Genomic DNA, 230,686 nt, shown 5'->3' on the forward strand with positions numbered 1-230,686 from the left:
GCGGCGGCGTCGTTCAGGTACGGGAAGCGGAGCGCGTCGACGATGAACCCGGCGCGGTCGCGGCAGCGGACGGCGGTGAGGCCGAGGCGGCGGAGGGCGTCCGCTGCCCGGTCTGCGACGTCGGGTGCGGTGGCGACGGTGACGGCGATCTCGGCGAGCGTCCCCGCGGGGTCGGGCAGGCTGAGCCCGACGACGTCGGCGGGACGGCCGACCGCCATCGCCTGCCCGATCACCGAGTCGCCGGTCGAGGTGACGGCGAGCGGTGTGCCCGGCTTCGCGGCCCGCGCGGCGGCGGACAGCAGCGCGCGGCCCGCCTCGGCGTCCTCGGCGGCCTCCACGATCAGCTCGCAGCTCGCGAGGTCGGCGGCCGAGTCGCGGACGGCGGCGCCCGCGCGGTCGCACAGCGCGGCGACCGCGTCCGCGAGCGGGCCGACGCCGACGACGCCGACGACCGGCGCGGGGCCGGCCGGCGCGGCGGGCTCGTCGGCCGCGGAGCCGTCGTGCGGGTAGAAGCCGCGGCCGGTCTTGCGGCCGAGCAGCCCGGCCGTGACCAGCTCGCGGAGCAGCGGGGACGCGGCGTGCCGCCGCTCCCGCGTCTCGGCGTGGATCGCGTCCAGCACGCCCTGGCAGGTGTCGAGGCCGATGAGGTCCATGAGGGTGAACGGGCCCATCGGCAGCCCGGCCCCGGCCGTCATCGCGGCGTCGATGTCGTCGCGGGTCGCGTGCCCGGACTCCAGCATGGCCACGGCCTGGTTCAGGTAGCCGAACAGCAGCCGGTTCGCGACGAACCCGGCGCGGTCGCCGACCGTCACGGGCGTCTTGCCGAGCGCCCGGACGAGCCCGGCGACGCGGGCGACGGCGTCCGGCTCGGTGAGGACCGTCCGGATGACCTCGACCAGCTTCATCACCGGCGCCGGGTTGAAGAAGTGCACCCCGACGATCCTGGTGGGGCGGCCGGTGCTCACCGCGATGTCGGTGACCGACAGCGACGAGGTGTTGGTGGCGAGGACGGCGTCGTCCCGGCACACCCGGTCCAGTTCGGCGAACACCCGGCGCTTCAGGTCGAGCCGCTCCGGGACGGCCTCGATCACGAGGTCGCAGTCGCCCAGCTCGGCGAAGTCGACGGAGAGGGCGGTCCGGCCGAGGATCTCGCGCCGCGCCTCCTCGGTGAGCCGGCCGCGCTTGACCGCGCGTCCGGTGGAGACCTCCAGGTGGCCGCGGCCGCGGTCCAGCGCGTCCTGGTTCACCTCCACGCCGACGACGGCGAGCCCGCCGCGGGCCAGCACCTCCGCGATGCCCGCGCCCATCGTCCCCAGCCCGACTACCCCGACACTGCTGAACGAACTCTCGGTCATGGAGGGCAGTCTCGCAGAGCGGCGGCGCCTCCTCGATCCCGGGTAGGACGGGAGGGTGCGCCTCGGAATCTTCCTCCTCGCCGCCCGTTTCCCCGGCCAGGACGACGCCGCCGCCCTGACCCGCACCGTCGAGGCCGCCGTCGCCGCCGAGCGCGCCGGGTTCGACGACGTCTGGCTGGCCGAGCACCATTTCATGTCGTACGGGGTGGTGCCGTCGGCGACCGTCCTCGCCGGGCACCTGCTCGGCGTCACCGCGCGGGTCGGGGTCGGGACGGCGGTCAGCGTCCTGTCCAGCCAGCATCCGGTGGCGGTGGCCGAGCAGGCGGCGATGCTGTCGCTGCTGTCCGGCGGACGGTTCCACCTGGGCGTCGGACGCGGCGGCCCGTGGCGGGAGCTGGAGGTGTTCGGCACCGGCCTGCCCCGCTACGAGCACGGTTTCGCCGAGTCGCTCGACCTGCTGCTGGCGTGGCTGCGGTCGGACCGGCTCGGCTGGTCCGGCGAGGAGTTCCGGTTCCGGGAGGTGCCGGTCGTGCCGCGCGTGGCCGTTCCGCCGCCGGTGACGGTCGCGTGCACGTCGCCCGCGACGGAGCGGCTGGCGGCCGAGCGCGGGCTGCCGATGCTGCTCGGCATGCACGTCGGGCCGGACGAGAAGGCCGCCGCCGTCGCCCGGCACGCCGCCGTCGCCCGGCTCGGGTTGCCGGACGTCCCGCACGTCTCCGCGCACGTCGCCCAGGTCGCCGACACCCGCGAGCAGGCGGTGAGCACGCTGATGGCGGAGATGCCGCGCTGGCTCGGCCCCGGCCTGGACGGGTACGTCGCCGTCGACGACCGCCCGCGCCCGCCCCGCGACCCCGTCGGCTACACGCGCCGCATGTGCGACCTGCATCCGGTGGGCTCGCCGGACGACTGCGTCGAGTCGCTCGTCACGGCCGCCGAGCGCACCGGCGTCCGGCGGCTGATCCTGCTGGTCGAGGGCGCCGGGTCGCGCGGCGCGACGCTGGAGAACATCGCCCGGCTCGGCGCGGACGTCCTGCCGAAGGTGCGGGCCGCGTTCACATGAGAAGGGCGCGCACATGAAAAGGGCGCGGCGCGCCTAGGCACGCCGCGTCCTCCGGGCGACGGCGGGTCAGCAGTCGCGCAGTTCGGGTGACTGGTTGAGGATCTGCTCGCGGGCGGTGACGAACGTCCGGTAGGTGGCGGAGTCGCCGTCCGGGAAGACGGCGACGCGGTGGCAGTTCTGGAAGGCCAGGCGCACGCCGAACCAGCGCTCCAGGGCGCCGCGCATCGCGTCGCTGGCGAGGACCCGCAGCAGCTGGCCGCGGGCCTGCTCGTCCGGGGGCGGGGTGTGGTTGTCGGCGAACTCGCCGCCGTCCACGTGCAGCCGGGCCACCAGGCCGCTGATCATGTCCCAGGCGTAGGGGAGGGACGTCCGCACGCACTCGACGAACGCCGCGTCGTCGACCTCCCCCTGCTTCGCCGCCTCCAGGAGTTCCGGGGTCACGTCAAGAGACATTGCGGGAGTCCTTTCGCTGACGCTGGATGCCCTCGACGCTAACCACGGCCCCCGGAGAATGCCAGACTTGACAAAGGTTTTCATTCCGCTACGTCTGCCGCTTCTGGCCCCGCCGCCGGCAGCGCCCGTTCTTCGGTCCCCGGCCGCCCCCGTGCGGACCGGGGGCGGCTCAGCGGGCGGTCGCGGCGTCCCGGCCGGCCGCGCGGCGGCGGCGCGGCGGCCGGACGGTCCGCTCGGCGAGCTCCGCCCAGTACTCGCGGGCCCGCCGCGCCACCCGCGCGTCGTGCGCGGCCCGCGCCTCGGCCCGCAGGTCGCGGGCCCGCTCGCGGCTGATCGATCGCATGATGTCGTGGTGGTACACGGTTCCTCCCAGATCCCCCGCCGGGCCAAACCGCATGGCCCGACATCCAAGAGACTCGTCCTAAGGCCCCCTCCCCCACATCGGCATCACGCCCTATATCGGGCACCCGGACGTCTTAGCCGGTCGGCCGCACTAGGGTTGGTCGGCGTGCGTCTCGTTATCGCCCGCTGCAGCGTCGACTACGCCGGCAAACTCACCGCCCACCTCCCGATGGCCCCCCGGCTGATCCTGATCAAGTCGGACGGGAGCGTCAGCGTCCATGCCGACGACCGCGCCTACAAGCCGCTGAACTGGATGAACCCGCCCTGCTCGCTGCGCGAGGAGCCCTTCGAGGAGGACGGCGCCGTCGCCCGCTGGACGGTCACCCACGGCAAGTCCGGCGAACGGCTCATCCTGACGATCCAGGAGGTCCTGCACGACACCAGCCACGAGCTGGGCATCGACCCTGGCCTGCGCAAGGACGGTGTCGAGGCGCACCTCCAGGAGCTGCTGGCCGAGCACATCACCACCCTCGGCGACGGCTGGACGATGATCCGCCGCGAGTTCCCCACCGCGATCGGCCCGGTCGACATCCTGTGCCGGGACGCCGCCAGCGCCACCGTCGCCATCGAGATCAAGCGGCGCGGCGAGATCGACGGCGTCGAGCAGCTCACCCGCTACCTGGAGCTGCTGAACCGCGACCCGCACCTCGCGCCCGTCCGCGGGGTCTTCGCGGCGCAGGAGATCAGGCCGCAGGCGCGCGTCCTCGCCGCCGACCGGGGCATCGACTGCGTCACCCTCGACTACGACGCGCTGCGCGGCATCGAGCACGAGGGCACGCTCTTCTGACACCTGTGGCGGGGTTCCGGGCGGCGTCGTCCTGGGCCAGGATTCCTCCATGACCTTCCAAGCCAGCGGCAGTTTCGAGATCGACGCGTGGGACGCCGAGAAGCCCTTCGACGAGCGGGGCGGCGCCAGGCTGACCCGGGTCCACGTCGGCAAGACGTTCCACGGCGACCTCGTGGGGACGAGCAGCAGCGAACTGATCACCGTGGAGTCCGCCGCCGGGCCCGTCGCGTACGTGGGGATCGAGCACGTCGAGGGCATCCTGCACGGCCGGGAGGGGACGTTCGTCCTGCAGCACAGCGCGGGCAGCGAGGACGGCACGCCGGACACCCAGTGGCTGCGCTGGCTGATCGTCCCGACGTCCGGCGGCGGGGAGCTCGCGGGCATCCGCGGCGTCGGCCAGATCACCGTCGCCGACGACGGCGAACATACGTGGACTTTGGAGTACACCCTGGACTAGGCACGACACGTCGGACGTCGGACGAGGCGACGGCCGGTAACGTAGCGGCATGCCCCCCGCCACCACCGACGCGACACGCGAGCGGATCATCGACGCGGCCGAGGACTGCTTCGGCCGCCGCGGCGTGACCAAGACCACGGTGGAGGACATCGCCGCCGCCGCGAAGCTGTCCCGCGCGACCGTGTACCGCAGCGTCGCCGGCGGCCGCGACGAGCTGATCCTCGCCGTGGTGATGCGCGACCTGCGCCGGTTCCTCGACCGGCTCGCCGAGCGGCTGCGCCGGGAGCGGGCGGTGCCGGAGGCGATCGTGGAGGGCACGCTGGACGCCGTCCGGTACGTCCGGGAGGTGCCGGCGGTCGCGCACTTCCTCGTCCCGGAGGCGGCGGGGCACACGCAGGCGGCGGTGTCGGGGGCGTCCGAGCACGTGCTCGCGCTCTGCTGCGACTACGTGCGGCCGCACTTCGAGCGGGCGCAGCGGCAGCGGACGCTGCGTCCCGACATCGACGTGGAGGGGACGGTCGAGTTCCTCTTCCGCGTCATCACCTCGCTGATCGTCATGGACCGGGGCCGCGACGACGACGGGCTGCGCCGCTTCCTGCGCACCTATGTCGTTCCTGTCATCGCGGCGCCATGACTCCGGCGAGACGGTAGCTTCCGAATGGCGGCGAGGATCAGGCGGGACGGGGCTCCCGCGCGGCGGCGTGGCGAGAGGGGCCGGAGACGATGACGGGTACTGCGCGCGGGACGCGCGGCGGCGCGGCGGTACGGCCGAGCCCGGTGTTCCTCGTGATCGTGGCGGCGACGGTCCTGTTCGGGCTGATGGCGTGGCGGTACGGGAACGATCCGTCGCGGCCGGCACGGATAGCGCTGTTCGGGTTCGTCCTCGCGGCGTGGATGCTGTCGCTGTGCCTGCACGAGTTCGGGCACGCGTACATCGCCTACCGGTCGGGCGACCGCGGCGTGGTCGCGAAGGGCTACCTGACGCTGAACCCGCTGAAGTACTCCGACGCCGTGCTGAGCTTCCTCATCCCGGTCGTGTTCATCCTGCTCGGCGGGATCGGCCTGCCGGGCGGCGCGGTCTGGATCGACCGGCACGTCATCCCCGGCCGGATCCGGCACAGCCTGATCTCGGCGGCGGGCCCGCTGTCGAACGTGCTGTTCGCGATCGTCCTCGCGGCGCTGTACAAGAACTTCGCCGCCAACCAGGACGGCCAGGAGCACGGGATCTTCTGGCTGGGCGTGGCGTTCCTGGCGTTCCTCCAGATCACGGCCGCGGTGCTGAACCTGCTCCCGATCCCCGGGCTGGACGGCTTCGGGATCGTCGAGCCGTACCTGCCGCGCCGCTGGGCCGACCAGGCCGCGTCCATCGGCGGCTACGCGTTCCTCATCCTGATCGCGCTGCTCTGGCTCGGACCGGTCAACGAGGCGTTCTTCGGCTTCGTCTACCACATCACCGAGGCGCTGGGCCTCAACCGGACTCCGATCCAGGCCGGGCACTGGCTGTTCGAGTGGTGGAGCGACCGACCGGCATAGGGTGGTTTACTAGCCAGTACCGACGCTGCAAGCAGTCACTTACGCCAGGCTCCTCCCGGGAGGTCCCGCATGTCCGTGACCACGGAGAACACCGAGACGTTCGGGTCGCTGAACCCGGCCACCGGCGAGGTCGTCGCCGAGCACCCCGTCCACGACGCGGCCGCCGTCGCGGCGGCGGTCGAGCGGGCCCGGGAGGCCGCCGAATGGTGGCGCGCCCTCGGCTGGAAGGAGCGCAGGCTCCGGCTGCTGAACATCAAGGGCTCGCTGACCCGCAACCTGAGCCGGACGGCGGAGCTCATCCACCAGGAGACGGGCAAGCCGCTGCAGGACGCGCAGCTTGAGGCGATCATGGCGATCACCCACCTCGACTGGGCCGCCCGCAACGCGCGGAAGGTCCTCGGACCGCGCAACGTCTACCCGGGCATCATGGCGATCAACCAGAAGTGCGTGCTGGAGTACCAGCCGGTCGGCGTCGTCGGCGTGATCGGCCCGTGGAACTACCCGCTCTTCACGCCGATGGGGTCGATCGCCTACGCGCTCGCCGCCGGGAACGCCGTCGTGTTCAAGCCCTCGGAGTTCACCCCCGGCGTCGGCGTGTACCTCGCGGAACTGGTCGCGGCGGTCGTGCCGGAGCATCCCGTCCTGCAGACGGTCACCGGGTTCGGCGAGACCGGCTCGGCGCTGGCCTCCTCCCCGGGTCTCGGCAAGCTCGCGTTCACCGGCTCGGCCCGCACCGCGAAGCGCGTGATGGCCGCGTGCGCGGAGAACCTCACCCCGATCGTCGCCGAGTGCGGCGGCAAGGACGCCTGCATCGTCGACTCCGACGCCGACCTCGACGCCGCCGCCGACGCCGCGCTCTGGGGCGCCATGTCGAACGCGGGCCAGACGTGCATCGGCGTCGAGCGCATCTACGTCGTGGACGACGCCTACGACAGGTTCCTCGGCAAGCTCACCGAGAAGGCGGCCGGGCTGCGTCCCGGCTTCGACCGCGAGGCCGCCTACGGCCCGATCACGATGCCCGGCCAGCTCGACGTCATCGAACGCCACATCAAGGACGCCCTCGCCAAGGGCGGCAAGGCCGTCGTCGGCGGCGCGGAGTCGGTGCGCAAGCCGTACGTGGAGCCGGTCGTCCTGACCAACGTGCCGGACGACTCGGCCGCCGTGTGCGAGGAGACGTTCGGCCCGACGATCACCGTCCACCGCGTCAAGGACCTGGACGAGGCCGTCGAGAAGGCCAACCGGGTCAGCTACGGCCTCGCCGGGACGATCTTCTCCGGCGACCGGTCCCGCGCCATGGACGTCGCCCGCCGGATGCGCTCCGGCATGACGTCGATCAACGCGTTCGCCGCGTTCGCGCAGGTCGCCGCGCTGCCGTTCGGCGGGGTCGGCGAGTCGGGCTTCGGCCGCATCCACGGCGCGGACGGGCTGCGCGAGTTCACCCGGCCGAAGGCGATCACCCGGCAGCGGTTCGCGTCCATGAACCTCACCTCGTTCAGCCGGAGCGAGAAGGAGATGGCCCGCGTGCTCGGCCTGATCAGCATGGTCCACGGCCGCCGCTACAAGCGCTGACCGGCGAGGACACCTCGTCGAAGGACGCCGCCGTGAACCGCCCGGACCCCGCGCCGTGACCTCCGGGACGCCCGTGCGCAGCCGTCTCCAGGCGGCGCTCGGCACGCCGCCCGAGCCGCCGCCCGGCGTCCGGCCGCTCGCCGAAGGCGACCTCCCCGCGCTCGCCGCCCTGATGTGGGACGCCTACCGGGGCACCCCCGACGAGCCCGACGTCGGCAGCCTCACGGGCGCGGTGCGCGAGGTGCGACTCACCATGGACGGCGAGTACGGCACGTTCCTGCCCGCCGCGTCCTTCGTCGCCGAGGACGGCGGGCGTCCCGTCGCGGGCGCCCTCGTCACCCTCTACCGCGACGTGCCGCTCCTGGCGTTCCTTTTCGTCGCCCCTTCCCACGCCGGGAACGGCCTCGGGCGGGCGCTGGTCCAGGCCGTCATGCACGCCCTGGCCGGGCAGGGCCACGACACCCTCACCCTCGCGGTGACCCGCCGGAACCGCCGCGCCCGCCGCCTCTACGACCGCCTCGGCTTCGTCGAGGTCCCCTGAGCCCGCGCAGAGCGGGCGCCTAAGCGCGGTAGGCCCTCTCTAAGGCGGCTTTAGACGCCTAGATAAGGCGTCGTCCCGATGTGGGGGGTGGGGCCTTAGGAAGAACCTTGTACATGTCGGGCCACGAGGGGCCCGGCGGGAACAAGGAGAAGCAGATGATCCGCCCGGAGTTCAGCAACGTCATCATCAAGGACCGCGTACAGGTGCTGCGGAAGGAGGCGAGGCAGGCGCGCCGCGTCCGCATCGCGAAGGCGCTGAAGCGGTGACCCCGCCGCCCTGTACCGACCAGCAGGCGCCCCCGTCCGAAGGACGGGGGCGTCACTCGTTTTCAGGGCTTTCCGGTTCAGGTCTTTCCGGCGTTGGCGGGCTTCAGCGGGGTGCGGCCGCGGATCAGGTCGGCGGCGCGCTCGGCGATCGCGATCGTCGGGGCGTTGGTGTTGCCGCGCGGGACGGACGGCATGACCGACGCGTCCACCACCCGCAGCCCCTCGACGCCGCGGACGCGCAGCTCCGGGTCGCAGACGGCGTCGTCCCCGCCCATCGCGCAGGTGCTCGTCGGGTGGAACAGCGTGGCGCACTCGCGGCGGACGAATGCGACCAGCGCCTCGTCGTCGTCGACCTGCTCCCCCGGCGCCCACTCGCCGCCGGTCAGCGAGGCCAGCGGGCCGGTCGCGGCGATCTCCCTGGCCTGCCGGACCCCGGCGACGAGGACGTCCAGGTCGGCCTTGTCCGAAAGGTAGGCCGGGTCGATCAGCGGCTTGGCGTACGGGCTGGCCGAACGCAGGGTGAGCGCGCCCCGGCTGGCGACCGCGACCGCCGTGACCAGGACCGACAGCAGCCGTTCCGACGACTCCGTGAGCCCCTGGTCGACGAACGGGGTCGGCAGCACGTGGTACTGGAGGTCGGGCGCGGGGAGGCCCTCGACCGTCCGGACGAACCCGCCCGCCTCGGCGACGTTGGACGCGTAAGGCCCCCGTCCCAGCGCCTGGTACAGCGCGAACGTGCGCGCGTTGGCCAGCTCCCAGAGCGCCTTGGTGCGGGGCGTGGCGAACATGACGTTCACGAACGGGTGGTCCTGGAGCCGCTCCCCGACCGGTGAGTCGACGACGACGTCGATGCCGAGCGAGCGCAGGTGGTCGGCGGGGCCGACGCCGGAGAGCATGAGGAGCTGCGGGCTGTTCACCGCCCCGCCGGAGAGGATCACCTCGGCGCCCGCGCGGGCCGACATCGTCTCGCCGCGCGCCTCGTACCGGACGCCGACCGCGCGGCCGTCCTCGATCACGACGCGGGTGGCGAGCGCGTCGGTGACGACGGTGAGGTTCGGCCGGTGCTCGATCGGGTGCAGGTACCCGGCGGCGGTCGACCAGCGCCGCCCCCGCCGGTGGGTGACCTGGTAGAAGCCGACGCCGTCCTGCTCGGCGCCGTTGAAGTCGGAGTTCGCGGCGAGGCCGTACGCCTTCGCCGACTGCACCCACGCGCGGGTCAGCGGGTGCCGGTAGCGCAGGTCCTCGACGCGGAGCGGGCCGCCGACGCCGTGGTAGGGGATGTCGCCGCGCTGCTGGTCCTCGGCGCGGCGGAAGTAGGGCAGCAGGTCCTCGTAACCCCAGCCCGCGCAGCCGTGCGAGTCGCGCCAGGTGTCGTAGTCGTACCGGGCGCCCCGGATGTAGATCATCGCGTTGGTGGACGAGCTGCCGCCGAGCGTCCGCCCGCGCGGCCAGTACACGCTGCGCCCGGCCGCGTGCTCCTGCGGGACGGTCGCGTAGTCCCAGTCGTACGGGCCCTTGATCAACGCGGCCACCGCCGCCGGGATGTGGATCTCCGGGGCGTCGTCGGGCGGGCCCGCCTCCAGCAGGAGGACCTTCGCGGACGGGTCCTCGGTCAGCCGGGCGGCGAGGACGCAGCCCGCGCTGCCCGCTCCGACGATGATGTAGTCGTACACGGCGCCCTCCGGGAGTATTTCCGGAAACCCTACCGAACGGGCTTCAGCGCCCGGCGCTAGTGTGATCGCCATGGCGAAGAACAGGGACAACCCCGTCGTGCTCTCGCAGATCTACACCCGGACCGGCGACGACGGCACCACCGCGCTCGGCGACGCGTCCCGGACCCGCAAGACCGATCCGCGGCTCGCCGCCTACGCCGACGTCGAGGAGGCCAACGCCGCGATCGGCGCGGCGATCGCCCTCGGCGCGCTCCCGGCGGACGTGGCGGCGCTGCTGTCGCGCGTCCAGAACGACCTCTTCGACGTGGGCGCCGACCTGTGCGCGCCCGTCGTGCCCGACCCGCAGTACCCGCCGCTGCGGGTGGAGCCGTCCTACGTCGAGCGGCTGGAGGCGGCGTGCGACGAGCACAACGAGTCGCTGCCGACGCTGCGCAGCTTCATCCTGCCCGGCGGGACGCCCGGCGGCGCGCTGCTGCACGTCGCCCGGACGGTCTGCCGCCGCGCCGAACGCACCGCCTGGGCGGCGATCGAGGCGCACGGCGCCGCCGCCGCGGACGACCCGGACGCGCCCGCCGGCGGCGTGAACCCGCTCACCGCCCGCTACCTCAACCGCCTGTCCGACCTGCTGTTCATCCTGTGCCGGGTCGCGAACGCCGAGCACGGCGACGTCCTGTGGAAGCCCGGCGGCGAGCGCTGACGCCGCGCCGCCCGGCCGGGGGTGGGGTTAGCCCTACCCCCGGATGACCGGTTCGCCTCCTGGTGACGGCATCCCCATGCGGTGCAGGCTGGTTCCCTGAGGGCGCACTGCTACAACGGGGAGTGACCACGTGAGGACCCTGACGTTCACCGCCGTGCTGACGGCGGCCGCGGCGACGCTGGTCGGCTGCGGCAACCTCAGCTACGGCGCGCACCAGGAGGACCGCACCTACAGCGCGCCCGCCGGCGTCACCGCCCTGAAGATCCGCTCGGGCGGCAGCCGGGTGGAGATCACCGGATCCGACTCACCGGGCATCAAGGTGCGCGAGCGGCTGACCTGGTCGAACGACAAGAACAAGCCCGAGCCCCGCCATGTGGCGGAGGGCGGGACGCTGGCGCTGACGTCCAAGTGCGCGAAGGTCGTCGTCGGGCTCAGCGGCACCGGCTGCGGCGTCTCCTACCGCATCGAGGTGCCGCGCGGCACCCCGGTCGAGGTCGACAACGACGACGGCAGGATCGTCGCGTCCGGCCTCGGCGGGACGGTGAAGCTGCACACCGACAACGGCGCGCTCAAGGTGACCGACCTGCGCGCGACGTCGGTGACGCTCAGCTCCGACGACGGCTCCATCGAGGTGTCCGGCCACGCCGGGACCGCCCACCTGCAGAGCGACAACGGCCGCATCACCGCCACCGGCCTCACCGCCGACCGGCTGACCGCGCGGACCAGCGACGGGCACATCAGCGTCGCCGGGCGGGTGCCCGTCGCCGACCTCCGCACCTCCAACGGCGGCATCGACGCGCGCGGGCTGACCACCGACCGGATCTCCGCCAAGACCAGCGACGGGCCGATCGACCTGCGGTTCGCCGCCGCTCCCACGGAGGTCCGCGCGACCAGCGGGAACGGGCCGGTGCACGTCCGCGTGCCGCGCGGCGACGGCTACGCGATCACGCTGACCAGCGGCAACGGGCCCGAGCGGATCGACCCGGCCGTCCACCAGGACTCGCGGTCAACGCGCACGATCCAGCTCCGCAGCGGCGACGGCCCGTTGACCGTCTCGCCCGCCTAGCGGACCAGGTACGGGCCGCGCCGGTCGAGGCCGGACGACGGGGTCCGGGCGGCCCCCAGCCGGGCGCCGCCGTTGACGGCGACGGTCGTGCGGGCCAGGTGCTGGGTGACGTGCGCGACGCCGTCCAGGCTCGTGTCGAGCAGCTTGAGGTCGACGTTCCGCAGCCGGTCGCAGCGGGAGTGGTAGCACGGGTCGTACACCTTGCCCGCCCGGCCGCCGAACGCCTTCGCCTCGGCCGCCGTCTTCACCCCGTCCGCACCGGTCTCGATGCCGCCGGACGGGATGCCGTGCTCGACGAACGGGCCGTAGTCGGACCGTCCGTTGAACTCGCTCTCGGCGGTCGGCAGGCGCCGCGCGGCGAAGTACCGCCGGAACATCCGCTCGATCGCGCCCGACCCGGCGGGCGCGCGGGTGCCGGCGCGCGTCGAGCCGTCCCCGTCGTACACGCCGCGCACCCCGTTGGGCGAGCCGAGCATGTCGAAGTTCAGGTTCAGCGCGATGGCGCGGCGGCGGGACGCCGGCAGCGACGTCACGTAGTGGGCCGAGCCGCGCAGGCCCTCCTCCTCGGCGCCCCAGAACGCGAACCTGACCCGGTTCCGCAGCCCGCCGTCGCCCAGCTTCTCGATCTTCGCGGCGACGGCGAGGAGCGCCGCTGCGCCGGTGCCGTTGTCGTTGATCCCCGGCCCGTCCGGGACGCTGTCGAGGTGCGCGCCGAGCAGCACCACGTTGTCCGCGCGCCCCTGCTCGGTGTCGGCGATCACGTTGGCGGTCGTCCGCCTGCCCTGGACGGTGTCGGTCCGCACGCGCAGCCTCAGCCCGCCGCCGCGCGCCGCCCGCGCCAGCGCGGCGCCGACCGCGTGGCTCGGGCCGACGACCGGGATCGCGCCCGGACGGTTCACCGTTCCCCGCACGGGCCCCCGCTCGCCCGGCTTGTTGAACACCACGACGGCGGACGCGCCCGCCGCCCGCGCCCGGTCGGCCTTCGTCTCGAACGTGCACGTCCCCCGCTGGACCAGCGCGATCGAACCCCTGCGGAAGTTTCTGAAGTCGTCCTTCTCGCAGCCGCTCGTCCCCTCCCCGCGCGCCGGAAGGTCGACGGCCGTCACGGGGGCGGTCACGTCCCCGGCCCCCGAGTACGCGAGCGTCACGAAGTCGTCGCCCAGCCGGTAGGACGCCCTGGACGGCGCCGTCCGCGCCAGCACCGCGTCCGACCGCTCCGCCCAGTACGGGTAGGAGAACTTCTGGATCGTCGGCGTCAGGCCCGCCTTGCGGAGCCGTCCGGCCACGTAGTTCACCGACACGTCGTAGCCGGGCGTCCCGGCCGCGCGGTTCCCGCCGTTGTAGTCGGCGATCTCCTGGAACGCCCGCAGATGTGCCTCGGCGTCCCGCACCGTGACCAGCGCCGCGAGGTCGGGACGCCCCGGCGCGGCCCCGGACGCGGGCGACGCCGCCGGGACGAGGGCGGCGGGCAGAACGGCGGCGGGCAACGCCACGGCGGCGCCGGTGAGCAGCTTGCGCACGTGCACTCCTGCGATCGGAGACGGAGCTGGGCAGCAGCGAGCCTGCTGGTCAGGACCCGTCTCCTCCAGCGTCGGCGCCGCGTCCACGCCGTTTCGATACCGCCGCCTTACCGCTTCCTAGCCATCCCGCGGGGCCGGGAAGGGACCCGCGTCACTCCGGCGGGTGCAGCTCCACCGGCAGGCCGGGCGGCGCCGCCTCCAGCCACGCGAGGAACCCGGTCAGCGCCGCCGCGCCCATCGCCAGCTCCACCACGAGGTCGCCGTTCCGGACCTCGATCACGCTGACGTCCGGCGGCAGGCCCGCCGCCTCCTCCGGGTCCGGGTCGCGCCGGTTGGACACGACGAGGCCCCGGCGGTGGATCACCTGCCGGGGCCTGGTCCGGAATCCGAACACGCGGTGCCAATGCAGCACGTCGCCCTTGTAGCGACCGATGCCGAGCCGCCACACTCCGGGGGCTCCGCCCTCCAGGGACAGCTCCCGCAGGGAGCACTCCACGGCGCCGCCGCCGCGGGTGAACAGCCGGCGGCGCACCGCCATCGACACGAACAGCAGCGCGGCCAGCAGGACGACCGCGGCGAGCACCCCGCCCGCGTCGAGTGCCAGGTGTTCGCCCAAATCCCCCGCCGTCCGTCGTGCCGCCGCGCCGGGCGCCTAAGCCTCGATGCCCGCGGCGCGCAGCCGCGCCCGGGCCCGGCGCTCGCGCGTCGCGTCCTCGTCCTCGGCGGCGAGCGCGTTCTCCAGCGCCTGCCGCGCCTCCGGGACGTCGACCTCGTCGCCCAGCTCGGCCTGCTCGGCCAGCACCGACACCTCGTCGGCGGCGACGGAGAAGAACCCGCTGCCGACCATCGCCGAGATCGGCTCGCCGCCGTCGGCGGGCTCGATCTTCACCACGCTGCCGTCGAGGAGGATGCCCAGCACCGGGGCGTGCCCCGGCAGGATGCCCATCGAGCCCTCGACGGTCTGGGCGACCACCATCCTGGCCTCGCCGGTCCAGATCTCGCGCTCCGGCGACACCAGGCCGACCTTAAGGTTTGCCACGTCTGCTTCCTCCCACGGCCTCCCACGACCCGGCCGGGGCCGCCGCGCGGGCGGCCCCGGTCCGAGCGGACTACTTCTCCAGCTCCCGGGCCTTCTTCTCGACGTCCTCGATGCCGCCGCACATGAAGAACGCCTGCTCGGGCAGGTGGTCGTACTTGCCCTCCGCGATGGCCTTGAACGACGCGACGGTCTCGTCCTTCGGGACCGTCTCGCCGGGCTGGCCGGTGAACTGCTCGGCCACGTACATCGGGTGCGACAGGAAACGCTCGATGCGCCGCGCCCGCTGGACGGTGACCTTGTCCTCCTCGGAGAGCTCGTCGATGCCGAGGATGGCGATGATGTCCTGCAGCTCCTTGTACTTCTGCAGGATCCGGATCACTTCCTGGGCGACCTCGTAGTGCTCGTTGCCGAGGATCTGCGGGTCCATGATCCGGGACGTGGAGTCGAGCGGGTCCACCGCGGGGTAGATGCCCTTCTCCGTGATCGCGCGGGACAGCGTGGTCGTCGCGTCCAGGTGCGCGAACGTGGTGTGCGGCGCCGGGTCGGTGATGTCGTCGGCGGGCACGTAGATCGCCTGCATCGAGGTGATCGAGTGGCCGCGCGTCGAGGTGATCCGCTCCTGGAGCACGCCCATCTCGTCCGCCAGCGTCGGCTGGTAGCCCACCGCGGACGGCATGCGGCCGAGCAGCGTCGACACCTCCGAGCCCGCCTGGGTGAACCGGAAGATGTTGTCGATGAACAGCAGCACGTCCTGGTTCTGGACGTCGCGGAAGTACTCCGCCATCGTCAGCGCGGACAGCGCCACCCGGAGCCGGGTGCCCGGCGGCTCGTCCATCTGGCCGAACACGAGCGCGGTGTCCTTCAGGACGTTCGCGTCCGCCATCTCGACCCAGAGGTCGTTGCCCTCGCGGGTGCGCTCGCCGACGCCGGCGAACACCGAGGTGCCGCCGAAGTTGCGGGCGACACGGCGGATCATCTCCTGGATGAGGACCGTCTTGCCCACGCCCGCGCCGCCGAACAGGCCGATCTTGCCGCCCTTCACGTACGGGCACAGCAGGTCGATGACCTTGATGCCGGTCTCCAGCATCTCCGTCTTCGACTCGAGCTGGTCGAACGCGGGGGCCTTGCGGTGGATCCCCCAGCGCTCGTTGACCTCAAGGGACGCCGTCGGGACGTCCAGCGCCTCGCCGAGGGCGTTCCACACGTGGCCCTTGGTGACGTCGCCGACCGGCACCGCGATGGACTCGCCGGTGTCGACCACCGGGCCGCCGCGGACCACGCCGTCGGTCGGCTTCATCGAGATGGCCCGGATCATGTTGTCGCCCAGGTGCTGGGCGACCTCCAGGGTCAGGGTCTGCGTCTCGCCGCCGAGGGTCGCCTCGACCTTGAGTGCGTTGTAGATCTCCGGAATGGCGTCCGCGGGGAACTCCACGTCGACGACCGGGCCGATGACCCGGGCGACGCGCCCGGTCGCGGTCGCCGTCTCTACCTGAGCAGTCATTCTCACTCCCCGCCAGACTCGGCGAGCGCGTCAGCGCCACCGACGATCTCGCTGATTTCCTGGGTGATCGCGGCCTGCCGCACCTGGTTCATCTGGCGCGTGTAGACCCCGACCAGTTCGTTGGCGTTGTCCGTAGCCGACTTCATCGCCCGCCGCACCGAGGCGTGGAACGACGCCGCCGACTGGAGCAGCATGTGGAAGATGCGGCTCTCGACGTAGTTGGGCAGCAGGAGGTCGAGCGCCGCCGCGGCGGACGGCTCGAACTCGTACGCGGGCGGCACCCGGTCGGCGGACGACTCCCCGATCTCCAGCGGGAGCAGCCTTCTGACCTGGACCTCCTGCGTCAGCATCGACACGAACTGGGTGTAGACCACGTGGATCTCGCCGACACCGCCGTCCGCGTCCGTCTTGAGGAAGTCCTCGGTGAGGCGCCGCCCGATCCGCTCGGCGCTCGGGAAGTCCGGGCGGTCGGTGAACCCGTGCCACGTCTCCGCGACCTCGCGGCCGCGGAACCGGTACCACGTGATGCCCTTGTTGCCGATGACGTACGGGACGGGCTCGCGGCCCTCCTCCCGCAGCCGCGCGATCAGCGCCTCCGCCTCGCGGATCACGTTGGCGTTGTAGGCGCCGCAGAACCCGCGATCGCTCGTGATGATCAGGACCGCGCTGCGGTTGTCGGCCGGCTGCTCTTGGAGCAGCGGGTGGTCGATCCCGACATGATGGCTCACCAGCGCGGACAGGGCCTGCGTGATCCGGTCGGCGTACGGCTTGGACGCCGCCACCGCCTGCTGGGCCTTGACGATCCGCGAGGTGGCGATCATCTCCTGGGCACGAGTGATCTTGGCGGTCGACTTGACCGACTTGATCTTCTGCCGGAGCTGGCGAATCTGGGCCATCGCCGTCAGTCCTTCTTGACCCTGGTGATGGTCTCCTGCTCGACGTCCTCGTCCGCGATCGGCTCGACCGGCTCCTCGGCCAGCAGCTCGCCCTCGCTGGTCTGGAAGCCCTTCTTGAACTCCGTGATGGCGTTCTTCAGGGCCTGGAGGCCGTCGTCGGAGAGCTTGCCGGTCTCGCGGATGGAGGCCAGCAGGCCGCTCTCCTCCCGCTCGATGTAGTCGAGGAACTCGCGCTCGAAGCGGCGGACGTCGGCGACCGGGACGTCGTCCAGCTCGCCGGACGTGCCCGACCACACGGACACGACCTCCTGCTCGACCGGGAACGGGCTGCCCTGCGGCTGCTTCAGCAGCTCCACGAGGCGGGCGCCGCGGTCGAGCTGCGCGCGGGACGCGGCGTCCAGGTCGGACGCGAACGCGGCGAACGCCTCCAGGTCGCGGAACTGCGACAGCGCGAGCCGCAGCGTGCCGGCGACCTGCTTCATCGCCTTGATCTGCGCGTCGCCGCCGACCCGGGAGACCGAGATGCCGACGTTGATCGCCGGCCGGACGCCCTGGTTGAACAGGTCCGTCTCCAGGAAGCACTGCCCGTCGGTGATGGAGATGACGTTCGTCGGGATGTACGCCGACACGTCGTTGCCCTTGGTCTCGATGATCGGCAGGCCCGTCATCGAGCCCGCGCCCATCTCGTCGGACAGCTTCGCGCAGCGCTCAAGCAGCCGGGAGTGCAGGTAGAACACGTCGCCCGGGTACGCCTCGCGCCCCGGCGGGCGGCGCAGCAGCAGCGACACCGCGCGGTAGGCCTCGGCCTGCTTCGACAGGTCGTCGAAGATGATCAGGACGTGCTTGCCCTGGTACATCCAGTGCTGCCCGATCGCCGACCCGGTGTAGGGGGCGATGTACTTGAAGCCCGCCGGCTCGGACGCGGGCGCCGCCACGATCGTGGTGTACTCCAGCGCGCCCGCCTCTTCGAGGGAGCGGCGGACGTTGGCGATCGTGGAGCCCTTCTGGCCGATCGCGACGTAGATGCAGCGGACCTGCTTCGTCTCGTCGCCGGACTCCCAGTTCTCCTTCTGGTTGATGATGGTGTCCACGCAGACGGTCGTCTTGCCCGTCTGCCGGTCACCGATGATCAACTGGCGCTGGCCGCGGCCGATCGGCGTCATCGCGTCGATGGCCTTGATGCCGGTCTGCAGCGGCTCGCTCACCGACTGCCGCTGCACGACCGTGGGGGCCTGCAGTTCGAGCGCGCGGCGCTCGGTCGTCTCGATCGGGCCCTTGCCGTCCAGCGGGTTGCCCAGCGCGTCGACGACGCGGCCGAGGAAGCCGTCCCCCACGGGGACGGACAGCACCTCGCCGGTCCGGCGGACCTTCTGGCCCTCCTCGATCTTGCTGAAGTCGCCGAGGACAACGGCGCCGATCTCGCGCACGTCCAGGTTCAGAGCCAGGCCACGGGTACCGTCCTCGAACTCAAGGAGTTCGTTCGCCATCGCGGAGGGCAGGCCCTCGACGTGGGCGATACCGTCGCCGGAATCGACGACGGTGCCGACCTCTTCGCGCGCGGCGGCCTCGGGCTCGTACGACTGGACGAAGCGCTCCAGCGCGTTCCGGATCTCGTCCGGACGGATCGTCAGCTCCGCCATGATTCCTCTCTTGCTCCCTAGAGTCAGCTCTACCGGTCTTAACCGGGGCCGAGCCGCCGGCGGACGTCGTCCAGCCGTCCGGCGATGGTGCCGTCGATGATCTCGTCCCCGATCTCGATCGACAGGCCGCCGATCACCGTGGGGTCGATCTCGATGTTCAGGTGTACTTCGTGGCCGTAGGCGGCGGCGAGCACCGCGGCGAGCCGCGTGCGCTGCGCCTCCGGCAGCTCGGCGGGCGTCCGCACGAGCGCGACCAGCCGCTGCCTGCGCTGGGCGACGAGCTTGCCGTACTCGGCGAGCCCCGCCTCCAGGCTACGTCCTCGCGGACGCAGCGCCAGCTCGGTGACCAGCGTCAGCGTCGCCTCGGTGACCTTCCCGTCGAGCAGCGCGTTGACCAGGCCGAGCTTGCGCTCGTCGGGCAGGGACCGCCCGGCGAGCGCGCCGCGCAGCTCCGGCTCGCCCTCGACGACGCGGGAGAACCGGAACAGCTCGTCCTCCAGGTCGTCGATGCGCCCGTCGGCCTCGGCGCGGGCGGCCTCGGCGGTGACCGCGAGGGCCTCCACCGCGTCCGACAGCTCCGAGGGGGACGACCAGCGCAGCCGGACGACGTCGGCGACCAGCCCGAGAGCGGCCGGCGACACCTTGCCCTCCAGCAGGATCTGGACGAGCTGCGCCTTGTCGGCCCCGTCCCGCGCCGGGTCGGAGACCGCCCGCCGCAGGCCGTGCTCGCGGTCGATCAGGTGCAGCACCGCGAACAGGTCGCCGCCGAGTCGGGCCAGGTCGGCGGAGGGGATGACGGCCTCCAGCCGCTCCATGGCCTCGGCCAGCGACGCCCTGCTCACCGCTCCCGTGATGGTCATGATGTGATCTGCTCCTGCGTGCGGGCGCGCTCTTCCAGCTCCTCAAGGAACCGGTCGACGACCCGGCTCTGCCGCGCGCTGTCCGCAAGGGACTCGCCCACGACGCGTCCGGCCAGCTCGACCGACAGGGCGCCGATCTCGGCGCGCAGCGACTGCAGCGCCTGCTGCCGCTCCGCCTCGATCTGCGCCTTGGCGTTCTCGACGATCCGGCGCGCCTCGACCTGGGCCTGCTCCTTGGCCTGGGCGATGATCTGGGCGCCCTGCTCCTCGGCCTTGCGCCGCTCGTTCGACGCCTCGACCGCGGCCGCCTTCTGCTGGGCCTTGTACTGGTCAAGAACCTGCTGGGCTTCCTTCTGCGCCTGCTCGGCGCGTTCGAGGCCGCCTTCGATGGCCTGCGTGCGCTCCTCCAGCGTCTGCTGCAGCCGCGGGACGAGGATCCTGCCGACCACGATCAGGACGACGAGGAACGAGAAGATGCCGACGACGAGCTCGAACGGGTGCGGAAGCAGAGGGTTGTTGTTCTCCGCCGCAAGGACGGAAGCTGCTTCGATCATGCCTACAGCCCTCCTCGGGTGGGAAGCGTGATCAGACGCTCTTGAAGATGAACGGCGCGACCAGGCCGATCAGGGCGAGCGCCTCGGTGAGGACGAAGCCCAGCATCATGTTGGTGCGGATCACGCCGGTCAGCTCGGGCTGGCGGGCGATGGCGTTCACGCCCTGGCCGAAGATGATGCCGATGCCGATGCCCGGGCCGATGGCCGCGAGGCCGTAGCCGATCGCGGTGACGTTGCCTTCGACGGCGGCGAGGACGGCTCCCGTCATGGGTTCTTCCTTTTCTGTCGGCCGGCGGAGTGTCCGCCGGTCTGGCTTACGAGGTTGTCGGACGGGCCAGGCGCCGAGGGGGCGCCGCACGACCCTGGGGCTCAGTGCTCCGCGTGCAGCCCGCTCTGGATGTACATGGCGGCGAGCATCGCGAACAGGAACGCCTGCAGGAACTGGATCAGCAGCTCGAACGCGGTCAGCAGGATGGTGACGACCACGCCGACGAGGCCGAGGCCGAACCCGGCGGCCGTGGGCTTCTCGAACAGGAAGTAGAAGCCGACGAGGCTGAAGAACGCCAGGATCATGTGCCCGGCGAACATGTTGGCGAAGAGCCGGACGGCGTGGGTGAAGGGGGCGATGATGAAGGTCGAGAGGTACTCGATCGGCACCAGCAGGAAGTAGACCGGGAGCGGCAGGCCCTTGGGGATCATGTTCGTGAAGTACTTCACCGGGCCCTGGTGCTTGAAGCCCAGGTACACCTTGACGCAGTACACGAAGATCGCCAGCACGGCCGGGAACGCGATGTGCGACGCGATCGGGAACTGGATGATCGGGACGACCGAGAAGATGTTCCAGATCCAGATCATGAAGAACAGCGTCATCAGCAGCGGCATCCACTGCTCGGTGTTCTTGCCGAGGAACGGCCGGGCGATCTGGTCGCGGACGAACATGTAGCCGACCTCGCCGACGTTCTGCATGCCGCGCGGCACGAGCTTCGGCTTGGCGAAGGCCATCCAGAACACGACGCACACGACGAGCGCGCCGAAGACCGCGAAGAAGACGGGCTTGGTTAGCCAGGCGGGGCCGCCGGGGAAGAGGGGCGGGAAGTCGAACAGCTCCGTCCCGGGGGCCTCGAACTTATCCCCTCCGGAGGCGAGGACCGTCAGCGCGTTCACGCGGCGTTCCCTTCATCAATGTTGTGATGTGACACAAAGGCTTCCTCGGCGGCGGCGCCGCTCAGGAGGAGTGGCGACCGTACTTCAGGTAGACCAGGTAGATGGCGAGCCCGGCGCCGATGACCACCCCGACCATGATCAGCCAGGTCTGGTCCGTCAACTCGGCCAGCAGCCACCCCAGACCGCCCCAGATGATGATCCCGGAGAGCAGGTAGCTGGGCACGGACCAGGCGGCGTCGGCGAATTCCCGTTGGCCGTCCTCCGGCCGACGTTTCTGCTCGCTCATCGCGCTCCGGACGATAGCAGGCCATGCCTGCGGTGGTCATATTGGAGTAGTCCCCGAAGGGGCGCCGCACCGTCCGTGGCGGGGTCATCACGGACTCCGGTCCAGGACGTTGCGCGGCTCGGCGGCGTCGTCGTCCCGCGACTCACCGGCCTGGTGCTCGCGGGCGTCGGACTCGGTCGCTTGGGGGGCGTCGGCCCGGGGCTCGTCGATGTAGGGCCTGCGCTGCAGCGCGACCCGGAACTCGGCGGCGATCCACAGCATCGCGAGCGCGATGACCGTCCAGCCGAAGACCGTGGTGTTCCAGATGGTCACCTCGGCCACCACGGTGACCAGCACCATCATGACGAGGATCTTCACGACGTAGCTCGCGAGCGCGGCCATCATCATGGTCTGCGCGGAGATCTTGCCGGCCCAGGAGACCGCCAGCGCGCTGACCGAGAAGAAGGCGATCACCACGACGGTGGCCAGTGCCGCCGCGAGGGCGCCCTTGGCGCCGGCGGCCAGCAGGCCGATCAGGACGGCGCCCACCCCGACGACCGAGGTCGGGATCGCGGCGCCGCGGAGCATCCGGGCGTCGGAGGTATGCATGAGGGCTCCGGCTGGTCACGTTCAGTGGTCGTCTCTTGTTCGTGAAAGGTATCACAAGCGTCCGGAATGTCCACAATTACCCTGAAGGTAATGCGCCGCGCGGGCTCCCACGCGCTACTCCGGGTCACACCCGTCCCCCCGGACCCTAGCCCAGCCCGCGGGTCCAGCCCATCGTTACCGAGGAGGACGACCCGAACCCCTACCGCGACGAAGCGCGGTCAAACCTACGACTTTCGGGACGAAACAGGACGCCGGTCAGACCCGCGTCGCGGGGCGCCCGATCAGACGCGCCGGATCAGACGCGCCGGATCAGACGCGCATCGCGGGACGCTGGGCGGGCTGCTCCCCGTCCGGCGGCGGGACGGCCCTGCGGCGCGGCCTGCCGAACATCAGCAGGAGCCCGACGACCGCGACGCCCACCGTGATGCCGAGGACCTTCCAGGCGGCGTCGATCAGCGCGAACCCGATCAGCCCGGACGCGAGCAGGCCCACCCAGACGTACATGATCAGCACGGCGCGGCGGGTGGAGTGGCCGAGTTCCAGCAGGCGGTGGTGCAGGTGCTGCTTGTCCGGCGCGAACGGCGAGCGGCCCTGGTTCGTGCGGCGCCACACGGCGAGCAGCATGTCGATGAACGGGATCGCGGCCACCGCCGGGACCAGCAGCATCGGGACGAAGAACGGGAACAGCCCGTTGGTGAGGACCGTCGGGTCGAACTGCCCGGTCAGCATGATCGTGGACGCGCTGAGCAGCAGCCCGATCAGCATCGAGCCGGTGTCGCCCATGAAGATCTTGGCCGGGCTGAAGTTGTGCGGCAGGAAGCCCGCGCACATCCCGAACAGCACGGCGGCGATGAGCGTGGCGGCCGACAGCGTGGTCAGCCCGTTCACCCGCGACAGCAGGTAGGCGTAGGAGAACAGGCCGAGCGCCGCGATCCCGACGACGCCCGCGGCGAGGCCGTCCAGCCCGTCGATGAAGTTGACGGCGTTGATCGTCGCGACCACGACGAGGACGGTCAGCGGCACCCCGTAGGCGGGCGGCAGCGTGAGCGACTCCCCGGTCGGCAGCGGCAGCGCGTAGACCTGGATGCCCTGCATGATGAAGATCCCGGCGGCGGCGACCTGCCCGGCGAACTTCGTGAGGGCGTCCACCTCCCAGCGGTCGTCGGCGATGCCGATCAGCACGATCAGCCCGCCGGACAGCAGGAACGCCCTGGTCACGTTGATGTCGCCGTCCGCGAGGACCTTGCGCATCTCCGGCAGCCCGGTCGCCACCACGAGCGCGGCCACCATCCCGCCGAACATCGCGAGGCCGCCGAGCCGGGGCGTCGGGATGACGTGGACGTCGCGCTCGCGCGGCACGGCCTGCGCCCCGAACCACACCGCGAACCTGCGCACCGAGGGGGTCAGCAGGTAGGAGACGAGCGCGGCGACGAGGATGGCGAGCAGGTATTCCCGCACTCTCCCGCGCCTCCCCTCCGGCCGATCGCCGTCGTGTCCCCGCTGTCGTGTCTTCGCCGTCGTCGTGTCTTCGCCGTCCGGTTCCGATGCCCCGTACACGCGGACCGTCACCTGCGCGGCCCCGTCACCTATGAAGACGGCCCGCCGGAACGATCTGTTCACGTCGCGACCGACCAACTGTAGTCCTCATCCGCGGACGTTCGCCCCGACTCACACCATCCTGGGCCGGTCCGCGCACAGGATCCCGGCGCCCACGATCATGAGCGCGAGCCCGGCGAGGCACCGGTCGCCGAGCGAGAACGCCCACGCCCCGTGCGCCGCGACGTCGTCGCCCGCGTCCGCGGCGACCAGCAGCAGTCCGGCGGCGGCGAGCCCGGCCCCGGCCGCCCGGCGGGGCGCCGGACGGCGCGCCAGCAGCGGCACGAGCGCGACCGACAGCGCGAGCAGCGCGGTGCCCGGCCAGCCGCCCGTCCAGTGCGGCGGGACGTACTTCGGCGGCTGGACGGCGACCGCGTGCTTGGGCAGCCGGACCTTGATCGTCATCCCCTCGTGCGGGGCGAGCGCGCCCTGCAGGAAGTCCACCGCGTAGGGGCCGTCGCGGTCGCGCAGGCAGCGGGTCGTCGCGCCGGGGGCGCCCGCCCGGCAGGTCGCCCGGCGCAGCGGCACCGGCGCCTCCACCCGGACGGCGGCGTTCGCGATCGGGACGCTCCAGCCGGTGCCGATCGCGTCCCAGACCAGCTCGTCGTGGTCGGCGCGCGGGGTGAAGGCCCGGGCCACGGCGTACTCGATCACGTACGCCTGGCGGCCGCGCACCTCCCGGCGCCGGTCGCCGACGCTGATCTGCACGTCGTTCAGGAACCGCGTCGTGCGGACCCTGGACGGCGCGCCCGTGGACGACCCGGCCCGCACGTCCCGCACGTCGTAGACCCGGTCGCCGTGCCGGAACCGGACGCGCCGGACGATCCCGTGCTCCCCGCTGCGGTCGAAGTCGTAGGTGATCGTCTCCCGGACGTACAGCACCCCGTCCCCGCCCAGCGTGAGGACGACGTCGTAAGTGGGGATCATCTCACCCGGCGCCGGCCCCGCCACGGCGGACGCGGGCAGCGCGAGGACGAGTGTCGTCAGCAGGAGCACGCCCGCGGAGATCACGGGCCCCCGGACACGGCCACGCACGTCAGGCATGGTGGCATCGTTGCGGTCCGCGCGTCCGCGTAACGCCGCCGATACTGCCCGCGAGGCCAGGGGACCGGATCCGCCGGGACGCCCGCGGAGGACGTCCCGGACCCTTGGACGCCCGCGGCCGCCTCCAGGTTCGCAAGATCGAGGATTTCGACCTTCCCTGGTCACAGCCTAAAAATACGATAAAGATGATCTTGTCGGCCCTGCTAGGTTATCCGTCGCTAACCAAGACTGATCATGGAGGATCTATGCGGCGTATCGCAGCCGTGGCGCTGACCGCCGGCACTCTGATGGCGGGCATGGCCGCCGTCGGGACCCCCGCGGAGGCGGCCACCAGCTGGGCCCCGTACAACTCGTACTCGAACATCAGCGCGTGGGGCACCTACTCCCGCAGCGGCGGCAGCACCTACGTGAAGGGCTACCTGCGCGACTCCGCGAAGAACGGCTGGACCGCCTGCGTGCGGTTCCTGTTCACCGAGGGCAGCAAGCAGTACTGGTCGCGCCACAAGATCATCGCGACCACGTCCAGCGGCAGCACGTACAACTTCGACGGCAAGGGCACCGTGGCCATCAGCGCCAAGTCCAGCTACAGCAGCCACCTCTGGGTGCAGGAGTGCGGCCGTAACAAGAAGACCGGCAAGTACCTCTACGGCAAGGGCAAGAAGCTCTTCTGAGCCCTCGCGTGAGTGACCACGCGTAACCGACTTACGCGAGGCCCCGCCCGGCCCGGCGGGGCCTTCACCATTTCCGCGCCCGGGCCATTCTCACTCGGCTCGGCACCGGGCTCGGCCGGCCGTTCAGCGGCCCCTCCGGGAGTCGTCCGGCCAGCTCACGGACCCGGCTGCTCGGTTCCTCGCGAATACCGGGAAGCGCGGCGTTCAAGCGTCACCCAAGCCCGCTGAAAGGTCTTAGGGTCGTTCCGTGCGGACGGACGAAAACCCCCGGCAATGGCCACGTATTGCCGACTGGGGCGTCCCGTTCCTCGTCGCGGGCTCCCAAATTCCGCTCACCTGGCTCTTCACCGACGGCAGCGGCGATCCCCTCGGGACGGGCCGCTGGACGGCGGTGGCGATCGCCGTCGTCCTCGGGGCCGGGACGCTGGCGTGGCGGCGCGTCGCGCCCGTGCCGACCCTCGCGGCCGCGATCGCGCTGACCGCGATCGGCCTCGTCGCGTCCGGCGACGCGAACACCGCCATCGGCGGGCCCGCGGACGGGGTCGCCCTGTACTCGCTGGCGGTCCTGCGCGGGCCGCGCCCCGCCGTCCTGGGCTGCGCCGCCGCCTGGGCCGTCGCCTCCCTGGCGTACCTGCCGACCGCCGCCGGGCCCGGCGACGCGCTGTCCGGCGCGCTGCTGGACGCGGCCCTCTACCTCGGGATCACCGCGTTCGGCCAGCTCCGGCGGCAGCGCGCGGCGCGGCGGCGGGAGCTGTCGGACCGGCTGGCCGACGTCGACCGGGAGGCCCGCGCGGCGGCGGACGCCGAGCGCGAGCGCCTCGCCCGGGAGGTCCACGACGTCGCGGGCCACCATCTGAGCGCCGTCGTCGTGCACACCGGGGCGGCCGTCCGGCTCGGCGACCCCGCGCTGGTCCGCGAGGCGCTCGCCCTCGCCGCCGAGACCGGCCGCGAGGTCCTGGGGTCGCTGAGCGCGCTCGCCGACCTGGCGGGACCGCGGGCGGACGGCGGCGGGCTGCGGGAACTGCTGCCCGGCCTCTGCCACGGCCTGGCCAGGATGGGCGTCCCGGTGTCCCTGACGCTGGAGGGACGCGCCCGCAGGCTGCCCGCCGAGGTGACGGCGGTCGCGTACCGGATCGTCCAGGAGTCGCTCACCAACGCGACGCGGCACGCGTTCGGCGCCGAGGTGCGGGTGACCGTCCGCTACGTCCCGGGGGAGGTCCTGGTGAGCGTCGAGAACGAGCGTCCCGGCGGCGGGACCGCCCGGGCCCGGGGCGATCAGCAGGGAGGCGGGCGGGGCGTGCGCGGCATGCGCGGCCGGGCGGCCGAACTGGGCGGCGCGCTCACCGCCGGACCGACCGCCCCGGGCGGCTGGGCGGTCGAGGCCCGCCTTCCGACGACGGCCGGCTCCCGGATCGGCTGGGGCTGGCCGGAGGTCCTGGACGCCGTGACGGTCGCCCTCTGCGCGGCGTCCCCGCTCCTGGCGTTCGTCCCGCCGGAACCGCTGGTCGAGGGCCCGTCCGCAGCGGAAACGGCGCTGGCCGCGGCCGTGCTCGTGCTCGGCGCGGTCCCGCTGTGGTGGCGGCGGCGCCGCCCGCGGGCCGCGCTGGCGGCGGTCGTCTCGGCGCACGCCGCCTTCGCCGCCGCGTGCGCGCTGCGGTCGCCGGACGCGCTGAACGCGCTGGGCCTCGCCTCCCCCGCCCTGCTCGTCGCCGTCTACTCGGTCGCGTGCTACCACCCGGACGGCCGGCGGACATGGCCGGCGGCGCTCGCCGCGCCGCTCCCCTGGGGCATCGGCCTCGGTCTCGCGCTGGCCGCCGACCGGACGGCCGCGACGGGCGCCGAGATCCCGGTCGCGTTCACGTTCGGGCTGGTGATCGCCGTCGTGTGCGCGGCGCCCGCGACGTTCGCGGTCTGGGCCTGGGGCCTCGCCGTCGCGGCGCGGAGCCGGCGCTGGGGGGACGCGATCATCGATACCGTCACCACGCGGACGGGCACGGCCGTGCACACCGAGCGGATCCGGGTCGCGGCCGGGCTGAACGGCACCGTCCTCGACCGGACCGCGCGGCTCGTGACGACGGCCGAGACGGGTCTGACCAGCGCGGACGACGACGCGGCAGCCGCCCTCCGCGAGGTGGCCGGGCAGGCGCGGGCCGCCCTGACCGAGATGCGAGGGCTCCTGGACGCGATGGAGCGCGATATGGAGCGCGATGGAGAAGGCGCCGTGACCGGAGGGAGGACGCCATGAGCATCCGGGTGCTGGTGGTGGACGATCAGGCCATCGTCCGCGCGGGGTTCACCGCGATCATCGGCGGCGAACCGGACATGGAGGTCGTCGGCCAGGCCGCGGACGGCGCGGAGGCCCTGCGCGCCGTGCCCGAATGCAGGCCCGACGTCGTGCTGATGGACATCCGGATGCCCGGCGTGGACGGCCTCGCCGCGTCGCGGGAGCTGGCCGCCGCGAAGTCCCCGGCGCGGGTGCTGGTGCTCACCACCTTCCACCGCGACGAGTACGTGTTCGGTGCGCTGCGCGCGGGCGCGTCCGGCTTCCTGCTCAAGGACTGCGAGCCCCAGGAGCTGGTGGACGCCGTCCGCACCGTTGCGGGCGGCGAGGCGCTGCTCGCCCCCGCCGTGACCCGCCGCCTCATCGACGCCTTCGCCACCGGCGCGATCAACCCGCCGCCCGGCGAGGACGGCCGCCTGGAGCCGCTCACCCAACGGGAACGCGACGTCCTCCTGCGGATCGCGACGGGCCTCAGCAACACGGAGATCGGCGCCGCGCTGGGCATCGGCACCGCCACGGTCAAGACCCACGTCAACTCGCTGCTCGGCAAGCTCGGCCTGCGCGACCGGGTGCAGGCCACGATCTTCGCCTACGACACGGGGCTCGTCCGTCCCGGTGAGGCCCCTCCACCCCAGGGTTGAGGCGCACGCAGACCGGGCGATCGAGCGAGGTGGGTCCCGCTGGAGGAAGCGTCCGTGCGCGGGCCGCGATTGGCTTCTCCAAAGATCTCTTTTGGAGGCAGGACGATGGACGCGAAGACGCGCGAGCCCGTTTCCGAGGCCGCATGCGCGGTGGTTCTCATCGCCGCCATGGCGGCCGCGCTCCTCGATGAATTCATCGACGGCGCTCCGTCGCGGTACCTGAGCTATGCCCTGCTGGCCGCCGCCACGCCCGCGGCCGTCGCCGTCCTGTTCTCCTCGATCAGGCGCGGCGCGCACTCCTGGAGCTGGGTCGTCGTGGCCACGGCGACCGTGGCGGCGACCCTCGCCGACATGCTCCTCGATCGCTGGCCGTGATCGTGCCCCGGCGGCGGCCGGCGACCGGCGGCGGCCGGCGCCGGCCGGGTCAGGAGTCCGCGGTCCGCGCCGATCCGGACGGGGGCTCAGCGGAGCTGTCAGGGGCCGCGGAAGGGTCGGTCTTGGTGAGGGAGGGCTTGGCGGCCGCGGCTCCGGACGGGGCGTCTGCGGGCCCGGTGGAGGCGTCCGCGGGGCCGTCGTCCTCGTCGTGGTCGTCGTCCTCGTCGGTCAGCAGCACGCCGACCACGGAGCGGATCTTGTCGGCCGGGACGGCGCCCGCACGCAGCAGGCGCGGCACGGAGCCGGTCAGGTCGACGATCGTCGACGGCTCGGTGTTGCCCGAGACGCCGCCGTCCAGGTAGACCGACACCGCGTCGCCGAGCATCTTCTCGGCCTCGGCGGCGTCGCGGGCCGCCGGGCGCCCGCTCAGGTTCGCGCTGCTGACCGCGAGCGGCCCGGTCTCCTTGAGCAGCTCGACCGCGAGCTCGTGCATCGGCATGCGCAGCGCGACGGTGCCCTTGGTCTCGCCGAGGTCCCACACGAGGTTCGGGTTGGAGCGGCACACCAGCGTCAGCGCGCCCGGCCAGAACTCGTCGATGAGGTCCTGCCCGTAGGTGCCGAGATCCTCCACGAGGGCGGTCGCGGCGCGCACCGAGCCGACCAGGACCGGCGGGGGCATCTCACGCCCGCGTCCCTTCGCCTCCAGCAGTTTCTCCACCGCGGGCGCGACGAACGCGTCCACCCCGACCCCGTACACGGTGTCGGTCGGCAGGACGATCAGCTCACCGCGCCGGACGGCGGAGAATGCCTCGGCGATCCCGCGGGTGCGCTCCATCGGATCGGAGCAGTCATAACGTCGGCTCACGGTCGCCCGTCTTCCCATCTCGCGGCGCTCGTCCGTTTCTGGCACCGACCAGAATAGCCCCGCTCCGGCGGACCCACCCCATCGCGCAGGTCCGGCCCGGGAACGCTAGTCGGCCACCGTTCGGGCGGTGACGAACCTGTCACGGTTGGTGAGGTCGCGTCGGTTGCGGACGTCGCGCCAGCCGCGCTCCTCCCCGAACACCCAGTAGACCGCGTTGCCCTGCAGGTCGCTGTGCTCGACCGCGACGTGCCCGCCCGGCCGCAGCAGCCGCCGCGCGGTGCGCTCGACGACGCGGATCGCGTCCAGGCCGTCGTCGCCGCCGCCCCACAGCGCGTCCGCCGGATCGTGGTCGCGGACGTCGCGCGGCACGTACTCCCACTCGCTCATCGGGATGTACGGCGGGTTGGAGACGACCAGGTCGACCGTTCCGTCCAGCTCGGGGAGGGCGGTGGCGAAGTCGTCCAGGTGCAGCCGGACGCGGCCGCGCTCGTCCAGCTCCTCGACGTTGCGGGTCGCGTGGACGAACGCCGTCGGGTCCTTCTCCACCGCGTGCACGCGCGCGCGGGGGGCCTCCAACGCGATCGACAGCGCGATGGCCGCCGACCCGGTGCCGAGATCGACGACCAGGGGGTCGCGGACGTCCATGTCGCGCAGCGTCTCCAGGGCCCAGCCGACCATCACCTCGGTCTCCGGACGCGGCACGAACACTCCCGGCCCGACCTTCAGCTCCAGGTAGCGGAAGAACGCGCGCCCGGTGATGTGCTGGAGCGGCTCCCCCGCCTCGCGCCGCGCCACGAACTCCCAGAACCGGGCGTCGAACGCGCCGTCCGGGACGCAGTGCAACTCCGAGCGCTTCACCCCGTGCACGGCCGCCGCCAGCTCCTCGGCGTCGGCGCGCGGCGAGGCGGCGCCCGCGTCCGCGAGCCGCGCGGTCGCCCTGGCGATCTCGTCGAGCAACAGTTTCATGGTCCCGCCCGCACTCACGAGCCCTGTGCTTCGGCCAGGCGGCGTTCCATCTCGGCGTCGACGAGCGCCTGCGTGACGTTGTGGAGGTCGCCGTCCAGCACCTGGTCGAGGTTGTACGCCTTGTAGCCGACCCGGTGGTCGGAGATCCGGTTCTCCGGATAGTTGTAGGTGCGCACCCGCTCGGACCGGTCGACCGTCCGGACCTGGCTCTTGCGCTCGGCCGCCGCGGCCGCGTCGGCCTCCTCCTGCGCCATCGCCAGCAGCCGGGACCGCAGGATGCGCAGCGCCTGGTCCTTGTTCTGGAGCTGGCTCTTCTCGTTCTGGCAGGACACGACGACACCCGTCGGCAGGTGCGTGATCCGCACCGCGGAGTCGGTGGTGTTGACGCTCTGCCCGCCGGGACCGGACGACCGATACACGTCGATGCGCAGGTCGTGCGGGTCGATCTGGACGTCGACGTCCTCGGCCTCGGGCGTCACCAGGACGCCGACCGCGCTGGTGTGGATGCGTCCCTGCGACTCGGTGGCCGGGACGCGCTGCACCCGGTGCACGCCGCCCTCGAACTTGAGCCGCGTCCAGACGCCCTCCTCCTGGGAGCCCTTCGCCTTCACGGCGACGGTGACGTCCTTGTAGCCGCCGAGGTCGGACGGGTGCGAGTCGAGCACCTCCGTCTTCCAGCCGACGCGCTCCGCGTACCGCAGGTACATGCGCAGGAGGTCGCCCGCGAACAGCGCCGACTCCTCGCCGCCCTCGCCGGCCTTCACCTCGAGGATGACGTCCTTGGCGTCGTTCGGGTCGCGCGGGACGAGGAGGCGGCGCAGCCGCTCCTCGAGGTCGCCCTTGTGCCGTTCGAGGTCGGTCGCCTCGGCGGCGAACGCCTCGTCCTCGGCGGCGAGCTCGCGGGCGGCGGCGAGGTCGTCCTCGGTGGCGGCCAGCTCCCGGTGCGTCTCGACGATCGGGCGCAGCTCCGCGTAGCGCTTGCCGAGCTTGCGCGCGAGGTTCTGGTCGGCATGGACGGACGGATCGGCGAGCCGTTCCTCGATGCCCGCGTACTCACTGATCAGTTCGTCGAGATTCACGATGTGTCCTGGCCCGTTCCGGCCCGGGGGCGCGGCCTCCGGACGCCGACTTCGCGAGGCCCGGGGAGCCGAATCGTCCCCGGGCCGTCACTGGTCGCTATGAATGCGGCTGCCGCCTTACTTCTTCGCGCCCTTCTTGCCGAAGCGCTGCTCGAAGCGCGCGACCCGGCCGCCGGTGTCGAGGATCTTCTGCTTGCCCGTGTAGAACGGGTGGCAGTTCGAGCACACGTCGGCGTGGATGACGCCGTTCTCGGCGGTGCTGCGGGTCTCGAAGGTGTTGCCGCACGTACACGTCACGGTCGTGACGACGTAGTTCGGGTGGATGTCGGGCTTCATGGTTCTCCTCGCTCCTGGCGGTCGCCGGACGCCCCCGCCCGCATGGCTGGGCCATGGTGAAGGTGGGATGGCGCGAACCGGTACCGCAGCGGTTGCAGTCCAAGTGTGCCAGATACGAGAACGTGCCGACGTCACGGGGCATTCCCGATCTTGGACGTCCGCCCGGCGCGCCGCTCGGGGCGGTCGGGCGGCGGCGCTCAGGCCCCTGTGCTCAGGCCCCCGTGCCAGGGCCTCGCGTCAGGCGCCCGCGCGGCCCAGGTAGGCGAGGACGGCCATCACGCGCCGGTGCCCGCCCTGCGCGGGCTGGAGGTCGAGCTTCATGAAGATGTTCGAGATGTGCTTCTCCACCGCGCCCTCGGTGACGACGAGGTCCCCCGCGATCGCGCCGTTCGAGCGTCCCTGCGCCATCAGCGCGAGCACCTCCCGCTCGCGCGGGGTCAGGGCGTCCAGCGGGTCCCCGGTGCGGCGGCGGCCGAGCAGCTGGCCGATCACCTCGGGGTCGATGACCGTCCCGCCGGAGGCGATCCGGCGGACCGCGTCGATGAACTCGGCGACGTCCGACACCCGCTCCTTCAGCAGGTAGCCGACGCCCTCCGCGCCGCCGCCGATCAGGTCCGTCGCGTACCGCTCCTCCACGTACTGGGACAGGACGAGGATCGGCGTCCCCGGCCGCCGCTCCCGCACGTTCAGCGCCGCGCGCAGCCCCTCGTCGGTGAACGACGGCGGCATCCGGACGTCCACGATGGCGAGGTCGGGCTTGTGCTCCTCCACGATGCCGAGCAGCCCCGGGCCGTCCCCGACCGTCGCGACCGTCTCGATCCCGGCGTCGCCGAGCAGCCGGACGAGCCCTTCCCGCAGCAGCACCGAATCCTCGGCGATCACAACGCGCATCCGCCCATTATCGGGGTTGGCACGGTCCGCCCGCCGCCGTTCCCCGGCGCGCGAAGGCGCCCCCGGCCGGAGAGCTCGGGGGCGCCGGTCAACCGGGCGGGGGTGCTACCAGGTGCAGGGCAGGTCGGCGCGGATGATCGTCGGACCGCCGGGCGGGCTGTCCACGATCAGCATCCCGTCGATCGTGGCGGCCCGGTCGGCGAGCCCGGCGAGCCCGCCGCCGGCCCGCGCGGTCGCCCCGCCGACGCCGTTGTCGATCACCTCGACGACCACCCACCGGTCCTCGCGGGCGACCCGGACGGTCGCGCGGGTCGCGCGGGCGTACTTCGCGATGTTCGCCAGTGACTCCGCGACGATGAAGTAGGCGATGCTCTCGACCGCCGCCGGGGGACGCTCCGGCAGGTCGACGTCCACCTCCACGGGGACGGGCGCGCGGCCCGCGAGGCCGGACAGCGCCGGGTCGAGCCCCCGGTCGGTGAGGATCGCCGGGTAGATCCCGCGGGCCAGGTCGCGCAGCTCGGTGATCGCCTCCTTGGTGCCGAGGTGGGCCTGCTCGATCAGCGCGCGGGCGCCCTCGGGGTCGTCCTCCAGCTTGGCGCGGGCGCGGCCGATGTCCATCGCGACGGCCAGCAGCCGCTGCTGCGCGCCGTCGTGCAGGTCGCGCTCGATGCGGCGGCGCTCGAACTCGGCCGCGTCCACCCCGCGGGCGCGGCTGGCCCGCAGGTGCTCGGTGCGCTTGCGCAGTTCGAGGTTCTCCTGCTGGGACGGGCTCTGCCCGAGCATGAGCCGCGCGAACGCCGAGTGGGTGACCGCCATGACCCGCGTCGTGTACATCGCGAAGACCAGGAGGACGAGCCCGATCAGCGAGATCGGCAGCGCCTCCAGCGGGTTGCCCGCCCAGTACGAGACGGGGCCGACGCTGACCTCGGCGCCGCCGTCCGCCGCCACGATCACCGGCAGGAACAGCAGCGCGAACGTCGCGGCCCACACCACGACCGACGTCACGAACTCGACCAGGGTGATGGGGAACAGCACGGCGAGGTAGGCGAGGTCCTTCCAGGTGGCGGGGTCGCTCGCCATGCTCTTCAGCTTCGCCAGCGGGTTGCGTCCCGGCGGCAGCGGCCGGTACGGGTCCGCGATCCGGACGCCGAACGCCAGCCGGACGAGCCGCCGCTCCAGCATCGCGCCGAACCGCCACGCGATCATCATCAGCGCGAGCATCGGCAGCCCCACCCAGATGATCAGCAGGATGGTCGACAGCGCCAGCCCGACGACCAGCGCGATGAACCAGCCGAGCCCGAACGCCAGGCTGACGGCGAGGTAGATCGCCGAACGCCAGGTCACCGACGACCGCGCCATGGCGAGCGGCGTCCAGGGGAGGTCCGCGACGTTCGCGGCCACGTCACCCCCCGCCTGCATCACCGTGGCCCACCGGGCCGCCGCCCACCGCGCGGCCACGCCGCCGGACGCGGCCCCGCCCGGGTCTCTGCTCACGTCGCCCACGTCGTCCCTCCATGCCCGTTCCAACCTACGGTCCAAGCGTGCCCGGACGGACGTGGGGCGACCATGATGTCCGCCGCCCATTCGGGGGTGGGGCTAACCCCACCATGCCCCAGACGAGCCACGACGCGGAACGTCCCGCGGACGCGGAACGCCCCCGCCCGGACGGGTCCGGACGGGGGCGCCTGCGCGCGTCGCTCAGCGATCGTCGGACACCGTCGTCTTCTGCACCTGGAGCAGGAACTCGGCGTTCGACTTCGTCTCCTTCATCTTCTCGATGAGGAGCTCAAGCGCCTGCTGCATGTCCAGCGCGTGCAGGACGCGGCGGAGCTGCCAGACGATGCGCAGCTCCTCCGGCGCCATGAGGATCTCCTCCTTGCGGGTGCTGGACGCGTCGACGTCCACCGCCGGGAAGATCCGCTTGTCGGCGAGGCCCCGGTTGAGCTTCAGCTCCATGTTGCCGGTGCCCTTGAACTCCTCGAAGATGACCTCGTCCATCCGGGACCCGGTCTCCACCAGCGCGGTCGCGAGGATCGTCAGCGACCCGCCGTTCTCGATGTTGCGCGCCGCGCCGAAGAACCGCTTCGGCGGGTACAGCGCGGTCGAGTCGACGCCGCCGGACAGGATGCGCCCGGACGCCGGCGCCGCCAGGTTGTAGGCGCGGCCGAGCCGGGTGATCGAGTCGAGCAGCACGACGACGTCGTGGCCCAGCTCGACCAGCCGCTTGGCACGTTCGATCGCCAGTTCCGCGACGGTGGTGTGGTCCTCGGCGGGACGGTCGAAGGTCGAGTGGATGACCTCGCCCTTCACCGTCCGCTGCATGTCGGTGACCTCTTCGGGACGCTCGTCCACGAGGACGACCATCAGGTGGCACTCCGGGTTGTTCTTGGTGATCGCGTTGGCGATCGCCTGGAGCACCATCGTCTTGCCGGCCTTCGGCGGCGACACGATCAGGCCGCGCTGCCCCTTGCCGATCGGCGACACGAGGTCGATGATCCGCGTGGTGAGGATGCCGGGGTCGGTCTCCAGCCGCAGCCGCTCCTGCGGGTACAGCGGGGTCAGCTTGGAGAAGTCGACGCGGCCCTTGGCCTGGTCGGGCTCCATCCCGTTGACGGTGTCGAGCCGGACGAGCGCGTTGAACTTCTCGCGCCGCTCGCCCTCGCGCGGCTGGCGCACCGCGCCGGTGATGACGTCGCCCTTGCGCAGGCCGTTCTTGCGGACCTGGGCCAGCGACACGTACACGTCGTTGGCGCCCGCCAGGTAGCCCGTCGTCCGGACGAACGCGTAGTTGTCGAGGATGTCGAGGATGCCCGCGACGGGGATGAGGACGTCGTCCTCGGTGAGCACCGGCTCCTCGTAGCGCTCGCGGCCGCGGCCGCGGTTGCGCTCGCGGAACCGGCGCCCGCGCCGGCCCCGGCCGCCGCCGTCGTCGTCGTCGTGCTGGCCGCCGCCGCCCTGGCTCTGCCCGCGCTGCCGTCCGCCGCCGCCCTGCTCGCTCCGGTCGCCCCGCTCGCTCCGGTCACCGCGCTCTCCACGGTCACCGCGGTCGCCCCGCTCTCCCCGGTCGCCGCGCTCGCTCCGGTCGCGGCCCTCGCCGCGCTCCCGGCCGCCGCGCTGGCGCTGGCGCCCGCCGCCGTCGCGTCCCTCGCGGCCGCCGTCGCGGCCCTCGCGCCCGTCACGCCCGCCCTGGGACTCGCCGTCCTCGGCGTTCTGCTCCCGGCCCTGGTCCCGGTCGCGGCCCTGGTCGCGGTTCTGGCGGTCCCGCTGCCGTCCGCCGCCCTGCCGCTCGCCCCGCTCGGCGCGGTCGCTCTTCTCGGTCCGCTCGGTCTCGGGCTGGCCCGTCTGCTCCACCGTGGGCTGCGCGTTGTTCTGCGCGTTGTTCTGCGCGTTGTTCTGCGCGGCGGCCGGCGCCTCGTCGGCGACCGGCGCGACCTCGGTGAGGGTCGCCTGGTCGTCGGACACCTCGCGCTTGGCGGCGGCCGCGCGGGCGCGCCGGGGCCGCTCGGTCTTCGCCGCGGCAGCGTCTCCCTGCTCGCCCCCCGCCGAGCCCTGCCCCTGGCCGCCCTGCTTCTCCTGGATGGCGGCGATGAGCTGGCTCTTGCGCATCCCGGTCACGCCGGTGATGCCGAGGCTGGACGCGAGCGCCTTGAGCTCGGGCAGCACCATGGCCGACAGGCCGGTGCCGGACCGGCGGCGCCGGGGGGTGGCGGGCTCGGCGTCGGCGGCCGGAACGGCGTCGACGGCTCCCGTGCTCGATGCGTCCGTAAGGAGTTCGCTGGATTCGCTCACTAAGGGTCCTTCCCAGGGAGCGGGCGTTGGCCGGTGTTCGGCCAGCCGACCCGGTAGTGCGGCCCGGCGGGGGCGCCGGGACGGGCTCCGCTGATCACGGTGGGGCCGGGATCTGCGATTTCTGGGCACAGCCAGATGGTGGACGGGACGGTTCGCTCGTGCGTGTTCCCGGTACCGCCACGTCCGAAGTTTCGCTGGGATGCCGGACAACGGGATGTCACGGTGTCGGGAAGCCAAGTACGCGGGACCGAGACGGCCGGAGGGCCGAACAGGCGACGCGCGGCTGACGAGCACGCTGCCCCGAACGGGGCATCTGGTGCGGCATTAAGCCTAACATCACCAGGGCGCACTGCTATTCCCCAGAGGTCGATGTCTTCGCATTTTACTTAGCGGGAACGTGCCGGGAACGAGCACCGGTCACGGCGACGCCGGGCCCCCGGCCCGAGACGCTTCGTCACGGTCGCGGCTCCGATTCTCCGGACCTGACGTGAGCGCCGCGGGTCGCGACGTCCAACGGGTGTTCGTGCCACCCATTACCCACTTCGCCGACCATCGAATCAAGTTGTCCCGCGCTTGTGAAGGCCAGGACAGTAGGTCCTGCCCCGGAGATCACCGCCGGTACGCCCGCCGCGCGGAGCCGCCGGACGAGCGCGGCCGACTCCGGCATCGCGGGCGCGCGGTAGTCCTGGTGGAGCCGGTCCTCGGTCGCGTCGAGCAGGACGCCCGCGTCGAGGCCGCCGGTGAGCGCCGCGATCAGCAGCGCGGCGCGGCCCGCGTTGGCCGCGGCGTCGCCGTGCGGGACGGTCTCCGGCAGCAGCCCGCGCGCCCGCTCCGTCGCCAGCCGCTGCTCGGGGACGTACGCCACGACCCGCCTGACCTGCGATTCCAGCCGGACGAGCCGGGGCCCGCGCGGGGTCGTCCAGGCGACGGTGAGGCCGCCGGCGAGGCACGGCGCGACGTTGTCGGGGTGCCCCTCGATCTCGGTGGCGAGGCGCAGCGCGGCGTCGTCGTCGAGCCGTCCGCCCGCCGGGTGCAGCGCGCGGGCCGCGGTGATCCCGGCGACGATCGCGGCGGACGAGGACCCGAGGCCGCGGCTGTGCGGGATCCGGTTCCGGCACCGCAGGCGCAGCCCGGACGGCCGGGGCGGACCGGATCCGGCCAGGTCGTCCAGCACGTCGAAGGTGTCCCGCAGCACCCGGACGATCAGGTGCCGGTCGCCGCGTCCGGCGACCTCGGCGCCCTCGCCGTCCACCTCGATGGTCAGCTCGCCGTCGCCGGTCAGCTCGACCTCGACCTCGTCCCACAGGGTCAGCGCGAGGCCGAGCGAGTCGAAGCCGGGGCCGAGGTTGGCGCTGGTCGCGGGCGTCCGGACCAGCACCGGCCCGTCCGCCCAGCCGGTGCGCGTCGCGCCCACCTCAGGTGAGGCCGAGCTCGGACGCGGCGGAGTGCGCGTCCACCTTGATCACGGTCGGGGCGGGCGCGCCGGAGATCGCCCAGTCGGGGTCCTTGAGGCCGTTGCCCGTCACCGTGCAGACGACCCGCGCGCCGGGCGCGACGACGCCCTGCTCGCTCGCCTGGAGCAGCCCCGCGACGCTCGCCGCGGACGCCGGCTCGACGAACACGCCCTCCTCGCGCGCGAGCAGCCGGTACGCGGCGAGGATCTGCCGGTCGGTGACCGAGTCGATCGCGCCGCCGGACTCGTCCCGCGCGGCGATGGCGAGGCCCCAGGACGCCGGGTTGCCGATCCTGATCGCGGTGGCGATGGTCTGCGGGTTGAGGACGGGCTCGCCCTTCACGAACGGCGCCGCGCCGCTCGCCTGGAAACCCAGCATGCGCGGGGCCTTCGTCGAGGTCGCGTCGGCGGCGTACTCCTTGTAGCCCATCCAGTACGCGGAGATGTTTCCGGCGTTTCCAACGGGCAGGCAGTGGACGTCGGGGGCGTCGCCGAGCGCGTCCACGATCTCGAACGCGGCCGTCTTCTGGCCCTGCAGCCGGTACTTGTTGACCGAGTTGACGAGCGCCACCGGATAGTCGACCGACAGCTTGCGGGCCAGTTCGAGGCAGTCGTCGAAGTTGCCGTCCACCTGGAGCAGCCGCGCGCCGTGCACCAGCGCCTGCGCCAGCTTGCCCATCGCGATCTTGCCGTTCGGGACGAGCACCGCGCAGGTCATCCCGGCCCGGACCGCGTACGCGGCGGCGGACGCCGAGGTGTTCCCGGTGGACGCGCAGATGACGGCCTTCGCGCCGTCCTCGGCCGCCTTGCTGATCGCCATCGTCATGCCCCGGTCCTTGAAGGACCCGGTCGGGTTGGCGCCCTCGACCTTGAGGTACACGTCGCAGCCGGTCAACTGGGACAGCCGTCCGGCGGGCACCAGCGGCGTGCCGCCCTCAAGCAGCGTGACGACGGGCGTCGCGCCCGTCACCGGAAGCCGGTCGCGGTACTCCTCGATAAGGCCCCGCCACGCGCGGACGTTCGCGTTCACGTCGGTCTCCCTATGACCTGCGATGTTGCCCCGAAGTCTATCGACTGCGGCGGCTCATACATCGCCCTCGACCCGCATGACGCTCGCCACCTCGCGGACGATCTCCAGCCCGCGCAGGCCCTCGACCGTCGCGGACAGGGCCGCGTCCGGCGCGCGGTGCGTCACGACGACGAGCTGCGCCTCCTCGCCCATCCCGACCTGCCGGACGGCCTGGATCGACACGTCGTGCCTGGCGAACTCCTCGGCGACCGTGGCGAGGACACCGGCCTCGTCGGCCACGTCGAGCTGAATGTAATAGCGCGTGACCGTCTCACCCATAGGAAGGACGGGAAGCTTCGCATACGTCACTTCGACCGGGCCGGGCGTACCGCCCGCGACGTTCCGGGCCACCGCGACGAGGTCGCCGAGAACGGCCGACGCGGTGGGCGCGCCGCCCGCGCCCGCGCCATAGAACATCAGCGAACCGGCCGACTCCGCTTCGACGAATACCGCGTTGTAAGCCTCGCGGACACTCGCCAATGGGTGCGACCGAGGAATCATCGCCGGATACACGCGAACGGAGACACCGCGTCCATTGCGCCCGTCCTCTGACGGGACGCGCTCGCAAATGGCGAGGAGTTTGACGACGCAGTCCATTCCCTGGGCCCCGGCCACATCGGCGGCACTCACCTCGGTGATGCCCTCCCGGTGGACGTCCGCCGCCGTGACCGGAGTGTGGAAGGCGAGCTGCGCCAGGATCGCCGCCTTGGCCGCGGCGTCGAAACCCTCCACGTCGGCCGTCGGGTCGGCCTCCGCGTAGCCGAGCGCCTGCGCCTCCTCCAGCGCCTCGTTGAAACCGGCGCCGTTGGTGTCCATCTGGTCGAGGATGTAGTTCGTGGTGCCGTTCACGATGCCGAGCACCCGGTTCACGTGGTCGCCCACCAGGGACTCGCGCAACGGGCGCAACAGCGGGATCGCGCCCGCCACGGACGCCTCGTAGTACAGGTCGGCGCCGTACTCGCGGGCGGCGGCGAACAGCGTCGCGCCGTCCTCCGCGAGCAGGGCCTTGTTCGCCGTGATGACCGACTTGCCGGACTTCATCGCCTCCAGCATCAGCGTCCTGGCCGGCTCGATGCCGCCGATCACCTCGATGACGATGTCGACGTCGTCCCTGGTCACGAGGGCCTGCGCGTCCGTCGTCAGCAGCGCCCGGTCGACGCCCTCGCGGACCCGCTCCGGCCGCCGCACGGCGATGCCCGCGAGTTCGAGCGGCGTCCCGACGCGCGCGGCGAGGTCCGCGGCCTGCTCGTTCAGCAGCCGGACGACCTCCGTGCCGACCACGCCGCATCCGAGCAGCGCCACGCGCAGTCCGGGTTTCACGCTTCGACCTCCGCATCCAGGTCCGTCTCTACCCCCGCGTCGAGGCGCAGCAGGTCGGCCGCGCTCTCCCGGCGGACGATCACGCGCGACCCGCCGTCCCGCACCGCCACCACGGCGGGCTTCGGGACATGGTTGTAGTTGCTCGCCATCGACCGACAGTACGCACCGGTCGCCGCGACCGCCACCAGGTCCCCCGCCGCAAGATCTGCGGGGAACCACAGGTCTCGCACGACGATGTCGCCGCTTTCGCAGTGCTTCCCGACAAGCCTACTGAGCATGGGCGATGCGTCCGACGACCGGCTCGCCAGCGCGCCGGTGTACTCGGCGCCGTAGAGGGCGGTGCGCAGGTTGTCGCTCATGCCGCCGTCCACCGAGACGTAGGTGCGCAGGCCCTCGACGTCCTTCACCGTCCCGACCTCGTAGATCGTGACGCCGCCCGGGCCGATGATCGCGCGGCCCGGCTCGACGGTCAGCCGCGGCATGGCGAGCTCGTAGGCCCGGCACTCGCGGGCCACGATGTCGCGGAGGCCGTCCGCGATCGACTTCGGGTCGTGCGGCTCCTCCCCCGGCACATACGCGATGCCGTAGCCGCCGCCGAGGTCCAGCTCGGGAAGCTCGACGCCGTGCTCGTCGCGGATGGCCACGAGCAGCTCGGCCAGCCGGTGCGCGGCGACCTCGAACCCGTCCACGTCGAAGATCTGCGACCCGATGTGGCTGTGCAGCCCCACCAGTTCGAGCTGCTTCAGCTCCAGGACGCGCCTGACCGCCTCCAGCGCCGCCCCGGAACTGCGCGAGAACCCGAACTTCTGGTCGTCGTGGGCGGTCGCGATGAACTCATGGGTGTGCGCCTCCACTCCCGTGGTGACGCGAACCATCACCTTGGGGCGGACACCCTTCTCCTTGGCGAGATAACCCACTCGGGCGATCTCCTCGAAGGAGTCGAGCACGATCCGTCCGACCCCGACGTCCAGGGCCTTCTCGATCTCCCAGGGAGCCTTGTTGCTCCCGTGCAGCGTCACGCGCTCGGCAGGAAAGCCCGCCGCCAGCGCGATGGCCAGCTCACCGCCGCTGCACACGTCCAGGCCGAGGCCCTCTTCGTCCAGCCAGCGCGCGACCGTAGTACAGAGGAACGCCTTGCCCGCGTAGTGGACGTCCCCGTCATGGAACGCAGCCGCGTACTCCCTCGCCCTACTGCGCACGTCCTCCTCGTCGTAGACGTACAGGGGCGTCCCGTACTTCTTCGCGAGGTCCCGGACGTCGACGCCGCCCACGGTCAGGACACCGCCGTCCCGCTTGGCGCTCCGCGGCCAGATCGCCGGGTCCAGCGCGTTCAGATCGTCCGCCGGACCGGCCGGGTGGTCCTCGGGGAGGACATCGGCGTGCCGCGGTCCGGCAGGGTGTACTCGACTCATATCCGCTCTCTAGGGGTCTCACCGATCATGTTCAGCCCGTTGCCGAGGACGACCCGGACGGCCTCCGCCAGCGCGACCCGCCCCGCGCGCGCGGTCCCGGGCCCTATGGCGGGACATCGTTCGTGCACGTCGTGGTACGCCCCGGCCAACCTCTCCAGACAGAACATCAGCGGCCGGGCGTCCCGTTCCCGCTCCGCCTGCCTGGCCCTACCTGGGACGTCCGCGAGCACCCCCACGAGCTCAAGCTCCTCCGGCCGCGCCTCGTCCAGGGGCCCCCGGTCGATTTGGAGTTCCTCGGCCCAGCGGCCCACCCAGGAGGCCCGCGCATAGGCGTACCGCACCGAGAAACCGGGGTTCTGGAACGTCCGCGGCCATTCGTCCCACTGCTGTTCCGGTACCTTGGCGACGCCGTACTCGGGATCGCCGAGAATGGCGTCCACCACGCTCTGGACCGAGACGACGACCCGGACGAAACCCGGCCCGCTGACCGTCCCCCCGACCCGCTCGGCGACCACCCGCGGATCGATCCCCAGCCGCAACGCCACCGGACTCTCGAAGACCCCGTTCCCCCGGCTGAAAACGAGGGCCTCATCAGGCACGACGACGTCGATCTCCCCCTGCGCCACGGCGTCCCGCACCGCGCGCACCAGGGCATCGCTCACGTCGGCTGGAGTCACCCTGGCGAGACTATCCGACCACTATCCGGACACCGCGGCGAGCTTCCGCACCGTCTGGATCAAGTGGTTCGGGTCGAACGGCTTGGTCACGTAGGCGTCCACACCGATCTCACGCCCCCTGCGCACATCGTGCTCCTGCGCCCTGGCTGTGATCATCACGACCCTGATGTGCGCCGTCCCCGGATCCTCCCGGAGCCGCACCGCCGTCACCCACCCGTCGAGCCGCGGCATCATCACGTCCAGCGTGATCACGTCCGGCCCGACCTCGGCCACTTTGTCCAGGCAGTCCTGACCGTCCACCGCGGTCGCCACCTCGAACCCCTCGAGCTGCAGGTTCACGGCGATGAGCTGGCGGATCACCTCGTCGTCATCGACGACCAGAACACGTCCCAGTGGCTCCGTCACGGCCACGAAGTTAGCCCAATCCGCCCCCGGGACGCACGACGAACGCCCACGTACCCGCCACCCCGCCAACCCTGGTAACCTTCAACAGCGCTCGCAAGGGCCCCCTTAGCTCAGGGGATAGAGCAACGGCCTCCGGAGCCGTGTGCGCAGGTTCGAATCCTGCAGGGGGCGCATTCCCGGAACAGCGAAAACCCCGGTTGACCTGGTGCTTCACTGGTCGCCGGGGTTTGTTGCGTATGCAACCATGTGCCAGCGGGAGCCGGTGTTTGCAGCGGTTCCCGGAATATACGCGGAACGGCGTCGAGGGCATCTGCGCAGGTCACCTCCAAGAAATGAGCCCCGGCGCGGAACCGGGGCTCTGGTCCTAGCGGCGTAGCGCCGCATCCATCCGTTGGAACCACAACCCGTCTTCGCCGTCGAGGCAGTGAGCGTAGATCCGTTGCAGTACCTCCACGCTGTGCCCCGCCCACTCTGCGACCTGGGTGGCCGGGACGCCCGAGTTGAGCCGCCACGAGACGCCAGCGTGACGGAAGTCGTAGGGCTTGCGGGCTAGTGGGGTCTTGGCCTGGGTGGCGGTCAGCGCCTTGCCGCGCGCCACCTCTAGGACGCGCCACAGCGTCGAGGGTTGGTAGACGCCGCCCTTGTAGGTGCGGAACAACCTGCCGTCCGGCGCGGTGCCGTGCTCGTCCAGGTGGGCGCGGAGCAGCTCCACGAGTTCGGGCGGGATGGGGACGGGGCGAACGGTGTCGACCGGGCGCCCTTTCAGACCGCGCGTTTCGTGGACGTCACCGTTGTCCGTCCATTGCTTGCCAGCCGCGGACTTCACTTCGGCGACCTCCAGCAGGCCCCAGCCGGATGCGGGCAGCGTGCAGTCGTCTTTGCGGAGGTTGACCGCCTCGGAAGGGCGAAGCATGCCGTAGTACATGCAGCCGAACACGGCGACGAGGCGCGGGCCCTGCGTCTTGCCGACCTTGCCGACAGCCTCCAGGAGCGCGGCGACTTGCTTGGGGTTGGGCACCCGCCGCCGGTCGACCGTGTGAACGACTTCCGGAGGCTTCCAGTCCCGCTCATCGGTGCCATCGAGAGGGTTTGCCGAAAGCTGTTTCTCGCGGACGGCGTATTTCAGCGCGCCGTAGAATCCGCGTCGCCTACGCCGGTAGTACTCCGGTTTGGACGGCTTGCCGTTGAGGTTGGTTGCGCAGGCGTCCAGCGCTTTTCTGATCAGTCTGGATTCCTCCAGCGCCGACACCGGAGCGGACGCCTTTTCCAGCCAGCGCAGCGCCGCCGCGATCTCTTCCGGCTTGTCGGAGTCGCGCCGAGGAGGGTTGAACGCCCAGTTGCGAAGCGCCCGCCGGAGCACGGCCGGGTCAGGCATGCCGCGCGTGTTCTTCACCAGGACGGGAGTCACCGCCATGAGGCCCTCAGCGAGCGAGACGCGCCCCTTGGCTGCGAGCTTCGGCCACTTCTCGTCCATGTAAGCGCAGGCCAGGGCGTACCACGTGACTGCCGAAACTTCGCGCGCCATGGAGTCGGGTAGCCCGGAGTCGACGTTGAACGGCTCCCGCTCGGCTGCTGCGACGAGCCGTGAACGGAACCGCTCGGCCCGCGCCTTCCCCGCGAACGTCTCCGACTTCTCACGACCGGCGACCGTCCAGCGCACCGTGTACGAGCGCACCACACGCTTGCCGTTCTTGGTCGAGTAGTTCGGCCGGGTCTCCCAGAATCGGACTTTGTTGGATTTCATGCCGCGTCCTCACTGAGAGCTTCGAGCCATTCATGGAAGTCGTTCCGGCGGATTCTCAACTCACCGTTCGGGAGCTTTATGCAGGACGGGGCGATCCCCAGTTCACGCCACCGGTAGAACGTCCTCCGCGACACTCCCCCGAGCGCGGCAAGGACTTGAGGAACCGTCATCAAGTCGAGAGCCGCGGACTTGTCCGCACTACTCACGCTGCCTCCCGAGTTGCCGAAAGTTCCGAAGTCGGGTTCTGGGTCGCCGCGTCGAGCTGGCGGCGCCGTTGGATGCGTTCGTTGATGAGGAGCAGGAGCCGTTGATCGGTGGGTTTCACGTCGGGGTCGCCGGGTCCGGCGCGTTCCCAGATGTGCACGGCTTTCGGGTCGGCGGGGTTGCCGACGGGTATTCCGGCCTCAGCCAGCCGCGCGAGGACCCATGCCTTGCGGTCGGCTTTGTGGTCGGCGAGGGTCTTGCCGGACCATTTGCGGGAGACCAGGACGCGGCGTCCGCCGTAGCCGAGGTGTTCGCGTCGGTGGGCTTTGCCTTTGCAGAATCCCGGAGCCATGCCCTTGCGGGGGTTCTTGGGTTGGACGCCGTAGCGCAGCCAGTTCGCGCACGTGGGCGAGCAGGGCTCATAGCGCAGGGCTTCGGCCATCCGGTCGGCATGCTCCCGCTGCGCGTCGGTGTCGGGTGCGTGGCATTCGGCGACGCCTTTGACCAGGTACTTGGTGAGGTAGCCGATCAGCTTGCGTGATTGCGGGGAGTCGGTCAGGACGCCTTGCGCGTCGATCTGCCGTCCGAACCGCGCCACGTGCAATGGCTCGGCGTCCTCGTCCGCGCCGAGGGCATCCAGCGCTTCATCCCAGGTGGGCAGGACTTCACCGGTGGCCGGGTCGAGGTAGCCGCCCTCAGGCCCGGCCGCGTCGTCCCAGACCGGCAGCCGATCCCCGGAGAACACGACACGGTCGGTCGAGGGCCACCACACTTGGTGGTAGGTCGCCGCTACCACCTGCCGGAGTTCGGCGCGGGAGATCGTTCCCCGGATGGCCATATGCAGGTGGGGAGCCAATCGGCGTTGGGGTTCGACGGTGGCGAAGTATTGGACGTCGTAGCCGACGAACCGGCGTAGGTTCTGGACGAAACGGTCCACCAGTTTGGAGAAGTGCAGGGCGTCCCGCGCCGCTCGCGCGTAGTCGTAGGTTGCCGGGTCGACCGGGGTTCCGTCCGAGCGCACCCGCCCGTAGGAATCCAGGGTCAGGGTGAGGAACAGCGAGGGCCGGAACGTGTGACCGTCACGGCCGCGGAACACCTTGCCGACCGTGCGGGAGTCGACCGGACGGCGCGGAAGGTCCGGCGCGTCCTGCCTGCGTCGGGTCGACCGGGTCCGCCGGCCCCTGCCCTCATCACCGGTTTTGAGCCCGCCGCGCACGCCCGTGCGTTCGATCTCGTGGTCAAGGTCGCGTACAACGGCATCCCAGAATTCGGGCCCTTCCCCGTCCGCCGTACCGACTTCGCCAGCACGGTCGCGAGCCGCCGCCGCGTGCGCCCGCAACTCCATCCACGCGCGTTGTTCGGCGTCCGGGTCGGCGCGGGTGATGACCGGTTCTTCGGTGAGGTGCCAGCCCTGGGCGCACTGCACGGCGCGGAGTTTGCGCTTGCGCTCAGCGCACGACGGGCACACCGAGGCGAGGGTGTGTCCGCAGGGGACGTAGACGATCTCGCCGGTTCCGGTGGTCAGGTCGACCCGGCGCATGGGCACGGGGCGGATGCACACGCCGTGCTCCACCGCGACCGCCTCCAGCACCCCACGCGCCAGCGGAGGCAGCGTCTTGACCACCGGGCCGGGTTCGGGACCGTCCGGGGCGGACTCGTTGGAGGTGGCGTCCGACGCTGGTTCGTCGAGGGTGGGTTGCCTCACGCGGCCCCCTCGGCGTCGACGTCGGGCAGGGCGAGCGCGACCATGGCGCGAATGTCCTCGTCGCCGACGTAGGCGGCGCGGACCCGGACCGGGTCCGGGGAGGTCTCCAGCCGGACGAACCCGACCCCCGCACCGATTTCGGGGAGCGAGGAGATCTGATCGGCCAGCGCGCCCCGGTCCCGCGCCCCATCGCCCAGGACCATGTCGACCTGTTCGTCTTCGTCCAGGCGCAGGGCGATCCGGTCGGGGAACAGGTTGCGCAGGTTGTTGACCTCTTTGCGCGCGTCCTGCTGCGCACCGATCACGCAATACCCCACCGACCGGCCTTGCGAGGTCAGCACGGCCAGGGCTGATTCGGCCCGCTTACGGAGATCACGCTCAGGGCAGTAGGCGGTCAGGAACGCCAGCTCATCCACCACGACCACCCGGAACGGGAACTCATGCGAGGGCGTGAAGCTCCGGGTGAGTCCGGCGAACCGTTCGGCCCGTGCGTTCATGTCCGCCGCCGCGTCCTCCAGCAACGCCACCATCCCGCCGCGCGGGTCATCGCTGTACCGGCCGTACCGCTCGAACAGCGCCCGCCCAACGCTGAGTTCCATCCGTTTGGGGTCGACCGCCCACACCTCCACCAGCCCGCCGAGCATCAGCGGCAGCACCGCGCGGATGGTCGACCAGATGACCGAGCCCTTCCCCGCCCCGGTCGCGCCCGCGATGAGCACGTGGGTTCCCAGCAGCCGTAGCCGCCACGGCGAACCGTCTTCCTGCCGTCCAATGGGCAGCGCGGATAGGTCGACGTCGGACGGGTCAAGGATGGGGAGGGCGGGAATCGGTTCGGCGAGGGCGTCACGGCGGACGAACTCCAGCCAGATCCGGCCCGGACGGTCCCCGTCGCGCACCCGCACCAACGACGCCCCGAACCCATGCGCCAGGTTCGCCGAGACCCGCTCCCATGCGTCGGGGGCCTGCCCCTTGAGCATCCGGACGAGAACCCGGTCCGAGGTTGGACCGCACCGGACGCGCACGAGAGAGGGCAGGTATTCGCGCCCCTTGTGGACCTTGGTGAGCCCGGCCGTGACCAGGACGGGTTGCCAGTCCCGCCGGTACACCAGGATGAGCCGCCACCGGGCACGAGCCGGACGAGCGACCCAGCGGACGAAGGACGGACGGTCCGCCACCGCCCACACGGCCAGGCCCACGGCGACGAGGGCCAGGAGCAGGGCGGGGACGGTCCAGCCGAACCGGTAGCCGAGCCAGGCCAGTCCGGCCAGGACGGAGACGGGGACGGTGTTGTGGACGAGGAACACGATTGTCCGCAGGAGGGTGCGGACGAGGTTGACGATGAGCACGAGCCCTTCGGGCATGTGCCACACCGGCGGCGCCCACTTCGGGGCTGCGAACGGGTCACGCTGGGCTTCGACCGCGACGTTTTCACCGGGGCCGAGCTTGCGGAACTCCCATGCCATGATTGGTGTACCTCTTCTTTGCGCTGTTCACAGGGAGAGATCGGGGCGGCCGGAGGTACCAGCTCCAGCCGCCCCACCTTTCTCGGGTCAGGCCGCGTCCTTGGCGGCCGTGTCCTTGCCCGTCGTACGGCCTTGCGGTTTGAGGTTGGCGGGGCGCATCGCCGCCGCCTTGAGCGAGTAGGCCAGCCGGTTGTTCTGGCTGTTGACGTACGGCGTCACCGACAGCCCGTCGAACTCCACCGGCACGAACGGAAACCCGGCCGGGGCTTCGGGCATGATCGGCTGGACGGGCGCGGTCAGCTTGACCTTGAACGTGCCCTTGGACTCCGGGTCGGCGTCCAGCACCTCGACCGCCCAGACCAGTTCGCCGGACTCCTTGTCGCGGGCCTGGACGAAGTTCTCGCGGGTCGACCGGTCGAAGTCGCGGACCGGTTCGACGCCGCCCTTGATGAACGCCCCGAACGGGAACACGTCCCCGAACGCGACCTTGAACGGACCCTGTACTGCCATCGTGAATCGCCTCCAAACGTTCACCCGACCGCTTGTCCGGACGAGTGCGTGTGTAGAGAGTACCTTGCCCACTCGACCGAACAACCAGGGCGGAGAGTGACGTGCGTCACACCGCGAGCCCCGCCCCCTAGTCCGGGACGCTGTACACGTCCTCCAGTTCATGCAACGACCCCGGCATGACCACCTCGGCCGCGAACCGCACCACGTCCGAGGCGTCATGCATCCCCGCCACCATCACCAGCACCGGCGCGGACTTCTTGATCTGCAACAACCGCGCCTCATCTCCAACCGGAAGACGCGCGGTCAGCCGCTCGGAGATGTGGTCCACCCGCAGGTCCTTGACCGTTCGCAGGTGATCCCGCAAGCCCACCGGCAACGGCCCCGGCTGATCCAGGTCGGTCCCGTAGACCAGTTCCGGCGGGAACCAGCACGTCACCAGGTCCGAGGCGATCTCGTCGCGGACCGTCAACGCCCGCCGCGCCAACACCCGCGACCCGCCATCCAGCCCCAGCAGCCCGGCAACCTCGGCCGGGGCGTCGACCTGGCCGACATCCACCACCGTCACGCCCGGCTGTGTCTCGGGCCGGTCCAGCAAGGCCAGGCCGCGCCGACTGGCCCGTACTCCGGCCGGGCCGGGGCGTCCTTTGACGAAGGAGCCGCGTCCGTGTTCACGGGTGATCCATCCGTCCTGCTGGAGCATCTGCAGCGCCCGCACCACCGTGGTACGCCCCACCGCGAACTCGCGGACGAGCTGTGACTCCGAAGGCAGCAGCGAGCCGGGCGGGTAGTCGCCGTTCTCGATCCGGCGCCGCAACTCCAGCACCACCCGCACATACTTCGGAGGCTCAAACTCCAAGCTCGACATGACGACCACCTGACTACTGCGACGCTTGACCGGATAAGCGCATCTCACGGCACTGTAGCGCCCCCATGCGCCAACGTCACGGCAACCACCACGCGACACCGACGACCGCAACCGGCCCACCGCCCGCCGGGCCAGGGGGTTCAAGGCTGCGGGATGAAACTCACCACTGCCCGGCCGCGACCGGGAAGCCCTCCGCGATCAGCGCCGTCCGGACCTCACCGACGCGCCGCGGACCGATGCCCCGCACCTCGGCCAACTCCCCCGACAGCAGCAGCGCCACCACTTCCCCCACCATGGCCGCTTCCCCCAGCTCACGCCGCAACGGGGCAAGGACCCGCTCTGACACCCCCATGCAGGCGATCGGGCAGGCGGGCGTCACCCGCTCATGCTCATGCAACGGCTCACCCACGAGGCCCACGCCGTACAGGCCCGCCGCACGACCCGCTTCGGCCAGCAGTCGCACCAGGTCACCGATCGTCCGCACGCCCAGACACGACACCGGGCACTCAAGCCCGATCTCCACAAACCCCGCCCCGTGCTCCCCGTGCTCGCCCGAGCCCGCGCCGCTGCCGGCCTTTCCGCTGTGTGCGTCGTTCATCCTGGTCACCGGCCCCGCGCGTTCATGATGACCTCACGCAACGAGCGCGGATCGGACGCCTCCACCAGCCACACGACACGATGACCCGGAACCACCGCCCACCACGCTCGCGTGAAACGCCCATACCAGGCCACCACCCCGGAGAACTCACGCTCGATCTGCTCGGCCACCGGCCGCCGCGCCATCTCCTCCACCGAAGGCGTCCACGACACCCCCATCACCCACCCACACCCGACGAGCTGGCGAACGGCACAGCGACCACCCGCGCGATCCGGTCCGCCGCCGACTCCGGGTCAGACACCGGACACAACGGCTCCAAGTCCGGCGGACACTCCCGCGTCAGCCCCGGCCACACCCACCACCACCACAACACGCCCTCACGGTGACGGCACACCACCTCCTGCCCCAGCGCGGGTGCCATCACCTGGCCCGGCGAGTCGGCGTCGGGTTTCCCGGCGGGGTTGCGAGCCCGCACCGCGCCATGTCCCCACACCTCGGCCACCAGCCCCCGCGCCTCCAACGCGCCGACCAGCGCCAACGCCGAAGACCGCCATGCACGGTCCAGCACCCGCGGCTTCACTGACTCACGCACCGTTGACCACTCCCGACATTGAAGAGAAGAAGAGCGGGACCGGCGGGGCAACGACCTCCGCAGGGCCGCCACAGCCCCTGGGGCACGGTCAGCCGACGCAAGCCGACCGCACAGCCCCAGCCGCGCAACACCCACCGGTCCCGCAGCCTGTTACGCCGCCCGCACCGCACCCACCGGCGAGCAGGACCGGCACGGCACCCGCCGCACCTGCGACCCGCCACCACCCGGCATCCCCACCAGCACCGCCCGGCGAAGATGGGCGAACTTCCAGCCACGGCCCGCACACGACCGGCACTCCGCGGCACCCGTTGCTCGCTGCTGCTGCGTCATGCCGACCACCATCGGCGAAACCCCCGCCGACCTCCCATCCACCGGCGATATCCAGCCACGGGATATACGCTCAGCAATGGCCAGCCACATCGGAGGGAGCCCCTGATGCCGGGACGGGCCACAGACCCGATCACCATCCCCGCATCCCTGTGGGAACACCCACAGATGACCGACGCCCTGACCTCCCGCGACATCCGCACCGTCTTCCACCTCGTGCAGCGATACGCCGGAGCCAGCCAAACCCGCATCGGCATCGCCTGCGGCATGTCACAGGGCAAGGTCAGCGAAACCATGAAAAAGGGCGGCGCCCAAGTCACCACCCTGGACGTCTTCGAACGCATCGCCGACGGCCTCCACATGCCCGACACCGCCCGCATGACCCTCGGCCTAGCGCCCCGTTCGCCCAAGAGCGCACCCACGGTCAAGGCCCTAAGGACGCAGCCCACCGACGCAACGGAGTCAGCCGAAGCGCCGGATATCTCCCGATTCACGCGATGGCTGACCGCGAGCGACACAACCGAAGAGACCATTGAGGGGCTAGCCCGGTCGACCTCGTCCCTCGCCAGCTCCCATACGCAGGTGCCCGCGAAGAGGTTGCTCTCGCAGGTGTTCCGCCTTCACCGCCGCGCACAGCGCCTATTGGTAGGCAGCCGCCCCCGGCCCCGCCACTCCCGCGAACTGCTGCGGATCGACGCCGATCTACTAGCCCACGCAGCCGTGATACTCGGCGACATCAACCTGGACGATCAAGCCGAGCAGTACGCAACCGCCGCACTCACGCTCGCCCAGGAAGCTGGAACCGACGAGTCGTACGCCTGGTACGCCCAAGCCAAAACGGCGCGCTGGCAAGACCACCTCATCGAAGCCGCGGACTTCTCCCGACAAGGCTTCGAAGCAAGTTCCCCCTCCCCGATGAAGACGCAACTCGCCTGGTACGAGGCGAACGCCGCCGCCCTCCTCGGAGACAAGGCCAGAGCACGCGAGGCAGTCACTCGTGCCGAGCAGTCCGCCGAGGCCACTCACGCCGACGCGACCGATCTATCAGTCTGGTCATTCCCGATCGAACGCCGAGCCCTCCTCGGACTGTCAGTGGCAACACGAACAGGCAATCCCGATGAAGGACTACGAGCCGCCAAGATGGCCGACAACGCATGGGCCGCAGGCGCCCCGGTCGCCCCAGCACTCTGGGCCCAGATCCGCGTCGGCACTGGAGTAGCACACCTCCTAAAGGGCGACCTCGAAGGAACCGCAGAACAACTATCCGAAATGCTGACACTTGATCCGGGGATGCGCCTGGCTACCGTCACCCGCTACCTCATGGACCTAGACCGTCGCCTCAGCAAGCCCCGGTTCCGAGGCAGCCCCCTAGCCCTCCAGCTCAGGCAACAGATCCACGACTTCAACGCCGCCGCCCTGACAGACGACCCCGACCTGGAGGGTTCATGAGTCGTCCTCTGCCCACACAAATGATCAACCGTTGGCAGAACCGCCATGAGCCCGGCCCCGACCAGGGCACGATCTACTGGCACATCCTCCTAGGCGACAAACCGGAAGCACGAGACCTCGCCGAGACCGTTCAAAAGCGACTTTCCAACTTCCCTGGCCTCCACCTGACTCCACCCCGATGGCTCCATGTCACCACTCTCATGGTCGGTTCCACAGACGAGATCACCGGTAAGCAGCGACAGGAGATGCTCGACACCGCATCCGGCTTGCTCGCCGAACTCCCTCCCATCGAGGTGACGCTCAGCCGCATCCTTTATCACCCCGAGGCAATCTCCCTCGCGGTCCATCCCACAGACCGCCTTAACAAGATCCGCAAGGCCGTCCAGACGACGACGGTCAAAGTGACCGGCCGCGAAGGCCACACCGAAGGTCCCAGCTACTGGATCCCGCACATGACGCTCGCCTACAGCGAAGCAGAGCAACCCGCCGAACCACTTATTAGCGCCCTAGGCCGAGAGCTACCCACCCGCGAAATCACCGTCGACGCCGTGAGCCTGGTTCTCCAACGCGGCCCCGAACGCATCTGGGACTGGCACCCGCTAGGACGCATTCCCCTCTTCGGACAACACCGAGCCCCACAGGACACATAGCACTACGACCGAGGCTACCGTAACCGATATCCGAAGAACAAACTGAACCACTACAACGCAGCGGTGTGACCTCTAGCATCTACGAAATATACAACGACGCGGCCGAATCAAGTCGAGCCGCTCCCGATCCAAGAAGTAGCGCCTCCACGCCCCGTTATCGCGCCACCTCAACAAACACGCCTAACGCCAGAAATCCACTTGATTCGGTGGCGTATCATCCATCTTCCAAGTCACGTTCTAGTTGATCGAGAACTTGATCAGACTTCAAGGCATTCCTGCGAGCGAGATTGTAGAGCAGTTCCATTGATACATATAGACGCTTTACTGCATTATCCTCGTCACTCAGAATGGCAGCATCGATCTCCTCTCGCGCCCGAGCACTCCTTCGATCCGGAGGCATATAAAAGCGCTCGATGGAAACACCTTCATCGTCCATGATCTCGAAATAAAACGGGGGGCGTCCATCGCCGTCAACCGAACCAATTATGACAGACGCACTGGACGTTGAATAGCCAAATCCGTCCCGCCCTCTCCGGCCAGCACTGCGCGGAACTATCACATTCCACTCAACACTTCCAGCCTTTGTACGCTTCAACAGTCTTTCAATTATACGAACTATCTGTGAATTACCCCACGGCTCTTCCATAGTCATCTCAGTCATTCTCCAATATGAATCCCGTGAACTGCAGCCAGCATGCCCAACTCATTAGTGACTTCTGCTATAGATTCTCGCGCGGACTTAGTTATCGCCGGAAGGCTATCTTCGGAGTCTTCTATCAGAAGGGCTTTCGCTTGTGCTGCGGTAGCCACCGAAGTTTGCAGAGCAGTCAGAAAGACTTCGTCATCTCCCGACGCATTGCCCTCAACCTGACTCAGCGTGGTTAGAAAACCGCGAACCTGTCCCGCTTGCCAGCGCCAGTTCGTCAACCAAGAAATCACCAGCTCACGAGAGTCCTCTCTAATAGCTTTCTCCAACTCCTCTTCCACTCGCTGCAATTGGGGAATCAAAATCAGTAGGCTACTTCTCCCTATTCCTGATTGCGCCGATCTCGCCGCATTCTTTGCAGCAATAGCGGCCGACTTAGTCTTATGAAGCTGCCAAAACGTTATCGCAAATCCAGCTACCCCAATTGGAACGGCAGAATAATCAGCTATTAAACCTACGTAATCATTTAGAGGCAAGGCGGCGTGCCTTAATGCTAAACAGAGTTCTTAATTACCCCATCATCTCACTTTTACGTCGCATCTCCATATTCTGTGCTGGTGCCCATAGTACTAGAACACGATGGCACTGGTGGAAGCCGAAGTACTATCTTGCCGAATTGGGCTGTTTGGGATCAAGGGGCGGCGGCGCTCAGGCCGCTGCGCGGCCCGGCGCCTGGCCGCCCGGAGCGTGCGGCGTGGGCGCCGGTCACCGGACGGCCGCGCCGGGCCGCGCATCGCGCCACCACCGCCGGCCCGGCCCCTGACCGGCCGCCACGGGGTACGCGCCGCCGCCCAAGATGTTCGCCGAGCTGCGCATCAGGCTTCGCCGGTTCAGGGACGTTGCAAGCTGAGCTGGAAATGCACGGGGCTCCCCCCGACCCCGATCTGTCGAGGATGGGCGACGGCCAGAACCTGTCAAGGGCGCTTCGCGTCACTTCGTGATGGCCTACGGCCACCCTTGACAGAACCCGGCCGCCGCTAAGTGCAGGTCTCCTCGGGGCCGGGGGGAGGAAGGTAGGGGAAGAACAGCGGCTACGCCGCACGCCCAAGCTCGCCGCGAAGACCCACACCGCGTGGCAGCGATGCATAGGCGAAGCAGTGTCCTAGAGGCCCGCAGCGGTCAGAACCGACTGATCAGGTCCCGGAACCCGTTAATGGCCAAGGCCCAGAGAATGATCTCTGTGAGAGCTCTCTCGCGCAGAACCTGGCTGATTTCGGCGCACCGATCGACTACCTCGCGGAATCTGGACGGTGGGGCAGACATGACGATCATACCTTTCATGATCGCCTCATCGGGGTTGGTGGTTATCCGCTGGTCGCTCATCAGCGGAAGGCACCCTTCCGAGTCGATCAATCAGGTCAACGCGAACCATCCCACTTCGAGTGGTCCATACTCCTGTGTCCTGCCACCATTCAGCCACCTTGATAGTAGTCGACGACGTGCCCGTTGCATGCCCGTTCGAGCAGGCGATCACGGGCAAACGGTCTTCAACGAGGTTCGAGGCGCGCAGGGGAGGCCGGTGGCGTGGCTGGTGATCGTTGGTATGGGGAAGTGACAGCACCGGCGCGCCAGAACCGTGATCCGGAACATGCGCGGAACGGTGGTGTGAGCGATGACAACGGAGGAGCATCCACCTGCAGGTCAGCAGGGTTGTTCCTAGTCAGCTGGCAAGCGCCCTCCGGAGCCGTGTGCGCAGGTTCGAATCCTGCAGGGGGCGCCCCACCATCACCAGCGGAAACACCCGCTGACCTGCCCGAGGAAGGCCCGGCCCTTCCGGACGGCGAGGGCGGCCAAGTGCCACCGGATGCCGCCGATGGCGACCATCTGGGTACCCAGCGGGTACCAGAAAATCCACCCAAACCCGGCACCGAGCCTTCCCCCGACCCGGCGCGCCCTCCCGAACCACCCTCCGATGAGGACGCATCCGCCGAAGCGGCGACTCCTGCGGCGGACGTCGAGCCGTCCGACCCCGCGTGCGCCTGGTGGGAGTGGACGGATTGAACGCCGCACGGGTGGAGAACGGTCGCCGGTGAGCGGGGGGCGACTGCTCGCCCGGCACGGACTCGCCGTCCGACCGCTGACGCCCTCACCGGAGCCTGGGGAAGGTTGCGGACGACTGGGCGAGTTGAGACGGAGGCCGAGGGTAAGACGGTCAAGATCGTCAAGCTGGGCCACGAGTTGGACGTGATCGCCACCGTGACCGTCGCTCTGCGCCACGACGACCGGGTGACCGCATAGCGTCCCTCGTCCCTGTTGACCACGACCGCACCTTTCGCCTCGGCTCCGCGTTCAGTTCCTGACGTCGCGCTGACCTGGGATCTTTACGGAAGGCCCTTCCCGTAGGCCTAGAGGGTCGATGCCGCGGAGCATCAGATGCGGAAGGAGTCCTGGTGACCGTCGATAAACTTGGCCCGGCTCTGCCCGGCGAGCCCCCCGAGCCGCCGCGCCCGCCCGACAGCGGCACGGTGCTGCTCCTGGTCCAGGGGATCATCGCGGCGATCATCGCCGCCTACATCGAGACCGGGTCGATGGCGATGGCGGTGCTTGCGGGCGGGGCGGCCTTGTTGTTCGCGGCGTGGTTCGTCCGCCGGACGTACTCGAGCGGCGCCCCATGGCTTTGGAGCCTTTGGGCGTCGCGCTCAAGAAAGTTCGGATTCCTCTTCACATCCGGTGCCGCTCGCGGACCTGGGCAGGAGAGGGGCCAAGACCTTGATGCAACGGAGGATCGCCGGTGGTGCAGGCGGGCAGGGACGCGGACGAGGCCGCGTCCCACCTCGGGAGACGCCGCCCTCCACGTTCACCGAGTTCCACCGCGCCTCCTACCGTCCGATGCTCAAGGCCGCGATTTCTCCGTCGCTTGAGACGTTGTGGCGCGGCCATGCTGACGCTTGACTTGGGAGATGGACGCGTCGTTGATCGGCCGGGAGTTCGACTTGGCGCGGTGTGCCGATTTTCTGGCCGAAGTGTCGAGCGTGGGCGGGGCGCTGGTTGTGCTCGGGGATCCGGGGGTCGGGAAGACCGCGCTGTTGACGCAGGCTGCCCGAAGCGCGAAGGACGCGGGGATGAGTGTGCTGCGGGCGGCGGGGACGCAGTACCGGGCTGAAGCCGGTTACGGTGCGCTGCGGCGGTTGCTGGCTTCGACGCCGTTGACCGGGGCCGCGCACAGTCCGGCGCTGGCTGCCGCTCTCAGCGCCACCGGCGTTTCCACGGCCGCCCCGGTGGTCAATGCAAGCCGGGATGGTGGTCGGGGGCACGAGTCGGTCGCTGACGCGGTGGTCTCCTTGATGGTCGGCCTTGGGGACCGTCGGGCCGCGCTGTTGGTCGTGGACGACGCACAGTGGCTGGACGCGGCCAGCGCGGACGTCTTGGCCGAGGTGGCCCGGCGGCTGCCCGGTACGGGGGCGGGCATGCTCGTGGCGGCGGGCGCCGGGGAGGAGAGCTTCTTCAACTACAACGGGCTGCCGCTCCATGAGGTCGGTCCGCTCAGCGAGACGGCGTCAGAGGCGCTTCTCATCGAGAGGTTCCCTGCGCTGGCGCCGCAGGTTCGGCGTCGTCTGATGGCTGATGCCGAAGGCAACCCGCTGGCCCTGCTGGAACTGCCGACCGCGCTCACCGACTCCCAGCGGACCGCTTCCCAGGTCATGCCGCGGCACCTGCCGCTGACCCAACGTCTGCTGGCGGCGTTCGCCTCCCGGATCCGGCATCTGCCCGCGGTGACGCGGTACCTGCTGCTCGTCGCGGCGCTGGAGGGCGGCGGCAACCTGCGGGTGGTCCTCCAGGCGGCGGCCGACCGGGGCGACCTGAGGCACTGGGCGCCGGCCGAACGTGGAGGTCTGGTCCGGATCGACGAATCCACCGGGCGCTTGGAGTTCCGGCATCCGCTGATGCGCTCGGCGGTGGTGGAGTTGTCGACCAGCGAGCAGCGCCGCGGCGCGCACCGGGCGCTGGCCGAAGCGTCGGTTGGGATACCCGACCAGCGCGTGCGGCATCTGGCCCAAGCCGCCGTCGACCCGGACGAAGAGGTAGCGACCCTTCTGGAGGAGGCCGCCGGGCGCAGCGCCGCCCGCGGGGACGGGCCCGGCGCCGTGGCGGGCCTGGTGCGGGCCGCCGACCTCAGCCCCCGGGCGGCAGCGCGGGCCCGGCGATTGGCGAAGGCCGCGTTCCTGGGAGCCACCCTGACCGGGAACCTTCGCGACGTGCCGCAGTTGCTCGACACCGCACGTCAGGTCTCCCCCGACGCCGACTCGCTGCCCGCCGCCGTCGCCACCGCGGTCCACCTGCTCAACGGCTACGGCGACATCGACACCGCGCATCGCGTGCTCACCGCCGCGATCGGCGCGCAACCCCGGCCTTACGACCCCGGTGACACCACGCTGCTGGAAGCGCTGGCCACGCTGGTCATGGTGTGTTTCTACGGCGGCCGGGCCGAGTTGTGGGAGGCATTCGACGACGCCCTGGCGCAGTTCACCTCCGTCCCGGAGATCTTGAAGGTGACCCGTTCCACCTTCGGTGACCCCGCCCGTGCCCGACCTGCCGACTGGGCCCGTCTGGACGCCGCCGTCGACGCGGCTCTGAACACCGCCAACCCGCTCCAGGTGGTGCGGGTGGGCATCGCCGCCTCCTATGTGGATCGCCTGAGCCCACTGGAAGAGCCACTGCGGCGCATCGGTTACGGCCAACGCGCCGGGGACAACGTCCTGCCCGCCATCCAGGCCCTGGTTCTGCTGTGCCATCAGGCGTGGTGGGCGGGACGGTGGGACGAGCTGCCGGTCCTGGCCGACGACGCGCTGACGCTGGCCGAGGTCCACCACTACTCGCTGCGCACCTGGCCCGCCAAGTACCTGCTGGCCAGCGTGCACGCCGCGCGCGGCGACGCCACGGCCGCCCGGAGGCTCTGTGATCAGATGGAGCAGTGGGCCGGGTCGCGGCGCGCCCACACCGTGCGGCTGTACGCCGCCCATGTCCGCGCACTGGTCGCCCTGGGTGAGGGAGACTTCGAGACGGCCTACCGGCACGTGACGACGATCGCCCCGGCGGGCTCCTTCCCGCCGTTCGTCCGCAACGCTCTGTGGATCTTCTTGGACACGGTGGAGGCCGCACTGCGCTCGGGCCGACGCGATGAAGCCCTCCAGCACATCGCCGCCGCCCGAGACGCGGGTCTCGACCATGCTTCGGCGCGACTGGCGTTCCTGTTGCGCGGTGCCGACGCCCTGCTCGCCGGCGGCGCCCAGGACGCCGAACCGCTGTTCGAGGCCGCCCTGTCGACCGAGGGGTCCGAGCGCTGGCCCTTCGACCGCGCTCGCCTTCACCTCTGCTACGGCGAACGGTTGCGACGCGGCCGGACTCCCGCCAGAGCCAAGGCCCGGGGGCACCTGGAGCGCGCCGCGGAGATCTTCACCCAACTCGGCGCCGTGCCCTGGGCCGACCGAGCCGCAAAGGAGCTGCGCGCCTGCGGCGGCCCGGCACGACGTTCGAACACGACATCCGGGCCCACCGCGCTGACCCCTCAGCAATGGGAGATCGCCAGCCTGGCCGCAGCGGGACTGACCAACAAGCAGATCGCGGAGAAACTCTTCCTGTCCCCGCGCACCGTCTCCACCCACCTCTACCAGGTCTTCCCCAAACTCGGCATCACCTCGCGGGCGGCACTCCGCGACGCCCTGGACTCCCTTGGCCGACTCTGAGAGTTCCCAGCACGACCGGTGACCAGCCGGGCGAGGCTGGTCCGCGCTGGTCCGCGTGCTGCAATTCCCCCACCGGTCAGCGCTCGTCCCCGGGTTCTGGGTTTTCGTGGAGGGGTGGGTCGGTGAGGGCGTCGCGGAGGGCGGCTCGGGAGGTGATGCCGAGTTTGGGGAATGCCTGGTACAGGTGGGTGGAGACCGTCCGGGGTGACAGGAACAGGCGGGCGGCGATCTCTTTGTTGGTGTGGCCTGCCGCGGCGAGCCGGGCGATCTGGAGCTGTTGCGGAGTGAGGGAGGCCAGGCCGGTCGTGCTGGTGGTGTGGCTGATGCCGGTGGCGCGTAGTTCGTGGTCGGCGCGGGCGGCCCAGGGGGTGGCGCCGAGGCGGTGGAAGGTGTCGGCGGCGGCGGTCAGGTGGCGGCGGGCGTCGGAGGTGTTCCTGGCGCGGCGCAGGTGGGAGCCGTAGGTGAGTTGGATGCGGGCCAGGTCGAAGGGCCAGCGGTCGTTGCCGGGCTCTTTGATCGCGGCCTCCAGGTCGGTGGGGTCGGTGTCGAGGCCGGTGAGTGTGGATCCGGCGAGCAGGACCAGTCGCAGGCGCGGGGAGAGCCGTCCCAGGTCGAGGTCGCGGGCGGCCTTGATGTGGGCGGCGGCCAGGTCCCGGCGGCCGGTGTGGGTGGCTGCTTCGATGAGGTCGTGCAGCACCCACAGGGCGTGGGGGGCGTAGGGGGCCAGGGTGCCGGGCGGGTTGATGGCGGCGGCGTGGTGGAAGGCGGTGTCGTAGTCGGCCTGGCTCAGGGCGGCGAGGCCGCGGATGTGGTGGGCGTAGGTGGCGAGGATCCCGACGCGGCGGGGCATCGCCCACGCCTCCATGTCCTGGGCGATGCCGGTCGCTGCGGGGGTGTCGCCGCGGGCGGCGGCCAGCAGCCCCATGGTGAGGCGGCCCGGCCAGGTCAGCAGGTCGTAGCCGTGGGTGGCGCACAGCCGAAGGCCCTCCTCGGCCAGGTCGCGGGCCTCGTCCCAGCGGCCGGTGTGGAAGGCGTCCTGGGCCAGCAGGAACAGCGCCTCGATGGCCGAGGTGACCGCGCCGCCCTCGCGGCCGTGCTGGACGGCGCGTTGGAGAGGTTCGCGGCATCCGGAGAGCCGGTCGAGGTAGGCGACGGCGATGCCGGTGCGGATGATGCGGGCGGGGCTGTTGTGGTGGCCCAGGTTCGCGACGGAGTCCTCGGCGCGGGCGAGCATGCCGGGGGTGAGGCGGGCCGGGTCGCTGAAGGTCCTGGACAGGATCGCCAGGATCTCCGGCGGCCGGGGCCGGAGTTGGTCCACCAGGTGCTGGACGGGCGGCCACAGGTCGGCGCGGCCGCTGAAGAAGCAGATCATGATCAGGGTGTAGAGGACTTCCCACAGGGTGTTGTGGTGGCCGTCGCGGGGGTCGTCCAGGTGGTGGACGGCGGTGGTCAGGAGGCGGTAGGCGCTGTCGATGTCGCCGTCGCGGTTCAGCAGCAGGTAGGCGTCGGCCAGGGCGGTGGGTAGCGGGCCGCCGGGGCCGGGGTGGGCCAGGTGGGCCTGTTCCAGGAGGTGAGGGGCTTCGTGGAGGTCGCCGGTGACGACCGAGCCCAGGTAGGCGGCCTCGGCCAGCCGTTCGGAGCGGCCGTGGCCGGTGGGGCTGAGGTCGGCGGCGCGCAGCAGTTGGGTGACCGCGCCGAGGGAGTCGCCGCGCAGCAGGTTGGTGTGGGCGACCCGCTGGAGGACCGCGGCGATCTTCTCGTCGGGTCCGGTGGTGGCCGCGGCCAGGTGCCAGGCGTACCGTTCGGGCTGGTCGGCGAGCCGGTCGGCGAGTTCGGCGTGGGCGCGGCGGCGTTGCTCGCTGGTGGACATCTCCACGATCGCCGACCGGATGAGCGGGTGACGGAAGGTCAGCCGTTCGCTGATCTCGTCGGCGCGCACCAGGCCGGTCTGCTCGGCCAGGCACAGGCCGTCCGCCGCGTGCTCGCCTCCCAGGTCGCCGTCCAGGTCGCCGTCCAGGTCGCCGGGGCGGCGGGCGGCGCGGTCGGCGGCGATCGCCCGGATGAGGCGCAGGTCGCCGGTGCCGTCCAGGACCGCCAGCAGCAGCAGGTCGTGGACCGGGGCGGGCAGGGTTTGGAGGCGGGAGGCGAACACGTTCTGGAGTCGGCGGGTGAGGGGCAGCGCCTGGGGCAGGGGTCCGGCTCCGGTGCGGGTGAGTTCTCCCAGGGAGACCGGCAGTTCCAGCAGCGCCAGCGGGTTGCCCAGCGCGGCCTCCAGCAGCCGTCGCCGCACGCGGGGCGTCATGGCGGGGTAGCGGCTGGACAGCAGTGCGGCCGCGGCGTCGTCGGAGAGCGGGTCGATGGGGGTGATGGGCAGGTGGGCGTGGTCGAAGAAGCTGGGTTCGCCCGTGCGGCAGGCGGCCAGCAGCGCCACGGGGCGGTCGTCCAGGCGGCGGGCGGCCATCCCCAGGGCCAGCGCGCTGGTGCGGTCAAGCCAGGGCAGGTCGTCGACCAGGAGCAGGAGGGGCCGCTGTTCGGCGACGTGGTGCAGCAGCGCCAGGACGGCGTTGGCGACCAGGAGCGTGGTGGGCGGCGGCCCCTGCCTCAGTCCCAGGGCGACGGTCAGCGCGTCCGCCAGTGGGGGGCTCAGGTGCGGCAGTTCGTCCAGGCACGGGTGCAGGAGCTGGTGCAGCGCGGCGTAGGGGATATCGGCCTCGAACTGCGATCCGGTCGCCCTCAGCACGGTGATTCCGGTGCTGGTGGCGAGCGCGGCGACGTATTCCAGCAGGGCGGTCTTGCCCACTCCCGGATCGCCTGTCAGTTGTAGCGCGCCTGCGGTCCCGTGGCGGACCCGGTCGACGAACCGCCGAAGCCGGTGGATCTCCGACCGGCGTCCGATCAGGTCGGGCCGCCCGGAGTCGCTGTGATCAGGTTCCGCGGTGAGCCCCATTGTCCGACCTTCCTTTGCCGCACGACCCCTGTCCAGGTTTCTGCTTCGCGGTGGCCGTCCTGAGGCGGTCACGGCGCGGCGGTGTGGGCGAAGGCGGTCACGGCGCCGGCGAAGGCGTCGGGCTCTTCGAGGTGGCCGAAGTGCCCGCTGTGGCGCAGGGTGACCAGGTCGGCGTGCGGCAGGAGGGTGTGCAGGGCGTTGGCCCAGTGGGGCCCGCAGATGAAGTCGTGCGCGCCGACGACGATGAGTACCGGGAGCGTCAGGTCGCCGAGGCGGTCGCGGTCGTCGATCACCTCGGGGCGCAGGTCGGTGTCCAGGCCCGAGATGTAGGTACCGGTGATCGCCTTCCGCAGAGCGTCGAACTCGGCCGCGCGAGCGGGGTGGTCGGCGAGGTAGGCGGGCAGCAGGCGGCGTGCGGTCGTGGTGAACGCGTCGTCGTCGCTGATCGTGGGAACGCGGGTCCAGGCGTCCAGGATGTCGGCGCTGTGCGGGTCGTGGTGCCCGCTGAAGCGGGCGCGCAGGTTGCGGTCGGCCTCGGTGAAGTGGTCGTGGCCGATGGCGGGTGCGCTCTCGTAGAGGATGAGCCCCGCCAGCCGGTCCGGGTGGCGCAGGGCGTAGTGCTGGGCGACGAACCCGCCGTGGGAATGGCCGAGCAGGTGGACGGGGCCGCAGCCGAGATGGTCGAGCAGGCCGTCCAGGGCGGCTGAGTAGCGGGCCCGGGTGTAGCCGTGCGGGTGGCCGGGCAGCCGACCCGATCCGCCGGTGCCGATCGGCTCGACGTAGACCATGGTCAGGTGTTGTTCCACCGCGGGGGCTCGCAGGTAGTCCCAGGTGAACCCCGGGCCTCCCGGGTGTGCCAGGCAGACGGGGCCTTGGCCGTGCACGTGGTAGCGCACGGCCAGACCGCCGATGTGCGCTGTGTGGACGCCTGGAGCCAGCGGCGCGGTCGTGGGCGTGGTCATGGGGTTCTCCCGCAGGCGTGGAGGTGAAGGACACCGGCAGGATGCGGGAGCGGGCACGAAGTTCGATCCGTGATATGTGACCTGCGTCACATGGCGGCGGTCATTGCGGCCAGACGTCCTGGAGATCGGGCGGGATGGCGGAGGCCGGCAGCGGGCGGGGGTGGAACAGGCGCAGGCGCGCCACCCGGCCGTCCTCCAAGCCCATGATCCACGCGACCGACGGTGGACAGTGGTCGGGATCGTCGGCGGGGTTGATCAGGTCCATCTCCCAGACGGCCACCGACCGTCCCGCGACGACGTTGACCGGCCGCTGGCGGACCCCGGCCTCCAGGTCGCCGTCCATGGCCCGCACCAGCAGCGCGGCGCCGCCCACCGGCACGTCCGCGCTCAACAACGCGACCTCGGGCGACCAGTCCTGCCGAAGGATCTTGCCGAACTCGCCGGACTCGGCGGCCGCCAGCGTCGCTCGGGCCGCCTCCCAACCGGCCGCCGTCCGCGACCGGGAGTCGCTGTGGGCATCGGCGGCCGTCGCGTCCAGGGCGGCGACGAGCTTGGCGCGCGCCTGGCTCAACCGGCTGCGCACCGTCCCCACCGGCACGCCGCAGACCCGGGCGATGCTCTCGTAGGCCATGACACCGTCGGTGAAGTGGCGCAGCACCAGCGGCAACCGCAAGGCGGGGGACAAAGCCTCGATGGCCTCCCAGACCCAGTCGCCCAGCGCCTGACGCTCCAGCACCGCCGACAGATCGCCGCCGGTGCCGGGCAACGGCACGTCGGCGACCGGCTCCAGGCGTCGTGCCTCGCGCAGCAGGCCGCGACACCGGTTGCGGACGATCATGCGCAGCCACGGTCCGACCGCCTGCGGATCCCGGACGTCGGTGATGCGGCGCAGCGCGACCAGCGCCGCCTCCTGCATCACGTCATCCACATCAGGGCCGGGACCCAGGATGCTCAACGCCACCGCCCGCATGCCCGCCCAGTGCCGTTCCAGCAGCAGACTCACCGCCGCGACAACGCCGGCCTGGGCCGCCTGGACCAGCTCCACCTCGTCCTGCCGACGAGCGTCAGTCATGTCGAGCATCATCGCCTCCTCGTCGAGATGGCGACAGCCCCGGCCTGAGCCGTCGCGGCCGCAACAGCTCGGGCCAGGGCCATCATGGCCGGTCGCGCGGCCGGTCGCGCGGTCAGTCGGTGGCGTTGGCGGCCTGTTCGATAAGGGTGGTGGTGACGCCGGGGTGGCTCATCATCGGGACGTGGGAAGCTCCCTTGACCTCGATGGTGCGGGACTTGGCGCGCTGGTAGAAGAAGCGTTCCAGCGCGGGCGGGATCGCCTTGTCGGCGGTGGCGACGATCGCCCACGAGGGGATCGTGCGCCAGGCGGCGGCGGTGGTGGTGTCGGTGAGGGCCGACTGGGCGAACGGCCGCTGGGTGATCTGCATCAGGTCGGTGGTGGAGCGGGGCAGGTCGGCGGCGAACGCGGCCCGGAACTTGTCGGGTGGCAGATACAGGTCGATGCCGGTCTTGCCGCCGGGCAGCGGGTAGGGCACGCCCTGAACGGACTCCCCGATGAGGCTGCCGGGGTACTTGTTCAGCAGGACACCGAGCTGCTCGCCCTGGTCGGGGGCGAACGCGGCGACGTAGACCAGTGCCTTGACGTTGGGATTCCCGGCGGCGGCGTTGGTGATGACCGCGCCGCCGTAGGAGTGGCCCACCAGCACGATCGGGCCCTTGACCGACTTCAGCACGCTGGCGATGTAGGGGGCGTCGACCGGCAGGCCGCGCAGCGGGTTGGCCGGGGCCAGGGTCGGATAGCCGTCGCGGCGCAGCCGCTTGATGACGCCGTTCCAACCCGAGGCGTCGGCGAACCCGCCGTGCACCAGCACCACGGTGGGCTTGGCCTGCTGGCGGGTCTGGTCGGCGGCCACGGCCGAGCCGGACGGTGCCAGCAGGGCGGCCGCAACGACGACCGACCCGGTGGCCAGCGCCCGGCGGCGAGTGAACAGAAGACGGCGGTGCACCACGTGAACTCCTTGAGGACGAGACGGAAAAAGGGCACGGGAGCAACGCCCCGCCCGCACCGAAGGGGGGTTGGGGTCCGGGCGGGACGGTCTTGGTGTCGGGAGCCGTTCAGCTCACGCTGGTGGCGGCCTGGGCGATGACGGAGGCCACGACGGCGGGGTTGGAGACGTAGACCGCGTGGCTGCCGGGGGTCTCGGTGACGGTGGACCCGGCGCGCTCGGACATGGCGCGCTGAGCGGGCGGCGGGATCATCCGGTCGTCGGCGGCGACCAGATACCAGGACCGCTTGGCCCGCCAAGCGGGCTCCGACACCGCGCCGCCCAGCGCGTCCACCCCCCACGGGACCTGGGAGTCGGCCAGGAACGCCGCCTGCGCCGGGGACAGGTCGGCGGCGAACGAGGCGTGGAACTTCTCCCGGTCCAGGAGCAGGAACCCGTCCTTGGGCGGCAGGATCGGCGGCACCGGCGCGCCGGGCGGCGGGTCGGCGATCAGCGTGTTGACCGACTCGCCCTTGTCGGGGGCGAACGCGGCGATATAGGCCAGCGCCGCCACGTTGGGATGGTTGCCCGCCTCGGTGACCACCACACCGCCGTAGGAGTGGCCGACCAGCACGGCCGGGCCGTCCAGCCCGTCCAGGACCCGGTGGGTGGCGGCCACGTCACCGGCCAGCGACAGCGTGGGGTTCTGCACCACCGCCACCCGGTAACCGTCAGCGGTCAGGTGGTCGTAGACCCCCTGCCACCCCGACCCATCGACGAACCCACCGTGCACCAGCACGATGTTCTTGATCTGCGGACCTGCGCTCACGACGCTTCCTCCTTCGCCAAGGACCGATTCCCAGGACTGAGTAGGGAGATGCCCGAACGCTAAGACAGGACACAGCGTCTTCGATTGCGTCAAATGACGTAGATCGCCTCATCATCGCTGGTTGCCGCGAACACACGCCCCACCAACGCGACCGGACGCTCCAGCGACAAGCCGAGCCCGCGCCCTACCTCTCCTATGCCGCCGCGACCCGGCAACCTCTCCAAGCGGTACCGGCGGCGAGGAGGATCACCTGCCGATCTGGTCGTCGGCGGACAGGGTTTGCGCGCGAGTCTTGAGCGTCGCGCGGAGGGTCTTGGCCTCCGCCTCGATCCGCGCGGTGTCGGCGCCGGAGTTCGCCTTGTACGACCGGACGATCGAGTCGAGCAGCCTGGACAGGGCTCCGTTCGCCACCAGTTTCTGATTCAGGGCGCGGTATTGCTCGATATAGAGCCTCTTGAAGGCGGGGGTTTTCAGGAACCTGTCCTTCAGGGCGTGGCCCATGCGGGGTCCGCCCGGCCGTCCTCCGTTCTGGCCGGGCCCGCCGGGCCCACCGGGCGGTCCCAGCGGCGCCTGTCCCTGCGGAGGCTGACCCTGCGGAGGCTGGCCCTGGGTTTGCCGCGTCGGGTTCCGCCCGCCCGGGAAACCCATGGAGACGGTGCTCTTCGGGTCGGTCTTGGCGTCCCCGCTGAAGGCGAAGTTGAGGTCCCACGTGATGACCTTGAACTTGGTGGAGGCGCGGTCATACCACAGGTAGTAGTTACGGCCCGGGCCGGCCATGTCATCGAAGTTCGTCATCAGGTTCTGCAAGGCCAGGTAGCGGGCGAAGGACTCGACGTCCACCCGGCGGGCGAGTCCGGCCGCGAACTCCTTGTCGGAAGCCTTCTCGACCCATTTCACCAGGTCGATGACCGGCTGGAGGTCGGTCGCGCCGAGTTTGCTGATCTGCTTGTAGTCGGTGGTGTACTTGGTCTGGTCCTCGCCCTTGTAGGTGAAGGTGCTCGTGGCGAGCGATTTGTACAGCACTCCGTCGCCGAGTTCTTCGGCGTAGCCCTCGTCGAGGTATTCCACTATCAGGCGCGGTTTCGACGTCCGGCCGTTGACCGAGAAGGAGCTGTAGGCGTAGCGCTGGGTGGGTTCGCCGGCGGCGCCGACCGTCGCGATCGCCAGCGCCTCGTTCACCAGGGTCGCCGAACCCATGGCGGCCGGGCGGACGGCGATCTGCGTGCGGCCCTGGTAGCGGCGGCCCTCCACGAACTCGTCGAAGCTGATCAGCCAGGGCAGGTCCTCCGGCTGCTCGGCCTTCAGCGCGGCGCCGAACCCGCCGGGGCCGTTCATCGGAGGACGGCCATCGCCCGGAGGCTGACCATTGCCCGGAGGCTGGCCGTTCCCCGGCGGCGGCATGCCTTCCGGAGGCTTGCCGCCGCCGGGGAAGCCGCCGGGGCCGCCGCCCGTGCGCGGGCGCGATTTGCCTTTCCACGTGAAGCCCGCCAGCGTGGAATTCCCCTTGAGCCGGATGCCCACGCTGGGAATCGTCACGCCGTCGACAGTCAGGTCCGCCTCGACGTATTCCTTCTCACCGCTCTTCCAGTATTCGTTGAGCATGTCCTTGTACGACTCGTCCCGGAAAGAGAGCTTCACCTGATGCGGGACGGACGCGTCGAACAGGTTCTTGTTCCCGCGGATGTCGACGGTGACCGGGTCGGAAGAGTCGGCGCGGCTGCCGGTGACGTACGGGTGGATGGACCCGCTGCCGAACACGCCCCAGCAAAGGCCGAGGAAGGCCAGGGTGAGGGCGACGAGGCGCCAGTTGTGCCGCAGCCGTACCGGTATCCGGTGCCGTAGGCGGCGGGTGGGAGCGCTCATCACGGGCCTACAGGTCGGTCTGGTCGTATCCGGTCAGCACCGTGACGGGCTGGCCCTGGTTGCGTTCGCGGAGCGCGGCGATGACGTCGGCCGGCTCGCTGCCCTTCTTGATCCTGACGGTGTACATCAGCTCGACGAGCGCGCCGCCCCTGATGGTCTCCATGCTGACCAGCTCGAACTCGTCGGTGTGCCGGATGAGGACGTCCTGGATGACGGGCGTGTAGTCCTCGTCCGGCGGAACCTGGACCTTGACCACCTGCCGCCGGACGCTCAGCGCGAACCAGTTGAACCGGTGCATGATCATGATGACCAGGGAGATGGCCACCGCGGCGACGACGGCCAGGGTGTAGAAGCGGGTGCCGACGGCCATCCCCACGCCCATCACGAGGAAGATGAACCCGACGTCGCGGGTCTCCTTGATGGCGTTGCGGAAGCGGACGACCGACAGCGCGCCCACCAGCGCGAACGCGCGGGCGATGTTGGAGCCGACCACCAGCATGATCAGGGAGATGAGCATGCCGAGGACGACCAGCGTCTGGACGTAGGACTGGCTGTACGACACGTTCCGGTGCGTCGCCCGGTAGATCCAGCCGATCATCGCGCTGAGGGCGAACGACAGGGCCATCGCGATCGCGATGTCGGCGACGCTGAACGTGCCGGAGAGGTCCTGGAAGGAGAAGTCCATGGGGGTTCAGGCTTTCGTTGAGGCGGTGTGCAGGCCGGTCGGCGTCGGCGACTGTTCGCGTTCCGGGGCACCGGGTCGCGGGGGACGCTGATCTCGGACGTGCCGGTCGTGGACGAGGTGGGCGTCGTGGGCGTCCTGGTCCGGGACGTGGAAGACCGAGCGCGGCGCGAGCCCGTAGGCCTCCACGCTCTGGCAGTACTTGGAGACCCGGACGACCTGGAGGTTCCTGGCAGCGGTCAGATCGGTCAGCCAGTACGGGACCCGCTCGTTCGCCTTGACCTCCAGGATCGCCTTGTGCGGCGGGACGATGAGCCGGTTCTCGGCGTCGGCGCCGAGGTGGAAGTCGCGGTCGCGGCCCCGGACCCGCTGGTCGAGGGTGACGCGCAGGCCGACGTCGGCGTCCCGTCCGACGAACGCCTGCCGCTGGTAGCCGGTCATCGCGGTCGGGCGCAGGTCCAGCCGGGAGACCAGGTCCAGGACCTCCTCCAGGAAGGCCCGCTGCGACGGCTCGTGCCGCACCATCTCCCGGCGGTCGCACAGGAGCAGCGCGTCCCGGTAGGGCAGCCGCACCCGGCGCTTCTGCGTGACCCGGTTGACCCGCTGCTTGATCTCGACGAAGACCGGGGTGTCGGCGTCCACGCAGAAGCGGTCGCCGTAGTGCCGGACCCGCAGTTTGCGGCGGAACCGCAGCCCTTCGATCTTCTCCCAGTAGAACCGCAGCGAGCGGGTGTCGTAGTAGACGCTCCAGACGCCGTAGCCCTGGTCTCCGCTGTGCTCGTCGGGGTCGAGGCGGCGGCGGAGCTCGGCACGGAGGTCGTCCGCGTCGGCGGCGTCGACGAGGTACTTGATCTCGTACCGGTTGAAGGCGTGCAGCGTGCTCGGCGCCCGCAGCCGGTGCCCGACCTCGCCGGTCACCGGCGGTGAATCCGGGGCGTCCTCGTCAGCTTGGCCTGCGGTTTCGTCGCGTTGGCGGAATCTGCGCAGCATCTCTCTCCTTGGGAGTCCGCGCATATCCGACACTACGAAGCTGGGAACAATGTGTGAACGGAAGGCTAACCAGAGATGAATGGAAGAAGGACACGGAAGGTCGCGCCCGTTCCGACGCCGCTGGACGCCTCCATCCGCCCGCCGTGCGCCAGGACGAGCGCCGCCGCGATCGCGAGGCCGAGGCCGGTGCCGCCCGTCCCGTCCGTGTCACGGGACCGGTCGGCGTCCGCCCGGTAGAAGCGGTCGAACACGCGGGGCAGATGCTCGGGCGCGATTCCCGGCCCCTGATCGGCCACCTCGATCAGCACGGCGTCCGCGCCCGGCGCGGGCCCCGAACCGGTGTGCGCGCCCGCCGGGCTCCCCGCCCGGACGCGGTCGACGCTCACCCTTACCGGCGTGCCGTCCGGCGTGTGGGTCAGCGCGTTGCCGACGACGTTGCCGATGACCTGGTGGAGCCGCCGCTCGTCGCCCCTGACCGTGACCGGGCGGTCGGACAGGACCAGCCGGACGGGCCGGTCGCCGTCGCGGGCACGGGCGGCGTGCACGGCGTCCCCCGCGAGGACGCTCAGGTCCACCACGTCCATCTCCAGGGCGGGCTCCCGGTCGAGTCGCGCGAGCAGCAGCAGGTCCTCGACGAGCCGCCCCATCCGCTCCGCCTCGTTCTCGATGCGGCCGAGGAGGCGTTCCGCGGCCGGATCCTTGCGGCCCGCGCCGTGATGGTAGAGCCGGGCGAATCCGCGGATGGACGTCAGCGGCGTGCGCAGTTCGTGGGAGGCGTCGGCGACGAAGAGGCGCATCCGCTCCTCGGAGCGTTCCCGTTCGCGGAGCGCGTGGCCGAGGCGGCCCAGCATGGTGTTGAGGGCCTGGCCGAGCCGACCGGTCTCGGTGCGCGGGTCGGTGTCGCCGACCCGCCGGTCGATCTCCCCGCCCGCTATGGCCACGGCCGTCCGCTCCATCCTGGTCAGCGGACGCAGCCCCAGCCGCACCACCCCCCAGGCCAGGCCGCCCAGCGCCAGCAGGACGAGCACGCCCACCGACGCCTCGATCACGAGCAACTGGTTGACCGCCGACCGCGTCGAGGCCAGCGACATGCCCGCCACCGCGCGGGTGCCGTCCGGAAGGCGCACGACCAGGACACGCCACTCGGCGCCGCCGGTGCGGCCGGGCACGGTGAACGGCCCGTCCGGCGCGCCGGCCACCGCGTCCGCGGACAGCGCCGGGCCCTCACCGGCATCGTCGGGCACCTCGCGCAGCAGCGTCCCCGACGCGTCGTGGAAGGCGATGCGGAACTCGGTCGGCAACTTCACCTCGCGCGAGTCCGCGGACCTCGGCGCCGGCGGCGGCCTGCGGTGCAGCGGGGCCGTCATGTCGGCCAGTTGGACGTCCACCCGGCGCACGAGCGACCGTTCCAGCAGCAGCACCCCGGCGACGGCGAACCCCGCCACCGCCGTCGCCGACAGCACGAGCATCGCGGCCAGCAGCCGATGCCGCAGCGGCCACGACCGGCGCCACGACCTCACCGCGGCTCCTGCAACCGGTAGCCCACCCCGCGCAGGGTGTGGATGAGCGGTGGACCCGAGGCGTCGACCTTGCGCCGCAGATAGCTGATGTAGGACTCCACGACCCGGCTGCTGCCGTCGAAGTCGTAGTCCCAGACGCGGTCCAGGATCTGCGCCTTGCTCACCACCCGCCCGGCATTGATCATCAGATAGCGCAGCAGCGCGAACTCCGTCGGCGACAGATGGAACGACCGCCCCGCCCGGCGGGCCAGCCGCGCCTCCTCGTCCAGTTCGAGATCCGCGTAGCGCAGCACCCCGTCGCCGGACCGGCCGTCCGGGCGCCCGGTCCGGCGCAGGATCGCGCGGACCCGCAGGATCACCTCGTCCAGGTCGAACGGCTTGGCGACGTAGTCGTCCCCGCCCGCGGTCAGCCCGGCGATCCGGTCGGCCACGGCGTCCTTCGCGGTGAGGAACAGCATCAGCGGCGCGTCCGCGCGCGCCCGCAGCCTGCGCGCCACCTGGTAGCCGTCCACGTCGGGCAGCATCACGTCCAGCACGACGAGATCGGGGCGGACCCGGTCGACGGCGTCCAGGGCCCTGCCCCCGCTGGCGGCGGTGGTCACGCCGAACCCCTGGAGCTGGAGCGCCTCGGCCAGCAGCTCCCGGATGCCGGGCTCGTCATCCACGACGAGGACTTTGGCACGGTACGACTCGTCCATGCCAGAGTCCTACACGCGCAATCTGAAAACTCTCTATGAGATTCCTGCCGTCCCGGCGCCGTGTCTCCGGACACGGCTCCGCCTTCGGCCCCGTCCTCCCGCACCGCCCACCGGACGCCCGACCTGGTCAGTCGCCAGGGGTTGGGGTGCCGGGGAGGTGAACGCGGGCGAGGGTGCCACCGCCTGGAGCAGGTTCCAGGGCGACGGTTCCGCCGGTCTCGGCGATGACGCGCGCGACGATGGACAACCCCAGGCCGGAGCCGGGCAGGCTCCGTGCGGAGGGTGATCGCCAGAACCGGTCGAAGACGTGGGGGAGGTCGGCGGCGGCGATGCCGGGTCCGTGGTCGCGGACGGTGAGTTCCCCGCCGGTGAGGCGGACGTCGACGGTTCCGCCGGATGGGGAGAACTTGACGGCGTTGTCGAGGAGGTTGACGGCGGCGCGTTCGAGGGATGCGGGGTCGCCGTGGACGTACCAGGGCTCGGTGTCGGCGCGGATGGTGAGGCCGGGTCCGCGGAGGCGGGCGCGGTCGACGGCGCGGTCGACGGCCTGGTGGAGGGGGACGGTCTCGCGGACGGGCCTGGCCTCGTCGGGGCGGGCGAGTTCCAGCAGGTCGCCGACGAGGCTGGTGAGTTCTTGCATTTGTGCTTTGACGCTGGTGAGGAGGTCGTGGCGGGCGGGGGCGGGGAGGTCGCGGCCGGTGGCTTCGGCGCGCAGCAGCAGGTCAATGTTGGTGCGGAGGCTGGTGAGGGGGGTGCGCAGTTCGTGTCCGGCGTCGGCGATGAGTTGGGATTGGTGTTCGCGGGAGGCGGCGAGTGCGGCGGTCATGCTGTTGAAGGAGCGGCCGAGGCGGGCGATCTCGTCGGTGCCGTGGGCGGGGATGCGCACGGCGAGGTCCTCGGTGCGGGCGATGTGCTCGACGGCGTCGGTGAGCTCGTCCACGGGCCGCAGTGAGGCGCGGGCGATGGCCAGTCCGGCGGCGGCGGAGGCCAGGACGCCGAGGGCGGTGACGGCGGCCAGGAGCAGGGCGAGGTTGTCCAGGGGGCCTTGGACCTCGTCCAGCGACAGCGCGAACGACACCGCGGCCTGTTCGCCGGCGTCGGTGCGGAAGGGGCGGGTGAGGACGCGGACGTCGTCCTGGGTGTGGTCGGCGGTGCGGCCGGTTCCGTCGCGGTAGAGGGGGCCGCGCTCGCCGCGGGCGACCGCCGCGTCGGCTGGGGTGGTGTCCAGGGTTCCGGCGCCGGGGACGGTGCAGGTCCGTCCGCGCGCGTCGATGAGCTGCACAATGGCGAACGGGCCGGGCGGCCGGGATCCGTCGCCCTGCGACGGGGTCGCGGAGCAGGCGGCGAGCGCCTCGATGAGCTGCCGGGACATCGGTGGGCGGAACGGCCGGTCGCCCTCGGGGCTGGGCCGCTCGCCGGACCCGACGGTCAGGCGCCGGTCCAGTTCGCGGTAGAGCTGGTTGCGGGTGATCAGCCATCCGGCGGTCGCGCAGGCGGCGACGGCGAGCGCCACGGCCGCCGCGGTCAGCAGCGCCATCCGAGCACGCAGGGTCAGCCGCCGGGTGACCGGCGGGCGCGACGCCCGGGTGGTCATCGGGTGGCCGCCGCGCGGAGGACGGTGTGCGGGAGGCGGGGGTGGGTCAGGTCGATGAGGCGGACGGCGGCCTCGCCGTCCGCGCTCAGGACCCGCGCCTCCCCCGGCATACCCCGCTCCACGCGTTCACGATAATCGGCGCAGGTCATGGTCGGTCCCGGATCAGGTACCCGGGGTCGGGGAGCCGCTCCGCCGGGGCAGCAGGGGCTGACAGGTCTTGAGGGCCTTGGCGATTTTGGGATCGGCGGTCTTGAGGTCCGACGGCCGGGTGTTCTCGGGGACCTCGGCGCCGTTCTTGGCCATGCAGTCACGGAACGCGGCCATCGCGTCGGCGTTTCCGGGGCCCTGCCCGCCGCCGGGGCCTTGGCCGTTGCGGGGCGACGGGCGCAGCGACGCGCACGCTTCGAACGCCTTCCGCTGCTCGGGCGGAAGCGAACGCATCCCGCCGCCGGGGCCGCCTGACGGGCGCCCGGTCGGACGTCCGCTGCCGGGAGCACCGGTCGGGACGCCTTGCGAGGGTCGGCCGGACGGCGGGCCGCCCTCCGGACCCCGGCCTCCGCCCTGCGGCATCTGGACGCCCTGTTTCTTCAGGCACTCCTGGAACGCCTGCATGGATCGGTCGGCACCGCCGCCGGTCGGGGAAGCGGACGTCTTGTCGTCGCCTCCGCCGCCGCAGCCGGTGAGCGTCACCGCCATGGCCAGGGCCGCGAGACCGGTTCCCAGGCGGATCGGTGAAAGCCGTGCGGTCATGTTCGTGATCCCTTGGTCGTAGGGGGTTGGGGATTGGGGGAATCAGTTGCCCGGACGGGAACCCTGGGTGATGGCGGTCGCGGAGATCTTGCCGGAGGAGCCGGAGGAGCCCTGCACGCTGACCGTCGATCCCGGTTTCAGGTCGGACGCCTTGCCGGCGCGGCTGATCTGGATCTTGGTCGAACCGCTGGTCTCGACAGTGACCAGGCCGCCGTCCAGGGTCTGCACGTAGACGGTGTCGCCGCTGACGAGCTTGACGGTCCCGACGGTCATGCCGCCTTGCGACCCGCCCTGGCCGCCGCCCTGGGGAGCGCCGCCCTGCGAGCCGCCGCCCGCCGTTCCTCCCGGACCGGCGCCCCTGCCTCCGGGGTAACCGGCCGCGGGCCCGCCGCCGGGCAGGCCGCCGCCCGTTCCGTTGCGCGCGCCCACGGCGGCCGGACCGGGCGAGGACCCGTCCGGGCCCCACCGCTTGTTCGCCTCGATCCCGCCGACGAACCCGGCGGCCAGCAGCAGTCCGCCGACCAGCACGAGGGTCAGCGACGGCCGGGGGCGCTCCCTGGGCGCGGCGTCGAGCGCCGTCTGCACGTCGTCCTCGAAGGGGGACGAGCTCAGCACGTCCTCCGGGTCGTCCGCCGGGGCGTCGCTCGGGCGGACGGGTCGTCTCACGGCCACGAGGGCCTCCTCATCAACTGGGACCACGGGTGGCGTCGGTCTCTCGGGCGGATCACTCATGGCGGATCACTCATGGCGGATCACTCATGGCGGAGTGCCTCGATGGGACGCAGCCCGGCGGCGCGTCCCGCGGGGAAGCCGCCGAAGAACAGGCCGATGCCGACCGACACGCCCAGGGAGAGCAGGATCGAGCTCGGCACGATGACGGGGTCCACGCCGAGGACGGTGAACTGGCTGCCGACGACGCCGACGGCCACCCCGCTCAGCCCGCCGACCAGGCTGAGCACGATCGCCTCCGCCAGGAACTGGCCGAGGATCGCGCGGCGCGGCGCGCCGATGGCCTTGCGGATGCCGATCTCCCGGGTCCGTTCGGTGACGGTGACCAGCATGATGTTGGTGATCCCGATCCCGCCGACCAGGAGGCTGATCGCGGCGACCGCGCCGAGCAGCACGGTGAACGTCTCGCTGGACTCGCTGGCCGTCTCCTGCAGGCTGGCCTGGTTCTGGACGCTGAAGTCCGCCGCCGACCCGGTCCCGACACCGTGCCGCTGGTTGAGGATCTGGGTGATCTCGGCTTCCGCGGCGCCGGTGGCGCCGGGTCCCGTGGCCTGGACGACGATCTGGTCGAGGCCGCCGAACCCGGTCAGGCTCTGCCGGACGGCGTCCAGCGGGGCGATGGCGAGGTCGTCGGAGTCCTGGATGCCGGACGAGCCCTTCTCCTTGAGCACCCCGACCACCGTGAAGGGCACTCCGTTGACGGCGATCTGCTTGCCGACCGGTCGCACCGTGCCGAACAGCTCGTCCACGACGGTCTGCCCGATGACCACGACCTTGCGGGCCTGGTCGACGTCCGCCTGGGTGAAGGCGGAGCCGGTACCGACCGCGTTGCTGGTCGCGTCGAAGTACGCCGGGCCGCTGCCGACGAACTGCGAGATCGCGTGGCTGCTCCCCTCGTAGGCGGCCGTGGCCGACTGCGCCGTCACCACCGGGGACGCCGACTTGACCGACGGGGCGGCGGCCTTGTCTGCGAGCGCCTTGGCGTCGTCCACCGTCAGGTCCTTGGCCTGGATCCGGGGCCCGGAGCTCTGCTGCTGGCCGCCGCCCGCGAAGCCGGGGAATCCGCCGCGCGGCCCGGCCCCGCCCGGACCGCCCCCGCCCGTGGTGGACGGACGGACGGTCAGCGTGTTCGAGCCCAGCCGCGCGATGCTCTCCTGGATCTGCCGGGACGAGCCGTTCCCGACCGCCACCAGCAGGATGACGGCGGCGACGCCGATCAGGATGCCGAGCGTCGTCAGCCCGCTGCGCAGCTTGTTGGCGGACAGCCCGCGCAGGGCGAACCGAACGATGTCGCGATTCACCTCACCACCCCCGCTCGGCGGGACCAGAGCCGGATGCGGGCTCCGGGCCGGGGTCGGTGGCGTCGGCGGCGGCCGCTGCCAGGCCGGGCGGCGGGCCGTTCACCGGGGCGTTGCGGACGTCCTCGACGATCCGCCCGTCGACCAGCCGCAGCGTCCGCTTGGCGTGTGCGGCGACCTCGGTCTCGTGGGTGATCACCACGACGGTGCGGCCCTGGGCGTTGAGGCGGTCGAGGATCGCCAGCACCTCCGCGGTCGAGGCGGTGTCGAGGTTGCCGGTCGGCTCGTCCGCCAGCAGGAGCGCCGGAGCGGTCACCAGCGCCCGCGCGACCGCGACCCGCTGCTGCTGCCCGCCGGACAGCTCGTTCGGCTCGTGGTTGACGCGCTCGCCCAGCCCGACCAACCGGAGCGCGGCCCGCGCCCGGCGCCGCCGCTCGGACGCCCCGACCCCGCCGTAGGCCAACGGCAGTTCCACGTTCGCCAGCGCGCTCATGCGCGGTATGAGGTTGAAGGACTGGAAGACGAAGCCCAGTTTGCGGTTGCGCAGGACGGCGAGCTGGCCCTGCGTCAGCTCGCCGACGTCGGTGCCGTCGAGCAGGTAGCTGCCCGTGGTGGGCACGTCCAGGCAGCCGAGGATGTTCATCAGCGTCGACTTGCCGGACCCCGAGGCGCCCATGAACGCCACGTAGTCGCCGCGGTGCACCTCAAGGGACACCCCGCGCAGGGCGTGCACGGCCGTCTCGCCGTGCCCGTAGACCTTGACGACGTCCCGCGCGTCCAGGACGGGGGCCGCGCCGCTCTCCCGGCCCGGGGCCGCGCCGTCGTACGGGACGCAGCGGACCGCACCGCCGCGCGGGGCGGGGGCCGCGCCGTCGTAGGGGGAGGTCACGGCCGCCCTCCCCCGCCGCCTCCGCCGAGCCGCGCGCCGCCCGGGCCGCCGCCGGGGAATCCGCCGCCGGGGAACCGGCCGTTCTGGCCGCTGGAGCCGGTGGTGGTCGTGATGAGGACGGACTCGCCCTCGGCCAGACCCGACGTGATCTCGGTGCCCTGGTCGCCGGTCAGTCCCGTCTGCACCGTCTTCACGGTCTGCGTCCCGTTCGCGACCACCGTGACCGTGCTGCGCCCGCCCGCCGTCCGGACGGCGGCGGCGGGCACGTACAGGACGTTCTCCGCCTTGCCCGTCGTCACCTGGACCTGCGAGGTCTGGCCGAGCCGAACCCCGTCCGGACGCTCGGTGAGGGCGATCCGCACCCCGTACCGCACCACGTTGTTCTCCGTTGTGGACGTCTGGTCGATCGCCGTCACCGCACCGGAGGCGGTCACGCCCGGCAGCGCGTCGAACGTGATCGTGGCGGGCCGCCCCTTCTTGATCTTGGTGATGTCGGCCTCGGTGAAGCTCGCGCCGACCTCCAGGTGGGACGTGTCGGCGATCGTCATGAACCCCGATCCGGAGCCGCTCGACGACGAGCCGCCCGACGAGCCCGACCCCCCGGACCCACCGGTCCCGCCGGACCCGCCGCCGCCCGGCTGCCCGCTGGACGAGCCCGCGGATCCGGTCGTTCCGGTCGTTCCGCTCGACCCGCCGGAGGGCCCGCCGACCGTGCCGTTGACCACGGTGATCGTCCCGGCGTAGGGCGCCTTCATCGTCGTCCCGGCGAACTGCCGGAGGGCGTCGTTGTACTGGGCCTTCGCGGACACGTAGGTCGAGTAGCCGGACGCCGTCGAGGTGTCGCCCTCGGCCGCCGCGTCCAGGGACGCCTTGGCGGAGCGCACCGAGTCCCGGGCGGCGGTGTCGTCGAGGGTGGCCAGCACCTGCCCCTTCGACACCGTCTCACCGGCCTTGACGTCGATGGACTCGACCGTCCCCGACGTCCCGAAACTGAGGTCGGCGGTCTTGGCGCCGGTCACCGAACCCGACGCGGAGACCGTGGCCAGCAGCGTCCCGCGGGAGACGGTGCCCGTGCGGGTCTGGGCGGCGGGCTCCCCGTCGTCCGACAGCGCCAGGTAGCCGTACCCGCAGGTGGCCAGGAGGACGGCCGCGAGCACGCCGTTGACGACCGCCTTACGGCGATTGACCGGCTTCCCGCGGCGATGCCCGGCCTGCCCCCGCCCGGGCGGGGACGGCGGCGCCTTCACCGGCGGCGGCTTCCCCGGAGAGATCTGCGCATCCACCCGGAGAACAGTGCCGGACCTGCGGCGGCGGACTCTGAACGCCGTCTGAGAAAACCGTTAAAGCGGGGAGGGCGTTCTCATCGGATTCTCAGCCGTCCGGAAAGGGCCCGCGGCCACGGGTGCGGCATTCTCGACTGCCATGAGCCCACTCGCCCTGGCACGGCGGTTCCGCCGTGTCCCTACCCTGATCTGGCCGGCGTTCACACTCCTGATCGTCATCGGGGTCCTGCTGGTGTGGGCGGGTGGAGGCGGGAAGGCGTCACCGGCGTCCTCCCGGGGACCCGTCTCGGCCCCGGCGCCCGACGGCGTGGCCGCCGCCGGGACGGTGCGGAGCGCCGACACCCGCGACCTCGCGTTCGGCACGGCGGGCAAGGTCGTCGCGCTGGGCGTGCGCGTCGGCAACAAGGTGCGGGCGGGCCGGGTGCTGGCGCGGCTGGACGACACCCAGGCCAAAGAGCGGCTCCAGGTGGCCGAGGCGGCCCTCGACGCCGCCGTGGAGTCGCGGGACGCGCCTCAACAGCAACCGTCCGGCAGCCCCGGCGGCTCGGCCGGTTGCACCGCCGCGGCGGCGGCCTATGGCATGCCCACGCGAACGCCCGTGACGACCTCGCCGACACCGACACCGACGCCGTCGGCGCCCAGGTCTCGGACGCCGTCCTCGCAACCGAGCCCCGCACCCGCGCCCACCACGACACGGCGCGCGCCGAGCGGCGGGTGCGGCGCCCAGGGGCAGCCGAGCCCGTCCTCGTCCGGGCAGAACGGCTCGTCCGGACGGCAGAGCCAGGCCGAGGCGCAGGTCATCCGCGCCGAGACCGAACTCAGGGAGGCGCAGCGCGCGCTCGCCGGAACCCGCATCACCGCGCCCATCGACGGCACCGTCCTGACGGTCGCGGGCACCACCGGCACCCAGGTGTCCGGCGCCGGCTCCGCCGGCTTCATCACGCTCGGCGACCTGACCGAGTTGCAGGTGGAGGGCATGTTCTCGCAGAGCGACGTGGCCCGGCTGAAGGTCGGGCAGGACGCCTCGATCACCCTTCCCGTGCGCCCCGGCGCGAAGTACACCGGCAGCGTCGTGCACATCGACCCGTCCGCCACCACGGACGGCGACCTCGTCCGCTACGGCGTGAAGATCGCCTTCGACGACGCCCCAGACGGCCTCCTCATCGGCATGAACGCCACCGTGACCGTCGCCCCTTGACCTTCGACGCCTCGTCCACGACGCGGTCCCGATGCCCGCGGATCGGCCGGGTCGTCCGACGGGTGGACGGTTTCACCGCCAGATGATTCGCTTCTACAAGCCGTCCTTTGGATCAATCATTCAGGAGTGTGCGTTTTGCGGACTTCGAGGAGGTCGAGGCCGAGTGCCTCGAGCTGCGCGAGGACCCCGTAGAGCGCCGAGGAGTCGGGGAGCGCGCCGGTGAGCACGGTCTGGCCGCCGTCCCGGTGCGCGGTCAGCGCCGGGAACGCCATGAGGAAGGTCGGGCCCAGGTGGCCGCTTACTCGTATCTCGTACACGTTCGGGTCGTCGCCCACCAGGCCATGGTGCACGGAGGGCAGGTGACCCGGCATCGCCGGTTCCGGGTGACCCTCGGACGGCGGGACATCAGGACCGGCCGTGCGACAGCAGCCTCAGCTCCCGGCCGCGTCGGACGGCTGCCGACCGGTCGGTCGCGCCGAGCTTGGCGTAGATCCTGCGGATGTGGGTGTTGACGGTGTTGAGGGACACCGACAGCTCACCCGCGATCTCCGACCGGGTGAGGTTGGACGGCAGGTAGCGCAGCACGCGCAGCTCACTCGGGCTGAGCTCCGGCGCGGGCCGGGGTCCCGCGGGTTTCACGGCCTGGACGGCCCCGCCGTGCACGGCGTCGAGGATGTCGGTGATCAGCGTGCCGTGCGCGGTCTCGCGCGGGGGGATCGCCTCCAGCAGCCGCCACGCGCCGGTCAACGCGAACGGCAGGACCAGCCGATCCGGTTCCGCCAGATCGAGCGCCCGCTCGATGGCCTTCCACGCGGCTCGCTGATCGCCCAGGGCCCGGCAGGCCAGCGCGTCCAGAAGATGGGCTTCGACGAGTGTGCACCCGAGCCGGGACGAGGCGGCACCGTCGAGGACGGGTGCCAGAGCGCGTCGGGCGGCCTTGGGTGCGCGGTCGGCGAGCCGGACGACCGCCAGGGCGTTGCGGATCTCTCCGGAATCGGCCCGCCGGTCGTCGAGCGCCTCAAGCGCCGTCCGCGCCCGGTCGGTCATGCCGAGGCGGACGTGGGTGGCCGCCGTCAGGCCGGTGACCAGCTTCGCCAAGGCGTGCTCGCCCGCCATGAGCGCCTGGGCATGCTCCGCGGTGGCGTACTCCCGCAGGGCTCGCCTGTGGTCGCCCCGGGCGGCGTGGAAGGACCCGGCGACCAGGTGCAGCAGCAGCCGGACGCCCGGCTCGCTCCCCGGCGTGGCCGCCTCCTCCGCTCGGTCCAGCCACTCCCGGGCCCGGCCGAACTCGCCGGTCCAGACGTACGTCCCCGCGAGCGTCGCCAGCGCGGGAGCGATCACCGGTTCGGTGCCCCAGCCGTGCCGGGACGCCAGCGTGATCGCCTCCTCGCAGCGCCGCCGCGCCAGGGCCACCGAACGGAGGACGGCGGTGAAACCCAGGTGGGCGAGACACGCCACCTGCAGGTAGGGCCTGCCGATGTCGCGGGCGAGTGCCGCGCCCTCGGTGAGATGCCGTTCCCCGTCGCGCGGCCGCAGCGACCATGCCTCGGTGACGCCCAGGTTCAGCAGCGCGAGGGCTCGCAGGTCGCTGCCGAGCGCGATGTCGGCGTTCGACCGGACGGAGAACACCGGTGGCAGCGCGTCCACCTGCTCGCGGATCGCGTCGAGGTCGCCCCGCAGCCGTGCCAGCAGCAGGTCCAGCGACGCGATCGTCACCGCGAGCCGGTCGCGGAATTCGGGCGGCCCGGCTTCGGCGAGCGACCGCCCGACCTCCAGGTGCGCCGCAGCCTCCACCAGGTGCGTCCGGTTCAGCTCGGCGATCGTGTTCACCAGGGCCAGTTCCGGGGCCGCGTCGGCGGTCCCCGGCGGGAAGGCGCGCAGCAGGGCCGCCACGGTTCCCGCCCGGCCGTCCAAGGTCAGGCTGAGCGCATGGTCGCAGAGCAGCCGGGCGGCCCGCGGCCAGTCGCCCGCCGCCTGCAGGTGCCGGATCGCGTCGGCGAACCGCGCGTGCTCGACGAACCAGCCGGCGGCGAGCCGGTGCAGGTCGGGGATCTCACCGGGCTGTCTCCGGCGCAGTTCCAGGCGGAGCAGATCGCCGAACAGCCGGTGGTAGCGGAACCAGGTGCGTTCGGGATCGAGTGAGAGGACGAAGGCGGCGGAGTCCTCCAGCTCCAGCAGCGTTCGCTCCGACCCTGACGCGCCGGTGAGCAGGTCCGCCAGCTCTCCGTTGACCCGGTCCAGCGGCGAGGTGCGCAGCAGCAGCCGCTGGACGCCGGACGGCAGCCGCTCCAGCAACTCGGCCAGCAGGTAGTCGGCGACCGTCCGGTCGCTGCCGGAGAACTCGGCGACGAACCGCTCGGGATCGGGGTGACCGTCCAGCGACAGGACCGCCAGCCGCAGCCCGGCCGCCCACCCCTCGGTCCGCTCGTGGAGGAGGGCGACCGCACGATCGGGCAGGGTGAGCCCGGCGGCGGCGATCAGCGCCCGGGTCTCCGCCTCGCTGAAACGCAACTGCGCGAGGCGGATCTCCGCCAGTTCCCCGTCCAGCCGCATCCGGTGCAGGCGCAACGGCGGATCGCGGCGACCCGCCACGATCGCGTGCACGTCCGCGGGCAGGCGCGACAGCAATGACCTGAGGCCGTCGAGGGCATCGGGGGAGACGAGTTCGTGCAGGTCATCGACGATCAGGACGAACGGACCGTCCGCGCCGCCGAGTTCGGACAGCACCGCGTCCACCAGCGCGGAGCCGCTGGTGCCGGGCGACGCAGGCGGCGGATCCGCGCCGACGGCGAGAGCCTCCCGGACCGCGGCGAGCACCGCCGACCAGAACACCTGAGCATCGTGCTGGTCCGGCGGCACCGTCACGAATGCGACCCGGCGGCTCTGCCCCGGCCGGGCGGCCCACGCCCGGAGCAGAACCGTCTTCCCGCTGCCCGCGGGCGCCGAAACGACCGTCACCTTCCGCCGGGCGGCACGGTCGAGCGCGGCGACCAGGTCGTGACGGTCGATCAACATGCGCTTCCTCCCGCCGCTGGACGGATCACCGGGTTCCGGCGACGACCGCTCACCTGTCGTCGGACGAGTCTGGGCGAATCACTCCATTGAACTACCGAGGAGGCGGCCGGCCATGGACAACAGGCAGATCATCCGGCGGGCGTACCAGATCGCCGAGGACCAGGACAGCGAGGGCTGGATCGCGGCCTTCACCGAGGACGGGACCTTCACCGACGAGAGCGTCGGCGTCACCTATCGCGGCCGAGACCTCGCGTTCCCCCTGGAGAACTTCGCCCGCGCGTTCCCCGACATGCACCGCGAGCTGTTCACCCTCTACGCGGCAGGCGACATCGTCGTCGTCCAGCTCGCCCTCCAGGGCACCCACAAGGGCCCGCTCAGCGTGGGCGGCGGAACCCTCGACCCCACCGGCAGGCGCATGGACGCCCCTTGCTGCGACGTCTTCGAACTGGAGGACGGCAAGATCAAACGCTTCGACTGCTACCCGTCCGGAACCGTGATCCTCGCCCAGCTCGGCGTGCTCGGCGCCCTGGACGCCGCCGTCCGCGCGAGCCACTGAACCCCGTCCTCCCGAGCGGGGAGCGGAATCGCGTCCGCGCGGTCAGGAGCCTGGGGACAAGCCTGGATGAATCACCACAATTTGGTGTCGACGGGTCACCTGTTCCGCAGTGAACCTGCCCTTCGTCCCATCGAGGAGGCCAAGCGCGCCGCCGCGGAGCAGGTGTTCCCCGAGGGCCGCCGGATGTGGCCAGAGCCGATTCCGGCGGCCGTTCGAGTGGTGTGCGTCTCCGCCGCGGAGCGTAGCGTCCCACATGATCAGCAAAGCGGGACGGGGTCACTCAAGCGCTTCGCATACCGGAGGTATAGGTGAGAACACTGGCAGGGCCGCACCGGATCGTCGCGTTCCTCGCGGCGGTGCTCTTAGCATTCGGCCTGGCGTCCGCGGTCCAAGGGCAGGCGCGCGCGCAGCAGAATCCCGGTGACACGCACCGGCCCGCGACCTGGAACATCCAGGTCGGCCGGGACCGCTGGGCGGGTGTGTACAACCTGATGAACCTGCATGATGTGGTGGCGTTGCAGGAGGTGCCGAACATCGCGCCCACCGCCGCCGTGCCCACCGGGCGCAGGCTGGGTGCGCTGACCGAGTACCGGTGGCAGGAGGGCAGCCGGGGCAGGGTGGTGTACCTGTACATCCTCAGGACCGGGTCGCGGAACCTCGGCATGGCGACGTCGTGGCGGGCCGACGACATCGCGGTCATCAACAGCGTCTACCGGCCGATGCTCGCCGTGGTCAACCACACCACCAACATGATGTTCGCGTCCGCGCACGCCTCGGCGAGCGGCGGAGGCGACGCGGCGACTCTGGTGCGGCGCGGCGCGGACTGGGCGAACTCGCGCGGTTACCAGTGGGCGGTGCTGGGCGACTTCAACCGGGCGCCCGGGACGTTCCCCCGGCCCGGCGGGTCGTACCTCTACAACGCCGGGCAGGCCACCCAGCAGTCCGGTGGCGAGCTGGACTACATGGTCTCCAACGTCTACACCGAGAACTGGCAGGCGTCGGTGCTGACCAACCAGGGCAGCGACCACTGGCCGGTCGGCTACTCCTCCTTCCAGGCCGCGTCCAACGTGTACCCGAGCGTGTCGATCAGCAGCGACAGCAACGGCGGTGTGCTGGACGTGCTGGGCGGGACGGCGTCCAACGGCGCGCACGTGGGCGTCTACAGCGACCACGGCGGCGCCAACCAGCGCTGGCAGCTGCGCTGGCTGGGGCCCGAGCCGGGACCGCGCAACTACCGCCTGGTGAGCAACCTGGGCGCCTGGTGCCTGGACGTGGACAACGGCCTGAACGCGTCGGCGGGCAGCTACAACAACGTCTGGCGATGCCACGCCACCAACGGCGAACCCGAGACCGAGCACTGGTACCTGGACACCCAGAACTTCAACCTCAGCCACCCCTACCGGGGCGAGCCCAATCGGTGGCGGATCGAAAGCCATTCCAAAGGCCTGTTCCTGAACGTGCTGGGCGACAGCCGCACCAACGGCGCCCAAGTCGGTGAGTGGTGGTTCCAATGGGCCACCAACGAGTACTTCCACATCCACCCCGAATCCTAGAAAAGCGCCATGAGAGCCCGGCAGACCACGTGAACCCGAGCACAGCCGGGCCCTCATGGCGGCCGAGACCCCGGTTCGCGCCGTCGAACTCGCAGCGGGGCCCGCGCAACTGATCCGCATATCCGAGGGGCGGGCCCGGCAAGGACTTCTTCGCCGAAAAGAACGTGTTCTCCATCGTGCTCGAAGTCCCTAACAGCGCGCTCCCCCGAACCCCCAGGCCAGTGTCTGGAAACACAGCGAGCGCGGCTGCCTTGTCGTCGTGTGTCTTTGGGTGAATGAGGCAAACGTGACGATCGAGACGGAGATGCGCCGCACCGCCGCCATCCGCCGCGAGCGATGCTGCTGCGCCAATGGGCGACTCCGGCTACGGGCTGCGCGTTCGCCGCGCCTTGGCCTGGCTGGCGCTGCTGGCCGTGCTGTCGGTCGCGGGGATAGCCTGGTTCGGGTTCCCGCACACCGCCAAGGACCAGAGGCCACCGGTGCTGTCACCACCCCGGCCGGACGGTAGCCGATCACCTTGACCCTCCGCCAGTACGACCCGGCGCCTTCTTCGGCTCGTCACCTTCCGGCGGGACGGCCAGCTTCTGAACCTCCAGCCCGCGCCCGCGGGCCTTCATCGACTGGCTGGTGTCGTAGGTCAGCACCGTCACCGGCTGCGCGGCGAGCCCGTTCACGGCGTGGGCCTGGTCTCCGATCTCCGCGCCCTCGTCCGGCAACCGGACGTGGGCGGGCGGGTCGAGAAGCACCTCCACGGTCACGCGCCCCGCGAACGCGGCCGCCCCCTGCAATAGGCGGCATTTCCACCTGCGGAAACGCAATGTCCTCTCAGGTCGAGCGCTGTAGCCACCCCGGGTGTCGTGAAGACGAGGATGTGCCCCGTGTTGCGTGGTGTGGGGATACCGGAATCTCATGCGAGTAGTTGGCCTGTGTGGAGTGTCTCGTACTCGACCGGGCTGAGCATCCCCAGTGAGCACCGGCGGTCCACCAGATCGGCCGCGGTCGGCGTCTGGTGGATCGAGCGGCGGCGACGTGCGCCGGACCAGCCCCTCAGTCCGGCGCGGCGCATCAGCATCTCCACCGCCCCGTGCCCGACCGCGATGCCCAGGCCAAGGGTGAGCTCGGCGTGCACGCGCTTGCCGCCGTAGGTGCCGCGGGAGTCGGCGTGCACCCGGCGGATCTGCTCGGTCAGCCAGGCATGCCGGATCGCCCGCGGCGACGGCGGCCGCTCGCGCCACATGTGGAACCCCGACTCCGAGACTCCGAGCCCTCGGCAGCACACCTTGATCGGCATGCCTTCGTCGGCCATCACCTGGATCGCTTCGAAGCGTCTTTTGGGGGCACCGCCTGCTTCACCAGATCGATTGCTCGTCTGGTCGCTTCGAGTTCGGTCTCCAGCTGTGCGATCCGGCGCCGGGCCGCAATCAGCTCGGCCTGATCGGTCGAGGTCAGCCCAGGCTCCAGCCCAGTGTCGATGCGGTCCTGGCGGAGCCAGACGTAGATCGTCTGGCTGGGCATCTGTAGCTCCGCGGCGACCTGGCGCACCGGCCGTCCGGCCTTGACCAGATCCAGCACCTTGCGGCGGAACTCCGGGGGGATAGCTCCTGGGCGTCCGGCGTCTCTCCTCATGATCGAAGACACGAGGATTCCAGTAAGCCGACCCCACCGAAGCCGGGGCATATCAGGCACCCAGCTCAACACCCAGGAGGCCCGCCACCGCCTGGCCCGCCGGATCGCCTTCGGCAACCGCGCCAACTCCGCCAGCGCTACCGCGAGGGCGTGGAGGACCAGCTCGGCGCCCTCGGCCTGGCGCTCAACGCCGTGCTGTGGTGGAACACCCTCTACCTGGACGCCGCCGTCAAGCAGATCCGCGCCGACAGGTTCCCCGCCACCGACGACATGTGCGCCCGGCTCTCACCGATCGCCTACGAGCACATCAACTTCCTGGGCCGCTACGCCTTCACCCGCGCAGATGCCGACGCCGGCCTGCGGCCCTTCCACGACCCCGCCCAAGAAGCTGACGCCTCCGACACCCCGACGGCAGCACCAACACCCCGAAGCCGGGCGGCCGGAACACGCGAGAAGGGGATCACCAGGTCGCGTTGTAGCTGGTTGGAGCAGGGATGCGACGACGCCCGAGGCTCAGGACAGCTTCGGGAATCGCAGGCCTTGACCGGCTCCCCCGCCCGGACCTATTTTCTTTACGTACCAGTTCCGTTTCATAAATGAGGAGTGGGTGTGTCAGGGGCCGGTGAGGCTTCGCCGACGCGGGGCAGGCCGCGTGACAGCGGCCGTGACGTCGCCATACTCGACGCGACGCTGCGTCTGCTGACCGAAGTCGGATACGACCAGCTGTCCATCGAGGCGGTCGCGACCCGGGCCGGGGTCGGTAAGCCGACGGTCTACCGGCGCTACGTCGGCAAGGCCGCGCTGGTGGCCGCGGCGGTCGAGCGCCGGGCGGTGGACACCCCGCCGGTCACCTGGACAGGTGATCTTCGCGAGGTCTTGCTGGAGCTCGTGCGGTGGCTGGCGCGACAGATCGGTGAACAGGAGGTCGGGCTGCTCGGCGCCCTGTTCGCGGGCATGCGCAGCGACCCCGAGCTCGCCGCGGCCATGCGGCGGATCCTGCGCCGCGATGGGGCGGTGATGACCGAACAGCCGTTTCGCAGCGCGACCCAGAGCGGCGAACCCCTGGTGCCCGGAGCGGCCGGGCTGTTCGCCGAGATCGCCCCGGCCGTCATCGTTCACCGGCTCGTCTTCGCCGGCGAGCCCTGCGACCAGCGATTCCTCGCCCACCTCGTCGACGACATCCTTCTGCCCCTGCTACGGCGCCGGTGAGAACGGCGCATCGCCATCCTCGCCCCCGCGTGGACGGCCGCAGCCCGGGACCGGCTGTCCCTCCCCTTCGGCACACGTCCCGGCGGCCACCGAGCGCTTCGGCGCCCGACCACGTGGTCCAACGCGAAACATCCACAGAAGGGCATGGTCATGATCGTGGTCACTGGCGCGACCGGCGCCCTCAACGGCGCCACCGTCGAGCACCTGCTCAAGCGCATCCCCGCAGCCGAGATCGGCGTCAGCGTGCGCGATGTCGCCAAGGCACAGCACTTCGCCGACCGGGGTGTGCGCGTACGGCGTGGCTCCTACGACGACCCGGCCGCGTTGCGTGAGTCGTTCGAGGGCACCGATCAAGTGCTGCTGGTGTCCCAGAACGACCCCCACGGCGACGGAGTCGGTCTGCACCGCACGGCGATCGAGGCCGCGGTCGCCGCGGGCGCCCGGCGCATCCTGTACACCGGTCACCAGAACGTGCGCAGCGACAGTCCGTTCGCCCCGGCGCGTGAACACGCCGCCACCGAGGCGCTGCTCGCGGACTCGGGAACCGCCTGGACCTCGCTGCGCAACGGCTTCTACGCCCACAGCCTCGACCGGCTGCTCGGCCCCTGGCGGCAGACCGGAGTCATCGCCGCGCCGGCGGACGGCCCCGTCTCGTGGACGGACCGCGCCGACGAGGCCGAGGCCGCCGCGATCATCCTCGCCGGGCGGCGCCCGTTCGACGGTCCCGTCACGCTCACCGCCCGCCGCGCCGTCACCTTCGACGACATCGCCACGACCGCCACGCAGATCACCGGCCGCGACATCAGGCGAGTCGTCGTGGACGACGAGCAATGGATCGCCGACCAGGTCGCGGCCGGCACGCCGGAGTCCATGGCCCGCATGCTGCTGCCGTTCTTCGAGGCCGCGCGAGGTGGCCATTTCACACAAGTCGACCCGCTCCTGGCCGAACTCCTCGGCCGCGAACCACGGACGGTCACCGACCTGCTCACCGACCGCGTCACCGCCTGAGCCAGCGCCACAGGTCCAAACACCCCGCTGACCTGCGACCTGCCCCTTCCCGACTCATCTTGGAACCAGTTCTGCCCCCTGGTCCGCCGCGCCGGCGGCCTACGCGAGATGCTCGGCCCGGCAGTCGGCGCACCACCCGCGCCAATCGTGGGCCCGCGAGGCCGCGGCTTCCACCGCCTCATCGGCTCCCCGACGTCAGCGCCAACTCTGCCCGGCCGGCGGCCCGTGGATGATGCGGTGGACGATGGAGCGACCGACGCTGTACTCGGTCGCCAGGCCGGCCAGCGACACCTCGCCCTCGGCGTAACGGCGGCGGATGGACCGGCGCGCGGACCCGGGCAGTTCGGGCTGCTTGCCCTTGAGCGTGGCTGGTTCACCGGTGGGGCGCTGTGGGTGGAGATGCGCGGCTACGACCCGGCCGGGGCGATGAGCTGCGTCCAGGCGATCGAGATCCTGCTGCGCGCCCTGGGTGTGGCCGATGAGGAACTGCCAGCGACCTTTGAGGAGCAGGTGGGCTGTGTCAGGCGGAATTGGCCCGCCGCGCCGGGCGGGGCGAACGAGTGCTGATCGTTGCCGACAATTCCTCGGACGCCGGACAGGTGCGGGCGCTGGTGCCGGGCGGGCGGGCGCACCGGCTGCTGGTGACCTCGCGGGACACCTTGACCGGGCTGGACGCCCGGCTGCCGGATGTGGATGAACTGGCCCCGGCCGCGGCGGTCGAGCCTGGCTAGCCGACTCCCAATACCCTATGTAAGATTCTTATCTATGGATGAGGTGAGAGTCACGGTCGCTGTAGCCACTGTGCTGCGCGTCTTCCTCGACGACGTCGCGCAGCCACGCTACGGCTACGAGCTGATGCAAATGACCGGGTTCCCCAGCGGAAAGCTCTACCCGCTGCTCGCCAGGCTTGAGCGGGCGGGCTGGCTCACCAAGGAGATCGAGAACGTCGAACCGGCTGTGGCAGGCCGTCCCGCCCGCCGCATGTACCGGCTCAGCGAGGAAGGGACGCAGGCGGCCCGTTACGAGATGGCCATGCTCAACGAACAACTCCGGCCCTCCGAGTCGGTCACACCCCGGCTGCGACCCGAAGGCGGGCGAGCATGACGGTGCTCTGGACAGCCCTGTTGTCGAGCGTTGGCGTGCTGGCAGCCGGCGTCGTCGTCAGCGCGCTGCGAGACGAGGTCCGCGGACGCCTGGATCAACTTCCACATGCGCTACTTCGACTTGCGGGGCATCGCCTGCCGCATGACGTCCGAAACGACCTGATGGAGGAGTGGCAAGCCGAACTCGGCGCCATCCTCACTCCAGCCACCGGACTCCCGATCACTCGTTTAGTCGTGGGCACCCGGTACTCGCTAGGCCTGCTGAGGACGGGCCCCAAGGTGGCGGGCGAACTCACCGGCGGCACCTCTTCTGGGCTGCCGCTTCGCGCCCGGCTGTATGTGGGTGGTGTGGTCGCCTCGGCCGCTACCGCGATCGGCACCTCATCGATCGGTGCCTCCTGGCAGACCGTGGCCTCGCTGGCGGCGTTGTTCCTGGTCTGCGAGTCCTTCGCCAGGCTCAACTTCGGACACATCAGCTTCTCGCCTGGGTCCGCCGCGGGCCTTGCCTCCGTGGTCCTGCTCGGCCCGGCGGGGGCCGCCCTTGTGGGCGCCACCGCCACAATCAGCGGGCAGCGGATGTTCGCGCCCGTGAAACGGCTGTTCAACGGTGCTCAATTCGCCCTGAGCGGGTACGCAGCCAGCGTCGCGTTTCGAACACTGCACAACGCCTCGTATCCGCTTGGTCGGCCGACATGGCTGGAGCACGTCATCGGCCCCTTTCTCGGCGCGCTGGCCATTTTCGTGTCGGTCAACCTGCTGCTGGTGGCGGGGATCCTGCTACTCAGCCGGCAGGTTACCTGGCGGGATCTGCCCCGCGGGAGCGGCTATCTGATAGCCGGCGTCCTCGGCGACGGCATGACCGGCCTGCTGATCGCCGGATTGTGGGACAGCATCGGCGCGTTCTCCGCTCCCGTAGTGCTGCTTCCGCTGGTGATTTCGCACTGGGCGATCGCCCGGACTCACGGGAAGCATCGAACGCAGACCGGTGGGTCTGTCTGATCGGAATCGGCCCACTGGCTGCTCCACCGGACGCGCCGCTCAACTGAAGTATCACACACGGGAACAGCCCGATTCGGTGCCCTTGCCTCAATGTGAAGGTCAGAGGCTAAACGTCAAGCTAAGCAGGCGCCGACTCCACCGCTCCGCTCAGCCAAATCCACTTAACTCTCCCAAGTACTACGACTTTCCCCCGCTAGTTCAGAAAAATTCGAAGGCAGTCGATCACCTTGACCATCCGCCAGGCCGACCCCATCACTCCACGGCCGGATCGGGTGGAAAAGGCCACCGAGGTCACCCTCAACGCGGTGATCTTCCGCAACCCCGACGCCGACCTGACCACCGCTGGCCGCTACCTCAACATCGCCGCCCGGATCCTCGGCCCGATCCTGCTGGGACTGACCATCCTGGCCATCCGCAACCAGGTCAGACGCTGACCCCCCGCGTCCCGTCGGCAGGAGGTGGACCGCCCACGCGAACCGGTCGCTCGCCTGGCAAGCGTGCCCCCGCCGCCGTGGTCGACTTGGGTGGGAACGACACTGCTGGACGGGGCCGCGTCCCCGCCGGGGCCATGACGGAAAGTTCGGCGTGGTTCCGACTCGGCAAGAGTTGAGGACACTGCAGTTGCGAGGCAAGCCCCGTCCGGATCCCCTCCAAGTGCATCAAAGATTTCCTCGCCCAAGACGCCCGCGTGCCGCTCGCGCGCCGGACAGCCCGATCCGGCCGACACCTCCGTGCAGCGCTTCCGGTCGATCCTGCGGCGCACCCTCCGCCGGGAGGATCTGCAGGCCGTCAGGTCTACGCAGCCGGACGAGGCCCGGCAGTTGGCCGCCAAGCTGCGCGAGTTGGCCGCCGAACAGGACCCGTCCCCGGACGCCTAGGCAGTCAGGACCTGCGGATACTCTCCGCACTGTGCGCTGGGAGGACGCCGTGGCGTGCCCGTCGCTGGTCCGACTCGGGACCGGCGGGACATGCAGACTGCCTACCTTCTGGCGTGGCTGTGACGCTGTGGCTGGGGCTGAACCTGCTTGACGTGCACGGGATCAAACGCGAGCGCCGGATCGATGCCACGGTGCTGTTCGATCTGGTGAAGCTGTCGTTTGCGGGGGTCACCGGGCTGGGCGGCCTGGTGGCGTTGGTGGTGGCCTACCGCAAGCAGCGCACCGAGAAGTATTCCGCGCTGCGGGAGGACACCAAGCTGCACAGCGACCGGTTCACCGCGGCGGTGGCCCAGCTCGGCGACGCCTCCCCTGCCGTCCAGTTGGGCGGAGTGCACGCCCTGGCGGGCTTGGCCGACGACGCCCCCACTCGCCAGCTACGCCAGACCTGTAGCGACCTCCTGTGCGCCTACCTACGCCTGCCCTACGGCCCCGACCCCGGCGACAATCTCACCAAGGGGCTAGGACCCTCGCCGAGCATGCCCACGCCCGCGCCGTCTACTGGGCGCTCCGGGAGGTCCGCCACACCGTCATCCGCATCATCGGCAACCACCTGCGCGACGACGTCACAGTCTCCTGGCAGGGCCACGGCCTCGACTTCACCGATGTCGTCTTCGACGGCGGTGACTTCAGCCAAGGGCCGTCTTCAACGCCAAGCACGTCTCATTCCGGAACGCCCGGTCCGAGCGCGGCACGGTCGCCTTCCCCGGGGCCCAGTTCGAGGTCGGCACGGTCGCCTTCTCCCTCGCCCACTCTGAGGGCGGCGATGTCGACTTCCGTGTATGAGGTTCGTGGGCGTACTGGCCGCTGCATCCGCAGTGGTCGTCAGGATCCGCGACGCCACGCCGGCAACAGCGCCAAGTCCCACGCGATCTTGTCGCCATTGTTCAGGAAGCCGCCCATGAGGCTGATCCCCTGGCGCTTCGATACTGCCGACAGGATCTAGCCGAGTTGCGGTCAACTCGCCTAGCGGCCAGCTTCGGGACCAGATCCGGTCTGCTGCCGCCGAGGAACCTGGGCGAGGACCATGCTGTCAGAACGAGGTAGGAACTGCAGGACGGAGCAGCCGGGTTGGATCTCCTCGGTGTTAGTGATCAAATCGGGTCGATCGTCAGCGCGGTCTTTACGGTCGCGAGCTTCGTCTTGGCCGTCATAGCTCTCCGGCGGCGTCCGGAAGGCGAGCAGCGCCGAGAATCGAACAGGGACCCGCGGTACCGGAGAGCCGGTCGGCGACTTGGTGAGTGGGTCACCCGGTATCGCTACGGGGTTGCGTCCGTGTCAGTCCTTGTCGCGCTGATCTCGGTAGCGGCCTTCCTGGCTTCACTCCCCGGCAGCGACAAAAAGTCAACGAAGTCCTCTCAAATTCTCAACGAGAGACTCTGGACATATCCCGATCCGATCGAAGATTGCATAGACGACGGCGAAAAGCAGCTTCTCAAAGGTCGTAACCACATAGATTTCGATGCACCCGCCTCGGTCACGTCTTTGGACAGAGAATCAGATGGCACATTATGTGTCCAGAGAGGGTACGGGCCGGTCTTCTTGAAATGGACGGCCCATTACAGAGGCGACATAGCTGGATTCCCGAAGACGATGAAGGATTGCCCTAGCGTCATCAACGCCAGTACAACGATCTTCAATTCATTCGCTATTGAGTGGGCGACTTCCTGGTGCCAGAAAACTTCCAAGGGGAACATCGCCTATATAGAGAGGGCAAATTCAACCAACCAGAATCCTCTATTTCGTATCACGCTCTGGACTCCGGCCGCGTTCCCGGACCAGATCAGTTCGGGCATCGCTAACTGATTCTCAGGAGGAGCGTTGAGTGCCTCGACAAACGAAACCAATGAAGAATCCAGAGGCCAGGATTCTCGGTCGTCATTCTGGGCCAGTCCAGCCTGGCAATCGGTCGGTGCCATAGCAGGCATCATCGGCACCGTCGTCGCGATTTACGCAATACTTCCGGACGACGAACCAAGCAAGGCGACTAACCCAGCGGGATCGCCAGCGCCCCAGACGACTGAAAAGGTCCTCTACCTATCCAATCTCGCCTCCATATCAGTCAGCGGCGTCGGACGGGCAACTATTGGCGGCACCACTTACGAAAACTCAATTTGGATTCGCCCTGCGGCCATCCTGGGTCCCGCTGGAACCGATTACAGTATCGACCCCCGCGCAAAGCGGTTCGTCAGTGCCGTTGGCACGGACGGCACCACGACACCTACTGACGTTGAAGTCTACGGCGACAAGACCATCCTAACGTCGCTACATCTGCTACCGGACCAAGTTCAACACATAGACGCACCCATAAGGGGATTCACCGTACTTCGACTCTTGATACCTCCTGACATGTCAGATGAAACAACATACTTCGGCTCTGCGCGGTTCGTCTTCTAGAAAATCATGAAGGCTGAAAACCGCCCTCGGCACCCTTAACCACATCAGCAACTTGCGCCCTTTTCTCCACACGTCAATCCACGCGAAGACACTTTCTCCAATTAGACGGACATTGCGGTACGTGAAACGTCGGAGTCTGCGGTTGGCGAGTTCGACGAACCAGCGCTCGACTAGGTTGAGCCATGACACGCTGGTGGTGTGAAGTGAGTGAAAGCGCGGGTGAGCGATCAACTCTTGCTTACCCCTCTCGGTTTTGTGGGGCGGCCTAGTTGCCCAGCATCCGATGCAAGTCCAGATCCTTGGGTACATCCTTGTCGGTCAACTTCGGGAACCGCAGTAGCTCCTGATGCTTATGGGGCCGGTAAGGCTTAGCGATCACCTACTCACTGCCGATCGCGGCGAACGGACGGGGCGCGTCATGCCGCACATGGTCGTGGATCATCCGCGCCCGTTGCCGAACATGACCCGCAGGATCGGAGCGGCACGATCGAACGCCTTCATCTGACTGTTATCGTCCACTGCCAGCACAGTGTGTTCCCTGGCGGGTTGAGGTACAGCCCGACCGCGTCGCGGATCTTGTCGACGAATTGCGGAGCGGTGGATAACTTCCACGTCTGCACGACATGGAGCCAAGGGCCTGCCCAGATCCGAAAGGCGAGGTAGGGAGCTGACGACTGCCGTGTTGGTCGCACGGGCCAGATACCTGACCACGTCTGCGAGGAGACCTGGCGGATCGCCCGATCAAGGTCCTGCTGACCGCTCTTCTCGTCCTGTCGTTCCGGATGGGCCGGCCGCCAGCGCATTCGTGCGGCCTGTGTGGGTGGTGACGAGGACGATGTCGACGGATCTCCTGCGGACTTCATCGCCGAGGGGACTCAGCACGGGTGCCGTTCAGTCCCCGTCGATGAGCCCGGCAGGGACTCCAAGAGAACGCTCGGATTCGTTTCCCCTCAGACGGGGATCACGCGAAGTCACCGGATGAGTCATCCAACACGGAGCCTCACGGCCTTGAGTACCACCGATGAAAGCCATCGGTGAAATCTCCCTTTACCCGAGGAGACGCAGGGCTCCCGCAACCACGGGAGCCGCCCCTCCGTCATTCCCGGCGGGACTCCTTCCCTTCGCGCCACTGGCCCCGCCGGGGCGAAGGCGTTCGCCAGGAGTTGTGCGACGCCCCTGCTGTCCGGGCATCCGCAGCGGGATCGATCAGCAGATGTCGGCGCCCTGCGCCCAGGCCGGGCGCAGTACCGCGCTCTCCATGGTCTGCCCCGTCAATAGCGTTTGGCAGTGGGTGGCGGAGACTTTCCAGACCAGTTTGATCCGCGTGGGCCCGGGGCAGGTGCTGCGAGCCCTTTGGTGGCTGTAGGCGCCCGAGTCCCATGCGTAGGTGTAAATGCACTGCGGCGCGTTGCCGCGCCGGGGCATCTGGGATGCGGCGGCAGGCTGGGCAGTGGCGATGGGCGCGATCAGAGTCATTGCGCCAAGCGAGACTGCGATAGCCGTGATGCTCAGGTGAGCCATGCAGGTCTCCCTTCAGACGGTGCCAGCACCCATCATCACCATGCGTGTTCGGTTCGTAACTTGCTGGAGAGCGGCTCTTCTGCGCCTTCAAGGCGTTGCTCCCGTGCCGCCGGGACCAGTACCGGGACGACGAAGCCGCTCGTCCCGGTGTTCGCGCCGGGCGTACGGCGGTGCCACGAGCATCCCGACCTGGATACGCCACCAATGGCAACGACTAGCGGAAAGGAGCATGTTCAGGCACGTCACCGCCCGGTTCACCAAGGCCCTGGAACAGCTCAGCTCCGAGGACATCGACGCCCGGCCCGGCGCGGCATCCACGCCCTGGCCCACGTCGCCGCCGACTTCCACGCCCACCACGACGACGTCGTCGAGGTCCTGGAAGCCTTTGTCCGCCGCCGCGCCCCCACAGCCACGACGACGGGCCCGCCCTCGGACGGCCACCCCGCCTGCCTGAAGGGCCAGACTCCGACGTCCAGGCCGCCCGCACCGCCCTCGGCCGACGACCTCGCCGACCCTATCGCCGCACCATCGACCTCAGGCGTGCCTGACACACCCCTGGCGTCCGAGGTTCTTCCTGCGGGGCTTATCGACGAGGGGACTCAAGCACGGGCCGCCGGGAGGGTGTCAAGCCACCTGACGGCGGCTTGACACCCTCTGGCGCCCGCGCTTGTCCAGTCCCGGCGATAAGCCCCGCAGGATCCGAACCACATAGACGAGTTCATGCTCTGCTCCGATCGACCGCATGGCGCACCAACAACGGATGTTTTTCCAGTTCAAGGCACGATCGAGTCTCGACAGGCCCTAGGAGAGATGCCTTCGGGGAGGGAAATGCACGCCGCTGGATGATCGCCTGGACGTGGTCTCTATTCGCTCTGCGGCCCACCGTCTGCAGGGCCTTCGGCGTCATTGGCCGTCGCGAGCGCCTTCTCAATTTCTTCGGGGCTCGGCCGTTGCGGGAGTTTGGCGCCTGGGCGGCGGAGGTACCAGCGGATGAACTCACGGATGACGGCGGGGGCGCGGCGGAGGTTGACGGCTCGGAAGTCGGCCCAGTCCTGCTTGGCGACGCGGATCTCTACGATCGGCATCTGGCCAGTGCGCGGCCGCGCCACCGAGCCTCCCTGACGTGCGACTTCCGGTACCCACGGCATCTTAGACGCCCCTCACAGACCCGATCGATTTCTGTCCCAACAGAAATATTCACGCCAGAGGGTTGCCCGCAAGGCTCTGACTGTTATTTTTGTGGGGACAAGAACCCGTGTCTCCTCCTCTGGGAACGACACGCACCGGCACCAAACCTCACCCGGCCCCGGGCTCCACCTTCCACAGCGCGCCCGGGACCCGGCCCCGTCCGATCACCAGACGAGCGAGCGACCCGAGGGCCGATCATGCACGAGCTTATGAGCACGCTTGCGCCGTGGGGACCCTACACCGCGGCCGCAACCGGCGGCACCGCGATCGCGGCCGCCCTCACCTGGGCGGGCACCCGCCACCGAAGGCCGCCCGACGCCGCCCGGCCGAATTCGCCGAACTATGGCGGGCGATGCCCGGCCCGCAGCTCGGCGCGGCAACCTTATTCGTCCTCGCCTGGGGAGCCCCGCCATGCAGAACACTCCGCCCTTTGACCTGCTCCAAGGACACGACCCCGCCCGCGCCGTGGACGCGGTGTTCGTCAACGCGTCGCTGCGCGACTACGCCGCCCGTCTCCGCGTCAACGACTACACCCTGCCCACCCTCGGGATGGCCTACATCGCCACCGTCGCCGCCACCCGCGGCTTCAACGTCGCGGTCCTGGACGCCGAGGGCACACGGCGTCCCGGTCACCAACATCGTCACCGCCCTCAACGACATCGCGCCCCGCTGGGTCGGGTTCAACTTGCTCGCCCCCACCTACCAGGCGTCCGCGCACATCGCCGACCGTCTGGACCACGACATCAAGGTGATGGCCGGCGGGCACCAGGCAAAGGCCATGCCGGCGCAGATCCTCACCGATCCGCGGATGCGCCGCTGCGAGGCGCTCGTGCTGGGCGAGGCCGAGACCCGCGTCGCCGTCCTGCTGGACGACCACCGGGCCCGCGCCGAACTCCCGGGCGTGATGTGGATGGACCCGGTCCTGCACCGCCCGGTCACCGGCGGCCGCCCCGGCACCAGCCACCACCTCGCGCCCGACATCGACGCCCTCCCCTTCGTGGACCGGACGTTCCTGCCCCAAGACCCCCACCCGTCAGCGGGCCGGATCGAGGCGAACATGGTCGGCGCCCGCGGCTGCCCCTACGACTGCTCCTTCTGCGGCGCCGCCGTCTCCGCCAACCCCGACATCACCATCCGCACCCGCACGGCCGACGGCATCATCGCCGAGATGGCCCAGCTCCGGGAGCAGCACGGAGTGACCGCGTTCCGGTTCGTCGACGACCTGTTCTTAGGCGCGCAGCGCATCATCAAGCAGATGATGCGCGCGTTCACCACCGCTGGCATCGGTTCCTGGGCGGTGTGGGACGCGACCGGCCGCATCAACGTCCTGAACCGTCTTCCCCGACGCCGCCCTCGACCAACTCGCCGCCAACGGCCTGCGCGAGGTCGCCCTCGGCATCGAATCGGGCTCAGAGCGGATGCTGGCCCACATCGACAAACGCATCACCCCCGCCATGGTCCGCTCGGTGGTGCGCCGTTTGACCGAACGCGGCATCGGCGTCAAGGGCTACTTCATCCTCGGGCTGCCCACCGAGACACCCGCGCCGACCTCGCCCAGACCATCGACCTGGTCCAAGACCTGTGGGACCTCACCGACCCGCTATCCGGCCGGTTCCGCACCAGCGCATTCGAGTTCCGCCCCTACCCCGGCACCCCCGAATGGGACCGGCTCATCGCCACCGGCCGCTACACCGCCGAGCAGCTCATGGACTACGCCGCGGTCGACCTCACCGACGCCGGAGACGACGAGGCGATGCGCAGCCGGGATGAGTTCAACTTCTCGGTGAACCTCCAGTTCGGCGAACCCACCGTGACCGAGATCCGCGCCGCGCTGGTCGAACTCACCCACCAGCAGCACGCCCGCAACCAGGCGGCGAAATGAACCCCAACACCACCAGGGGGCTGCTCATCACCCTCGACGGGCCCGGCGGCGCCGGCAAGAGCACCCTCGCCCACGCGATCACCACCCAACTCGCCCGCGCCGGGATCCCCGCCGAGCACACTACCCAGCCCTCACCCGGTCCGATCGGCGCGCTCGCCCGGCGCGGCACCCACCAGTTCCACGGCTACACACTGGCCTGCCTGGTCGCCGCCGACCGCTACCACCACCTCGACACCCTCATCCGCCCCGCGCTCGCGGCCGGAACCACCATCGTGTGCGACCGCTACACCGCCTCATCCCTGGTGTTCCAGGCACTCGACGGCGTCGAGCAGTCCTTCATCACCCACCTGAACCAGCACGCCGACCCGCCCGACCTGGCCGTCTTCCTCACCTGCCACGACACCGAACTCCGCCGCCGACTGACCGTGCGCGGCTCCCACGGCCGCTTCGAGGACGACCCCGACATCACCGCCAAAGAGACCCTCAACTACCACGCCGTCTCCGCCCTCTACGCCGCCCGGGGAATCCGCGTCCTGGAACTCGACTCCACCACCAGCACCCCCCAATCACTGGCATCCCGCGTGGTCGCCGTCGCCCTAGCGCTAACCTCAGCCCCATCCTGAACCGCAGCGACTCAACGCGCCGGAGGGGCAGCATGACCGACCGCTACCGACCCATCGTGGACGTCCACGTCATCCTCGAACGCGGCGACGACATCCTGCTCCTGGAACGCCAAGGCACCGGATACGGCGACGGCATGCTCCACCTCCCATCCGGCCACCTCGACGCAGGCGAACCCGCCGACCACGGCGCCGCCCGCGAAGCCCACGAAGAAACCGGCGTCATCATCGACCCCGCCGACCTGGTCCTGGCCACCGTCGTCCACCACCGCCAAACCCCCCACCTCGCCCGCATCGGCCTGTTCTTCGCCACCACCCAATGGACCGGCGAACCCCACAACGCCGAACCACACAAATGCGGCAAACTCTAATGGACCGACCCACGCATCCTGCCAACCAACACCATCCCCTACCCAGCCACCGGCATCCGCGCCTACCTCAACGGCCTCCCCTACACCACCCACGGCTGGAACCCCGCCTAACCAAGGAGTTACCGCCTCACGTCACCTCCGGCGAGGCATCTGAAGAGCGGTCATCACTGACCGGCTGTCAAGTCGGGAAACGCTCCCAGCGAGGAACAAGCTGATCAAGGCCGCGGACGCGGCTCTACATGAGCCCCCGAAGCAACCACCCAGGGGAAGATTTTGGCGGCACTGAACCCGCTTTATAGGTTCGCCGAAAAGACAAATATCTCTCTCCCATCCGCAGACAGCAGGTAGCGACGCTTGCAGAGTTCACGTGGTTGACCTGCGACCAGACCCGGCCACATTGCATAGCAATGGTCGATTTTTCCTGACAGTCACGGCCCGTTTACTCCAATCTGCCTTCGCGAGCATTCGAAGCGGAGGTACTTTTGGTCCATGGCGACGACACCACAGCCCCCCAGGACGAGCAGCGATCAGTCGCCCCTGAGCATAGGTTTCGCCAGTCTCAGTCTGGATCCGTCGCCCCGCCTTCGCAGGGTGAGGACCAGCCTGGAGCAGAAGGAGCCAGTGAGGGAAGCTTGGAAAAGCGTCGGCAGAACATTAGCCGAAGCGATGGGCTTCTTGTCGGAGACGATTCGTCACTCGGGGCGGTAGAACAAGAGCAACTTCTGGACCAGATTCAGGTCAGCCTGCAGAATGATTGGTCCGGACCACTCCCGCCGCCAGCGGCTCTACAGCAGTACGAAATGGTCTTGACTGGAGCAGCGGATCGCATCCTCTGCATGGCAGAGACCATGACTACCGGCACGAGCAAACGTCAGGACAAGCTTGCAGATGCCGAAATCGAGCGAGCCAGACAAGGCCAGGCGATAGCCTTCACCTTAACGCTGCTCTCCTTCATCGCGAGCATCGTCTTCTTCGTCCTTAAACAGCCGATCCCGGGCTGCGCGTTCATCTCGTTCCCGGTTCTCATGATGATCAAAGCGTTCCTAGGCCGGTAACACGGAAGGTGCCCCGCCTCCTCCCACCTGGGAGACCACAACGCGTCTCACATACAGCGGAGTCCCCCACCAACAGAGGCCCAAGTCAACAGTGGAGTTTCTCAGACGCTACTGGCGTGCGGAGAAGGCCGAGGACGGCCAGGAAGCAACCCGCCCTCTGGTAGCGATCCTCGATCGCCCGTGCCGTTGCGCTCGAGGTGGCCGAGCCGAGTCACTGCGTGATGCTGCTGTCCTCGGCGACCACGACGCTACTATGCCCGCACCGTCGCCGAACTCGGCGGCGCCGCGCCCTGGCCCACTTGTCGCGCGAGAACCAGCGGTTGCGCGGTCCCGGCGGCGAGTTGGGTGAGGTGTTGGAGGAGGTCACCCGCGAGTTGGGCGTCGAGCAGCGCCTGGCCCGCGCCGACGCCCCCGCCTGGGCGGCCGCCGCCCTCACCGCCGGTGATGAATTCGTGCTGGACACCCCGGCGACGCCCCCGGCGGTGTGGGGGCGGGGCGAGGCCGTCGGGTGGGCCGAAGGCGAATCGCTGATGCTGGTCGGACCGCCCGGCGTCGGCAAGACCACCCTGGTCGTCCAGTTGGTCGCCGCGCGGCTCGGGCTGGTCAAGACCGTGCTCGGGCTGCCGGTGCAGGCCGGGGCGCGGCGGGTGCTGTATCTGGCGTTGGACCGGCCCCGCAGATCGCCCGCGCCATGGCCCGCCTCCTGCACCACCAGCACCGCCAGGCCCTGGGCGGAGGTCTGGTGGTGTGGAAGGGACCACCGCCGGCCGACCTGGCCCGCTCCCCGGGCTTGCTCGCCGGGATGTGCGAGCACGCCGGCGCCGACACAGTCATCGTCGACTCCCTCAAAGACGCCGTGCTGAAACTGTCCGACGACGAAGCCGGGTCGGGCTACAACCGCGCCCGCCAGCAAGCCCTGGTCGACGGCGTCCAGGTAGTGGAGCTGCACCACCAGCGAAAAGCCAACGGCGACAACACCAAGCCCACCCGGCTCGACGACGTCTACGGCTCGGCCTGGCTCACCGCCGGCGCCGGGTCGGTGATCGGGCTGTGGGGCCAGGCCGGCGACCCGATCGTGGAGTTCACCCACCTCAAACAGCCGGTGGAACCGCTGGGGCCGTGGCAGATCGTCCACGACCACAGCACCGGCCGCAGCACCATCCACCACGCCACCGACGTACTGGCCCTGGTCGGCCGCCACGGCGCCCTCGGACTCACCCCCCCAAGCCCTCGCGCGGTCGCTGTACTCCACCGCCAAGCCGTCGCCGAGCGAGGTCGAAAAGGCCCGCCGCAAACTCGACCGATACACCGCCCGCGGGCTCCTGATCCGGCGCGACGGGCACCGCGGCGGCGGATCCGAACGCTCCCCCACCTCCTACTTTCTGGCCGCTCAGGCGGCCCCAGCCCAGACACCCGGCTAGAAGCGCTTCCCGGCCGGGGCGGTGTCCAGCCCGGGGGGATCGCGGTGTCGTCCGTCGTCAGCCACCGCCCACCGCCCGCGGCTCCCACGGCTCCCGACAGCCCGGCCGGCAGACGCAAAACCGCCCCAGGACACCTCGCCACGGCGGCCCGGCGGACTTGGGGCGCGCGTTTCCTGGCAACCGCCAGACGCGCGACCGGGCCCTTGCTCCTTGCGCCGGCGGCAGCCAGCCCCCAGCTCCGCCCGCACCAGCGTCCGACAAGAAGTGCCTGGTCAGGCAAATCACGCACGCAATCACGGGCAATCACGCGGCCACCAATCACGCGGCAACCACGGCAATCACGGACTCGGTGTTTCTGCAGGTCACACCATTACAGCCACAATCACGGGCAATCACCACCGCAAGCAATCACGATCCGGCCCCCCTTTTTAAAGGAGGGCCGTGGCGTGATTGCGCGAGCCTGTCGGCGCGCGCGACCTACTGCGGGCTCGAACCCCGGCCGCCGATCCCGGGCACCGCGAATTCGCCATTTTGTCGATGACATCTGCGGTGACACCGCCTCCTCTACATTTCCCGCCGAGAGCACAAAAACCGCCACCGCTCCAAACGGCGTCGGCGACGGCCCCCGCCAAATGCACGACCGAACCGAACACCCCCGCAACGAGACGAACGAGACGAGGATCATGAACAAGCTCCCGGCCATTCCCGCCACCGCCGCCCTCCTGCTGCTGGGCCTGAGCGCCTGCGGCGGCTCCGATGACACGTCGACGGCATCAAGGTGCCCGAAGGCGCCAGCGTGTCGACCAAACCCGGAGGAGGCGGCAGCATCCAGGGCAACCACCCTCAACCCCGACCAGTTGAAGATCGCGGCCAAGTTCGTGGCCTGCATGCGCGGCCTCGGCTACGACATGCCCGACCCCTCCGACCCCGACTTCAACTTCTCCCCCAACAACGCCAACGGCATGAGCCAGCAGCAACTCCTCAAAGTCCGCGACGAGGCGGCGCAGTGCTCCAACCAGGTCGGCGGAAACGCCATCACCGGTGGATAGGACCCCGACAGGCGGCAGCCGACACTCGCGCCACCGCGCGCCCGACAGCGAGCCCCGCGCCGCCACGGGCGGCTTCAGGGGCCGCTCGTGGCGGGCGGGGCCGTCCAGGTCATGCGGCGATACCGCGTCGACGACCAGCGCCCTCCCCCGGATCGAGACTGTGTGTGATGGACCGTGACGTCACGTGGAGGCAGTCCGAGAAGGCTCACCCGCGGGTCGACGGTCCAGCGGACAGCCGGCCATGCCGTGACCGGGAAACGCGGCTGGCGATCCGGCTCCACCTGGCCGGCCGCACTGCGGGCACGCAGAGGAGCACGGCGCGCGAGAAAGCCATCGCGGCAGCGACCGACGACGAACGCATCCGGCATCCAAAATGCGACACCACCTTGGCCAGACGGCCGACCGACCCACCTCCGGCTCACTAGCAGATTCGGAGGATGATGGACCAGGACCCGACAACCCCACGCCCACCTGACGGCAAGGCCGATTGGGACGGGACCGACGCCGACAATTTCGGCCGCGCGGTGCACCTGCTCAACGAACTCATCACCGTCTTGGCGGCGCTGTCGAGATCGCAGAACGGCCGGGAAGCCGAGGAACTGCGCTACACCCAGCAGCGCCAACGCCTCAGCGTGCTGGACAGAGCCGAGGTCTCAAGGATCCCGACCGACTACCCCGCCCGCGGAGCTGGCGAGGCGACTCGAAGGGTAGCCGGATGCGGAGGCTGCGACCTACAGCGGGCAGCGAACGGGTCGTGGCCGAGTGGTCTGCTGCAGCGTCGGCGCAGGCGCGGCTTCGTGCGGCTGAGTTGTTACGGACGCTGGATGATGGTTCGTGGATCAGCCGGTGGTGGTGGACGCAGGTGACGTCGAGCCCGGAGGTCGTGGAGATCCGGCTCGACACCGATGTGCCGGTGTTCATGACGATCTTCGTTGACGAGGTCGACGGGGTGGAGTACGGGGACATCTTCTCGATTGAGCGCGCGGTGCCGCCCATGTTCCTGTCGGGCGGCCGGTACTGGCGGCTGGCGTATCCCAGGCCGGAGGACACGATCGTGACCGGTGGTGTGGGAAGATCCGCCTCGTGCAACCAGTGGTCGATGCGCGAGCTTCTGCCGGTGGCGTCGACGACCAGGTCAGCGGGCAACTCGGTTACGGTGTCGCTGCCGGTTTCCTTCGCCAGCACGGTTTCCACGGTTTGGTCGCGCAGCCGGAGTCCCTGGACGCTGTGCCGCTGCCGCAGCTCGACGCGCGGGTGGGCGAGCACACGCCTTCTCAGCAGCCATTCCAGGTGGGTGCGGCTGAGGCCGTAGGCGCGCAGGTTGGACGGAAACCGCCTGGCCCAGCCGTGTGAATTGTGGATGGCGACCTCGGTGGCGAAGTCGCCGACGAGGAATCCGCGGGCGGCGAGGTCGGCGGTGAAGCCGGGCAGAAGGGCGTCCATGTCCATTTGACCGCGCACGGCCAGGGCGTGGACGTGCGTTGCCTGCGGTACTCCGCGGCGGGTCACCGGTTCGTCGGGCAGGAGGTCACGTTCGACCACCTCGGCCGCCGGCTCCGCTGGTTTGCGGCGGCCGCAGGCGACCACGCGGCCGGCGCCTCGTTCGGCGAGGCGGCGCACGGTGAGAAGGCCGAGCCCGCCCAGTCCGCCGGTGACCACGTAAGCGGCGCCTTCCCGCACGGGATGGGGCAAGCCGGTCACGGTATCCGGCGCGCCGCCGGCCTTGACGCGGGCGACGGCACGGACGCCGTGCCGCCAGGCGATCTCGGTGATCGCGGGCGGGTCGGCGAGCAGGTCAGGCAGAACCGATTCCAGCGGGGTCGCGGCGGCCACCTCCAGCGCGCTGGGCAGCAGGTCAGGATGCTCGAACGCCGCGGCCCGGAGGAGGCCGCAGACACCCGCGGCGGCAAGCGGATCATCGCCTCGCCACATCACCCACAACCGTGGCGGATTCCGCCGGGCCGAGAGGTTCTGGAGCACGGCCAGCGTCCGGGCCACCGCGGAGCGGGCGGCCTGCGGGGTCGGGACGACGTCCTGGCCGTCGAGGACGATCACGACGTGGGGGCATAGCCAGTATGGGCGCGGCGGCTGACCGATCAGGAGGGGCAGAAGCTGCAGCAGATCGTCCGGCGGGGCAAGCATGAGTCGGTGCGGGTCCGCTGGGCGTTGATCATCATGGCGTCGGCGTCTGGAACGACCGTGACGGCGATCACTCAGCTCGTCCGAGCGCATGACGACACCGCGCGTGATGTCATTCATGCCTTCAACGAGAAGGGCCTGGCCGCGCTGGACCCTTTGTGGGCGGGAGGCCGTCCCCGCCAGATCACCAGTGACGAGGAGCAGCACATCGTCGCGACGGCCACCACACGCCCGGCCACGCTGGGATGTCTATTCACTCACTGGAGCATCCGCAAGCTCGTCGCCTCCCTGGCCGACAACACCGTACAGACGGTGAAGATCGGCAGGGAGCGGCTGCGGCAGATCCTGCGTAGGCGCGGTATCTCCTTCCAAAGGACCCGCACATGGAGGGAATCACGTGACCCCGATAAGGAGGCCAAGCTCGACCGTATCGAGTACGTGACCAGCCACTTCCCGGACCGCTGCTTCGCCTTTGACCAGTTCGGGCCGCTGTCGATCCGGCCCTGCCATGGCATCTGCAGGGCACGACGGACCAAACCCGACCGGTTGCCGGCCACGTATCACCGCACTCATGGGATCCGCTACTTCCATGGCTGTTACTCCCTGGGTGATGACCAGTTGTGGGGCGTGGTCCGCCGCCGTAAAGGCGCTGACCACTCCCTCGCCGCGCTGAAGTCGGTCCGGGCTGCCCGCCCGGACGGCGCCCCGATCTACGTGATCATGGACAACCTGTCGGCGAACAAGACCCCGGCGATCCGTGCCTGGGCCAAACGCCACAACGCCACAAGGTCGAGTTGTGCCTGACCCCGACCAGCGCCTCATGGGCCAACCCGATCGAGGCCCAGTTCGAACCCCTGCACACGTTCGTGATGGGCAACTCCGACCACCCGAACCACCCCGCCCTGGTCCGCAAGCTCCAGACCTGCCTACGGTGGCGCAACACCAACACCCGTCACCCCGACGTTCTGGCCGCCCGCAACCCAAAGCCGCCTGATCAGACCCGGCGAATGCATGTGGTCAGCGCACAAACAGCTTCAGGATGCCGAGGTCGCGGTCGTACCGGCCCATGCTCGGTAAGGCTGCAACCTCAGACACCGTCCCAGCGTCGAATCGTGCATGGCCTCCCCTGCTCGTCCACAAATCCCCCAGGCCCATGTGCGGCCAAACAGCTACTGGTATTGGGCAGCAGTGGCGATCTTCCTCGTCGGTTGCCTGATGAGCATGGCCGCCATCATCTACTTGTGGATGGGGGCACCCGCGCAGGTTCACCTCGGTCAGCGCTTCCAACCCGAGAGGACGGTCGTGATCCCGATGGCCGCCGGAGAACGTGTAGCGATCTTCGCTGGACAGCAGCCAGAGACCGCATACGTCCCATCCATATCGTGCACTGCCCGTAGCGCGTCCGGACGCCGGGCACCTGTCACCCGCCCAAACGGAACGAACGGGCCCACGACGGATGGCTACAGGTGGTTTGAGCTAAACGTCGTACATCCCGCTGAGGCAAGCGCGTACCGCGTGACCTGCAAGAACAACTCTGAAAATAACGTCGTTCTGGCGACGGGGAATGACCCGCGACTTAGCGAATTCATCAATGGAATAATCAGTGACGATTTCGTGAAGGCGATTGAACGGCTGATGGTCCCGCCGCTCACCGGAGCTGTCCTGGGAGCAGCTCTTGCCATCAGCCTTTCGATCAAGCGCAGGGCCCATCGCCGACGACTTGCCGCCCAGCACCTCCCCGCCTCCCAGTAGCGACTCCATCACTCACCCACCACGGGCCGCTGCATGCCCTCTGGACCCGCATTCCGAGCCTCCTCAGCGAGCGTCCATCCGTTCTTGCGCTCCACTTCGCCAGCAAGCCCGCAGGTAGGACACCATCCGCCGCCGAGACTCCACCCGAGGAAACCAGGTCGCAAACCGCCCCGTGAACGCCTGAAAGCCTGATGACCACCCATAAACCACCACACCCTGCGCATCGAGCAGATCGGCCACTCGTTACGACCTGTCGTTGTCGTATTAGAGCGTGTCCCACGCGGATTTCGGTGACCCGCTGGGATGATCTGTTCTCACGGTGTTATCGGATCTGCGCTCAGGTTGGTGCCGGTGAGTTGTGGGGGCTGGCCGCTCCGTTGATTCCTCGGTTTGCTGCTCGCTGGCACCGTTGGAAGATCGAGCGCACGTTGGCGTGGCTGTTCAACCCCCGCTGCCTGACCATCCGCTACGAACGCCACGGCCACCTGTTCGCCGCCTTCCTGCAACTCGCAGCCGCATTGACCTGCTAGAAGAGGCTCACCAATTCGGCACATAGAACAGGGAGTAGGACCCATAGCCGTGTGTGTCGTCCCGTGTGCAATAGTAGTCAACCATGCCTTGAAAACGGGCCATGGCCATGCAGGCGGAGTAGGAGGGGAAGGACTGCGGAAAGCGCCTGTAGTCGCAGCCGTCACCATTCGGCCCGCCACAGTTCGGCTGGGCGACGCCGCTGGACCGACCCGCGCTGGCTGATGCGGTGGTGGCCGCGGTGGTGGCCGCACCCGCGAGGGCCACGGTCGCCAAGGCGGTCGCCGCGAGTGTGCGTTTCACCATAGTCTTCATACGAACCTCCCAGAACATCTCGGTTGTTGCGGTCATTGCGGTCGACCAGTGCGTTTCACCGATCGCTCACCTTCACCACGCTGGGGGACGCGAGCACACCTAGGCAAGCTATTAAGGCCAACAGTTAATAGAGACAAATGCGACCAGACCGCCCAAGCAAGGACATCGACGCAACGGGCACAACGAGTAACCTCACTGCGGGTCTCGGTGATCACTTAAGAACTTAAGCGCGCTGGCAGGGTCGCACATCTCTTATGGGTAGAGCCCTACGCCGGGGCGGGTCGTTGTTAGGGGCGGGGGTCGGGGTTGGTTGGGAACCCCAAAAGCGGCACCTTGCGCGCCTACTGGGAGGTTTTCATCCTGAATTTCGTAGGTCGCAGGGGGTGGCCTGGGGTCGGTTTGGTGTGAGTGAGTAGGTGGTGGGGTGTGTTTGGCGGGTGTTGATCGTTTGCCGGTGGTGTGCTTGCTGTGGTCAGCGCCGTCGGTGCCCGGGAGGGCGTGGGGTTGACGTAGTGTCCGGACGCGCGCAGGCCGCGGTGTTCGTGGGTCCTGCTTGGGACTGCGGTGAGTTGGGTGGACTCCCGTCCGGTTGGCCGGGTGTCGGTCGTTGCCGGGGTGTGCCGGGCCGGGTGGTGCCGGTTTTATTCCGGTTCGTCGTGCTGGTGTGCGTCGTAATTGCTTGCTGGAGCCTGCATCCGGTGGGGTCCGCGCCTGAGTGTGCGCGTCGTGCGGGCAGGGGTGGTGTCAGCGGGTGATCTCGGTGGTCGTGAGCACGAGCAGGGCGCGCAGCAGCCGGGTGGCGCGGCCGGCGTCCAAGCGCGACTTGGTCAACACGCGCCAGTTCTTCAGGTCGGCGAAGCCGTGCTCGGCGCGGGCGCGCTCAGTGCTGAGCAGGGCGTTGGCCTGTTTCTGGGCGGCGGTCAGTTTCCTTGTCCGGGTGGCCTTGGCGCCGGTGATGATGAACGGGGCATCATCGGGTTGGTCGTCGAGGCCGACAAAGCCCAGGTCGGCCAGGGCGCCGAGCCCGGCTTGGCGCAGGTGGGCGCAGACGCGGTTATGGCGGGCGGTGGTGATCTCGTTGGAGCGTCCCGGCCGGGCGGCCGAAATCCACAGCAGGTTGCCGCGCTCGTCGGTGAGCGCCAGGAACAGCAGCCCATGGACCTTGTGCTTGCCCGAGTAGTTGCGCCGGTCGTCGGGCCCTGCGGCGCCGGGTGCGCACCAGGGTGCCGTCCAGCAGCACCACATCGGCGCCGGTGGCCGAGAGCTTGCTCAGTACGCGCTCTAGCCGTGGCGCACGGGTGGCCGGCAGGCTGATGACCTCCAGCACCCAGCGGCGGATCGTCGACGGTGACACGCCGTTGCCGCTGGCCATGCCGGCCAGCCACTGATCATGGCGCAGCACCGCCAGCACGATCACCGCGATCCGTCCGCGCGGCAGCTTGCGCCACCGCAACCCGATCGCTTTCAGATGGCCGCCCAGCACCTCGGCCACGAAGGTGATCGTCTTGCTGGACAGCGGCAGGCGGCACTGGTAGACAGCGTGCTCGATGCCCTCGGCGAGCTCGTCGATCTTGGTCACACAACGTCGACTACCGCCGGGGGCACGTGCGAACACACCAGTCACCACCTGGCGCGCGGACTGTGCCCTGAACCTGCTACACGCCTGCGCCTTCGGGCTCATGGGCGGGCTGGCGCCCGGGCTCATGGGCGGGTTCGGAGTCGGGCTCGGAGTCGGGCTCGGGCTCGAGTTGGGCGGCATCATGCGTGGCCCACGTATCTGGTCGCCACCTTCTGGCTGGCCCGGCAGCGGAGGCCAGCGCGGGCCCTGACGGCGTTCCTCTACGACGCGCACCGGGCCCGTCGCGCCTGAGGAAGCCTCGCGGGTGATGCACTTCAATTCTGACCGCACATGTGCCTGTACCCGTCCATGGCTTCCTCCTCGTCCATTGCGGAGTACTGCTTGCCGTCGATATCGATGGTGTCGCCGCTCTCGCTGACGGTGATCGCCTCGGTGCCGCGCCGACCCCGTCCTCATGGCGCTGCGCGCGGCCACCGACCGAACATCTCGCCTGTCCATGCCGAAGCGCTGCTCTGCCATACGGGGGCAGGTGCGCCCCATCGGGTGCGCCAGACATCCCTGGTCTCGGCCTTGCTCACTCGGAGAAAGCCGAGACCAGGGATCCGCTACTGACCGGCCCGGCCGCTCCTGGCTCTTGCTGGTCCGTGGAGTGGTGATGGTGTTCCCCTTGGGCGAAGCGGGGCATGAACCATGCAGATTCCTTTCCAGGGACGAGGATCAGAGACGGGGGCTACTCCTTTCGAAACTGATCCAGGAGCAGAAAAGGGGCGAGGCCATAATGGCTTTGAAGGTCGCGGTCATCGACGACGCACTTGACTTGTTCGCGTTGCCGTTGAATTAGTTCATGCCAATTCCGAATGAGAGAATTGTCCCGACCGGATCCAGATCAGCCTTGCGCCGCCATAAAGCACGCCCGAAGCGAAGTCCCCTTGTCTACGCCAGTAGCCATCATTGCGGGAACGCACATGGCGGTGGCCCGATCCCCGGATCCGGCGCTAGCGAGGAAGGCCGTCGACATACAGATCCCATTCCGTATCGCGGTAACCTCGTAGGCCATCTGCTGGAGCTCTCTTGCGCAGGCCCCCGCGTTGGCGTTGGGAGAGGCTGTGGTGGCCGGTTTCGCAGGGCCCGTTTCGGCGGACGCGCCCGGCGCCATCGCCAGACCTCCACCGACGAGAGTGATCGCAGTCAGCGCAGTGGCAGCGCTGAGGCGGCGACCGGAGAACGGTATCCTCACCTGGTACTCCTTTCCTTGAGGAAGGTGCCAGCGGCGCGGACAATCCCCATCGAAAGTCGGCCGGTGGCGTCATAACAGACCTGTAGGCGAACCTCCTCGCTGCCAGTTCTTCTCGACCTGATATGTGTCGCCATTATGCGCAGCGGCCAAGAGAAGTGCGATTGTTTAAGCCCGCGAGTGAAACGATCACCCCCAGTCCCTCTGTCGTCGGCTCGGTTCCATGGTTTGATCTGGCCAGACCTTGATCATTCTCGCTCTGTGCCTTCCGCGCTGGAGATCGTTCGGATGCGCCTTCGGGGGCGTGTCGTGAGAACGATCAGCCACCCCACTGTGGACCAGGCCCAGACCAGGTTCGCTCTCTCACCACTCGGCCATCTCGTGCACGGCGTCCACCATTCGTCGCGCAGCCGTGGTTCCTCACTGCGTCGCGCCTGGTGGCAAAAAGCGCGTCGCAGCGCCCCCCGGGCGCCTGCGACCTCGTCGCACGCATCAATGCCGACTCCAGCCCCGTCGGCCTTCCTGGCACCGCCCTTGGCGGGCTATGGATACTTCGACGAAACGCCGGCTCGTCCCCGGCCAGCGTCCAATTCCCGACCACTTCGCAAGCCCTACGAATCTGGATCAACACCGACACACAAGATCCAGCGCGTCACCCGAACCGGGAAGGATCCCCTACGCCTGCCGGCGCGACCGGATCGTCTCCCGGCTCGCCGAGCGCGTCCATGCCGGCTGTCAGGAAGGATCGGGCGGATTCGAACTCGCCGCCGACGATGACCTCACCGGCGCGAAAGTGCAGACCCAGCGGCTCCTCGAGACCACCGACATCGGCATCGACGCCGTAGCCCACCAGGTCGGCTTCGCCAACGGGGTGGCGCTGCGCCGCATTTCCGCCGCATGGTCGGGGTCGCACCTCGGACCTACCGCGACACCTTCCGGGCCAGGGCGGCGTAAGGGCGAGGGGGGCTAGATACACCCTCGGGCAGGGTGCTAGACGGTGTGTCCGCAAAAGTGGATCTTCCTAGCATCGGCAGTGTGCGAAGAACAACTGCTCTGACTGCGACCGTGTGCGCGGCCCTCTCGTTCGCGACGCCCGTACTCGCCCACACCACTCTGGCGCGGGGAACGCTGGCCGCCCGGCCCGTCACCATCACGTCGCTGGACCCTGCCGGAGTCAGGAAGGCGCTGGACAAGGCGGGCTTCCCCAGCGGATCGGTCAGATATGGCACGACGCTCTACAAGCTCCGCTACCACACCGTTGACCCGCACGGACGCCCCACCACGGCGAGCGGCCTACTGGTGCTGCCTATAGGCGGCACACGGCACCCGCGCCTGGTCTCCTTCGCGCACGGCACCTTGTCCTACCGGCGCGACGCTCCCTCCCAAGGCAACAAGTACCCAGGTGCCCCCGCGGTGACGTTCGCCGCGTCGGGCTACGCCGCCGTCGCTCCCGACTACCTTGGGCTCGGCGAGGGCCCCGGGGGCCACCCCTATATGGACCTGCCGTCGGAGACGACGGCCTCGCTCGACATGCTCAGGGCCGCCCGGCACGTGCTGCTCGCCCATGGCCGCTCCCCCAGCCGGGATGTCCTGGTCACCGGGTTCTCCCAGGGAGCGTTGGCCGCGCTCGGGCTCGCGCGGGAGCTCCAGTACGGAGCAGACCCGCATTTCGGGCTCCGGGCGGTGGCCCCCGTCAGCGGCCCGTACGCCATCCGCGAGGCCGAGGTGCCCGCGATGCTGGCGGAGAAGCAGATCCCGCCGAAGCAGGTGGTCGCCTACACCTCCTACCTGTTGGTCGCGTGGAACAGGCTCCATCACCTCTACCGATCGCCTGCGGACATCTTCCGCGCCCCTTACGCCACGAGGGTGGACAGGCTCTTCGACGGCGACACACCCGGCAACCAGATGCTCGCCGCGCTGCCCGATGATCTGGAACACCTCCTCACCCCACAGGGCTTCGCCCTCTTGCGGCATCCCAACCACCCGCTCGCGAAGGCCATGGCGGGCTCCGACGCGATCTGCTCCGGATGGCGCCCCAAGGCCCCGATCCGTCTCTTCTACGCCAACAACGACGAACAGGTGGTGAACGCCAACACCGATCGCTGTACCACCGCCTTCAACCTGAGGCCCGTCCTGCTCCCACCCCACCTCTTCCAGGGCTCGATCCACCTCGGCACCGAGGTCACCGGCACCACCGCCGCCCTGAGCTGGTTCTCGTCACTGACGTGAGCCGCCGAACAGAGGCGCGGAAAACCGGGTGCGTCTGATTCGCCCCGCGTCGATACCGCTGTCTCACGCCCCGGCCGGACGTCGTAATCCACGCGCACACGAGAAGGACGAACCCCATGACCGCCACGACCCTAGACCTGATCACCATCCGCAACATCGAGATCACGGCTCACGTCGACGCGGGCAAGACGACGACCGAGCGGATCCTCAACTACGCGGACGTCTCCCACAAGGTCGGTGAGGTCCATAACGGCACTACGACCACGGACTTCACCGACCAGGAGCGCGAACGCGGCATCACCATCGCCCCGGCCGCCACAAACTGCCGGCCGACGCTCGACGGCGTCGGCCACACCATCAACCTCACCGACACACCGGGACACGTCGACTTCACCGTGGAGGTCGAGCGGTGCCTGTGCGTGCTCGACTGCGCGGTGGCCGTGTTCGACGCCGTGGCCGGCGTTGAGCCGCAGTCGGAGACCGTCTGGCGACAGGCCGACCGATGTCGCATGCCTCGCGTCTGCTTCGTCAACGAGATGGACAGAACAGGCGCGGACCTCGCGGCCTGCGTCGCGGAGATCCTGGAGGAACTGCGCGCCGAGGTCGCGAGGTGGCGCGACAGGCTGCCGGAGAGGAGTGCCGGAACGCTGGTGAGCTCGCTTGATCGACTTGCGCGTTCTGATGTGTCTTCGGGGGCGACGTGACGACGATCAGCTACCCTTCCGTGGACCTGGCCCAGACCAGGTTCGCGCTCTCACCGCTCGGCCATCTGGTGCACGGCGTACACGATTCGGCGTGCAGCCGCGGCTCCTCACTCCGTCGCACCTGGTGGCACACGGCACGTCGCAACGTCCCTCCGGCCGCCTATGACCTGGTCGCGCGCATCAACGCTGACCCCTCAGCCCCGCCGACCCTCCTGGCACCGCCCTTGGCGGGCTATGGATACACCGAGCCCAGCTTCGACACCGAACTCCAGGCCCTGGAGGCAGCATCTCCCGACCTCAACGGCACCCTCGACGCCCTGCGGGAACTCTATGACGCGTGCCTGGCCGATGACTGGTCGCAGATCTCCCGGCAACTCCACGCCGACCTCGGCCAGCGCGCCGCCACCCTCCTGGCCGAAGGCCCCGCGGCCGCACTCGCCTCCCTCCACCACGGACTGGCCTGGAGGGACGAACGACTAATCATCCCAGGCCCCGACTCCCCCGGCTTCGATGGAACGGGCGGACTGGTGGCGATGCCCTGCGCGTTCGGCCAAGCCGCACTCCACCCGATCCTGGCCCCGGGACAGGTCCCGATCCTCATCTACTCCATCGCCCCCACCCCGATACTGCCTCCCTCACTACTTCGAGACACCCTGTCGTCCCTGATCGGACCAGGCCGGGCCCGCTCCCTACGCGAACTCGCCAAGTCCCCCGCCTCCACCTCCCAACTCGCCCACCGCCTCGACGTGTCGGTCCCAGCCGCCTCGATGAGCGCGACCGCCCTCCGAAACTCCGGCCTGATCCAATCGATCCGGGACGGCAGGAAGGTCGTCCACCACCTGACCCCCGCCGCCACAGCCCTCCTGGCCGCCAACCCCGCCCCAACGGCCCCGGTACTCAACAGCACCAGGACCCGCAGCCCGGCCGGGCAATGCAAGAAATAACCCCTACATTTCCCTGAGCCCTCCCGGAACTGGAACCCGACATTCTGCGGAAGGCCGCGAAGTCTTTCGCGGGCGAGACGAACTGGTGAGCCGCTTCGAGTTCGTTAACGATCACAAGCACGCCTTCGGCGTGAAGCGGTTGTGCCGGGGGTACTTGAGATCGCCGGTCGTCGTTCTACCGGTGGCTGTCAGCGGCCCCGGCCTGGCCGGCGCGGCGCAGATCCGACGACTTCCTGGCGGCGAAGATCGGTGAGATCCACAAGGCCGAGGATGGTTTACGGATCGCCGAGGGTCACTGCCGAGCTCCGGGATCAGGGGCTGCGAATGAACCACAAGCCTGGGCGGACAAGGCCTACGCCGGAGCGCTGGTCGGCTGGGCCACCGACGTCCTGAACCTGACGTTCAGTTGGCTGATGAACGAACGCAGAACCGTGCGGGACTATGTGCGCACGACGGCGCACTCCGAAGCTCATATCGCCTCTGCCACGCGCTGCCGGGCATCGGCGGAACTTACCGAGACGCCAAGATCTTGGAGGTCGGCGCGGGGACCTCCGAGGTGCAGCGGATGCTGATCGCCCGAGCCCTCGGCCTGCCCCCTGAGGCCGGACTGATCGTCTCATCTGTCTCCCACTCCGTCCGGTACGTCGCTGCCCGTAAGGGAGACCGGGACAGGCTGCCGCTTCCTGGTGGGGGGTTCGCGCACGAGGACGACGGCGTGGATCGAATGCGTGGTCCCGAGCGCCTGGCCCTCCGACCGCCCGCTACTGACGATCACGGGTACGACGAACCGACCCCCCGGCGGCACGCTCGGGTGTGCCGGGCCGACGGCACCGACACTGCGCATCCCCTCACCGGGTGAGGACGTCGACGGCGAGTACCAGGAACCCGGCGAGGCCAGCCACCGTCGCCCCGCGCACCCTTCGCCGCGACGGGCATCTCTGCCAGTGGCCAGCCGGCCCCGGCATTTGCGGTAACCACGCGACCGACGTCGACCATCGCGTGCCCGCACATCTGGGCGGCACCGACCACGACGACAACCGCTGGCCGCTGTGCACCGACCACCACAAGACCCACAACCGCACACGAGGCAGGCGTCGCCGCGGCCCGGATCATCGCCAAGCGGTACCAGCCGCCCGAGCCGCACCCCGGCCTGCTAAATGTGCGCAGCCAGAGACGGCGTTGACCCCATTTGGCTGCGAGCGCATCCTCAAAGGGTGGCGACGCCGGAACCGCCCTCGCAGCAGGTCAATGAGGACCAAGATCAGCTCCTCGTTGCTGCGCTAGGGCATGCATGGTCCTACTACGACACACGCCTCAGCAGAGGCCTCCAGGTCCTTAACTATTTCCTCATAGCCACCGCAATCCTCGCCACGGCTTATGTGAGCGCCCTCAACAACGGCAACGACGTGGTCGCCGCCCTTGTTGCGGCTACTGGCATCCCGCTGTCACTGATCACGTTTGCGGTGGGATATCAACAACGAAGACTCGCCACAGTTGGGGAGCTAGCCCTCGTGGAGATCCAAGACCGCCTAGCGATCAAGCTTGGCCTGAATTCCTTCCGCATGGCGGCACCGCTTCCACGCTGGGCCCCCAGGTTCATCCCTTCGTACATTGCGTTCTTGCTGGCTCTCGCACTCAGCATTGCTGCAACTGCCTACGCGCTGGCCCGCTGAGTCGAGTTGTGCCCTGGGCGACCCCCGGCCGATGGGCTGATCGCCCGAGTCGGCATAGCGCCACACAACGTGTACGGGTTCCGACTACACATCGTCCTGAGGTGGCACGTCCGGGCGTGCCTCGTATGCACGCTGCCTGAGTTGGAGTCGTTCCAGGTCGGCAACCATGTTGGGAAGATCTTCGGCCAGTCGTTGCCGATACTCGCTGTCGTCCCTCTGTTCGACCTTATCGATCTCTCGCCGAGCCGTAGCGATGTGCCTGCGAAGTTGTTCGATCAGATCGCTCAGGTCCCCTAGCTGGAACGCGAGTTGATCGGCTACATCTCGGTGTTGCTGGGCTGATGCACGCATGCTCAGGTCATCGCTTCCCCACTTGTCAGCGAGTCCCTGGCTCCCTTGTGCGTACCGGTCCTCATCGCGCAACCAGCCTCCAGCCGTGCTCCGAGAGACCGCAAGCGAGATCGTGATCTTGTCGCCGACCGCCATTGACCCCACTCCTACCGTCACCCAATTCACCAGTAACGGAGCGTACCGAGCGCTTGGTGGAGACGCCTGAGGACTCAGAGGCGATCATCTATGCCTCGCTCTTCTGCTTTCTGATCCACTCGCCGCCCGGTGACTCGTGGTCGTGCTCGTCGCGGTGGCGAACGGGAAATCCGGCACGCTGCAAAGCCTGTTCGATCTCGCGCACATAGGTTGGTCCGATGCCCTCGACATCGGTGAGCCGTTCCGCTTCCTGTGCGAAGCCGGTATCGAAAGCCCGGAGAGTCAGGGAACCTGCCGCGAGCGGACGCGATACGAGTTACGGGGAGCTGACGAGCAGGTGGCCGCACTGGCCACCCGGGCCATCGCGCACGCCGCCCTCAACAACCCACATGACGTCTTCAACTTGCTGGTCGCGCTAAGAAGCATCGGAGCGGTCGAGCAGGTGGCCGCACTGGCCACCCGGGCCGCCGCACACACCACCTTCGACAACCCGGACGCCGTCGCCACCCTGCTGAACAGGTTGCGGGAGGTCGGAGCCGACGAGCAAGTGACCGCACTCGCCACCCGGTTGCCGGTTGCGGGTATGTTCGGTCTATTTCTACTTGTTGCTGATCACATGGCGCGGTATCGGTTCGGGCGGGAGCCGGATGGGCGTCCCGCCGACCGGTGGGAGTGGGAAGACCTGTAGTGACCAGCCTCAACGCCCACCTTCCCAGGTCTAGGCGCGAGATCCACGGAAGCAAGTCACGCTGGACGGTCGGGGCATTTCGGAAGCGACCGCGGGCGAATAGGGTGCGGGCACCAGGTCTCGTTCGACCGGTCGGGGTGGGGGTGAGGTGATCAATTCGCAAGCGGCGGCCAGACGCAGTGAAGGTCGAACCCACCGCCACCCGGATGATGGCCGGACATGGCCGAGCGGCTGGTTCTGAGGGCGGCGAACGGTACCGCGCGGGCGATGTCCGTAGCGTGCACGGTGTGGGAACAGATCCACAGTTCGAGCCGCCCGAGTCCGGGTCCGAGGCTGGCGTCCACCAGAATGCAAACGCCGCACGCGACGCCTACACCGCAGGCCGCGACCTCATCATCAACCTCGGTGAGCAGAGCGACACGTCCCCCTCGGGACCGCTAGGTCGGGTGATCGGTGAGCTAGGCGAGCAGGACGCGCTGGCGTTAGAGGTGCACCAGGCGTTCGAGGCGAGCACGGCGAGCATGTCCGGACAGGTGCCGGTGCTGCCGGTGTACCTGCCCCGGCCGGGTTTCGACGACCGGTTGCGCGCCGCCGTCGCAGGCGCGGCACGCGGCAGCCTCATGGTGCTCGTGGTCGGCGATTCCTCGACGGGCAAGACGCGGGCGTGCTGGGAAGCGATCCGCGCCGAACTGCCCGACTGGCGGGTCTGGCATCCACTCACCCCCGAACGTCCGGCAGCGCTGGCCGAGGCGGTCCACGCCGGACGCGTCGCCGCGCGGACGGTGATCTGGCTGAACGAGGCCCAGTTCTACCTCCTACCCGCAGGCGGTGAACAGGTCGCGACCGAGCTGCAGGCGCTGCTGGCCGACCCCGCCCGCGGACCTGTGCTCCTGCTGGGATCGATGTGGCCTGACTTCCGGCGCGCCCTGACCGCTGCCTCCAATGACCCCGCGAAACCGGATCCCCACCGCGCGGCGCGGGCACTGCTCGGCCAGGCCAAGTACATCACTGCCCCGCCTGAGTTCACCGCCACACAGCTCACCGATTTGGCCGCTACTATCTCCACCGACCCGCGCTTGCGCGCCGCGACCGAACAGGCGCGCGGCGGGCGGATCGCCCAAGAACTGGCCGGCGCTCCCGAGTTGTTGCGCCGCTATGAGGAGGCCAGCCCGGCAGCGCGGGCGGTGCTGTGGGCCGCGATGGACGCACGCCGCCTCGGCCACAGCCTCTACCTGCCCGAGCCGTTGCTGCGCGACGCCGCTCCAGGCTACCTCGATGACCACGAGTGGGACCAGATCGACAGGACCGACTGGTTCCCCCACTGCGCTGGACGAGCTCACCACCCAGCACCGACGTCTGCCGGGCCCGCTGGTCAGACATCGGCCCCGCCCCGGTGAGCCGCGCCCGCCCCACCGGCTGTACCGGCTGGCCGACTATCTCGAACAACGCGCCCGCGCCAAGCGGGGCCGCATCTGCCCCCCGACGACCTTCTGGGACGCGGCCGTCCACCACGCCCACACCCCCAACGACCTCACCACCCTTGGGAGCCAAGCTGAGACCAGGGGCCGCTACCGTCACGCCTCCCACCTCTACCAGCAGGTCGCCGACACCGGGAACCCCTTTGCGCTGCTGGACCTGGCCAAGCTACGAGAGAGGATCGGGGACGGCGAGACTGCCAGACGGCTCTACCAGCAGGCTGCTGACACCCGAGATCCCGACGTTCTGCGACGTATGGACAAGATGCTGCGCAAGCCTGGGGAGGGGATGTACTACTCCGAGTCGCTCTACCGGGAGGCCGCCGACGCCGGAGATCCCGACGCGCTGCTGCATCTGGCTATGCTGCGAAACGAGGCCGGGAAGCACAAGGACGCCGAACGACTCGCGCTCCAAGCCGCCAATGCCGGAAGTTCCGACGCACGGCCGTACCTCGCCGAGCTGCGGGAGATGGCCCGCCTCGTGCAGGAACTCGAACGACTCGACGTCCTCGAAGCCGACCTCGACAATCCCCACGCACGGCCGTATCTGGCCTTTCTGCGGGAGAAGGCCAAGGCCTGCCAGGACACAGGTACCGGGCATCCCGATGCGTTGCTGTACCGGGTTGTGCTTCAAGCGGATGCCGGGGACTGGCAAGGCGCCGAACGGCTCGTATTCCAAGCCTTCGACGCCGGGAACCCATTTCCGCTTGGGGTCTTGGTCGAACTACGGGAGGAGGCCGGGGATCCGAAGGGCGCTGAACGGCTCGCATTCCAAGCCGTTGACGCTGGGTACTCCTACGCGCTGATACGTCTCGCCGAACTGCGAGAGGAGGCTGGGGACTGGCCGGATGCCGAACGACTCTATCGACGGGCCGCCGACGCCGGATGGCTCGACGCTTTTGCGAAATTGGGCCGCCTGCGGGAGGAGGCTGGGGATCAGCAAGGCGCCGAACAACTCTATCGGCAGGCCGCAGACGTCGGATGGTCCGACGCGTTCCCCGACCTGGTCCGACTGCGTGAGGAGACCGGGAACCACAAGGACGCCGAACGACTCGCGCTCCAAGCCGCCTACACCGGACGTCATGAGGCTCTGAAGAAGCTGGCCTTACTACGGGAGCGCGCCGGGGACCGACAGGGCGCCGAACGACTCGCACTCCAAGCCGCCGACACTGGGAACCCTTCCGTTCTGGCGGCACTGGCCCACGGGCGGGCCAGGACCGGGCACTGGCAGGACGCCAAACGGCTCTACTGGCAGGCCGCCGACGCCGGGTATCCCGCTCTGGCGGAGGCGGCCCAGTTGTGGGGATACGCCGGAGACCGGCAGGGTGCCGAACGGCTCCGCCGCTACGGCCTGACTGCCGCCGGAGACATCGAGGAACCTGGACCTGAACGCGGCTGCGGACCGGAACCTCCTGGAAACGGTTCGGGACCCGTCTCCGACTTCCTCGTCCTTATAAACCTCGGGTTTAAGATCGAGCCATACCTTGCCGCATTGAAGACAGTGACCGGCTTGACTCGGCGACCTACCGTCACGGTTCACCAATCTCCGTAGGAGCATTCACCCATCAGTACGATGGGTGACTTACCGAATGGCAGATACTCGTCCACCGATGAACTATTGACACACTCCGTGACATTCCATCACCTATCATCAGAGCATGCGTTTGGCATGTTCAGCGAGCCGAAGCAACCTCGTTCTCCGCCTCCATTACGGCTTCCCGAGGCCATCCAGAGTCCGTGCCATGAACCGTCGACTATCCGGACTTCGCGACCGTGCTGTCTTCACGGACCCTCTGTTCTTCCGACCCCCTCGTCAGGTACGCGCGCCTCCGATGTCATCGACCAGGACGACCAGCTCACGCTCCAGCGCACAACGCCTCCAGGGCAGCGGGCGAGTCATCCCCAGAGCGACATGGCAAGCTTCAACACCTCGCCCGGCCACCAGCGAACGACCTGCCTATTCTCAGCAGGCGGCACCGAAGATGACCCTCTCGCTCCACGACGAGCGAGAGCGCGTGCAAGGCGCCTCAACGCCTCCGACCCACGGTCCTGAAAGCGGCGGGGTGCTTATGATGATCTGCACGACTACCCGGTCGGGGTGTGAGGTGCCGCAGCGAGGTCGCAGCGGCCGAGCCCCGGCCTCGCCGCTCCCCGCTTCCATCCCCTTCATGACACGGTCCCGGCTGCCGAACCACCAAGAACGACGCCGGGACCGCGGCCCCTTCAAAAGAGCGCCTCCTACGATGGCACACCGACAACCGAACTGGCTCACCGTCAGGCAAATCCTGGACGACCTAGACATCCCTCGCCGGACATGGCAGCAGTGGCGTGCGCTGGGCCGCACTCCCCCGTGCAAACGCCTACCGAACGGCGAACTGCGGATCCGACGCACCGACTACGAGTCCTGGCTCGACTCCCTTGAGGAGGTCGACGTCAGATGACGATGAGCTACGACGTCACCATCTACAAGCTGACCCACCGCCGGGGGAAGAAGCACCCGTACGGCGTGCGCTGGAGAGTCAACGACCGGCAGTTCTCTCAGTGGTACACGACCGAGGCGCTGGCCGACAGCGAGAGATCCGGGCTGATCCAGGCCACCCGCAGGGGCGAGGGGTTCGACTCCGAATCGGGATGGCCGGAGAGCAAGCTGAGGGAGCTGCGCAGCGTCTCCTGGTTCGTCCACGCCGTGGAGTACATCGACCGCAAATGGCGCGCCTCATCGGCCAAGCACCGGGTCTCCATGGTCGAGACCCTCGTCACCGTCACCGTCGCGCTGGTGTCCGACAAGCGAGGCGGACCGGCCCCCGAGACGCTCCGGGCCGCGCTGCGTGGGTGGGCGTTCAATCCCAAGCAGCGCGACAGCGCGCAACCGGAGCAGATCAAAACGGCCCTGTCCTGGGTCGCCAAGGCCGCTCCCGCGGTCAACAACCTGGACACCGTAAGGCGCGTTCTGGACGCGTGTGCGACCAACCTCGATGGGAGCGCTTCGGCGCCGGCCTACTTTGACCGCCGCCGCCGAGTCCTGACCAACGTGCTCAAGTTCGCGGTGGCCAAGAACCGCCTTGCGGGCAATCCGCTGGCGGACCCCGCACTAGAGTGGGAACCGCCCACCCGCGACACCGTCGTGGAGGAGATCGATCCCCGCGTGGTCGGCAGCCCCGAACAGATACGCAGGCTCCTCACCGCGGTGGAGGCCGTCGGACGCACTCAGGGCCCGCGGTTCGTCGCCTTCTTCGCTTGCATGTACTACGGAATGCTTCGCCCGGCGGAAGTCAGTCACCTGCGCGAGCAGGACTGCCGGCTTCCGTCGACCGGGTGGGGGCTCCTCCTTCTGGAAAAGAACAGCCCGGCGGCGGGCAAGGCCTTCACCGACGACGGCGAAACCCACGACGAACGCGGCCTCAAGGGGCGGGGCCACAAGGACGTCCGCCCGGTCCCCATTCCGCCCGAGTTGGTCGCGATCCTGCGGGCCCACATCGAGGTGTTCGGTACCGGACCCGGCGGCCTGCTCTTCCGCAGTGTCAACGACAGGCTCATCCACCCCTCGACGTACTGGCACGTCTGGAAGCGGGCGCGCGAGATCGCCCTCACACCCGAGGAGTGCGAGTCGCCGCTCATGCGGCGCCCCTACGATCTGCGCCACGGCGGAGTGTCGCTGCGGCTGTACGCCGGTGTCCCCGGGGCGCAGGTGGCCGAGTGGGCCGGCCACAGCCTGGAAGTGCTGCAGAAGACCTACGCCAAGGTCGTGGCCGGCTTCGAGCACGTCTGGTTCCAGCGGATCGACCAGGTGCTGGACAACCACCCGGTCGCACCGAACCACCTGGCCGCACCGAACCCCCTGGTCGAGCCGCCCCCTCCAGTCGAGCCCAGCCCTCAGGAAGCGCCACCAGCCGTTTGGACCAGGGATGGACCAAGCCACCACAAGAACTCACATCGTCCCAGTTCAGGGCGCAGTCCCACGAACAGCCTCCGGAGCCGTGCGCGCAGGTTCGAATCCTGCAGGGGGCGCACCACCATCACCAGCGGAAACACCCGCTGACCTGCCCAAGGGAGGCCCGACCCTTCCGGATGGCAAGGGCGGCCAAGTGCCACCGGCTGCGGCCGGTGGCGACCATCTGGGTACCCAGCGGGTACCAGAAAATCCACCCAAAACCGGCACCGAGCCCACCTCCGACCCGCCAAGCCCCTCCCGAACCACCCTCCGGGACGGACGCATCCGCCGAAGCGGACGCACCCGCGGCGAACGTCGAGCCGTCCGACCCCGCGTGCGCCTGGTGGGAGTGGTCGGAGTGAATGCCGCCCGGGATGAGGAAACGACCGCCGGGCAGACCGAGAAACGCCTGTGCCGCTGTGGCGTTGATCTCAACTGCTCACCGCCTCGTCCGGTCCCAGCGGTCGCGAGGATAGGCGCCTGACATCGCCGAGCCACTGGGGTAGGTGGAGCTGCTGGGCAGGATCAGGCCGGGCCCACCCATGTCGAGGGGAACCTTTAGGCAGCCAAACCGACGTGCGGCACCCGGTAGTTGGCGTTGTAGTCGTAGTAGCGGTGGCCCAGAACATCGCGGGGGCATTGATCGCGGGCCGCGCCGTTCCACAGGTGGTTTCCGGCGAATGTCGCTCGTGCGCCGAACCAGAGTAGTTCGCACTTGTCGCACCAGCGCCAGCCTGGCTGCCTGTGCTCTTGCGCGTCGTTTTGGCCAGCGTATTCGAGAGAGTAGCCGCTTTTTGCCTGGTAGTGTCCCCCGCTGCCGCTGAGTGTGGCTGCGCAGCTTCCGGACCGGCCCGCACCACTATAGTAAAGTCCCTGGCAGGCCTGGCACCGGCTCCAGCCGGGCTGGCTCGCGCCGATTTCTTCGCCGATGGCCAGCATCGTGTAGTATCCGCTGTTTTCTGTACTGTGGCCTACCCCTGGGCCGGCCATGCAGATACCCCTGCCGGAGCCGTTGCTGAACCAGAGCCCTTCGCATTTCTGGCACCAGCGCCAGCCTGACTCTGACGCGTTGGCGGGCGTCTGCGTACCGAGAGCGGTGCTTCCCAGGAGGACGGCGCCGGATAATAGACCTGTCGTCCGGAGCGCCTGCCTGCGCGTGATTTCCACTCGTACTCCCTGTTGTCAACCCCAGCTTTGGGTGTCGCGTGAACCCGGGCAACTGGCCCAGGCTCTTAACTACGGATAGTTACAGGCTATTCAACCATAAGCGTTTACGTCTATCAATGGTCAAGCAACACTCCCTGGAGGTTGGCCTTAGTGTTTATTGACCTATAGGTGAGCAGTTCGGCCGCCTGGTCGCGTTCAATCGCCTTCGCGGGTGCGCGGGGCCGTTGGGGATCAACCGAGAGCTGAGGCAGTACGCGGGTGGCTACTTGGTGATGAGAGGCTTGAAAAGCCGTCCAGCCACAGGCGAAGGAACGCCGCAAGGCGAGCATTGCGGCAATAGTGCCGGGGGCCGTCACACAACAGACCGTCATAGCGTTGGAGCGCTTCTCGCAGTTGAGATCCCCATTCCTGACAATGAATAGAGTCGCGCGTACCGGATCACTCGAATATACGCGCACTCGCAGCGTGTGTTCGCCCCAGCGCGAACTGACTTGAAGCTGCACCGACCAGGAGTCGCTGTTCTCCTCCGCTGAGTCAACCCGGGAAAGCGGGGCTTGCTCGAATCCGTGTGCAATTGCAGTCGCTCTGGCCATCTCGATCGCTTCTTCCGAGTGAGTGAAGTGCACTCCTCTGTCGTCCTGCGCCGACGCAGAACATGCAGCAGACGTGACCTGAGAGACCATTTCACCGCTTGGACGACAGCCGCATCAGCTCTGTTCCCAATGACGCCACCTAAAGCCCCAGCGGCAATGTACCAACCAAGGTGAACGATCTTTCGAAGTATTCCGGAGGGATGACGTAGCAAACTCGTTCGTGCCTGCGGCGGCGCTCCTCTTGCTCGTCCGCATCCAACTTCGCTTGTGTCATGCTCATCGACGCCCCCTGGAGCAGCCCTGCACGCCAAACCTCCTGGTGAGGGTCTCGGCCGGGCTGCTCCGGGTAACGCGCGTAGGACCAAGTCAGGGGGCGCGCCGCGCACATCCGAAGACCCATCGCTGCCATGGCCGCGACCGGCATCGACCACGTGCCCGAGGAGTGGGCCTGCTCCGGCGTGTGTAGGTTCGAGCCGAAGTTCGACGGGTTCCTTCTCTGAATCACGCAAGGATTCCTGTCGAGCCCGACGGCCTGACGCCGCCCTGATCGCCGCAGGCGGCGCCGATCGCGGTGAGCGGCCGCGCTCCTCGGACGCGGATCGGGTACGGGTAGGCCGGGAACCGTCCGATAGCGGCTACGTCGAAGGCGCGGGGGTCGAGTTGGCTTTCTACTCCGCCTCGGGCGCCAGGGGTGATCTCGAGACTGACGCCGAGGGGATGGTCCACGACTTCGGAGAGCGTCGCGGTCGCCGCCGTCGTCCGGGCCGGCGACGACACCGGTATCGCCTGGTGCGGTGACGCCAGGGCGTACGGGTTCGACGGCGAGCGGCTCCGCCAGTACAGCTCGGGCGCGACCGTCGGTGAGCAGTTCCGTCTCAACGGTGCCCCATTGGAGTTGGCCGCCGACCACGACGACTGGGTCCGCGCGACCCTGGTGGCCGCGACGGTCGGCACGGTCTACAGCGCCTACATCCCCGAGGACGAGTTGGTGCTGCTGCTCTCCGACGGCGTGGTCGACGGCCTGGGCGACGGCCGCGTGGACGAGTTGGTGCGCGAACACGCCGACGACGTGCAGCCCTTGCCGATGCCCTCGTGGGCCAGACCGAGCCGGACAGCCACGGGTACCGCGACGACGCCACCGCCGTCATCCTTCAGCCCCCGCGTTGTACCGCCCGGCATACGGCTGGTCCCGCGGCACCCGCGGCACCCGCGGCGGGCGGGGGCGCACGGTCGACGGCGTACTAGGAGGAGGATGAGTAGGACGAGCCGCCGTCGTCGGAGTCGAGCGAGGGCCGGTAGTCGGCATCGTCGTCGACCATCCCGGGCTTGGTCTTGGCCTTGGCCTTGGCCTGGACTGCCTTGTCGTGGCTGTACCGGTCGGCGGCCTGGGCGTAGGCGTCCGGCGAGAAGGCCTGCTGGGGGTCGAGCGCCTGGATGACGTCCTGGGCGATGGCGACCTGCATGTCCACCCGGATCTCCACGGGCACCAGCAGGGCCGCGAAGCATTCTGGGCTCAGCAGCGGGATGACGGCCCGGTAGGCGGTGTTCATCAGGTGGAGGTGCAGCGCGATCCGGAAGGCGATCCGGCCGCGGCCCACCTTCCAGGCCAGCGCGCGGGGGTCGAGCATCCCGGCCAGCTGGGTCGGGGCCGCTTCACCGGACAGCAGGGTCGCCCGGTGCTTGGGCTCGATCGCGGCAGGGCTGGTGCCGCCGGTGTCGACGATCGAGCCGTCGAGCGAGTTGAGCGCGGTGAGGTAGTCGACCGCCGCGCGCTGGGCAACGGCGAGGACCGTGGTGCCCTCCTCGGGTGTGTCCTCCTCCATCTGGTCGGGGCTCGGTGAGGCGGAGGCGGGGGCGAATCCCGCGACGACGGCCTGCTGGTTCAGCCGGCCGGCCAGGGTGGTGATGGTGGTGCGGGCGGTGTCGAGCAGGGCGGGTACGGCGGCCGGGTTCTTGCCGACCAGCAGGGCGCGCAGGTGGTCGCAGAGCACCACCCATGCCGTGGCGTGGCGGCCGGCGGGCGCGGCCGGCCGGGAACCGATGTAGATCCGGTCGATGCTGTCGCCGTCCACCTCGAACTGGACGGCGAACCGCTCGTAGACGTCGCCGGTCTCCTCGTCCTCCGAGGAGGACAAGGAGGACGAGGAGGAATCGTCGGTGTGGAGCGTCTCGCCCGAATAGGCCTGGACCCGTTCCAGGCTGTTCGGCGGTTCCTTGACGGTGCCGGAGAAGCACTCGCTCAGCGCGTGGTCCTCGTCGCGGCTCAGCGGTGGTGTCAGAAGGTCGACCGCCGACCGGCGGAAGTCGGTCGCGTCGGTGGCGCGGGGGTATGCCTGCTCCATCGTGCGGATGTGGTCGGCCAGCACGAAGGCGCGCAGCTCGGGGATCCGCGAGGTCAGCTCCAGGTCGAGGAGCACCTCGGGCTTGTCTCCCATCGCCGCGAGCGCCTTCAGGTCGAGCAGGCCGCATAGGCTCTTCAAAAGCTCCCGCCGTTCGTTCGACGTGAGCAGGCGGTCGGCCAGCAGGCCCTCCGCGGTACGGACGAGCGACGCGGCACGTGTCGGCGGCCCCGCGGCGGGGGTGACGGGGAAGGCCGACAGCGGCACGGTGTTGCGAAGGTGCAGGTAACCGGCGACCAGGTTCTGGAGCAGCCCCTGCTCCAGCTCCTCCTCGGGCTCCTCGGGGTCGGCCTTGTTGAGGTACTCCTGGGCCGCGACGGTGACCGCACCCGCGTGCAGGGCGGCCTGGGCGTGCCACCAGGCCGGCGTCCGAGCGTCCTTGACCTTCTTGAGCGGCACCGATCGGAGCGCGTCGGCGAGTCGCTGGCTGGGCAGGTACTCGGCCCACTCACACAGGTCGAGCACTCTGTGCAGCCCGTCCTGCAGGGTCTGGCCGACCAGGTCGGCGCGCAGGCCGTCGCAGAACGACAGCCACGGGGACAGGTGGCTCTTGGGCGCGAGGCCGAACGGCCCGGCAGGACGGCCGCCGATGACCACCTGCCGGATCACCGAGGGACTCCCGTCCCGGCTCGTGAGGGTGATCTGGACAGCGAACGACTGGTCGGAGAAGCAGTCGCGTTCGTACACCATGGGACACCGCCAAGGCTGGAGACTGTCATCCCAACGTCGTCCCATGCGGCAGGTACGGCAACCGACGGATATCCGAAATCGCCCCAGAGCTCAGCAGCTCACGGCCGGAACCGGCCCGATGTCCGGCTCCCCGGGCACGCGAGGAACGCACAATGGCGGGAACCCCTGTCCCAGGGGCCGCTGATCCAAAATGCCAGCTCAAGCCGACCTTCCGGGCCAGTTCAGCGCACGGCAGCGATCAGTACGAGAGCGAAACGGGCGTCGCCCCGCCCCCTGATCCACGTGACCCGCACGCTGAACTCGCGCAGCTCACCGGCCTGTTGGAGCCGCCGGGCGTCGATTGGGGCTCGCTGACCCGCCGGGTCGAGCGGTACGAGCAGTGGGACCGGGCCAGCCGCGCGGTCAACGGGCGGGACGCCTACACCGGTGGACGTTCGTCCGAGACCGGGCGCTCCTGCGCGAGTACGAGCGTGGCCGCCCAGACGGCTCGCCTTGGACGTTGCCGGACCTGGCCGCCCATACGGGGATAACGGTCGAGACCGCGCACCCTCCTCGATCGCGCTGACCGGGACCTGGAGGCCCGGTAAGGCCGGAATGGCCCGATGCTCTTGCTGGTGAGCGGCCCCCAATATGCCCCGTACGTCACGGCAGATGGCGTGTACAACTCGGTCTTGGACTGCCGCGCCATCCAATCCCCTCACGGTGGGTGACAGGTGCCCCGCACGGCCTGACCTCCCGCCCCCTCATTCCCGGCGAACCCGCCGAGGAGTCTTGTCGTCGCGCAGTCCCGGCCACGCCGGATGGCGTAGCCGGCTCGGGTCACGGCTCGTTCGTTTCCAGGTTGTGGAGGATCTTGGCGGAGAGGTCGGCGAACTGGTCGAGCTCTTCGGGTGTGAGGCGGTCGACGAACAGGCGCCGGACTTCCTGGCCGTGGCGGGGCACGGCTTTTCTGAGCGCGTCGAGCCCTTCCGCGGTGAGCGCGACATGGACGCCGCGCGAGCCGCACCGCTCGCGGGCGATCAGGTCCCGCCGGCTCATCCGGGTGAGCTGGTGGTGCATGCGGCTCTTCTCCCAGCCGGCTGCCTGGCACAGCTCGTAGAGGCGCATGCGTCTGTCGGGCGATTCGGACAGCAGAGCCAGCACGGTGTAGTCGGCGTTGGACAGGCCGCTGGTCGCCTGAAGCTGCTGTTCGAGGCGTGCCCGCAGCAGCTCCACCATCCGGAAGGAGGTCCGCCATGCGCGGAGCTCGCGGTCGGTCAATCCAAGATGCGCCATGGGAGCATCCTAAACCGAGAGTTGACACGTCAACTCGACCATGTACCGTCTAGTTGACACATCAACTCACTGATCGAGGCGGCGACAGGGCGGCCGGTTCCGTCTCACACGCCATGGCGGGCGGCGGCGCGCGCGCCCTCGAATCCCTGCGATCACCGCGTTTCGAATGGCCTTTTCCCGAAGGAGGAGGAACGTGTCCAGCGAGCAGAACGAAGACGAGCGGCGCAAGAACGCCGCTCCGCGATTTGGACGACGCAGTTTCCTGAAGACCTCGACAGTGGCCACGGCGGCGGGCGGCGCGGGCCTGCTCGCGGCCTCTCCGGCCACCGCGCAGGACCGTGACCGGCCGCCGCCGAGGGACACCGGCGCCCGCGGACGCCGCTACGTCGTCCGCGGCGGGGCGGTGATGTCGATGGACCCGAAGGTGGGCGACTTCGAGGTCGCCGACGTCCTGGTCGAGGGCAAGAAGATCGTCGCGGTCGGACGTGACCTGCGGGCCCCCGGCGCGGACGTGATCGACGCGCGTGGCCGCATCGTCATGCCGGGTTTCGTCGACACGCACCACCATTTGTTCGAGACGGCGGAGCGCGCGTTTCTGGCCAATGGCCTGCTCCTGGACGACCGCTCAGGCTCACCGAGCGCGAACCCGAACTACGGCAAGCACATTCTCGACGGGTTCCGGCTGGTGTACCGGCCGCAGGACGTGTACATCAATGACCTTTTCGCAGGACTTTCCCAGCTTGACGCGGGCGTCACCACGGTGTTGGACGTATCGCAGATCCACCATTCCCCCGAGCACACCGACGCGGCGATCCAGGCGCTGATCGACACCGGACGGCGCGCCGCGTTCGGCTATTTCGAGGGCGACGGCCGCGCCACGGCCCGGTATCCGGAAGACGCCCCCCGCATCAGGGACCGCTGGTTCTCCTCGGACGACCAATTGGTGAGCATGGTCATGGGCGGCGAACTCCACCTCGGCAGGAATGTGTACACCCGGTCCTGGACGCTCGCCCGCGAACTGGACATCAAGATCGCGGCGCACTCGGTCGGGTCGTGGGGGATGCTGCCGGTCTTCGAGGACCTCGCCCAGGGGACCGCCGGGGTCCGGGTGGGGCCGGACAACCTGTTCATTCACATGACCGGGATGTCCGACCGGGTCTGGAAACGGTTTCGGGACGCCGGCGCGCAGGTCTCGCTCGCCTTCCCGATCGAGATGGTCATGCGGCACGGCACCCCGCCGATCCTCACGATGCGGGAGCTCGGCATGGAGCCCTCGCTGAGCTCCGACGTCGAGACGACGATGGCCGCCGACCCCTTCACGCTGATGCGCTCCGCCATGATCATGCAGCGCATGGTCGTCAACCAGATCGTCCTGGACCAGGGCGACCCCATGCCGCCCAACAACTGGCCCACGCCGGCCGAGGGGACGCCGGAGCTCCTCACCGTCCGCGACGTGCTGCGCTACGGGACCGTCAACGGGGCGAAACACCTCGGGCTCGCCGGTAAGACGGGCACGCTCACGCCCGGCAAGGAGGCCGACATCGTCGTGCTCGACGCCACCGCGCTCAACGTGGCCCCGCTCAACAGCGCGCCCGGAGCGGTCGTCACGCTGATGGACCGCACGAACGTCGAGACGGTGATCGTCGCCGGCAAGGTCCGCAAGTGGCGAGGGCGCCTGCTCGACGCCGACCTCGGCCGGCTGCGACGCGAACTCGAAGCGTCACGCGACTACCTCTTCAAGGCGGCAGGCATACGGCAGGACCTTTTCGCATACAGCTAAAGGTCTGGATGGTGCAGATGCTGCCGGTCGCGATGGCGGAGATGAAGGCGACCGGCAGCATGGGCGCGATGTCGGTCCGTACGACGCCGTTCATTGGACGTTGGGCGCCGTCACCCCCGGAGAGGATGGACGACGGGGTGGAGAAGGGGCTCTCCGCGGGATAGGCGGCGGCAGTTCTCCGCTGCCACCGCGAAATAGCGGGTCCAGGTTTCTCGGGTCAGCCAGGCCACGTGCGGCATGACGACGACGCTTTCGAGGGCGAGCAGCGGATTCGTCTCGTCCAGCGGCTCTGTCTCGAATACGTCCAGGCCCGCGCCTGCCAGGTGGCCGGATTTCAATGCCGCCGCAAGGGCGGGCTCTTCTATCACCGCGCCGCGAGCGGTGTTCACCACGATCGCGCCGGGCGGTAGGAGGGCCAGGCGGTCGGCGTTCAGGAGGTGATGGGTCTCCTCGGTCAGCGGGATGTGCACGGACACGATGTCGCTCGTCCGGAGCAGGTCGTCCAAGGGCATCCAGGACGGGTCGTCGCGGCGCGGACGGCGGGACGTGTAGACGACCCTGGCGCCGATCGCCTCCAGCATGCCGCGCAGCAGGCCCGCGATCTCGCCGGCGCCGAGCAGGCCGACCGTCCGGCCGCGGAGTTCGCCGCCGACCAGGGCGCGGCCCGCGGGCCAGCCCTCGCCGCGACGCGTCCGCGCGTCGAACGGGACCAGCTTGCGGAGTGCGGCGAGCATCAGCAGCAGGCTCGTCTCCGCGACGGCCTGCGCGTTGCGGCCCGGCATGTTGGCCACGGCGATGCCGCGTTCGGCGGCGGCGTCCAGGTCGATGGTGTTCACGCCGGTGCCGAGTTTCTGGATGAGCCGCAGCTTCGGCGCCCGGTCCATGTCGGCCGCTTCGAGGGGACGCAGGACGTGCCAGATCACCTCGGTGTCCGGCAGGAGCGCGGTGAAGCGGTCGTCGTCCTGCTCGGAGCAGCTCACGATGTCCAGGCCCGGTTCGGCATGGTCCATGTCGTAGTGCAGCAGTACTCGCATTCGGGGTTCTCCGCTCGGTGACCGCGAGGACGTCAGCCGCAGGGGCCCTGCGCGGCGACTCCAGCGGAGCGCGGCAGGGCCTCCGGGCCGTCGAGTTCGTCCACGAAGAACCGGTGGGCGGGGATCAGCTTGGCCAGTTCCTCCCGGGTGAAGCGGCGACCGGCGAGGAAGGTGTGGCGCGCGCGGCCGAGGTCGAGCAGGTCGCGGTCGGGGGCGCCCTCGACCAGGACGAGGTCGGCGCGGTTCCCGGCGGCGATGGTCCCGACGTCGGCTCCCTGCCGGGCGATCCGCGCGCCGTTCCGCGTCGCGGCGGCCAGCGCGGCGGCGCGGGACGCCCCGCCGTACTTGTGCAGCAGCCACGCCTCCTGCGCGACGGTGCCGAGGGTGTCGGTCCCGGTGCCGATCAGGACGCCCGCGTCGACGGCGTTCCCGATCGTCTCCCGGTGGACGTTCCACAGCGCCGCGTAGCGCGGTTGCCAGGACCGTCCCCAGAACTCGCGGCTGTTCTCGAAGAAGCCCGACAGCGTCGGGACGAGGGCGATGCCCCGCTCGGCCATGGCGGACGCGTGGTCCGCGGACAGATGGATCCCGTGCTCGATCGTGTCGACGCCGGCCTCGATGCACCGTTCCAAAGCGCGTGCCCCGTTCGCGTGGGCGGCGATGGGCAGGCCGCACTCGTGCGCCGTCTCCACCGCCACCTGGACGGCCTTCGCCGAGAACCAGGGCACCGTCAGTTCGTCGCCGGGCGGGTTCGGCAGGTCCTCGTTGCTGGCGATGATCTTGATGAGGTCGGCGCCCTCGTGGGCCTGCCTGCGGATCGTCTCGACCAGGCCGTCCAGGGACGCGACGCTCTCGGCGACGAAGTACGCGTGGCCGTACGACATCCCGATCGCGGCGCCGGAGACGGTCGCGCGAGGGCCGACGATGACGCCGTCGCGGATCGCGTCGCGGACGTGGAGCCGGGAGTCGTCGTTGTGGCCGACGTCCCGGACGCTGGTGACGCCCTCGCGGAGGAGGTTGAAGGCGGTGCGCGTCGACTTCAGGGCGTCCAGCGCGACGGGCCCGAGGATGTTCGGGCCGACCGGGCCGCCGAGGCGCCGGTAGTGGAAATGCATGTGCGAGTTCACCAGCCCGGGAAGGACGCTCAGGCCGGTGCCGTCGAGCACCTCGGACGCATGGGCCGGCACGGTGCCGTCCATGGGCCCGAAGGCGTCGATCCTCCCTTCGCGAACGGCCAGGTATCCCCGCTCGATGACCGTGTCGTCGGCGTCGCAGGTGATGATCCTGACGTCTTTGACGAGGACGTCGATCGAACCCATGGTCGTCTTCCTCTCCGGGCCGCGATGGGGGCCGTGTGCGGTCATGTCAAGGCCGTCCAGCCGTTGTCGGCGACCAGCGCGGCGCCGTTGACGACGGCGGTGTCGTCGCCGACCAGGGCCAGGGCCGCCGCCGCGATCTCCTCGGGCGTGCAGAGGCGGCCCTGGCGGGCGGCGATGTCGGCCTCGACGTCGCCCGCGCCGCGGGCGGTGAGCTCGTCGATCTCCCGCCGCCCGTGCGGCGTGCCGATGAAGCCGGGGCAAAGGGCGTTCGCGCGGATCCCGTACTCGCGGTACTCGACGGCGATGGCGCGCGTGAGCTGCAGAACGGCGCCCTTGGTGACGCAGTAGGCGCTCTCGAAGGGCGACGCGGTGAGCCCGGAGATCGACGACGTGTTCAGGACGACGCCGTGCCGCGCCCGCATCATGTGCGGCAGCACCTCGCGGCACATCAGGAACATGCTCGTGACGTTGACCGCCAGGAGCCGGTTCCAGTCGTCCTCGGACGTGTCGACCAGGCGCTCGACCAGCACCGTCCCGGCGTGGTTGAACAGGATGTCGACGCCGCCGCCGAGCCGTTGGACGGCGGTCTCGGCGCACCGCCGCACGTCGTCCGCACGGGAGACGTCGGTCTCGACGAAGTGGGCCCGCCCGCCCGCCGCCGCGATCTCGGCCTCCAGTGCCCGGCCGCCGGGGACGTCGACGTCCGCGAAGACGACATGCGCGCCCTCCGCCGCGAACCGGCGGACGCTCGCCGCGCCCGCCCCTCCGGCGCCGCCCGTGACGAGCGCGCGACGCCCGTCCAGCCGTCCCGCGCCCGTCACGACGACGACGCGGGGAGCGGACGACCGGCCTGCTCGGCGAAGAACGGGAGCGCGTCGGTGACGTCGCGGTCGGCGCGCCCCTGCGCCACCATCAGCTCGTAGAGCTGGATCGCCTGCTGGTTCAGGAACAGCGGGACGCGGTGCTCGTGCCCGAGCTCGGCCGCGAGGCGGTGGTCCTTGAGCTGGAGCGCCACGCTGAAGCCCGGGTCGAGGTCGCCGCGCAGCAGGCGCGGCACCAGGTAGTCCGTCATGAAGTAGGACTTGGCGTCGGTCTGCTGGAACACCTCCACCAGCCGTTCGGGCGAGAGCCCGACGGCCGCGCCGAGCGCGAACGCCTCCGCCGTGGCGAGCGCGTAGACGCCCGACAGCAGGTTGCTGATGAGCTTGATCGCGCTGCCGCTGCCGGACGGGCCGATGTGGAACCGCACCGTGCCCAGCGCGGCCATGACCGGCTCGGCCCTGGCGTAGGCGTCGGCGTCGCCGCCGACCATGAAGGTGATCGTCCGCGCGGCGGCGCCCTCGACGCCGCCGTTCATCGGGGCGCCGCCGCTGACCGGCGCGTCGAGGTAGCCGACGCCGCGCTCGGCCGCCGCCGCGTGCATCCGGCGGCTGGTGTCCGGCGACACGGTGCTCAGGTCGAGGACGACCGTCCCCGGCTCGGCGCCCGCGAGGATGCCGTCCGTTCCGAGGAACGCGCTCTCGACGGCGGGCGGGTTGGGCAGCGACACGACGACGACCTCGCTCGCGGCGGCCAGGTCGCGGGCGCTGGCGGCGCCGGTCGCGCCGTCCCGCTCGGCCGCCTCGACGCGCGTCCGGTCGAGGTCGAAGACCTGGACGTCGTCGGCGGCGTCGACGAGGTGCCGGGCGTAGATCCGGCCGATCGAGCCCAGGCCGACCTGCCCGACGCGCTGCTTCAGTTTCCGCACGGAGAATCCCTTTCAGATGGAGGTGCTCTCAGAAGAGAGCGGTGAATCCCAAGACTTCTTCGAAACGGCGGGCCGCCCGGAGGACGTCGGCGTCCGCGCCCGGACGTCCGGCGATCAGCAGGCCGATCGGCACGCCGTCAAGATCTAGGCCGCAGGGGACGCTGACGCTCGGCGGACCGCCGTCCACCCAGCCGATGTGGGGGCACGCCCCGGACGTCCACCCGTAGCCGAGCGACTCGATCAGCGCGCACTCGTCGTGCCAGGGCAGCTCGGCGTCGAAGGACGGGTAGTAGTTGCACGCGAGGACCAGCAGGTCGTAGCGCTCGAACGCGGACGCGAGGCGGCGGCCGTGGACCGCCGTCAGGCGGCGGACCTCCTCCCCCGCCCGGTCCGCGGACCCGGCGGCGCGCACCCTCGCGACCGTTTCGCCGACGACCGGGTGCAGGCGTCCGGCGAGTTCCGGGGGCCCGGCGTCCAGCGACCGCGCGACGCCCGCGAACGCCGCGGTGACGGCGGCCTCCCACATCGGGCCCTCGAAGAGCGGCTCGGGGACCTCCTCCAGGCGGACCGTCCCGGCCAGCCGGTCGAGGGCCGCCTCCACCGCCGTCCGCACGACGGGATGGACGCCGCCGACGCCCGGGTCGGCGGTCGGCGCCGGGAGGTACCCGACGCGCAGGCCGTGGACGGGCCGCGCTCCCGCCGCCGGTTCGGCGAACCCGGGGAACTCGCCGAACTCGCCGAGCACGAAGATCTGGTCGTCGACGTCCCGGCTGAGGAACCCGCGCACGCCGCGCGACGCGGGGACGCCGCCCGGCGGATGCCCGAACGGCCCGGAGTGCGCGGTGGCCTTCAGCGCGACGCATCCGCAGCTCGCCGCAGGCGACCGAAGCGAACCGCCGCCGTCGGTGCCCAGGTGGACGGGCCCGATGTGCGCCGCCGTCGCCGCCGCCCCGCCGGACGTCGAACCGCCCGCGCTCTTCGCCGGGTTCCACGGGTTGCGCACCGGCCCGTACAGGGCGCCGAAGCTCCCGGAGAACAGGCCGGTCTCCACCATCGTCGACTTGGCGAACAGCACGGCGCCCCGGTCGAGGAACGCGGCGACCAGCGGGTCGGTCTCCGTGGGGCGGCGGGTGAACAGGTTCGTCCGGGAGCCGAGGTAGGTGGGCGCGCCGGGCACGTCCATGTTGTCCTTGGCGGTGATCGGCAGGCCGTCGAGGCGGCCGAGCGGTTCGCCGCGCAGCCAGCGGCGCTCCGCGGCGACGGCGGCGGCGCGCGCGGACCCGTCGAAGCGCCAGTACAGCGCCGAGAGGACGGGATCGACCCGCTCGGCCCGGGAGAGCACCGCGTCCAGCACCTCGACGGGCGACAGCTCCCGCGCCGCGTACGCGGCGTGCAGTTCACGGGCGGACATCCGGCAGATCGCGTCGGGCGGGACCGCGAGCCGGTCGGGGGACCGGTTCATCGGGCCGTCCGGTCCAGGCCGAGCGAGAACGGCCGATCGGCGGCCGGGTCGACGGTAAGGGTTCCGTGCCCGGCCAGGCGAACCGCCGTGACGCCCGCTCCGTGCGCGGACAGCGCGCCGGCGTCGTCCGGCGACGGCCGGGTGAACCGCAGGTCGAATCCGCCGAGGTCGACCGCGCCTGCCGCGTCCGAGTCGAATCCGAGCGCGCGGTAGTGGCGGACGTGCGGCTCCACTTCGGGGACGAGCACGTCGAGCCCGGTGAGGTCCGTCGCGCCGTTCGGGTGAACGCCTGGCGCCGCCGCCGGGTGGGTCGTGTCCCCCCAGTCGATGAACGAGGGGAAGCCGCGCCGCCACGGCCCGGCGCCCGGCTGGAGGATCGAGCACGACACCGTCCGGCCGGACGGCTCGTCGCGGACCAGCAGGTCGGGCCCGCCCGTGGCGATGCCCGCCGACGCCAGCCGCGCCCGGACGTCCGCGAGGTCCCCGGCCCGCAGCACGAAGATCATCGGGAGTTCGTCGTGGGCGTCCACGAGCGCCGCGAACCGGTCGCCGTCGTTGAGGCGCCGACGCGCCGCGTCCGCGTCGCGCACGCCGATCAGCTCGACGTAGCGCCCGGCGCGGAACGGGATGATCGCGTTCTCCGTGCCGAGGGCGCGGTGCCGTCCGCCGGGCCGGACCTCGAAGCCGAGGCCCCGGTACCGCTCCGCCGCGCGGTCCAGGTCGGCGACGGCGATCATCAGGTGGTCGAACTCGGGCCCGGTCATCGGTCCTCCCCGGCCAGGAGGCCGGCGAAGACGCCGGGTTCGCTCAGGTGCGGCGTGTGGCCCTGGCCGGGCAGCACCCGGCAGGCCCAGCCGCCGGACGCCCGCAACGCGTCCGCCGCGTCGCGCAGGAACGGCGGGCTCTGCGCCCCGGCCGTCAACCGGACCAGCGGCGCGAGCCGGACGAGCTCCTCGCCGGAGAACAGGCGCAGCGCGATGAGCGGCAGGTCGTCGCGGACGAACGCCTCCGCGTTCCGCGCCTCCATCGCCCAGCGGGCCGGGTCCATGCGCTCGACGAAGCCCTCGCCGTTCACCGCCTCCATCAGCGCGGCGTAGGCGCCGGCGTGGTCTCCGGGAGCGGCGGCGAGGGCGCGCCGGACGGCGCCGTCGAGGCGTTCGAACTCGTCCATCCCGGAGCCGACGTGGCGAAATGCCGGAGGCTCGTGCACGTGGGCGCGGACGACCGACTCCGGCGCGCGCAGCGCCAGTTCCAGCGCGACCATCGCGCCCGAGCTCACCCCGAGGACGATCACCTCCGCCAGATCCAGCGCCGCGAGCAGCGCGACGGCGTCGCGGGCGTGGCCCGGCGCGCCGTCGCCCGGCCAGCCCGTCCGGCCGCTGCGGCCGGTGCCGCGCCGGTCGTAGCCGATCGCCTCGTACCCGGCCGACGCGAGCGCGTCGGCCTGCCGGGCCCAGCCGGTCACGTCCTCCGCCCCGGCGTGCAGCAGCAGGACGGGCGGCCCCGACCCGCGACGCTCGACGTGGAGCGGGCATCCGTCCGGCAGCGTCACCCGCGCGGTGCGGACGTTCGAAACGGTGCTCAAGGCGCGGTCTCCAATCCGTCGTCCGCCCCGGTCGGGGTGGACGTGACCAGGGCGTCCGACAGGGAGGGCGCGGCCTCGACCAGGCGGCGCGTGTAGGCGTCCCGTGGCGCGTGCAGCACCTCGGCGGCCGGTCCGTACTCGCGGCACCGGCCCCGCTCGACCACCATGATCGTGTCGGCGACGACGCTGACCGCGCCGAGGTCGTGCGAGATGAACAGCAGCGCGAGGCCGAGGTCCCGGCGCAGCTCGTTGATCAGTTCGAGCACCGCGGCCTGGACCGAGACGTCCAGCGCGGACGTGATCTCGTCGCACACGAGCAGGTCGGGCGAGGACGCGAGGCCGCGGGCGATCGCGACGCGCTGGCACTCGCCGCCCGACAGCTCGCCCGGATAAGCGCCGGCGGCGTCCGCGCGGATCCGCACCCGGTCGAGCAGCCGCGCCACCTCGGCGCGGGCCTCGCTCCGGGACATCCCGCGCAGGACGCGCAGCGGCCGTCCGACCGAGTCCCCGACGGTGCGGCGCGGGTTCAGCGACGCGAACGGGTCCTGGAACACGAGCTGGATCCGGCGGAGCTGGTCGCGGCCGCGCGCGGCGGCGGTGGGCGGGAGGGGCGAGCCGTCCAGGAGGATCGTCCCGGCGTCCGCGCGGTGCAGGCCGACCACGGCGCGGGCGATCGTCGTCTTGCCCGAGCCGGACTGCCCGACGACCGCCAGGCACTCGCCCGCGCGGACCTCGAACGAGACCCGGTCCGCCGCGACCACCTCGCCTCCCTTCGCGCGATGGACGGCGGTGAGGTCTCTGACGGCCAGCAGCGGCGCCGAGCCGCCGGAGGGCGCCGCGACGGGGGCGCGGCGCGCCCGGTGGTCGACGACCGCCGCGACGAGCCCGCGGGTGTACTCGTGCGACGGCCGGGCGAGCATGCTCCGGCTCGGCCCCTCCTCGACCACGCGCCCCCGGTACATCACGACGACGCGGTCGGTGTGCGCGGCGACGAGCGCGAGGTCGTGCGACACCAGGAGCACCCCGACCCCGAGCTCCCGGCGGATCCGGTCGACCTGGGCGAGGACGGCCGCCTGGGTGATCACGTCCAGCCCGGTGGTCGGCTCGTCCAGGACGAGGACCCGTGGACGGTTCGCGAGAGCCACCGCCAGGCACAGCCGCTGCTGCTGCCCGCCGGACAGCTGGTGCGGGAACTTGCGCCGGAACTCCTCGTCGCTCGGCAGCTCGACGAGTTCGAGCGTCCCGGCGACGCGCGCCGCGCGCTCGTCCGCGGGCAGGTGGGCGAGGGTCTCGGCGATCTGGTCGCCCACCCGCATCAGCGGGCTCAGCGCGGACGCCGGGCTCTGCGGGACGTAGCCGACGAGCCGCCCGCGGGCCGCGCGGATCTCCCGCTCCGGCCGTCCGGCGAGCTCGGTGTCCGCGACCCGCACCCGGCCCGAGACGACCCGGAGCCCGTGCCGCGCCCAGCCGAGGAGCGTCAGCGCGGTGGTCGTCTTCCCCGAGCCGGACTCGCCGACCACGCCGACGGCTTCGCCCGCGGCGACGGTGAAGGAGACGTCGTCGAGGACCGTCCGGCCCGCGTGGTCCTCGACGGTGAGGGCTTCGACTTCGGCGAGGGCGTTCACGCGTTGTCCCGTCCCGCTCGGCCACCGGCGATGCGCCGGTGGAGGCCGTCGGAGAAGATGTTCACCGACACGGCGAGCACGATGATCGCCAGCGCCGGGAAGGCCACCGGCCACGCGTTCAGCGTCACGCCCGGCATATTCTCCTTGATCATGAGCGCCCAGTCCGCGGCCGGCGGCTGGGCGCCGACGCCGAGGAAGCCCGCCGACGCGATCACGAAGATCGAATAGATCAGCAGCAGGCCGGTGATCGCGAGCACCGGTCCGGCGATGTTCGGCAGGATCTCCCGGACGAGGATCGCCCGGCGGGGCTCCCCGCGCAGGACGGCCGCCTCGACGAACGGGCTGCGCACGACGCCGAGCGTCGCCGTCCGGACGATCCGCGCGACGTACGGCGACGCCGAGATCATGATCGTCGGGATGAGGATCGTCGTCCCGCGCGCCGAACCCGACGTGAGCACCAGCAGCACGACCAGCGGCGGCAGGATGAGGAACAGGTCGACGACCCGGTTCAGGACGGCGGCCGCGACGCCCCGGACATAGCCGAGCAGCAGTCCGAGCGCCGTCCCGAGGACGCCCGCCGCGAGCGTGCAGGCCCCCGCGAGCAGCACCAGCGAGCGTCCGCCCGCGAGGAGGCGGCTCAGCAGGTCGCGGCCGAGGTAGTCGGTGCCGAGCACGCCGACCTGGCCAGGCTTGGCGTACGGCACGCCGATCACCTCCCGCACCGAGTGCGGCGCCAGCAACGGCGCCGCCTGCGTGAACACCACGAGGGCGAGAACGACGCAGCCGCTGACCCGCGGCACGGCGGACGCGAACCGCCGCCGCGCCGGGGCCCCGCCGAGATCGGCCGCGAGGTCCGCGCCGGGCCCCGGGACGGGCGGCGTCGGGCGGTCGCCCGAGCCGGGTTCGATGATCGTTTTCACAGGGCCGTCCGCAATTTCGGAGTGAGCAGGGCGACCGCCAGGTCGGCGGCGGTGTAGGCGGCGACCAGCGCCGCCGCGAGGAGCATCACGATGCCCTCGACCAGGGCGAAGTCCCGCGTCGTGACGGCCGCGGCGAGGGCCGAGCCGAGCCCCGGGTAGGAGAACACGGTCTCGACGATCACCGACCCGCCGATCACGACGCCGACGCTGCCCGCCAGGACCTGGAGCGAGGGGCCCACCGCGTTCGGGATCACGTGCCGCAGCACGACCCGCCGCTCCGGCAGCCCCTTCAGCCGCGCCGTCTCCACGTACCGGGACCGCATGACGTCCGCGACGCCCACCCGCACCTGCCGCGACGCGCCGCTCGCCGCGACCAGCGCCAGCGTCGTCACCGGCAGGACGAGGACGGTCGGGTGCGCCAGCGGCGAGTCCTCCACCGGGAAGATCGACGTCGCCGGGAGCACGTCCAGCACGAACGCGAACACGACGATCAGCGCGGCGGCCAGCACGAACTCGGGGACGGCGACGAGGCACAGCGTCACCAGCGACACGACGCGGTCGCCCGCGCGGCCCTCCCGCGTCCCGGCGAACGCCCCGATCCCGAGCGCCAGCGGCACCATCAGCAGGACGACCAGCACCCCGAGGACCACCGTGTTCCCGATCCGGCCCTCGATCACGGCCGACACCGACTGCCCGTTGATGGCCGAACGTCCGAGGTCCCCGTGCGGGAGCCCGGCCAGCCAGTCGAGGTACCGTTCGGGCGCGGAACGGTCCAAACCGAGCCGGTGCCGGGTCTGGGCCAGCAGTTCCGGGGACGGGTTCTGACCGGCGAGCGCGTACACCGCGGCGTCCCCGGGCAGCACCTCAATCGCGGCGAACACCAGGACCGACAGCGGCGGCAGTATCGCCAGGCCGCCGAGGATCCGGCGGAGCAGGAAGCGCGCGACGCCCATCCCGCTAGGCCTTCCATGCCCGGCGCACGCTCGGCGCGTCCTCGACGCCGTCGAGCCGGACGCCGCGCACGGACGACGCCGTCCCGTTGACGATCGTCTGGTAGCCCCAGACGATCCAGCCGCTGTCGTCCCAGAACTCCTTCTGGAGCCCGAGCATCAGGTCCTTGCGCTCGGCCGGGTCGGTGGTGGCGCGGGCGCGGAGCAGGCGACGGTCCCAGTCGGGCTTCAGCCAGCCCGAGACGTTGAACGTCGACTTCGACACGAGCGACCGCGGCGCCACCGACGTCGCGAACGGCTGGTTCCCGGGGACCGCCACCGCGAGGACCTGGATGTTGCTGAACGTCGGGAAGTTCTTGAACAGCTCGGGCGGCGTGATCTCGCGGACCCGCGTCTTCATCCCCACCTTGCCCAACTGCTCGGCGTAGATCTGCGCGGCCGCGGCCGTCCCGACGCCGGGGAACACCGAGATCTCGACGGTCTCGCCGGTGACGCCCGCCTGCCGCAGCAGCGCCTCGGCCTGCGCCGGATCGTGGGCGCGCTGCGGCAGCTCGTCGCCGTGGTAGTCCGGGAAGCCGACTCCCTGGAGGTCGTTGGCCGGTGAGCCGAAGCCGAGGAGCGCGCCCTGGACGAGCGCCCGCCGGTCGCAGGCCAGCTTGAACGCGAGCCGGACGCGCGGGTCGTCGAACGGCTTCTGCCGCGCGTTCATGATGAAGCAGCCCTCGTTCGCGTAGACGCGGTCGGTCTTGGCGAACGAGAAGGCGGAGTTCGAGGCGTTCACCTTCGTCCCGGCGTAGTCGAGCTTCGCCGCGAGGTCGGCCTGCCCGCCGATGAGCGCGTTGAGCCGCGCCGTCGGGTCGGGGATGTTGAAGACCTCGATCTCGCCGAGGTACGGGCCGCCGCCGAGGAGTGCGCCGCCCCAGTAGTCCTTGTTCAGGGTGAGCTTGGCCGACTGGCCCACCTTCAGGTCGGTGAGCGTGTACGGCCCGGAGCCGACGACCCTGTCGACCGTGAAGCTCTCCGGCGCCGTGAGGCGGGAGTCCTTCTTGATGACGTAGACCTTGCCCGCGTAGAGCTGCGTGTCCATGTCGGCGAGCGGGTCGGTGAGGCGCAGCTCCACGACGTCCGTGCCCACCGTCCGGGACGCCTTGAAGTCGATGGACGCCGCCGCGGCGCTCAGCAGCCCGCCGCCGATCTTCGGGTCGCTGGCCGAGTGCAGGGAGAACAGCACGTCCTCCGCGGTGACCGGGGCGCCGTCGGAGAACCGCGCCTCCTTGCGGATCTTCAGCCGCCACCTGCTGACGTCCGCGGCGGGCTCGATCGCCTCGACGATGTACGGGACGGGCCTGCCGCCCTCCATGTAGCCGAGCCAGTCGAACAGGTGCCGGTTCCGGGTGATCTCCTGCGGCGAGTTGGTGTTGAAGACGTTCTTCGTCTCGGACTGGACGCCCGCTCCCGCGATCCGCAGCAGACCGCCGCGAGTCGGGGTCCGCGCCGCCGTCGCCGCGCCGCTCTCGCACGCGGACAGAAGGGGGCCGAGCGCGAGCACGGCCCCGCCCAGCGCACCGAGGCCGAGGACGTCGCGGCGCCCGTAGACCGGACCCGTGCCACTGCCAGTGCCTGTGCCGCGGGGATCTGTTGCGCTTCGACTGCCGCCGTTGGACATGACTGGCTCCTAGGCTCACTCCGCCGGTTTGACGTTCCGCGTACGGTATTCCATATCTGATGCGCCGGTCAATACTCTCTGTACGGACGTTCGTGGAGGCAGCGCCAGGACCCGGCGACCCGCCCGCGCGGGCGCCTCTGTTCTCGGACCTGGGCGTCTAGCCGGAAGCCGAGGCGCTTCCAGCGCCTGCCCACCGCAGACGCGAGCGCGATCCCGGTCAAGCGACCGTCACCGAGCGCGATGACGTCGAAGAAAGAGCCGGGCCAGATCGGATGAATCGGCTACCCGATATGGCCCGGCGGCGAAGAGGAGGAAGGTCGCCGCCGAGGTCAGGCGGACGGCTGGCCGCGGTCGTTGAAGAGCTCCTCGACCGCGGCGAGGTGGTCGTGCATGTGACGGGCGGCGGACGCCTCGTCCCGCCGGGCCAGCGCCTCGGCGATCGCGACGTGCTGGTACGCCGCGGCGAGCACCCCGGCCTGCGGCGGGACGTCGACGTGCCGCAACGCGCGCATGAGCGTCGCCGCGTCGTGGATGAGCCCGGCGATCCGCAGGTTGCCGGACGCCTCGGCGATCGCCGCGTGGAACTCCCTGTCGAGGCCGAAATAGCCGTCGATGTCGCCGTCCTGCGCGGCGGTCAGGGAGCGTTCGGCGAGGTCCCTGATCCGCGCGAGCGCGCCGTCGGTGCCGCGCTCGGCGGCCCCCTTCACCGCGAACGCCTCCAGCGCCTGCCGCGTCTCGTAGGCGTCCCGCAGGACCTGCTCGGAGCGGGTGATCACACGGTTTCCGCGCAGCCCGTCGGGTTCGATCAGACCCACCTGCCGCAGCCGCAGCAACGCCTCCCGCACGGGGGTCTTGCTCACTTGGAGCTGCTGGGCGACACCCGCCTCGGTCAACCGCGACCCAGGAGGCAGCGTGCGGTTCGCGATCGCGTCGTGCAACTGGGTGTACACGACGTCCGCGAGCGTCTCTGTCCTGGAAACTGGATCAAGTGCCATCCGGAATACCATACACCGAGTATCCGCATCACGGTCCCCAGCGGCACAGGCGTGGGGTTCGGTCAGGTCCAGGGTTGCTCGGCTTCCCCGGCGGCGGTGTGCGCGCCCGGCGGAAAGGTTGGCGCCGGCGGAGCGGTCCCGGTGGTGTTCGCACAACCGATGAAAACCCTGACACAGGGTGTCGAGTTTTTAGGTGAGCATAGTTCGCTGGTCGGCGCCGATAGAGGACGCGGACCGAGCCCTACGACGGATAGACAAGGACCGCAATGCGCGAAACGCGAGAAGATCTCAAGGAGCTGCAGGCCCTGCTGGACGCTTCTCTCTCCCGCTCCACCTCGCATCTCCGCTCGCTCATCAATGCCGAGAGCACACTGACCGCAGAGGAGCTCACCGAGGTCCTCACCGGGATGTGCACCCTGGCGCTGTCCACCGTGACGGCGAAGGGCGAGCCGCGGATCAGCGGGGTGGACGGGCACTTCCTGCACGGTAAGTGGCACTTCGGCACGGCCCGCGATGCCGCCAAGGCCCGCCATCTGGCCGCCCGTCCCGCCGCCAGCGCCGCGCACATGCGCGGTGAGGACCTGGGCGTGTTCACGCACGGCACGGTGGAGATCCTCAACCCCCCGGGCGGCGAGCCGGCCGCGGACTGGCCGGACGTGCTCGCCTACCTCAAGGACTTCTACGGCGACGACTTCTTCGACTGGGACAACGACGTGGTCTACTACCGGCTGCATCCGCACTGGATGAGCGTCTTCGCCCCCGACACCGCCAAGCTCACCGCGGCGTCCGCTCATGCCCGGCCGCGTGGCGAGAGGGTGGACGAAGGTTGACGGCATTCGTACGAGACGTCGCGAGCATGGGGCGCGAGACCATCGACGTGGTGGGGGCTCGTACCAACAATCTGCGGGACGTGTCGGTGAGTATCCCCAAGGAGCAGCTCGTCGCCTTCACCGGAGTGAGCGGCAGCGGCAAGACCTCGCTGGCCATCGACACCCTGCACAACGAGGCCCAACTGCGGTATCTGGAGGGGCTTTCGCCGTTCGTACGGCAGTACATCACCCAGCGCAATCGCCCGAAGGTCGACCGCATCCTGGGACTCGGCGCGACGCTCGCGGTCGACCAGCGCCGCCTGAACCGCAACCCCCGCTCCACGGTCGCGACGATCACCGGCATCGATGGGCACCTGGGACTGCTGTACTCGCGCCTTCCGGGAATCGGCGCGGGGTGGGTGCCGGAGAGCGGAGACGGGCATCTCACGACCGCTCACTTCGATCGCAATACGCCGGAAGGGAGCTGTGCGGACTGCCACGGGGTGGGCGGACGCTGGCAGGCGCAAGAGGACCTGGTCATCACCCACCCGGAGCTTCCGCTCTTCGAGGGGGCCTCACCCTGGTACGCGAAGTGGCGGTCGGGAGAGCACGCGTTCGTACCGGCGCTCGCCGAGAAGCGGGGCGTGGACCTTGGCCGGCCGTGGCGGTCGCTGCCCGAGGAGTTCCGTCACTGCGTGCTGTACGGCACGGGTGAGGAGAAGATCGAGGCGACCGTCGACATGACGAACAAGAATGAGACGGCCCTGATGACCTACACCTCGAGCCAGCCGCTGCGGGGCGCGCTCGCCGAGGTGGAGCGGGTGTTCGTGAACGCCCAGACCTCCAGCGCCAAGCAGCGTTACCTGCCGTACATGCGCAAGCAGCCCTGCGTCACCTGCGGCGGCAGCGGGTACGACCAGGTGGCCAGGTCCGTGCGGATCGGCGGGCTGACGTACCCCGACCTGATCGAGGTGGAGGTACGGGAAGTGCGCGGCTGGGCGAAACGTGTGGCGAACGACCTAGGCGCCCGGCAGCGGGAGGTGGGTGAGCCACTGCTGCAGGACCTGGGCCGCAGGCTCGGAATCCTTGACCGGCTCGGCCTGGCCCATCTCCAGCTGTCCCGAAGCGCGGCGACGCTGTCCGGGGGTGAGCTGCAGCGGACCCGGCTCGCCGCGCAGCTCAGCACCGAACTGAGCGGCATCATCTTCGTCCTGGACGAGCCCGGGACCGGGCTGCATCCGGCGGACAAGGCGCACCTGCTCGACATCGCCCTGGAATTGCGTGCGGCCGGCAACACGGTGCTCCTTGTCGAGCACGACCCCGAACTGATCGCCCGAGCCGACTGGGTGATCGATATGGGGCCCGGCGCGGGCCGCTTCGGCGGTGAGGCTCTGGTGTCGGGTCCTCCCGCCGACGTGGTCGCCCATCCGACGTCGCTGACCGGGCGCTATCTCGCCGGTGAGGGCCCGCGGCTGCGCCGGACCCGCCGTCCGGCAACGGACGACACCGGCTGGGTGGAGCTGCACGGCCTGCGTGCGCACAACGTGATCGCGGACCTGGTGCGCTTCCCCGCCGGTCGGCTCACCTGCCTGACCGGGGTGAGCGGCAGCGGCAAGAGCAGCCTGCTCGGCGCGCTCGGGACGAGCGCGGAGGCCGCCCTCAACGGAACGGCGACCGACACGGTGCGAAAGGTGACCGGCCTCGCGGAGTTCGGCTGGGTCGCCGTCGTGGATCAGGAACCGCTCGGGCGGACACCGCGGTCCAACCCGGCTACGTACAGCAAGGTGTTCGACATCGTCCGCAGGCTGTTCGCCGAGACCGACATGGCGCGCAAGCAGGGGGTCAATGCCTCCTGGTTCAGCTTCAACACCGCAGGTGGCGGACGCTGCGAGACCTGCTCCGGTTATGGCCGCAAGCTGGTCGACATGCACTTTCTGCCGGACGTGTGGGTGGTCTGCGACGCGTGCGAGGGCAGGCGCTACAAGGCGGAGGCCCTGGAAATCAGGTATCAGGGGCTCGCCATCGATCAAGTGCTGGACCTGACCGTCGCCGAGGCTGTGGAGCAGTTCTCCGAGCCCCGGCAGCTCGCGGAGACCCTGGGAGCCTTGAACCAGGTCGGGCTCGGCTATCTCCAACTCGGCCAGAGTGCCACCGAGCTGTCCGGCGGCGAGGCGCAGCGGCTGAAGCTGGCGTCCGCGATCCAGCGCGGCGCGGCGAGCCGCAAGGCGGGGCTCGTCGTTCTCGACGAGCCCGTCTCGGGCCTGCACCCGTCTGACATCCAGCGTGTGGTGGATGCGCTCGATGTGCTGCTCGACTCGGGAAACACCGTCGTTGTGGCCGAACATGACATCCCCGTCGCCGCGTCCGCGGACTGGGTGATCGACCTTGGGCCGGGGGCCGGTCCGGACGGGGGTGCGGTGGTCGCGGAGGGCACTCCGGACACCGTCGCGACGGCGGACACCCCGACCGCCGCTTTCTTCCGGCGGTACGCGGCGGGCCTGCCACTCCTGGAGGTGCGAGAAGCCGCGCGCTGCTGAGACGTTCCGATGCTGGTCGACCGCCGCGTACGACTGAGCGCAGGGTGAACGCGACGATGATGGCAGGCGGCATCCCCGCCGTGTCGTTGTGTTCGGGACGTCGGTGATTTCGGACTGGGCCCACGACGGCGACATCCCATGCCGGTGCACGTCAGCACGATGACGAAGGGCTAAAGGCGGAGAAGAGTTTCAGTCGACGGCGAAGACCAGAAATCTCGGGGCGCTTGGCGGCGTGGCCACGCGGTGAGACGCTCACCGCCCACCGGATCCACACAGCGGGGTCCGGCAGCGGTGCCCTCCCGGAAAGGAGACCGCTTTGCTGTCTCGACGCTCCCGCACCAGCCTCCCAGTCCCCCGCCGCCCCGGCAGCCCGCGGCCAGGGCGCAGCCGCGCCCTGGCCGCCGCACTCGCCGTGACCGCCGCCGCAGCCACTGCCGGCGCCTCGCCCCCCGCCGCCGCGACCGCCCCGGACTCCGGTGTGGCCGCATCGCACCGCCTGCCCGACTTGGAAATGGTGCAAGGCAGCGGGCAGGTCTTGCCCTACGAGGCCAGGACCGCCGAGTGTCCCCCGGGCAAGCAGCCCCTGGGAGGCGGTTTCGACCTCCCCATTGAGCACACTGTGGCCGCCTCCTTCCCCGTCGCCGGCTCCGGCTGGCAGGTCAAGGCCCGCTCCACCACCAACGACCCCGCCCCCTTCCAGATGACCTGGTACGCCTTCTGCGCCACCCCGCCGCCCGGCTACAGGATCATCAAGAAGACCGAGACCGTTCCCAACGGGCAGACCGTCGGACTGACCTGCTCGACCGACAAGGTCCCGTACGAGTTCATGGTGAACGTCGGAGCCGAAGCCAAGGGCACCACCGCGGCACTGACCACCAGCAGCAGGTGGACCAACCCGTCCAGCACCATCACCTACGCCGCCGGCGGCGGCGCCCGTAGCGACGCCAGCACCGTTGGGATCGACCTCTACGCGATTTGCACCGACGCCTACGACGGCAGCACCGACTGGTACAAGCAGGGGCGGAGTTCCCATGACATCAACGAGGGGCCCCTCTGGGCCTGCCCGGCCGACAGGACCAGCATCGGTGTCACCTTCAGTTCGGACGCCTCCCTGAGATCCAGCAAGCCTCACACCATCAGCCTCAGCGACTGGAGACTCACCGGCATCAACATCAACCGCAACAAGTACGCCTACGACATCGACGGGGGCGTCGTCTGCGCCCGCCGCTGACCCGGCCGCCGACCTCGCGCCGGTCGAGGGCACCGTGGGCGGCGACCCCGGGCGTCTCGTCCCCCGACACACCTCCCCTGGCTTCATGGCGCGGCGCCCCAGCACGTCGTGGGAGCGCTGCCTCGCCGCCCCACGGCGCCGTCCGCCCCTGCACTCGGCATGAGGCGGACGGCGCGTTACCGGGGTCGGCGTTTTCGGGGTGTCGGACGTCTCCTACGCGCGGGTGACCAGGTCGGCCAGGTCCGGGAGGACGGCGTCGGCGACGGTGATCTTCCGGTCGAGCAGGCCGTTGGCGTGCAGCAGGTCGGCGGCCCGCTGCTGCTCGGCGACGAAGTCGTCGCTGACCGGGAGCAGCCCGAACGGGCGGCCGCGCAGCGCGTGTTCCCACGCGTCGAGGTCGGCGCCGTCGTCGGCGGCGAACAGCGCGGCGGCCTCCCGGGGGTTCGCGCGGATCCAGGCGTCCGACTCCTGGAGCGCCCCGACGATGGCCGCCAGGGCGTCGCGGTGCCGGACGGCGAAGTCGCGCCGGGTGAACCACAGCGAGCGGTGGCTGAACAGCCCTTCGGTCTCGATCAGCGTCACCGGCTGCGTCTCGCTCTCCAATTCGGCGAGCGCGGGATAGCTGCCCGTCCAGGCGTCGACCTTGCCGTCCAGGAGCAGTCGCGCGCCTTCGTTCCCGGCGTCGACCGGCTCGATGTCGCGCCAGGTCAGCCCCGCCTGGTCGAGCGCGAACAGCAGGAGCGTCGTCTGCCAGGAGCCGTGGCCGAGGGCGACCCGCTTGCCGGCCAGGTCGGCCGGGGAGGCGATGCCGGAGCCGGGCAGGGCGACCAGCCGCCCGTTGTCCACCCGCGGTCCGGAGATCGCCACGTAGACGATGTCGTGGCCGCGGGCCTGCGCGGTGACCGGCGGGGTGGAGCCGGTGCCGATGAAGTCGTAGCCGCCGTCGAACAGGTGGTCGCCGTGCAGGGACGGCAGGCCCTGCGTGGGGGCGGGACGGTCGCCTGCGGGAAGCGACCGCAGGTCCACCCACTCCACGTCCGGCAGCGAGCGCTCCAGGATGCCCCGATGACGCAGCACCCAGAGCGAGTTGTTGTGGGGGAAGAAGCCGACGCGGGTCATCGAGTCGATCCTTTCGGTTCGAGGGTGGGGATGGACGTGTCAGGCGCGGTGTCCGGCCAGCGGCCGCGCAGCAACGGCAGGACGTTCTCGCCGACGCGGCGCGCCTCCTCCAGGTGCGGCACCCCGGCGAGGATGAACGCGTCCACGCCGAGCGCGATCAGCTCGTCGAGCCGGGCGGCGACCTGCGAGTAGCTGCCGACCAGCCCGAACGCGGGACCGCCGCGCAGCAGGTGGAACCCGCCCCACACGTTGGGGCTCGCCTCCAGCTCGCGGGGCGCGCGGACCGGCCAGTCGACGAACCGCGAGCTGCGCAGCCAGCCGACGGAGTCGCCGGTGGCCTCGGGGCCGCGCAGCTGCTCCGGGTCGACGTGCCGCCAGCCGCGGCGGATCTCCGCCCACGCCTCGTCCTCGGTCTCGCGGGCCAGCACGTCGATGCGCACCGCGAACCTGGGCGACCGGCCGATGGCGGCGCTGTGCTCGCGGACCTGGTCGAACTTGGCGGCCAGCGCCGGGAACGGCTCCAGCCACGACAGGTAGTAGTCGGCGTGCCGCCCGGCGGCCTCGATCGCGGCCTTGGACGAGCCGGAGAAGTAGATCTCGGGGAAGGGCTGCCCGGCGAGGCGCTCGGGCAGCCCCGCGCCCTCGACCTGGTAGAAGCGGCCGTGGTGGGTGACGGGGCCGCCGGACCACACGGCCTTGAGGACGTCGAGGAACTCCGAGGTCCGGGCGTACCGGTCGTCGTGGCCGACCTTGTCGCCCCACCACAGCTGGGCGGGGCCGCCGCCGCCGGAGATGATGTTGTAGACGACGCGTCCGCCGGTGGCGCGCTGCAGGCTCGCCGACATCCGCGCCGCCTGCACCGGATGCAGGAAGCCGGGCTGGAAGGCGATCATGAAGCGGTAGGTGGTGGTCTCGCGGGCGAGGCTCGCGGCCGCCGCCCAGGGGTCGTCGGTGAAGGGGAACGAGGGCAGCAGCCCGCCGACGAATCCCGCCAGCTCGGTGGAGCGCGCGACGTCGGCCATGTGGTCCAGGTGGCTGTACCCGTCCGGACGGCCCTCGCGCAGACCCGGGGTGATGCTGCCCGGGACGACCGGCGACCAGTCGCCGCGGGTCACCAGGCGGCGGCGCAGCGACGGCTGGTCGCCGTGCGTCCCGATGCGCCAGTAGATGTCAATCGACATGGGCGTGCTCCCGAACGAAGAGGGGCAGCAACTGCTCCCCGAGCCGGTAGATCTCCTCGACGTGCGGCGCCGGGTCCAGGACGAACGTGCTCACGCCCCGTTCGGCATAGCCCCGCAGCTCCGCCGCGACCTGCTCGAACGAGCCGGTGACGGCGTGCTCGGGGACGCCGCGGACGGCGCGCGCCTCGTCCTCGTCCTCGCGCGCCGCGACGCTCAGCCGCAGGCCGCAGGCGACGGTCCGGCCGCGCGCGGCGGCCCGTTCGCCCAGGTCGGCGATGAGCGCGTCGAGGTCGCCGGTCACGTCGAAGACGTGGACGTCGGCGTGCTTCGCGGACAGGTCCAGCGCGTCCGCCGAGACGCCGGACAGGTGCACGGCCGGGAAGCGCCGCGCGGCCAGCGGGCCTTGGAAGCCGCCCGCGAGGACCTGGAAGAACCTGCCCTCGTAGATGAAGTCCTCGTGCGCCCACACGCCCTTGGCGATGGTGAGGAACTCGTCGGCGCGGGCGTACCGGTCCGGGCCTTCCAGGAAGTCGCCGTGCGCCCGCGCCGTCGCCGGGGGAAGGTCGACGACCGGCCACCAGCCGAAGCGGTCCCCGGTGAACCGCTGGAGCGACGCCGACAGCTTGGCCGCGTACACCGGGGTCCCGACGCCCGGATGCAGTCCCGCGACTCCGTGTATCCAGCGGTTGTCGCGCAGCAGGCCCGCGACCGCGACCAGCGATTCCTCGGCGTCGGGCGCGAAGGGGGCGACGACGCCGTCGAACCCGGTGACCTCGGCGGCGCGTCCCGCCTCGGCGATCGTGTCGAAGGCGCCGTACCGGCCGCGGCGGAGGTCGGTGACGAACTCCGGCAGCGGCGCCGGAGCCGGGTCCGGCCCGGTCGTCGGCAGCGTGAGCAGGAACCTGGGCGGTTTCCCGGCTGGAGAGGTGGAGGTCATGCCGCCGTCCTCGCGGAGACCTCGCGCAGCGGCTCGGGCGCCGCCCACGACGCGACGTCCACGTCGGCGGCCAGGAAGCCGTGCAGCAGCAGGAAGTCCTTCTGCTTCACGAGCAGGTCGAGGCGTTCGGGCGAGAGGTCGGGACGCAGCGTCCGGTGGAACCCGTCCCGGTAGGCGGTGCGCACGCCGGACGCGCCCGACCGGGTCTCCCCGGCGAGGATCCGCCGCACGCCGTCCAGGTCGGCGGCGGCCCAGTCGGCCGCGCGCAGCGTGGCGGCGAGGAACGCGGTCACCAGCTCGGGCCGCTCCTCCAGCAGCCGCTCGTGCACGGTGATCGGCCGCGGCGTGCCGTTGTTGACGCGGGTCGACGGGTCGGGATGGGCGTCCAGGTCGACGCCGACGACGAGGCCGAGCTCGGCGGCCTGCTCGGCGGCGCGGGCGCCCTTGACGTAGACGGCGTCCACCTGACCGCGGACGAGTTCGTCCAGGCCGGGCCAGGCGATGCGGCCGCCGCGCGCGTCGCGTCCCACCGACGGCGACAGGTCGGCGGCGACCTCGACGAACGTGACGTCGTCCAGGCCGAGACCGCCCTGGGTGAGCGCGCCCTTGATGCCGTGCAGCGCCATCGCGCGCGGAAAGCTCTGCGCCCTGGTCCGGGCCCAGCGGGGCAGCGCCACGCGGGCGCCGCGCAGGTCCCCCGGCCCTTCGATGCCCGAGCCCGGACGGACGAGGACCGACTGCCACTCCTCGATCCACGTCAGCCCGATCAGCCTGGTCGGCGCGCCCTCGCTGCGGGCGGCCAGCGCGGGGACGTTGCCGCCCTCGCGGAACAGCCCGGGCAGGTCGTGGTCGAAATGGTGGCGGGCCAGCTCGGGTTCGGCGTCCTGCAGGACGCCCACCTCCAGCCCGTACGGCGCGAACGCCTCGGCCAGCCCGCCGCGCCGATGGGCGAGACCGCTGGCGGTCGGAACCGGGCAGCGGGTGAACCAGATCTTGTCGACACCACGGGTACTCGGGCTGCTCATGCGATCACTCCTCGGTCAGCGGGCAGGTCGGCTCGGTCGGAGGGCGGGGCCACTCGGTCGGAGGGCGGGGCCGTCTGGTCGGACGGCGGGGCCGTCTGGTCGGACGGCGGGGCCGTCTGGTCGGACGGCGGGGAGACGCCAAGGCGGGCGAGCAGCTCACGGCGGTGTTCCAGCGCCGCCGGGTCGGCCGCGGCCGACGACGCGCCGCGCGGACGGGGCAGCTCGATGGCACGGTCCACCACGAAGGCGCCGCCGTCCAGCACGGCGACCCGGTCGGCCAGGCGCACCGCCTCGTCCACGTCATGGGTGACGAGCACGACCGCGGGACGGTGCCGGGCGCACAACTCGGCCACCAGATCCTGGGCCTGCAACCGGGTCAGGGCGTCCAGGGCGGCGAACGGCTCGTCCAGCAGCAGCACCTGCGGGTCGCGGACCAGCGCGCGGGCCAGCGCCACCCGCTGCGCCTCCCCGCCCGACAGGGTGGCGGGCCAGGCGCGCTCGCGTCCGCCCAGTCCAACCTCGGCGAGCGCGCGACGGCCCTTGTCGCTCGTCGAACGCGGCAGCCCGAGCGTGACGTTGGCCAGCACCCGCCTGGCCACCACCAGCCGGGGCTCCTGGTAGACCGTGGTGACGCGCGGCGCGGTCAGCACCGTCCCCGCGTCGGGCCGCTCCAGCCCGGCCAGCAGGCGCAGCAACGTCGTCTTGCCGGTGCCGCTCGGCCCGAGCAGCGCGAAGAACTCGCCGCGCCTGACCTCCAGGTCGATCCCGTCCAGGACGGTCTTGGCGCCGAACGCCTTGCGCAGCCCCCGGACCCGCACCGCAACCTCGTGCCCGTCGCGGGTCATCGGGCCGTCACCTGCCCGCGCCACGGCGTGGCGAGCCGTTCCACACCTCGGATCGCCAGGTCGATGAGCAGCCCGAGCAGCGCGTAGATCAGGATGCACAGCACCATGTAGTCGTTGCGGTAGTACTGCTGGGCGAGCGTCACCAGGTAGCCGATGCCCTCGGTCGCGCCGAGCTGCTCGGCGGCGATCAGCCCGGTCAGCGACACCGCGAGGCTGATCCGCAGCGCCATCAGGACGCTGGGCAGCGCAGACGGGAGCACCACCGACACCGCCAGCCGCGCGCCGCGCAGACCGAACCCGCGCGCGGCCTCCACCACCTTGCGGTCGACGCCGCGCACCCCCAGGTAGACGTAGGCGTACATGGGCGCGGAGGCGGCCACGGCGATGAGCGCGACCTTGAACGTCTCGCCGACGCCGAACCAGGAGATGAACAGCGGCACCAGCGCCAGGAACGGCACCGCCCGCTTCATCTGCAGGGTCAGGTCGATCAGTTCCTCGCCGAGCGCCGACAGCCCGGCGGCCGCGCCGAGCACCAGCCCCGCCCCGCAGCCGACCAGGACGCCGAGGGCCGCGCGGCGCGCCGAGGCGAGCACGTAGTCGGCGAGTTGCCCGGTGGAGGCCAGCTCCCGCAGCGCGGACAGCACCGCGCCCGGCCCGGTCAGGACGTCCGGCGGGATGCGGCCGCTGGCGGCCCCCCACCACCAGGCGACCAGCAGCGCCAGCGGCACCGACAGCCGCAGGGCCAGCGAGACCGCCGGGCGCCGTCGCCGCTGTCCCAGCCAGGGCGGCGGGCGCAGCTCGCCGACCGCCTCCTCGGCCGCCTCCGCTACCGGACGCCGCGTCACCGCCCCGGCATCGGACGTGATCTCGGCGGTCATCGAACGGCCCCGAACTTGAACAGGACGTCCTCGGGCCGGATCGCGTTGGGCACCACGCCCTGCTCCCGGAACAGACCGGCGACCGCGGTGACGTGCGCGCCGTCTGCGTCGGTGACGGGACGCGGCACGTTCTGGTAGCGGGCCTTGGCGATCTCCTCGTCCAGCCGCGCACCGGACAGGGCGGTCGGGCCCTTGTCGAGGAACACGTTCTGGAACTTGCGCGGGTCGCGCTTCTCCTGCTCGGTCAGCTCGCGGAGCACGTCCAGGAAGACCTGCACGGCGCGCGGGCTGCCCTGGAGCACCTCGGTGCGGGCGGCGAAGATGGTGAGGTCCTGGTCGGGCAGGTCGCGGCCGTGCACTAGGACCCGCGCGCCCTTGGCGACGACCTCGGGATAGGCCTTGACGATCGCCCACCAGGCGTCGACCTTGCCGGTCGCGAACGCCGACGCGCCCTGCGCCGGGTTCAGATAGACGCGCTGGACCTGCGAGGCCGGGATCCCGGCCTGCTTGAGCGCGAGGAGCAGCAGGTACTCACCGCGTCCGGCCTTGTTCACGGCGACGCGCTTGCCGACCAGGTCGCGCACCGTCCGGATCGGGCTGTCCGCTTTGACGACCAGGCCGTCCTCATACGGCGCGGCCTTGTCGGTGACCCGGTCGGCGACGGCGAAGATGCGCAGGTCGCGACCGTTGGCCAGGTAGCCCACGGCCGGTGAGATCGCGCCCTCCAGCACGTTCACCGACCTGGACCGCACCGCGTCGATCGTCGCGGTGAACGAGGCGTACGAGCCGCCCCACTCCACCCGCGCGCCGACGGCCTTGAGCCGCTCCTCCAGGATCTTCTCGCGCTTGGCGTAGGCGAGCACGCCGGCGTTGCCCGGGTCGCTCAGCTTGATCACCGCGCCGCGCCCGGAGCCGCCGCCCCCCGCCGTGGCCGACCCGCCGCAGGCGGCGGTCAGGCTCAGCAGGAGGACGAGGGCGGCGCAGACCAGCGGTGGCCGACGACGCGGGGCTTTTGCGCTTGAGGCGTGCGGAACTGAACTCGACATGGCTGACTTGGCCCTTCACGAACGAGCGAGAAGACGACCGCCGCCGCGTCCGGACAGGACGAAACGGCGGGTTCTCGCGGGAGGAGAACTCGGAGGAGGAGGGGTGGGGGAGGGCAGATCAGCGACAGAGAGTGCTGTCCAGCCGCATGTGGTCCACCACACGCCGAACAGTCAGGGCACCGGACATATCCCCATAATTATGGTAGGAAAACTATGTGTCAAGCCTGCGCAGGTCAGACCCTCCGCCAGCCGGACGCGGCGGCCTCGGCGCAGCGACACGCGGCCCGCGCCGAGGCTCCTTCACCCACCCGCCGGGGACAGGGGGCCGGGTCCCGTCTCGCCCGCGACGGCAACTCGGAGGCGGGGGCGGACAGCGGACGCGATCAGCTCTAGGTGAGACAAATCCGTGGGGTCGAGACATTTCAGATAAATGCGCTGGACGCCGAGGTTTCCGTAAGCGGCGATGCGCTCGGCGACTTCGGCGGGTGAGCCGATGAGGGAGCGGTCCGCCAGGTCTTCGAGACGGCGCGCGCTGCGGGCCAACCGGTCGGCGACCTCTTGCGGGGTCGCGCCGACGCATGCGAGTTGCATGGCCGAGAGTTTGATTTCGGCCGGATCTCGGGCGCCGGCTCTCGCGGCGTCCTTGAGGAGACGTATCCGTTCCGCCGTGTCCTGCAGGGAAAGGGACGGCACGTTGAACTCGTCGGCGTAGCGGGCGGCGAGGGCGGGTGTTCTCCGCAGGCCCCGACCGCCGAGGATGAGGACAGGCGGACGGTCGGGCCGGGGAAGCGCCGGGCATTCGAGCAAGCGGTAATGGCGCCCCTCGAAAGTGAAGGGAGCCGTGCCGCGGAAGAATTCGCGCAGGATCCGTATCTGCTCCTCAAGCCGTGAGAAGCGCTCCACGGTGGGCGGAAAAGGAACGGCGTGGGAGTGATGCTCGGCCGAGTACCAGCCGGCGCCGAGGCCGACGTCGATCCGGCCGCCGGACATCACGGCGGTCTGGGCGATCTGGACGGCCAGGAGTCCGGGAGGGCGGAAGGTCGCGGAGGTCATCAGGGAGCCGAGCCGGATCCGGTGCGTCTCCCTGGTGAGCGCCGCGAGCGTGAGCCAGCAGTCGAGCGGTCCCGGTGATCCGTCTCCGGTGGAGACGCCGGGGAGCCGGGCCAGGTGGTCGGTGCAGAAGAAGCCGTCGAACCCCAGGTCTTCCGCCTTGCGCGCGAACCGGGACACCTCTTCGTAGGAGGAACCCTGCTGGGTCTCGACCACGACGCAGAGTTCCATGTCTCACATCCGGATCAGCGCGCGGAGCCAGGGGATCTCCTCTTTGGCGTGCCGCCAGAAAAGGTCCTCGAAAAGGTAGTGCGCGGCGAGCATGCGCCAGCCGTCCCACCGATGCGCGACCTCGGCGAGGATCTTCTCGGCCGGGACGATCTCCTCGTCGAACAGCAGCCTGGAGTAGATCTTCTGCTCCCACGGCGGAACCGTTTCGAAGGCGTCGTGGTGATGGAACACCTCGAACAGCAGGTAGGAGACCGACGCGGGTCCGACACCGTAGATTTTCAGCAGGTGGTGGCGCCGTTCGGCCGAAGGGAGCGCCCGGATCGCGAATTCGTCCACCTCCCCCGCTCGAAAGGACTCGGCGATGCGGTGGAGGGTCTTGGCGCGGTATCCGAGTTTGAGTTCTCGCAGGCGCTGCTCGCCGGCGGACGCGACCTGCTCCGGCCGCCAGAACGTCGGGAACTCGCGGCCGTCGAAGCCGGCGACCGTCCCGAACTCGCCGAACAGCGCGGACATCATCTGGGTGCTTCTGCGGACGGTCGTGTTCTGGAGTACCACCGCGATCGCCAGGAACTCGTAGAGTGAATAGCTCGTGCCGACCCTCATTCCGGACCAGCGCTCGATGGCCGGGCCGAGAACCGGGTCGTCTCGGAAGAGCTCGACGAACGGCGCGATTTCGGCGTCGAGGTCGAACCGCGTGGTCAGTTCGCGGGCCACTTTCTGGAGCGTCGTCTCCGGCAGCCTGTCCGCGGAGTAGACGGTGAGCCGTATCCCGGGGGCCGTACGGCTGCCGGCGTCCACCATGCGGATGCCGAGGACCCGGCCCTCCCAGATCATGGTCTGCCAGTACGCGCCCGGCTCATGGTGCCGGAAGGCCACCGGAAAATGGGACGACTTCCGGAAGGTTCCATCGAAATGGAACGGCACCGAAGGGCTAATACGGATGGTCTCGGAATATGGCAGACCGGTCTTCATGTATTCGCTTGCCTCCCGCTTATGGTCGCCGTATGCTCATGAATCCAGGTCGTTCGGTCGATGAAAGGGAGAGCCCCCGTGCGCGCCTTTATCGTGGTAGAGAGCCTCACCGACGCCGGCATTCTTGACACCCTTCCCGGGACGCTGGACCGGCGCTACCCCTTCACGCTCAACAACGGCCCGGTGGAACTGGTCGAGTACGACGTGCCGGACGAGGACGCGCTCTCCTTCGCGCGGACGCTGTCCGAAAACCTGCTGCCGACCAGGTACTACGGGCACCTGGTCGGCGAGAACACGATGATCGTCGCGTTCCCGTACGTCATCGCCCTGGTCGACCGTGGCGACGAGGGCAGCGTGACGAAGGCGCAGCAGGTCGGAGCGCTGTTCGACATTCCGGCCGTCCAATTGCAGGTGGCGAGGATGTTCGAGGTCGACCATCCGGACGTCGACACCCCCTCGGCATAACGGACGGGCGAAACCGCCGACCAGCAGCGGCATGACCCGGTATCCGACCACGGAATCCTCGGCTCGTACACCTTCATCGTGGGCTTCCCCGGAGAGACCGTCGCCGAGCAGGACGAGACGTACGAGCTGATGAAACGGCTCCGCGAACTCACGCCCACACCGGAGACCAGGGTCCACCTTTTCGCCCCCTATCCCGGAACCCCTCTCTACGAGGACTCGCTGCGGCACGGATTCGAGCCGCCGACCTCCCTCGAAGGATGGGCGCGCTATGACTACTACGACTCCCAGACGCCGTGGACATCGGCGGAAATGGTCGAGCGGGCATGGACCAACACCTTGATGCGGACCCGTCCGGCCGGCTCGGGAACCGCGTCGTGAACGGCCTGACGCTGCCGCACGCACCGCCAAGCCCCGCTCCAGCGGGCTCACCATGGTCATCGACAACGGCCTGCCCACCGCCCATTTCACCGACGCCGTGTCCAGCTTCGCCGAGCACATCGACCTGGTGAAGTTCGGCTGGGGAACGGCCCTGGTCACCCCGGGCCTGGCGAGGAAGATCGAGGTCCTGGCCGATCACGTCACGCCGTTCATGTTCGGCGGCACGCTTTTCGAGAAGTACGTCGTCCAGGGTCGTTTCGACGACTACCGGACGTTGTGCCACCTGCACGGCTGCGGAGCCGTCGAGGTCTCCAACGGCACCATCGACCTCGACGACGGAGGGAAGGCGTCCTACATCACCAAGCTCGCCGCCGAATTCGAGGTCATCGCCGAGGTCGGCTTCAAGGACCATCCGAGATCGGAGCTGCTCTCCCCCAGCCAATGGGTGCACAGCATCAACTCGGACCTGGCCGCGGGAGCGAGCCGGGTCGTCCTCGAAGCACGCGAGAGCGGATCGAGCGGCATCTGCCGGCCCGGCGGCGAACTGAGGTACGGCCTCGTGGAGGACATCCTCCGCGCCGACCTCGACGTCACCAGCCTGATCTTCGAAGCCCCGAACAAGCGGCTCCAGACCCATCTCATCAAGCGCATCGGCCCCGAAGCCAACCTGGGAAACATCGCGTTCTCCGACGTCATCGCCCTGGAGACCCTCAGGCTCGGGCTCCGCGCGGAGACACTCCTCGACGCGGAAGGACAGCACGCCCGTGCGCCCCTCGTATGACGCATTCCACCTGGACTGCCCGTCGAGGTGTCTGTCCGGCGGTGCTGTCACGGCTCCTGCCCGAAAGATCAGTAAACTATGTGAAAGATCAGTAAACTCTTGTGGATCATGGTCATTGGAGGATGCGGGAGGCGCTCCATGGCAGGTCCAGGGGCTTATGTGTTCGGCGACGAGGAACGGCGCGAGGTCGAGGACGTCCTCAGGAGCGGGCATCTCTCCCGGTACGGTTCCGGCGACGACCCCGGCTTCACCCAGAAGGTCCACACCCTGGAACGGGAGTTCGCCGAACACTGCGGCGTCGCGCACGCCGTGGCGACCAGCTCCGGGACCGGCGCCCTGCTCGTCTCGCTGCTCGCCGCCGGTATCGGTCCCGGCGACGAGGTCCTGGTCCCGGGCTTCACCTACGTCGCGACCATGGGCGCCGTCGTGCACGCCCGCGCGGTGCCGGTCCTGGTCGAGGTCGACGAGTCGCTGACGATGGACCCCGAGGACCTGCGCCGCAAGATCACCCCGCGTACCCGGGCCGTGCTCGTCGTGCACATGCTGGGCAACGCGTGCGACATGCGCGCGATCCGCAAGATCGTCGAGGATCACGACCTCGTCCTGATCGAGGACGCCTGCCAGGCCGGCGGCGGCTCCTACGAGGGCCGAGCGCTCGGGTCCTTCGGGGCGCTCGGCGCGTTCTCGTTCAACCGGTACAAGATGATGACGGCCGGCGACGGGGGCATCGTGGTCACCGACGACGAGCGGCTGTACGAGCGGGCCTTCGCCCTGCACGACCAGGGGCACATCCCGCTGCGGAGCGGCGGCAAGACGGCGGGGCACCCGCGCAGCCTGATCGGGCTCAACTTCAAGATGAACGAGCTGACGGGCGCCGTCGCGCTCGCCCAGCTGCGCAAGGTCGACCAGATCGTCGCGACCCTGCGGGAGAAGAAGGCGACCCTGCGCGCCCGCATCTCCGACCTGCCCGGCGTGCGCCCCCGGGTGCTCAACGACCCGGCCGGGGACTGCGGCTCGCTGCTGACCTACCTGTTCGACGAGCGGTCGCGCGCCGAAGCGGTGGCCGAGCGCCTCGGCGTCCGCACCGTGGCCGCGTCCGGCTGGCACGTGTACGGGCTGATGGACCAGATCGTCGAGCACAAGACCCCCGTGCCCGGCTGGTCGGAGCCCGCCCGGTACGCCCAGCCCGGCGACCTGCCGCGCACCGACGACATCCTCGGCCGCGCCGTCAACATCAGCGTCGGGGTCGTCGACACCGGCATCGGCGCCGGGTTCGGCATCAACATCAACTCCTCGGACGCCGAGATCACCTCGGTCGCCGAGCGGTTCACCGCCGCCTGCACGGCGGCCGCATGAGCGCGCCCGCCGCCCCGGCCACGCCGGGGTCCCGGCCGGTGCGGCTCGGCCTGATCGGGCACGGCAAGCTCGGCGCCGTCCACGCCCGGCACATCGCCGCCTGCCCGGACACCGAACTCGCCGCCGTGTGCGACTCCGAGCCCGCCGCGCTCGTGACGGCCGCCGAGCACGGTGTCCCGGTCACCACCGACCTCGACGGATTCCTCGCCATGCCGTTCGACGGCGTCGTCATCGCGTCGAGCACCCAGGCGCACGCCGGGCACATCCTCGCCGCCGCCCGCGCGGGCAAGGCGATCTTCGTGGAGAAACCCGTCTGCCTGACCCTCCAGGACACCGACCGGGTCCTCCAGGAGGTCGTGGACGCGGGCGTGCCGTTCCAGATCGGTTTCCAGCGCCGCTGGGACTCCCGCTACCTGCACGCCAAGCGGATCATCGACTCCGGCGGCATCGGCGAGCCCGTCCTGTTCAAGACGCACGGACGTGATCCCGACGCCTCCAACCCGGCGAACTGGGGCCTCGACCGCAACGGCGGGCTGTTCCTCAACTGCGCGATCCACGACTTCGACGCCGCCCGGTTCCTGCTCGGCCGCGAGGTGCGCGCCGTCACCGCGACCGGCGCGGCGCTGGTCCACAAGGGCCTGCGGGACAAGGGCGACATCGACACGTGCTCGGCCACCCTGCACCTCGACGGCGACACGATGGCGCTGACCGAGTGGAGCCGCTACGCCACCTACGGCTACGACATCGCGATGGAGGTCGTCGGCACCGAGGGCATGGTCCAGTTCGGCCGCGAACGCGGCGAGGCGGTGCTGGTCCGGCCGTCGACCCGGGACGGGGCCTCGGTCTTCGACGTGTTCGGCGACGCCTACCGCGACTCCGTCGAGGCGTTCGCGGCGTCCATCGCCGGCGGGACGCCGACCTCGCCGGGAGTGGAGGACGCCCGGACGGCCCTGCACATCGCGCTCGCCGCCCGGCGCTCGTTCGAGACGGGGCGGAGCGTGCCGGTGAAGGCCCTGCCGCCGCTGACCCGCGGCGGCGCGGCCGTCCCCGCGCCGCGCGGGGCCCGCCCGCCCGAAGTCCTGGCGCGGAGGCAAGACGGCCAGGCCGGAAACGGTGCGTATCCTCGGCCTGACGACGGGCGGACGGCCGTGCCGCTGACGGACGGTGGAGGATGAGGCGCGAGCACGAAGCGGCGCCGTGACCGAGCACGGAGCCGAGAGGCGGGACGCCCCGGTCCCGGGCCCGGCGAAGGTCCCGGGCCCGGCGAAGGTCACGGGTCCGGCGAGGGTCACGGGTCCGGCGAGGGAGGCCCCGTGACCGTCCTGGCGGCCCTGATCGCGGTCGCGTCCGGCGGGTGTTTCGCGCTCAGCGCCGCCCTCCAGCACCACGCGGCGCACCGGGAGGCCCGCCGCGACGCCCGGGCGCCCCGGACGCTGGACCCGCGCCTGCTGGCCCGCCTGGCACGCCGTCCGCTGTGGCTCGGCGGGCGGCTGGCCGCCATCCTCGGGGTCGTCCTGCAGGCACTGGCCCTGCGCGCCGCGCCGCTGTCCCTCGTGCAGCCGCTGCTGATGATCGGCCTGGCCCTGTGCGTCGTGCTCGAACCCCGGCTCGGCGGCGACCGCGCCGACCGCCGCACCCTCGGGGCCGCCCTGCTGGCCACGAGCGGTTTGACGGTCTTCATGGTCGTCGCCGAGCCCGCCGCCGGCGACCGCGCGCCCACCGCGGCCACGATGGGCGTCGTCGCGGGCGCGTGCGCGCTGGCCATCACCGGCTGCCTGGCCGCGGCGCGGCGCCGACCCGCCGCCGCGGGCGCCGCGCTCGGCGCCGCCACCGGCATCGCGTTCGGGCTCACCGCCGCCGTGCTCAAGGCGGGCACCGGAACCTTCGACGACCCGGTCGCGCTCGTGGCGAACTGGGCGCCCTACGCCTACCTCGCCTGCGCCGCCATCGCCCTGTTGCTCAACCAGAACGCCTTCCTGACCGGCTCGCTCACCGCCCCGCTGACCGCGATCACCCTGAGCGAGCCCCTGACGGCCCTGCTCATCGGCCTGACCGCCTTCCACGAACGCCTCGACGTCACCGTCCCGCGGGCGGCGCTCATGCTGGCCGGAGCCGCCGCGATGACCACCGGCGTCCACCGCCTCGCCGCGTCCCGCCCCACCGCCCCGCGAGCGTCCACCGGCGCCGTCGCGACCACCGCACCCGATCGGATCAAAGTCCACCCGGTATCCCTCCACAAGCCGTGAAGGTCGTCCGCCGCGGCGGCACCGTTGTCGTGGTGCGGATCCTCAGCCGCGCGACGTCGTGACGACGAGAGTGCGCAGTCCGGGATTGCCCTGTTGCGTGCTGTTCCAGGCGCCGACCGCCGTGACGTTGCCAGGTGCGACCGCGGCGACCCCGTCCAGGGTGGTGGAGTTCGAGCCCTTCGGGTTGCTCGGGCTGGGCACGATGCTCCAGGCGCTGCCGTTCCAGTGCTCGATCAGCGACTGGTTGACGCCGTCGGCACCACCGGTGGCCGCGCCCACCGCCCACACGTCACGCGAGGACAGCGCGGTGACGCCGCTGAGGAAATTGGAGTTGACGCTGTTGCCGACGTTCGGCACCGGCACCTTGCTCCAGGCCGTACCGTTCCAGTGCAAAGCGAGATTGCGCGATTCTCCACCGTTGTCGCCGAGTGACGTGCCCACGGCCCAGACGTCGTTGGAGGACACGGCGTGTACCGCTTCCAGAGAGGTCTGCCCGATGGGCAGGGTCGGCAGGACGGACCACTGGGTGCCGTTCCAATGCAGGATCAGTTCGTCGGTGTTGCCACTGTGTGAGTCGACGGTGGAGCCGACGGCCCATACGTCGTTCGTGGACACCGCCGAGACCGCCCTTACGAAGTTCACTCCGTTCGGTACGTCCGGCACCGAAACGACGCTCCACGCCGTACCGTTCCAGTGCTCGAACAGCGGAAGGATCTCGTTGGGGGTCGAGAAATTGCCGGTCGCCCACACGTCATTCGTCGACACCGCGGCGACGCCGGTCAACCGGTCGCCGTCCGTGCCTGCGTTCGGGCTCGGCACGATCGACCACGCGGTGCCGTTCCAGTGCTCGATCAGCGTGGCGTTCTTCTCGATGGACAGGTTGGAGTTCTGGACGCCGACCGCCCAGACGTCCTTCGACGACGCCGCCGCGACGGCGGCGAGCTGACTGCCCGACGTGCCGTCCGGGGACGGCGTCGCCGACCAGCGCGTTCCGTTCCAGTGCTCCGCCAAGGTGTGTTCGGTGGTGTCGGGCTTCGAGACGAAACCGACCGCCCACCCGTCCCGCGGCGTAATGCTCGCCGTCGAGGACAGGAGGTCGTTGGAGACCGGCGCCGTGGCGGTGTCAACACTGGGCACGACTCGGAAGATCGAGGCGCTCGCGTCCGCTTCGGCGGTATTCGCCAGAAGCAGGCCCGCGGCGGCCAGTGCCAGGAAAGGAATCATTCTTTTCCGCATGCTGTCCCCTCAGAGGATTGGCATAGGACGATCGTGTCCACCAGGGGATACGGCGAGGGGTTACAACGTCCGCTGCGCTGGCCGCAGGGTCCCGGGTACCCGAGACATGGCCCCCAGGCAGGGCGCTCGGCGGCCGCGATCGCGGAGATCCGGCCGCGCGTGCTCGCCGTCGATGTCGGGGCGGTCGGGCTCGCGGTCGAGGGCCGGGCGCACGCCGCGAGTGGGATCAGGTCGCCGGCGGGCTCATGCCCGCCGCCCGGCCTTCGGCGGATTGCGGGCGCGCACAATGATCGATTCGGGTTTTGGTGTGCATTACTCACGCTCGCATTTAAGGCGCCTGGGACGGTCAAGACCCCCGACAGATAGCCAGGTCAGCATGGGCTTGCCGTCTTGACGGGGCCGCTGCACCCCGAAGAGAACCTTAAGAAAGTCTCAAAACCGTTGAACCAGATGTTTGGCCCGACTCGTACGTCCTACTGATCGCCCGTTCCTCTAGGCCTACCCCTCAGACCCGGAGACGCTTGGCTATGGCTTCATCAGGAACCACCGGCGGGTTTCGGAACCTCGTCCGCTTCCCCCGGCCCTCACCCGACAGCGATGACGAACAGATCGCCGCGGAGTTGTACCGCGAGTACCACCGGCCGCTGACGTCCTTCGTCATGCGGCTCACCGCGGGCGACCGGCAATGGGCTGAAGACGTCGTCCAGGAGACCTTCATCAGGGCCTGGAAGAGCGCGGACCGGCTCGACTCCTCGACCGGCTCCCTGATGCCCTGGCTGGCCACGGTCGCGCGGCGTATCGTGATCGACAATCGGCGCTCCCGGGACCTTCGGCCGCCCGAGGTCGGTGACCAGGCCCTGGCGCACCTTCCCATCGCGGACGAGATGGAAAGTCTTTTGCACAAGGTGGTCGTGGCGGAGGCGCTGAACGCGCTGTCGGCCCCTCATCGAGATGTGCTGACCGAGACCGTGCTGCGCGACCGTTCCGTCAACCAGGCCGCGGAAGTGCTCGGCATTCCGGTGGGGACGGTCAAGTCCCGCGTTTATTACGCGCTGCGCGCGTTGCGCGTCGCTTTGGAAGAAAGGGGGGTGACGGCATGACCTCGCAGGTCGAGCACACCGATGTCGGCGCCTACGCCTTGGGCCTTCTCGAGGAGGACGACCGTCGCGCGTTCGAGGCGCACCTCGAACAATGCGCCTCATGCGCGGCCGAACTCGGAGAGTTGAGCGGCATGGCCGAGTTGTTCTCCGGCCTCGACGAGTTCACCGACGCCGTCCACGACCTGGACGGCGACGGCGGTGCGGCCGGGACCGCCCCGGAGCGGCCCGCGGACGGGGTGATCGATCTCGGACGCCGACGGCGCCGTGCCGAGCGCCGCCACCGGCGCGGGACCTACATGATCGGCGCCGCGGCCGCCGCCGCGCTGATCGCCACCGGCGTCACCGTCGGCGCCGGCCTCGGCGACGACGGTTCCGTGGAGGGCGGGCACGCGCACAGCCCGGCGCAAGCGCTGGTCGTCTCCGGTGAGCGTCACTCCGGCTCCGACGCCAGGACGGGCGCGAGCGGCCTGGTCGGGTTGGAGGCCAAGAGTTGGGGCACGCACGTCGGGCTGGAGTTGAAGGGCGTCCGCGGTCCGCTCGAATGCCGGCTGGAGGCGGTGTCCCGCACCGGTCGGCGAACGGTCGTCACCGGCTGGCGGGTTCCGGACAAGGGCTACGGTGTGCCCGGCTCCCCCGCGCCGCTGATCACCCACGGCGGCACCGCGATCCAGCGCGACGACCTCGACCACTTCGAGGTGAAGATCGAGGGGGGCGGAACGCTGCTCACCATTCCGGTCTGACCCCGCGCACGTCCGGCAGAGCGCTCGGCACGGTGACCGCACCGTGCCGAGCGCTCTTTTCGCACGCCGGCGGCTGACGCCTCGGTCCTTCGAAGGGTTGGCCCCTGGTCATCGGACGGTGAACTGGTCGGCACACCTCGCCCGTACGACCTGCCGAGGTGGAGAAGCGAAATGCGACCCACTCGGCTCGGGACGGTGGATCGTCCGACGACCAGGACGAGCCACCTGAGGGGCCCGAGCGGCCAGGGGCCCGGCGGCGGACGCGGAAGCGCGACCGCCGCCGGGCCCCGCAGAGACACGGACCATGGTGCCGGGCCCCCTCGCCCCTCGGCTGCGTGGAGGTACGCCCCACGCGCACGCCTCCGTCCCGGACCCGCTGCCGGTCGGCCCTCCCGCGGCCGAACGGACGGCCCCGCACGTGAGAAGGCCGGGGCGGGGGATCTCCCCCGCCCCGGCCTCGTCCGGCCGCAGGTCAGCGGTTGAGCTGACCGCGGACGGCGCCGCCCGGGAACTCGGCGCTGTGGATGTTGGCGTACCAGTTGCGCGGGTTGGTGCGGATGCCCTGCACGACGCTCGGCTCGACGCCGGTGGCGGTGCCCGCCACCGCGAAGACCGTGCTCGGCACGGGGGTGGTGACCAGGTTGGCGGTGACCGGGCCGTTGGTTCCGAACACGCCGCGGTGGATGTGGGCGAGGGTCGGGGCGACGCCGATCCAGGCCATGGAGAATCGGAGCGAGCCGGTTCCCGCGGGGCGGACGAAGGCGACCGCCCTGCCGTCCGGGTCGCCGACCGCGGGGCCGCCCTTCACCGGCACCTCCTGGTCACCGGACAGGAAGGCGCGCCGGCCGCCGGTCTTGAGCAGCCTCAGGACGTCGCGCCTGCCGCCGAGCGGCGCGAGCTGCGCGCGGACGGCGCCCTTCGGGTTCTCCTTGGTGTGCAGGTTCACGTACCAGTTGCCCGGATTGGCACGCAGGCCGTCCGCGATCGTGGGATCCGGAACCGTCACGGATCCCGCCGCCGAGGTCACCGTCGCCGGCATCGCGCTGGAGAACAGCGGCACCGCGACATCGCCGTTGACACCGGCCGGGCCCCGGTGGATGTGCCCCAGTGTCGGAGCGGTGATCCCGGTCCAGTCCAGGGCGAAGGTCACCCGGTCGCCCTGGACGCGGACCAGGGCGGTGCCGCTGCCGTCCGCGTCGCCCGCGGAGGCCGGCACCTCGTTGGCCCCCGAGAGCCTCGCCACCAGGAACACCGGCTTGTTGCGCGCATTGTTCATCGCGGGACGCCGCCCGTCCTGCGGCTGCTGCCCGCTCTGCGGCGGCGTGGGGTTCGCCGAGGCTCCGGGGGTCGGGTCGCCCGACGGCGCGCCGGTCGGCGCGGCCGCGCCATGACCGGCCCCGTGGCCCTGGTCCGGGGCAGCGGAGGGGCTGTGCCCCGGGTGACCGTCCGCGTGCGCGGGGACCGTCCCGAGCAGCGCCAGCCAGACCGCCGCGATCGGCAATGAGATGAGGCTCTTGCGCATTGGTGGTTCCTTCGGAGTGAGTGAACGTGCGTCTGAGGTGCCCCGGTGTACGACGAGATCTCGAGATCGGGTTCAGCCGAAGAAAAATGAATTCGATTGAACCCGTCCCGGACCGCTCAACGTGTATCGAGGCGGTAGGTGCAATCCATTCCACTCCACGCAAGGGGGCATTCTCATGCGCGCACGTTTTGCTCTGCTCGGCGCGGTCGTGATCCTCGGACTCGCCGGTTGCGGCGGTTCCGACAAGGGCCACGCGGGAAAGGCGCCAGACGAGCCCGTCGCCATCAAGGTCAGCCAGTCCGAACTCGGGCCGATCATCACGGACCGGTACGGACGGACCCTGTACGCCTTCACCAAGGACAGGGCCGGGACCAGCGTCTGCGCGGACGAGTGCATCGCCACGTGGCCGGCGCTCGCGAGCCGGACGAAGGTCGCCCCCGGACAGGGTGTCGACCAGTCTCTGCTGAAGAACTCCCAGCGGTCGGCGGGCACCTTCCAGGCCACCTATGGCGATTGGCCGCTCTACTACTACGCGGGCGACGGAAAGCCGGGCGACCTCGACGGCCAGGGCGTGGACGACGAATGGTTCGTCGTCGGCGCCGATGGCAAGCTCGTCAAACAGGAAGCGTGACGATCGCTTTGGGGGCGGATCCGATACGACGCGCGCGGATCCGCCCATATTCGCGCGATGCGAAACACTGGAATCCGTAGCCCGCTTTTCACCTCACCGCGCGAAGAACGGCAGGACGCCCGAACGGCCGCGTCCGCCTTGCGCACCCTGACGGCCCATCACGCATGATCGGGCCCGGAGGCCGAAGCCGTCCGAAGACCGCACGGTCCGTGAAGGAACCGCACGGGCAACGGAACCTGCCCTTGAGGCCCTGGCGGATCATCCTTCGCGCGTCGTATCGTCATGGTCGGTTCACTCCGCAGCGCGGCGCGCTCGACGGGTGGGAGACTCTCGTGAGCACCGGCCTGGTGGTGGAATCCGTCCGTGCGCTGTCGGCGGCTCACCGCGAGATCCTTAACGAGACGGTGCTCAGCGGACGCACCGTGAACGAGGCGGCCGAGGTGCTCGGGATCCCCGTCGAAACGGTCAAATCGCGTGTCTACCATGCGCTTCGAGCGCTGCGGGTCGCCCTTGAGGAGAGAGGGGTCACGGCGTGACGGCCGAGGTCGAGCACAGCGACGTCGGGGCCTACGCGCTGGGGCTGCTGACTCCCGCCGACGCGAAGACCTTCGAGGACCACCTCGCCGCCTGCGAGCGGTGCGCCGATGAGCTCGCCGACCTCCGCGGCGTGGCCGGCCTCCTGACCGGACTCGGACCCGTGCGGGACGACGCGTCGGCCGAACCAGCGGGCGGGGGCGTCGACCTCCTACGGCACCGCCGCGGCGTCCGGCGCACCCGCCTCCTGCTCGCCGTCGCCGCGGTGCTCCTCTTCGCGGGCGGGGTCGTCGTCGGGACGACCCAGCGCCATGGGACGGTCCCCGCCGACCTGCGGGGCTGGGGCGAGATCCGGTCGGCCGACGACGCGAAGTCCGGCCTGGCGGCCGTCGCGGCGTTGCAGAACAAGGGGTGGGGAACGCATGTGGCCCTCGACCTTGGTCACCTCACGGGGCCGCGCACCTGCCGTCTGATCGTCGTCTCCACCGAGGGCGAGGAGCGCGAGGTGACCGGCTGGGAGGTTCCGGTGCGGGGCTACGGCGCGATCGACTCCCCCGACCACCTCCAGGTGCACGGTGGGACAGCGATCCCGCTCGGCGACATCGAACGCTTCGTCCTCCGAGCCGACGGCGTCGGAGACCTCCTGAGCATCCCGGTCTGACCCACCTCCCTCCGGACGGCCACCCGCCCACGCCGCGCTCGTAGAACGCGGCGGCTCGCCGCACGCCGACACCCCCGTGCCGGCCCGTGAAACGCCCTCGATTCACGGAACGTCCTGCTTGCTATTGGCTGGCCCGCCAACGCCTTCCGCTCGCCCGGCCGCACCAGACGTGCGGCACCGCAGCACGGAACGGGACAATTCTCTACCGCCGATTGATAAGTAAAATCGATCAAGAAAATTGGTGGACAAAAGCTGAACCAGATTGATCGGATCGTCGTACTCCAGGGCCCACGAGGGTCGCACCGAGACCGCGATCCTCGGCTTTCTCGGCAACCGAGGAGAGATGATGTCCGCAAGCAGTTTCGCAGCCCGCCGAATCGCCACCAGCGCCGCCCTCGTCGGCGCCGTCGCGGCCATCGGACTGGGCATGGCCTCCACAGCCGACGCCGCCGCCCCCGCCAAGGTCACCGTCAAGGTCACGCAGAAGGGCAACTACACCGCCGCGATCTGTGTCGGCGACATTCTTGAGGCCCGGTGCACGGACAACGTCCGCAAGGGCCAGACCGAGACGTTCACGGTGGCCCCGGCGAAGGGCACGGCCGTCAGCGTCAGCGTGATCGTCAAAGGTGGCGGCTCGGCCGACAAGTCGGTGGTGAGCGACAAGACCAAGCTCAAGTTCGAGACCTCCGGCAGCAAGGCCAAGCCGGTCGTGAAGCAGGTCTGATCCGCCGGGGCCGCACACCGGCCCATTCTCCGTCCCGCAACCGCCCCGTGGTTGCGGGGCGGGCTTTTCTATTCGCACGCCGCCTTTCTTACGAAGAGTGCTCGAAAAGAGGCCGAGGCGGAGACGAGCGGATTCCAGCACTCGGTCGGAACGCTCCCGATAGTAAAGCGGCTGCGGAACCGGCACCCAGTTCAGGCAGAAATGGCTCTGATAACCATCAGCGCTTACTCGTCCCCGGACCGTCGCAGCGGCTCGCGCCACGACAAGACCACAGCGGCGAGAAACGCGCGGTCCGGCCCATGGCCGGAGATGGCCGAACGGCTGGTTCTGCGAGCGGCGAAGCGGTACCGCGCGGGGGACGTCCGTAGCGTGCACGGTGTGGAAAGTGATCCTCCGGGCGAGCCGCACGGCCCACCTGAGTCCGGGTCTGGAGCTGAGGCTGGGGTCCATCTGAATGTGACCGCCGCCCGCGACGCCTACACCGCAGGCCGGGACCTCGTCATCAACCTCGGCGGACAGAGCGAGGCGTCCTCCGCAGAGCCAGCGGGTCGGGTAATCGGTGAGCTGGGTGAGCAGGATGCGCTGGCGCTGGAGGTCCACCAGGCATTCGAAGCGAGCACGTCCGGACAGGTGCCCGTGCTGCCGGTATACCTGCACCGACCGCGTTTCGACGACCGGTTGCGCGCTGTCGTCGCGGGCGCGCCGCAGAGCAGTCGCATGGTGGTGGTGGTCGGGGAGTCCTCGACTGGCAAGACGCGGGCGTGCTGGGAGGCGATCCGCGCCGAACTACCCGACTGGCGAGTCTGGCATCCACTGACCCCCGAGCGTCCGGCAGCGCTGGCCGAAGCGGTACGCGCCGGACGGGTCGCCGCGCGGACGGTGATCTGGCTGAACGAGGCCCAGTTCTATCTGCAACCCGCAGGCGGGGAGCAGGTGGCGGCCGAGTTGCAGGCGTTGCTGGCCGACCCGGCGCGCGGACCGGTACTGGTGCTGGGCTCGATGTGGCCCGAGTTCCGGCGCGTCCTGACCGTCGTCCCCGATGACCCCGCGAAACCGGATCCCCACCGCGCCGCGCGGGCACTGCTCGACCGGGCCGACTACATCACCGCACCATCCGAGTTCGCCGAAGCGCAACTCAGCGACCTGGCCGCCACCATCAACGCCGACCCGCGACTGCGCGCCGCGGCCGAACAAGCGCACGGCGGCCGGATCACCCAGGAGTTGGCCGGGGCGTCCGAGTTGCTGCGCCGCTACGAGCAGGGCAGCCCGGCCGCGCGCGCGGTGCTGTGGGCGGCGATGGACGCCCGCCGCCTCGGCCACAGCCTGTTTCTGCCCGAACCGCTGCTGCGCGACGCCGCGCCCGGCTACCTCGACGACCACGACTGGGACCAGGTCGGCGGCTCTCCTTGGTTCCGCGCCGCGTTGGACGAGCTCACCGAGTCGCACCGACGCCTGCCCGGCCCGCTGGTCGAGCGCCACCCGCGCCCCGGTGAGCCGCAGCCGCCCCATCGGCTGTACCGGCTCGCCGACTACCTCGACCAACATGCCCGTACCGAACGGTCTCTCCTCTGCCCACCGGCATCGTTCTGGGCTGCGGTCGCCCGCTACGCCCACACCGTCCACGACCTGGCCGTCCTCGCCGGGCAGGCGGAAACCAGAGGCCGCTACCGGCACGCCGAGCACCTCTACCGCGCCGCCGTGGACGCCGGAAGCCCAGACGCGATTGTTCGCCTGGGCCGGCAGCGGGAGGAGGCCGGTGACCGTGACGATGCTGAGCGGTTCTATCGGCAGGCCGCCGACGCCGGGGACGACGAGGCGCTGCTGGACCTGATCCGGCTCCGGGAGGAGGCCGGCGACCGCGAGGGTGCCGAACGGCTCGCCCAACAGGCCGCCGACATCGGAAAGGCCAGCGCGCTGGGGTTCCTGGCTCAGTTGCGGGAGCAGGCCGGTGATCGTGACGACGCTGAGCGGCTCTACCAGCAGGCCGCCGACGCTGGAAAGCCCCACGGGCTGCTACTCCTGGCTCTGCAACGAGAGTTGGCCGGCGACCCCTGGGACGCGGAGCGGCTCACCCGGCAGGCCACCGACGCTGGAGCCCGCGACGCGCTGCTGGACCTCGCCCAACGGCGGGAGGCAGGCGGTGACTTCCAGAACGCCGAGCGGTTCTATCAGGAGGCCGCCAACGCTGGAAACACGAACGCGCTGGTACTCCTGGGTCTGCGGCGAGAGCAGGCCGGTGACCCGCGGGAAGCGGAGCGGCTCTACCGGCAGGCCGCCGGCGCCGGAAACACCGACGCACTGGTATGCCTGGCCCGGCGACGGGAGCGGGCTGGTGACCTCCAGGACGCAGAGCGGCTCACCCAGGAGGCCATCGACGCCGGAAACACCAACGCGCTGGTACTCCTGGGTCTGCGGCGAGAGCAGGCCGGTGACCTCCAGGACGCTGAACAGCTCTTCCGGCAGGCCGCCGACGCCGGAAACACCCACGCATTGATGGGCCTGGCCCGGCGGCGAGAGGAAGCCGGTGACCGCCAGGGTGCGGAGCGGCTCATTAAGCAGATCGCCGCCGCCGGGGACACCGACGAACTGCTGCACCTGGCCTGGGAGCGGGAGGCACGCGATGATCACGCGGGTGCTGAGCGACTCTTCCGGCAGTCCGCCGACGCCGGAAACACCGACGCACTGATGGGCCTGGCCCAACTGCGGGCGCTGGCCGGTGACCTTGAGGGCGCGGAGCGGCTCACCCAGGAAGCCATCGACTCCGGAAACACTGGCGCGCTGTTGCATCTGGCCTGGCAGCGGGAGGCACGCGGGGATCGCGCGAGTGCTGAGCGACTCTTCCGGCAGTCCGCCGACGCCGGAAACAGCGACGCGCTGCTGGACCTGAGCCGACTCTGGGAAGCGGCCGGTGAACACCGGAGCGCCGAGCGGCTCCGCCGCTTCGGTCTCACCGCCGCCGGGGACGTCGAGGAACCCTGGACCTGAACGGCACGCTTGTTAGGCGCGTCAACGATCTTGCGCGTATACGGCGGCGCCCATCTTCTGGCTGATCTGCGCGAGCTTCTCGGCGCTGCCCTTGATGGCGTCGACGTCGGTGCCCTCCAGGGCCTTCTTGACCTCGGCGACGGCGTCGCCGACCTCGGTCTTGAGCTCCTCGGGGACCTTCTCGTCGTTCTCGCGCAGGAACTTCTCGGTCGAGTAGGCCAGGGTGTCGGCCTGGTTGCGGACCTCGGCCTCCTCCTTGCGCCGCCGGTCCTCCTCGGCGTACTGCTCGGCGTCGCGCATCATCTTCTCGATGTCGTCCTTGGGCAGCGCGCTGCCGCCGGTGATGACCATCGACTGCTCGCGCCCGGTGCCCTGGTCCTTCGCGCTGACGTTCACGATGCCGTTGGCGTCGATGTCGAAGGTGACCTCGATCTGCGGGACGCCGCGCGGCGCCGGCGGCAGACCGGTCAGCTGGAAGGTGCCCAGCTTCTTGTTGTACGCGGCGATCTCACGCTCGCCCTGGTAGACCTGGATCTCCACCGACGGCTGGTTGTCGTCGGCGGTGGTGAACGTCTCCGACCGCTTGGTCGGAATCGAGATGTTCCGCTCGATGATCTTGGTGAAGATGCCGCCCTCGGCCTCGATGCCCAGGCGGTGCCCCCCGCTTGTCTCAATGCCCAGGCTCAGCGTGGTGGCTTCAAGGAGCAGGGCATCCTTGACCTCGCCCTTCAGCACGCCCGCCTGGAGGCTGGCGCCGATCGCGACGACCTCGTCGGGGTTGACGCCCTTGTTGGGCTCCTTGCCGCCGGTCAGCTCCTTGACCAGCTCCGACACCGCGGGCATGCGGGTCGAGCCACCGACCAGGACGACCTGGTCGACGCCGTCCACGGAGTAGCCCGCGTCCTTGAGGACCTGCTGGAACGGCGCCTTGGTGCGCTCCAGGAGGTCGGCGGTCATCCGCTGGAACTCGGCGCGGGTGATCTTCTCGTCCAGGTGCAGCGGACCCTCGCTGGACGCGGTGATGTAGGGCAGGTTGATCTGCGTCTCGGCCGAATTCGTCAGCTCGATCTTCGCCTTCTCCGCGGCCTCGCGGAGCCGCTGCAGGGCCATCTTGTCCCTCCACAGATTGACCCCTTTGGCGCTGCGGAACTTCTCCACCAGCCAGTCGACGACCTTCTCGTCCCAGTCCTCGCCACCCAGGTGGTTGTCGCCGGACGTGGCCACGACCTCCACGACGCCACTGCCGATCCTCAGCAGGGACACGCTGAACATGGCGGCACCCAGGTCGAAGATCATGATTGCGGCCTCGTTCTCCTTCTCCAGGTGGTAGGCCAGCGCTGCCGAGGAGGGGTCGGTGATGACGCGCAGGACGTTCAGCCCCGCGATCTGGCCCGCCTCCTTGGTGGCCTGCCGCTGGTGGTCGGAGAAGTACGCGGGCACGGTGATGACCGCGTCGGTCACCGTCTCGCCCAGGTAGGACTCGGCGTCCCTCTTCAGCTTCTGCAGCACGAACGCGCTGATCTGCTGCGGGGTGAAGTCCTTGCCGTCGATCTGGGTCTTCCAGTCGGTGCCCATCTCGCGCTTGACCGAGCGGATCGTCCGGTCAACGTTCGTCACGGCCTGGCGCTTGGCGACCTCGCCCACCAGCACCTCACCGTTCTTGGCGAAGGCGACGACGGACGGCGTGGTCCGCGACCCCTCCGCGTTCGCGATGACCGTGGGCTCTCCGCCCTCCAGGATCGCGACGACCGAATTGGTCGTCCCGAGGTCGATACCGACCGCACGACCATGCTGCCTTGGCGGCAGATGCTCTACAGGGACATCCCAATCCGAATCGACGCTCTCATCATGCCCGGTCGATTCCCACTCTCGGTGAACTGGCACAGGCACTTCAAAGCGGCGTAGGAGGCTGCTGGCCTGGCGCCTGACTTCGGCGTCCGGGTCTCCAGCCAAGAGAGACAGTGCTTTAAGTGCGGCATCACTCGATTCATCTCGCTGGTCGTTCAGTTCACGCACCAGCAAATGAAGCGCGCCATAACGCTGCCATGCCTCCTGGTGATGAATGGCGCTGATGACTCGTCCTGGAAGCCCTTTGAACTCGGGATGCAGCACATAGCTTGGGCTACGGGCAAGGTAAATGCTTCCCTCGGCGCTGTTCACGCTCAAGGTGGGAGTCTGTCGCGGTTCAGCTTGCTTCACGCGGTCGTGGACGAAGGAGTACAGCTCCTCCACGGCGACGAAGCCGTCCCCGTCCAGGTCGGCCTCCCCGGACTTCAGGCCATGGATCACCGCAGCCGTGAACAACGCGGGATCGAATTCTCGTCGGCTGCGCTGCTCCCCCTCGAAGCTGTACTGGAGCGAGGTCGAGGAGGTCATGACCACCCTGCCTCGGCCGGTGAACGGCTGGGCGACATCGACCTCAGGAACGGCGGCTCGTGCACGCATGCCCTTGCTGAACGCGCCGCTGTAACAGCAGTCGAGCATCACCACGATGCTCTTCGATCGGCTTTCCTCGATCTGATCGTTGATGAATTCCGCGGCGATCCCTGTGGAGGCGAGCAGTCCCGTATCGGTGTCGCTCGCTGCGAACACCAGGCGGCTCTTGCGGTCCTTCAGGCCGTGACAGGACAGGTGCAGCAGGAGGAGGTCGTTGTGCGCGGCGCCCTGAAAGAACCCCTCGATGCGAGACTTTGCGATCAACGCCTGCTCATCGAGCAGGGTGTCCACCGCGAACTCGCCGATGCGCCGGTCGGAGAGCACGCCAGAGAGTTGTTCGGCGTCGGAGACCGCACTCGGTAGATCACCGAGCGCCTCATCGCCGTAGACGCTGCCGGCGATGATCAACGCCCGTTTCCGCATCGCCTCAGCCGGTGCCGTGCTTCGCGAGGAAGATCTCTAGAAGACGTTCCTGCTCTTCCAGCGAGATATTGCTCAGCTTGATGCTGTCGCCGGCGATGCTCAGTTCCACGCTACGCGCCCTGGATCTCCGCAACCACCCTCGTACGGCCCGCACGATCGGCAAGACCATCCCCGGACCGGCCTTGACCAGCAACTGTCCGACCGCGGCTGCCTCGAGCCCACGCGTGCCGGGCGGCGCTTTCCCTTCCACCACGGGCTCTAATGCATCGACGTCCAACAACGCGAGTTCCTCGCTCAACTCACTCCGGAGCGAGTCCAACTCTTCCGCATCGCCATCGGTGACTACACCGATCAGCACCTCGACATTGAGCCCCACAGGGCCAGAGCATACGCACCACCCACCACTTGCGGACAGAAAAGCCCCTGGTGAGGCCCATTCCGGCCAGCGGACGAGGCTGAAACCCTCCGCGTCGCCGCCGCCGAAGAATGGCGTGCTCTCATGCCTCCTGTGGTCAGCTGATCTTGCGCCGGAGCCCGTCCCGCGGCCCCGGGAAATTCGCCGGAGTTTCGTTCCGTTGCCCGCAGCTCGGCGCTCCTCCAGACGCGGAATCTCGTCCGGCGCTAGGCCTGTTGGGTCGGGTCGTTGTTCTCGCCTGTGTGGAGGTAATGGAGGTCAGCCGGTACGCCTTGGCGCCACATGTCGCATAGAGCCCGATTGACTGTCGCCTCCCTCGCCGGGTCCGTCGGCAGTGGCATGTGGAGGGCCTTCAGGAGGTCGAACCTGTGGAGGTCGAACGCGACGTGCACGACCTCGGCATAGGCGTGCGCGGCCTGCACCGTCCCCGCGTGGGCCAGTGCCGCCATACCGAGCGGAATGAGCGAGAGCAGCTGCCACCAGCCGGTACCCAGGAGCAAGGCCGTGCCGATGACGGTGACGAGGGCCGAGGTGACGGCCAGCCGGGCGGCGGCGTCGAGCATGTCGCGCCTGTCGTCGACGAGGGCGCGGGTGCGGTCACTGAGCTGGGGATACAGGCGAGGCCAGGCGATCACGCCGTCGAGGCCGTAGGTGCGGCCCGCGGTGTCCTCCATCGCCGCGAGGATGTTGCCCAGCCGCGTCGGGCGGACGAGGTGGTCCGACATGGGGAAGGAGCGTCTGAGCTGTGCCCCCAGTTGCCCCGCGCGCTGGAGGACGGCAGGGGATGGCGCTTCGGGAGCGGCCGCGGACCCTGCGGTTTCGGGGTCGGCCGACGCCGGAAGTTCGGCGGCGCGTTCGAGACGGTGCTTGCGGCGTAGCTGCCGTCCGCGGGCGACCCCGCTGCCCAGCAGGCGTGGCCACCGGCCCTCCAAGGTGCGCACCATCGCCATCTGCAATGGTGCGGCGAGCACCGCGACCAGCAGGATCGTCAGGATGATCAGCGTGAGCTGCCCGAGTCCGAGCGTGCTCGCCGTACGCCAGACCCGGCCGAAGTCCAGCGGACCGCCCGGGGCTCCGGCCCACACCAGGGTCAGCAGGTACCACGCGGCGGCGAAGGTCGGCAGGTAGCCGACCAGGGCGAACCTGCTGGACAGCGACTCCGAGGGCGGCTTGGCGAGGTCCTGGGGGTTCACTTCCGCAGCACCATGGAACCGTGCTCCGCATTCGCGCAAGCCGGTATCGCGCGTTCGTCATAGAAGGTGCGGAAGACCTGGTGGTCACATTGGGAGCATTGAAAGCGAAGGAGGCGGTATTGCGTCGACTCTCCGGGCTGGCTCGCCCGGTCAGCGTCACCGACAGAGCGAGTGACGCCGGGGAACCTGTCAGAAAGAAATGCCCGCGAGGTTGTGCCGAGTTGCCGTTCTGCCATATTCAGGGCCACGGTCGTGACGGTGGCGTCGCGCTGCAGCACTTCTTCGAGTGCGTTCGCCGCGACGAACAGGGATGAGCCGGGAGGAAGGCACAGGACGGTCCTCGGCCGCTGGGCCGGTGGCTCGGGGTCGAGCAGATCGTCGAACTCGGATGTCGCGCTCATCGAATGCCTTTCCGATGCAATGCCGTCACGCTCCTATGTGAATGTAGGGCGCCCAGATCTCTGGCTGGTCGGGGTACCGATCGTGCAGCCACACGACTGCCGCGTCGAGCGCCGCGGCGGTATCGTTTACGCCCAAACGGCCTTCGCCCGCCAGGACCTGATACACCCGCTCCGCCACGGCGCTGGAATCGCGGTCGCTCACCGCCCACAGTGAGGCGATGACATTCCGGTATCCGGCCAGGTTCAGCGCGCCCGCGAGATGCATCGCTTCGTCGATGAGCCCGATCCCGCCCACGGCGGTATCGCAGGCCGACAGATAGGCGAGCCCGCCGCGTCTTGGACGGGCAGCGGCGATGTCACGAACGGTGAGCCGGGTTCCGTCCCACAATTCGATTCCTCCGTTGCCCGGGTCGTCCATGTCCTGGCGACCGTGACAGGCGAAATGCACCCAGTCGTGGTCCTCAAGGGCCGCGCGGACGTTGGCGCGCGTCGCCTGCGGGCCGATGAGCTGGGCGACTTCGGCGAGCGGCGCCAGGTACCTCGCGACGATGCCGGCCTCTTCCTCCGCGTGCGGCAGCGCGCGCAACCCGGGTGTTTCCGGCAAAGCCACGGCCAGTGCGGAGACCCTTCGTTTCGCTGCCCCGGCTTGGTTCCTCGATCTGATCAGCGCGGACAGCGTGGGCGTATAGGAGGAGATGACCCGGTCGATGACGGCGCCGGGAGCAGGCGAATCCGCCCCGTGGTCACCGGCCGCGTGCAAGGGAAGGAAGGCGAGCGGGCCGACGGGGCACCACCAGACCCGCGGCTTCGATCGCCCTTCGGGCGGCGGGCCCAGATGCCCCAGAAAGCGCAGCACCGGCTCGGCGGCATAGCGCCACAGGAACTTCATCGCCGATTGGACGTTCCCGCGCATGGCGATCGTCCCGGCGAGGCCCATCGCGGGCGAATAGCGGACGGTCGAGACGAAGCCTTCACAGAACTGCAGGATCAGCTCGGCGGTGAGGTTCGGCAACGGCACCACGCTGACGCCCTCGCTGGTCACGACGAGTGCGTCGCAACGTCGCCGGCTTACATTGACCAGTATCGCCGGTCCGTCCGCTGCGGCCTCGGTGAATTCGGTGAAGCGAGTCGGCGCGAGGAAGTTCTCCAGTCCGGGAATACTTCGTGCCCGGGTGAGGAGATCGTCCCATTCAGCGGCCAGGCGTGCTCGTTCGTCCCTGTGCCTGCCCGCAATGGAAGAAGAAGTATCCGTTACGTGTGGATAGCTTGGAGCGACGGCAATGGGCAAGCCGCCGACTTCCGGTTCGGCAGTGTCCAACAGGTTGCGGACCAGAGCCATTCGGGCCGCCAGTTCCGGGGCGGCACTTTCGAGCTCGGAAAGATCACCTCGGATCTGCAGCGAACGGTCGGCCAAGACCGATCGCCCCTGTTCCAGGAGCTCCACGGCCTTCTCCGGCAGTCCGAGCTCGATGGCGCATGCGGCGGCATCGGCCGCCAGCCCGGCCCATTCACTCAGCCTTCGTTCCTGTGTGGCCTGGTCCACACCGTGCCACGCCACAAGAGGAAGCAGGCTCACGGCGAGGGTGAAGGCCCGCAGCTCCGCATCATGCCTTCCCAGACGCTCGCTGATTTGAGCGCAGCGGACCGCTGCCAGCATTCTTCCGTGGACGTCGGTGAAAGGGATTTCCGCGGCCGCCTGAAAAGACTCGGCCGCTTCGGTCAGGTCACGGTCGTCGGCCACCCGGTCGAATCTCATCTGCAGGACGGCGCCGAGGCCGAACAGCGCCTTCCCACGGTCGGTGTCGTCCGGGGAGAGGGCGGCGACCTGCTGCCTTCGCGGCTCGATCAGCTCATCGAGCTCCTCCCCGCGGCTGCTCCTCGCACGGCTGAGCGCCGCGCTCATGACGTCCAGGAGATCAGCGTGGTAGGGATCGTCTTCGGTGAGTCCCGCCGATGCCTCCCGGCATATGCGCAGCGCTTCCTCCCGGTCGGCCTCCTGGCCAGGGAGCGCGGACCGGACAATAAGGGCGCTGGCGAACTCGGCGATCAGTCGAGTGCGGAGAGGGCTACCGGGTGGACATTCATCCATCGCCCGGCGCGCAAAATGTATCGCTTCCCGCAGATCCGCTTCTTCACCGAACTCCATGTAGCGGAGTCGCAGGACGTTCGCCAGGTTGCTCGTGATGGTCACGCGCCCGACCTCGTCGGGAGCCCCGACGGAGGCGGCTCGCCGGGCCAGGCCGACGGCGTCCTCAAGGTCTGCTCGCTGGCCCGTACGGAGATATCTGAGCACGAGCGCCGTCTGGAGATTCGCGAACAGGCCTCCCGCGTCGGGTACGGCGGCGGGCCCGACCTCGACGGCCTGGCGGGCCGTCTCGATCGCCTTGTCGAGATCGTCCGGACGGCCGGCCCGTTCGAATCTGAGTAGCAGCGCCCCCGCAAGCCCGCTCAGCAGAGTGCCCATGTCCGGATGGCCGTTGGGAATGGTCTCCCGCATGTCATGGAAGGCATCGATGACCGCGTCATTGTCGGCCATTCGCCTGGTACCGGCAGCCTGGCGCAGCAGGCACGTACACCAACTGAGCCGGATCTTGACGAGTTCGGCGGCGTCCACCCGGGGCGTGTCCAGCGCCTGCCGGAGCAGGTTCCGCCCCTCGGTCAGATCTGCCGCCTGCCCGGTATTGTCGTAGCGAAGAAGCAGGGCGTTGGCGAGCGTCCGCAACCGATGCGCGAGGTTCTCGTGGCCGGGCGGGGTCAGCTCCAGTGCCTCGCGTCCCACCGCGATGGACTCGTCGAGCATTTCGGCACGGCCACTGCTCTGAGAATAGATGCGCAGAGTCGAGGCCATGTTGGCGAGCAGGAGCGCCCGGTCCGGATGGCCCGCTGGAGCGAGTTCCAGCCCGTTCCGGTGCGCCTTGACCGCCTCGTCGAGATCGGTCTGATCACCCGAGTGCTCGAAACTGTTCTCCAGCAGAATTCCCAGGCGAGAACAGTACAGAGGAAGGCCGGGATCTGTGTCGGGCGCGCTCTGCACAGACGCCCTGGCCGCCCGCACCCCCTCCGCGATGTCCGCCGGTGACCTCGTGATCTCGTGACGCGCCGACAGCGCCGTGGCCAGTCCCGACAGGCATGCCGACCGGTCCGGTCCGTCACCGGGCGCCGCGGCCAGGGCGTCCCGGTACACCTGCACCGCCTTGTCGGAATCATTCGGGTCGCCGCGATGTTCACCGCGAATCCTCCAGGCCTGCCCGAGATCACATAAGGTCCCGGGCAGTTCTGGATGCCCGGTCGGCAGGACCGAGGCGGCCTCGGCGAAATGCGCGATCGCGGCGTCCAGTCTGCCGAGGTCCCCACCGCTCTCGAACGCCCGAATCTCCACCATGGCGGCTTCGCCGAAGACCGCGGCCCGCTGGCCCTGAATCGCCTCGTCGGCGGAGGCCAGCAATGTGCGGATCAGCGGCGGTATCCGCTCGGGGAACTCCTCCTGCACCATCCCGAAGAGGGCCAGGGTGGCGCGCAGGTCATCGCCTACCTGGGCCGACGGGAGCATCCGGTATCTCGCGTAGTGCAGCAGGCCCACGGTGGTGAACACCTCTGGATCGGCGACCACCGGATTGGCCTGGGCGAACGCCTGCCCCATCAATTGAGCGGCCTCTCGCAATACTTCCGGATCCTGCAGAGGTGCCGGATCTTCTGTTTCCAAGCACCTCGTGATCCTGGCCATCAGGCTCGCTAACAGTCGATCCCGCACCAGCCGACCTCACTTTCCGGGCGCCTGATACCGAAACCATCCCGACGACGAGCAGACCCTGTTTCCGGCAAAGCGCGCCGCGTCCAGGGGACGGTGCCGTGCTGCGGCGAAGCGGGGGGCGGCGAACAAGCGGCCTGCCTCCGGCGCTGAAGGTCCAACCAAGGCCACGGGCACAATGGTTGCAGAGTTCGTCCGCCACGAGATGGCATATTTACATGGAAGCAACGCGCATTGGCTGGCGGCGGGCGTGCTGGTACGGAGGCCTGTAGTGGTCAAGCAGCCGACGGCCGGAGGCATGGAGGGGCGTGGGCCGTCCCTCAATCGATGATGTGGGCCAGATCGGGGATCAAATGCCCGACGTGGAGCACCTGAATCAGATCACTGCGGGCTCGCTGCGCGAGACGGCATGCGGTGGGCCAGTTCGGACGCGGCCAGGCCCAGGACGACGCATCCGGCGGCGGCCCAGGGCAGCGCCGCGGGTCCGAAGCCGTCCAGGACCAGGCCGCCGGTGCCGCCGGCCAGGGCCGCGGAGGCGTAGACGGCGGCGGCGTTCAGCGCCACCGCCAGCGGGGCCGAGTGCGGCGCGGCCGCGATCAGGCGGTGCTGCTGGGGGACGGTGGTGCTCCAGGCGGTGAATCCGCACGCCGCCATCAACACCGCCGCGGCGGCCGGGCCGAGGGAGATGGCGGCGGAGGCCAGGGCCAGACAGGCCGCCAGGGCGCCGGTGACCACGGCGATCACCCGGCGGGGGCCGAACCGGTCGGCCCAGGCGGCGGTGACCAGCACACCGGTGGTGGCCGCCAAGCCGCCGACCAGCAGCAGCACCGCCAAGGAGGCGGCGTCCCCGCCGGTGGCCGGGGACAGGATCACCGCGATGTAGGTGTGGAACAGGTAGTTCCCGATGGAGATCGCCACGGTGGTGGCGAGCAGGGCCGTCACCCGCCGGTCGCCCAGCGGCGCCAGCCGCGTCCGCAGGCCGATCCGGGGCGGTGGTGGGACGGGCGGAAGCCACAGGGCGAGGGCCGCCGCGGCCAGCCCGGCCAGCAGCGCGGTCAGCCACATGGTGGTCCGCCAGCTGATCATTCCTCCCAGCAGCGTCCCCGCCGGGACGCCCAGCGCGGTGGCCGAGACCAGTCCGACGAGCACATACGACAGTGCCCGCGCCCGGTGCCGGGGTGCGGTCAGGGTCGTGGCCGCGGCCGCGGCGGCGGGGGTGAACAGGGCGGCGCCGGCGGCGGCCGGGAGGCGGGTGGCCAGCAGCGCGCCGTAGGAGGGGGCCAGGGCGGTGGCGGCGTTGCCGGCCGTCAGCACCAGAAGTCCGGTCAACAGCGCGCGGCGACGCGGCCAGGCGCCGGTCAGCGTGGCCAGGACCGGTGCCAGCACCGCATAGGACAGGCAGAACACCGTCACCGACTGGGCGGCGGCGGCGATGCCGACGTGCAGCGAGGTGGCGATGCTCGGGAGCACGCCCGCGACGACGAAGGCGTCGGTGCCCACGGCGAACGTGCCGAGCGCCAGCACCAGCACGCGGATCGGGACCGTCCGGTGGCGCGGCGGGACGACCCCGTCGGTTGCGGGATGAGTGACTTCCATGAGGTCGCGTCAGGCTTCGGCGAGCGCCGAGGGTGGCCGCTCCCCGCGAGCATGGCGTTGGCGTTGGCGCTCCATCAGTCTCACCAGCCTGCTGGCGCGCCACTGGTGGTCCACCAGACTGAACAGCTTGTCATCGCGCCAACTGCCGTTCTTGCAGGCGTACTCGGGAATCGTGCCGACCAGTGCCGCTCCGGCCGCCAGGGCGAGCCTCTCCACCGCTGTGTTGTCCACCGTGCAGGTGAGCGTCAGCCGGTGCCGGTTCAGGCTTCCGAAGACCAGTTCGCAGACCAGGGCGAAGCCCTCCACAGCGGCGCCCGTCCGCTGGTGTTCGGGCAGGAGGCTGGACGAATGGGAGAAGGCGCTGCGATGCCGCTCCAGATCGACGGCGGTGGTACCGATCATCACGTCGTCCCGGCGCCGTACGACCGCCATACGGTAGGAACGGCGCGGTCGCTCCTGCGCGTCGCGGCGGGCCTGATCGAGCAGCGCGGCGCATTCTCGTTCCGTTCGTACCTCACTGCTCATGTCCGCCATGACGGTCGGATCTCCCCAAATCCGCGTCAAGGTCGCCAGGTCGGCGGCGGTCAGATCCCTCAACCGCAGGGTGGGCCCCTCGCTGAGGACCACGGGGGGACCGGCCAAAGTGTGCATGAGTTCATCTTTCTGGGAGTCATTGCACTCCTTCAACACTCTCCGCGACCATCCTCTCACGCTCTGTGGAGTGCTCGGCCAAGGCGCATCGCAAGAGCCGTCGCATGGGCCGAGGCGGGCCGTCGCCACCCGGGCCGCCGCGACGCGCCTCGTCGGTTTCCTGGGTGCGTGTCTCCCCTGAGGAGCCCGGCCTGTCTCGGCCGTCCAGGGTCGGCCAGTGTCGACGGCATGAACAATCGCAAGATCATTCTCGTGACCGGGGCAAGCAGCGGGATCGGCGAGGCCATTGCCGCCCGCCTTGTAGATCAGGGACATCAGGTGGTCGCGGGCGCCCGTCGCGTCGACCGCCTCAAGGAACTGGCCGAACGGACAGGGCCCGGCCTGCACCCGGTGGGCCTCGACGTCACCGAGCGGACGTCCGTCGAGGCGTTCGTCCAAGAGGCTCAGGATCGTTTCGGACGAGTCGACGTTCTCATCGGCAACGCCGGGGTCATGCCGCTGTCGCGGCTCGACGCCGGGCTGGTCCAGCAATGGGACCGGATGATCGACGTGAACGTCCGCGGGCTCCTGCACAGCGTCGCCGCGGTCCTGCCCCGTTTCGAGGCCCAGGGATCGGGCCACTTCGTCACGATCGCGAGCGTCGGCGCGCACCAGGTCTCGCCGACGGCCGCCGTCTACTGCGCCACCAAGTACGCGGCGTGGGCTATTACCGAGGGCCTGCGGCTAGAGAGCGACCCCTCGATTCGGGTGACCACCGTTTCGCCCGGGGTCGTCACCTCCGAGCTGGCCGATTCCATCACCGATCCCACTGCGGCGGAGGCCATGCGCGCCTACCGCGCCCACGCCATCGACCCCTCGGCCATCGCCGACGCCGTCGCCTACGCCCTCTCCCAACCGGCGGACGTCGACGTGAACGAGATCGTCGTGCGCCCGGTCGGCCAGCGCTGAAACGAATCCACGGCGATGCCCGGCGACTGCCACCACTACGCCGGACAGCCCGGAACCGGCATCGGTGACCGGTCCGGGCTGTGTCAGTCGTGCTCGGCGGTGCCGCGGCACGGTGCCGCGGCTCGGTGGTGCGGGTCAGGCGTCGATGACCTGGTTCAGCAGGTCACGGTAGCCGCGCAGTGCGAGGCGGAGTCGTTCGGTGTCCGACTTCTCCTGGTCGTCGCGGCCTTCGGTGAGCGTCTGCCGGTGCGCGGCTATCGCACGTCCGAGCGCGTCCACGGCGTCGGACGCGAGCTTGTCCGCCTGGCGAACGGCCCCGCCCGGGTCGTCGACGAACGCGGCCTGCACGCTGTGCCACCGCTGCCGGAACCGCTCCGCCTCGGCCGGGTCGAGCAGCCGCGCCCGATCCTTCGCCGGTTCCGACGTCTCAGCCCGTCCGGGCGTCTTCACCGGTTCCGGCGTCTCAGCCCGTCCGGACGTCTCCACCGGTCCGGACGTCTCCGCCGATCCGGCCGCCGGAACCGCCGCCGGTGCCCGTGTCGGCGCCGGTGCCCGGCCGGCGGAAGGGGGCGGGGATGACGGTGCGGTGGGGGCCTCGACGACCGGCGGCTTCGGGGCGGACGCGGATCCTGCGACGTGCGTGTCGCCGGCCGTGCCCGGCGCCGTGTCGACGGGTCGCTTGTGCTCCATCGGGGTCAGCTCCTCGTGGTCCGGTCGTCGCCGCGTCGCGCCGTCCCGGCGGCGGCTTCGTGCCCGGTCGGCTCGCCGGGCGCGGCGAGCAGTTCCTCGAACAGGGCGCGGTAGTGCACCATCGCCTGCCGCAGGTCCTCGGTGGACGCCTGCTTGGCGGCGGCCTTCCCGCTGATCGCGTGGGCGTTCCGGTAGTGGTCCATCGTGCGGCCGTGCTCGACGGAGAGGTGCGCGACCTTCTCCTCGAAGCCGCGGGTCGGGTAGCCGCGCTCGCTCATCACCACGGTGACGAGGCGGTCGGCCTCCTCGACCGCGGCGTCCGGGGCGTCGACGAAGCGCTCCTGCACGCGGAGCCATTGCTCGCGGTACTGCTCGCGCCGGGCCGGGTCGAGGTCGCGCAGATCGAGCTCCTCGTGGCGGCGCTCGCGGGAGAGCAGCTCCCGCTCGGCCGCCGCCCGGCCGCCCGTACGCTCCACGGTGCGGTCGTACTCTGGGCCGAACCGCTGCCTGAGCCGCCGCGTGCGGGACGCGTTCCGGGCCAAGAACGCGGCCGTGACCAGGGCGGCCACGACGATGACGGCGATGATGACCCATATCGCGGTCGACATGGTGGTTCCTCCAAGGTGCGCCGGATCGTACGGGAACGCGGATGCCCGGAAACCGGCGTTCAAAACAAACGGCCATGAACAGGTCACGTGCCGGTCAGGGGTGGCGCGACCCGGTCAGCCTTCGGGGCGCCAGCGCGCGGCCGGATCGCGCATCGCGGCTATGAGCACGCAGATCGCGGTGACGAGAATGCCCGACCATCGCAGATGAGCCGGAGTCCATTGTGCTCCGGAGCCGACCAGCATTGGCGCCTGCGGAATCGACGCCGCGAGCAAGAGCGCGGCCAGGAGCGCGGGCGCGGTGATGACGCCGGGGTGCTCGAATCCGTGGCGACGGCCCCAAGCGGCCACCGCCCAGATCACGGTGAGTGCGGCGGCGAGCTCGACCGTGAGGCCGACGCCGAGGGCCCATCGGTCCTCGGCCGGTGCAGAGGGGAGGTAGCGGGCGAGCATGACCGTCCATGATGGGACGACAACGGCGACGGCGAAGCCGATGCGCAGCCAGAGTCGGCGGGCCAGACTGTACGGGCTGGCCTGCAAGGTAACCGCCGCGCCGTCGTCGAGCACGTACCCGCTCCCCAGCGCCAGCAGCAGGCCCAGCACGCGCAGGTCTCCGATGACGTCGTGCGTGCCGCCGCGGCGAGCCGCCAGGAACGCCGCGACGGCGGCGGCGCCGGTCGCGAAGGGCGCCAGGCGCACGCTGCGCACCAGGTGGCCGCTGCGGACGAGTTCCCACGCCACGGACGGTGTCATCGCAGTTGGAGCCAGCCGAGGACGAGAGTGGCGGCCATGACCGGCACACCGACGAGGGCCAGCCGCGGCCACTGCGCGCGATCGCGGTAGACGGCGGCGATGGCGGCGCATGCGCAGAGTCCGGCCAGGTAGGCGGCATGCAGCCACGGTTCGCCCGGCACCGGCGCCTGTCCCTCGAAGGGGGTGCCCGTCGTCCACCACATCCACCAGATGCCGGAGTCGAACCGCCTGAACAGGACGAGACCGCCCAGGGTCGCGGCGAGGAAGGTGACCAGCACGCCGCCCGCGAACGGCAGCCAGCGGGCGGCGAGGACGCCGAGCAGCCCGGCCCCGGCGAGGACGAACGGAAGCTGGGCGAGTTCGCCGGCAGTCCGCACGTCCTCGGGCGGGATGTCCTTGACGCTGTCGATGAGAGCCATGGCACCCGCCCCGACGGCGCCGACTCCGGCCAGAGGGAGCGCGACGCCCAGACTCATCGCCCACGTCCGGCGCGTGTCCGTGGTCGGTGTGACGTTCAGCATCTCCTCGGCCCGGCTACGGCGCGCGCCGCTGGCGACCAGGTTCGCCGAGAAGAGGACGAATATCGGCCCGAAGAACGTGACGGTGATGAAAATGGTGCCGTACCAGTAGCCGGCGTCCCGGCCGCCGCTGGCCGAGTCGAAGGCGGTGGTCACGATGACGACGACGGGTACCAGCCACAGGACGGGATGCCGGACGAGGCGGCGCGCCTCCCGGCCGATCAGCGGCGCCAAGCGACGGGAGACGACCACGACCGGGCCGGTGGCGACGGATTCGGCAGCGTCCATTAGCGAGTCACCTCCAGCGAGGGTTCGCTCATGAGCAGGAGGTACGCGTCCTCCAGCGTGGGCGGGATCAGTTCGACGCCCTCAGGTGGGTCGCCGACGTTGCGGTAGGCGCCATCGCCGGTGCGCCATGCCGTGAGCGCGGCGGGCGACCGTTGCGTGTCCGTCCACACGCGTCCCGCGGCCTGGGCGGTCAGCTCGGCGGGCGTGCCGACGAATCGGGCCCGGCCCTGGTGGATCACGGCGATCCTGCTGCACAGGGCGGTGATGTCCTCCGTCTGGTGACTGGACATGACCACCGTGCGCCCCTCCCCCGCCTGAGAGATCATCTCTCGGAACCGCAGCCGCTGCTCGGGATCGAGGCCGACCGTCGGCTCATCGAGGACGAGCAGGTCCGGATCCCCGAGCAGCGCCTGAGCCAACCCGACCCGCCGCCGCATTCCGCCGGAAAGGGCACGGATCCGCCTCGCGCTGACGGACTCCAACCCTGTCAACGCGACGACCCGGCGGACTTCGTCGTGCCGGGTCCGCCGGTCGGTCATCTCCTTCAGAATCGCCACGTAGTCGATGAACTCGAAGACCGTGAACCCCCGATGGAAACCGGCGTCCTGCGGCAGGTAGCCGAGGCGTCGGCGGATCCACGTACGGTCTGCGGGACGGGCCGGGTCGCGTCCCAGCAGAGTCACCGTGCCCTGATCCGGCACCAGAACGGTGGCGATCATCCGGAGCAGAGTCGTCTTTCCCGCCCCGTTCGGTCCGAGCAGTCCGGTCACTCCTGGGCCGGCTTCGAGGTCGACGCTGTCCAGCGCCTTCGTCCGGCCGAAGGACTTGGTCGCGCCATGCACGCTTACTGTGGTCATGCGCTTCTTCCCAGCCTGATCGTGATGGTGTTCCGGGTGGCGGCGAGCCAGGCGCCGCAGCCGATGGCCCCGGCGAGCCAGAAGATCTGGGCTCCGATACCGAACGCGACGCCGAGGTGACCGGCGACCGTGGCCGGAGCGGTCACCAGCACCCACGCCGCAGCGACGACGCCGACCGCGACGACGGGCGTCATGCGGGAGGTCAGAGCCAGCGCGGTGCAGATGAGCCCGGCCGTGGGCAGGAGCCAGGCGGCGGCCGGCCACTTCGAGCCGGGCAGTGCGAGCCCGGCCGCGGCCACGATCGGCACGGTGACCGCCAAGACCGCGGCCGTGCGTATCAGCAGCAATCGCAGCCCCGAGTACGGCGCGGCGAGCCCGATCTCCCGGGTCGGGTCGAGGCCGCCCGCGAAGGCCACCGCGACACCCGCCAGCGGCCCGAGCGGCGCGACCACGAGGAACATCTGGAGGAAGCGCTCATCGGCCTGAGCCGCCCAGGCCGCGAGCGCGAGCACGCCCGCGACGGCCAGCAGCCACGGCCCCCGCAGGGTCGGCGTCACGGCCACGAGGCGCGCCGTCGACTCGCCGACGCCGAGCCGGGAGAGCATCCGCTCGGGCCAGGTCCGCCGAGGCGCGTCGACCCGGTCGACCACCTCATGCCAGATCTCCTCTACCCGCCGAGCATCCACATGGGACGCGATCACGTCCCGGCAAGCCGCGCATTTCACCAGATGCGCCTCGGCGGACGCGGCGAGCACCGGCGAAGCGTCCCCCTGCGAATACCGGCGGAGCGAATCCTGGTCCAGGTGCCAACCGGTCATCCCGACCTCCCCGTCATGCCAGCCGCTCCCGCAGCAGAGCGCGGGCGCGCATCATCCGTGTCTTGACCGTGCCGGGCGGAATCCCGAGCAACCGGGCGGCCTCCCGCGTCGTCAGCCCATCCAGGACGGTCGCCTGCACAACGGCCCGAAGCTCCGGCGACAGGCTCGCCAGCGCCGCCCCCACGTCCCCGTACTGGACGGCGAGCAGCACGTGCTCCTCGGCCGAGGTCTCGACGCCCGCGAACTCCGTCAGCTCGTCGGTCGGCGGCCTGCTCCGCCGCAGCGCGTCGACCAGACGGCGGATGCCGATCCCCCAGATCCACGCGGCCACCTCGCCCCGGCGATCCCACTTCCCGGCCGACCGCCAGACCGCCACGAAGGTGTCCTGCACGACCTCGTCGACGAGCTCCGGCGACGAGCACCGCCGTCCAAGGCGCACCAACAACCACGGCAGGTGCCGCCGATACAGCTCGGCGAACGCCTCCCTGTCGCCGTCGGCGATCGCCGCGAGGAGCTGGGAATCCTCCCGCCGATCCGGCGGCCGCGTCACCATGCGCGCCCAGCCGGTATCCCAACCGCCACCGGCATGCTGGCCAGGGGCCGTCGCGCCACCCACGTGGCCCTACGATCGAGACAACTCCCGTCCACGCCTTGTAGGTCGCACCGAGCGGGCCAAACGGTTCACCGCACTGATTCGCCGGGACCGGCAAGTACTCTCTGAATGCGCCGTGGACCGTCTGCGCTGGATTTCAGGCTCGCGGAGCGAGAGCGGCCTTGAGGTTCTCGATGGCCATCGCCCAGGTCCATTTCTCCGCGAGGACGCGCCGGATCTCGGTCGCGCGGTCGAACGCGGCCTCCCGGTCGTCCAGGACGTTCTGAATCCTGCGGGCCCATTCCTCGGTGCTGTCCGCGTCGCTCCTGCGAGTGGGGACGATGAGGTGCCGCGCCTCCTCCTTGAGGAGGTCGGTGAGGAGGAGTGCCAGCCCACTCTTGCTGCTCACCAAGACGGGTGTTCCGGCGCCGATGGCCTCTACCCCGACCAGCCCGAATCCCTCCGTCCTTGACGGCATGAGCACCAGGCTCGCCGCGCTCAGATCGTCAGCGAGCCATTGCCCGTCCGGCGAATCGCCCCGCACGATCACCCCCAACGCCGGATGGTCGGACCAATCCATGATCTTTTGCCGCAGTTCGGCGGACGAGTCCTCGGGGGCGCCGCGGACGACCAGTTCGACCTCGTTCGCGGGCCGGGCATCCCGTAGCGCCGCGGCGACCTGGTCGAGGGCGCGCGCGGCCAGGTCGATGCCTTCCAGTTCAGCGTTCCCGCCGCGTCGGTACAGCAGCACCCGCGGCCTTCCGCGAGGAGGGTCGCGGGGAGTGAGGTCGGCGGCGTCGAATCCGGGGTTCAGGCACGCCAGCGGCGCGTTTCCCTGCGAGTCCACTATGCGGGCGTACTGTCTGTGCAGGCGGTTACCCACGGCGAAGCTCTGGTAGGCGCTGCGGGCGAATGCCACCTCGATCCGCATGCGCTGCTCGGCCGGTTTCCTAACATTTCTGCCGTCCTCGTCGCGGGCGAGTTCGAACCAGTCGATCTCCTGCGGCGCGAAGTGGATGAAATGCAGCCGCTTGGCCCTCGGGAAACGGTCGTCTTGGGCCAAGGCGGCCTGGCCCGTGTCGAGTCCATGGCCGATGATGAAGTCCGGCTCAAGGTCTTCGAAGCCCTCCGGGCGGTTCTCCAGTACCGCAAACTCCGAGGCTGTTCGTTCGCTCGCCGGGCCGACGAGCGCGACGCCGGAATCGGCCGCGTCCGTGATCTCCTCCGGCCTGGGGTTGGGCGTCATGCAGAACACGCGCATTCCGGAGCGGGCCAGCGCGGCGCAGAGCTGCCGGTTGAAAGTGCTCAGCCCGCCGTGGCTCGACGACCATTCCGTCGCCACGGCGAGGACGACCTGCCTCTGGTCACCGCCGTTGTCGAGATTGGAGTCGTCCAGGACGCGCGGCCCGTACTGCGGACGCCTCACACTCTCTGGCAACCCGGTGACCGCCGCCGGAAGAATCGGTGTGATGAATGAAGGAGTGGCCTCACCGGGGATCGCCACGCGGGTGTCCCATTCGGTCAGCAGCACCGCTCTGATCTCTTCTGCCGTGGTCGGCGGGTGCGCCGTTCCGAGGTAAATGCCGAGAAAGCGGGACGCCTCGTCCAGTTCCCCGCTCTGCAAGGCCGCGAGCGCCCGCAGCCACGCCTTCCCCTCACGGAGTTCCGACCTGTGCGAGGCACGCTGGCTGCCCGGGATACGCGCTTCCTGCAACACGGTCAGCCCGGCCGCAGGATCGCCGTCACCGATTCGGCCGATCGCCTCGAAAACGGGGAAATGCAGGTACGGCTTCGGAAACGCCGTCCTGCTCTGCCGCGCCAGGTCCGCCGACTCGCGCCACTTTCCCTGGTGCTGGAGCAGCAGGATTTCGGCCAGCCGCGCCTGGTAGTCGAGGACGCCCGAACTCTTGAGCCAGTCGCGGGTGCGGCGCAGCAGGTCGTCGGACGGCTCGGCCGCCGCGTACAGCACCGCCTGATCGGCCAGACGGCGCTGATCCGCCGGTTTGGCCTCCGCGCAGCCCTTGCGCAGTTCCGCCACCGCTTCCTCGACCCGTTCCTGCGCGGTGAGGCAAATGCTCAACTGCATGTACACGGCGAACCTCTGCTCACCGACATACGGCTTGTGGGCCAACGCCCGGCGGCCGACCTCCTCAGCGTCGGCGAAGCCCCTGACCTCGGTCACGAGCTTCATCCACATGACCCACGGAACCGCCGAACCGGTCGGCCAGCCCGTCGCCGCCCGCTCGGCGTGCGAAAGCGCCCGCTCGCCGTCCTGCGAGTCGCCGGTCTCGCGGAACCGTTCCTGGAGCAGCCGCGCCATGTGGTACTCCACGCCCGGCGCCCCCGGCTCCACCAAGTACTCGGCCAGCAGGCCGATGCGCGCGTCACGCTCCCACGCCGACTCCGGAACGATATGGCGTTTGTCTCCGCCGTAACGCCGTTCGATCTCCGCGCGCGCGACCGCGATCGCGGCGGTCAGTTCCCGGTCCGCGCCCGCCTCCCGCAGATGGAAGAACGCACCGGAAAGGGCGAGGGCCTGCTCCTCGGCGCCGGACCGCTTGAGCCTGCCCGCGTACCACTGCCCGGCCGCGCGATGCGCTGAACGCCACGCCCGCTCGTCCCGGCGCAGATACTCGTTCTCGACTTCCCTCACAGCCGGATGCAACCGATATGTGAGACGCTTGTCCTGCGTCGGCTCTATGAGATACCGATAGCCAAACTCCCAGATCGAATCCTTGGAATCACCCACCAGCGCTTGGGCCAGTTCCAGTTCGAATCCCGCCGACAGGATCGACAGCCTGCGCAGCGCGTCCCGCTGATCATTGGCCAGCCCTTCGGTGGCCTTGGCCACCAGCCCGCGCTCGATCCACTCGACGAGTTCTCCCTCGAGATTCTCCCCGGTGGGAGGGCCGAGCAACTCGTCCAATGTGAAGCGGCGCAAAAGGGAACCCAGCAAATGCAGGACGCGGGGGTTCTGGCCAAGCCGCTTCACGATCTCCGTTCTGCGGGACTCGGGGAACCTGGCCGCCGCGTCCGCCGTCTCGAGGTGCCCCAAGACGATGCCCACGCCCTCGTCCACCTCTGGAGTCGGCAGTCCGACCCTATGAAAAGGCTGGGCCCACAGGGAGTCGAGATGCTGGTTGGAAACCAGCCACAAGCCGCCCTCGTGCCCAGGCGTCCGCGCCAACGCCGCCAGCGCCGACCCGAACGGCTCCCGCGGCCGTTTCTCCGCGTCCAGCAGCCGTTGGAACTCGTCGATCACCACGAGCACCTGTGCGTCCAGCAACGCGCGCACCACAGCCTTGAACCCGTGCTCCGGCACGATCCGCGGCGCGACGGCGTCACGGGCCGGGAGGACCAGCCCGTCGACCAGCAGGCCCACTAGATCCTGCTCCATATCGGTCGAACGCTCCGGGACGTCGATGCTGACGACCGGCCTTCCGAGCTCATTCAAATACCGGCTCAGCAGCGGTTTCACCAACCGCAGGGACTTGCCGGCCCCGGAGATCCCGGTGATCACCGCCGCGCCGCGATGCGCCCACAGTTCGTGCGCGACTTCCCGCCGCCGCCCGCCACCGAGATCTGGAACAGCGTCATAGGGCTCGGTCGTACGGCGGGTTCCGGCTTGCGGAGCCGATTCGTCTCCGTCCGGTGGCGCCTCCACCAAGGACGCATAGTCGCCGCCGAGTCGTCGCAGAACCTCGGCGGGAAAGGAGGCGAACGGCCGGCCCGACGGCTCCAGAGCCTCGTCGCCGCCTCCTCCGGGCAGCGGCAGCACGGCGTGGGTGGTGCGGGTCCCGCCGATCCGGGTCGTGATGAAGTCATTGATCTCTTCGGCGACGCGGACGGCTTCGGATCGGCGTACGGTGCCGAGCAGGACGCTCCGGATTCCGTCGTCGAAGTCGTACTGAGTCTGCTCGGGATCAGAGGTCGACTCGCTCACGATGCGCAGCAGGCCGCTGTCGAAGACCTCCGCGAGGTGGGAGAGGTTGCTCTCCGGCAACATCAGGCGTTGGACAATTCGCATCACCGGAAGTGTGAGCGGCACGACCGAGAAGTATCCGGCCAGTTTGTAGGCCTGCGGTGACGCCGACTTGAACCGGACGACCCGCTCGGTGGGGGTAGTGCCGACAGGGCCCTCGTCCACTACAGGATCGGTGAGACGAGGGTTCTCTCCCGTCCACATGACGATGCCGTCGATGCCTTCTGGGGCACTCCCCGCTACGAGTCGGGCCCAGGGCGCGAGCCAATCAGAGTCGATCTGGAGAACGGGCACGGGGATTCCCCGAGGGCGGCGAGTTCCTACCAGTGGACGCCGACGTGGCGTCACCTGAAGTCGAGAATTCGGCAGCCCCCGCTCGACCAAATGCATCCTCGCAGGCCTCGTCACCGGCCCTGTGCGCTTCCACAGCCGTTGCGGAAGCGGCTGGAGGATCGTCAACGGACCGCTGCGGCCCCATCGCTGGAGGAGCTCATAGATCGATCCTGTTTGCCATTTCGCGTCGACACAATCGCTGATCACGCAGATCATCTGGTGGCCGGTCGGGTCGATCAGCTCGCGCGGATCGCACGGCGGACCATCGAGGCCGAGCCTGGAGCGGAGGCTGAGCCTTCCATTCGGCTCAGTGTGAAGGTACCGCAGACGAATGTCGCGAAAGGCCCCGAGGCGCTCGGTCAGGTCCCGCAGTTCGCGAACGAGCGACTGCCACATGGCCATGGACGGGCTGACGTCCGCGACCAAGGTCAGGGTGAGCCAGCGCCGCGGTTCGGGCACCATCACCGGCAACCTCAGCCGGTCGGTGGCGATGCGTTCGGCGGTCGCCTCCTCGTCGAGGACGGGATTCCGATCGTCCGGCACCTGGAACTTCAACGGCCGCAGGGCGCGCAGAATGTTGAGGCCGTCCGGCAAGGGCGAGACCGTTGGGGAACGCACCGTGACCGCGGAGGTCCCCGTGCCTTTGCTCCGCTGTGCCGCCGGGTAAAGGTCGGCCGTCGGCGCCGCGGGACCCTGCCGTTCCGCCGCCTCGGAGAACTCCGCCGCAGCCGCCGGATCGGAAGGCGGCGTACTCGGCCGGTCGGCCAGCGACGGCGGTGGCTGTGGTTCCGGCCGAAATTCGAGGTGTGCCGCGGCGAGGGAATCCGTTTCCGCGGAGCCGATCTTTACGGCAAGCCAGAGCGCTTCGGCGACTTCGTGCTCGTTCGCCTCGATGCCCAAGGCTCCGAGAGCCTCGAGGAAACGCTCCAGCGACATCGTCAGTCCACCGTGTTCCGCAGATGCTCCAGCAGCTTCAGCGCAACCTGGGTGAGATCGGTTCCGGAGTTGCGGGCGGCTTCGAATCTCAGGTAGACGGCGTTCAGGAGTTGATCGGTCGCCAGTTCGCCGCGGCGCTGCCGCTCCACGAACTGCTGCAGGAGATCCTCACTCTCATGGCTCATTTCCGCGCCGAGCCGAGCTCGTACGATTTCGGCCAGGTGGCTCCGGCTGGGCGGGTCTATCCGCAGGGGCACGCAACGGCGGCGGAAGGCGGCCGGAAACTCGCGTTCCGCGTTACTGGTGAGCACGATCACCGGGAAGGCGTTGCAACGCACCAGGCCGCCTCGCACGGGCACGCGGCCGACGCCGTCCGCGGTGGCCACGTCGATCTCCGGCCGGTCGTGCGCGATCCGGACCAGCTCGGGTATCCGGTACTCGCCTTCTTCGAGGATGGTCAGCAGGTCGTTGGGCAGGTCGATGTCGCTCTTGTCGATCTCGTCGACCAGCAGGACCCGGGGCCGGGTGCGCGGTAGCAGCGCCGTGCCGAGCGGGCCCAGGGTCAGGTAGCGGCCGATGTCGTTGTCGGCGCCGGGCTCCTTGAGCTCGATGTCGTACAGCCGGCTGATCGGGTCGTAGGTGTACAGGCCGTCCTTGAGCGTCGTGCGGCTGGTGATCGGCCAGCGCAGCACTGGCCCCAGGCCCAGTTCGTAGGCGATCGCCAGCGCCAGGGTCGACTTCCCCACGCCGGGATTGCCCGTGACAAGCAGTGGTCTGCGCAGGTAGAGGGCCGCGTTGACGAGGTCGAGGGTCTCCGGGACGGTCTGGAAGGCGCGGGCCCGCCGCTCGTCGATCTCACGCCACTCCGGCAGCCCGCCCGCCAGGACGGGGCCGCCGTCGAAGGCGCGCCAATCGAGCGGCGGCGGGAGCCGCGCATAGTCGTCGTGCGGCTTGCCGACGCCGCGAAAGATCCGCCATTCGGTCATGCGAGCCCTCCTTGGGGGCCGGCCAGTACCGCGCTGTCTGGATCGGGCCGGGTCGGGTCCTCCCAGAGCAGCGTCAGCCCGCGGCCGTGATGTTCGGTCCCCTCGCCGTGTGCCTGCGCCTCGGCGCGGAGCTCTCTCACGATGCGCGGAAGCCCGCGCATCGATCGGTTCGCGAGCCATTTCTTCAACGCCTCGTGCAGCCTGTCCCCCGTGCACGGATGTGCCAGCAGGTCGTCACCATCGCCGTTCGAGTGCTCCAGCAGCGCAGAGCCGACGCCGGGGCGACCGTGGAGATGCTCGGGGCAGGGGCGGCGATGCCAGACAAGGGCGGGCAGGCCGGCTTCACATGCGGCCTCAAGGACGAACTGCCCGGGTGGATCAGCCGGCTGATGGGGGAGCATCAGAACGGTGTGGTCCGCGACATTCTGGAACTTGGCATAGAACTGGCCGATGTCGCCGGTGTCTCGACAGCTCACCCATTCGGCGACGGGCTCCTGACATTGCAGCGTCCGCCAGCGGCGCCTGCACTGAAGCAGCGCGTCCTGGGAGCGATCGCTAATACGTAGTACCACCGGGAACTGGGTGCCGAGTTTCTTGAACGGCTTGTCGAGATACCATTCGTCCACCGCCCCCTCCTGCTTGCACAGGAAGTCGAACGGGAGGGCGAACTCTAGGACGACGTCCTCGACTTCGCTGGCCGCGCCGCCCGGTCCCGACTCGACCAACTCCTGTAAAGCCTTGCTGATCACCGGCCGGATCCGCTCACGGATCCGCTCGATCGTGCTCGGTTTGTCGTCGCAGTACACCATGGAGGGCGGCCGGCGCACGTCACGGTACGTCCATATCGACGGCAGAAGTTTCTGATCGTCGCTCCCCGCCGTCGAAAGGCGGATCTGGATGAGGGCCGTTCGCGCGTCCGTACTGGACGCGATTCCGCCGCCCTTGCCGGAGGGTTCCGCGCCGTACCGATCGGCGGACGAAAATCCCGGACCGGAGGCGACGACCTCTTTCCTGAGCCGGTCGAGAGGCGACGGCCCTTCACTCGGCAGCAGCGAGTCCGCGACCTCGCGGATGAGGTCCTCCGCCGTCAGTATCGGCTCATCGGGCAACGGGCGAAGCCCGTCGAAGACGCGGTCGTACAGGTCGTGACAGCGCATCTGAATGAACCGCAGGTAGGGGCGGAGTTCTCTGAGAGCCTCCGCGATCAGCCTCTCCCGCGGCAGGACGGCGGCGCGGAGCCGGCTCCACCGCGGCTCGACGGGCGGCTCGGTCGCCCATACCTCCGGGAAGGAACTTCGGATGGCGGTGGCCGGTGTACCGAGTCCGCCATGCGGAAAACCCAACTTGCGGGCCGTCGTCAGGATGCCGCAGATCGCCCCGCGCTCGGGGTCGAGGATCGGTCCGCCGGACATGCCTGCCGCGAACTCCCCCTCCGCGAGGGCGAGCCACGAGTTCGTCGAACTGCTGAGGGGGGCGTCGTAGTTCACCCACACGCCCCCTAACTCAGACTCATCCCACCCATAGATGTCCTTGAACCCCGTCGCATACAGAAGCGAATGGTCGTCCGGAAGCTCGTTGCTCAGCGGCACGTATGGATGAGCTTCAGGCGGCCAATCCAGAGAGATCAAGGCCAGGTCGGGGAAGTCCCAGAGAGTCTTTCCTGAATTCTCGGACGGCACCATGCGCACGGATCCGGCATAGAACCCCCCGTTCCAGCAGATTTCAGCCCGATCCGTGATCGCGTGTCCTGAACCGTTTTTCGGGCCCAGGACATGCGCACAAGTCAGCACCTTGCCGGGTGCCACCAGAAATCCGCTTCCTCCGCGGACCCTACCGGTCGGCACCTGCACCACGCACGAGTCCACGTACCGGGCCAGCGCGGTGTTGCTGCCCATGCCTGAATCAAGGGGTGGACGGCTCGCCGTTGCCACCCTTTTTCCATTCGAGTCGCACTTTGAGGGTCGCCTTGCCCTCCCCGTCGACCAGCAGGCAGACGACCCGCGAGTTCTTGACCGCCAACTCGAACCCGAACTCGACCTCGGCGACGTCCGGTTCCACGGCCTTGACGGCGCGATGCACATCCGCCGCGACCCCGCGCAGCGCGGACGTCACGGAAGAGAACGAGAGCGCTTCCTTGACCCCGATATTCGAGGGACCCTCATCAAGGCCGTCAGGATCGACCTGGGAGGCTCGCACCAGGACGCTGCCCCCGTCGGGCAGGTCAAGCTCAACGAAGCATGCGTCCGCCCCGCGCCCTTCATCTTGGCTCATGACAACCATGGTGCGGCACGAATTAGGTCACCCGCAGCCCAAATGGCATTTCTGTCAAGATCATAGGTCGCGGCGGCAGGCGGGAGCCTTATCAAGGGTCCATGGCCAAACTCTGGTGGTGGCTGAACGTATATGCATAGTCACGTAATGTAGACGACATCAGCCGCTGTTCGACGTCAACGAGACTCTGAGCGACATGTCCCCGCTCCGAGCCCGGTTCGAGGACGTCCACGCGCCCGGTCACCTGGCCGCCACCTGGTTCGCCGGGGTATTGCGGGACGGTTTCGCGCTCACCGCCCAGGCGCCCGCCGCGCCGGTCTCCAAGCCGCCTGGCTCACGCGCGGAGCGATCGCCTATCCCCCGATGCTGACGCCCCCGATCCGGACAGCGCCGGACCTGCGCCAACTGGGCCACGACCTCGTCCCGGCCGTTGACTGAGACCCGGCTCCAGCAGGCGATCAACACTTGCGCCGGGCGCTCGACGACGCCACGTTCGGCGAATTGAGTAGAACCCTAGACGGTAGACGCTGCAGATAATTGCGCGTTCCAGGAATGCGAAGACGCCGCCGCCACAGCGCGCCCCGGCCCCGTCGTGTTCTCGCTCAGCGACGGGCCGAGTACCGACGCCGGCCCTGACGGCTGCCGTTCCCGGCAGCGGCGTGGCATCGGTCACCTCGCCGACTAATGCGCTTTACCCGGCGCTAAGAACACGCTAAAGTGACCCTTGGTGTGCCGGGAAGTCTGGTCGGCAAATGTAAGACGTGTCGTTAGTGGCGCGTCTCCGACCAGGAGAGGCCGATGAGCCGAGACGAGCACACCCTCCAGGGACAGCCGCCGCGACGAGTCGTGCCGCCCTTCCCTCTGCTCCGTTCCCGCCCGCCCGGGCCGCAGCCCCCGGTCGCCTTCGCTTTCCTTTTCCCTGATAGCAGGTGACCGTTCCGGTCACCTGCCCGCTTCCTGAGCGACTCGCTCTTTCCTTTCTTCACGGCGCGCGTTCGACGCCCGCGGTTGGTTGATCGCGCCGTCAGACAGAAAGTCTGTTCACCATGGTCGAATTCTTTGATGCTGCGCTTGGTTTTCCGACGGCGCTGTTCAGTTTCGCGCTGTTGGTGGTCGCCGGGTATTGGACCGTGGTCCTGCTCGGCGGCCTCGGGATCGACGCCCTCGACACCGATGCCGATACAGGGGCCGGCGTCGAGGTCGAGGGCGGCGGGTTCCTCGGGGCGGCGGGGCTCGGCGGCGTCCCGGCGACGGTGACGCTGTCGCTGGTGATCGGCCTGGCATGGTTCGTGAGCCTCGCGGGCTCGGTCCTGGTGGGCGACACCGGCGGCGCGGCGGTGCACGCGCTGCTCTCGATCGCGGTGCTGCTCGTCGCGCTGACGGGGGCGTGGCTGTGCACGCGAGGGTTGGTCCGCCCCCTGCGCCGGGTGTTCCAGGGCGCGGCGCAACCGTCCCGGCGTGACTTCGTGGGCGAGATGTGCGTCATCCGCACCGGGCGCGTCGGGCCGGACTTCGGCCAGGCCGAAGTGACCTCGGCGGACGGGTCGTCGGCGATCGTGCAGGTCCGGCAGCCGAGCGCGGACGTGCCCGTGGCGGGCCCGGCGGGCGGCACCGGCCTCACGGCGGGCAGCACCGCGCTGATCTTCGACTACGACCCGGTCGCCGAATGCTTCCTGGTGATGCCGTACGAGGCGCCGCCCCGCCCGGACGATCCGGCCGCCTGATCCGCACCTCCTCCAACCCGAGAGACAGGGGACTTCCTTGGATGCCATCACCATCGGGGCCGGTGTGCTCATCGCGCTCCTGCTGTTCGTCGCGCTCGGCATCGTGCTCGTCGTGACCCGCCTGTTCCGCAAGGTCGAGCAGGGCCGGGCACTGATCATCTCCAAGCTGAAGAAGGTGGACGTCACCTTCACCGGCGCGGTCGTGCTGCCCGTCCTGCACAAGGCCGAGCTCATGGACATCTCGGTGAAGACCATCGACATCGAGCGGACCGGCCGGGACGGGCTGATCTGCAAGGACAACATCCGCGCCGACATCCGCATAACGTTCTTCGTCCGCGTCAACAAGACGGCCGAGGACGTCATCAAGGTGGCGCAGGCGATAGGCACCGCGCGGGCCAGCGACCAGGAGACGCTCCAGGAGCTGTTCGCGGCCAAGTTCTCCGAGGCGCTCAAGACCGTCGGCAAGCACCTGGACTTCGAGGACCTCTACACCCGCCGCAATGAATTCCGCGACCACATCATCCAGGTCATCGGAACCGACCTGAACGGCTACAGCCTCGAAGACGCGGCGATCGACTACCTGGAGCAGACCTCCCTCCTGTCGCTCGACAAGTCCAACATCCTGGACGCGCAGGGCATCCGGAAGATCACCGAGCTGACCGCGATCCAGCACGTGCGGACCAACGAGCACGCCCGCACCGAGGAGAAGGAGATCGCGCGGCAGAACGTCGAGGCGCGCGAGGCGATCCTGGAGCTGGAGCGGCGGCAGGCCGACGCCGAGCTGAAGCAGCAGCGCGAGATCGAGACGGTCCGGGCCCGCGAGGAGGCCGAGGTCGAGCGGGTGAAGGCCGAGGAGCGGCTGCGGGCGCGGACCGCGCACATCCGCACCGACGAGCAGCTGGGCGTGCAGACCGAGAACCGCGACCGTGAGGTGGCGGTCGCGTCGAAGAACCGGGAGCGGGTCATCGCGATCGAGAGCGAGCGGATCGAGAAGGACCGCCTGCTGGAGGTCATCGCCCGCGAGCGGGAGACCGAGCTGACCCGGATCTCGGCGGACAAGGAGGTCGAGGCGCAGAAGCGGGAGATCGCCGAGGTCGTTCGGGAGCGCATCGCGGTCGAGCGGACCGTCGCCGAGCAGGAGGAGCACATCAAGCGGCTCCGCGCCGTCGAGGAGGCCGAGCGGACCCGCCAGGCGGTCATCATCCAGGCCGAGGCGGAGGCGCAGGAGAACCTGGTCAAGGACATCAAGGCGGCCGAGGCCGCGGAGGCGGCGGCCGAGCACCGGGCCCGCGAGGAGCTGACGCTCGCCGAGGCCCGCCGGCAGACCGCCGACCTGGACGCCGAGGCCAAGATCCGGCTCGCCGAGGGCATCAGGGCCGAGGCCGCCGCGACCGGGCTCGCCGAGGTCCAGGTGCGCGAGCGGGACGCCGAGGCCATCGAGAAGGTCGGCCGGGCGCGGGCCGTCGTGGCGCGGGAGGCGGCGCACGCGGAGGCGACGGCCGTCCGCGAGAAGCTCAAGGCCGAGGCCGAGGGGCTGACCGACAAGGCCGCGGCGATGGCGGCGCTGGACGAGGCGAGCCGCCGGCACGAGGAGTACCGGCTGCGGCTGGAGGCCGACAAGGATGTCCGGCTGGCGGGGATCGAGGTGCAGCGGCAGGTCGCGGAGGCGCAGGCGGCGGTCCTCGCGACCGGGTTGGAGAAGGCCGACATCAGCATCGTCGGCGGCGACAGCGTGTTCTTCGACCGGCTCGTCGGCGCGGTCTCGCTGGGCAGGAGCGTGGACGGCTTCGTCCAGAACTCCGAGGTCGCGCGGACGCTGGCCGGGCCGTGGCTGGACGGGACCGGTGACTTCAGCGCCGACGTGTCCCGGCTGCTGGGCTCGCTGGACGCCGCGAGCGTCCGGGACCTGACCCTGTCGGCGCTGCTGATGCGGCTGATCAAGAGCGGCGGCCCGGAGAGCGGGAAGCTGCGCGAGCTGCTGGACACCGCGCACCGGCTCGGCGTCGCGGACGCCCCCCTCGCCGACCTACCGCTAACCGAAGCACCGCTCAACGAAGCACCGCTCACCGACATATCGCTCGCCAAGGCCGCCGCGCCGAACTCCGTCAACGCGGCCACGAACTGACCGCGCCGTAGGAGCAGAGACCGTAGGAGCAGAGGAGGACATCCGTGACCGAGCCCGCCATCGACATCCCCGACGACACGTCCGTGCGGGAGGACGAGAGCGGGCTCGACCACGGCACCTACGAGGTGCTGCGCGCCCGGCTGGCCGAGCACGCCGCCGAGCTGGCCCGGCGCGCCGAGGCGCTGAACGCCCGCCGGGTGGAGACCTTCGGCGGCGCCGAGTTCGCGCTCGCCGGGACCGAGCGGGTCCGCACCCGGCACAACGGCGTCCCCCGCGACATCGTCGCCCTCGGCGAGACGATGCTGTTCGGCTACAACGTGTCCTTCGGGTCGAAGCCCGACACCGAGGTCGCCGACGTCTTCACCCTCCACCGCTTCGCCGTGGAACGTCCGGCCGAGGGCGCGGCGGCGTTCACGCTCACCGAGGTGGGCGCCGACGCGGTGCCCGGGCTGCTGGACGATCCGCGCTTCCAGCGCGACTTCGCCGACATGTACCGCTACTACCGGCAGGCCCGCCTGCTGCAGTTGCGCCTGCTGGACGGCCGGCTCCTGGCGGTGTTCCAGACCGGCCCGAAGCTGGACGACGTCCGGGTCCTGCGCTGGCGGGTCGGCGCCGACGGCACCGCTGCCTACCAGGACAACCAGGGCGAACGCGACCACGTCTTCCCCGCGTCCCACGACGTCGAGTGGACCGCGTCCACCCGCGACGACCACGTCCTCGGCCGCCACCCGCACATCTCGATCGGCGGCGAGGTCTTCGTCGGGACGGTCGGCGGGACCCTGACGGTCAAGATCGAGGACGACACCGAGTCCGGCACCGGCGTCTACGGCGAGCCCGTGGACGAGCCGCTGCAGAGCCTGGCCGACGCCGAGGTGCACCATGCCAGGGTCGGCGCGCTGATCCTGCTGCGGATCCGCCCGTACAACGAGACCGCCTGGCGGCACCTGGTGTTCAACACCCGCACCAAGGACGTGGTGCGGCTCGACGGCATCGCGCAGGCGTGCAGGCGGCTGCCCGGCGACCACGGGATCGTCTTCCCCGGCGGCTACCTCCTGGCCACCGGCGCCGCCAAGACCTTCGACGTCGACGTCACCGGGCTGGAGTTCGAGCGGACGGTGCGCTCGCCCAACGGCGAGGACGTGCTGTACGTCTTCCACGCCCGCGCGGACGGCCGCTCGCTGCTGCTGCCCTACAACGTGATCCGGGAACAGGTCGCCACGCCGGTCACCTGCCACGGCTACTCGTTGTTCGACGACGGCACGCTGCTGGTCCTGCGGGCCTTCTCCGACGAACCGGGCCTCGTCCACCCCGTCCAGGTGTGGCGGACGCCGTACGCCTCCGACGCGCACGCCGCCGCGCGACCGGTCGGGACCGGGCCGCTGGAGCGCGTCGGCAACGCCGACCTCGTGCGCGGCGTCTCCGACTGCCTGGGCATCGCCCGGATGGTCGAGGAGACGGCGCCGTCGGCCGAGGTGTTCGACGCCCTCATCGCGGCCTGCGTGCGGGCCGCCGACCGCCACCACTGGTTCGCCCAGGAGGAGCTGGGCGACCTGGCGGCGCCGCTGGCCGGGGTCCGCGGCACCGCCCGGCAGGTCCTGGAGGAGTACGAGAACGTCCGGGCCCTCACCGAGCGGGCCGCCGCCGCCGTGGCGCGGGCGGGCGAGGAGGCCGAGGCGATCGTCCGGCGGGCCCGGGCCGAGGCGCCCGGCGGCGCGGACGGGTGGGTGGCCCAGCTCGCCGAGCTGCGCCGCGCCCAGGGACGGGTGGAGACGCTGCGCGAGCTGCGTTACGCCGACACCGCCCGGATCGACGAACTCGCGGCGATGCTGGAAGCCGAACTGGAGAACTCCGGCCGCCGTGCCGTCGCGTTCCTGCAAGGCGACGGGGCCTTCACCGACTATCACGCCGAGGTCGCGCGGCTGACCGAGGAGGCGGACGCCGTCACCACGGTGGCCGGTTGCGAGCCGGTCGCCGAACGGCTCGGCGCGCAGACCGGCGGGCTGGAGGTCGTCACCCAGGTCGTCGGAGCCCTCGACGTCACCGAGGCGACCGCCCGCACCGCCATCCTGGAACGGGTCGGCGAGGTCATCGGCGGCCTCAACCGCGCCCGCGCCGTCCTGGCCGACCGCCGCCGCGACCTGCTCGACGCCGAAGGGCGGGCGGCGTTCGCGGCCGAGTTCGCGGTGCTCGACCAGGCCATCGGCGGCGGTATCGCCATGGCCGACTCCCCGCGCCGCTGCGACGAGCACCTCGGCCGGCTGCTGCTCCAGGTCGAGGCCCTGGAGTCGCGCTTCGCCGACTTCGACGACTTCCTCGCCGAACTGGAGGCCAAGCGCACCGACCTGTACGAGGCGTTCTCCGCACGCAAGCAGGCGCTGCTGGACGAGCGCGCCCGGCGCGCCGACCGCCTGGCCGGCTCGGCCGACCGCATCCTGTCCAGCGTGCGGCGCAGGGCCGCCGACCTGGGCAGCGCCGAGGAGGTCAACACCTACTTCGCCACCGACGCGATGGTGGCGCGGCTGCGCACCGTCGCGGGCGAGCTGCGCGACCTCGGCGAACCCGGGCGCGCCGAGGAACTGGAGAGCGGGATCGCGGCGGCCCGCCAGCAGGCCGGCCGGTCGCTGCGCGACCGCCTCGACCTCTACGCCGACGACGGGCGTACGATCCGCCTCGGCCGGCACCGTTTCGCGGTCAACACCGAGCCGATCGAGCTCACCCTCGTCCCGCATCAAGGGGCGCCGGCCTTCGCCGTCACCGGCACGGACTACCGCGCGCCCGTGCGGGACGCGGCGTTCGCCGCGACCAAGCGGTTCTGGAACCAGAGCCTGGCCTCCGAGACGCCCGAGACCTACCGCGCCGAACACCTCGCCGCCCTGATCCTCGCCGAGCGGGGACCCGAGACCATCCGAACCGAGTCCGAGCCTGGGCTGCTGGAACTCGTCCGGGAGACGGCGGCGACCCGCTACGACGAAGGCTACGAACGCGGCGTGCACGACCACGACGCCGTCGCGATCCTCACCGCGCTCCTGCGCCTGCACACGGCGGCCGGCCTGCTGCGCTACCCGTCCGACGGACGCGCCGCGGCCCAGCTGTTCTGGGCCCATGGCGCGGACGACGCGCAACGGGCCGCCTGGACCACGAGGGCCGCGTCGCTGGCCCGCGCCCGCCGCGCCTTCGGCCGACCGGACGCGGTCGCCGACCTGGTCACCGAACTGGCGACCGCCATCGCCGAGTTCGACGCGGCCGAGTTCGACGCAGCCGAGTTCGACGCAGCCGAGTTCGACGCGCCGGCCCCGGCCGACCCGGGACTCGCCGCCGAGTACCTGGTCGAGGAACTCGCGTCCGCCCCGATCGGGTTCGCGACCAGCGGCGGAGCCCGCGCGCTGCTCACCGGATTCCGCGAAGCGCTCGGCGACTCCCACAAGGAGTTCACCGACGACCTCAACGCGCTCGGCGCCGCGCCCCTGCACACCCGGCACCAGCTCGCCGACGCATGGCTCCGCTCCTTCGCCGGCGGCGCCCACGACCTGCCCGAGGCCCTCGCCGTGCTGCTGTGCGGCCCGCTCCCCCGGTACGACGTGACCGCGCCGGCCTCGGCCGACGTCGACGGCCTGCTCGGCACCCACCCGCGCATCACCGGCCGCCGCCTCGAAATGCGCCTGGACGAGACCCTCGCCCGGACCCGCCGCCTGCGCACCGAGCACGTCCCGGCGTTCCGCGCCTACCAGCGCCGCCGCACCGAACTCCTGGCCGCCGAACAGCAGCGCCTACGGCTGCACGACCACAAACCGCGGGTGATGAGCACCTTCGTCCGCAACCGGCTGGTGGACGAGGCGTACCTGCCGCTCATCGGCGACAACCTGGCCAAGCAGCTCGGCGCGTCCGGGGACGCGAAGCGCACCGACCAGATGGGCCTGCTACTCCTGATCTCGCCGCCGGGGTACGGCAAGACCACCCTCATGGAGTACGTCGCCGACCGGCTCGGCCTGATCTTCGTCAAGGTGAACGGGCCCGCGCTCGGCCACGGCGTCACCTCCCTCGACCCCGCCGAGGCGCCCGACGCCACCGCCCGGCAGGAGGTCGAAAAGATCAACTTCGCGCTGGAGATGGGCGCCAACGTGCTGCTCCACGTCGACGACATCCAGCACACCTCCCCCGAGCTGCTCCAGCGGTTCATCTCGCTGTGCGACGCGCAGCGCCGCATCGAGGGCGTCTGGGACGGCGAGACCCGCACCTACGACCTGCGCGGCAAGCGCTTCGCCGTCAGCATGGCCGGCAACCCCTACACCGGGTCCGGGCAGCGGTTCCAGGTACCCGACATGCTCGCCAACCGCGCCGACATCTGGAACCTCGGCGACGTCCTGAACGGCAAGGACGACCTGTTCGCGCTCAGCTACATCGAGAACGCCCTGACCTCCAACCCGGTCCTGGCGCCGCTGTCCACCCGCGACCGGGGCGACGTCGAGCTGCTCGCCCGGCTCGCGTCCGGGGACCAGGCGGTGCGGCCGGACCGGCTCGTCCACCCCTACGCGCGGGCCGAGCTGGACCGGGTCCTGTCCGTCCTGCGCAAACTGCTCCGGGCCCGGACGGTCCTCCTGACCGTCAACCGCGCCTACATCGCCTCGGCCGCCCAGTCCGGCGCGTCGCGCACCGAACCGCCGTTCCAGCTCCAGGGCTCCTACCGCGACATGAACAAGCTCGCCGAACGGATCCTCCCGATCATGAACGACGGCGAACTCGACGCCCTGATCGACGACCACTACCGGGCCGAAGCCCAGACGCTCACCACCGGCGCCGAGGCGAGTCTCCTCAAACTCGCCGAACTCCGCGGCACGCTGACCCCGGAGCAAGCCGAGCGCTGGGCCCACATCAAGACGGCCTACCAGCGTGCCCAGGCCCTCGGCGGAACCGGCAGCGACCCGGCCGACCGTGCCGTCGGCGCCATCGGCCTGCTCGCCGACCGGCTGGCCGCCATCGAAAAGGCCATCCAACGGCCCTCCGCGGCCTACCACAACAACACATCAGGCCCCCACAGCCTCGCCCCGTGAACGGTTTCGCGCGGTTAACCGGTCGCGGTGGTTCAGCCGGGCGCCGCTTTACCGTCCCGGCCATCCGGCAATGGCCCCCGGGCCGTCCGGAAAGGACGATCCGAGGGCCATTGTGGGTTCGACGACTTCCGTCCGGCCGGATAAAAAGGGGAGCCGCTCCCGGCTCTCCGAAGGCCGGCTCACCAGCGTGAACGCCCGGTTACCAGCGGTACCACCTGCCGCGGCGGCCTCCGGCGTTGTTCGGACGGACCACGAAGCCGAGCAGCCAGAGCACCAGGACCGCGATCGCGATCCACCACAGGGCTTTCAGCGCGAAACCCGCGCCGGCAAGGATGACAATCAGCAGCAGAACCAGTAGCAACGGAACCATCTGTGCACCTCCGGCCCCGGATATGCCCTTCCGAGACCGAACTATTCCACGCCCTTACCCGGTTTTTTACGCGCGCCGCACCGGGCCGATCGGGCAGGTCCCGGGGCCGCCTCAGTCGAGGTCGCGGCGCATGACGATGAGGGCGACGTCGTCCGCGCGGGGCCCGAACTCGGCGATGATGCGGTCGCTGAACTTCTCCAGGTCGTCGTCCATCTCGGCGGCGACGGTCCGCAGCCGGTCGAGGTTGTCGCCCAGGGACACGCCGCGTTCCTCGATCAGCCCGTCGGTGATCAGCACGACGGCGCCGCCGGGCGGCACCGTGAGCTCCTCCGTCCCGACGTGGCTGACGGGGAAGCCGAGCAGCAGCCCGCCGCGACCGCCGTACTCGCCCCGTCCTCCCGCGATGTGCAGGGGCGGGGGATGCCCGGCGTTGGCCACCCGCAGCGCCCCGGTCCGTGGGTCCAGGGTCATCAGGCACATGGTGGCCGTCTGATCGTCGTGGTAGCGCTGCAGCACGTCGTTGAGGAGTTCGAGGATCGCGACGGCGTCGTGGCCCTCCTCGGCGAAGGCGCGCAGCGCGTGCCGCAGTTCGGCCATCACGGTCGCGGCGTGCAGGGAGTGCCCCTGGACGTCCCCGATGGCGATCAGCACGTCGTCGCCCCGGTCGATGACCTCGTAGAAGTCGCCGCCGACCTCCGCCTGGTCGCTGGCCGGCTCGTACCGGACGGCGAACGTCCAGCCCGGCACGACCGGCCGGGACGCCGGCAGCAGGCTGCGCTGGAGGGTCAGCGAGATGAGGTGCTCCACGGTGTACGAGCGCAGCGCCTCCATCGCGAGGACGAGCGTCTGCCCGAGCTGCCGCAGCAGGTTGGCGTCGTCCTCGTCGGCCGCTCCGCGCGCTCCGATCGCGACGCCGATCGGTGGACGGTCCGGCTTGATCCGCGAGGTGACCAGCAGGACGTCGTCCTCGACGACGGCGTCCGGCAGCAGCTCGCCCCACTGCCGAGCGGAGACGGGCGCGACGCGGGTGCCGGTGTCCTCGCCGAGCCCGGTCAGCTCGGCCAGCCGGCCGGGCATGCCGGCCGGGCACGGCAGCGACCGCGGCACGCCGCCCGAGGCGACGGTCCGCCTCATCCGGCCGTCCGGGGGCAGCAGGAACACGGTCGCGGGCTCGCCGAAGATCTCGAAGGCGCCGCGCGCCGCGATCACCGCGAGCGCGTCGAAGGTCTCGGCGGCGTTGACGGCGAGCGACGTCCGGGTGAAGGCGGCCATCCGGTCGGCCATGCGCTCGGCCCGGCGCCGGGCCTGGTAGTAGCGCAGCACCGCCTCGGCGGTGGCGATGAACTCGCCCGGATCGATCGGGTCGGTCATGTAGGCGTCGGCGCCGCGCTGCAGCCCGTCGGTGCGGTCGGCGACGTCGACGGCCGTGGCGGAGATGTGGATCACCGGCAGGGACGCCGTGGCGGGCGACCCCTTGATCTGCTCGCAGACCTCCATGCCGTTGACGTCGGGGAGCTGGATGTCCAGGACGACCAGGTCCACCTCGTGTTCGGCGAGCCTCACCCACACCTGCGCGGCGGACGCGGCCTCCACGACGGTGTGGCCGGCGCGGCGCAACCAGCTCCCGATGATGTAGCGCTTGGTGTCGTTGTCGTCGACGACCAGGGTCGTGTACGAGGGGCTGTCGTTCATCGGTCGGTCCCTTGTGAACGCGGTGCGCGGGCGCGCGCCACCGCGTCGGCGAGCATCGTCGGGGAGAGCTGGTCCTCCGCCAGGATCGCGTCGGCGTGCCCCGGAACGGAGCCGTCCGGCCGGACGCCGTCGGCGTAGACCAGCACGACGACGGTCCCGGGCACGGGTCGCGCCAGCGCGGCGGCGACGTCGGAGTCCGGCAGGTTCGGTCCGAGCAGGACCAGGCCGGGCGGGTCCGCGTCGAGCAGGTCGCGGACGGCCGGCCCGTCCGCGACCTCGGTGACCCGCTCCACGGCACCGTGCAGCAGGCCGCGCAGGGCCCGGCGGGCGGCCTCGTCGGCGTCCGCGACCAGGACGTGGCCGAGGCCGAGCTCGGCCAGGCCCCGGTGCGGCGGCAGCCGCAGCGTCACCGTGGTCCCGGCGCCGGGCTCGCTGGTCAGCAGGAGGTCGCCGCCGAGCACGTGGGCGAGGTGCCGGGCATAGGGCAGGCCGAGTCCGGTCCCGCCGCGCTTGCCGCCCGGCACCTGGTAGAACTCCTCGAAGACGCGCTCCTGCTCGCCGGGAGGGATGCCCACTCCGGTGTCGGCGACGACGAACTCCAGGTGGTCCGGGGTCTGCCGGACGGTCAGCCGCACCTCCCCCCGGTCGGTGAACTTCAGCCCGTTGGCCAGGAGGTTCCGCAGGATGCGGGTCAGCATCTCCTCGTCGGTGACGATGTCGGCGGGCGCGGCGGGGTCGGTCTCCGTCCGCAGCTCCACCCGCGGCGGCTGCGCCATGGGGGCGAGCATGTCCGTCAGCCGCCGCAGCAGGACGCGCATCCGCACCACGCCGCGGCGCGGCGCGAGCCGGCCCTGTTCGGCCTTGGCCATGTCCAGCAGCTCGCCCACCAGCGACAGCAGCGTCTCCCCCGCGTCGGCGATCAGGGAGATCTGGTGCCGCTGCTCCCCGGTGAGGGGCTCAGCGGCGGGGTCGAGCAGCAGCCGGGTCAGGCCGATGACCCCGTTGACGGGGGTGCGCAGTTCGTGGCTGACGTTGGCCCAGAACCGGTTCTTGGCCGCGCCCGCCTCGCGTAGCTGGTCGGTCTTCTCCTCCAGCTCGGCGTACAGCGCCACCACGCCCCGGTTGGTCTCCTCCAGCTCCACGGAGAGCTCGTTGTAGAGCGCCATGACGCCCTGGTTGGTCTCCTCCAGCTCGGCGTTGAGCACGCGGAGTTCCTCGCGCTGGCGCCGGACGTCCTCCAGCGCCTCGATGAGGTCGGCGTTCTGGGTCCGCAGCTCCTCCAGCGCCGGGACGGGACTGAGCCGTCCCAGCATTCCGCGCAGCTCGTCGAGCGCCGGACCGTCCACCGCGAGGGTGGCGGGGTTCAGGTGCTTGCGCAGGCGGACGCCCCGCCCGGCCCCCGCCTCCTCGACCACGTCGAGGAGCCGCGCAGCGGCGGCGTCCCCGTCGCGCGGACGGTCCGCGCCGTCGGCGGACGCGGCGTCCAGCTCCACCACCAGGCCCGGCGGACGCCCGCCGTCCAAGAGGAAGACGACGTTGACCTCACCGGCGTGGGCGAACAGCTCGCGGCCCACCTCGCTGAGCGCCGTCGCCACGCGGACCTGGTCCTGCGTATCCAGCCCGACCGCGGCGGCGACCTGCCGCCCGGCCCGCCGGACGGCGAAGACGCCCTGCTCGTCCGAGATCCGCAACCGCAGCAGTTCCTCGGCCACGCCTCACCTCCATCCGGCGGTGGTGACGGCCAGGACACCGCGGTCGTCGTGCCGGACCCCCGCCTCGCGCAGCAGGTCGGCGGCGAGCAGCAGCGGGTCGCGGCCGAGGTCGGGACGGCCCGCGGCGTCCCACCTGCCGGTCAGCCCGTCGGAGTGCAGGACCACCGCGGCCCCCGGCGGCAGCTCGTACACGTGTTCGCGCAGCCGCCTGGCCTGCGCCCCCGCGATGCCCGGGACGGAGACCATGCCCTGCCGGCGCTCGGGCCCGAGGATCCATCCGGCGACGTTGCCGAGCCCCGCGAACCGCACCACGCCCCCGCCGGGGTCGACGGCGGCCACCGAGACCGCGCCGCCGCGCGTCGAGCCCAGCCGCCGGTGCACCTGTGCCAGGAGGTCGGCGGGACCGGCGGGCAGCGTCGCGTCGCGCACCGCGGCGACGGCCTCCGCCGCCGCGCGCGCCGCCATCGGCCCGTGCCCGAGCCCGTCGCAGAGCATCGCGTAGATCGTGCCGCCCTCCATCCGGGCGACGAAGGCGTCACCGCACTCCTCCTCGCCCTCGATCGGGCGCGTCAGCCCGGCGAAGGGCAGGCGGGGCGGCGTCGCCGCGGCGGCCCCCTCGCCGCGCCCGCGCAGGAACCGCGCGAACAGCACGGTTCCGGCGTGCGGGAGCGAGTGCACGCCGCTGTGGTCGGCGAGCCTCTCGATGGCCCCGAGGCCGATCCCGAGGGTGCCGGTCGTGGAGTGCCCGTCCAGCCGGGAACCGGGGACGTCGCCCATGCCGGGGCCGTGGTCCAGGCAGAGGACCTCCAGCGCGGCGTCGTCGCCCGCGCGGACCACCCGGACGAGCATCTCGCCGCGCACGGCGTGCTTGGCGAGGTTGGTGGCGGCCTCGGTCACCGCGATCTGGATCCGGCCCATGCGCTCCGCGCCGAACCCCAGCCGTGCGGCCAGCCGGGCGGCGTGCCGCCGCATCCCGGCGGCGGAGCTCGGCTCCTCCGCCCGTGCCCACACCGCGTCGCCGGTGGACGGACTGCTCAGCCATCCGGTGGCCGTCAGCGGACCCACTTCGCCACCGTCACCGTGGTGCCCTCGCCGACCGCGGTCTCCAACGCGAACTCGTCGACCAGGCGCCGCGTGCCCGGCAGGCCGAGGCCCAGGCCGCCGCCGGTCGTCCATCCCTCGGTGAGCGCCTGGTCGACGTCGGGGATCCCCGGGCCCTTGTCGGTGAACACGAGCCGGACGCCGGGCCGCCCGCGCGCGTTGACGACCCGCTCGATCCGGGCGGAGCCTCCGCCGCCGTGGACGAAGGTGTTGCGGGCCAGCTCGCTGGCGGCGGTGACGATCTTCGTCTGGTCCACCAGCGACATGCCGACCGCCGCGGCGGCGGCCCGCACGCTCTGCCTGACCTGGACCACGTCCTCGTGGGACACGATGGGCAGGATGGGCAGCGCGTCGCCCGGCGGAGTCGTCACCGGCCGTCCAAGGCGGCCGGACCGGCGGCGGGCAGCGCCGCGCCGAGCAGCCGCATGCCCTTCTCCAGGTCCAGCGCCGTGCGCACCCCGCCGAGGGAGAGCCCCAGCTCCACCAGGGTGATCGCCACGGCGGGACGCATCCCGACCACGACCGTCTCGGCGTCCATCAGCCGCGACATCGAGGCGATGGTGGCGAACATCCGCCCGATGAAGGAGTCCACGATGTCGACCGCGGTGATGTCGATGATCACGCCGCGGGCGCCGGTGGCGACGATGCGCTCGGCCAGGTCCTCCTGCAGCGCGAGGACGGTCTGGTCCTGCAGGTCGACCTGGATCGACACCAGCAGGACCTCACCGATCTTGAGAATCGGGACGCGCTCCATCAGGCGCCCGTCCCCTCGCCCGGATGGGCCCGGGTCTTCTCCAGCGCGTACGCCAGGGCGTCGGCCAGGGTCGCCTTGGTGACGATCTCGCCGAACTCGACCCCGAGTGCCACGAGCGTCTGGGCGATCTGCGGCCGGATGCCGGAGATCACGCATTCGGTGCCCATCAGCCGGGCGGCCATCACCGTCTTCAGCAGGTGCTGGGCGACCTCGGTGTCGACGGCGGGCACTCCCGTGATGTCGAGGATCGCGATCTGCGACCCCGTCTCGACGAGGCGCTCCAGCAGCGACTCCATGACCACCTGCGTGCGGGCCGAGTCCAGCGTGCCGACCAGGGGCACGCCGAGGATCCCGTCCCACAGCTTCACCACCGGCGTGGACAGCTCCAGCAGCTGCTCCATCTGATCGGCGATGACCTGCTCGCGGGCGGCGGTGTAGGTCTCGAAGGTCACGAGCCCCAGCTCGTCCACGCGGGACGAGAACGCCGCGAACTCGGCGTAGGCGGCGGCGTCGGCGGACGCCTCGACCCGTTCCAGGACCGCCTGCTTGAGCGCGAAGACGCTGGTCGCGGTCTCGGTGGGGGTGAACCCCTGCCGCGCGCGGCTGCGCGATATCTCCGCCAGCGCGGAACGCAGTTCGCCCGCCGCCTCGCCGTCTCCACCGACGACCGTCCGCTCGATGAGCGCGTACAGTTCGCTCAGCTCCACCCTCAGCTCGTCCGCGGTGAGGCGCCCGCGCATGCTCGCGGCGACGATCTCCACCCAGCGGCCGAGCACTTTCTCCCGCTCCGACTCAAGCAGCGTCGAAAGATGCGTGCTGTCCGACGCACCGCTCATCGGCCGTACTCCCCTCCATCACGCGCGAGCCCGCTCGACATCGCGCGACAGTGCCGCCCGAACAGTACCGTCCCCAACCGAGCAATACGGACAAGACGGACGGACCGGCCGCCGACCGTCCCGGCGTCGGCCGGTGACGACCGCCGAACCCTCGTCACGCCTGGTGGGAGGCGGCGATCGCCTCGTCGACCGTGGGATGGAAGACGAAGATCTGGTCGAGCCCGATGATCGTGAAGACCTCGCGGAGGTCGGAGTTCAGACCCGCGATCAGCAGCCGCCCGCCGGTCGGCTTCGAGCGCTTGTAGGTGTTGATGAGCACGGTGATGCCGGTGGAGTCGCAGTAGGCGAGGCCGGACAGGTCGAGCACGAGGCTGCCCCCGGCGGCGAACGGGACCTTCTCGATGGCCTCCCGCAACCGCGGGGCGGTGTGGTGGTCGAGGTCTCCGGCGACGCGCAGGACGGGGACGTCGCCGTCCTGAACTGGAAGGTCGATGGTCAGGTCGTATTGCGTCACCGAGAGGACTCCTGTGGGAGGGTACTGACCGGAGGCTGGACGGGTTCGCCCATAAGCTGCTCTATCCTACTTTTTCTACGCATCACCTCTTCCCCGGCTTCAGGGGGGAAACGGGACGAGTGGAGAGGGCGACGCGGAAGGACGTCCGGTGACGCAATCTGACGGTCATGAAGGTCGCGCGGCGGCCGGGGCCGGGACGGACGTGTTCGCCGCCGACCGCGAGGTCGGCCGCCACCTGGCCGCGGTCGACTGGTCGGCGACCCCGCTCGGCCCGGTGACCGCCTGGCCGCAGAGCCTGCGGACGGCCGTGAGCATCCTGCTGTCGTCCCGGTTCTCGATGTGGATGGCGTGGGGTCCGGAGCTGACCTTCTTCTGCAACGCCGCCTACCGGCGCGACACCCTCGGCCGCAAATATCCCTGGGCGCTCGGCCGTCCGGCCGGCGAGGTGTGGGCCGAGATCTGGGACGACATCGGCCCGCGGATCGACACCGTCCTCACCACGGCGCAGGCGACCTGGGACGAGGCGCTGCTGCTCTTCCTGGAGCGGTCGGGATACACCGAGGAGACATATCACACGTTCTCCTACAGTCCGCTGCGGGATGACGTGGGCATGGTGGTCGGCATGCTTTGCGTGGTCAGCGAGGAGACCGAGAGGGTCATCGGAGAGCGGCGGATGGCGACGCTGCGGGACCTCGGCTCCGACCCCAGCGTGGTGCGCACCGAGTCCGAGGCGCTGGCGTTCGCCCACCGGCAACTGGACCGGAACGGCTCGGACCTCCCGTTCACGCTGACCTACCTGTTCGACGGCGGGTCGGCACGGCTGGCGGGCGCGACCGGCCTCACCGAAGGACATCCGGCCGCGCCGCCGCGGCTGCCCATGGGCGACTCCGACGCTCCGGTCTGGCCCGCGGCGACGCTGGCGCGGGGCGAATCGGCGCTGGTGCCGCTCGACGGCGGCCCGTTCACCGGGCTGCCGACCGGGGGCTGGTCGCAGCCGCCCGTCCAGGCACTGGCCGTGCCGCTGTTGCGGCAGGGCGACGCGCCCTACGGGTTCCTGGTCGCCGCGCTGAACCGGTACCGGCCGCTGGAGGAGGGCTACCAAGGGTTCGTGGAGCTGACCGCCGGGCACCTCGCGGCGGGCGTCGCCGGCGCCCGCAGCTACCAGGCCCAGCAGCGGCGGGCCGAGGAACTGGCCGAGCTGGACCGCGCGAAGACCACCTTCTTCTCCAACATCAGCCACGAGTTCCGCACTCCCCTCACCCTGATCATGGGTCCGGTGGAGGAGCTGCGCGGCCGCCTGGCGGACGCCGACGACGGCGTGCGGCAGGATCTGGAGGTCGTCCGCCGCAACGGGATGCGGCTGGGGAAGCTGGTCAACACCCTGCTGGACTTCTCCCGCATCGAGGCGGGCCGGATGCAGGCGACCTACGAGCCGGCCGACCTGTCGGCGGTCACCGCGGAACTGGCCAGCGTCTTCCGCTCCGCCGTCGACCGGGCGGGCCTCGAACTCGACGTCGACTGCCCTCCGCTGCCCGAGCCGGTCCACCTCGACCACGGCATGTGGGAGAAGGTGATCCTCAACCTGCTCAGCAACGCGCTGAAGTTCACCTTCGACGGCGGCATCCGCGTCTCGACCCGCGCCGAGGACGGGTACGCCCTGGTCACCGTCGCCGACACCGGGATCGGCGTGCCCGCGGCGGAGATGCCGCGGCTGTTCGAGCGGTTCCACCGCATCGAGAACGCGCGTGCCCGCTCCAACGAGGGCAGCGGCATCGGCCTCGCCCTGGTGAAGGAGCTCGTCGGCCTGCACGGCGGCACCATCGCCGCCGACAGCCGCGAGGGCGAGGGCACCCGTTTCACGATCCGGCTGCCGTTCGGGACGGCCCACCTGCCCCCGGAGGCCATCGGCTCGCGGGGGGCGGCCCCGGCGGTGTCGGCCACCGCCGATCCCTACGTGCAGGAGGTACTGCGCTGGCTGCCCGGCGAACCCGCCGAACGCGCCCCCAGCGAACCCGCCGAACGCGCCCCCGGCGCGCCGTCCGACGCGGTTCCCGGCGCGCCGTCCGACGCGGCCGCGGAGCCGCTCTCCGATCCGGCGCGGGCCGGGGGCCCCGCCGCGCCCGCCACGGTGCTGGTCGCCGACGACAACGGCGACATGCGCGAGTACCTCGGCCGGCTGCTGCGCGGCGCCGGTTACCGGGTCGACACCGTCCAGGACGGCCGGGCCGCGCTGGAGGCGGTGCGCCGGGACGCCCCCGACCTGGTGGTCAGCGACGTGATGATGCCCCACCTGAACGGGTTGGAGCTGGTGGCCGAGCTGCGCGCCGACCCGCGCACCGCGGCGGTGCCGGTGCTGCTGCTGTCGGCCCGCGCGGGGCAGGAGGCGTCGATCGAGGGCCTGCGCGCGGGCGCCGACGACTACCTCCTCAAACCCTTCGCCGCCGCCGAGCTGCTGGCCCGCGTCCGGGCGAACCTGGAACTGGCCCGGATGCGCAACCACCACTCCCGCTGGCGCTCGGCGCTGATCGACTCGCTCCAGGAGGCGTTCTTCGTCTGCGACGAGAACGGCGCGGTCATCGAGATCAACGCCGCGTTCACCGACATCCTCGGCTACGGGCCGGAGGGTCTGCCCTATCCGCCGGTGCCTCCGTGGTGGCCGGACGAGAGGACCGACCGGGAGGCGTACCGGATGGTCTCCGCCGCCTTCGCCACCCTGCTGGACAGGACGCACGGCACCCACACCGTCCCCGTCGACCATCGCGACGGGCACCGGCTCTGGATCAGCGCGTCCTTCAACCACGTCCACGACCCGGACACCGGACGGCGCGTCGTCGTCGGCACCTTCCGCGACGTCACCGCCGAGCACTACGCCATCCAGCGTGAGACCGCGCTGGCGGCGCTCAGCCTGCGGCTCGCCCGCGCCGCCGGTCTGTCGGACGCCCTGGAGGGCGCGCTGGACGAACTGCGGAGACTGTGGCGCGCGCGACGGGTGCTGGCCGTCCTCTTCCGGGACGACGCGCCGCCCGCCCTCGTCTCCACCAACCGGCACCTGACCTGGGAGTTGCTGCCGGAGCGGCGGCGCACCGAACTGGACTCCCTGCGCGACCAACCGACGCTCACCCCGTCGGCGGAGCATCCGTCCGCCATCACCCTGGAACACCCCGAGGGGACCCTGGCGGTCTGGGTCGATTTGAGCGAGCGGCGTCCCTTCACCGACCAGGACCAGGTTCTGCTAACGCTGCTGGCGGGGCACCTCGCGCAGGGACTCGTCCGCGCCCACCAGATCGACCAGCAGCGCGACACCGCCCTCGCCCTGCAACGCGCCATCCTCGGCCCCGCACGGCTGCCCGAGGGATTCGCCGTCCGCTACGAGCCCGCGGCCAGTCCGCTGGAGGTGGGCGGCGACTGGTACGACACCTTCGGCCTCCCCGACGGCCGCATCGGCATCGTCGTGGGCGACTGCGTCGGACGCGGCCTGGAAGCGGCCACCGTCATGGGCCAGTTGCGCAGTGCCTGCCGCGCCCTCCTGCTGCAGAACTCCAACCCCGCCGACACCCTCATGGCGCTCGACCAGTTCGCCGTCGGCGTCTCCGGGGCCCCCTGCACGACCGTCTTCTGCGGCGTCCTGGACCCCGACACCGGCGGCCTCACCTACTCCAGCGCCGGGCACCCGCCCGCCATCCTCGCCCACCGCGACGGCGCCGTGGAACTGCTCGCGGACGGCAGGTCCGTGCCGCTCGCCGTCAGACCCGGCCGTCCCCGGCCGAACGCCGAGACCGTCATCCCGGCGCGCGCCACCGTCCTGCTCTACACGGACGGCCTGGTCGAACGCCGACGCCAACCCCTGACGGAAGGCATCGGCCAGGCCGGGCGCACCGTCCAGGACGGCCGCGACCAGGCCCTCGACGATCTCGCCACCCGCCTCATGGGCATGCTGGCGCCGCCCGGCGGCTACGACGACGACGTCGCGCTGCTGCTGTACCGGCACCCGGCCCCGCTGGAGGTGGCCTTCCCGGCCGAGTCCGCCCAGCTCGCGACCGTCCGCGAGGCCCTTCGCGGCTGGCTGGCCCGATGCCAGCTCTCCCGCCGCACGGTGCAGAGCGCCCTCGTGGCGGCGGGCGAAGCCTGCGCGAACGCCATCGAACACGGGCACCGCCACACCCCCGGCCGCATCGTCAGGCTGCGCGCCGAGGTCGACGTGGACCGGTTGCACCTGACCATCGCCGACTCGGGTCAGTGGAGGACCCCCCGGTGGGACCCCGAGTCCGACCGCGGCCGCGGCACCGCCCTGATGCGCGCGATGATGCAGCAGCTCACGATCACGCCCGGCCCGGACGGCACCATCGTCCACATGCACACCAGGATCGAGCCATGACCGCACCCTTGACGCTCACGACAGGTCAGCGCCCGGACGGCACCGCACTCCTGACGGCCACCGGCGAGATCGACATGAGCAACAGCGAGAAGTTCGCCGCGGCCATCGACACGGCCCTCGGCGGCGCCGACGGCCACCTCGTCGTGGACCTCAGTGCGGTCGAGTACCTCGACAGCGCGGGCCTGAGCATCCTGTTCGCACACGCCGAACGCCTGGAAGTAATCGCCCCGCCCCTCTTGGAACCCGTCCTAACCCTGTCGGGCCTTGCAGACCTGACAACCATCAAGACCACTCCGCCCCCCGCCTCCCACTAACGGCGGCACCCGCTGGGTCACGGCCGCCCGCCATGCCCACACCCGCGGAGCGCCCATGCCGGTGCGGCGGCCTCCACCCTGACGGCCATGCTCGCGCCCCGCGCCGGACCCAAGGACCGCGACAACTAAATCGCATGCAAGACGCTGCACTAATTCGGGTGACATTTCTCGGTGACGCAGCCGCTACTGCCGGCGCAGGCCGCGTTCACGAGTGGGCGGACGGCCGTGCCCCCTTCCGTCCGCCGGAGTGGTAGATGGCGTTGAGCACCGCGTTGGCGATGCGCTCGTCGATGCGTCCGTCCGGGGCGCCGCCGACGCCGATGCCCGCGATCGGGAACCCCCGGTAGACGACGGGGACGCCGCCGGGCAGGGTGAGCGTCCCGGGGATCTTGTTGACGGTCGCGTTGTCGGTCAGTTCGCTGGTGGGGCGGCCGAACGCGACGGCGGTGTAGGCCTTGCGCTTGGCGGACTCATACGTCTGCGGGCCCGCCTTCCGCGTCCGGACGACCTCGCGGATCACGCCCGAGCGCTCCATGATGACCATGGTCACCCGCTGGTCGCCCTCCCGCTCGGCCGCCTCGACCAGCGCCGCGGCCGCCCGCACGAGCGACTTGTTCGACAGGACGTGGTCCACGGGGAAGGGCCCGTGATCCGTCCGGGCGACGGCGGCGAGCGCGCTGGTGTCCGCAACCGCGGTGCCGACGCCCCCGGCCGTGACGATCCCGAGTGCGGCGACCCCTGCGATGAAGTGTCGATATGACATCAATTCTCCCGAGTATCCGGTCAAGTCGGCCGGTCTCGGCCGCGATGCTCGCGATACCCGCGTCCTCGTCCACACCCCGGGCCCGCCGATTCCTTGGACGGCACCAGAAAAGATCATTGACCACCGCACCGCCGCCAGACCAAGACCTGGCGAACCGACATACCGTTCCACGGGCGGACCTTGCCATCCTCGTCAGGTGGACAAGGTAGCCACGCCTGTTCCGCCGGGCTGACCCAGCGATCGCCTACGGTTCGTTCCTTCCCGGCCCGTGGAAGTCCTCGGACGGGTCAGTTGGTCTGGGGATGTCGAGAACGCGGGGTCGGCTTCGTCCCAGGGACACCATTGGTCGCGACTGGCCACGGCAACGACGAAGGAGAACCACCATGACGATTCAGCGGATGGACAACGTCGGCATCGTCGTCGACGACCTGGACGCCGCCGTCGCCTTCTTCTCCGAACTCGGCATGGAGTTGGAGGGCAAGGCGCAGGTCGAAGGGCCCTGGGCGGACCTCACCGTCGGGCTCGACGGCGTCCGCTGCGATATCGCGATGATGCGCACCCCAGACGGCCACAGCCGATTGGAGCTGGCGAAGTACCAGACCCCCGCGGCGGTCAGCGTCGGGCAACGGGACCAGCCGCACAACACCCTGGGAATGCACCGCGTCATGTTCGCGGTCGACGACATCGAGGACACCGTTGCCCGCCTGCGCCCTCACGGCGCCGAGCTCGTGGGCGGCGTGGCGCGGTTCGAGGACAGCTACCTGCTCTGCTACGTCCGCAGCCCCGAGGGCTTCATCGTCGGACTGGCCGAGCAGCTCGACTAGAGCATGTCTGACAATCGGGCGGAGCCGGATCCCGGCAGTTGCCCGGCGGGGGACGGGCACCACGAGGCGAGGACGCGCGTCATTCCCGGCCCCCGCTCGTCAGGAGGCGCCGGGGCGCCAATGGGTGCCGTCCGGTGTGTCGCGGACCTCCACCCCGATCGTCTGGAGCACGTCCCGAACGGTGTCGGCGAGCGCGAAGCATCCCGTCCGGCGAAGCTCGGCGCGGACGCCGATCAGCGGTTCCACCACCGGTTCCAGCACGTCGCGGGGATCGGTCAGGCCACGGCCCGCCGTCTGCCCGAGCCGGACGATCAGGCTGCGCATCACGTCCCTGGCCCAGTCGGTGCCGCCCTCGTCCTCCTCGGTGTCGCCGGCCCACTCGGCCACGGCGGCGTCGATGTCCAGGACGGCCCGCACGAGTGCCTCGGCGTCGCGCTCGCGGAGCCCGGTCTCGAAGCGTTCCTCGCAGTCGACGACGGTGTCCCGCAAGGTCGCCTGGGGCGCCGCCGGTGCCGCGTCCTCGTCCCGCCGCCGCCGGGCCGCCGGTCGCGCGGCCTCGCCGCGCACCAGCGCACGCAGCTCGGCCAGGCTCACCGACCCGCCGGACGGCACGATCACGCTCTCCCCCCGCCGCCGGACGGTCATGACGCCCCGTCCCCGCACCTCCACCGCGTCCCGGCCGACGTCGACCAGCGCGGCGGTGTGCTCGTCCAGGCCGAGCACGGCGGCGTCGTCGGGGAGTTCGCGCTCCAACGCCCGCAACCGGCGCTCCCCGAGGTAGCAGTACCGGGTGTCGTGCGTGCCGCCCTCGGCGTTGTCGTAGTGCGGGATCATCGCGACCTTCAGCCCGAGCCGGCCGAGGACGTCCAGGCCGTCCAGCCAGTGCGGGCGTGCGCCGGACTTGTAGATCTCATAGACCGGCAGCGCGTACGCGCCCAGCGTGCACGCCGCCGCCGAGGCGAACACGAGGGCGGCGCGTCCCGTCCGCGCGTGGTCGGCCAGGGCCTCGCCCACCGGACGGTCCCGCCACTGCGCGAGGGCGTACGACGGGCTGCCCGGACCGGCGAACACCCAGTCCGCGCCGCGCACCGCGGCAAGGCCCACGTCGCCGTCGGCCTCCCCGCCCGCGCCGATCTCGGCGGATCCGCGCAGACCCGGCGGGACGTCCACCTGTAACCCGACACTGCGCTCGAAGTAGCTCTGCGCCCGCGCCGAGATCTCGGCGACGTTCTCCTGGAAGCCGTAGGGCGTGTCCAGGAGCACCGCCGATGCCGGACGCAGCCGAGCGACGAGTTCCCGGTGCACGCTCACCATCGTCGGAGCGGTCTCCCCGGATCCCATCAAGACCAGGACGGGTTTCCGCGCCCCGCCCTTCAAACCGGCTCCCGACTTCGCAGCCCCATTATCCCGGTGAACCCGCGCATACCTGTAAGGATCGCACCGCCCCAGCAGCGCGTCCACGGCCAATCGCCATACCCGGACGCTACAGCAGCAAAGGAAAGCGTTTCACAGCCATCTCACCGAAACCCGATGAGCCTTTCTCCCGCAATTCACACAACCCAATCAATACATGGTTCGCGGGCTTATCGCGTTCCCGATCCTGCATGCCAGGTGGCGTCGAACAGGGCGCCCACGTAATAGGTGACGGCGGCGGCGAGCAGGATGATGAGGAGTTGGCGGACGGCGCCGTACAGGACGGAGCGTCCGCTGGAGTAGGCGACGACCCCGCCCACCGCGAGCCCGGCTGCGCCGGTGGCGGCGATCGACAGCACGACGGCGGTCCGGCCGCCGATGAAGAACCAGGGCAGCAGCGGCGCCAGCGAGCCCAGCCCGAACAGGCAGAAGGACGAGACCGCGGCCCGCCAGGGCGAGCCCAGCTCCTGCGGGTTGACGCCCACCACGCGGCGCGCCGAGGTCGAGAACAGCGTCCCCTCGTCGCGCGCCACCTCGTGCGCGGCCGCGCGCGCCATGTCGGACGGCAGCCCGGCGTCCTGGAGCATCTCCTCCAGCTTGCCGATCACCGCGCCCGGCTGGTCCCGGACGATGCGCCGCAGATCTCCCAGGACGCCCTTGAACAGCTCGACCTGGGCGGTCACCGAGATCCACTCGCCGGCGGCCATCGAGACCGCCCCGGCGACCATCCCCGCCACCCCGGCCAGTCGCGCGGCCGTCTGCCCCGACCCGGCGCCCGCCACGCCGAGGATGATGCACAGCACGCTGACCAGGCCGTCGTTGACCCCGAGCACGGCCGCCCGCGCCCCGCCCCGCTGAACCTGGGCGGCCCGGCGCGACAACGTCGTCGTGGCGGCATCTGTCTCCGCGTCCCCGCGCCCTCTGCCCATAGCGCCCCAGGACTAACGCCAAACCCCGCACCCGCCCTGCCTCGCCACACCCACCTGACAGACCACGACCCGATTGATGGCCTCCCCCTGAATCAGACTCCCCCGGCTCATTAGTGGGCTCGCCGTCTCGTGCACACTCTGGCCTGCGACGCGGCCCGCGCTGACAGCGGTCTCGCTCAGCCTGGGTCTGTGCCGGGTTGCTCGGCGGCGGTGTCGAGGTCGTCGGCGAGCGTGTCCGGGGCGCGCATGCGCCAGGCGTCGGTGACGAGTTCCTCCAGACGGTCGCGGTCCACTTCGCTCAGCCACAGCATGACCAGAGGCAAACCGTCGTAGGCGGGCGTGGTGAAGAAACGTTCCGGCTCACCGAGGAGCAACGCCTGTTTCTCCGCCTCGTCGCCGACGTACAGGACGGCGATGTCGGTCCGGATTACGCGCGACTTACCCGGTCTGCGCTCGGGATAGGACCAGACGAACCCTTTGCCGCCGACCCGGAAATCGAACCCGTCGCTGTCGATTTCGACCACGTGAGGTAGTGCGAGCGCCAATCGGCGAACGTCTTCGGCGTCAGCCATCCCGGTCGCTCCCAGACACCGGTTTCAGCACATGCGCAGGCTATCGGGCCCATAGACCGGGGACGAGACCAAGGCAGCCGGAACCCGAACGAGCCGTTTAGGAGGGCGGGAAGGTGATGCGGACGGTGTGGGTGTCGGGAGGTGCGCTGGCGGCCAGGGTTTGGGCGGCTTCGGTGCCGGTGGTGTGGAACTGGATGATCGCGGTGTGGGTCGTGGTGGGAGTTTGAAACTCCACGTGGACCGTGGCGGTGTCGGCCTCGCGGAGGGACTGTTGGCGGCGGTGACGCCAAGCCATCCAGAGGCCGGTGGCGGCGGCGGTGAGGGTGCCGCTGGCCAGGTTGACGGAGATGCCCACCAGGAGGTCGGTGGTGGGGCCTCGGTGTCCGGTGGGGCTCTGGGCGGGCGTGAAGTCGCCCAGGGATGCCAGATCCTCCGGGGTCAGGCCGCTGTTCTCAAGTTCTAGGCGCATCAAGGCTCCGGGGAGAAAGTGGAAGGGGTCAGGCGTGCATGATCCAGGGGGCGGAGAGTTCGGTGGTGGGGGTGGCGGCGTTCAGGGCCCGGACCAGGGTGGCCGGAGTGGGGTCGGTGTCCAGCGTGTGGGTCAGCGCGTCCACGATCAGGGGTGACCAGGTCTCATCGTGAATGGGACGGAGCGGCGAGATCACGAGGTCGGCTCCGGCGCGGAGGAAGGCCGTGGCGGTCGGGGGTTCGCTCACCCGGCCCAGAGGAACGGCTCGGCCGCCCGCGCAGATCGTCAGGACCACGACCAGGCCCGGGTTGACGTCCAGGGCGGCCAGTTCCGAGGGCAGCACCCAGCGGTCGTGGAGGCGGAGGGCGGCGGCTCCGCCGAGTTCGGGGACGGGTTCGCAATGGGTCGACAACCATAAGAGGTCGGCGGTGCGGGCACTGTAGCGCAGGCGTTCCCAGGTGACCTGTTCCTGGAGCACCGGCGCCGTGCCGAACAGCGCCGCGACGGCACGGGCCTCTTCCAAGGCACCGGGCAGGCCGAGCGCGTCCTGCGGGCCCATCGGGTCGCCGAGCACCTCGACCCGGTCGGGGAAGGGCACCGTCGCCAACCCGAAGCGTGGACGCCGGCCGTGCCGCCGGACGACCACATGGTCCTGAGCCAGCGAACGTCCGGTGGCGTCGGGGAGGTTCTCGACCGGAACCTGCTCCCACGGCTCGCGCAGCCGCAGCGACACCTCCTCCGCCTCGCCCACGGTCTCCCGGAGGGCCGCTGCCAGGTGTTCCGCCGCTTCCGGGACCGCCGGAGCCACCCGGAGCGCGCCGACCGCGGCTTGCGCCTCGGCCCGTCCGACCGCGATGTCGGAGACCGTGACGTCCCGCCCGGACTCGGACCGGCAGGCGATCGCATGCGCCGCTCCCGCGCCCTGGACCAGGTCGAGGGCGGCCAGCCCGGGACGGGCGAACCAGCCGCCGATCTCGTCGCGCAGACGGTCGGTGTGCGCGGGCAGGACCTCCTCGGCCCTCGCCCTCAGCGCGAACACCTCCCGGATGGCCTGGGCGTCCTCGGGGGCGAGAGACGCCAGGGTGGTGTTCTCGATCGAGCGGAGGTCACGCACCGGGCCCGCCTCGGCGGCGGTCTGTCGCAGCTCCCCGATCTTCGCGATGGCCAGTTGGAGCCGCATCGGCAGCCGCTGGAAGGCGTCCCAGTAGCGGTTCTGTTGTTCGTCGCTCCGCGCCCCCGCCCCGTCCGGGTCGTCGACGTGCCGGACGCGGAACGCGAGCCCGCCGCCATGGGCGGCGACGAACTCCGCCGCCCAGCGGCGTTCCGCGGCGGCGGCATGGGCGTCCCCGAACGCCTCGGCGGCCGAAGCGGGCAGGAAGGTGAGCGCCAGCAACCGGTCGACGTGCGCGGCGACCCCGCGCCGTTCCGCCTCGGTGACCTGCGGACCCGCCTCGGCGGCCAGCGTCAGGGCCCGTTCCTTCGCCGGCGCCGCCACCATGAGGTCGAGCCCCACCTCGCGCCGCGCCTCCACCGAACCGCCGCCGGCCAGCGCCCAGGCCGCACCGGCCCAGCGCGGGACGCTCCAGTACCGGTCGAGCAGCGCCAACAGTCCTCGGGTGTAGAGGGCCTCGAACACCCGGGCCTTGACGTCGTCGACGGGCGCGTTGCCGAAGACGTTGGGACGCCCGTCCCCTTCGGGCAGCCGCTGGAACGACTCCAGCATGGTCTGGAGGTCGGGCGCCCATTGCGTGACGGGGCCTTTGGAGTACCGGAGAAGGTCGAACCAGGTCCCGAGCCCGTCGGCCGGAACCGAGAGCAGTCCGGCCGCCGCGTGCCAGCGCGCCGCTCCCCGCTCCCCGGTCGGCGACAGGCGTCGGCGCGGCTCGTCGTCCTCGGAGGCGGGCAGGCCGAGCAGCGTTTCGACCATGACCTTCTGCGCCTGGACGAGTCCGTCGCCGGGAACGGACGCCAGGGACGTCTCGAACCTGTCCCTGGCGACTTCGAGGGTGCCGTTGCGCAGCAGCACGTAGCCGATGTCGGCCTGGATTCCGGCCGTGTAGAGCGGGACGTGGTCGGCGCCCATCGCCCAACGGGCCAGCGTGAAGGCCGACAGGTGATCGTCCAGCGAGGCCAGATGCGTCGCCTGGCGGGACAGCCTGCCGCCCAGCTCACGGTGGTTGCCGCTGAGCACTGTGGCGCACAGGGAGAGGAAGCCGTGCCAGCGGATCACCCGGCCCGGTGCCCCGATCGTGTGGGCCAGCTCGGCGGCCTCCTGGTGCGCCGAGGCGAGCAGGTCATGGTCGGCCGGGGCGGCCACGTCGGCCAGGTGGGTCAGCGCCTCGTGCGCGGTGATCGGATCGTTGCCCTGCCTGGCGTTCTGGGCCAGCGTCAGCAACTGCCAGGGCTGACGCCGCCACCGCTCGGGATCGTTGAAGATCGATCCCGGGAGGAAGGGGTTCGGGTCGTACTCCGTCCCATGGCCGGGACGCTCTTCGGAGCGACCGGTGTAGTGGGACCTTCGGTGGCTCTGGTGCGCGATGTCATCGAGAAGGGCGTCCCTCGTGTCCGGATCGAGCTTCTCGGCCTCCCGCTCGGCCTGGGCGTACCAGTCGGACGCCTCGTCGAGACGGCGCAGGTCGCGCAGGGTGTTCGCGCCGTGCAGCCGGAACGTCACGACCTGCTCGGGAAGGATCTCCGGAAGGTCGGGTTCGAGGGTGAGCAGGAGGTCGAACGACTCCTGGATGCGGCCGCTCTCCCTGGTGATCGACGCCGCACAGCCGACGGCGTGTGCCCGAACGGCCGGGTTCTCGAACAGCGGGCACAGGATCGGATAGGACGTCAGGGGCTGCGGCGCCAGGTGCCAGATCTTCTTCTCGACCACGAAGTGGAAGAAGGCGACGAGCGCCGCGAGCCCTTCGGCGCGTTCCTCAGGTGAGAGCGCGTCGATCTCGGTGGCCTGTTCGCAGAGAGAGGCCGCGCGTAGGGCTCCGTGGCCGAGCCCGCGCAGGTGAGCCTCGTTCTCCCTCAGGGGCGCGTCAGTGACGTCCTCTTCGGGGGCCTCCTCGATGAGGGTTCGGAGATCGGGATAACGGTGCGTCCGGTTCTCGGCCTCGTCGTGGAGCGCCGCGCCGACCGCCGAGGCCACGCCCCGGGACTCCCGGAGGAAGACGTCCCGGAACTCTGGTTCCCGCTCCTTCAACCAGGACTGGATCCGGGCGTCGGCGGCACTGCTGGTCTCCCGTGCGCCGAGGCCTTCGAGGACGCCCGAGACCGTGATCCACAACACCGCCGCGAGGCGCGGGTCCGGGCTGCGGACTATCAGCTCGATGTAGCCGTCCAAGGGACGCGGCGCGAGCCCGAGGGCCTCGTGTTCGAGCAGGTAGGACAGGAGGACCCCGAAATGAAGGAGCTGCTGCGCTCTCTCGGTCTCGTCCAGCGGATCGAGCAAGGCCGGGTCCCCGCACAGTTCGACGGCCCTGACGACGATCGCCCCGAGCTCCTGCGCCTCCGCCTCGGACTCCCCGTCGCCACCCTCGAAAGAGACGCACTCATCAATGATTTCCGAAAGACCGATATTCCTTCTCGGTGTACTTTCGACTTCCTTGACGAGAGCGGCCCCGACCCGAGCGAAGAAATCGCCCGCCTCCCCAGTCCCCATACCCACGACCCTACGCCAGAGATAGCCGAAGAATCCTCGATCGAGGAGCAGCAGGAAGGGTGCCCATCGCGAATAGAAGGCTTAGAGCAGCAGTTCGTCCGAACGGCCGATCACGGACACCTCGACCCGCCTCGCTCGCACCGCGTGGCCGACCTGGCCGAGTGCTCCAGGTGAGGATCAGCGTCAGACCCAGGTGGATATCGCCGCTTAACGGGTAGTCCGAGCCTCGACACGCGCGAGAACGACGGGAGGAGTCTGAAGATGCCGAAGAGCACCCGCACGGGGAAGGCCAAGAAGAGCGAGCTGCCCGACACCATCAAGCGTTCGGACGCCAAGGCCCAGCGCACCTTCGCCAAGGCGCACGATTCGGCGGCCGAGGAGTACGGCGAGGGGGAGCGGGCCCACCGCGTCGCGTACTCGGCGCTCAAGCACACCCACGAGAAGGTCGGCGATCACTGGGAGCCCAAGGAGAAGGGCGCCAAGGGCCCGTCCGACGCGCAGGCCGAGGGCGGACGCAACACCCGCCGCAAGACCGCGGGCGGCGTGGACGCCAACGCCTCCAAGAAGCACCTCTACGACGTGGCGAAACGACTCGACGTACCGGGCCGCTCGACCATGTCCAAGGACGAGCTCGTGAAGGCCATCGAGAAGGCCAACAAACGCAAGACCGCTCAGTCGAGATCGTGACCAGCGGGGTCAGCCAGGAGATCACCAGGCCGTCCTGACATCCCGGGCCTGGAACCGGCCGAGGTCAACGGGGGAACCATGCCTGATGACGCGATCACCCTGACCTTCATAGGGAACGCGACGACGATCATCCGGTACGGCGGGGTGACCCTGCTGACCGATCCGAACTTCCTGCGCCGGGGCCAGCGCGCCCATCTCGGCTACGGCATCACCAGCAGGCGGTTGAAGGACCCGGCCATCACCGTGGACGGCCTGCCCGCGCTCGACGGCGTCGTCCTGTCGCACCTGCACGACGACCACTGGGACCGGGTGGCCGAGCAGCACCTCGACCGCCGCCTGCCGATCGTCACCACGGGTGCGGCGGCCCGCGCGCTACGCGACCGCGGATTCCAGGAAGCCGCGGCCCTGCCCACCTGGCATACCGAGTCCTTCTCCAAGGAAGACCGCGAGATCCGGATCACCGCCCTGCCCGGTCGCCACGGGCCGGGCCCTCTGCGCCACCTGCTCCCACCCGTCATGGGCTCTCTTCTGGAGTTCGGCCCGATCGGCGGTGGCACCCGGTTCAGGCTCTACATCAGCGGCGACACACTCATGTACGACGAACTCGCCGAGATCCGCCGCCGCTACCCCGACATCGACGCCGGGCTCGTCCATCTCGGCGGTACCAGGCTTCTGGGGCTGCTCACCGTGACCATGGACGGCCGCCAGGGCGCGCAATGGCTGGAGACCACCGGCTGCGCCACCGCGATCCCCGTCCACTACGACGACTACACCGTGATGAAGTCGCCGCTGTCCGACTTCGAACGCGAGGTGACCCGGCGCGGCATGGGCGCCCGCCTGCGCCACGTCGACCGCGGCGGCACCCTCACCCTGGCACGAGCCACAGCGTGACCCACCACGACCGACTGCCATCCAGGCCCCTGACCTAGGGCGTCGGGGACTGCTCAGGCCAGGTCCGAAGACCGCTTCTGGCAGCACGCTGTGCATATTGACACCACGCTCTTTCAGCGGGCGAACCTCTTCCTCGTCGCGGAGTCGTTACTTGTGGTCGGCTATGCGACGATCATTTCGTCAGCGAAAGCCTCCGGCTCCCCGCTCAGCGCCGCCGACACGGAGTTCGCAGCGCGCGTCATCATCGCTTTCGGCCTCCTCCTCACCCTCACCTGGCTGTACGTCGGGCATCGGCATCTGCGGTTCTTCAAAGTGATCATCAGGCTGTGCCGTGAGCGGCTGCCCGAGTTCGCCGAGACCTACACGATGCGCGGACGGGGCCCCTCCTCCCTGCCACTCCTCACCTATGTGCTGCCTTGCCTGGCGGGCGCCATGTGGACGGCGCTGCTCGTCGTCACCTAGATCGTTGATGGTGGTCGGCGGCCGTCAGGCGTCGTCGTCCTCGGCGGCGGGGCCCTGGGATGCGGTCGGGCCTTCGGCGCTGTCCGGGTCCTTGTCGGCGGCGTCGGCGCGGCCTCGGCGGGTCGCCTTCTGGTAGGAGTCGATCAACCGCCTGACCTCCTCGGGCGACCGTGTCGCGTCGGCGTCGTCCTCGGACGGCTGCGGCGCGGCGGCGGGCGGGTCCTCCTTCAGAGGCGCGGCGAGGCTGGCCTGGGGCACCCGGACGGGCAGTCCACCCGGGGTGGCGGGGTCGGTGATGATGGCCTTCTCGGGCTCGGGCTCGGGCTCGGACTTGGCCGGGGGCGCGGCGGCGGCGCGCTCGTCGCCGTCGCCGGGCGTCGCGACCAGGGCCAAAGACTGCTTGCCGGGAGGCAGCGGTGTTTGACCGCCGGTGGTCGTCGCGGGCGCGGCATCGGCCGACGCGGCTTCGGCGCCGACCTGAACCAGCTGGCGGGCCTGTTCGGGCACGGCGACCGGTTCCTTGATCTCACTGATCAGTTCCCTCGGGATGACCACGACCGCGGTGATCCCCCCGTACGCGGACCGCTTCAGCATGACCTTCAAGTCGTGGCGCTGGGCGAGCCTCCCCACGACGAACAGGCCGAGCTGGGGCGCGCTGTGCAGGTTGAAGTCGGGCGGGTCGGCGAGGCTCGTGTTGATCTCGTCGAGTTTCTCGTCCGTCATGCCGAGCCCGCGGTCCTCGATGTCGATGGCGAAGCCGCTGGCGACCATCGTCCCGCTGACCTGGACGGCGGTTTCGGGCGGGGAGAACGACACGGCGTTCTCGATCAGCTCGGCGAGCAGGTGGGTGACGTCGCCGACCGCCGAACCCTTCAGGCTGATCGGGCCCAGCGGCAGG

General features: G+C 70.3%; 205 protein-coding genes, 1 tRNA gene and 8 pseudogenes (2 of these 214 cut by a window edge). 80 read left to right on the forward strand and 134 right to left on the reverse strand.

Annotated elements, in window-relative coordinates:
• A protein-coding gene (locus FXF68_RS04340) for a 3-hydroxyacyl-CoA dehydrogenase family protein (RefSeq protein WP_148757570.1) crosses the window boundary here: on the reverse strand, nucleotides 1–1,355 show its 5' portion. The gene continues 217 nt to the left of window position 1, outside the view; only the first 1,355 of its 1,572 coding nucleotides appear in the window; its start codon is at nucleotides 1,353–1,355; the stop codon falls past the left edge of the window.
• 55 nt (nucleotides 1,356–1,410) lie between these two features.
• On the opposite strand from FXF68_RS04340, the gene FXF68_RS04345 reads away from it, so the two are divergent.
• A complete protein-coding gene (locus FXF68_RS04345; RefSeq protein WP_148757571.1) occupies nucleotides 1,411–2,415 on the forward strand; it encodes an LLM class flavin-dependent oxidoreductase in 1,005 nt (334 codons plus the stop codon).
• A gap of 66 nt (nucleotides 2,416–2,481) precedes the next feature.
• Here the strand turns inward: FXF68_RS04345 and FXF68_RS04350 are convergent, their stop codons facing one another.
• Together FXF68_RS04350 and FXF68_RS42070 are read right to left on the reverse strand one after the other, a co-directional pair.
• Nucleotides 2,482–2,868 carry an SCO5389 family protein gene (locus FXF68_RS04350; RefSeq protein ID WP_148348410.1) on the reverse strand — a complete coding sequence of 129 codons (387 nt, stop codon included), beginning with the start codon at nucleotides 2,866–2,868 and terminating at the stop codon, nucleotides 2,482–2,484.
• Nucleotides 2,869–3,037: 169 nt separating this feature from the next.
• Entirely contained in the window at nucleotides 3,038–3,211 is a 174-nt protein-coding gene (locus FXF68_RS42070; RefSeq protein WP_187437706.1) for a hypothetical protein, read from the reverse strand.
• A 165-nt stretch (nucleotides 3,212–3,376) separates the two neighbouring features.
• Here FXF68_RS42070 and nucS point away from each other — a divergent pair, with 165 nt between their 5' ends.
• From nucS to FXF68_RS42075, 7 genes are all read left to right on the forward strand, one after another.
• Nucleotides 3,377–4,057 (forward strand): endonuclease NucS, encoded by a 681-nt coding sequence (nucS, locus tag FXF68_RS04355; protein ID WP_148757572.1) that lies wholly within the window; start codon nucleotides 3,377–3,379, stop codon nucleotides 4,055–4,057.
• 49 nt (nucleotides 4,058–4,106) lie between these two features.
• The gene (locus tag FXF68_RS04360) at nucleotides 4,107–4,514 is read left to right on the forward strand and encodes a DUF3224 domain-containing protein (RefSeq protein WP_148757573.1); all 408 of its coding nucleotides are present in this window, start codon (nucleotides 4,107–4,109) and stop codon (nucleotides 4,512–4,514) included.
• A gap of 49 nt (nucleotides 4,515–4,563) precedes the next feature.
• Nucleotides 4,564–5,148: a TetR/AcrR family transcriptional regulator gene (locus FXF68_RS04365; RefSeq protein WP_148757574.1), complete on the forward strand. Its 585-nt coding sequence runs from the start codon at nucleotides 4,564–4,566 to the stop codon at nucleotides 5,146–5,148.
• Nucleotides 5,149–5,237: 89 nt separating this feature from the next.
• Nucleotides 5,238–6,047 carry a site-2 protease family protein gene (locus tag FXF68_RS04370; protein WP_148757575.1) on the forward strand — a complete coding sequence of 270 codons (810 nt, stop codon included), beginning with the start codon at nucleotides 5,238–5,240 and terminating at the stop codon, nucleotides 6,045–6,047.
• Nucleotides 6,048–6,116: 69 nt separating this feature from the next.
• The gene (locus FXF68_RS04375; RefSeq protein WP_148757576.1) at nucleotides 6,117–7,616 is read left to right on the forward strand and encodes an aldehyde dehydrogenase family protein; all 1,500 of its coding nucleotides are present in this window, start codon (nucleotides 6,117–6,119) and stop codon (nucleotides 7,614–7,616) included.
• A 55-nt stretch (nucleotides 7,617–7,671) separates the two neighbouring features.
• Nucleotides 7,672–8,157, forward strand: coding sequence for a GNAT family N-acetyltransferase (locus tag FXF68_RS04380; protein ID WP_187437707.1), 486 nt, complete (start codon nucleotides 7,672–7,674; stop codon nucleotides 8,155–8,157).
• 113 nt (nucleotides 8,158–8,270) lie between these two features.
• Complete coding sequence (locus FXF68_RS42075; RefSeq protein ID WP_187437799.1) at nucleotides 8,271–8,423, forward strand: hypothetical protein; 153 nt, start codon at nucleotides 8,271–8,273, stop codon at nucleotides 8,421–8,423.
• Between the two features lie 77 nt (nucleotides 8,424–8,500).
• On the opposite strand, the gene FXF68_RS04385 is transcribed toward FXF68_RS42075, so the two are convergent.
• Nucleotides 8,501–10,096: a GMC family oxidoreductase gene (locus tag FXF68_RS04385; RefSeq protein WP_148757578.1), complete on the reverse strand. Its 1,596-nt coding sequence runs from the start codon at nucleotides 10,094–10,096 to the stop codon at nucleotides 8,501–8,503.
• Between the two features lie 70 nt (nucleotides 10,097–10,166).
• Here FXF68_RS04385 and FXF68_RS04390 point away from each other — a divergent pair, with 70 nt between their 5' ends.
• Both FXF68_RS04390 and FXF68_RS04395 read left to right on the forward strand, forming a co-directional pair.
• On the forward strand, nucleotides 10,167–10,793 hold the full coding sequence (locus tag FXF68_RS04390) for a cob(I)yrinic acid a,c-diamide adenosyltransferase (RefSeq protein WP_148757579.1): 627 nt from the start codon (nucleotides 10,167–10,169) through the stop codon (nucleotides 10,791–10,793).
• Between the two features lie 130 nt (nucleotides 10,794–10,923).
• Complete coding sequence (locus FXF68_RS04395) at nucleotides 10,924–11,859, forward strand: DUF4097 family beta strand repeat-containing protein (protein WP_148757580.1); 936 nt, start codon at nucleotides 10,924–10,926, stop codon at nucleotides 11,857–11,859.
• Here FXF68_RS04395 and FXF68_RS04400 read toward each other — a convergent pair.
• The 14 genes from FXF68_RS04400 to FXF68_RS04465 all read right to left on the reverse strand — a co-directional run bounded on the left by FXF68_RS04400 (nucleotide 11,856) and on the right by FXF68_RS04465 (nucleotide 24,547).
• Nucleotides 11,856–13,379: a M20/M25/M40 family metallo-hydrolase gene (locus FXF68_RS04400; protein WP_246178301.1), complete on the reverse strand. Its 1,524-nt coding sequence runs from the start codon at nucleotides 13,377–13,379 to the stop codon at nucleotides 11,856–11,858. The two genes, FXF68_RS04395 and FXF68_RS04400, sit on opposite strands and share 4 nt — an antisense overlap.
• Before the next feature lie 151 nt (nucleotides 13,380–13,530).
• Complete coding sequence (locus FXF68_RS04405) at nucleotides 13,531–13,995, reverse strand: DUF2550 domain-containing protein (protein ID WP_067903172.1); 465 nt, start codon at nucleotides 13,993–13,995, stop codon at nucleotides 13,531–13,533.
• A gap of 36 nt (nucleotides 13,996–14,031) precedes the next feature.
• Nucleotides 14,032–14,418: a F0F1 ATP synthase subunit epsilon gene (locus FXF68_RS04410; RefSeq protein WP_148348398.1), complete on the reverse strand. Its 387-nt coding sequence runs from the start codon at nucleotides 14,416–14,418 to the stop codon at nucleotides 14,032–14,034.
• A gap of 70 nt (nucleotides 14,419–14,488) precedes the next feature.
• Complete coding sequence (atpD, locus tag FXF68_RS04415) at nucleotides 14,489–15,919, reverse strand: F0F1 ATP synthase subunit beta (protein ID WP_148757581.1); 1,431 nt, start codon at nucleotides 15,917–15,919, stop codon at nucleotides 14,489–14,491.
• Between the two features lie 2 nt (nucleotides 15,920–15,921).
• A complete protein-coding gene (locus tag FXF68_RS04420; protein ID WP_148757582.1) occupies nucleotides 15,922–16,815 on the reverse strand; it encodes a F0F1 ATP synthase subunit gamma in 894 nt (297 codons plus the stop codon).
• Between the two features lie 5 nt (nucleotides 16,816–16,820).
• Nucleotides 16,821–18,455, reverse strand: coding sequence for a F0F1 ATP synthase subunit alpha (gene atpA / locus FXF68_RS04425; RefSeq protein ID WP_148757583.1), 1,635 nt, complete (start codon nucleotides 18,453–18,455; stop codon nucleotides 16,821–16,823).
• 38 nt (nucleotides 18,456–18,493) lie between these two features.
• Nucleotides 18,494–19,315, reverse strand: coding sequence for a F0F1 ATP synthase subunit delta (locus tag FXF68_RS04430; RefSeq protein WP_148757584.1), 822 nt, complete (start codon nucleotides 19,313–19,315; stop codon nucleotides 18,494–18,496).
• Complete coding sequence (locus FXF68_RS04435; RefSeq protein WP_148757585.1) at nucleotides 19,312–19,869, reverse strand: F0F1 ATP synthase subunit B; 558 nt, start codon at nucleotides 19,867–19,869, stop codon at nucleotides 19,312–19,314. The genes FXF68_RS04430 and FXF68_RS04435 overlap by 4 nt, the downstream gene beginning before the upstream one ends.
• 31 nt (nucleotides 19,870–19,900) lie before the next feature.
• On the reverse strand, nucleotides 19,901–20,137 hold the full coding sequence (gene atpE, locus FXF68_RS04440; RefSeq protein WP_148757586.1) for an ATP synthase F0 subunit C: 237 nt from the start codon (nucleotides 20,135–20,137) through the stop codon (nucleotides 19,901–19,903).
• Nucleotides 20,138–20,238: 101 nt separating this feature from the next.
• Nucleotides 20,239–21,033, reverse strand: a complete 795-nt coding sequence (gene atpB / locus FXF68_RS04445; RefSeq protein ID WP_148757587.1) for a F0F1 ATP synthase subunit A — start codon at nucleotides 21,031–21,033, stop codon at nucleotides 20,239–20,241.
• Nucleotides 21,034–21,094: 61 nt separating this feature from the next.
• Nucleotides 21,095–21,319 carry a hypothetical protein gene (locus FXF68_RS04450; protein ID WP_148757588.1) on the reverse strand — a complete coding sequence of 75 codons (225 nt, stop codon included), beginning with the start codon at nucleotides 21,317–21,319 and terminating at the stop codon, nucleotides 21,095–21,097.
• Between the two features lie 87 nt (nucleotides 21,320–21,406).
• On the reverse strand, nucleotides 21,407–21,907 hold the full coding sequence (locus tag FXF68_RS04455; protein ID WP_148757589.1) for a Cg1360 family ATP-synthase-associated protein: 501 nt from the start codon (nucleotides 21,905–21,907) through the stop codon (nucleotides 21,407–21,409).
• A gap of 309 nt (nucleotides 21,908–22,216) precedes the next feature.
• Entirely contained in the window at nucleotides 22,217–23,365 is a 1,149-nt protein-coding gene (locus tag FXF68_RS04460; protein ID WP_148757590.1) for a glycosyltransferase family 4 protein, read from the reverse strand.
• Nucleotides 23,366–23,575: 210 nt separating this feature from the next.
• Nucleotides 23,576–24,547: a DUF2207 domain-containing protein gene (locus FXF68_RS04465; protein ID WP_148757591.1), complete on the reverse strand. Its 972-nt coding sequence runs from the start codon at nucleotides 24,545–24,547 to the stop codon at nucleotides 23,576–23,578.
• 245 nt (nucleotides 24,548–24,792) lie between these two features.
• Between FXF68_RS04465 and FXF68_RS04470 the strand changes: the two genes are divergently transcribed.
• From FXF68_RS04470 to FXF68_RS04485, 4 genes are all read left to right on the forward strand, one after another.
• Nucleotides 24,793–25,218, forward strand: a complete 426-nt coding sequence (locus tag FXF68_RS04470) for a hypothetical protein (RefSeq protein WP_148348387.1) — start codon at nucleotides 24,793–24,795, stop codon at nucleotides 25,216–25,218.
• A 247-nt stretch (nucleotides 25,219–25,465) separates the two neighbouring features.
• The gene (locus FXF68_RS04475; RefSeq protein WP_148757592.1) at nucleotides 25,466–27,463 is read left to right on the forward strand and encodes a sensor histidine kinase; all 1,998 of its coding nucleotides are present in this window, start codon (nucleotides 25,466–25,468) and stop codon (nucleotides 27,461–27,463) included.
• The gene (locus FXF68_RS04480) at nucleotides 27,460–28,140 is read left to right on the forward strand and encodes a response regulator (RefSeq protein ID WP_148757593.1); all 681 of its coding nucleotides are present in this window, start codon (nucleotides 27,460–27,462) and stop codon (nucleotides 28,138–28,140) included. The genes FXF68_RS04475 and FXF68_RS04480 overlap by 4 nt, the downstream gene beginning before the upstream one ends.
• Before the next feature lie 105 nt (nucleotides 28,141–28,245).
• The gene (locus FXF68_RS04485; RefSeq protein ID WP_148757594.1) at nucleotides 28,246–28,515 is read left to right on the forward strand and encodes a hypothetical protein; all 270 of its coding nucleotides are present in this window, start codon (nucleotides 28,246–28,248) and stop codon (nucleotides 28,513–28,515) included.
• Nucleotides 28,516–28,564: 49 nt separating this feature from the next.
• Here the strand turns inward: FXF68_RS04485 and FXF68_RS04490 are convergent, their stop codons facing one another.
• The 13 genes from FXF68_RS04490 to FXF68_RS04550 all read right to left on the reverse strand — a co-directional run bounded on the left by FXF68_RS04490 (nucleotide 28,565) and on the right by FXF68_RS04550 (nucleotide 42,777).
• Nucleotides 28,565–29,380, reverse strand: a complete 816-nt coding sequence (locus FXF68_RS04490) for an L-threonylcarbamoyladenylate synthase (protein WP_148757595.1) — start codon at nucleotides 29,378–29,380, stop codon at nucleotides 28,565–28,567.
• Between the two features lie 105 nt (nucleotides 29,381–29,485).
• Complete coding sequence (prmC, locus tag FXF68_RS04495) at nucleotides 29,486–30,346, reverse strand: peptide chain release factor N(5)-glutamine methyltransferase (protein ID WP_148757596.1); 861 nt, start codon at nucleotides 30,344–30,346, stop codon at nucleotides 29,486–29,488.
• 14 nt (nucleotides 30,347–30,360) lie between these two features.
• Nucleotides 30,361–31,425, reverse strand: a complete 1,065-nt coding sequence (gene prfA, locus FXF68_RS04500; RefSeq protein ID WP_148757597.1) for a peptide chain release factor 1 — start codon at nucleotides 31,423–31,425, stop codon at nucleotides 30,361–30,363.
• A gap of 117 nt (nucleotides 31,426–31,542) precedes the next feature.
• The gene (gene rpmE, locus FXF68_RS04505) at nucleotides 31,543–31,761 is read right to left on the reverse strand and encodes a 50S ribosomal protein L31 (protein WP_067905514.1); all 219 of its coding nucleotides are present in this window, start codon (nucleotides 31,759–31,761) and stop codon (nucleotides 31,543–31,545) included.
• Between the two features lie 237 nt (nucleotides 31,762–31,998).
• Entirely contained in the window at nucleotides 31,999–32,652 is a 654-nt protein-coding gene (locus FXF68_RS04510) for a response regulator transcription factor (protein ID WP_148757598.1), read from the reverse strand.
• A 105-nt stretch (nucleotides 32,653–32,757) separates the two neighbouring features.
• Nucleotides 32,758–34,146, reverse strand: a complete 1,389-nt coding sequence (locus tag FXF68_RS04515; protein WP_246178303.1) for a sensor histidine kinase — start codon at nucleotides 34,144–34,146, stop codon at nucleotides 32,758–32,760.
• A 204-nt stretch (nucleotides 34,147–34,350) separates the two neighbouring features.
• On the reverse strand, nucleotides 34,351–36,441 hold the full coding sequence (rho, locus tag FXF68_RS04520) for a transcription termination factor Rho (RefSeq protein WP_148757599.1): 2,091 nt from the start codon (nucleotides 36,439–36,441) through the stop codon (nucleotides 34,351–34,353).
• 454 nt (nucleotides 36,442–36,895) lie between these two features.
• A complete protein-coding gene (thrB, locus tag FXF68_RS04525) occupies nucleotides 36,896–37,855 on the reverse strand; it encodes a homoserine kinase (RefSeq protein WP_187437710.1) in 960 nt (319 codons plus the stop codon).
• Nucleotide 37,856: 1 nt separating this feature from the next.
• Nucleotides 37,857–38,924, reverse strand: a complete 1,068-nt coding sequence (gene thrC / locus FXF68_RS04530; RefSeq protein WP_148757600.1) for a threonine synthase — start codon at nucleotides 38,922–38,924, stop codon at nucleotides 37,857–37,859.
• A 54-nt stretch (nucleotides 38,925–38,978) separates the two neighbouring features.
• On the reverse strand, nucleotides 38,979–40,283 hold the full coding sequence (locus tag FXF68_RS04535) for a homoserine dehydrogenase (protein ID WP_148757601.1): 1,305 nt from the start codon (nucleotides 40,281–40,283) through the stop codon (nucleotides 38,979–38,981).
• The gene (gene lysA, locus FXF68_RS04540; RefSeq protein ID WP_148757602.1) at nucleotides 40,280–41,695 is read right to left on the reverse strand and encodes a diaminopimelate decarboxylase; all 1,416 of its coding nucleotides are present in this window, start codon (nucleotides 41,693–41,695) and stop codon (nucleotides 40,280–40,282) included. Before lysA ends, FXF68_RS04535 begins: the two co-directional genes overlap by 4 nt.
• Entirely contained in the window at nucleotides 41,692–42,357 is a 666-nt protein-coding gene (locus tag FXF68_RS04545) for a DALR anticodon-binding domain-containing protein (protein ID WP_187437711.1), read from the reverse strand. The genes lysA and FXF68_RS04545 overlap by 4 nt, the downstream gene beginning before the upstream one ends.
• 36 nt (nucleotides 42,358–42,393) lie before the next feature.
• Entirely contained in the window at nucleotides 42,394–42,777 is a 384-nt protein-coding gene (locus FXF68_RS04550; RefSeq protein ID WP_246178305.1) for a response regulator transcription factor, read from the reverse strand.
• 99 nt (nucleotides 42,778–42,876) lie between these two features.
• Here FXF68_RS04550 and FXF68_RS04555 point away from each other — a divergent pair.
• Nucleotides 42,877–42,948, forward strand: a tRNA-Arg gene (locus tag FXF68_RS04555).
• Nucleotides 42,949–43,141: 193 nt separating this feature from the next.
• Here the strand turns inward: FXF68_RS04555 and FXF68_RS04560 are convergent.
• The 8 genes from FXF68_RS04560 to FXF68_RS04595 all read right to left on the reverse strand — a co-directional run bounded on the left by FXF68_RS04560 (nucleotide 43,142) and on the right by FXF68_RS04595 (nucleotide 50,060).
• The gene (locus tag FXF68_RS04560) at nucleotides 43,142–44,521 is read right to left on the reverse strand and encodes a tyrosine-type recombinase/integrase (RefSeq protein ID WP_148757604.1); all 1,380 of its coding nucleotides are present in this window, start codon (nucleotides 44,519–44,521) and stop codon (nucleotides 43,142–43,144) included.
• On the reverse strand, nucleotides 44,518–44,691 hold the full coding sequence (locus tag FXF68_RS04565) for a helix-turn-helix transcriptional regulator (protein ID WP_148356330.1): 174 nt from the start codon (nucleotides 44,689–44,691) through the stop codon (nucleotides 44,518–44,520). The genes FXF68_RS04560 and FXF68_RS04565 overlap by 4 nt, the downstream gene beginning before the upstream one ends.
• A gap of 32 nt (nucleotides 44,692–44,723) precedes the next feature.
• On the reverse strand, nucleotides 44,724–46,349 hold the full coding sequence (locus FXF68_RS04570; RefSeq protein ID WP_148757605.1) for a replication initiator: 1,626 nt from the start codon (nucleotides 46,347–46,349) through the stop codon (nucleotides 44,724–44,726).
• 77 nt (nucleotides 46,350–46,426) lie between these two features.
• On the reverse strand, nucleotides 46,427–47,893 hold the full coding sequence (locus FXF68_RS04575) for an FtsK/SpoIIIE domain-containing protein (RefSeq protein WP_246178306.1): 1,467 nt from the start codon (nucleotides 47,891–47,893) through the stop codon (nucleotides 46,427–46,429).
• A gap of 87 nt (nucleotides 47,894–47,980) precedes the next feature.
• Nucleotides 47,981–48,403, reverse strand: coding sequence for a plasmid replication, integration and excision activator (locus FXF68_RS04580; RefSeq protein WP_148757606.1), 423 nt, complete (start codon nucleotides 48,401–48,403; stop codon nucleotides 47,981–47,983).
• A 127-nt stretch (nucleotides 48,404–48,530) separates the two neighbouring features.
• Nucleotides 48,531–49,268: a GntR family transcriptional regulator gene (locus FXF68_RS04585; RefSeq protein ID WP_187437712.1), complete on the reverse strand. Its 738-nt coding sequence runs from the start codon at nucleotides 49,266–49,268 to the stop codon at nucleotides 48,531–48,533.
• A gap of 160 nt (nucleotides 49,269–49,428) precedes the next feature.
• Nucleotides 49,429–49,866, reverse strand: a complete 438-nt coding sequence (locus tag FXF68_RS04590) for a hypothetical protein (RefSeq protein WP_148757608.1) — start codon at nucleotides 49,864–49,866, stop codon at nucleotides 49,429–49,431.
• Nucleotides 49,867–49,871: 5 nt separating this feature from the next.
• Nucleotides 49,872–50,060, reverse strand: coding sequence for a hypothetical protein (locus FXF68_RS04595; RefSeq protein WP_148344747.1), 189 nt, complete (start codon nucleotides 50,058–50,060; stop codon nucleotides 49,872–49,874).
• Nucleotides 50,061–50,953: 893 nt separating this feature from the next.
• Between FXF68_RS04595 and FXF68_RS42080 the strand changes: the two genes are divergently transcribed.
• Nucleotides 50,954–52,234, forward strand: coding sequence for an NsdA family TPR-like regulatory protein (locus FXF68_RS42080; protein ID WP_187437713.1), 1,281 nt, complete (start codon nucleotides 50,954–50,956; stop codon nucleotides 52,232–52,234).
• Complete coding sequence (locus FXF68_RS04605) at nucleotides 52,231–52,884, forward strand: 2'-5' RNA ligase family protein (protein ID WP_148757609.1); 654 nt, start codon at nucleotides 52,231–52,233, stop codon at nucleotides 52,882–52,884. The genes FXF68_RS42080 and FXF68_RS04605 overlap by 4 nt, the downstream gene beginning before the upstream one ends.
• Nucleotides 52,885–53,098: 214 nt before the next feature.
• On the opposite strand, the gene FXF68_RS04610 is transcribed toward FXF68_RS04605, so the two are convergent.
• From FXF68_RS04610 to FXF68_RS04620, 3 genes are all read right to left on the reverse strand, one after another.
• A complete protein-coding gene (locus tag FXF68_RS04610) occupies nucleotides 53,099–53,536 on the reverse strand; it encodes a hypothetical protein (RefSeq protein WP_148757610.1) in 438 nt (145 codons plus the stop codon).
• A 5-nt stretch (nucleotides 53,537–53,541) separates the two neighbouring features.
• A complete protein-coding gene (locus tag FXF68_RS04615; RefSeq protein WP_148757611.1) occupies nucleotides 53,542–53,871 on the reverse strand; it encodes a hypothetical protein in 330 nt (109 codons plus the stop codon).
• An 838-nt stretch (nucleotides 53,872–54,709) separates the two neighbouring features.
• On the reverse strand, nucleotides 54,710–54,913 hold the full coding sequence (locus FXF68_RS04620) for a hypothetical protein (RefSeq protein ID WP_148757612.1): 204 nt from the start codon (nucleotides 54,911–54,913) through the stop codon (nucleotides 54,710–54,712).
• Nucleotides 54,914–55,696: 783 nt separating this feature from the next.
• On the opposite strand from FXF68_RS04620, the gene FXF68_RS44375 reads away from it, so the two are divergent.
• Together FXF68_RS44375 and FXF68_RS04625 are read left to right on the forward strand one after the other, a co-directional pair.
• Nucleotides 55,697–55,828: a hypothetical protein gene (locus tag FXF68_RS44375; protein WP_281292127.1), complete on the forward strand. Its 132-nt coding sequence runs from the start codon at nucleotides 55,697–55,699 to the stop codon at nucleotides 55,826–55,828.
• Nucleotides 55,829–56,490: 662 nt separating this feature from the next.
• Nucleotides 56,491–59,274, forward strand: coding sequence for a helix-turn-helix transcriptional regulator (locus FXF68_RS04625; RefSeq protein WP_148757613.1), 2,784 nt, complete (start codon nucleotides 56,491–56,493; stop codon nucleotides 59,272–59,274).
• Nucleotides 59,275–59,350: 76 nt separating this feature from the next.
• On the opposite strand, the gene FXF68_RS04630 is transcribed toward FXF68_RS04625, so the two are convergent.
• The 17 genes from FXF68_RS04630 to FXF68_RS04705 all read right to left on the reverse strand — a co-directional run bounded on the left by FXF68_RS04630 (nucleotide 59,351) and on the right by FXF68_RS04705 (nucleotide 78,305).
• On the reverse strand, nucleotides 59,351–62,221 hold the full coding sequence (locus tag FXF68_RS04630; RefSeq protein ID WP_148757614.1) for an AAA family ATPase: 2,871 nt from the start codon (nucleotides 62,219–62,221) through the stop codon (nucleotides 59,351–59,353).
• Between the two features lie 68 nt (nucleotides 62,222–62,289).
• Nucleotides 62,290–63,183, reverse strand: a complete 894-nt coding sequence (locus FXF68_RS04635; RefSeq protein WP_148757615.1) for an alpha/beta fold hydrolase — start codon at nucleotides 63,181–63,183, stop codon at nucleotides 62,290–62,292.
• 100 nt (nucleotides 63,184–63,283) lie between these two features.
• On the reverse strand, nucleotides 63,284–64,267 hold the full coding sequence (locus FXF68_RS04640) for an RNA polymerase sigma factor (protein ID WP_148757616.1): 984 nt from the start codon (nucleotides 64,265–64,267) through the stop codon (nucleotides 63,284–63,286).
• Nucleotides 64,268–64,367: 100 nt separating this feature from the next.
• Nucleotides 64,368–65,201 (reverse strand): alpha/beta fold hydrolase, encoded by an 834-nt coding sequence (locus FXF68_RS04645; RefSeq protein WP_222869794.1) that lies wholly within the window; start codon nucleotides 65,199–65,201, stop codon nucleotides 64,368–64,370.
• Nucleotides 65,202–65,310: 109 nt separating this feature from the next.
• A complete protein-coding gene (locus FXF68_RS04650) occupies nucleotides 65,311–66,009 on the reverse strand; it encodes an alpha/beta fold hydrolase (RefSeq protein ID WP_148757617.1) in 699 nt (232 codons plus the stop codon).
• A 246-nt stretch (nucleotides 66,010–66,255) separates the two neighbouring features.
• Entirely contained in the window at nucleotides 66,256–67,611 is a 1,356-nt protein-coding gene (locus FXF68_RS04655; RefSeq protein ID WP_222869795.1) for a CotH kinase family protein, read from the reverse strand.
• 268 nt (nucleotides 67,612–67,879) lie between these two features.
• Complete coding sequence (locus tag FXF68_RS04660; protein ID WP_148757619.1) at nucleotides 67,880–68,557, reverse strand: DUF4956 domain-containing protein; 678 nt, start codon at nucleotides 68,555–68,557, stop codon at nucleotides 67,880–67,882.
• A gap of 6 nt (nucleotides 68,558–68,563) precedes the next feature.
• Nucleotides 68,564–69,544: a polyphosphate polymerase domain-containing protein gene (locus tag FXF68_RS04665; protein WP_148757620.1), complete on the reverse strand. Its 981-nt coding sequence runs from the start codon at nucleotides 69,542–69,544 to the stop codon at nucleotides 68,564–68,566.
• 65 nt (nucleotides 69,545–69,609) lie between these two features.
• Nucleotides 69,610–71,064 carry a HAMP domain-containing sensor histidine kinase gene (locus tag FXF68_RS04670; RefSeq protein ID WP_222869796.1) on the reverse strand — a complete coding sequence of 485 codons (1,455 nt, stop codon included), beginning with the start codon at nucleotides 71,062–71,064 and terminating at the stop codon, nucleotides 69,610–69,612.
• Nucleotides 71,061–71,762 (reverse strand): response regulator transcription factor, encoded by a 702-nt coding sequence (locus FXF68_RS04675; RefSeq protein ID WP_148757621.1) that lies wholly within the window; start codon nucleotides 71,760–71,762, stop codon nucleotides 71,061–71,063. The genes FXF68_RS04670 and FXF68_RS04675 overlap by 4 nt, the downstream gene beginning before the upstream one ends.
• A gap of 127 nt (nucleotides 71,763–71,889) precedes the next feature.
• Nucleotides 71,890–73,356 (reverse strand): sensor histidine kinase, encoded by a 1,467-nt coding sequence (locus FXF68_RS04680; RefSeq protein WP_148757622.1) that lies wholly within the window; start codon nucleotides 73,354–73,356, stop codon nucleotides 71,890–71,892.
• Nucleotides 73,353–73,478, reverse strand: coding sequence for a hypothetical protein (locus FXF68_RS44380; RefSeq protein WP_281292128.1), 126 nt, complete (start codon nucleotides 73,476–73,478; stop codon nucleotides 73,353–73,355). The genes FXF68_RS04680 and FXF68_RS44380 overlap by 4 nt, the downstream gene beginning before the upstream one ends.
• Nucleotides 73,479–73,518: 40 nt before the next feature.
• Nucleotides 73,519–74,106, reverse strand: coding sequence for a hypothetical protein (locus FXF68_RS04685; RefSeq protein ID WP_148757623.1), 588 nt, complete (start codon nucleotides 74,104–74,106; stop codon nucleotides 73,519–73,521).
• Between the two features lie 42 nt (nucleotides 74,107–74,148).
• Nucleotides 74,149–74,778, reverse strand: coding sequence for a hypothetical protein (locus FXF68_RS04690; RefSeq protein WP_148757624.1), 630 nt, complete (start codon nucleotides 74,776–74,778; stop codon nucleotides 74,149–74,151).
• 80 nt (nucleotides 74,779–74,858) lie between these two features.
• Entirely contained in the window at nucleotides 74,859–76,136 is a 1,278-nt protein-coding gene (locus FXF68_RS04695) for an ABC transporter permease (RefSeq protein WP_148757625.1), read from the reverse strand.
• Nucleotide 76,137: 1 nt separating this feature from the next.
• Entirely contained in the window at nucleotides 76,138–76,914 is a 777-nt protein-coding gene (locus FXF68_RS04700) for an ABC transporter ATP-binding protein (RefSeq protein ID WP_222869850.1), read from the reverse strand.
• A 104-nt stretch (nucleotides 76,915–77,018) separates the two neighbouring features.
• Nucleotides 77,019–78,305, reverse strand: coding sequence for an efflux RND transporter periplasmic adaptor subunit (locus FXF68_RS04705; protein WP_246178309.1), 1,287 nt, complete (start codon nucleotides 78,303–78,305; stop codon nucleotides 77,019–77,021).
• Nucleotides 78,306–78,444: 139 nt separating this feature from the next.
• Between FXF68_RS04705 and FXF68_RS04710 the strand changes: the two genes are divergently transcribed.
• Nucleotides 78,445–79,503, forward strand: a complete 1,059-nt coding sequence (locus FXF68_RS04710; protein WP_148757627.1) for an HlyD family secretion protein — start codon at nucleotides 78,445–78,447, stop codon at nucleotides 79,501–79,503.
• Nucleotides 79,504–79,619: 116 nt separating this feature from the next.
• On the opposite strand, the gene FXF68_RS04715 is transcribed toward FXF68_RS04710, so the two are convergent.
• Both FXF68_RS04715 and FXF68_RS04720 read right to left on the reverse strand, forming a co-directional pair.
• A complete protein-coding gene (locus tag FXF68_RS04715) occupies nucleotides 79,620–79,838 on the reverse strand; it encodes a hypothetical protein (RefSeq protein ID WP_148757628.1) in 219 nt (72 codons plus the stop codon).
• A 70-nt stretch (nucleotides 79,839–79,908) separates the two neighbouring features.
• On the reverse strand, nucleotides 79,909–82,518 hold the full coding sequence (locus FXF68_RS04720) for a winged helix-turn-helix domain-containing protein (RefSeq protein WP_148757629.1): 2,610 nt from the start codon (nucleotides 82,516–82,518) through the stop codon (nucleotides 79,909–79,911).
• A gap of 112 nt (nucleotides 82,519–82,630) precedes the next feature.
• Here FXF68_RS04720 and FXF68_RS04725 point away from each other — a divergent pair, with 112 nt between their 5' ends.
• The 3 genes from FXF68_RS04725 to FXF68_RS42085 all read left to right on the forward strand — a co-directional run bounded on the left by FXF68_RS04725 (nucleotide 82,631) and on the right by FXF68_RS42085 (nucleotide 85,148).
• Nucleotides 82,631–83,074, forward strand: a complete 444-nt coding sequence (locus FXF68_RS04725) for a nuclear transport factor 2 family protein (protein ID WP_148757630.1) — start codon at nucleotides 82,631–82,633, stop codon at nucleotides 83,072–83,074.
• Between the two features lie 308 nt (nucleotides 83,075–83,382).
• Nucleotides 83,383–84,627 (forward strand): RICIN domain-containing protein, encoded by a 1,245-nt coding sequence (locus tag FXF68_RS04730; protein ID WP_148757631.1) that lies wholly within the window; start codon nucleotides 83,383–83,385, stop codon nucleotides 84,625–84,627.
• A gap of 350 nt (nucleotides 84,628–84,977) precedes the next feature.
• On the forward strand, nucleotides 84,978–85,148 hold the full coding sequence (locus FXF68_RS42085) for a hypothetical protein (RefSeq protein WP_187437714.1): 171 nt from the start codon (nucleotides 84,978–84,980) through the stop codon (nucleotides 85,146–85,148).
• Here the strand turns inward: FXF68_RS42085 and FXF68_RS04735 are convergent.
• The 3 genes from FXF68_RS04735 to FXF68_RS42090 all read right to left on the reverse strand — a co-directional run bounded on the left by FXF68_RS04735 (nucleotide 85,140) and on the right by FXF68_RS42090 (nucleotide 86,199).
• On the reverse strand, nucleotides 85,140–85,385 hold the full coding sequence (locus FXF68_RS04735) for a hypothetical protein (protein WP_148757632.1): 246 nt from the start codon (nucleotides 85,383–85,385) through the stop codon (nucleotides 85,140–85,142). The two genes, FXF68_RS42085 and FXF68_RS04735, sit on opposite strands and share 9 nt — an antisense overlap.
• 149 nt (nucleotides 85,386–85,534) lie before the next feature.
• Nucleotides 85,535–85,933, reverse strand: coding sequence for an IS3 family transposase (locus FXF68_RS04740; protein WP_148757633.1), 399 nt, complete (start codon nucleotides 85,931–85,933; stop codon nucleotides 85,535–85,537).
• A complete protein-coding gene (locus FXF68_RS42090) occupies nucleotides 85,933–86,199 on the reverse strand; it encodes a helix-turn-helix domain-containing protein (RefSeq protein WP_187437715.1) in 267 nt (88 codons plus the stop codon). The genes FXF68_RS04740 and FXF68_RS42090 overlap by 1 nt, the downstream gene beginning before the upstream one ends.
• A 105-nt stretch (nucleotides 86,200–86,304) precedes the next feature.
• Here FXF68_RS42090 and FXF68_RS44700 point away from each other — a divergent pair, with 105 nt between their 5' ends.
• The 12 genes from FXF68_RS44700 to FXF68_RS44705 all read left to right on the forward strand — a co-directional run bounded on the left by FXF68_RS44700 (nucleotide 86,305) and on the right by FXF68_RS44705 (nucleotide 93,904).
• Nucleotides 86,305–86,853, forward strand: a complete 549-nt coding sequence (locus tag FXF68_RS44700) for a Tn3 family transposase (RefSeq protein WP_425458585.1) — start codon at nucleotides 86,305–86,307, stop codon at nucleotides 86,851–86,853.
• A gap of 9 nt (nucleotides 86,854–86,862) precedes the next feature.
• Complete coding sequence (locus FXF68_RS04755; RefSeq protein WP_148757636.1) at nucleotides 86,863–87,462, forward strand: TetR/AcrR family transcriptional regulator; 600 nt, start codon at nucleotides 86,863–86,865, stop codon at nucleotides 87,460–87,462.
• A gap of 150 nt (nucleotides 87,463–87,612) precedes the next feature.
• Entirely contained in the window at nucleotides 87,613–88,470 is an 858-nt protein-coding gene (locus FXF68_RS04760; protein ID WP_148757637.1) for an NmrA family NAD(P)-binding protein, read from the forward strand.
• 237 nt (nucleotides 88,471–88,707) lie between these two features.
• A complete protein-coding gene (locus FXF68_RS04765; RefSeq protein ID WP_148757638.1) occupies nucleotides 88,708–89,037 on the forward strand; it encodes a hypothetical protein in 330 nt (109 codons plus the stop codon).
• Nucleotides 89,031–89,201, forward strand: coding sequence for a hypothetical protein (locus FXF68_RS42100; protein ID WP_187437717.1), 171 nt, complete (start codon nucleotides 89,031–89,033; stop codon nucleotides 89,199–89,201). The genes FXF68_RS04765 and FXF68_RS42100 overlap by 7 nt, the downstream gene beginning before the upstream one ends.
• Nucleotides 89,202–89,235: 34 nt before the next feature.
• A complete protein-coding gene (locus FXF68_RS04770; RefSeq protein WP_187437718.1) occupies nucleotides 89,236–89,574 on the forward strand; it encodes a PadR family transcriptional regulator in 339 nt (112 codons plus the stop codon).
• Nucleotides 89,571–90,572 (forward strand): hypothetical protein, encoded by a 1,002-nt coding sequence (locus FXF68_RS04775; RefSeq protein WP_148757639.1) that lies wholly within the window; start codon nucleotides 89,571–89,573, stop codon nucleotides 90,570–90,572. Before FXF68_RS04770 ends, FXF68_RS04775 begins: the two co-directional genes overlap by 4 nt.
• Before the next feature lie 227 nt (nucleotides 90,573–90,799).
• Nucleotides 90,800–91,006, forward strand: coding sequence for a hypothetical protein (locus FXF68_RS04780; RefSeq protein ID WP_148757640.1), 207 nt, complete (start codon nucleotides 90,800–90,802; stop codon nucleotides 91,004–91,006).
• Between the two features lie 297 nt (nucleotides 91,007–91,303).
• Nucleotides 91,304–91,450, forward strand: coding sequence for a hypothetical protein (locus FXF68_RS42105; protein WP_187437719.1), 147 nt, complete (start codon nucleotides 91,304–91,306; stop codon nucleotides 91,448–91,450).
• Nucleotides 91,451–91,569: 119 nt separating this feature from the next.
• A complete protein-coding gene (locus FXF68_RS04785) occupies nucleotides 91,570–92,265 on the forward strand; it encodes a hypothetical protein (RefSeq protein WP_148757641.1) in 696 nt (231 codons plus the stop codon).
• A gap of 517 nt (nucleotides 92,266–92,782) precedes the next feature.
• The gene (locus FXF68_RS04790; protein ID WP_148757642.1) at nucleotides 92,783–93,313 is read left to right on the forward strand and encodes a hypothetical protein; all 531 of its coding nucleotides are present in this window, start codon (nucleotides 92,783–92,785) and stop codon (nucleotides 93,311–93,313) included.
• Nucleotides 93,314–93,328: 15 nt separating this feature from the next.
• Nucleotides 93,329–93,904 (forward strand): NPCBM/NEW2 domain-containing protein, encoded by a 576-nt coding sequence (locus FXF68_RS44705; protein WP_148757643.1) that lies wholly within the window; start codon nucleotides 93,329–93,331, stop codon nucleotides 93,902–93,904.
• Between the two features lie 1,206 nt (nucleotides 93,905–95,110).
• Here the strand turns inward: FXF68_RS44705 and FXF68_RS04800 are convergent.
• Together FXF68_RS04800 and FXF68_RS04805 are read right to left on the reverse strand one after the other, a co-directional pair.
• Nucleotides 95,111–95,425 (reverse strand): hypothetical protein, encoded by a 315-nt coding sequence (locus FXF68_RS04800; protein ID WP_148757644.1) that lies wholly within the window; start codon nucleotides 95,423–95,425, stop codon nucleotides 95,111–95,113.
• A gap of 863 nt (nucleotides 95,426–96,288) precedes the next feature.
• On the reverse strand, nucleotides 96,289–96,510 hold the full coding sequence (locus FXF68_RS04805; RefSeq protein WP_148757645.1) for a hypothetical protein: 222 nt from the start codon (nucleotides 96,508–96,510) through the stop codon (nucleotides 96,289–96,291).
• A 1,500-nt stretch (nucleotides 96,511–98,010) separates the two neighbouring features.
• Here FXF68_RS04805 and FXF68_RS44710 point away from each other — a divergent pair.
• The 6 genes from FXF68_RS44710 (at nucleotide 98,011) to FXF68_RS04835 (ending at nucleotide 103,011) form a co-directional block, all read left to right on the forward strand.
• Nucleotides 98,011–98,400 carry a hypothetical protein gene (locus FXF68_RS44710; RefSeq protein WP_425458586.1) on the forward strand — a complete coding sequence of 130 codons (390 nt, stop codon included), beginning with the start codon at nucleotides 98,011–98,013 and terminating at the stop codon, nucleotides 98,398–98,400.
• A gap of 91 nt (nucleotides 98,401–98,491) precedes the next feature.
• On the forward strand, nucleotides 98,492–99,118 hold the full coding sequence (tmk, locus tag FXF68_RS04815; RefSeq protein ID WP_148757646.1) for a dTMP kinase: 627 nt from the start codon (nucleotides 98,492–98,494) through the stop codon (nucleotides 99,116–99,118).
• A 32-nt stretch (nucleotides 99,119–99,150) separates the two neighbouring features.
• A complete protein-coding gene (locus tag FXF68_RS04820; RefSeq protein ID WP_246178310.1) occupies nucleotides 99,151–99,486 on the forward strand; it encodes an NUDIX domain-containing protein in 336 nt (111 codons plus the stop codon).
• A gap of 632 nt (nucleotides 99,487–100,118) precedes the next feature.
• Nucleotides 100,119–100,541 (forward strand): DUF2335 domain-containing protein, encoded by a 423-nt coding sequence (locus FXF68_RS44385; protein ID WP_148757647.1) that lies wholly within the window; start codon nucleotides 100,119–100,121, stop codon nucleotides 100,539–100,541.
• A 299-nt stretch (nucleotides 100,542–100,840) separates the two neighbouring features.
• On the forward strand, nucleotides 100,841–101,404 hold the full coding sequence (locus FXF68_RS04830) for an AAA family ATPase (protein ID WP_187437720.1): 564 nt from the start codon (nucleotides 100,841–100,843) through the stop codon (nucleotides 101,402–101,404).
• 1,241 nt (nucleotides 101,405–102,645) lie between these two features.
• The gene (locus FXF68_RS04835) at nucleotides 102,646–103,011 is read left to right on the forward strand and encodes a hypothetical protein (protein WP_148757649.1); all 366 of its coding nucleotides are present in this window, start codon (nucleotides 102,646–102,648) and stop codon (nucleotides 103,009–103,011) included.
• A 627-nt stretch (nucleotides 103,012–103,638) separates the two neighbouring features.
• Here FXF68_RS04835 and FXF68_RS04840 read toward each other — a convergent pair.
• On the reverse strand, nucleotides 103,639–105,066 hold the full coding sequence (locus tag FXF68_RS04840) for a KR domain-containing protein (protein ID WP_187437721.1): 1,428 nt from the start codon (nucleotides 105,064–105,066) through the stop codon (nucleotides 103,639–103,641).
• Nucleotides 105,067–105,099: 33 nt separating this feature from the next.
• Here FXF68_RS04840 and FXF68_RS04845 point away from each other — a divergent pair.
• Nucleotides 105,100–106,127 (forward strand): annotated as a pseudogene (locus FXF68_RS04845) (IS630 family transposase); the annotation flags it as partial.
• Nucleotides 106,128–106,626: 499 nt separating this feature from the next.
• Here FXF68_RS04845 and FXF68_RS04850 read toward each other — a convergent pair.
• Both FXF68_RS04850 and FXF68_RS04855 read right to left on the reverse strand, forming a co-directional pair.
• On the reverse strand, nucleotides 106,627–106,884 hold the full coding sequence (locus FXF68_RS04850; protein WP_187437722.1) for a hypothetical protein: 258 nt from the start codon (nucleotides 106,882–106,884) through the stop codon (nucleotides 106,627–106,629).
• A 44-nt stretch (nucleotides 106,885–106,928) separates the two neighbouring features.
• Nucleotides 106,929–107,115, reverse strand: a pseudogene (locus FXF68_RS04855) (IS701 family transposase); the annotation flags it as partial.
• Nucleotides 107,116–107,192: 77 nt separating this feature from the next.
• On the opposite strand from FXF68_RS04855, the gene FXF68_RS42955 reads away from it, so the two are divergent.
• Entirely contained in the window at nucleotides 107,193–107,432 is a 240-nt protein-coding gene (locus FXF68_RS42955; protein WP_222869798.1) for a hypothetical protein, read from the forward strand.
• 7 nt (nucleotides 107,433–107,439) lie between these two features.
• Here the strand turns inward: FXF68_RS42955 and FXF68_RS42110 are convergent, their stop codons facing one another.
• From FXF68_RS42110 to FXF68_RS04870, 4 genes are all read right to left on the reverse strand, one after another.
• Complete coding sequence (locus FXF68_RS42110; protein ID WP_187437723.1) at nucleotides 107,440–107,745, reverse strand: hypothetical protein; 306 nt, start codon at nucleotides 107,743–107,745, stop codon at nucleotides 107,440–107,442.
• Nucleotides 107,746–108,489: 744 nt separating this feature from the next.
• Nucleotides 108,490–108,897, reverse strand: a complete 408-nt coding sequence (locus tag FXF68_RS42960) for a transposase family protein (protein ID WP_246178434.1) — start codon at nucleotides 108,895–108,897, stop codon at nucleotides 108,490–108,492.
• Nucleotides 108,800–109,324, reverse strand: a complete 525-nt coding sequence (locus tag FXF68_RS43625; protein WP_246178450.1) for a hypothetical protein — start codon at nucleotides 109,322–109,324, stop codon at nucleotides 108,800–108,802. The genes FXF68_RS42960 and FXF68_RS43625 overlap by 98 nt, the downstream gene beginning before the upstream one ends.
• A gap of 1,886 nt (nucleotides 109,325–111,210) precedes the next feature.
• Nucleotides 111,211–111,408 (reverse strand): hypothetical protein, encoded by a 198-nt coding sequence (locus FXF68_RS04870; RefSeq protein ID WP_148757652.1) that lies wholly within the window; start codon nucleotides 111,406–111,408, stop codon nucleotides 111,211–111,213.
• Between the two features lie 185 nt (nucleotides 111,409–111,593).
• Between FXF68_RS04870 and FXF68_RS04875 the strand changes: the two genes are divergently transcribed.
• From FXF68_RS04875 to FXF68_RS04895, 5 genes and pseudogenes are all read left to right on the forward strand, one after another.
• Complete coding sequence (locus FXF68_RS04875; RefSeq protein ID WP_222869800.1) at nucleotides 111,594–112,787, forward strand: alpha/beta hydrolase family protein; 1,194 nt, start codon at nucleotides 111,594–111,596, stop codon at nucleotides 112,785–112,787.
• Between the two features lie 116 nt (nucleotides 112,788–112,903).
• Nucleotides 112,904–113,386, forward strand: a pseudogene (locus tag FXF68_RS04880) (GTP-binding protein); the annotation flags it as partial.
• A gap of 101 nt (nucleotides 113,387–113,487) precedes the next feature.
• Complete coding sequence (locus FXF68_RS04885) at nucleotides 113,488–114,435, forward strand: winged helix-turn-helix domain-containing protein (RefSeq protein ID WP_187437724.1); 948 nt, start codon at nucleotides 113,488–113,490, stop codon at nucleotides 114,433–114,435.
• Nucleotides 114,436–114,934: 499 nt separating this feature from the next.
• Nucleotides 114,935–115,030: pseudogene (locus FXF68_RS04890) on the forward strand (acyl-CoA dehydrogenase family protein); the annotation flags it as partial.
• Nucleotides 115,031–115,649: 619 nt separating this feature from the next.
• A complete protein-coding gene (locus FXF68_RS04895) occupies nucleotides 115,650–116,108 on the forward strand; it encodes a hypothetical protein (RefSeq protein ID WP_148757655.1) in 459 nt (152 codons plus the stop codon).
• An 84-nt stretch (nucleotides 116,109–116,192) separates the two neighbouring features.
• Here FXF68_RS04895 and FXF68_RS04900 read toward each other — a convergent pair whose 3' ends face one another.
• Nucleotides 116,193–116,594, reverse strand: a complete 402-nt coding sequence (locus FXF68_RS04900; RefSeq protein WP_148757656.1) for a hypothetical protein — start codon at nucleotides 116,592–116,594, stop codon at nucleotides 116,193–116,195.
• A gap of 136 nt (nucleotides 116,595–116,730) precedes the next feature.
• Here FXF68_RS04900 and FXF68_RS04905 point away from each other — a divergent pair, with 136 nt between their 5' ends.
• From FXF68_RS04905 to FXF68_RS04920, 4 genes are all read left to right on the forward strand, one after another.
• A complete protein-coding gene (locus FXF68_RS04905) occupies nucleotides 116,731–117,282 on the forward strand; it encodes a hypothetical protein (RefSeq protein WP_148757657.1) in 552 nt (183 codons plus the stop codon).
• Nucleotides 117,283–117,569: 287 nt separating this feature from the next.
• The gene (locus FXF68_RS44715; RefSeq protein ID WP_246178313.1) at nucleotides 117,570–118,679 is read left to right on the forward strand and encodes a hypothetical protein; all 1,110 of its coding nucleotides are present in this window, start codon (nucleotides 117,570–117,572) and stop codon (nucleotides 118,677–118,679) included.
• Between the two features lie 547 nt (nucleotides 118,680–119,226).
• Nucleotides 119,227–120,309 carry a tetratricopeptide repeat protein gene (locus FXF68_RS44720; RefSeq protein WP_246178436.1) on the forward strand — a complete coding sequence of 361 codons (1,083 nt, stop codon included), beginning with the start codon at nucleotides 119,227–119,229 and terminating at the stop codon, nucleotides 120,307–120,309.
• 885 nt (nucleotides 120,310–121,194) lie between these two features.
• Nucleotides 121,195–122,796 carry a tyrosine-type recombinase/integrase gene (locus FXF68_RS04920; RefSeq protein WP_148757659.1) on the forward strand — a complete coding sequence of 534 codons (1,602 nt, stop codon included), beginning with the start codon at nucleotides 121,195–121,197 and terminating at the stop codon, nucleotides 122,794–122,796.
• Nucleotides 122,797–123,246: 450 nt separating this feature from the next.
• Here FXF68_RS04920 and FXF68_RS42115 read toward each other — a convergent pair whose 3' ends face one another.
• From FXF68_RS42115 to FXF68_RS04935, 3 genes are all read right to left on the reverse strand, one after another.
• The gene (locus FXF68_RS42115; protein ID WP_187437726.1) at nucleotides 123,247–123,627 is read right to left on the reverse strand and encodes a hypothetical protein; all 381 of its coding nucleotides are present in this window, start codon (nucleotides 123,625–123,627) and stop codon (nucleotides 123,247–123,249) included.
• A 2,062-nt stretch (nucleotides 123,628–125,689) separates the two neighbouring features.
• Nucleotides 125,690–127,537: a hypothetical protein gene (locus FXF68_RS04930; protein ID WP_148757661.1), complete on the reverse strand. Its 1,848-nt coding sequence runs from the start codon at nucleotides 127,535–127,537 to the stop codon at nucleotides 125,690–125,692.
• Nucleotides 127,538–128,356: 819 nt separating this feature from the next.
• Nucleotides 128,357–128,812 (reverse strand): MarR family winged helix-turn-helix transcriptional regulator, encoded by a 456-nt coding sequence (locus tag FXF68_RS04935; RefSeq protein WP_222869801.1) that lies wholly within the window; start codon nucleotides 128,810–128,812, stop codon nucleotides 128,357–128,359.
• Nucleotides 128,813–129,005: 193 nt separating this feature from the next.
• On the opposite strand from FXF68_RS04935, the gene FXF68_RS04940 reads away from it, so the two are divergent.
• Entirely contained in the window at nucleotides 129,006–130,592 is a 1,587-nt protein-coding gene (locus FXF68_RS04940) for an amidohydrolase family protein (protein ID WP_222869802.1), read from the forward strand.
• A gap of 110 nt (nucleotides 130,593–130,702) precedes the next feature.
• Here FXF68_RS04940 and FXF68_RS04945 read toward each other — a convergent pair whose 3' ends face one another.
• The 12 genes from FXF68_RS04945 to FXF68_RS05000 form a co-directional block, all read right to left on the reverse strand.
• On the reverse strand, nucleotides 130,703–131,626 hold the full coding sequence (locus tag FXF68_RS04945) for an NAD(P)-dependent oxidoreductase (RefSeq protein ID WP_148757663.1): 924 nt from the start codon (nucleotides 131,624–131,626) through the stop codon (nucleotides 130,703–130,705).
• Between the two features lie 32 nt (nucleotides 131,627–131,658).
• A complete protein-coding gene (locus FXF68_RS04950; protein ID WP_187437727.1) occupies nucleotides 131,659–132,945 on the reverse strand; it encodes an amidohydrolase family protein in 1,287 nt (428 codons plus the stop codon).
• Nucleotides 132,946–132,986: 41 nt separating this feature from the next.
• Nucleotides 132,987–133,766, reverse strand: a complete 780-nt coding sequence (locus FXF68_RS04955) for an SDR family NAD(P)-dependent oxidoreductase (protein WP_148757665.1) — start codon at nucleotides 133,764–133,766, stop codon at nucleotides 132,987–132,989.
• On the reverse strand, nucleotides 133,763–134,692 hold the full coding sequence (locus tag FXF68_RS04960) for an NAD(P)-dependent oxidoreductase (RefSeq protein ID WP_148757666.1): 930 nt from the start codon (nucleotides 134,690–134,692) through the stop codon (nucleotides 133,763–133,765). The genes FXF68_RS04955 and FXF68_RS04960 overlap by 4 nt, the downstream gene beginning before the upstream one ends.
• Nucleotides 134,693–134,720: 28 nt before the next feature.
• Nucleotides 134,721–136,154 carry an amidase gene (locus tag FXF68_RS04965; protein ID WP_148757667.1) on the reverse strand — a complete coding sequence of 478 codons (1,434 nt, stop codon included), beginning with the start codon at nucleotides 136,152–136,154 and terminating at the stop codon, nucleotides 134,721–134,723.
• Nucleotides 136,151–136,918 carry a VOC family protein gene (locus FXF68_RS04970; RefSeq protein WP_148757668.1) on the reverse strand — a complete coding sequence of 256 codons (768 nt, stop codon included), beginning with the start codon at nucleotides 136,916–136,918 and terminating at the stop codon, nucleotides 136,151–136,153. Before FXF68_RS04970 ends, FXF68_RS04965 begins: the two co-directional genes overlap by 4 nt.
• Nucleotides 136,915–137,739, reverse strand: a complete 825-nt coding sequence (locus FXF68_RS04975) for an alpha/beta fold hydrolase (protein ID WP_187437728.1) — start codon at nucleotides 137,737–137,739, stop codon at nucleotides 136,915–136,917. Before FXF68_RS04975 ends, FXF68_RS04970 begins: the two co-directional genes overlap by 4 nt.
• Nucleotides 137,736–139,364, reverse strand: coding sequence for an ABC transporter ATP-binding protein (locus FXF68_RS04980; RefSeq protein WP_148757670.1), 1,629 nt, complete (start codon nucleotides 139,362–139,364; stop codon nucleotides 137,736–137,738). Before FXF68_RS04980 ends, FXF68_RS04975 begins: the two co-directional genes overlap by 4 nt.
• A complete protein-coding gene (locus FXF68_RS04985) occupies nucleotides 139,361–140,284 on the reverse strand; it encodes an ABC transporter permease (RefSeq protein ID WP_187437729.1) in 924 nt (307 codons plus the stop codon). Before FXF68_RS04985 ends, FXF68_RS04980 begins: the two co-directional genes overlap by 4 nt.
• Nucleotides 140,281–141,237 (reverse strand): ABC transporter permease, encoded by a 957-nt coding sequence (locus FXF68_RS04990; RefSeq protein ID WP_148757671.1) that lies wholly within the window; start codon nucleotides 141,235–141,237, stop codon nucleotides 140,281–140,283. The genes FXF68_RS04985 and FXF68_RS04990 overlap by 4 nt, the downstream gene beginning before the upstream one ends.
• Before the next feature lie 4 nt (nucleotides 141,238–141,241).
• Nucleotides 141,242–142,900 (reverse strand): ABC transporter substrate-binding protein, encoded by a 1,659-nt coding sequence (locus FXF68_RS04995; protein ID WP_148757672.1) that lies wholly within the window; start codon nucleotides 142,898–142,900, stop codon nucleotides 141,242–141,244.
• 329 nt (nucleotides 142,901–143,229) lie between these two features.
• Complete coding sequence (locus tag FXF68_RS05000; protein WP_187437730.1) at nucleotides 143,230–143,895, reverse strand: GntR family transcriptional regulator; 666 nt, start codon at nucleotides 143,893–143,895, stop codon at nucleotides 143,230–143,232.
• A 266-nt stretch (nucleotides 143,896–144,161) separates the two neighbouring features.
• Here FXF68_RS05000 and FXF68_RS05005 point away from each other — a divergent pair, with 266 nt between their 5' ends.
• From FXF68_RS05005 to FXF68_RS05015, 3 genes are all read left to right on the forward strand, one after another.
• Entirely contained in the window at nucleotides 144,162–144,725 is a 564-nt protein-coding gene (locus FXF68_RS05005) for a pyridoxamine 5'-phosphate oxidase family protein (RefSeq protein WP_148757674.1), read from the forward strand.
• A gap of 26 nt (nucleotides 144,726–144,751) precedes the next feature.
• Complete coding sequence (locus tag FXF68_RS05010; RefSeq protein ID WP_148757675.1) at nucleotides 144,752–147,241, forward strand: excinuclease ABC subunit UvrA; 2,490 nt, start codon at nucleotides 144,752–144,754, stop codon at nucleotides 147,239–147,241.
• 619 nt (nucleotides 147,242–147,860) lie between these two features.
• Nucleotides 147,861–148,472, forward strand: a complete 612-nt coding sequence (locus FXF68_RS05015; protein ID WP_148757676.1) for a hypothetical protein — start codon at nucleotides 147,861–147,863, stop codon at nucleotides 148,470–148,472.
• Between the two features lie 213 nt (nucleotides 148,473–148,685).
• Here the strand turns inward: FXF68_RS05015 and FXF68_RS05020 are convergent, their stop codons facing one another.
• The 9 genes from FXF68_RS05020 to FXF68_RS05060 all read right to left on the reverse strand — a co-directional run bounded on the left by FXF68_RS05020 (nucleotide 148,686) and on the right by FXF68_RS05060 (nucleotide 157,660).
• Nucleotides 148,686–149,591, reverse strand: a complete 906-nt coding sequence (locus FXF68_RS05020; RefSeq protein ID WP_148757677.1) for an ABC transporter substrate-binding protein — start codon at nucleotides 149,589–149,591, stop codon at nucleotides 148,686–148,688.
• Nucleotides 149,588–150,772: an LLM class flavin-dependent oxidoreductase gene (locus FXF68_RS05025; RefSeq protein WP_148757678.1), complete on the reverse strand. Its 1,185-nt coding sequence runs from the start codon at nucleotides 150,770–150,772 to the stop codon at nucleotides 149,588–149,590. The genes FXF68_RS05020 and FXF68_RS05025 overlap by 4 nt, the downstream gene beginning before the upstream one ends.
• Nucleotides 150,762–151,709, reverse strand: coding sequence for an LLM class flavin-dependent oxidoreductase (locus FXF68_RS05030; RefSeq protein ID WP_148757679.1), 948 nt, complete (start codon nucleotides 151,707–151,709; stop codon nucleotides 150,762–150,764). The genes FXF68_RS05025 and FXF68_RS05030 overlap by 11 nt, the downstream gene beginning before the upstream one ends.
• Nucleotides 151,706–152,734, reverse strand: a complete 1,029-nt coding sequence (locus tag FXF68_RS05035) for an ABC transporter substrate-binding protein (protein WP_148757680.1) — start codon at nucleotides 152,732–152,734, stop codon at nucleotides 151,706–151,708. Before FXF68_RS05035 ends, FXF68_RS05030 begins: the two co-directional genes overlap by 4 nt.
• Nucleotides 152,731–153,579, reverse strand: coding sequence for an ABC transporter ATP-binding protein (locus FXF68_RS05040; RefSeq protein ID WP_148757681.1), 849 nt, complete (start codon nucleotides 153,577–153,579; stop codon nucleotides 152,731–152,733). Before FXF68_RS05040 ends, FXF68_RS05035 begins: the two co-directional genes overlap by 4 nt.
• Nucleotides 153,576–154,457, reverse strand: coding sequence for an ABC transporter permease (locus FXF68_RS05045; RefSeq protein WP_148757682.1), 882 nt, complete (start codon nucleotides 154,455–154,457; stop codon nucleotides 153,576–153,578). The genes FXF68_RS05040 and FXF68_RS05045 overlap by 4 nt, the downstream gene beginning before the upstream one ends.
• Entirely contained in the window at nucleotides 154,454–155,503 is a 1,050-nt protein-coding gene (locus FXF68_RS05050) for an ABC transporter substrate-binding protein (RefSeq protein ID WP_148757683.1), read from the reverse strand. The genes FXF68_RS05045 and FXF68_RS05050 overlap by 4 nt, the downstream gene beginning before the upstream one ends.
• A gap of 300 nt (nucleotides 155,504–155,803) precedes the next feature.
• A complete protein-coding gene (locus FXF68_RS05055) occupies nucleotides 155,804–156,784 on the reverse strand; it encodes an LLM class flavin-dependent oxidoreductase (RefSeq protein WP_148757684.1) in 981 nt (326 codons plus the stop codon).
• A 3-nt stretch (nucleotides 156,785–156,787) separates the two neighbouring features.
• Nucleotides 156,788–157,660 (reverse strand): DNA-3-methyladenine glycosylase family protein, encoded by an 873-nt coding sequence (locus FXF68_RS05060; RefSeq protein ID WP_187437731.1) that lies wholly within the window; start codon nucleotides 157,658–157,660, stop codon nucleotides 156,788–156,790.
• A gap of 174 nt (nucleotides 157,661–157,834) precedes the next feature.
• Here FXF68_RS05060 and FXF68_RS05065 point away from each other — a divergent pair, with 174 nt between their 5' ends.
• From FXF68_RS05065 to FXF68_RS05090, 6 genes and pseudogenes are all read left to right on the forward strand, one after another.
• Nucleotides 157,835–158,221 (forward strand): hypothetical protein, encoded by a 387-nt coding sequence (locus FXF68_RS05065; protein WP_148757686.1) that lies wholly within the window; start codon nucleotides 157,835–157,837, stop codon nucleotides 158,219–158,221.
• A gap of 78 nt (nucleotides 158,222–158,299) precedes the next feature.
• Nucleotides 158,300–158,599 carry a hypothetical protein gene (locus FXF68_RS05070; RefSeq protein ID WP_148757687.1) on the forward strand — a complete coding sequence of 100 codons (300 nt, stop codon included), beginning with the start codon at nucleotides 158,300–158,302 and terminating at the stop codon, nucleotides 158,597–158,599.
• Nucleotides 158,600–158,627: 28 nt separating this feature from the next.
• Nucleotides 158,628–159,380, forward strand: a pseudogene (locus tag FXF68_RS05075) (phosphosulfolactate synthase); the annotation flags it as partial.
• Between the two features lie 138 nt (nucleotides 159,381–159,518).
• Nucleotides 159,519–160,736, forward strand: a complete 1,218-nt coding sequence (locus tag FXF68_RS05080; protein WP_148757689.1) for a DegT/DnrJ/EryC1/StrS family aminotransferase — start codon at nucleotides 159,519–159,521, stop codon at nucleotides 160,734–160,736.
• Entirely contained in the window at nucleotides 160,733–161,911 is a 1,179-nt protein-coding gene (locus FXF68_RS05085; protein ID WP_148757690.1) for a Gfo/Idh/MocA family protein, read from the forward strand. The genes FXF68_RS05080 and FXF68_RS05085 overlap by 4 nt, the downstream gene beginning before the upstream one ends.
• 138 nt (nucleotides 161,912–162,049) lie before the next feature.
• A complete protein-coding gene (locus FXF68_RS05090) occupies nucleotides 162,050–162,982 on the forward strand; it encodes a DMT family transporter (RefSeq protein ID WP_148757691.1) in 933 nt (310 codons plus the stop codon).
• A 42-nt stretch (nucleotides 162,983–163,024) separates the two neighbouring features.
• On the opposite strand, the gene FXF68_RS05095 is transcribed toward FXF68_RS05090, so the two are convergent.
• Nucleotides 163,025–164,206 (reverse strand): hypothetical protein, encoded by a 1,182-nt coding sequence (locus FXF68_RS05095; RefSeq protein WP_148757692.1) that lies wholly within the window; start codon nucleotides 164,204–164,206, stop codon nucleotides 163,025–163,027.
• Between the two features lie 539 nt (nucleotides 164,207–164,745).
• Between FXF68_RS05095 and FXF68_RS05100 the strand changes: the two genes are divergently transcribed.
• A complete protein-coding gene (locus FXF68_RS05100; RefSeq protein WP_148757693.1) occupies nucleotides 164,746–165,318 on the forward strand; it encodes a sigma-70 family RNA polymerase sigma factor in 573 nt (190 codons plus the stop codon).
• Nucleotides 165,315–166,058 carry an anti-sigma factor family protein gene (locus FXF68_RS05105; RefSeq protein WP_148757694.1) on the forward strand — a complete coding sequence of 248 codons (744 nt, stop codon included), beginning with the start codon at nucleotides 165,315–165,317 and terminating at the stop codon, nucleotides 166,056–166,058. Before FXF68_RS05100 ends, FXF68_RS05105 begins: the two co-directional genes overlap by 4 nt.
• A 472-nt stretch (nucleotides 166,059–166,530) precedes the next feature.
• On the opposite strand, the gene FXF68_RS05110 is transcribed toward FXF68_RS05105, so the two are convergent.
• Nucleotides 166,531–167,580, reverse strand: coding sequence for a CHRD domain-containing protein (locus FXF68_RS05110; RefSeq protein WP_148757695.1), 1,050 nt, complete (start codon nucleotides 167,578–167,580; stop codon nucleotides 166,531–166,533).
• 175 nt (nucleotides 167,581–167,755) lie between these two features.
• On the opposite strand from FXF68_RS05110, the gene FXF68_RS05115 reads away from it, so the two are divergent.
• The 5 genes from FXF68_RS05115 to FXF68_RS42120 all read left to right on the forward strand — a co-directional run bounded on the left by FXF68_RS05115 (nucleotide 167,756) and on the right by FXF68_RS42120 (nucleotide 173,115).
• Nucleotides 167,756–168,211, forward strand: coding sequence for a COG4315 family predicted lipoprotein (locus FXF68_RS05115; RefSeq protein ID WP_148757696.1), 456 nt, complete (start codon nucleotides 167,756–167,758; stop codon nucleotides 168,209–168,211).
• Nucleotides 168,212–168,543: 332 nt separating this feature from the next.
• Nucleotides 168,544–168,747, forward strand: a complete 204-nt coding sequence (locus tag FXF68_RS43645; RefSeq protein WP_342787102.1) for a sigma factor-like helix-turn-helix DNA-binding protein — start codon at nucleotides 168,544–168,546, stop codon at nucleotides 168,745–168,747.
• Nucleotides 168,744–169,406, forward strand: coding sequence for an anti-sigma factor family protein (locus tag FXF68_RS05125; protein WP_148757698.1), 663 nt, complete (start codon nucleotides 168,744–168,746; stop codon nucleotides 169,404–169,406). The genes FXF68_RS43645 and FXF68_RS05125 overlap by 4 nt, the downstream gene beginning before the upstream one ends.
• Before the next feature lie 346 nt (nucleotides 169,407–169,752).
• The gene (locus FXF68_RS05130) at nucleotides 169,753–170,130 is read left to right on the forward strand and encodes a hypothetical protein (protein ID WP_187437732.1); all 378 of its coding nucleotides are present in this window, start codon (nucleotides 169,753–169,755) and stop codon (nucleotides 170,128–170,130) included.
• A gap of 456 nt (nucleotides 170,131–170,586) precedes the next feature.
• Nucleotides 170,587–173,115, forward strand: coding sequence for a tetratricopeptide repeat protein (locus FXF68_RS42120; RefSeq protein WP_187437733.1), 2,529 nt, complete (start codon nucleotides 170,587–170,589; stop codon nucleotides 173,113–173,115).
• 24 nt (nucleotides 173,116–173,139) lie between these two features.
• On the opposite strand, the pseudogene dnaK reads toward FXF68_RS42120, so the two are convergent.
• The 8 genes and pseudogenes from dnaK to FXF68_RS42125 all read right to left on the reverse strand — a co-directional run.
• A pseudogene (dnaK, locus tag FXF68_RS43650) lies at nucleotides 173,140–174,921 on the reverse strand (molecular chaperone DnaK); the annotation flags it as partial.
• A 396-nt stretch (nucleotides 174,922–175,317) separates the two neighbouring features.
• Nucleotides 175,318–175,974, reverse strand: a pseudogene (locus tag FXF68_RS43655) (caspase family protein); the annotation flags it as partial.
• A 4-nt stretch (nucleotides 175,975–175,978) separates the two neighbouring features.
• Nucleotides 175,979–176,350 carry an effector-associated constant component EACC1 gene (locus tag FXF68_RS05145; RefSeq protein ID WP_148757701.1) on the reverse strand — a complete coding sequence of 124 codons (372 nt, stop codon included), beginning with the start codon at nucleotides 176,348–176,350 and terminating at the stop codon, nucleotides 175,979–175,981.
• 245 nt (nucleotides 176,351–176,595) lie between these two features.
• Complete coding sequence (locus FXF68_RS05150; RefSeq protein ID WP_148757702.1) at nucleotides 176,596–177,582, reverse strand: hypothetical protein; 987 nt, start codon at nucleotides 177,580–177,582, stop codon at nucleotides 176,596–176,598.
• Nucleotides 177,579–177,983: a hypothetical protein gene (locus tag FXF68_RS05155; RefSeq protein ID WP_148757703.1), complete on the reverse strand. Its 405-nt coding sequence runs from the start codon at nucleotides 177,981–177,983 to the stop codon at nucleotides 177,579–177,581. Before FXF68_RS05155 ends, FXF68_RS05150 begins: the two co-directional genes overlap by 4 nt.
• 25 nt (nucleotides 177,984–178,008) lie before the next feature.
• On the reverse strand, nucleotides 178,009–181,686 hold the full coding sequence (locus FXF68_RS05160) for a CHAT domain-containing protein (RefSeq protein ID WP_187437735.1): 3,678 nt from the start codon (nucleotides 181,684–181,686) through the stop codon (nucleotides 178,009–178,011).
• A gap of 426 nt (nucleotides 181,687–182,112) precedes the next feature.
• The gene (locus FXF68_RS05165) at nucleotides 182,113–183,327 is read right to left on the reverse strand and encodes an MFS transporter (RefSeq protein ID WP_222869803.1); all 1,215 of its coding nucleotides are present in this window, start codon (nucleotides 183,325–183,327) and stop codon (nucleotides 182,113–182,115) included.
• Between the two features lie 9 nt (nucleotides 183,328–183,336).
• The gene (locus FXF68_RS42125; protein WP_187437736.1) at nucleotides 183,337–183,954 is read right to left on the reverse strand and encodes a GNAT family N-acetyltransferase; all 618 of its coding nucleotides are present in this window, start codon (nucleotides 183,952–183,954) and stop codon (nucleotides 183,337–183,339) included.
• A gap of 252 nt (nucleotides 183,955–184,206) precedes the next feature.
• On the opposite strand from FXF68_RS42125, the gene FXF68_RS05175 reads away from it, so the two are divergent.
• On the forward strand, nucleotides 184,207–184,926 hold the full coding sequence (locus FXF68_RS05175; RefSeq protein WP_148757706.1) for an SDR family oxidoreductase: 720 nt from the start codon (nucleotides 184,207–184,209) through the stop codon (nucleotides 184,924–184,926).
• Between the two features lie 135 nt (nucleotides 184,927–185,061).
• Here the strand turns inward: FXF68_RS05175 and FXF68_RS42130 are convergent, their stop codons facing one another.
• The 11 genes from FXF68_RS42130 to FXF68_RS05230 all read right to left on the reverse strand — a co-directional run bounded on the left by FXF68_RS42130 (nucleotide 185,062) and on the right by FXF68_RS05230 (nucleotide 198,555).
• A complete protein-coding gene (locus tag FXF68_RS42130) occupies nucleotides 185,062–185,616 on the reverse strand; it encodes a hypothetical protein (protein WP_187437737.1) in 555 nt (184 codons plus the stop codon).
• 5 nt (nucleotides 185,617–185,621) lie between these two features.
• On the reverse strand, nucleotides 185,622–186,224 hold the full coding sequence (locus FXF68_RS05185; RefSeq protein ID WP_222869804.1) for a hypothetical protein: 603 nt from the start codon (nucleotides 186,222–186,224) through the stop codon (nucleotides 185,622–185,624).
• 114 nt (nucleotides 186,225–186,338) lie between these two features.
• On the reverse strand, nucleotides 186,339–186,962 hold the full coding sequence (locus FXF68_RS05190; RefSeq protein ID WP_148757707.1) for a hypothetical protein: 624 nt from the start codon (nucleotides 186,960–186,962) through the stop codon (nucleotides 186,339–186,341).
• 8 nt (nucleotides 186,963–186,970) lie between these two features.
• On the reverse strand, nucleotides 186,971–187,780 hold the full coding sequence (locus tag FXF68_RS05195; RefSeq protein WP_148757708.1) for a hypothetical protein: 810 nt from the start codon (nucleotides 187,778–187,780) through the stop codon (nucleotides 186,971–186,973).
• Complete coding sequence (locus FXF68_RS05200; RefSeq protein ID WP_148757709.1) at nucleotides 187,780–188,637, reverse strand: ABC transporter ATP-binding protein; 858 nt, start codon at nucleotides 188,635–188,637, stop codon at nucleotides 187,780–187,782. The genes FXF68_RS05195 and FXF68_RS05200 overlap by 1 nt, the downstream gene beginning before the upstream one ends.
• Nucleotides 188,634–189,455 carry a zf-HC2 domain-containing protein gene (locus FXF68_RS05205; protein WP_148757710.1) on the reverse strand — a complete coding sequence of 274 codons (822 nt, stop codon included), beginning with the start codon at nucleotides 189,453–189,455 and terminating at the stop codon, nucleotides 188,634–188,636. Before FXF68_RS05205 ends, FXF68_RS05200 begins: the two co-directional genes overlap by 4 nt.
• 13 nt (nucleotides 189,456–189,468) lie before the next feature.
• Nucleotides 189,469–190,008 carry an RNA polymerase sigma factor gene (locus FXF68_RS05210; protein WP_148757711.1) on the reverse strand — a complete coding sequence of 180 codons (540 nt, stop codon included), beginning with the start codon at nucleotides 190,006–190,008 and terminating at the stop codon, nucleotides 189,469–189,471.
• A gap of 196 nt (nucleotides 190,009–190,204) precedes the next feature.
• Nucleotides 190,205–195,298 carry an SAV_2336 N-terminal domain-related protein gene (locus FXF68_RS05215; protein WP_148757712.1) on the reverse strand — a complete coding sequence of 1,698 codons (5,094 nt, stop codon included), beginning with the start codon at nucleotides 195,296–195,298 and terminating at the stop codon, nucleotides 190,205–190,207.
• A gap of 2 nt (nucleotides 195,299–195,300) precedes the next feature.
• Entirely contained in the window at nucleotides 195,301–196,284 is a 984-nt protein-coding gene (locus FXF68_RS05220; RefSeq protein ID WP_148757713.1) for an AAA family ATPase, read from the reverse strand.
• A complete protein-coding gene (locus tag FXF68_RS05225; protein WP_148757714.1) occupies nucleotides 196,281–198,179 on the reverse strand; it encodes a VMAP-C domain-containing protein in 1,899 nt (632 codons plus the stop codon). Before FXF68_RS05225 ends, FXF68_RS05220 begins: the two co-directional genes overlap by 4 nt.
• A 7-nt stretch (nucleotides 198,180–198,186) precedes the next feature.
• On the reverse strand, nucleotides 198,187–198,555 hold the full coding sequence (locus tag FXF68_RS05230) for a CU044_2847 family protein (protein WP_148757715.1): 369 nt from the start codon (nucleotides 198,553–198,555) through the stop codon (nucleotides 198,187–198,189).
• Between the two features lie 1,046 nt (nucleotides 198,556–199,601).
• Between FXF68_RS05230 and FXF68_RS05240 the strand changes: the two genes are divergently transcribed.
• From FXF68_RS05240 to FXF68_RS05250, 3 genes are read left to right on the forward strand one after another with little or no spacing between them, the layout of a single operon-like run.
• Nucleotides 199,602–200,279: a hypothetical protein gene (locus FXF68_RS05240; protein ID WP_148757716.1), complete on the forward strand. Its 678-nt coding sequence runs from the start codon at nucleotides 199,602–199,604 to the stop codon at nucleotides 200,277–200,279.
• Between the two features lie 37 nt (nucleotides 200,280–200,316).
• On the forward strand, nucleotides 200,317–202,404 hold the full coding sequence (locus FXF68_RS05245; protein WP_148757717.1) for an SPFH domain-containing protein: 2,088 nt from the start codon (nucleotides 200,317–200,319) through the stop codon (nucleotides 202,402–202,404).
• A 44-nt stretch (nucleotides 202,405–202,448) separates the two neighbouring features.
• Nucleotides 202,449–207,452, forward strand: coding sequence for a DNA repair ATPase (locus FXF68_RS05250; protein ID WP_246178319.1), 5,004 nt, complete (start codon nucleotides 202,449–202,451; stop codon nucleotides 207,450–207,452).
• Nucleotides 207,453–207,651: 199 nt separating this feature from the next.
• Here FXF68_RS05250 and FXF68_RS05255 read toward each other — a convergent pair whose 3' ends face one another.
• From FXF68_RS05255 to FXF68_RS05290, 8 genes are all read right to left on the reverse strand, one after another.
• The gene (locus FXF68_RS05255; RefSeq protein WP_148757718.1) at nucleotides 207,652–207,822 is read right to left on the reverse strand and encodes a hydrophobic protein; all 171 of its coding nucleotides are present in this window, start codon (nucleotides 207,820–207,822) and stop codon (nucleotides 207,652–207,654) included.
• Between the two features lie 111 nt (nucleotides 207,823–207,933).
• Nucleotides 207,934–209,514: a fused response regulator/phosphatase gene (locus FXF68_RS05260; RefSeq protein ID WP_148757719.1), complete on the reverse strand. Its 1,581-nt coding sequence runs from the start codon at nucleotides 209,512–209,514 to the stop codon at nucleotides 207,934–207,936.
• On the reverse strand, nucleotides 209,511–211,226 hold the full coding sequence (locus FXF68_RS05265) for a sensor histidine kinase (protein ID WP_148757720.1): 1,716 nt from the start codon (nucleotides 211,224–211,226) through the stop codon (nucleotides 209,511–209,513). The genes FXF68_RS05260 and FXF68_RS05265 overlap by 4 nt, the downstream gene beginning before the upstream one ends.
• A gap of 3 nt (nucleotides 211,227–211,229) precedes the next feature.
• Nucleotides 211,230–212,291 (reverse strand): ATP-binding protein, encoded by a 1,062-nt coding sequence (locus FXF68_RS05270; protein WP_148757721.1) that lies wholly within the window; start codon nucleotides 212,289–212,291, stop codon nucleotides 211,230–211,232.
• Nucleotides 212,279–212,698, reverse strand: a complete 420-nt coding sequence (locus FXF68_RS05275; RefSeq protein ID WP_148757722.1) for an ATP-binding protein — start codon at nucleotides 212,696–212,698, stop codon at nucleotides 212,279–212,281. Before FXF68_RS05275 ends, FXF68_RS05270 begins: the two co-directional genes overlap by 13 nt.
• A complete protein-coding gene (locus FXF68_RS05280) occupies nucleotides 212,695–213,081 on the reverse strand; it encodes an STAS domain-containing protein (protein WP_187437738.1) in 387 nt (128 codons plus the stop codon). The genes FXF68_RS05275 and FXF68_RS05280 overlap by 4 nt, the downstream gene beginning before the upstream one ends.
• The gene (locus tag FXF68_RS05285) at nucleotides 213,081–213,917 is read right to left on the reverse strand and encodes an STAS domain-containing protein (RefSeq protein ID WP_148757723.1); all 837 of its coding nucleotides are present in this window, start codon (nucleotides 213,915–213,917) and stop codon (nucleotides 213,081–213,083) included. The genes FXF68_RS05280 and FXF68_RS05285 overlap by 1 nt, the downstream gene beginning before the upstream one ends.
• Before the next feature lie 154 nt (nucleotides 213,918–214,071).
• Entirely contained in the window at nucleotides 214,072–214,431 is a 360-nt protein-coding gene (locus tag FXF68_RS05290) for an STAS domain-containing protein (protein ID WP_148757724.1), read from the reverse strand.
• 148 nt (nucleotides 214,432–214,579) lie between these two features.
• Here FXF68_RS05290 and FXF68_RS05295 point away from each other — a divergent pair, with 148 nt between their 5' ends.
• On the forward strand, nucleotides 214,580–218,806 hold the full coding sequence (locus tag FXF68_RS05295; RefSeq protein WP_222869805.1) for a SpoIIE family protein phosphatase: 4,227 nt from the start codon (nucleotides 214,580–214,582) through the stop codon (nucleotides 218,804–218,806).
• On the forward strand, nucleotides 218,803–219,120 hold the full coding sequence (locus FXF68_RS05300; protein ID WP_148757725.1) for an STAS domain-containing protein: 318 nt from the start codon (nucleotides 218,803–218,805) through the stop codon (nucleotides 219,118–219,120). The genes FXF68_RS05295 and FXF68_RS05300 overlap by 4 nt, the downstream gene beginning before the upstream one ends.
• A gap of 205 nt (nucleotides 219,121–219,325) precedes the next feature.
• On the opposite strand, the gene FXF68_RS05305 is transcribed toward FXF68_RS05300, so the two are convergent.
• A complete protein-coding gene (locus tag FXF68_RS05305; protein WP_148757726.1) occupies nucleotides 219,326–219,883 on the reverse strand; it encodes a heme-binding protein in 558 nt (185 codons plus the stop codon).
• A gap of 398 nt (nucleotides 219,884–220,281) precedes the next feature.
• Here FXF68_RS05305 and FXF68_RS05310 point away from each other — a divergent pair, with 398 nt between their 5' ends.
• The gene (locus FXF68_RS05310; RefSeq protein WP_222869855.1) at nucleotides 220,282–220,707 is read left to right on the forward strand and encodes a VOC family protein; all 426 of its coding nucleotides are present in this window, start codon (nucleotides 220,282–220,284) and stop codon (nucleotides 220,705–220,707) included.
• Between the two features lie 99 nt (nucleotides 220,708–220,806).
• Here FXF68_RS05310 and FXF68_RS05315 read toward each other — a convergent pair whose 3' ends face one another.
• The 5 genes from FXF68_RS05315 to FXF68_RS05335 all read right to left on the reverse strand — a co-directional run bounded on the left by FXF68_RS05315 (nucleotide 220,807) and on the right by FXF68_RS05335 (nucleotide 227,538).
• Complete coding sequence (locus FXF68_RS05315) at nucleotides 220,807–222,021, reverse strand: hypothetical protein (RefSeq protein ID WP_187437739.1); 1,215 nt, start codon at nucleotides 222,019–222,021, stop codon at nucleotides 220,807–220,809.
• Between the two features lie 269 nt (nucleotides 222,022–222,290).
• Nucleotides 222,291–223,049: a VIT1/CCC1 transporter family protein gene (locus tag FXF68_RS05320; protein WP_148757729.1), complete on the reverse strand. Its 759-nt coding sequence runs from the start codon at nucleotides 223,047–223,049 to the stop codon at nucleotides 222,291–222,293.
• 176 nt (nucleotides 223,050–223,225) lie between these two features.
• Complete coding sequence (locus tag FXF68_RS05325; RefSeq protein ID WP_148757730.1) at nucleotides 223,226–223,621, reverse strand: MmcQ/YjbR family DNA-binding protein; 396 nt, start codon at nucleotides 223,619–223,621, stop codon at nucleotides 223,226–223,228.
• Nucleotides 223,622–223,718: 97 nt separating this feature from the next.
• Nucleotides 223,719–224,090 carry a hypothetical protein gene (locus FXF68_RS05330; RefSeq protein ID WP_148757731.1) on the reverse strand — a complete coding sequence of 124 codons (372 nt, stop codon included), beginning with the start codon at nucleotides 224,088–224,090 and terminating at the stop codon, nucleotides 223,719–223,721.
• Between the two features lie 28 nt (nucleotides 224,091–224,118).
• Nucleotides 224,119–227,538: a CHAT domain-containing protein gene (locus FXF68_RS05335; protein ID WP_148757732.1), complete on the reverse strand. Its 3,420-nt coding sequence runs from the start codon at nucleotides 227,536–227,538 to the stop codon at nucleotides 224,119–224,121.
• Between FXF68_RS05335 and FXF68_RS05340 the strand changes: the two genes are divergently transcribed.
• The 4 genes and pseudogenes from FXF68_RS05340 to FXF68_RS05355 form a co-directional block, all read left to right on the forward strand.
• Nucleotides 227,491–227,922, forward strand: a complete 432-nt coding sequence (locus tag FXF68_RS05340; RefSeq protein ID WP_148757733.1) for a hypothetical protein — start codon at nucleotides 227,491–227,493, stop codon at nucleotides 227,920–227,922. The genes FXF68_RS05335 and FXF68_RS05340 overlap by 48 nt on opposite strands.
• 87 nt (nucleotides 227,923–228,009) lie before the next feature.
• A complete protein-coding gene (locus tag FXF68_RS05345; protein WP_148757734.1) occupies nucleotides 228,010–228,435 on the forward strand; it encodes a ChaB family protein in 426 nt (141 codons plus the stop codon).
• Nucleotides 228,436–228,513: 78 nt separating this feature from the next.
• Nucleotides 228,514–229,326 (forward strand): MBL fold metallo-hydrolase, encoded by an 813-nt coding sequence (locus FXF68_RS05350; protein ID WP_148757735.1) that lies wholly within the window; start codon nucleotides 228,514–228,516, stop codon nucleotides 229,324–229,326.
• Between the two features lie 87 nt (nucleotides 229,327–229,413).
• Nucleotides 229,414–229,788, forward strand: a pseudogene (locus FXF68_RS05355) (RipA family octameric membrane protein); the annotation flags it as partial.
• Nucleotides 229,789–229,812: 24 nt separating this feature from the next.
• On the opposite strand, the gene FXF68_RS05360 reads toward FXF68_RS05355, so the two are convergent.
• Nucleotides 229,813–230,686, reverse strand: the final stretch of a protein-coding gene (locus FXF68_RS05360; protein ID WP_246178326.1) for a sensor histidine kinase. 1,460 nt of this gene lie beyond the right edge of the window; only the last 874 of its 2,334 coding nucleotides appear in the window; the start codon falls outside the window, past its right edge — the gene reads right to left on this strand; it ends in the stop codon at nucleotides 229,813–229,815.

The organism is Actinomadura decatromicini, from assembly GCF_008121305.1.
In the GTDB taxonomy this organism is placed as follows: Bacteria; Actinomycetota; Actinomycetes; order Streptosporangiales; family Streptosporangiaceae; genus Spirillospora; species Spirillospora syzygii.

Bases quoted from the DNA above. Each gene is read 5' to 3' on its own strand.
- FXF68_RS05080 (WP_148757689.1), top strand. From the start codon at position 159,519: ATGGCAGGTCCAGGGGCTTATGTGTTCGGCGACGAGGAACGGCGCGAG.
- FXF68_RS04945 (WP_148757663.1), bottom strand. From the start codon at position 131,626: ATGCGAGTACTGCTGCACTACGACATGGACCATGCCGAACCGGGCCTG.
- FXF68_RS05210 (WP_148757711.1), bottom strand. From the start codon at position 190,008: ATGGTGACGCGGCCGCCGGATCGGCGGGAGGATTCCCAGCTCCTCGCG.
- FXF68_RS04680 (WP_148757622.1), bottom strand. From the start codon at position 73,356: ATGACCACCCGGGCGTCGCGCCCGCCGGTCACCCGGCGGCTGACCCTG.
- FXF68_RS04350 (WP_148348410.1), bottom strand. From the start codon at position 2,868: ATGTCTCTTGACGTGACCCCGGAACTCCTGGAGGCGGCGAAGCAGGGG.
- FXF68_RS05315 (WP_187437739.1), bottom strand. From the start codon at position 222,021: ATGGTGAGCGTGCACCGGGAACTCGTCGCTCGGCTGCGTCCGGCATCG.
- FXF68_RS04620 (WP_148757612.1), bottom strand. From the start codon at position 54,913: ATGAGCGACCAGCGGATAACCACCAACCCCGATGAGGCGATCATGAAA.
- FXF68_RS05025 (WP_148757678.1), bottom strand. From the start codon at position 150,772: ATGTCGATTGACATCTACTGGCGCATCGGGACGCACGGCGACCAGCCG.
- atpE (WP_148757586.1), bottom strand. From the start codon at position 20,137: ATGACGGGAGCCGTCCTCGCCGCCGTCGAAGGCAACGTCACCGCGATC.
- FXF68_RS05195 (WP_148757708.1), bottom strand. From the start codon at position 187,780: ATGGACGCTGCCGAATCCGTCGCCACCGGCCCGGTCGTGGTCGTCTCC.
- lysA (WP_148757602.1), bottom strand. From the start codon at position 41,695: ATGAGTCGAGTACACCCTGCCGGACCGCGGCACGCCGATGTCCTCCCC.
- FXF68_RS04610 (WP_148757610.1), bottom strand. From the start codon at position 53,536: ATGACTATGGAAGAGCCGTGGGGTAATTCACAGATAGTTCGTATAATT.
- FXF68_RS05285 (WP_148757723.1), bottom strand. From the start codon at position 213,917: ATGAGCGGTGCGTCGGACAGCACGCATCTTTCGACGCTGCTTGAGTCG.
- FXF68_RS04485 (WP_148757594.1), top strand. From the start codon at position 28,246: ATGGACGCGAAGACGCGCGAGCCCGTTTCCGAGGCCGCATGCGCGGTG.
- FXF68_RS04510 (WP_148757598.1), bottom strand. From the start codon at position 32,652: ATGCGCGTTGTGATCGCCGAGGATTCGGTGCTGCTGCGGGAAGGGCTC.
- FXF68_RS04360 (WP_148757573.1), top strand. From the start codon at position 4,107: ATGACCTTCCAAGCCAGCGGCAGTTTCGAGATCGACGCGTGGGACGCC.
- FXF68_RS04435 (WP_148757585.1), bottom strand. From the start codon at position 19,869: ATGATCGAAGCAGCTTCCGTCCTTGCGGCGGAGAACAACAACCCTCTG.
- FXF68_RS04365 (WP_148757574.1), top strand. From the start codon at position 4,564: ATGCCCCCCGCCACCACCGACGCGACACGCGAGCGGATCATCGACGCG.
- FXF68_RS05345 (WP_148757734.1), top strand. From the start codon at position 228,010: ATGCCGAAGAGCACCCGCACGGGGAAGGCCAAGAAGAGCGAGCTGCCC.
- FXF68_RS05230 (WP_148757715.1), bottom strand. From the start codon at position 198,555: ATGAGCCAAGATGAAGGGCGCGGGGCGGACGCATGCTTCGTTGAGCTT.
- FXF68_RS04585 (WP_187437712.1), bottom strand. From the start codon at position 49,268: ATGTCGAGCTTGGAGTTTGAGCCTCCGAAGTATGTGCGGGTGGTGCTG.
- FXF68_RS04630 (WP_148757614.1), bottom strand. From the start codon at position 62,221: ATGGGGCTCACCGCGGAACCTGATCACAGCGACTCCGGGCGGCCCGAC.
- FXF68_RS04565 (WP_148356330.1), bottom strand. From the start codon at position 44,691: ATGACGGTTCCTCAAGTCCTTGCCGCGCTCGGGGGAGTGTCGCGGAGG.
- FXF68_RS04710 (WP_148757627.1), top strand. From the start codon at position 78,445: ATGAGCCCACTCGCCCTGGCACGGCGGTTCCGCCGTGTCCCTACCCTG.
- FXF68_RS04770 (WP_187437718.1), top strand. From the start codon at position 89,236: ATGGATGAGGTGAGAGTCACGGTCGCTGTAGCCACTGTGCTGCGCGTC.
- FXF68_RS05200 (WP_148757709.1), bottom strand. From the start codon at position 188,637: ATGACCACAGTAAGCGTGCATGGCGCGACCAAGTCCTTCGGCCGGACG.
- FXF68_RS42085 (WP_187437714.1), top strand. From the start codon at position 84,978: ATGGGCGACTCCGGCTACGGGCTGCGCGTTCGCCGCGCCTTGGCCTGG.
- FXF68_RS04575 (WP_246178306.1), bottom strand. From the start codon at position 47,893: ATGGCATGGGAGTTCCGCAAGCTCGGCCCCGGTGAAAACGTCGCGGTC.
- FXF68_RS05010 (WP_148757675.1), top strand. From the start codon at position 144,752: ATGGGGCGCGAGACCATCGACGTGGTGGGGGCTCGTACCAACAATCTG.
- FXF68_RS05225 (WP_148757714.1), bottom strand. From the start codon at position 198,179: ATGGGCAGCAACACCGCGCTGGCCCGGTACGTGGACTCGTGCGTGGTG.
- FXF68_RS04950 (WP_187437727.1), bottom strand. From the start codon at position 132,945: ATGGGTTCGATCGACGTCCTCGTCAAAGACGTCAGGATCATCACCTGC.
- FXF68_RS05155 (WP_148757703.1), bottom strand. From the start codon at position 177,983: ATGAGCGCGACATCCGAGTTCGACGATCTGCTCGACCCCGAGCCACCG.
- FXF68_RS04930 (WP_148757661.1), bottom strand. From the start codon at position 127,537: ATGGTGTACGAACGCGACTGCTTCTCCGACCAGTCGTTCGCTGTCCAG.
- FXF68_RS04635 (WP_148757615.1), bottom strand. From the start codon at position 63,183: ATGACCACGCCCACGACCGCGCCGCTGGCTCCAGGCGTCCACACAGCG.
- FXF68_RS05220 (WP_148757713.1), bottom strand. From the start codon at position 196,284: ATGACCGAATGGCGGATCTTTCGCGGCGTCGGCAAGCCGCACGACGAC.
- FXF68_RS05330 (WP_148757731.1), bottom strand. From the start codon at position 224,090: ATGCGCCTAGAACTTGAGAACAGCGGCCTGACCCCGGAGGATCTGGCA.
- tmk (WP_148757646.1), top strand. From the start codon at position 98,492: ATGAACCCCAACACCACCAGGGGGCTGCTCATCACCCTCGACGGGCCC.
- FXF68_RS05030 (WP_148757679.1), bottom strand. From the start codon at position 151,709: ATGACCTCCACCTCTCCAGCCGGGAAACCGCCCAGGTTCCTGCTCACG.
- FXF68_RS04740 (WP_148757633.1), bottom strand. From the start codon at position 85,933: ATGGCCGACGAAGGCATGCCGATCAAGGTGTGCTGCCGAGGGCTCGGA.
- FXF68_RS05165 (WP_222869803.1), bottom strand. From the start codon at position 183,327: ATGGAAGTCACTCATCCCGCAACCGACGGGGTCGTCCCGCCGCGCCAC.
- FXF68_RS05095 (WP_148757692.1), bottom strand. From the start codon at position 164,206: ATGATTCCTTTCCTGGCACTGGCCGCCGCGGGCCTGCTTCTGGCGAAT.
- FXF68_RS05300 (WP_148757725.1), top strand. From the start codon at position 218,803: ATGACCGCACCCTTGACGCTCACGACAGGTCAGCGCCCGGACGGCACC.
- FXF68_RS05260 (WP_148757719.1), bottom strand. From the start codon at position 209,514: ATGAACGACAGCCCCTCGTACACGACCCTGGTCGTCGACGACAACGAC.
- FXF68_RS04725 (WP_148757630.1), top strand. From the start codon at position 82,631: ATGGACAACAGGCAGATCATCCGGCGGGCGTACCAGATCGCCGAGGAC.
- FXF68_RS05040 (WP_148757681.1), bottom strand. From the start codon at position 153,579: ATGACCCGCGACGGGCACGAGGTTGCGGTGCGGGTCCGGGGGCTGCGC.
- FXF68_RS04390 (WP_148757579.1), top strand. From the start codon at position 10,167: ATGGCGAAGAACAGGGACAACCCCGTCGTGCTCTCGCAGATCTACACC.
- FXF68_RS05130 (WP_187437732.1), top strand. From the start codon at position 169,753: ATGTCCGCAAGCAGTTTCGCAGCCCGCCGAATCGCCACCAGCGCCGCC.
- FXF68_RS04480 (WP_148757593.1), top strand. From the start codon at position 27,460: ATGAGCATCCGGGTGCTGGTGGTGGACGATCAGGCCATCGTCCGCGCG.
- FXF68_RS04900 (WP_148757656.1), bottom strand. From the start codon at position 116,594: ATGGCGGTCGGCGACAAGATCACGATCTCGCTTGCGGTCTCTCGGAGC.
- FXF68_RS42115 (WP_187437726.1), bottom strand. From the start codon at position 123,627: ATGCTGGCCATCGGCGAAGAAATCGGCGCGAGCCAGCCCGGCTGGAGC.
- FXF68_RS05340 (WP_148757733.1), top strand. From the start codon at position 227,491: ATGAAGGAGCTGCTGCGCTCTCTCGGTCTCGTCCAGCGGATCGAGCAA.
- FXF68_RS05205 (WP_148757710.1), bottom strand. From the start codon at position 189,455: ATGACCGGTTGGCACCTGGACCAGGATTCGCTCCGCCGGTATTCGCAG.
- FXF68_RS42070 (WP_187437706.1), bottom strand. From the start codon at position 3,211: ATGCGATCGATCAGCCGCGAGCGGGCCCGCGACCTGCGGGCCGAGGCG.
- FXF68_RS04970 (WP_148757668.1), bottom strand. From the start codon at position 136,918: ATGACCGGGCCCGAGTTCGACCACCTGATGATCGCCGTCGCCGACCTG.
- FXF68_RS05055 (WP_148757684.1), bottom strand. From the start codon at position 156,784: ATGGAACTCTGCGTCGTGGTCGAGACCCAGCAGGGTTCCTCCTACGAA.
- FXF68_RS05000 (WP_187437730.1), bottom strand. From the start codon at position 143,895: ATGGCACTTGATCCAGTTTCCAGGACAGAGACGCTCGCGGACGTCGTG.
- FXF68_RS04370 (WP_148757575.1), top strand. From the start codon at position 5,238: ATGACGGGTACTGCGCGCGGGACGCGCGGCGGCGCGGCGGTACGGCCG.
- FXF68_RS05215 (WP_148757712.1), bottom strand. From the start codon at position 195,298: ATGTCGCTGGAGCGTTTCCTCGAGGCTCTCGGAGCCTTGGGCATCGAG.
- FXF68_RS04805 (WP_148757645.1), bottom strand. From the start codon at position 96,510: ATGCCGATCGTAGAGATCCGCGTCGCCAAGCAGGACTGGGCCGACTTC.
- FXF68_RS42110 (WP_187437723.1), bottom strand. From the start codon at position 107,745: ATGAAGACTATGGTGAAACGCACACTCGCGGCGACCGCCTTGGCGACC.
- FXF68_RS04820 (WP_246178310.1), top strand. From the start codon at position 99,151: ATGACCGACCGCTACCGACCCATCGTGGACGTCCACGTCATCCTCGAA.
- FXF68_RS05005 (WP_148757674.1), top strand. From the start codon at position 144,162: ATGCGCGAAACGCGAGAAGATCTCAAGGAGCTGCAGGCCCTGCTGGAC.
- FXF68_RS04465 (WP_148757591.1), bottom strand. From the start codon at position 24,547: ATGCCTGACGTGCGTGGCCGTGTCCGGGGGCCCGTGATCTCCGCGGGC.
- FXF68_RS04470 (WP_148348387.1), top strand. From the start codon at position 24,793: ATGCGGCGTATCGCAGCCGTGGCGCTGACCGCCGGCACTCTGATGGCG.
- FXF68_RS05100 (WP_148757693.1), top strand. From the start codon at position 164,746: ATGGCTTCATCAGGAACCACCGGCGGGTTTCGGAACCTCGTCCGCTTC.
- atpD (WP_148757581.1), bottom strand. From the start codon at position 15,919: ATGACTGCTCAGGTAGAGACGGCGACCGCGACCGGGCGCGTCGCCCGG.
- FXF68_RS04660 (WP_148757619.1), bottom strand. From the start codon at position 68,557: ATGGACTTCTCCTTCCAGGACCTCTCCGGCACGTTCAGCGTCGCCGAC.
- FXF68_RS04665 (WP_148757620.1), bottom strand. From the start codon at position 69,544: ATGCTGCGCAGATTCCGCCAACGCGACGAAACCGCAGGCCAAGCTGAC.
- FXF68_RS04675 (WP_148757621.1), bottom strand. From the start codon at position 71,762: ATGGACGAGTCGTACCGTGCCAAAGTCCTCGTCGTGGATGACGAGCCC.
- FXF68_RS04590 (WP_148757608.1), bottom strand. From the start codon at position 49,866: ATGAACGACGCACACAGCGGAAAGGCCGGCAGCGGCGCGGGCTCGGGC.
- FXF68_RS04775 (WP_148757639.1), top strand. From the start codon at position 89,571: ATGACGGTGCTCTGGACAGCCCTGTTGTCGAGCGTTGGCGTGCTGGCA.
- FXF68_RS42080 (WP_187437713.1), top strand. From the start codon at position 50,954: ATGACCGACGCCCTGACCTCCCGCGACATCCGCACCGTCTTCCACCTC.
- FXF68_RS04455 (WP_148757589.1), bottom strand. From the start codon at position 21,907: ATGCATACCTCCGACGCCCGGATGCTCCGCGGCGCCGCGATCCCGACC.
- FXF68_RS05175 (WP_148757706.1), top strand. From the start codon at position 184,207: ATGAACAATCGCAAGATCATTCTCGTGACCGGGGCAAGCAGCGGGATC.
- FXF68_RS04800 (WP_148757644.1), bottom strand. From the start codon at position 95,425: ATGGCTCACCTGAGCATCACGGCTATCGCAGTCTCGCTTGGCGCAATG.
- FXF68_RS05085 (WP_148757690.1), top strand. From the start codon at position 160,733: ATGAGCGCGCCCGCCGCCCCGGCCACGCCGGGGTCCCGGCCGGTGCGG.
- FXF68_RS05020 (WP_148757677.1), bottom strand. From the start codon at position 149,591: ATGACCCGCGTCGGCTTCTTCCCCCACAACAACTCGCTCTGGGTGCTG.
- FXF68_RS05305 (WP_148757726.1), bottom strand. From the start codon at position 219,883: ATGTCATATCGACACTTCATCGCAGGGGTCGCCGCACTCGGGATCGTC.
- FXF68_RS04430 (WP_148757584.1), bottom strand. From the start codon at position 19,315: ATGACCATCACGGGAGCGGTGAGCAGGGCGTCGCTGGCCGAGGCCATG.
- FXF68_RS44720 (WP_246178436.1), top strand. From the start codon at position 119,227: ATGGCCCGCCTCGTGCAGGAACTCGAACGACTCGACGTCCTCGAAGCC.
- FXF68_RS04605 (WP_148757609.1), top strand. From the start codon at position 52,231: ATGAGTCGTCCTCTGCCCACACAAATGATCAACCGTTGGCAGAACCGC.
- FXF68_RS05255 (WP_148757718.1), bottom strand. From the start codon at position 207,822: ATGGTTCCGTTGCTACTGGTTCTGCTGCTGATTGTCATCCTTGCCGGC.
- FXF68_RS05350 (WP_148757735.1), top strand. From the start codon at position 228,514: ATGCCTGATGACGCGATCACCCTGACCTTCATAGGGAACGCGACGACG.
- FXF68_RS04760 (WP_148757637.1), top strand. From the start codon at position 87,613: ATGATCGTGGTCACTGGCGCGACCGGCGCCCTCAACGGCGCCACCGTC.
- FXF68_RS05110 (WP_148757695.1), bottom strand. From the start codon at position 167,580: ATGCGCAAGAGCCTCATCTCATTGCCGATCGCGGCGGTCTGGCTGGCG.
- FXF68_RS04655 (WP_222869795.1), bottom strand. From the start codon at position 67,611: ATGCTCAACGAATACTGGAAGAGCGGTGAGAAGGAATACGTCGAGGCG.
- FXF68_RS05185 (WP_222869804.1), bottom strand. From the start codon at position 186,224: ATGTCGACCGCGATATGGGTCATCATCGCCGTCATCGTCGTGGCCGCC.
- FXF68_RS04995 (WP_148757672.1), bottom strand. From the start codon at position 142,900: ATGTCCAACGGCGGCAGTCGAAGCGCAACAGATCCCCGCGGCACAGGC.
- FXF68_RS42075 (WP_187437799.1), top strand. From the start codon at position 8,271: ATGTCGGGCCACGAGGGGCCCGGCGGGAACAAGGAGAAGCAGATGATC.
- FXF68_RS04640 (WP_148757616.1), bottom strand. From the start codon at position 64,267: ATGATGCTCGACATGACTGACGCTCGTCGGCAGGACGAGGTGGAGCTG.
- FXF68_RS05115 (WP_148757696.1), top strand. From the start codon at position 167,756: ATGCGCGCACGTTTTGCTCTGCTCGGCGCGGTCGTGATCCTCGGACTC.
- FXF68_RS04420 (WP_148757582.1), bottom strand. From the start codon at position 16,815: ATGGCCCAGATTCGCCAGCTCCGGCAGAAGATCAAGTCGGTCAAGTCG.
- FXF68_RS04835 (WP_148757649.1), top strand. From the start codon at position 102,646: ATGAACAAGCTCCCGGCCATTCCCGCCACCGCCGCCCTCCTGCTGCTG.
- FXF68_RS04990 (WP_148757671.1), bottom strand. From the start codon at position 141,237: ATGGGCGTCGCGCGCTTCCTGCTCCGCCGGATCCTCGGCGGCCTGGCG.
- FXF68_RS04560 (WP_148757604.1), bottom strand. From the start codon at position 44,521: ATGAAATCCAACAAAGTCCGATTCTGGGAGACCCGGCCGAACTACTCG.
- FXF68_RS04625 (WP_148757613.1), top strand. From the start codon at position 56,491: ATGGACGCGTCGTTGATCGGCCGGGAGTTCGACTTGGCGCGGTGTGCC.
- FXF68_RS05325 (WP_148757730.1), bottom strand. From the start codon at position 223,621: ATGGCTGACGCCGAAGACGTTCGCCGATTGGCGCTCGCACTACCTCAC.
- FXF68_RS04720 (WP_148757629.1), bottom strand. From the start codon at position 82,518: ATGTTGATCGACCGTCACGACCTGGTCGCCGCGCTCGACCGTGCCGCC.
- FXF68_RS04450 (WP_148757588.1), bottom strand. From the start codon at position 21,319: ATGAGCGAGCAGAAACGTCGGCCGGAGGACGGCCAACGGGAATTCGCC.
- FXF68_RS05310 (WP_222869855.1), top strand. From the start codon at position 220,282: ATGGACAACGTCGGCATCGTCGTCGACGACCTGGACGCCGCCGTCGCC.
- FXF68_RS05320 (WP_148757729.1), bottom strand. From the start codon at position 223,049: ATGGGCAGAGGGCGCGGGGACGCGGAGACAGATGCCGCCACGACGACG.
- atpA (WP_148757583.1), bottom strand. From the start codon at position 18,455: ATGGCGGAGCTGACGATCCGTCCGGACGAGATCCGGAACGCGCTGGAG.
- FXF68_RS05280 (WP_187437738.1), bottom strand. From the start codon at position 213,081: ATGGAGCGCGTCCCGATTCTCAAGATCGGTGAGGTCCTGCTGGTGTCG.
- FXF68_RS42130 (WP_187437737.1), bottom strand. From the start codon at position 185,616: ATGGAGCACAAGCGACCCGTCGACACGGCGCCGGGCACGGCCGGCGAC.
- FXF68_RS05240 (WP_148757716.1), top strand. From the start codon at position 199,602: ATGGTCGAATTCTTTGATGCTGCGCTTGGTTTTCCGACGGCGCTGTTC.
- FXF68_RS05050 (WP_148757683.1), bottom strand. From the start codon at position 155,503: ATGTCGAGTTCAGTTCCGCACGCCTCAAGCGCAAAAGCCCCGCGTCGT.
- FXF68_RS04580 (WP_148757606.1), bottom strand. From the start codon at position 48,403: ATGGCAGTACAGGGTCCGTTCAAGGTCGCGTTCGGGGACGTGTTCCCG.
- FXF68_RS04920 (WP_148757659.1), top strand. From the start codon at position 121,195: ATGACGATGAGCTACGACGTCACCATCTACAAGCTGACCCACCGCCGG.
- FXF68_RS04685 (WP_148757623.1), bottom strand. From the start codon at position 74,106: ATGACCGCACGGCTTTCACCGATCCGCCTGGGAACCGGTCTCGCGGCC.
- FXF68_RS05035 (WP_148757680.1), bottom strand. From the start codon at position 152,734: ATGAGCAGCCCGAGTACCCGTGGTGTCGACAAGATCTGGTTCACCCGC.
- FXF68_RS04965 (WP_148757667.1), bottom strand. From the start codon at position 136,154: ATGAACCGGTCCCCCGACCGGCTCGCGGTCCCGCCCGACGCGATCTGC.
- FXF68_RS04375 (WP_148757576.1), top strand. From the start codon at position 6,117: ATGTCCGTGACCACGGAGAACACCGAGACGTTCGGGTCGCTGAACCCG.
- prmC (WP_148757596.1), bottom strand. From the start codon at position 30,346: ATGAAACTGTTGCTCGACGAGATCGCCAGGGCGACCGCGCGGCTCGCG.
- FXF68_RS05045 (WP_148757682.1), bottom strand. From the start codon at position 154,457: ATGACCGCCGAGATCACGTCCGATGCCGGGGCGGTGACGCGGCGTCCG.
- FXF68_RS05105 (WP_148757694.1), top strand. From the start codon at position 165,315: ATGACCTCGCAGGTCGAGCACACCGATGTCGGCGCCTACGCCTTGGGC.
- FXF68_RS04935 (WP_222869801.1), bottom strand. From the start codon at position 128,812: ATGGCGCATCTTGGATTGACCGACCGCGAGCTCCGCGCATGGCGGACC.
- rpmE (WP_067905514.1), bottom strand. From the start codon at position 31,761: ATGAAGCCCGACATCCACCCGAACTACGTCGTCACGACCGTGACGTGT.